This is a genomic window from Rhodanobacter sp. Root561, assembly GCF_001427365.1.
Taxonomy (GTDB): domain Bacteria; phylum Pseudomonadota; class Gammaproteobacteria; order Xanthomonadales; family Rhodanobacteraceae; genus Rhodanobacter.
Map to the genome: position 1 here is coordinate 455,572 of NZ_LMGH01000001.1, position 229,309 is coordinate 684,880.

Here is a 229,309-nt window from a genome sequence, read left to right on the forward strand (position 1 = left end):
CCAGCACGGCGACCAGGTAGACCAGGGTCGCCACCAGCATCAGGGCATGGATCATCGGCCCCATCCGCTGCGCGAGGTACCTGCGGTAGTCGCGCTGCTGCAGGCCGTCGTCGTGGCGCGGAAGGTGGTCGAGCAGGTCGTGCATGGGGTTCCTGAGCGGTGAAGCCGGAAGAGTTCAGTGTGGTTCGCAGCAAGATGGGTGCCAGATTCGGCACAAGCGCGGGGACGTGGCATGGCCGGCCGCGCTGGTCGTGACCTTCGGCAGGGGTGAAGGCGGTCGCGGCCGGTCTAGCATCGGGGTCTGGACTCCTGCCATGACAACTTCCCGTTGCAGGGATTCCCGGGCCCCGTCTGGCCCGAGCCGCGTCATGTCGTGATTTTTCGGCAGGCGCGGCAGCGTTCGCCAGGCTCCCCCTTTTCCATCCGGAGAACGCATTGAAAGTCACCCGCCTCGCTTCCGCCCTCGTCGCCGCCAGCTTCGGCCTGGCCAGTTTTGCCGCGTTTGCCGATGTCCCGGCGCCGCAGGATGTGCCGTTTCAGGGCACCTTGAAGGTCAATGTGGACGCCACCGACCTGGCGCGCCGGATCTTCCGCGTGCACGAGGTGATCCCGGCCCAGCCCGGCCCGCTGACCCTGCTGTACCCGCAGTGGCTGCCCGGCCACCATTCGCCCAGCGGCCCGATCGACAAGCTGGCCGGCCTGGTGGTGACCGCCAACGGCAAGACCCTGCCGTGGAAGCGCGACCCGCTGAACGTCTACGCCTTCCACGTCGACGTGCCCGCCGGCGCCAGCAACGTGGAGGTGTCGTTCGAGTTCCTCTCGCCGCAGAGCAAGAGCGAGGGGCGCGTGGTGATGACGCCGGAAATGCTGAACCTGCAGTGGAACGCCAACACCATCTACCCGGCCGGCTACTACGCCAAGCGCATCATGGCCGAGACCAGCGTGAAGTTCCCCGCCGGCTGGCAGTTCGGCACCGCGCTGGAAGTGGCCTCGCGCGATGGCGACACCGTGCACTTCAAGCCGATCGCGTACAACGACCTGGTCGACTCGCCGATCTTCGCCGGCAAGTATTTCAAGCGCATCGACCTCGATCCGGGCGCCAAGGCGCCGGTGCATCTGAACGTCGTGGCCGACGCGGCGAAGTACCTGGAAGTGACGCCCGAGCAGATCAAGCTGCATCGCAACCTGGTGCAGCAGATGTACAAGATGTACGGCGCCCACCACTACAACCACTACGACTTCCTGCTTTCGCTCAGCGACAAGATGAGCGGGCAGGGCCTGGAGCACCATCGTTCCAGCGAGAACGGCGTGGGCACCGGCTACTTCACCGAGTGGGAAAAGGGCGCGCTGGGCCGCGACCTGCTGGCCCACGAATACAACCACTCGTGGGACGGCAAGTACCGCCGTGGCGCCGACCTCACCACGGTGAACTTCAACGTGCCGATGCAGGATTCGCTGCTGTGGGTGTACGAAGGCCAGACCCAGTTCTGGGGTCACGTGATGGCCACCCGCTCGGGCCTGTGGAACGAGGAGCAGGCGCGCGACATGCTGGCCTTCGTGGCCGCCACCTACGACCGCGGCCGCCCCGGCCTGGCCAGCTGGCGCAACGTGCAGGACACCACCAACGACCCGATCATCGCCCAGCGCGCGCCGCTGCCCTACCGCAACTACCAGGGCAGCGAGGACTACTACTCGGCCGGTCAGATGATCTGGCTCGACGTCGACGCCAAGCTGCGTGACCTCAGCAAGGGCAAGCATTCCATCGACGACTTCGGCAAGGCGTTCTTCGGCATGGACAACGGCGAGTGGGCCGTGAACCCCTACACCTTCGAAGACGTGGTGAAGACGCTCAACGACATCCAGCCGTTCGACTGGGCCAGCTACCTGCGCACCCGCCTGGACGGCCACGGCCCGCTGATCGGCGGCGTCGAAGCCCACGGCTGGAAGCTCACCTACACCGACAAGCCGTCCGCCGCGGTGAAGGCCATCGAGGCCCGCCGTCATTCCGCCGACCTCACCTACTCGCTGGGCCTGTCGGTGGGCAAGGACGGCAGCATCGGCGACGTGCTGTGGGACGGTCCCGCGTTCAAGGCCGGCATTTCGCCGGCCATGAGCGTGATCGCGGTGAACGGCCACGACTACGACGCCGATGCGCTGAAGGACGCGGTCACCGCCTCGGCCAAGGACAAGAGCCTGCCGGTCGAGCTGCTGGTGAAGAACTTCGACCAGTACCAGACCATCCGCATCGACTACCACGATGGCCTGAAGTACCCGCACCTGGTGCGCGACACCAGCAAGCCGGACACCCTGAGCACCCTGCTCAAGGCCCGCTGAGGCCGCTCCGGCCTCATCAGGCACCGCGCTTCCCGCGTTCGCCTCCTCTCCCACTGGTGGGAGAGGAGCGAGGTGAGGGAAGCGCAGGTGGCAGCGCATGCCCGCCCGCGGCAACTCGGCTATACTGCGCTCCCCGCGGGCCAGTGCCCCGCGCGGCCACACATGCGCCTGTAGCTCAGCTGGATAGAGTACTGCCCTCCGAAGGCAGGGGTCGTGGGTTCGAATCCCGCCAGGCGCACCACTTCCAACGAACAACGGCACCTCCTCGCGGCGGGGGCGGCAGCGTGGCTGTCAGTCATGGCGGGTCGTCCAGCGCAGCGTGGCCCGCGCCAGTGAAGTCACTCCCGTCCGCATCAACGAGATCGTGCGCGAAGGCGCGGCATCAGCGCGGATATGGCGCTGATGCCGAGGGCGTTATTCGGCAATGACGCGCAGAGCTGGCTCAACCTGCAGCAGCGCTACGACATCGAGTGCGCACAAAAGACAGCATTGGCGGGGTGCTGAAAAAATCATCCCATATAGGGCGGTCGTTTAGTTAACGGTAACGGCTTATCGTTAACTAGCGGTCGGTTCAAGGAAAGCTTGGCGATATCCAACCTGATGAGGCAGGCCGGATCGAGCACGTCTTGCTGGGCTGGCTGGCGAGCGGATACTGCTGAACGGCACTGAATTGCTTCAGGTCTGCGGGCGGCATCAAGTGTTTTGCGCGCGTCGCAGCTCGTGAGACTGGTGTCGATATGATGGATTTCGGTTATCGATTGCTGTTCAGATCGAACGGGGGAGCAGGGACGCCATGAACTTCTATGCACACTCGACCCAGCGCAGTGACAAGTCAAACTGGCAGCCACTGCATGAGCATTTGAGCTCGGTAGGGTCTTTGGCAGCGGAATTTGCGAGGTCCTTTGGTGGACAGCCATTGGCCCGTCCGGCCGGGTTGTTGCACGATCTGGGCAAGTACACCGGGGAATTTCAGCGGCGGCTGGAAGGCAACTCCGCCAAGGTGGATCACGCGACCTGGGGTGCATGCATTGCTTCGGATCGATACGGTTCGTACGGTCGCCTGCTGGCTTATGGCATCGCCGGCCACCATGCCGGGCTAGCCAATGGAAAAGGTGGTAGCTCGCGAACCTCGTTGCACGACCGATTGAACAGCCCCCTGCCGGAGCTCCTGCCATGCTGGCAGCAGGAGCTGTCTTTGCCAGAACCGTCCGAACTGCAGCTGCCAGTCGGCTTCCGGCCACGCGGGGATCGCGGCGCCTTCCAGCTGACCTTGCTGGCGCGCATGCTGTTTTCCTGCCTAGTGGACGCGGACTTCATCGACACCGACGAGTTCTATCGTCGGATCGAAGGGCGCACTCCCAGAGGAAAAGATGAGACGCCGAGTCTGCAGCAATTGCGTCAGCGCCTCGACTCTCGATTGGGGGCGTTCCGGCCAGATACCGAGGTCAATCAGCTGCGCGCAGAGATTCTGTCTCACGTACGCGGGCAATCGGCACACGAACCCGGACTGTTCTCGTTGACCGTACCTACCGGTGGCGGCAAGACCTTGGCCTCGCTGGCCTTTGCGCTGGATCACGCGATCGCCCATGGCCTGCGTCGGGTGATCTTCGTCATTCCCTTCACCAGCATCGTCGAGCAGAACGCACAAGTGTTCCGCGACGCCTTTGGTGAAGTTGGGGAGGCCGCGGTACTGGAACATCACAGCGCCTATTTTGACGACCCGAAGTCAGCCCCGGAATCGAAAGACAAGCGCAAGCTGGCGATGGAAAACTGGGACGCGCCGGTGGTTGTCACCACTGCCGTGCAGTTCTTTGAAAGCCTGTTTGCCGATCGCCCGTCGCGCTGCCGCAAGCTGCACAACATTGCCGGCAGCGTGGTGATCCTCGATGAAGCCCAGACCCTGCCGCTGAAGTTGCTGCGTCCCTGCGTGACGCTGCTGGACGAGTTGGCACTCAACTACCGCACCAGCATTGTGCTGTGCACAGCGACCCAGCCTGCGCTGAACGCCGAAGAGGGCTTCCTGGACGGGCTGAAAAATGTCCGCGAGCTGGCACCCGATCCACCCAGCCTCTATCAGCAATTGCGGCGCGTGAATGTACGCCACGTGGGGGCTCTGGATGACGATGCGCTCACCGAACACATGCGCCAACGCGAGCAGGTGCTGTGCATCGTCAACAATCGCCGCCATGCGCGGGCGCTGTTCGATTCCATTGCCGACCAGCCCGGCGCGTACCACCTGACTACCTTGATGTGCGCCAAGCACCGCAGCGCGGTGCTGGCGGAAGTCCGGCAGCAATTGAAGGATGGCTTGCCATGCCGATTGGTCAGTACCAGCCTGATCGAGGCCGGGGTAGACATCGACTTGCCGACCGTTTTGCGTGCCGAGGCCGGGCTGGATTCCATCGCGCAGGCGGCCGGCCGCTGCAATCGTGAAGGACGCCGCGGCCACGAGGACAGCGAAGTGCTGGTGTTTGCCACGGCCAATCCGGACTGGGCGCCGCCCACGGAGCTGAAACAGTTCGCGCAGGCCTTTCGCACGGTCGAGCCACGTTATCGTGACGATTTGCTGGCACCGGAAGCAATCCGCGCGTACTTCCACGAGCTTTACTGGCAGAAGGGCGTCAAGGAACTGGATGCGCACGATCTGCTCGGCATGCTGAAGGGTTGCAGAGAAGACAGCCTGCCGTTCGAAACTTTGGCGGAAAAATTTCGGCTGATTGAGGTCACGATGCGGCCGGTGATCGTGCCCTGGGATGACATCGCGAAGAAAGCACTGAGGAAACTGGAGTTCGCCGAAAGCTGCGGTGCCATCGCCCGTGAACTCCAGCCCTACATCGTGCAACTGCCCGATCAAGCCTACGATGCGCTATGGAAGGCACGCGCCATCCAGCCAATAGCCCCGGACCGATACGGCGAGCAATTTGTGCAGTTGGTCAATCCGCGGCTGTACAACAAACAGTTTGGGCTGCACTGGGACAATCCACAGCTTTTGGAAGTTGGCAGCCTCGTGTGGTGTGGTTGAGTGGCTGTCTCACGTTATGAGATGTGCGCGAGCAAGGATGGAAAAACCATAGAGGAGTAGATATGGCATACGGGATCAGGCTGTATATCCAGGGAGAACGAGCGCTGTTCACGCGACCGGAGATGAAAGTCGAGCGTGTGTCCTACGACGTCATCACGCCGTCCGCCGCACGCGGCATTCTGGAGGCCATCCACTGGAAACCGGCGATCCGCTGGGTGGTGGACAGCATCCAGGTGCTCAAGCCGATCCGCTTCGAATCCATTCGCCGCAATGAGGTCGGTGGCAAGTTGTCCGCCGCCAGCGTCGGCAAGGCGATCAAGGCCGGTCGTGCCGACGGTCTTGTGAGCTATGTCGAGGAAGATCGCCAGCAACGTGCTACCACTTTGCTGCGTGACGTGGCCTATGTGATCGGAGCGCATTTCGAACTGACCGACAAGGCCGGCGCCGAGGACAACATCGGCAAGCATCTGGACATCTTCAATCGTCGCGCTCGCAAGGGGCAATGTTTCCAGGCACCTTGTCTGGGCACGCGCGAGTTCCCGGCCAGCTTCGAGTTGCTGGAGGATGGCGGTGAACAACCCGTTCCACACGATTCGCTGCGTGGCGAACGTGATTTGGGCTGGATGCTGCACGATATCGATTTCGCCAGCGACATGACTCCGTATTTCTTCCGTGCACGCATGCTCGATGGGCTGGTCGCCGTGCCGCCAATGGGCGATGGCGAGGTCAGGTCATGATCCTGAGCGCGCTCAACGACTACTACCAGCGCTTGCTGGATGACGACGACGCGAATATTTCGCGACCGGGCTGCAGTCAGGAAAAGATCAGCTACGCGATTGTGCTGACCGAGGACGGTGGTATCGCCGATGTCTTGGATATCCGGGATACAAGCGGCAAGAAGCCGTCTCCACGAAGTCTCAGCGTTCCGGCATCGTTCAAACGTCCCGGCATTGGTGCAAAGCCGTTCTTCCTGTGGGACAAAACCAGTTACGCGCTGGGCGTCAGTGCCAGCAGCAAACGTAGCGAGCAGGAACATGCCTCGTTCAAGGCACTCCATCAGGACGCCTTGGTCCATGAGCAAGATGCCGGACTGAAAGCATTGCGGCTCTTTTTGGAGCATTGGCGCCCCGAGCGATTCCAGCAAGAGCCGGCGTTCACCCACCACGGGGAAGCAATGCTGGATACCAATGTGGTATTCCGGCTGGGCGACGAGCCACGCTATCTGCATGAGCGACCGGCTGCGCGAACTGTTTGGTCACACCTGTCTGGAAGCACCACCAGTAGTCACGAGGGCATCTGTCTGGTGACCGGTGAACGGGCTCCGCTCGCACGCCTGCACCCAGCCATCAAGGGCGTCATGGGTGCGCAGAGTTCAGGTGCTTCCATCGTTTCGTTCAACCTTGAATCGTTCGCCTCCTATGGCAAGCAGCAGGGTGAGAACGCGCCAGTTTCCGAGCAGGCCGCTTTCGCCTACACCACCGTCCTCAACCATCTGTTGCGACGGGAAAGCCGGCAGCAGTTGCGCATCGGCGATGCCACCGTGGTGTTCTGGGCCGAAGCGGCCGAAGCACAGTCAGCAGCAGAGGCCGAAAGCCTGCTGGCTGCCTTCTTTGACCCCAGGGACGAAGACGAACGTGCCACCAAGCAAGTGCATGACGTGCTTGAACAAGTGCGCCAAGGTTTGCCGTTGCATGATCTGGAAGGTCATTTGGACGACGGCACGCGCATCTTCGTGCTGGGTCTCGCACCCAACGCCTCGCGTCTGTCGATCCGCTTCTGGGAAACCCAGACGTTGGCGACGTTTGCGCAGCGACTGCGCTGGCATTTCGATGACCTGAGACTGGAGCCATCGCCGTGGCGCACGCCACCGGCTGTCTGGAAACTGCTTCTCGCCACCGTGCCGCACCGTGAAGGCAGCAAATCCAAGAGCGAAGACGTTCCACCACAACTCGCCGGCGAACTGACCCGGGCCATCCTGACTGGCCGTCGTTATCCATACAGCCTGCTCAGCAACATCATCATGCGGTTTCGTGCCGACGGCGACATCAGCGGAACGCGTGTGGCTTTGTGCAAGGGAGTCCTGGCGCGCGAACAGCGACTGGACAACAAGGACACCAACCAAGGGGAACTGCTTGTGAGCCTCGACCTGACCAATACCGACCCCGGCTATCTGCTGGGGAGACTGTTCTCCACGCTGGAGAACGTCCAGCGCGCCGCATTGGGCAAGCAAATCAACGCCACCATTCGCGACCGCTACTACGGTGCGGCGTCGGCGACGCCGGCCAGCGTGTTCCCGGTACTGCTGCGCAACGCCCAACATCACCTCAGCCGCGTGCGCAAGGACAAGCCCGGGTTTGCCGTGAACCTGGAAAAGGACGTCGGTGGAATCATCGACCAATTGGGGCCGACCTTTCCCAAATCCTTGCGCATCGAGGCTCAAGGGCATTTCGCCATCGGCTACTACCACCAGACCCAGGCACGTTTCAGCCGTGCCGACACCACCGACACTGATTCCGAAGGAGAGGACGCATGAGCGCCATTGCCAACCGTTATGAATTTGTCTACCTGTTCGACGTCACCAACGGCAACCCCAATGGCGACCCCGACGCCGGCAACATGCCGCGACTGGACCCGGAAACCAATCAGGGTCTGGTCACCGACGTTGCCCTAAAGCGCAAGATCCGCAATTACACCGCGCTAGAAAAGGAAGGCGAGCCGGGCTATACGATTTACATGCAGGAAAAGTCGGTGCTGAACAACCAGCACAAGCAAGCCTATACGGCACTGGGTATCGAGCCGGAAGCGAAGAAACTGCCCAAGGACGAGGCCAAGGCACGCGAGCTTACTGCCTGGATGTGCAAGAACTTTTTCGACGTGCGTACCTTTGGCGCGGTGATGACCACCGAAGTCAATGCAGGACAGGTTCGTGGCCCGGTGCAGATTGCCTTCGCCAGCTCCATCGACCCCGTGGTTCCCCAGGAAATTTCCATCACCCGGGTGGCAGTCACCAACGAAAGGGATCTGGAGAAGGAGCGCACCATGGGGCGCAAGCACATCCTCCCCTATGGGCTGTACCGCGTGCACGGCTTCATTTCGGCCAAGCTGGCCGAGCGCACCGGTTTCTCCGAAGACGACCTTGCGCTGCTGTGGCGCGCATTGACCAACCTGTTTGAACACGACCACTCCGCGGCGCGTGGCGAAATGGCCGCACGCAAGCTGATCGTCTTCAAGCACGACCACCCGATGGGCAACGCACCGGCCCACCACTTGTTCGAGAAGATCAAAGTCGAACGCGTGGATGGTCAGGTCGACACGCCCGCCCGTAGTTTCGCCGACTATCGCGTCGACATCGATCGGGAGTCAGTGCCAACAGGCGTGACCCTGACCGAGATGTTCTGACCAACGCGGGAGGGCGGAACGATGGACGACGAAGACCTGATCCCCATTTCCGCCCTTCAGCATTATCTGTACTGCCCACGCCAGTGCGCGCTTATTCATATCGAGCGCCAATGGGCCGATAACCGCCAGACAGCGGAAGGTCACCTGCTGCACAAACGTGCTGACCAGCCACAGTCGGAGCGGCGCAAAGGTATCCGCACCGCTACCGCGATGCCCTTGCTCGACTTGCAATTGGGCATCACAGGTGTGGCCGATGTCGTGGAGTTTCATCGCAGCGCCGACACCGAGCAAGCGTTTCCCGTGGAGTACAAGCGAGGTCGGCCCAAGTCCCACCACGCGGATGAGGTCCAGCTTTGTGCCCAGGCGCTCTGCCTGGAATCCATGTTGGGCCAGTCCGTCATGACGGGTGCACTGTTCTACGGACAGACGCGTCGGCGCAAAGATGTCGCTTTCGATAACGAGCTGCGCGCGCTCACTCGCCAGACCATCGCCGCCACTCGTCAAATGATCACCTCGGGGAAGACTCCGTTGGCGCACTACGAGTCAAAGCGTTGTGACGCTTGCTCGCTTATCGACTTGTGCCAGCCACGCCTGCTGAACCGCTCCTGCGATGTTGAACACTGGCTGCGGAGCCAGCTGGAGGATTGAATGCGACGCCAGCTCAATACCCTCTACGTCACCACCGAAGGTGCCTGGCTGCGCAAAGACGGGGCCAACATCGTCATGGAAGTGGAGAAGGAGATCCGCGCCCGCGTGCCGGTACACATGCTGGAGAGCTTGGTCTGCATCGGTCGTGTGGCGGTGTCGCCCCAGCTGTTGGGCTTCTGCTCTGAGCAAGGCATCAGCATTTGCTACATGACACCGAACGGGAAGTTCCTCGCTCGTGTGGAAGGCCCCGTTTCAGGCAACGTCCTGCTGCGCCGCGAACAATACCGCCGCAGCGACGATCCGGTCCGCTGCGCCAGTGTGGTCAGGCACCTGTTGGCCGGAAAGATCCACAACCAGCGCGCCGTGCTCGCACGCGGCTGGCGCGATCACGGTGACAAGTTGAACGATGTGCCCGCATTTCAGCACGCCCTGAAACGGCTCAAACGTATTCCGCGGCGCCTGCTAATTGAAAGCAATGTTGACGTACTACGCGGACTGGAAGGGGAAGCTGCCCAAGCCTACTTCGGTGTATTTGACCAGCTGATCAGGGTGGAGTCGCCCTTGCTGCGGTTTGGTGGCCGCAACCGCCGACCACCGCGTGACGCATTCAACGCCTTGCTTTCATTTCTCTACACCTTGTTGACGCACGATTGCCGTTCGGCGCTTGAAACAGTTGGCCTGGACCCCGCTGTCGGCTTCCTGCATCGCGACCGCCCCGGTCGTCCTAGCTTGGCGCTGGATATGGCCGAGGAATTTCGTCCCTTGCTCGGCGAACGCCTGGCGCTATCGCTGATCAATCGCAAGCAGCTCAATGAAAGCGACTTCCGACAGATGGAAAACGGGGCCGTATTGCTCAAGGACGATGCCAGGAAGACAGTGCTTGTCGCTTACCAGGAGCGCAAACGTGAAGAGCTGCAGCACGTGTTCATTGGCGAGAAAGTAGCTATTGGCCTGTTCCCGTACCTGCAGGCACAGCTGCTCGCCCGGCATCTGCGTGGCGACCTGGACTCTTATCCACCGTTCCTGTGGAAGTGAGGTGACACCATGCTTGTTCTTGTCACCTACGATGTCATGATCACAAGCCCGGGCGGCGCAAAACGTCTGCGGCGCATCGCCAAGGCATGTCGAGACTACGGTCAGCGTGTCCAGTTCTCGGTATTCGAGCTGGAAGTGGACACGGCCCGCTGGGTCGAGATCAAGCAACGACTTATCGACCTCATCGAGCCAGACCTGGACAGCCTTCGCTTCTACTACCTTGGTCTTAAATGGCAAGGCAAGGTAGAACACATCGGCGCAAAGCCCGTGCTGGATCTCAATGCGCCGTTGGTTCTGTAGCCACCGCGAACCCCAAGCGGAAGGCAAATCATCGGAAGGTTCGCGGGCAGCGTAACGGCTTGATCACGTAGCAAAGACGTGCGCACACGGGCCGTGCGATCTCGCGTCTTGCCTTCGGTCCGTGGCTTTTCGCTAAATCGATCCTTTTGGAGGCAGCCAAACAGGCGGTTAGACTTGGATGGTCGCGCCCCACGTGGGCGCGTGGATTGAAACGGTAAACGCGTCCGCTATAGACGTGAATTTCCTTGTGTCGCGCCCCACGTGGGCGCGTGGATTGAAACGCCCCGATAGACCCATGGGTGACCGGATAGATGCCGTCGCGCCCCACGTGGGCGCGTGGATTGAAACGACTACGCGCCGGCGGAGCTGGGCTGGTATGAACGTCGCGCCCCACGTGGGCGCGTGGATTGAAACTACGCCGTGCCGATCGAGCTGGCCGACTTCCCCGGGTCGCGCCCCACGTGGGCGCGTGGATTGAAACACCCGCGCGAACAAAGGCGCAGTTCGACGCGCGGCGTCGCGCCCCACGTGGGCGCGTGGATTGAAACTCTTGCCGTAGCGGATCGCCAGCAATACGGCCTCGTCGCGCCCCACGTGGGCGCGTGGATTGAAACGGTAGCAATGGCGAGGATCAGGATGGCAGAAAATGGGGTCGCGCCCCACGTGGGCGCGTGGATTGAAACTTCCGCGAGGGTCAGCGATCCATCGGGACGACGAGTCGCGCCCCACGTGGGCGCGTGGATTGAAACTGCATATATGAGCCGGAACGGACAATAACGCTGGTGTCGCGCCCCACGTGGGCGCGTGGATTGAAACCGTGCATCACCAAGGTGCCGTGAGCCAGAAGGTCGTCGCGCCCCACGTGGGCGCGTGGATTGAAACACGTACTCAAGCGCGCCGCCGTCCATGCGTCCCGGGTCGCGCCCCACGTGGGCGCGTGGATTGAAACTCCCACTTGTCGAGCAGGTAGCCGGCGCGGCCGGTCGCGCCCCACGTGGGCGCGTGGATTGAAACGTGTAGTTGTTGATCTTGCTCGACCACAGGGTCTGTCGCGCCCCACGTGGGCGCGTGGATTGAAACGGCAAGAAACCCACCCTGCCGGCCAGCGCGCCCACGGTCGCGCCCCACGTGGGCGCGTGGATTGAAACCGTGCTCGAGCTGTACGGCCGTGACGCGCCTAATCGTCGCGCCCCACGTGGGCGCGTGGATTGAAACGCTGACGAGGTGACCGACGAGGACCGCGCCGGCCGTCGCGCCCCACGTGGGCGCGTGGATTGAAACCGCCTTGCCTGGAACATGCCAATGGATGGTGGTGGTCGCGCCCCACGTGGGCGCGTGGATTGAAACACCAACTGGGTGTTGTTGCGATCGTCGGCATACGGGTCGCGCCCCACGTGGGCGCGTGGATTGAAACACCGCGAAGTCGAACGTGGCGTAGTCCACGCCCGCGTCGCGCCCCACGTGGGCGCGTGGATTGAAACAGGCAACGATACGCCAGCTGGTGCGGGAACCGGTGGTCGCGCCCCACGTGGGCGCGTGGATTGAAACGGCCTGATGCCAGTCAGGCAGGATGCCCTGCACGCGTCGCGCCCCACGTGGGCGCGTGGATTGAAACATCTAAATGCCCTAACCCAAGCAGCATAATAGGGAGTCGCGCCCCACGTGGGCGCGTGGATTGAAACTCCCTCACGTACCCGCCCGAGGTGGTCCGCATGGGTCGCGCCCCACGTGGGCGCGTGGATTGAAACACCGGCGCCGGGAAGTTGCCGGCTTTGATTTCGGCGTCGCGCCCCACGTGGGCGCGTGGATTGAAACCTCCCACCGCTGCTGGTGCAGGTCCTGGCAGGCGGTCGCGCCCCACGTGGGCGCGTGGATTGAAACCGGCGCGTAGGCAGCCCACAGGTGATAGCTGCGGGTCGCGCCCCACGTGGGCGCGTGGATTGAAACAACGCCAAGGGTGTACCAGCCGAACTGATCACTGGTCGCGCCCCACGTGGGCGCGTGGATTGAAACTTGACCGAATCCGTCCAGGCTCGCGAATCGTGGAAAGTCGCGCCCCACGTGGGCGCGTGGATTGAAACGTGACGCGTGTGATCGATCTGCTGCTGGACCGCCAGGTCGCGCCCCACGTGGGCGCGTGGATTGAAACGACATGACCCTACCCGAAATCATGGCAGCCAACCGGTCGCGCCCCACGTGGGCGCGTGGATTGAAACGGGACGAGTGTTGGCAATCTGGAAATCGACGGATTGTCGCGCCCCACGTGGGCGCGTGGATTGAAACCCAGCTCGGGCTCGAAGGGCAGGCAGCCGCCGCCCTGTCGCGCCCCACGTGGGCGCGTGGATTGAAACCAGGCTGATCGTCGCGGTGCCAGTGCCGGCCGTGGGTCGCGCCCCACGTGGGCGCGTGGATTGAAACCCCTAAACTCACCCGCACTTGCCCGTCATCGTGGGGTCGCGCCCCACGTGGGCGCGTGGATTGAAACTACACGCGCGATCGTGGCGTGGCATTGTCGCCGGGTCGCGCCCCACGTGGGCGCGTGGATTGAAACATCCACCGGAGAGAGACCATGAACAAAGCCGCCGGTCGCGCCCCACGTGGGCGCGTGGATTGAAACTTGTCGAAGTCCTCGCAGGAGGATGCTAGCCAGCGGTCGCGCCCCACGTGGGCGCGTGGATTGAAACCTCCCAGCGCAGCGTGACCTCGCGCTTGCCGGCGGGTCGCGCCCCACGTGGGCGCGTGGATTGAAACACCGAGTTCGGCGTCTAGCAGGTCGGCAGTCAATGGGTGGCGAGCCAACTGGATGTACGGGAGGGATGCGCTGGCCAACTTATTTGTCCCATTGCAATACCGATCGGTGCTAGTGATGATCAGTGAGATGGATCTGGTCATCCGGTGAACTCCAGGAGTCGAGGTAGTGACGGCAGTGACGGCAGCAGGTGGCGAAATTCGCGAGGTGGAGGGGGAGCGGCAAACCACCGGGCTGCTGATCTATCGGGCGAGTCGGCTGGAGAAGCTGCTCGATCCGCTGGTGCAGTTGCTGGCGGTCACCCAGCCGGACAACGTGCTGGCGCCGCAGACCATCATCGCGGCGCATCCGGGCATGCGGCACTGGTTGAACGGGGCGCTGGCGCGCAAGTACGGCGCGGGCGGGATCGCCGCGAATCTCGACATCCTGCTGCCCAGTCCGTGGATCGATCGACTGGCGCGGCAGCAGCTGGGCCAGCGTGCGGTGTCGTTGCCGCGCTACCAGCGCCAGCACCTGCGCTGGAGCATCCATGAAGTGCTGGGTGGCGACGTGGCGGCGCTGGGCATCAGCGATGCGCGGATCACCAGCTACCTGCGCGCCGACGGCACGCATCCGTCGGGCGGCGTGGCGGATCAGGCGCGCCGTCGCTTCCAGTTGGCCGACCGGCTGGCGCGGATCTACTCGCAATACCTGGTGTATCGCCCGGACTGGTTGCGCGGCTGGGAGCGCGGCCACTTCAGCCTGGTGACCGGAAACGCCGCCGAGCCGGTGCTGGCGTCCACCGAGCAGCGCCTGCTGGCGCCGCTGTGGAAGCATCTGCATGACCGGCTGGGCGCCCATCGCGGTGACGTGGTCGGTGACCTGATCGAGCAGCTTGGTCGCGTCGAGGCCGACGGCGAGGCGCTGCACGTGTTCGGCGTCAGCCACCTGGCGCCCTCCGAGCTGGCGGTGTTGCGCGCGGTGGCGCGGCATCGGCTGGTCGCGTTGTATGTGCCCGATCCCTGCCGCGAATACTGGGGCGGGCTCGGCCGCACGCTGCCCGCGCTGCGGCTGCAGGGCGCCGAGGAACAGGCGCGGCTGGACGCGGCCGAAGGCAACGACTACTGGGCGGACCAGGCGCATCCGCTGCTGGCCAGCTGGGGGCGCATGGGCCAGCACTTCATCATGGAGCTGGCCGCGGGCGAGGGCGATGTGTTGTCCGACGTGCGCCATCGCGAGGATGAGCAGGCGCTGCACGGGATGAATCGTCTGCAGCGCGTGCAGCAGGGCATCCGCGCGCTCGATCCGTCGCTGATGAACGTGCGGCTCGACACGCCGATCGATCGCGCCGCGCGCGCCGACGCCTCGCTGCGCGTGCACAGCTGCCACACCCGCCTGCGCGAGCTGGAGGTGCTGCGTGACCAGCTGCTGGATGCGATTGCCGGTAGCGATGCCGACGGCCAGCCGATCCGTCCCGCCGACATCGTGGTGATGGCGCCGGACATCCAGGCGTACGTGCCGCTGATTCCCGCGGTGTTCGGCGTGGCCGGCCATGCCGGCGGGCTGTTGCCGTACCAGCTGGCGGACGTGGCGGTGTCGCGCAGTCATTCGCTGTTCGGCGCGTTCCGCAAACTGCTGGACCTGCCCGGCACGCGGGTCACCGCGCCCGAGGTGGTGGACCTGCTGGCGGTGCCGGAAATCTGCCGACGGCTGGGCCTGGACGCAGCCGGCGTGGACGAGCTGGCCGAATGGCTGAAGGCCAGCCGGGTGGCGTGGGCGCTCGATCCCGCGTTTCGCGCGCGCTTCGGCGTGCCGCCGATCGCCGAGCACACCTTCGGCTGGGCGATGGATCGCATGCTGGCCGGCTACCTGATGGCCGACGCTGCCGAGGCCGAGCGGCAGCCGTCGGTGCATCTGCCCGACGGCACCGAGCTGGCGCCGCTCACCGGCATCCACGGCCCGGCTGCGGGTTACCTGGGCGCGCTCGATCATCTGCTGCAGGAAGTGCAGACGCTGTGCGACCTGTCCGCCGAAACGCGCCGCGCCAGCAGTTGGGCGAGCGAACTGGAGCGCCGCTTCGAGGCGCTGTTCCGCATCGATCCGATGGATCGGGCGGCCCGCGATGCGCAGGCGATGGTGCTCGGTTTCATCCGCACCATCACCAGCGAGCCGACGGCCGCCGACGAAGACCCGCTGCTGCACTTCAGCGTGGTGCGTGACCTGCTGGTCGAGCGGCTGTCCGCCGTGCCCGAGCAGCAGCGTTTCCTGATGGGAGGCGTCACCTTCTGCGGCATGGTTCCGCAGCGCGCGATCCCGTTCAAGGTCGTCGCGGTACTCGGCCTCAACGACGGCGACTTCCCCCGTTCGGGCAGCGACGCGGGGCTGGACCTGATGGCGCGCTATCGCCGCCTGGGTGACCGCGACGTGCGCAGCGACGATCGCTACCTGTTCCTGGAAACCCTGATGTCGGCGCGCGAACGCCTGCACCTGAGCTACATCGGCGAAGGAGTGAAGGACGGCAAGCCACGCAATCCGGCGCCGCCGCTGGCCGAACTGCTGGCCGTGCTGGATGCGGCCGCGGGGCTGCGTCCCGACGACGACGAGGCCGACCGGCCGTGGCTGCTGCGGCATCCGCTGCAGCCGTTCGACAGCCGCTACTTCGACGCCGGCGATGGACGGCTGTTCTCCTACAACGCGCTGTTCGCCGGCATGCATGGCCGCGGCGACCAGGCCGATGTCGCGCCGTTCCTCGACCACGGCGGTACCGCGGGAATCGATCCCGGCGCGACGATCGCCCTGCGCGAACTGCATGCTTACTATCGCGATCCCGCCAGGCAGCTGCTGGAACACCGCATGCAGGTCAGCCTGGACGCGCTCGCCGACGATCGCCTGCCGCAGGACGAACCGATCGAGGCGAGGTTCGCCGCGCTCGACACGGTGGCCAGGAAGCTGTTCTTCAACGACGCGCTGCCAGGCTGGCCGCATGCGACGTGGCCACCGGCCACCGCGCCGGACTGGCTGCGCCTGGGTGGCGTGATGCCGCCAGGCCGGGCCGGCCAGCAGGCCTGGCAACAGGAAAGCGCCGTGGTCGGCCTGTTGCTGCAGGAAGCCGCGAAGCTGCCCGGTTTCGAACACGCGGCGCCGGCCGGTGGCAGTTGCGGCATCGATGTGTTGATCGGCGGCTACCGCGTGACCGGCCAGGTCACCCACGTCCATCGCGGCAGCATTGACGACGGCGAATGCTGGCAATTGCTGCGCGTGTTCGGCGGCAGCGGCGACCGGCTGAAGAAGGAAGCGGAGCTGGGTTTCCGCGAGCGCGTGCCGATGTTCCTCGACTGGGCGCTGCTGCGCCTGCACAGCGCCCGCGCGGGTGGAACGCTGCCCGCGCTGCGGCTGCGTCCACTGCTGGACGGCGACGAGCGCCCCTGGCAGGACGGCATCAACGACTGGGACGCACGCTTCATGGCGGCCGATGGCGCCGGGCGCGCGGCGCTGCTCGGCGAACTCGAACGGCGCCTGCAACGGTTGCTGGGCTGGTGGCTCGAGGCGCAGTCGGCGCCGCGCTGGTACTTCCCGAAATCGGCGTGGGCGGCGATCAGCGAACGCATCTATCCGAAGAAGCGCACCAGTCGTTCGGGTGACGTCGAGGCCGCCAACGAGCCGGCGCGGATCGACATCGGTTCGAGCTGGATCGCCGGTCATGGCGGCGTGGGCGAACGCGATTACGCACCCGGCTACAGCCACCTGCTGGCCGGTGAGGTGGACTTCGCCGAGGGCAGCGCGGAGATGGCCGCGCTGGCGGAATTTGCGCTGACGCTTTATCGCTGCATCAGCTTCGACGCCAGCACCGAGGTGTCGGCATGAGCACGGCGGCGGTCATCGACTGGCGCAGCCTCGACCTCGCCGAGGGCGGGCGCAGCCTGATCGAGGCCAGCGCCGGCACCGGCAAGACCTGGACCATCGCGGTGCTGTATCTGCGATTGCTGCTGGAGCGGCAGCTGTCGCCGCGGCAGATCGTGGTGACCACGTTCACCGACGCGGCCGCGCAGGAGCTGCGCGAACGCCTGCGCGGCAAGTTGCAGTGGGCAGTGCTGCGTGCCAGCGAGGACCTCGCCGAAACCGACGACGCCGGCAGCGACGGGCAATGGCTGCGCGCGCGCTGGCAGCACGATGCCGAGCTGCGCGTGCGCGATCTGCAGCGCCTGCGCCTGGCCCTGGCCGAGATGGACGTGGCGCCGGTCAGCACGCTGCACAGCCTGTGCCGGCGCATCCTGGCCGATCATCCGTTCGCCTGCGGCGTGGCCTTCGTGATGGGCGACATGGTTCCCGGCGAAGCGCTGCTCGACGAAGTGGCCGCCGACCTGTGGCGGCGCCTGCAGCAGGCCGATGGCGACGACCCGCTGGTGATGCTGGCCGCGCAGGCGGGCGACGAGCTGAGCCTGGCACGACTCACCCGGCGGCTGAAGGTCTGCCTGGCGCCCGGCGTCAGCGTGAAGATGGCATCGGCGGCCGAAGTCGACGCCGCGCTGGACCCGGCGTGGGCAGCGCGGCTGCGCGCCGTCGTCGCCGACGGCACGCATTTCCGCAAGGGCTCGCTGTTGCCGGGATACTGGAGCGAGCTGGCCGACTTCCTCGACGACCGCGCGCGCATGCCTGGCGCCAAGGCGTGCGCGGGGCTGAAGGAAGCCACCGCCCTGACCGGCGTGCTCAAGGGCAGCAAGGACAACGGCGAGCTGATCGCGCTGGCGCGGTTCGCCGAGCGCTGCGCCGAAATCATCGAAAGCCTGCGCGCCGGCTTCTGGCACGAGCTGGCCGCGCTGGCCCGCGCGGAAATGCGCTCGCGCCTCGCCGCGCGCCACCAGCTGACGTTCGACAGCCTGATCCAGTCGGTCGGCGACGCGCTGGCCGGCGAAGCGGAGCGCGCCGGCGATCGTCCGCTGGCCGATGCCCTGTTCAAGGCGTGGCCGGTGGCCCTGGTCGACGAATTCCAGGACACCGACGGCCAGCAGTACGGCATCCTCGATGCGATCTACCGCGGGCGCGACGGCGGCACCCGCGGCCGGCTGGTGATGATCGGCGATCCGAAACAGGCGATCTACCGCTTCCGTGGCGGCGACATCCACGCCTACCAGCGCGCTGCCTCGGCGGTCGACGCGACGGGCCGGCTGACGCTGGACACCAACCATCGTTCCAGCGCGGCCCTGGTCAGGGCCTTCAACCAGTTCTACGCGGTGGGCGGCACGGCGCTGGATGCCGCGGGCGAGAGTCGCATCGCCTACGAAAGGGTGAAGGGGACCGAACGGCGCGCCGGCCAGCCGTACACGATCGATGGCGAACCCTGCACCGCGCCGCTGGTGATCCACTACCGCAGCGATCCGCCGTCGTCGCAGCCGGCGCGTCGGGCCGAGGCACTCGAGGTCTGCGCGAACCAGATCGCCGCCATGCTGCAGTCGGGCGCGCATCGCATCGGCGGCGAACCGGTGCAGCCGTCGGACCTGGCCGTGCTGCTGCCCACCGGCAACGACATCATCAGCCTGCGCGATGCGCTGCGCGAACGCGGCGTGCCCTGCGTGACTTCCTCGCGCAGCAGCGTGTTCGACACCGAGGTGGCCCGCGAGCTGCAGATCGTGCTGTACGCGATCGCGCATCCCGCCGAACTGGGCGCGTTGCGGGCGGCGGTGGCCACGCGGCTGTGGGGCGCCAGCTTCAGCGAGCTGCAGCGCTGGGGCGACGACGTGGCGCAATGGCAACCGGTGGCGGACACCTTCCGCAACTGGAGCCAGCAGCGGGCCGAACGGGGCATCCTGCACGTGGTCGGCCAGCTGATCGACCGCCTGGCCGCGCGTTACCTGCAGACCATGGCCGGCGAGCGGGTGCTGACCGACCTGCGCCACCTCGGCGAGTTGCTGCAGGCGCAGAGCGAGCAGCTCACCGGCATCGAGGAATTGCTGGCGTGGCTGAAGCAGTGCCGCGAGGATGGCGCGGCCAGCGACAACGACGCCGCCGATGCGGCGCAGCTGCGCATCGAATCGGACAGCGCCCGGGTGCGCCTGATGACGCTGCACGCCAGCAAGGGCCTGGAGTTTCCCATCGTGTTCCTGCCGCTGATGTGGAATCACGGCGAACGTCCGGGTGACGGCATGTACGTGGTCAACGATCCGCGCAGCGGGCAACGCCTGGCCGAATTCTCCGCCGCGGCCAGGGCGCGCGAGGCGCAGGACCTGCAGGACGAACGTTTCCGCGTGCTGTACGTGGCGCTGACCCGCGCCATCCACGCCTGTCACCTGTTCGCCTTGCCGCCGCAGCGGCCGGCCAGCGCCAGCAGCAAGACGCCCGCCAGCGGCACGAAGCGCAGCGCGCTGGACGTGATGCTGGAACGCATCGATCCCGCGCTGGATTCGGCCGAACTGCGGGAGCAGACGCCGAATATCCGCTGGATCGACGGCTGGCATCCGCTGGTGCGACACGACTTCAGCGGCGCCGTCGCGCCCGCCATTGAGCGTCACGCGCGCCCGCTGCCGCCGCCGCGCTCCGGCCCGCTGGAGGCGAAGCACAGCTTCACCACGCTGACCCAGGGCGAGCATCGCGACGCGGTGAATCCCGGCGCCGCCGCCGGCGACGAGGATGCAGCGGGCAACGTCGAGCTGGCCGATGCCGACGCCGTGGCGGCGGTCGAGCAGCCTTCCCCGATGGCGGCGGCGGAAGCCCATCACGGCCTGCTCGCCCTGGCCGCGGTGCGCGGCACCGATTTCGGCAACGCGGTGCATGCGGTGTTCGAGCATCGCGAGGTGGGCGCGCCGATGTCGGCGCAACGCGAGCTGATCGCCCAGTGCCTGCGCGACGCCGGCGTGCGGCGCAAGGACATCGAGCAGTCCGCCCTGGTCGACCTGCTGGTCAGCCGCATCCAGGAGGCGCTGGACGCGCCGCTGGGCATCGCGGCGTATCCCGCGTTGTGCCTGGCCGATCTTGCCGCGGCCGATCTGCGCGCCGAGATGGGCTTCCACTTCGCGCTGGATCGCGTGTCGATGCCACGCCTGCGCGCCGCCTGCGCCGCCCATGGCGAAGCCGAGCTGGTGCCGGCCAGCCAGCGCGTGCTGAGCGGCCTGATGAACGGCAAGATCGACCTGATCTTCCATCACCACGGGCGTTATCACGTGCTCGACTACAAGGGCAACTACCTGGGCGACACCCTGGCCGACTACGCGGGCGAGGCCTTGCGCGCCCAGATGGACGCCAGCCACTACCGCTTCCAGGCGCTGCTCTACACCGTCGCGGTGGATCGCTATTTGCGGCAGCGGCTCGGCGCGGATTACCGCCGGGAAGAACAGCTGGGCGAATGCGTTTACCTGTTCATCCGCGCGGCGGGGCTGGCGCCCGACGCGGGCATCTGGCGGCATCGCTTTTCTTCCGAGCTGCTCGACGCGGTCGGCGAGGTGCTTGCCTCCGGCTCGGCCAGCGCGGAGGTCGCATGAACACGCCCGCACGCAGTTACCACTTCCGTCGCCTCGCCGGCGACGTCGCGCCGCCCGACGCGTGGCGCATGCTCGACGCCACGGTGGCGCGCTGGGTGCTGGCGCACGGCGGCTCGCCGTTGCTGGCGCGGATCGCCGGCTGGGCCAGTCATGCGGAAGGGCATGGCGACAGCGCGTTGCTGCTGAACGGCGAGGCGGCGGCGCGCCACGGCATGCGGGCCTGCTCGGACGAGGACATCGCCGCGTTGCGCGCCGAGCCGATGGTGGCGCTGGCCGGCGACGGCGACGCTGGCGGCACGCCCTTCGTGCTCGATCCGCCGCACTTCTACCTGCGCCGCAACTACCTGCATGAAACCGCCGTCGCCCGGCATGTGCGCCAGCGCCGCGCGTCGCCGCTGCCGGCCGGCGAGGTCGATCCGGCGGCGATCGACGCGCTGTTCCATGGCGACTCCGACGAGCGGGTGCAGCCGCAGCGCCAGGCTGTCGCCCAGGTGCCGGGCAAGCGCCTGTTCGTGCTGACCGGCGGCCCCGGCACCGGCAAGACCACCACCGTGCTGCGCATGCTGATGATGCTGATCAGGGAACGCACCGCGCGGATGCGGGCGGCGCCCACGATCCGCATCGGCGCGCCCACCGGCAAGGCCGCGCAACGCCTGTCCGAGTCCCTGCGCGACGGCGTCGCACGGATGCGAGCCCAGGCGGATGCCGCCCGCGATTTCGACTGGCAGGCGCAACTCGACGGCGCGCTGGGCGCCGAGGCCAGCACCCTGCATCGGTTGCTGGGCAGTCGTGGCCGGCATGGCGGTTTCGTCCACCACGCCGACAACCCGGTGCCCGCCGACATCGTGATCGTGGACGAGGCCTCGATGGTCGACCTGGCCATGCTGCGCAACCTGCTCGACGCGCTGCGCGAGGACGCTGCGCTGATCCTGGTCGGTGACGCCGACCAGCTCACCTCGGTCGGCACCGGCTCGGTGCTGCTCGACCTGGTCGGCGCGATGGAAGCCGAACATGCGCCGGACCTGGTGCGCCTGAGCCACAGCTTCCGCGCCGACCAGTCACTGGTGCCGATCAACGAGGCAATCCGTCGCGGCGACGCGGACGCGTTCGCTGCCGCGTGGCGCGCCGCCGGCGACAAGGCGCTCCGTCGCCCGCTGGCCGACGCGCAGGATCTGGCCCGGGCGCTGGCGCGCTGGAGCACGGCGCTGGCCGCGACGCTGCAGGAGGCGGGCGCGCTCGACGTGGTGGCAAAAGCCGACCAGCGCGGCGTGCTGGCGGCGCTGGATGCGTTGCGCCAGCGCCAGTTGCTGTGCGCATTGCGCGAGGGCGAGTTCGGCGCCGCGACGGCCAACGCGATCATCGAGCGCAGGCTGAAGAGTCGCCTGGGCGTGGCGCCGGATGACGAGTGGTATCCCGGCCGCGCGGTGATGATCACCCGCAACGACTACACCGCCGGCCTGTTCAACGGTGACGTGGGCCTGTGCCTGCGCGACGAAAACGGCAACCTGGCGATCTGGTTCGAAGTGACCGTGCAGGGCGCCGCCGCGATCGATGGCGAGACGCTGGCCACCGGTGCGGCCCATCACGCCGGTCGCCGCGCCGTCGCTTTTTCGCCGGCCGGCCTGCCCGAACATCAGGGGGCATTCGCGGTGACCATCCACAAGAGCCAGGGTTCCGAATACGACCACGTCGCCGTGCTGCTGCCGCCGGACCCGCAGCATCGCATCCTGTCGCGGCAGCTGCTGTACACCGGCATGTCGCGGGCCCGGCAGGGCGTCGAGTTGTGGGCTGCCGACGCGGCCTGCGACACCGCGCTGGCCACGCCGGTGCGTCGTGCCAGCGGACTGGCCGCGCGCATCGCCTGACGCGCGCGGCCGAGTCCGCGGTCAGAACACCCCGAGCAACCAGAGCACCAGCACGATCACGACGAGCAGGCCCAGCCCGCCCACCGGACGGTAACCCCAGGAACGGCTGTAGCCCCAGGTCGGCAGCGCGCCGATCAGCAGCAACACGAGGACGATGACAATCAGCAGTGACAGGGACATGTGATGCTCCTTGGTGTGCGCGCCCCCGATGGGGGCCGCGGCCACCGCGGTGAGGCGGTGCAGGCAGACCATCGCAGGCGCGTGGTGGATGTACCGTCAAGCGGCGCGGCCCGGGTGATCACGAGGCAGTCACGGCAGCGCTCGCGGGTGCCACGATTTCCCGGCCAGCGTCGCCAGCGCGAACGGCACGCCGCTGCCGCAACGCAGCAAGCCTGTCGCGCCTCGTCCGTAGTAGCTTGCGTGGCAACGGGGCTGCAATCATCGACCCCGGGGGGACGGACGTGGCGACAGGTGGGGCGGGCCCGGTCAGCGGGACATGTGCCTGTCATGCACGGACGACAATAATGAAACGCCGCCTTCGCTGGCGGCTCGCGCATTTCCTGGGGAAATCATGTCGAATCCGAATCCGCGTGCTGACGCCCTGGCGTCACCTCGCAACTGGTTGTCCTGGTCGATCCGCTGCCTGCTGCTGGGGCTGGCGCCCATGGCGGTGCAGGCGCAACAGGCGGGCGACGCGCCGGTGCCGGCGGACAGTGCGCCGTCGGTGGCCAACGCGATCAACCTCAACCGGGTCACCGTGACCGCGCAGAAGCGCGAGCAGCAGGTGGTCGACGTGCCGATCTCGATCTCGGCGTACTCCGACGACTTCATGCGGCGCTTCGGCATCAGCGACGTGGAGACGCTCAGCCGCTACGTGCCCGGCGTGCAGGTGCAGGTGCAGAGCCCGAACAACCCCGGCATCGCGGTGCGCGGCATCACCACCGACGATGGCGCGGCGACGGCGGCCAGCCGCGTGTCGATCTTCCAGGATGGCGTGGACATCAGCCGTTCGCGCGGCTCGATGGTGTCGCTGTTCGACATGGACCGCGTCGAGGTGCTGCGCGGGCCGCAGGGCACGCTGTTCGGCCGCGGCGCCGAGAGCGGGGCGATCTCGCTGATCCAGAACAAGGCGCAGGCCGGCAACTCGGGCGGCTTCCAGAGCGAGTTCGGCAACTTCTCCAGCCGCAAGCTCACCGGCTGGATCAACACGCCGATCTCCGACAACGTCTTCGCCCGGGTGGCGGTGCACAACGCCTACCACGACGGCTACGTCGAGAACCTCAGCGGCGGCCGGCTCAGCGGCGAGGACACCAAGGCGATCCGCGCCAGCCTGCATTTCAATGTGGGCAGCGGCAGCGGCATCGACCTGATCGCGAACTACCAGCGCGACACCCCGCCGGGCACCGACTTCCACAGTGGCATCGTGCCGAACCGCTACGGCTCGACCGACGTCTACGGCGCGGCCGATCTCGATCACGGCGACCAGCTGGGGCTGCGCCGCAAGGTCTACGGGCTCACCGCGATCGGCGACTTCGCGCTGAGCGACAGCTGGCGGCTGTCCAGCACCACCGGCCTGCGCAAGTTCAATTCGCTGGAGAAGTTCGACGCCGACGGTTCGCAGGTCAACATGCTGAACTTCGCCGAGCATTCGAAGAGCCACCAGCTGAGCCAGGAGCTGCGCCTGAACTACGACGCCGGCGGCAGCTTCACCGGCTTCTTCGGCGCCAACTATTTCTACGAGAACGGCAGCGAGGCGGTGCCGTTCAGCACCGACGAACGCAGCCTGCTGCTGCAGCTGCTGGCGCTGGCGCCGACGCTCGACGGGCTGTCCGACTCCACCCGCCAGCTGATCGCCCTGCTGGGCCCGGCGCCGCCGCTGCTCGACGCCAACTACCAGCCGAACCAGCCCTATAGCGCGATCCCGCTGCTCGGCGTGCCGCTGAACACCAACGAGCAGGAGGCGTATACCAACTACGGCCGCACGCGCTCGTACGAGGCGTTCGCCGACGGCACCTGGCGCATCAATGACCGCTTCGACATCACCGGCGGCCTGCGGGTGAGCCGCGAGGAGCAGGCCGGCGCCTACCAGGTCACCAACGCCTCGCCCGCGTCTGGCATCGGCACCACGCTGGCGCTGTTCGGCGCGGGCTTCAACGGCGTCACCGGACCGAACAACCTGTTTGTGCCGACCAACGGCCGGCTGCACAACGAACACGACAGCACCTCGGTGGTCGGCCGCCTGATCGGCAGCTTCCACATCAATGAGGACACCAACAGCTACCTCAGCGTGTCGCGCGGGCGGCGGCCCAACGTGCTGGCCTTCAACGTCAACGAGGCGGGCACCGGCTACGACAAGGTGGTGCTGCCGGCCGAGACCATCCTGAGCTACGAAGTGGGCCTGAAGGGCGAAGGCGACGGTGGCCGTTTTGCCTACGACCTTTCCGCGTTCTATTACGACTACAACAACTTCCAGAGCACCGCGTTCCAGGGCGGCCGGCTGCTGACGCTCAACGCCGGCCGCGCCAGCGTGCCGGGCTTCGAGGCCTCGTTGCAGCAGGCATTCAGCGATCGCTTCAGCGGCTTCTTCAACTACAGCTATCTGCACGCGCGTTTCGCCGACAAGGACAACCAGGGTCGCCAGCAGGGCTACGCCGGCAACCACCTGCGGCTGGCGCCGGACCACACCGTGGCGATCGGCGTGCAGTGGAACCAGCCGCTGGCGGAAGGTCGCAACCTGTACGTGCGGCCCAGCTACACGTGGCGCTCGAAGATCTATTTCGAGGACAACAACAATCCCGCCTATGTGCAGCCGGCGTATGGCCTGCTGAACCTGCGCGCGGGGGTCACCTTCGACAAGGGACGCTGGGATCTTTCGGTGTGGGGCGCCAACCTGCTCGGCAAGAAGTACCTGGTGGATGCCGGCAACGTGGGCGAGAACTTCAACCTGGCCACCTACATCCCCGGCGCGCCGCGGACCTTCGGCATCGGCATCAGCGGCAAGTTCTAGCCGATGCGCAAGCGTCGCATCGTGCTGGCGGTGGTGCTCGCGCTGGGCGCCGTCGCGGCGCTCGGGCCTCGCGCAAGGAAGCGCGAGCTGACGGTGACGCTGCCGCCAGTGCCCGATGCACCGCAGCGGCTGCAGGCCTGGGTGGACGCCCACGAGGCCGCCCAGCCGGGCATCCGCCCGGACAACCAGGCGCGCATCGTCTGGGCCGATCCGCAGCATCCGGCGCGCACCGCCTGCGCCATCGTCTACCTGCACGGCTTCGGCGCCAGCCAGGGCGAGGGCGCGCCGGTGCATCGCGAACTGGCCCGCGATTTCGGCTGCAACCTCTACCTCAGCCGGCTGCCCGGCCACGGCCTGGCCGCGGCGGACGCGATGCGCGGGCTGGATGCGCAGCAACTGGTCGACGGCGCGGCGCGGGCGCTGGCGATCGGTCACGCACTGGGTGACCGGGTCATCGTGATCGGCACCTCGATGGGCGGTGCGCTGGCGATGCAACTGGCCGCGCAACAGCCGCAGGCGGTGGACGCGCTGGTGCTGTGGTCGCCACTGGTGCGCGAACGCGACGACCGGCTGGCGCCGATGTTCTGGCCATGGGGCGGCACCTTTCTGCGTTATGCCTACAACCACGGCGACGAGGTGGTGCCGCAGACGGGTGATTCGGCGTACTGGTCGAAGGCGATCCACATGGACGGCTATCGCAGCGTGGCGGTGCTCAGCCGCAGCGTGCTCAACCCCCGCATGTTCGCGAAGATCCATGCGCCGGCGTTCGTGGGCTACTACTACCGCGACGAGAAGAACCAGGACCCCACGGTGTCGGTGCCGGCGATCCTGGGCATGTTCGACCAGCTGGGCACCGCGGCGAAGTATCGACGCAAGCAGGACTTCCCCGATGCCGACGCGCACGTGATCGCCTCGTCGGTGTATTCGAAATCGGTCGAGTCGGTGCACCGGCGCAGCCGCGACTTCCTGCACGACGTGGTCGGGCTGCCCTATGCGGGCGGCGGACACTGAGCGGAGCCACCATGCATCGCCTATGCTTCGCCATCGCCGTTTTCTGTGGAGTGTTCATGCCCGTCGTCGCCACCGCCGCCGAGAAGCCGCTGGCCGAAAAAGTGCTGGTGATCGGCCACCGCGGCGCCAGCGCCCTGCGTCCCGAACACACGCTGGCCTCGTATGAAAAGGCCATCGTCGACGGCGCCGACTACGTCGAACCGGACCTGGTGATGACGAAGGACGGCGTGATGGTGGCGCGCCACGAGAACGAGATCGGCAGCACCACCGACGTGGCCAGCCATCCGGAATTCGCCGCCCGCAAGACGCGCAAGACCATCGACGGCCCGGCGGTCGACGGCTGGTTCAGCGAGGACTTCACCCTGGCCGAGCTGAAGAGGCTGCGGGCGCGTGAGCGGCTGCCCAAGCTGCGCAGCACGCAGTATGACGGCCAGTTCCCGATCGCCACGCTGGACGAGATCATCGCGTTCGTGGCGGCCGAATCGGCAGCGCGCGGGCGCGTGATCGGAATCATCCCGGAGATCAAGCACGGCACTTACTTTCGCGGCATCGGTCTGCCGATGGAAGACAAGCTGCTGGCCACGCTGGCCGCACACGCCTATACGCGCACGGCGCCGGTGGAGATCCAGTCATTCGAGATCGGCAACCTGCAGTACCTGCACGGCAAGCTGGCCGACGGCACGCACGGCAACGTCCGGTTGCTGCAATTGCTGGGCGATGCCGACGAGCAGCCGTACGACGTGGCCGCCGCGGGCGGCAAGCTCGACTACGGGCAGATGATGACGCCGGCCGGGCTGCGCACCATCGCCACCTACGCGAACGCGATCGGCCCCAGCATCCGCGCGATCATCCCGCTGAAATTCGACCACCTGCTGGGCGAGCCCACCGCGCTGGTGCACGACGCGCACGCCGCCGGCCTCGAGGTGCATCCGTACACGTTCCGCCCCGAGAACTATTTCCTGCCGCTCGACCGGTGGCAGGGCATCGATCCGCGCAACTTCAACGAGGCCGGTTCGATCGCCGAGATCCGCACCTATCTCGCCACCGGCATCGATGCGTTCTTCACCGACGACCCGGCGATCGGGCGCAAGGCGCTGGACGGGATGGACAACAGCAAGTGAGAGGACTGAGGGGAGAGAGAACAACTCTCGCCCCTCGTTCCGGCCCGGATCTTCAGCGGGCGGCGATCTGGAACTGCTGCTTCGTCACCGGCTTGCCGTCTAGCGAGATCTCGACCTGGTACTTGCCGGCCGGCCACAGGTCGGGGTTCTGCACCTTGAACGTGGTGATCGCCGGGCCATCGGTGGCGATCGACTGGCTGATGTTGCTGACCAGCTGGCCCTGGCCTTCCAGGTAGCTCCACTTCGCGTTGAGCGTGGCGCCGCCGGTGCGGCCTTCGGTGGCGACGCTGGCGTAGATCGCCTTGTCGTTGCTGGCAAAACTGTCGCCGGGGCGGGTGACCTGGTGGTCGGCGTTCACCGCGCTGCCCAGGGTGAGCTTGGCCACGCTGAACGGCGTGGGCGGCGGCAAGGTGGAGGCGGCAACCGCGATGCTGGCGGCGGTGGCTGGCGCCAGCGCGCTGGATGCCGCCGGTGAAACGGGCGCCTGCGCCACCGGTGCCGTGGAAGCCGGCGCCGGCGTGGGGGCGGGCGCAGGGGGCTCGCTCTTGCCGCAGGCGCTCAGCAGCAGGGCGCCGGCGAAGGCGACGCTGCAAAGCGCACCGGAACGCGGGAAGGATGTCATGCAGGTTTTCATGGGAACTCCGCTGTCGATCACGTGGCGGCGACCCGTCGCGGGTGTGGCCAGCGCAGCGAGGCTAGCTCGACGGATCTGAAGCGCCGATTACCGGGAGTTGCCGCGGCCGCTGAACTTTCACGCGGCGGCCACGCCCCGCGCGGACAGCTACTGGCGCACCGTGCGCGGATTGCCCGGCGTGGCCGGCGTGCTGCTGCGGAACGGGTTGATGTCCAGCCCGCCGCGGCGGGTGTAGCGCGCGTACACGCTGAGCTGCCGGGGTGCGCAGCGCTGCGTGAGGTCGACGAAGATGCGCTCCACGCACTGCTCGTGAAACTCGTTGTGGGTGCGGAACGAGACCAGATAGCGCAGCAGGCCCGCATGGTCGATCGGCGCGCCGCGATAGGCGATCTGCACGCTGCCCCAGTCGGGCTGGCCGGTGACCGGGCAGTTCGAGCGCAACAGGTGCGAGACCAGGGTTTCGGCCACCGGCGTCGCCGTGGCGTCGGCCTGCAGGAAGTCCGCGTCCGGCGGTCCGTAGCTGTCGATGGCGATGTCCTGCTCATCGAGCAATTGGCCGTCCAGAACGCTCACCGGCAGGCTGGCGCCGCCGGCGGCATGCAGCCGCACGTTCACCACGGCTCCCGCCGCGGCGGACAGGTCGTGCAGCAAGGTGTCGGTGAGGCTGGCCGCATCGGCGATGCGTTCCTGGGCGAAGCCGTTGAGATACAGCTTGAACGACTTCGACTCGATGATGTTGGGCGAGGCCGCCGGCACGTGGAACTCGGCCAGCGCCACCTGCGGCTTGCCGCGCAGGTCGAGCCACGACAACTCGTAGGCGTTCCAGATGTCCACGCCGTGGAACGGCAGCACCTCGCCCAGGCCGATCTCGGCGCGCTTGTCGGCGCGGGGGATCGGAAACAGCAGGCCGGGATCGTAACGGTCGGCGTAGACGGTGTCCTTGCCGAGCGGGGAATGTTCGGGAGTGCTCATGCGGTGGAGTTTAACTGCTCGCGCTCTGCGTTCTGCGTTCAGGCACTTCGACGTCAAAAGCACCCCACCCCGGCCCTCCCCTGCGGAGCAGGGGAGGGAGTTCACGAGTACGCGGCAGGCTCTACACGTTGACCATGTGCATCATCGAGTCGACGTAGCGGTTGCCGGCGACGGCATCGGACGGGAAGATCGCGTCGATGGCGGCGAGTTCGGCGGCGGTGAGCCGCACGTCGAGCGCGCCCAGGTTTTCGTCCAGCCGCGAGCGCTTGCGGGTGCCGGGAATCGCCAGCACCTCGTCGCCCTGCGCCAGCACCCAGGCCAGTGCCAGCTGCGCCGGTGAGCAGCCCTTGTCCGCGGCGAGCGACTTCACCTGCTCGACCAGCTGCAGGTTGCGGGCGAAGTTGTCGCCGATGAAGCGTGGGCTGGTGCGGCGGTAATCGTCGGCGTCGAAATCGTCGGGCGAGCGGATCGCGCCAGTGAGGAAGCCGCGGCCCAGCGGCGAGTAGGCGACCAGGCTGACACCGAGCCGGCGGCAGGCGTCGAGCATGCCGTTGTCCTGCGGATCGCGCGTCCACAGCGAGAATTCGCTTTGCAGCGCCGCGATCGGATGCACCTTGCAGGCGCGTTCCAGCGTGGCGCCGGACGCTTCGCTGAGGCCGAGGTAATGCACCTTGCCGGCGGTGACCAGTTCGGCCATCGCACCCACGGTTTCCTCGATCGGTACGCTCGGGTCGACGCGGTGCTGGTAATACAGGTCGATGGTGTCGATGCCCAGGCGCTTGAGGCTGGCGTCGCAGGCGGCGTGCACGTAATCGGGTCGGCCGTTGACGCCGCGTGCCTGCGGGTTGTCCGGGTCGCGCACGATGCCGAACTTGGTGGCGATGAAGGCCTGCTCGCGGCGGCCCCTGATCGCCTTGCCGACCAGCACCTCGTTGGTGTGCGGGCCGTACATGTCGGCGGTGTCGAGCAGGTTCAGGCCGCGATCCAGCGCGTGGTGGATGGTGGCGATCGATTCGGCGTCGTCGTGGGCGCCGTAGAACGCGCTCATGCCCATGCAGCCGAGGCCGAGGGTGGAGACTTGCGGGCCGTGGCGGCCGAGCGTGCGGGTCTGCATGGTGTCGCTCCGTGGGGTGAAGGTGGATGCATGGTGCGCCCGGACGCCCATCGGATAAATGCTCAATAATGGCCATCACCATTCAATCAACGGCAACAATGGCCATGGACCGACTCGAAGCGATGCGGTTGTATACGCGGATCGTCGAACTGGGCAGTTTCACCGCCGCGGCGGACGACCTGAACCTGCCGCGCGCCACCGTCACCCATGCGATCAAGCGGCTGGAGGCCCGGCTCGGCGCGCAACTGCTGTTGCGCACCACCCGGCGCGTGCGCAGTACCCGCGATGGCGAGACCTATTACGGGCATTGCGTGCGGCTGCTGGCCGACATGGACGAGGTCGAGGCGGATTTCCGCGAGGCCCTGGTGCAGCCGAAGGGCCGCCTGCGCGTCGACCTGCCGGCGACGCTGGCGCGGCTGCTGGTGATTCCCGCGCTGCGCGATTTCTTCGCGCGCTACCCGCAGATCCAGCTCGACATCGGCACCGGCGACCGCTTCGTCGACCTGGTCCGCGAGGGCGTCGATTGCGTGCTGCGCATCGGCGAGCTGGGCGATTCGGGCATGGTGGGCCGCCGCGTGGGCGTATTGCAGCAGGTCACCGTGGCCAGCGCCGCCTACGTGCGCCGGCACGGTCAGCCCGAGTCGCTGGCCGCGCTGCACGATGGCCACCTGGCGGTGAACTGGGTGTCGCCGACCACCCATCGTGCCGAGCCACTGGAATTCATGGTGGGCCGCAAGCGGCGCGAAGTGACCTTGCCCGGTTGCGTCAGCGTCAGCGGCGTGGATGCCTACCTCGGCTGTTGCGAGGCCGGCCTGGGCATCGCGCAGATGCCGCGCTATCGCATCGGCGATGAATTGAAGAGCGGCCGCCTGCGCGAAATCCTGCCGGCACATCCGCCGCCGCCGTTGCCGATGACCATCCTGTATCCGCAGCAGCGGCAGATGCCCGCGCGCCTGCGCGTGTTCGTCGACTGGCTGGTGGAGTTGACGGCGGAGCAGCGCTGATCAGGAGCGAATCCCGGTCTGAGCCTCCCTGCCGCAGAGAAGCCAGTCATCAGGAAGCGCGGGGCGGGCCGGGACGTGGCGCGCTGGTGCCCAGCGTGTCGCTGGTCAGCGGGGCGCCGGCGGTGATCAGGGCGCCGCGCTGCTCGGCCAGCGGCAGGCGCAGCATGCAGTCCTCGAAGCGGGCCAGTTTCTGGAACGCGGGCTGGGCCTGTACCTGCGCCACCAGGGCGGCCATCAGCGGCCAGCGTTCGGCATCGATCGCGTAGCGCACGAATGAGGCGGTGCGGAAAAAGCTGGCGAGGCTGATGTCGGCGATCGACAGTGCGCCGAACACGAAGCCGTCGTCGGGCAGTTGCTGCTCCAGATAATCGAGCGCGGCGGGGATCTCCACTTCGAGCGCGTGCTGTACCACGACCTCGTTCGGGGCTTCGCCGAAGATGTGGCGCTTGATCGCCAGCTGGTGGAACAGCCGCCAGATCAGGCCGTCGGCCAGCCGCGTGTCGGCGTACTCCTCCAGCCAGCGGGCGCGGGCGCGATCGGCGATGTCGCGGGGGTAGAGCGAGGGCGTGGGGTGCTGGTCCTCCAGGTACTGGCAGATCACGCTGGAGTCGCTGAGCACCAGGTCGCCATCCACCAGTACCGGGATGCGGCGCAGCGGGCTGAGCCGGCTGAATTCGTCGTTGCCGACGAACGGTGCGATCGGATCGACTTCGTATTCCAGCCCCTTCAGTTCGAGGCAGGCCAGCACCTTGCGCACGTAAGGGGAAATGTAGTTGCCGATGATTCTGAGGCGCTGCGTCACGGGGCATCTCCTCCGGAACGGATGCCGCAGCGTGCGATGGCCGCCGCCCGCGCGTCAAGCTGGCCGGCCCGTGGCGCCGTGGTCGGTCGTCACGAAGCGACCGATATCCGTGCGGCAGCGTATTTTTGCAGCATGGGCCCACAGTCGGGACCAATGGCAGGGGTGTCATTGGTCATGCGCACGCTAGCATCAGGTGTTCGGTACATCTGGGCCAGGGTCGGCAGTCGCAGCAATCCGCTTTCGCAAGGGGAACGCAACATGAGTTTGATGATCGGCAGTTCGCGCGTGCTGGGTGCGCTGGTATTGGGGTCGTTGTCCGCCGGTGTCGCCGCGCAGGGGCGAACCCTGAGCGCGAACGACTATGCGCAGGCAGAGCGTTTCATGGGTTACAACACCGCGCCGCTGGTCGACCACGCGGTGCAGAAGGTCGACTGGCTCGACGCCGGTCATTTCTGGTACGTCGACCACGACGCCACCGGCGACCACTTCGTCCGGATGGACGTGACCAGTGGCAAGACCGCGCCGTTGTTCGACCAGGCCAAGCTGGCGGCGGCGCTGGGCAAGGTCGGCGGCAAAAGCGTCGACGCCGGCAAGCTGCCGGTGCGCAGCTACAAGCTGATGGCCGATGGCCGCATCGATGTCGGCGTGCGGGGCAAGCATTACGCGTGTGACCTCGCCGCCGTCGAGGCCAGCTGCGCCGATCTTTCGAAGCTGGTGAAGACCGGCGACGAACCGGGCGCGGTGTCGCCCGATGGCAAGAGCGAGGCGTTCATCCGCGACTGGAACCTGTGGCTGCGCGACGTCGCCAGCGGCAAGGAGACCCAGCTCACCACCGACGGCGTTGAGGACTTCGGCTACGCCACCGACAACGCCGGCTGGAAGCACACCGACAACGCGATCGTCGAGTGGTCGCCCGATTCGAAGCAGATCGCCACCTTCCAGCAGGACCAGCGCAAGACCGGCGAGATGTACCTGGTCAGCACCCGGGTCGGCCATCCGAAGCTGGAGAAGTGGAAGTACCCGCTGGTCGGCGACAAGGACGTGACGATGATCGAGCGCGTCATCATCGATGTCGCCGCGAAGAAGGTCACTCGCCTGCAGATGCCGCCGGACCAGCACCGCTCCAGCCTGTGCGACGACGTCAGCTGCGGCCCCGAAGGTGGCTGGGACGACGTGAAGTGGGCGGCCGACGGCAAGACCCTGGCCTTCGTCTCCACCTCGCGCGACCACAAGCACGAATGGTTCCGCATCGCCGACACCGCCACCGGCAAGGTGCGCACCGTGTTCGAGGAGAAGGTGCCGACGTATTACGAGAGCGGCAACGGCGCGGTGAACTGGCGCTACCTGCCCGAGACCCACGAGGCGATCTGGTTCAGCGAGCGCAACAACTGGGGCAACCTGTATCTCTACGACCTCAACACCGGCAAGCTCAAGCGCGCGATCACCAAGGGCGACGGCAACGTCACCGAGGTGCTGAAGCTCGATGCGAAGACGCGCACCGTGTGGTTCCGCGGCGTCGGCCGCACGGCGGGCGTGAATCCCTACTACCAGCAGTTCTTCAAGGTCAGCCTGGACGGCGGCAAGCCGGTGCTGCTGACGCCGGAAGCAGCCGACCACACGGTCACGCTGTCGCCGGACGGCAAGGCCTTCGTCGACGCGTACTCCACCCCCACCACGCCGCCGGTCACCGTGCTGCGCAGCGCCGACGACGGCCGCAAGCTGGCCGACGTGGCCACCGCCGACATCACCCGGCTGAAGGCCACCGGCTGGGTGCCGCCGATTCCGTTTACGGTGAAGGGCCGCGACGGCAAGACCGACCTGTACGGCATGATGTTCAAGCCGACCCACTTCGATGCCTCGAAGAAGTACCCGATCATCGACTACATCTACCCGGGTCCGCAGACCGGTTCGGTGCGCGGGCGCAGCTTCTCCTCCGCCCGCGCCGACCACCAGTCGGTGGCCGAGCTGGGCTTCATCGTGGTGGCGATCGACGGCATGGGCACGCCGTGGCGTTCCAAGGCCTTCCACGACGCCTACTTCGAGCATGTCGAGGACAACACCTTGCCCGACCAGGTGGCCGGGTTGAAGGAGCTGGGCAAGAAGTATCCGTGGATCGATCTCGACCGCGTCGGCGTGTGGGGCCACTCCGGCGGCGGCAACGCTACCGCAGGCGCGATGTTCCACTACCCGGACTTCTTCAAGGTCGGCTGGGCCGAGAGCGGCAACCACGACAACCGCAACTACGAGGACGACTGGGCCGAGAAGTGGCAGGGCCTGCTGGTCACCGACAAGGACGGCAAGACCAACTACGACGCCCAGGCCAACCAGAGTTTCGCCAAGGACCTCAAGGGCCACCTGATGCTGGTGCACGGCACGATGGACGACAACGTGCCGCCGTCGAACACCTTGCTGGTGGTCGATGCACTGATCAAGGCGAACCGCAACTTTGATTTGCTGATGATCCCCAACGCCCACCACGGTTACGGCGAAGCCACTCCGTATGCCACCCGTCGCCGCTGGGATTACTTCGTGCAGTACCTGGCCGGCAATACGCCGCCGGTGGAGTATCAGCTGAAGGCGTGGCCCTGGCGTTGAACCGTAGGTGTTAGTTGAGAAGTGGAAAGCCGGCGCGAGAGCGCCGGCTTTTTTATTCAATCTCGCGCAGTGAGACCCAAAACTGGTAGAACGCCAAGGACGGAAATAGGGGATGGAATATGCCGGTCAGGCGTTCGACGACTGCGACGGACATCGCGGTAAGAAAGTATCAGCGCTGTCCTGCCAAGACCTACACCCGGCCGGATGGTGCCGTGGTGTGCGGCCGCACCGTCATCGAACATTGCCAGATCGTGGGCGAGGTGGCGCGGGCGTTGATTGCACGCTATCCGACACGTCTTGGAGATGCCCTTTTTCCTGAAGGCAGCCCGCTGGCTGCGGCCAGTCACGATACGGGCAAGGTCAGCCCCACGTTCTTCAACAAGTTGATGAAGGCCTGTCAGTTGCCGCAGGTTCCGGGGTTCCCGCCCGAAATCGAGCGCCAGTGGGGTGGGCACGCCGGTGTCAGCCAAGTGGCGCTTGAAGCGATCGGCACGCCGCGCTGGCTGCCAGAAATAGCCGGTCAGCACCATGGATTCTCGCCGCCAGTGGCAGGGCGACGGGCCGACGCTGAACAGTTTGGCGGGAGCATCTGGCAGGCGCAGCGAGCAGGGCTTGTGGATGAGCTCAAGGCGCGCCTGGCCATGGACTGGCCGCAACCGGCCTCGGTGGCACAGGCGCGGCTGATTGCCGGTCTCACCTCGGTGGCCGACTGGGTCGGCTCGGGCAGGCATTTCGAAAACCCTGAGACGCCTTGGCAGCCAAACATTGCGCGCGCGCTCGATGAGGCCGGCCTTGTACCTCCGACGTACCGGTCGGGTTTGAGCTTTGAAGAAATCTTCGGCTTTCTCGCGAGGCCCGCGCAGCGCCAATTGATCGAGGCTGCCAAGAAACCCGGCGTCTACGTTCTGGAAGCGCCGATGGGCTTGGGCAAGACCGAAGCTGCGCTGTACGTGGCCTATCGTTTGCTGGAACAGGAGCAGGCCTGCGGCGTGTATTTCGCCTTGCCTACCCAGCTCACCTCGAACAAGATCCACGAGCGTTTCAACCAGTTTCTGGATCAGGTGCTGGATCCGAACTGTCCGCAGCGTGCGCTGCTGCTGCACGCCAACGCATGGCTGGTGGATACCGAGATGGGCGAGGAGGGGCGTCCGGGCGGGGCATGGTTCAACCATGCCAAGCGTGGCCTTCTGGCGCCTTTTGCCGTAGGCACCATCGACCAAGCCTTGATGGCGGCCATGCACGTCAAGCATGGCTTCGTGCGGGCCTTCGGGCTGGCCGGTAAGGTGGTGATCTTGGACGAGGTGCACACCTACGACGCCTACACCGGCACCTTGCTCGATGCGCTGGTCAAGCTGCTGCGCGAGCTGCATTGCACCGTCATCATCCTCAGCGCCACCCTCAACCACCAGCGGCGCAGCCAGTTGCTGGATGCTCCGCTGACGGGTGATGCCTACCCGCTCATTACGGCGCTGCCGTCGGGCCACGCCGTTCGTGAGCTTCCCGTAGCGACGCATGCAAGTGTGCAGGTAGCGATCCATCTGGAGCGTGATGAAGCACGGACAGTGCACGAAGCGCTGGAGCGTGCGTCAGCGGGTCAGCAGGTGCTCTGGGTGGAAAATTCGGTCAAGGATGCCCAGCAGCGCTATCTGGATGTCGCCTCCCGTGCCAGCGCCTTGGGCATCGAACATGGCTTGCTGCATTCGCGCTACACCATGGCCGATCGGGCACGCATCGAAGATCGGTGGGTGAACCTGTTCGGCAAACCTGGCCGCGGCCGTCGCGCTGAGCGTGGTCGCATCCTGGTTGGTACGCAGGTACTCGAGCAATCGCTGGACATCGATGCGGATTTCCTCGTCAGCCGCTTCGCCCCCACGGACATGTTGCTGCAGCGTATGGGCCGCCTCTGGCGCCATGCCGACACGCCACGCCCGACCGGCGCTCGCTGCGAGGTGTGGTTGCTTGCGCCGGAGCTCGATGCAGCCATCGAATCGCCACAGGCAGCTTTCGGCGCCAGTGCGTACGTGTATGCGCCCTATGTGCTGTGCCGCAGCCTTGCGGTTTGGCATTCGCTCATGACCGTGTGCTTGCCGCAGGACATCCGCGGATTGATCGAGGCGACTTACGCCGAGCAGAGCGAAGACGGCGCCATGGCGCGCTGGCTGCATGAACTGGATAACGGCACGCCGCGTCGAAAAGGTCGCAATGCGCTGGCACAACTGGCGCGCCTTGGTCTGGCCGTGGACGGCAAGACTCTGCCCGAAAGCAAGGCGCAGACCCGCTACAGCGAGACCGACAGCCTCGACCTGCTGCTGCTGCGCGACATGCGACAGGACACTGGGCGGCATGTCGCCAGACTGGTGCTGCTCGATGGCAGCGTGGTGGAACTACCCACCCGCAAGGCATTGCCCCATTCACAGCGCGCCGCGCTCAAGCCCATCACCGCGCAACTGATGCGCCAGATTGTGCCGGTACGCCCGGGTGAGTCGCCTGCCGCCATTGTGCGTGACACGCTGGAGAAATACGGCTTGCAGCACTGCTTCTATCTTGGCAACACCGACTGGGCCGAGGATGAAAGCCTGTTGCGGGTGGCATTGGTGGATGAAAGCGGCACGCTGCGCGGCCTGCATGGCCAGAGCGTGCATGACAAGCACACGTTGGAATACCGCGATGACCTCGGCTACCGGGTCATCCGAGCTGACAAGGAGAACCCATGGACAAGCGTTTCAACCTGATCGACGAGCCGTGGATACCGGTGGCGGACAAGGGTCGCGTCAGCCTACGGCAGATCTTCGGTGCCGACTGCCGTGCGCTGGGTGGCAATCCGGTAGAGAAAATCGCGCTGATGAAGCTGCTGCTGGCCATTGCCCAGGCCGCGGCCACGCCGGAGGACGAAACTGCGTGGCGAGAGTTGGGAGCACAGGGTCTGGCCGACAAGTGTCTTGAGTATCTCGACAAGTGGCATGACCGCTTTGATCTCTATGGGGACAAGCCATTCCTGCAGATGCCAGCCATTGCGGCCGCTGAAATCAAGAGCTACGGCACCGTTCTGCCCGACGTGGCCACGGGCAACACCACCGTCCTTACCGGCAGCCAAAGGGAGAGCGTGCTGACCAATGCCGAAAGGGCCGTGCTGGTGGTCTGCCAGATGGGCTTCGCGCTGGGTGGCAAGAAGACCGACAACAAGGTAGTGCTTACGCTTGGCTATCAAGGAAAAACCAATGACAAGGGCAAACCTTCCACCGGAAAGCCAGGTCCGGCAGTAGCGCATATGGGACTGCTGCATAGTCTGCTGCAGGGCGTGAACGTGCAACAAAGCCTCTGGTTGAACCTGCTTACTCGTGAGCAAGTGATGCAAAGTCAGCGCTTCCCCGCAGGCATCGGCGTGGCGCCGTGGCAGCAGATGCCGACGGGCGAGGATGACGCCGTGGCGCGGCACCTGAAGAACTCGCTGATCGGTCGGCTGCTGCCGCTGTGCCGGTTCTGCCTGCTCACCGAAGACGGTCTGCATTACTCCGAAGGCATCGCCCATCCGAACTACAAGGAAGGCATGTGGGATCCCACCGTGGCGGTGAACCAGTCGGGGAAAGAGAACAAGGCATTGTGGGTCAACCCGGAGAAGCGTCCGTGGCGGGAGCTGACGGCGCTGCTCGGCTTTCTGGCACAACGGCAGAACGCGGGCTTCGAGTGCCTGCAACTTGCCGCTGGAGTGGGGCGTGCCTGTGCCAGCGTCGAGTCTTTCGCGATTTGGTCTGGCGGTCTGCGCGTCAGCAGCAATGCAGGCGAGCAGTACGCATCAGGTACGGATGATTTCGTGGCGTCCGCCATCCTGGTGCACGGTGAAGCCTTGAGCCAGCTATGGTTCGACCAACTGCAAGCGGAAATGACCGAACTGGACGAACTAGCCAAAGGCCTGTACGGCCGGGTGCTTGCCTATTTCAAGGCGCAGCTGGTCGAGGGGATCGATCTGGCGGCGCAGGCCACCCACCTGTTCTGGCAACTCTGCGAGCGTGACTTCCAGCGTCTGCTCGACCATTGCGAACAAGGCGAATCGCACGGCACCGCGCGCCGCCAACTGCGTCGACGTTTCGCCGGCTACGCACAACAGGCCTATGACCGTTACTGCCCCAAAGACACCGCTCGGCAGCTTGATGCCTGGGCGCGCTGCCGCCCCAACCATGGCAAATACCTGCAACAGGAGGCGTGAGTGATGGAAATCGCGGAGAAAGACACACCGGCAAAGATCGGCAAGGAGGCGGGCTTCGTCGCCTGGCTCATCGCACGGTGTCAGGAGGACAAAGGACTGGCGGCGCGATTGCAGCGCGCCGACAACCCGGCGACCGAATACCAGTGCTGGGAAACGCTGGCGAATTGGGTTGACCTGGAAAACGAGGCGCAGCGCCTTCCTTTCGCCACCGTGGCGGCGGCCATCGCCCGTGCCAAGCCATCGGCTAACGGAAGCGTGTCGCTGGGGCGCGCCATCGCGCGCTGTTTCGATGATGGCAGCCAGAGTGACCAGGCCAAAGCGCGCCTGCGGCGGTTGTTGGCTTGCGACGAATTGCCGGAGTTGTGCCGCGTGTTGCGGCCCCTGCTGAGCTTGGCCGAAAGTCGCGTGACGCAACCCTTGGACCATGCGCGTGTGCTCAGGCAACTGGTTGATTTCGGGCGGGCCGCAGGCGGTGGCAATGCAGCCTGGCTGCAACGCATCAAGGCGCAGTGGGCGCAGGAGTTCTACGGACAGAAGATCGAGGCGGAAGCCGGGGAGGGCGCATGAGCCTGATCGCCAGCGTGCTCAACCTAGATCGTGCAGCGGTCAAGGCGCTTCGCATCACCGATCCGTATTCCCTGCACCGTGTGGTGTACAGCCTGTACCCGGATGTGCGCGATGCCGGCGCCAAGGCCGGCCACGCGCCCAGCGGCATCCTGCATGCCGACCAGGGCGGCGATTTCCATGGTCGCAACATCCTGCTGCTGGCCGACCGGCCGCCGGCGGCTCATGCCGAAGGCGGTTTCGGCGAGGTGCGCAGCAAGGTCATCCCCATCGACTTCCTTGGCCATGCCCGCTATCGCTTCAAGGTGATCGTCAATCCGACGCGGCGCGACAGTGCCAGCGGCAAGCTGGTATCCGTCAAGGGCCGAGAGGCGGTGGCCGCGTGGTTTGCTGAGCGTGGACTGGCCAGCTGGGGCTTTGCGATTTCACCGGAACACCTGCAAGTGGATCGTCTTGAGGTACTGCGCTTCAAGGACAAGGCGCAGCGCCTGGTCACGCTGGCGCAAGCCCATGTGCAGGGCCAGCTTACCGTTACTGATCATGAGCAGTTCCGTCACAGCTTTGCTTCCGGCATCGGCCGAGGCCGCAGCTTCGGCTGCGGCCTGTTGCAGGTCGTGCCGCTGATCGACAACCCCTTCGCCTGACATCCCATTCAAAAGGAATGACCCTCATGAGCAACAAGTTCACTAATACCCGGATCGAGTTCCACATTCTGCAGTCCTTCCCGGTGACCTGCCTGAACCGTGACGACGTGGGCGCGCCCAAGACCGCCGTGGTGGGCGGCGTCACCCGCGCCCGCGTCAGTTCGCAGTGCTGGAAGCGGCAGGTGCGCATGGCGCTGCCGCAATTCGGCGTGAAACTCGCCTGCCGTACCAAGCAGGCACAAACCTTGTTCAGTGCCGCCTGCAAAGCTGCCAGTGCGGGTGATGAGGCGGCTATTGCGTGCGGCCAGAAAATGGCGGACGTGCTCGCCGACGACACCCTGCTGTTCATCAGTGGCAGCGAAGCGGATGCCTTTGCGGCCTACGCCAAGGAGAAGGGTTTCGACGCCGACAAGCTGAAAGACAAGGATCTCGCCAAGGTTGCCAAGAAAGCACTGAGTTCGGCCACCGACGCGCTGGATATCGCCTTGTTCGGGCGCATGGTGGCCAAGGCGGCCGACATGAATGTCGAGGCAGCGGCATCCTTCGCTCATGCCATTTCCACCCACCGAGTCAGCAACGAAGTGGAGTTCTTTACCGCGCTGGATGATCTGGCCGGTGAGCCTGGTTCGGCACACATGGGCAGCCTGGAGTTCAACTCGGCCACTTACTACCGCTACGTCAGCCTCGACCTTGGGCAACTGGCGCAGTCATTGGGCACGGACGATGTCGGCCAGGCGGTGGAGGCATTCACCAAGGCGTTGTTCGTGGCGGTGCCGCATGCCCGACAGGCAACGCAGTCGGGAGCCAGTCCGTGGGAGTTCACACGCGTGCTTGTACGTCAAGGCCAGCGCCTGCAGGTGCCATTCGAGCAGCCGGTCAAGGCGCGCGGCGAAGGCTTCCTTGCGCCCAGCATCGAAACGCTCAAGGGCTACCTGGACAAGAAGGAAAAGCTGACCGGCAGTCTGTTCGGCAAGATGGCCAGCTATGACTGGGGCGAGCGTGATGACTACAGCATCGACGACTTGGTCACCGACCTGAAACGACATACAGCGTGAGGGTGCCCCATGAACCCCTATTTGCTTCTCTGGTTGGAGGCACCACTGCAGGCCTGGGGCCACGATTCGAAATTTGGCCGCCGCGACAGCCTGGATTTCCCTACCAAGTCTGGTGTGCTTGGCCTCATTTGCTGTGCGAGGGGCGCGGGTAGCGAAGAGCGTGATTGGTTGTCTAGTTGGGCAGTTCTGGATATGCAGGTCGAAGCTTTCGCGCCGCGCTATTCCAAGGATGCGCCGTTGCCTCGGCTTCCACTGCTGCGCGACTTCCACATGGTGGGCAGCGGGTACGACGATGCCGACCCATGGCAGAACCTGCTGATTCCCAAGACCAGCGAAGGCAAAAAACCTAACGGCGCAGGCACCAAGATGACCTACCGCTACTACCTGCAGGACATGGCCTTTGCGGTGGCCATTGAAACCCCGGTAGGTGAGGCTGAGTCCATCGCCGATGCACTCAAGGCTCCGGTCTGGGACCTGTACCTGGGGCGCAAGAACTGTGCGCCCACCGAACTGGTGTTCCAAGGCTTGCATGCCAGTTCGGATGAGGCGCTGGCCGCAGGCCGGGCACTGGCCGCTGCGAAACAGCGCGCGTTGGCGTTTACCGTAAAGCAGGGTGAGCACGAAGGCGAAGTGCTGACGCTCAACGACGTGCCGCTGCAGTTCGGGGTCGACAAGCGCTACCGCGACCGCCGTGTCACCGTGTTGCAGCCGGAGCGTGACGATGGCGGATGAAGCGCAGCGGCTGTTCGTCAAGGTCACCCGGGAGTCGCTTCCGCAGATCAAGGACAAATACCCGTTTCTTTATCTTGAGCACGGTCGGCTGGAAATCGACGACAGCAGCATCAAGTGGATCGACGCCACGAACAACGTGGTGCCGTTGCCAGTGGCCACGCTCAATGCGCTGTTGCTCGGCCCCGGCACCACGGTAACCCACGATGCCATCCGCACCGCGGCGGCAGCCAACTGCGCCATCTGCTGGGTGGGGGCGGACAGCCTGCTGTTCTATTCGGCGGGCTTCCTGCCCACGGCCGACACCCGCAACCTGAAAAGGCAGATCGAGCTTTCCGCCGATCCCAAGAAATCCATCGAGGTGGCGCATCGCATGTTTGCGCGCCGTTTCCCGGATGCGGATCTTACTGGCAAGACATTGCAAGAGCTGATGGGCATGGAGGGCAATCGCGTGCGGGCGCTCTACCAGGCCAAGGCCGAGCAGTACCAGGTGGGGTGGAAAGGACGCAGCTTCACCCCGGGCAAATTCGAGGTGAGCGACCTTACCAACCAGATCCTTACATCCACCAATGCCGCGCTCTACGGCGTCCTGTGTTCGGCCACCCACAGCCTGGGCTACTCGCCACACATTGGCTTCATCCACTCCGGCAGCCCATTGCCATTCATCTATGACATGGCCGACCTGTACAAGGCCGAGCTTTGCATCGATTTGGCGTTCCATCTGACCCGCGAGTTGGCTGGCCGCTATGACAAGCACAAGGTGGCTGCTGCCTTCCGCAAGCGCGTGATCGAGATGGATCTTTTGGCGAAGTATGGCGAAGATATCGCAGCCATGCTGGGAGCCACGCGTGCTGATCGTCGTCGCTAATGACCTGCCGCCCGCCGTGCGCGGACGCATGAAGCTGTGGTTCGTGGAGCCGCGCGCCAACGTGTTCGTCTCGGGCATCAAGGACTCGGTGGCCGATACGGTCGTCGCCTGGCTCTACAAGCATTGCCCGTCTGAATCCGGCTTGCTTCTGGTTCGCTCGATCAATCGACCGCCGGGCTTCGAAATGCGCTGCATCGGCCCGCCACGCAAGGCCATGATTGACGTTTCGGGCCTGCAGCTAATCGTCGAAACCCTGAAACCCGCGGTTTCCACAACATCTCGTGTAGACGAGCGACAGCGCTGACGATATGTTGGTGTCTTCCCCACACGCGTGGGGGTGTTTCTATCTGCGCTCACTTGTGGAGCGATCCGGTTTGGTCTTCCCCACACGCGTGGGGGTGTTTCTAGAGCGCCCGCAGGCTGCTCGGCGGCGGCACCGTCTTCCCCACACGCGTGGGGGTGTTTCCGTGTCGCCAGCCTTCAGTGGGCCCACCCGCTCGTCTTCCCCACACGCGTGGGGGTGTTTCTCCAGCGGTGCCATCTACCGCAGCCTGTACCGCGTCTTCCCCACACGCGTGGGGGTGTTTCCTTCCATCACCACCTTCGGCCTGGCCGCGATTTGTCTTCCCCACACGCGTGGGGGTGTTTCCGTCTTGCTCGACATAGCGGTCATGCTTGTCTCGTCTTCCCCACACGCGTGGGGGTGTTTCCGATTCGACGAGCCATTTCTTGCGTGATAAACGGTCTTCCCCACACGCGTGGGGGTGTTTCTGCAGATCAAGGGGCCGACCGCATCGGTTACTGGTCTTCCCCACACGCGTGGGGGTGTTTCTCTCCTTGCCGTCGATATCCACTTCAATGCAGGGTCTTCCCCACACGCGTGGGGGTGTTTCTAGACGCGTCGCCGGAGACCCGCGCGTCGCCGGGTCTTCCCCACACGCGTGGGGGTGTTTCTTCATGTATCTCGCTACGGCTCCGGTTTACGCGGTCTTCCCCACACGCGTGGGGGTGTTTCCGTGCAGTTTTGCGCTCATGCCTCCCCCGTCCGGTCTTCCCCACACGCGTGGGGGTGTTTCTGGCGTTCCGCTGGATCAGATCTTCGATCCCTAGTCTTCCCCACACGCGTGGGGGTGTTTCTGGCCGTCCTGCCCGGTTCGGCGTGAAAGGGATGTCTTCCCCACACGCGTGGGGGTGTTTCTGGGTGGCAGTGGCCTTTCGGCGTCCGGCTAGCGTCTTCCCCACACGCGTGGGGGTGTTTCCTTTGCAGAGATTCCGGAAGGCGCTTCCAGCAGGTCTTCCCCACACGCGTGGGGGTGTTTCCGACTGACGCGCCGATGCTAATAATCGACATACGTCTTCCCCACACGCGTGGGGGTGTTTCTGGCTTCGGACAGCGCTTTCCCGTCGGGGTGCGGTCTTCCCCACACGCGTGGGGGTGTTTCTTGCCAAGTGACTGCGCCATCGCTTGCGGTGCCGTCTTCCCCACACGCGTGGGGGTGTTTCCTAACGCGCGCTGGTTCCACCGCGCGCTTGAGCGTCTTCCCCACACGCGTGGGGGTGTTTCCCGGTACTGGGCGACGCGCGTCATCAAGCTCAAGTCTTCCCCACACGCGTGGGGGTGTTTCTTTTCACGGCACGCTCGCGCTCTTCGCGCTCCCGTCTTCCCCACACGCGTGGGGGTGTTTCTTGGTCCATGCCATCTCGCACTCGGAGAAGCTGGTCTTCCCCACACGCGTGGGGGTGTTTCCCACGCGGGCGCCGTGCTCGTCGGGCTCGTGCTGTCTTCCCCACACGCGTGGGGGTGTTTCTGGGCCAGGACGGTCGTGTCGCCGCCTCCTGTGGTCTTCCCCACACGCGTGGGGGTGTTTCCCTTTACGCCGTGATACGCGCACCATTCGGTGGGTCTTCCCCACACGCGTGGGGGTGTTTCCGGATTCGCGCGCATTCTGGCTAGCGCGCCTGGGTCTTCCCCACACGCGTGGGGGTGTTTCTACCTGTGCGGCGCGTACTTCGGCTGGAAGGATGTCTTCCCCACACGCGTGGGGGTGTTTCCAGGCTGACCGACGATCGCGGCCAGGAAGTGCGGTCTTCCCCACACGCGTGGGGGTGTTTCTGGCCACGTCATCACTCGTCGCTGGTCGAGCGGGTCTTCCCCACACGCGTGGGGGTGTTTCTGCGCGAAGCTGTTTTGCATGACCTGTACGCGGGTCTTCCCCACACGCGTGGGGGTGTTTCCTTCGACTCAACATGCCCAATCCCCCTCCTTAAGTCTTCCCCACACGCGTGGGGGTGTTTCTCGCCGCATGACCGTGCGTGACCTGATCACTCCGTCTTCCCCACACGCGTGGGGGTGTTTCTGCGTGGGTCTCCGGCAACGCGTGGGTCTACGGGTCTTCCCCACACGCGTGGGGGTGTTTCTGCGCGACTCGGTCGGGCGCAGCCGGCCACCTGGTCTTCCCCACACGCGTGGGGGTGTTTCCTCACCTTCGATCCACTTGTGCGCACCTGAGCCGTCTTCCCCACACGCGTGGGGGTGTTTCCGTCTGCCGGCGCTTGACCGCGTGCCGAAGCATGTCTTCCCCACACGCGTGGGGGTGTTTCCCGTTCAGTTCGCCGAGGCGGCCGTATCGTTCGGTCTTCCCCACACGCGTGGGGGTGTTTCTCTGACGATGAGCGCCGCGCGGTTTGCGCCGAGGTCTTCCCCACACGCGTGGGGGTGTTTCCACTTGACGCGCTGGCCCCGCTGTCCTTGAGCGGTCTTCCCCACACGCGTGGGGGTGTTTCCTATACGAGGCGACGCGCGGGCCAATTTGCCACGTCTTCCCCACACGCGTGGGGGTGTTTCCCGAAGCCACAGGAGCCACGCCATGACCAACCCGTCTTCCCCACACGCGTGGGGGTGTTTCCCACTCGTTGTATCCGCTCCACGCGGCGGCGATGTCTTCCCCACACGCGTGGGGGTGTTTCCAGATGGACAGCGCCTACATCGAGCCGCGCAAGGTCTTCCCCACACGCGTGGGGGTGTTTCTTAAAGAAGGTCGCCCTTTGTCATGCGGCGAGTGTCTTCCCCACACGCGTGGGGGTGTTTCTCGGTGTCGCCGTTCATTTGTTGCCTCCTTGGAGTCTTCCCCACACGCGTGGGGGTGTTTCCGTGTTCATCCGCTGCACCTGGCAGCGCCAGAGGTCTTCCCCACACGCGTGGGGGTGTTTCTGGCGCCGCGAATACCGCGAAGCGCGCAAGGTTGTCTTCCCCACACGCGTGGGGGTGTTTCTGATCGAAGCATAAGAACGCAACTCACCACGCAGTCTTCCCCACACGCGTGGGGGTGTTTCCGTGCCGGCCTGCGTCACGCTGCTGGCGGTAAGGTCTTCCCCACACGCGTGGGGGTGTTTCCGCCCGCAAGGTCGACGCCATCGACACCGACGAGTCTTCCCCACACGCGTGGGGGTGTTTCCGCACGATAGTCCGGCAGGATTGCCTTCAGCGGGTCTTCCCCACACGCGTGGGGGTGTTTCTCAACACTTAGGGTCATGGCGGCAGGCTTGAAAGTCTTCCCCACACGCGTGGGGGTGTTTCCACCTCGCCGGCGTTCCCGGTTTCAGCACACGGGTCTTCCCCACACGCGTGGGGGTGTTTCCACCGCTGTCTGTAGCCCGTGTTCGAGCATGTTGTCTTCCCCACACGCGTGGGGGTGTTTCCGACGCGAAGCAGCTGGCGCAGAACATCGCGGAGTCTTCCCCACACGCGTGGGGGTGTTTCGAGCGCATCCGCTGCGACGTGAAGCTGAATCTGGTCTTCCCCACACGCGTGGGGGTGTTTCCCAGTGCTTCTTGCCCGTGGCGATCATCTTGGGGTCTTCCCCACACGCGTGGGGGTGTTTCTGCGGCGCTCAGCTCGTTAAGCGCACGCGTCTTGTCTTCCCCACACGCGTGGGGGTGTTTCCCTGGCATCGCTGGCGGAGATGGGCGTGGACCGGTCTTCCCCACACGCGTGGGGGTGTTTCTGCATAAGCGTCGGCTTGGTTCGCGAGTACGAAGTCTTCCCCACACGCGTGGGGGTGTTTCTAGTTGGCCGTGTCGATGCGAACGCCGGAGCCGGTCTTCCCCACACGCGTGGGGGTGTTTCCGAGGCGCGCGGGCGAGCTGGCACCGGTGGCTTGTCTTCCCCACACGCGTGGGGGTGTTTCTCGCCTGCTCCTGCGCCAGGTTCAGCTGGAAGCGTCTTCCCCACACGCGTGGGGGTGTTTCTTTCCCCAGCAGCGGCGGCATCGACTTCCCGGCGTCTTCCCCACACGCGTGGGGGTGTTTCTTTTGTTGAGGCTCAAGGAGAGGCTGGGAGTGCGTCTTCCCCACACGCGTGGGGGTGTTTCCATCGGCCCGGATGGCAGCAGCGCCGACGCCAGGTCTTCCCCACACGCGTGGGGGTGTTTCCGGCGTGGCCAGGATCAAGCCCCGGACAAGCACGTCTTCCCCACACGCGTGGGGGTGTTTCCGTGATCTGCGACGGCTGGTCGGTGATCACCACGTCTTCCCCACACGCGTGGGGGTGTTTCTGGACCGTCGGCGCGCGGCCGGAGATCGCGCTGGTCTTCCCCACACGCGTGGGGGTGTTTCCCTCTACGACGTGAAGCTGGCCCGCGCCTACGCGTCTTCCCCACACGCGTGGGGGTGTTTCTGCGACCAGGCCGGTCACCGTGTCGGCCGACAGGTCTTCCCCACACGCGTGGGGGTGTTTCCAAGATCATTTGCGTCATCGATGAGGCTGGCGGGTCTTCCCCACACGCGTGGGGGTGTTTCCATGCCGCGGTCGGGATCGCCGGCGTGCAGGTTGTCTTCCCCACACGCGTGGGGGTGTTTCCACCGAGCCCGATGATGGCTGGGACTTCCGCGGGTCTTCCCTACATGCGTGGGGGTGTTTCTTCACCGGGCAGCGGGCGTTCTTCGAGCCGCCGGTCTTCCCCACACGCGTGGGGGTGTTTCCACGTCGCGCGGATACGTGACGTTGTTGAGAGAGTCTTCCCCTCACGCGTGAGGGTGTTTCTTTCTCGGGGATGTATTCCGTTCCGGTCCCTTGGTCTTCCCCACACGCGTGGAGGTGTTTCCATCACGCCCGAGCAGCGCTTCGGGCTTCACGAGTATTCCCCACACGCGTGGGTGTTTCCGCCAGGTACTCCAAGACGGCGCGACCAAGCACGTCTTTCCCACACGCGTGGGGCTGTTTCCGAGTTGATCGCCATGGTGAGCGAGGTGGTGTCGTCTTCTCCACACGTGCATGGGTGCCATCCTTCAATCGGGTTGGATTGCTCGGCGGATTACATGGTCATGCCGGCCGATCGATACCTCCTCAACTGCGCGCTCACTTTCCGGCGGCCTTCTGCGCCAGCCCCTTGGCCAGGGCTTCGTCCAGCAACTGGCTCATCGACTGATCGGCCGCCTGCTGCGCCTGCTGTTGCTGGCGGTCGATTGCCTCTTGTTGCTTCTCGAAGCCGGCCTGTTGGGCTTCGAGCGCCTGTTGCTGGGCGGCCAGGCGTGCTTCCAGTTCGGCGTGGCGTTGGTCGAGTCGCGCCTGCGCCGCGTCCATTTCGTCCTGCCGTGCATCGAGTTTGCGCTGCTGCGCCTGTGAATCCGCTCCGTTCGCAGCGACCGAGGCGATGCGCGCCGCCATCTTCGCCTGTTGCCGCGCCAGCCCGGCCTGTTCCCGTGCGAAGGCGGCATCCTGCGCAGCAAGCCCGGCCTGCCGGCCGGCGATCGCGCCCTGCTGGCCGGCGAGCTCGCCCTGTTGCCGGGCCAGCGCGGTCACCGGTGCGTAGATGCGGCTGGCACGTTCCAGCATGGCCTTGTCGTGGATCACGTAGGCCTCGCTGCCGCGACGAAACCACAGTATCGACTTGTTGGTGGCGCGGAGCTTCTTCACTGTATCGAGATCGGCGTTCGAGCCGTTGATGGTGATCATCGAGTCGCCATTGAACAGGGCGAAGCCATTGTTCGCGTGATCCGTGGTGTCGATGCTGACGTGCCGCGCGGAGAAGCCGCTGTCGCGAGGCGGTGCCGGCGGCGCGGGAGGCGGCGGTGGCGGCGGGGGTGGGCTCATCGCCGGTAGTGCCGGCGGGGCCGGTGGCGGTGGTGGCGGCGTGACGGACGGGGCGGACGAATGCATCGGCGCCATGGGGGCGAGCGGTGCCAACGGTGCCAACGGTGCCACTGCCGCCGTGCTGGTCACCGCCGCCTTGGCGTTGTCGTGCTGGTTGCTGGCGGCGGTGACGCGGTAGGGCAGCACGCCGATCAGGGCGATCGCGGCGACGAGCAGCCAGCCGCGTGTGCGGGACGTTGGCTGGTTTGCGGTTTGCTGAAGCATGGTCAGTCGCCTCTTCAGGTTGTGGAAGGTGGGGGATGCGCCGGCCAGGCCGGCATGGACGGGTTGCGCCACGCCGAGGCGCAACAGCAGGCGGCCGTAGTCCTGTGGCGTGGCCTGGTCGTGCTGCACGACCTGCGCGTCGCAGGCCGACTCGCGGTTCAGTGCGTATTCGCGCATCGCCCAGCGCACCAGCGGGTGGAAGCAGAACAGCCACTGCGCGAGCGCCGGAATCCAGCCCAGCCAGAGGTCGCCGCGGCGCAGGTGGACAAGTTCGTGGGCCAGCGCCATCGAGGACTCGTCGGCATTCAGCGCGTCGCGCGCCGGCAGCAGCACGGTGGGCTGCCACAGGCCGATGACCTGGGGCGACACGATCGCGTCCGATACGCGAAGCTGCGGGCAGCGGCGCAGGCCGAGTTGGCGGGACTTGCGCAGGCACAGCGCCTGCATCGCCCGGTCGCCGATCGCTTGCGAGTCGTGCAGAACCTGTCGCGTGGCGCGCCATTCGCGCAGGCTGCGCGAGGCCAGCCACAGCAGCGCGGCCAGCCACAGCGCGACCACGGCGGCACGCCAGGAGAGCACGGGTGTGGTGGCCACGACGGTGGGTGAGGTATGCAGCACGGTCTCATGGCCGGCCAGCACCGTGGCGTTATAGGAGACCGGATGAGCAACCTGCACCGTCGCTTCCACCGCCGGCGCCGGCAACCACGGAAGTTCCACCGGTGCATGCCACAGCAGGCCCAGCACCAGCTGGGCGCCAACCAGCCACCACAAGGTGCAGCGCATCGCCGACGACAAGCGCGGCAGCAATCGTCCAAGCAGGTAGACCAGGCCGATCAGGCCGATTGCCTGGATGGACGTCCACAGCATGCGGGTGAGCAGGGTCTCGGCCAGCGCGTTCAGTGCGTCCATCTCACGACTCCTTGCGGCGTGACTGCAGCTGGGACACCAGCGCTTCCAGCTCGGCCAGTTCGTCGTCGCTGACCTCGGCGCGCTCGGACATCCACGCCACGAACGGCGAGACCGAGCCGCTCAGGGTCTTTTCGACGAAGCTGCCCACCGCGCTGCGCATCGCCTCGCCGGCGCCGGTGACCGTGCTGTAGCGGAACATGCCGCGCAGTTGCCTGCGCTTGAGAAAGCCCTTGCCGCGCAGCCGCTCCATCATCGTCAGCACGGTGGAGCGGGCCAGCCCGCGCGGCTCGCCGAAGCTGGCGGCGACTTCGCCGACCGAGGCCGCGCCGCTTTCATCGATGTGCTGCAGCAGCGCCAGTTCCTGGTCGCCGATGGAGGGTTTGCGCATGACGGGTTCCGCTTGACTACAGTTGTAGGCAAGCTACGCCATGACTACAGACGTAGTCAAGTGCCGTTCGATCAAGGCCGGGTGATGCTCCGACTCCGCCCGCCTTTCCGTATCCCCGGTCCCCGCTCAGAACGCCATGTCGAACGCCACCTCGCCCTGTACGCCGACTTGGTAGGCCGACACCCGGCGCTCGAAGAAGTTGGCCAGTTCCTGCACGTCCTGAAGGTCCATGAAGTCGAACGGGTTCTTTGCGCCGTACTTCTTCGGCAGGTCGAGCTGGGTGAAGCGCTGGTCGGCGCAGTATTCCAGGTACTGGCGCATGTGCTGCACCGACATGCCGGCCACGCCGCCGGACAACACGTCTTCGGCGAAGCGGGTTTCGCAGGCGATGGCTTCTTCCATCATCTCCTCGACCTGGGCGCGCATGTCCGCGTCGAACAGTTCCGGCTCCTGCTCGCGCACGGTGCGCACCACCTCGAAGGCGAACGCCATGTGGCAGCTCTCGTCGCGGAACACCCAGTTGGTGCCGGCCGCCAGGCCGTGCAGCAGGCCGCGCGAGCGCAGGTAATAGACGTAGGCGAACGCAGCGTAGAAGAACAGCCCCTCGATGCAGGCGGCGAAGCAGATCAGGTTGAGCAGGAACTGGCGGCGATGCGCGCGCGTCTCCAGCTGCTGCATGCCCTGGATCGAGTCGATCCACTTGAAGCAGAACGCGCCCTTTTGCCGGATCGACGGAATCGTCTCGATCGCCGCGAACGCGGCGTTGCGCTCGGCAGGGTCAGGGATGTAGGTGTCGAGCAGGGTGAGATAGAACTGCACGTGCAGCGCTTCCTCGTACAACTGGCGCGACAGGTACATGCGCGCTTCCGGCGCGTTGATGTGCTGGTACAGGTTCAACACCAGATTGTTCGACACGATGGTGTCGCCGGTGGCGAAGAAGGCCACCAGGCGCTGGATCAGGTGGCGGTCGGCCGGCGACATCTTCGTGTCGAGGTCGCGCGTGTCCATCGAGAAGTCGACCTCCTCGACCGTCCAGGTGTTCCTGATCGCGTTGCGGTACATCTCGTAGAAGCCGGGATAGCGCATCGGGCGCAGGGTGAGTTCGAAACCGGGATCGAGGATGTGGGCGTTGCGGGTAGGGTGGGCGGACATGGATGTTTTCCTTGGATGGTTGGCAACCGATGCGGCGCGGATGCCTTTTAAGCCGTCATCCCGGCGAAAGCCGGGATCCAGCGACTTTTGCCTACGCGTTGTCACGGTGGAAACCGAAGGCGCTGGATTCCAGCTTTCGCTGGAGTGACGGGATTGAAGGGTTGCGGAGAAGATGGGAATGAGGGAGCGCCAACCGTGTGTCTACCTGCTTGCCAGCCAGCGCAACGGCACGTTGTACGCTGGCGTAACCTCCGATCTCCCGGCACGCATCTGGCAGCATCGAAACAACGTGGTCGAGGGTTTTACCAGGCAACATCACGTGCACGATCTTGTCTGGTTCGAGCTGCATGAAACGATGGAATCCGCCATCACGCGCGAGAAGGCGATCAAGGCGTGGAAGCGGGTCTGGAAGATCGAGCTCATCGAGAAATCCAATCCGTATTGGCGTGACTTATATGCGGAAATAGGCGTGTGACCCCCACGCCGTCATTCCGGCGAACGCCGGGACCCAGTGCCTCTGCGTCGCGCCGGAAGACGCTGGATTCCAGCGTTCGCAGGAATGACGGTGGGGTGCCTTACAACTTTCGCGCATAGTCGCCATGCACGAAGCGGCTGACATAGGTGGCGAGACCGCGGCCGGCACGCGCGAGTTGCTGCATGTTCGCGACGTGCTCGGGGCCGGTGGCCTTGTCGGTGTATTCGTAGGTGTCGCCATTGACGAAGCGGATGCGGATGAAACCGTCACCGCACTCGTAGGCGGCGACGCCGGAGTTGCCGTCGAGGTTCCGGTAGCGTTTCATCGCGACACCTCTCGCGTTATTGGCAGGCTTCGCAATACTCCGGGTTCTCCAGTGAACAAAACACCGCGGCGGTGGCCTGGGCCTGGTCGGGCAACGACGAGACGGTGGTCTTGGCGATCTTCGTCGCCGGTCGCGAGCGCAGGTAGTAGGTAGTCTTGATGCCGGCCTTCCACGCGTACATGTACATCGAGCTCAGCTGGCCGATGTTCGGGTTTTCCATGAACAGGTTCAGCGACTGGCTCTGGTCGATGTATGCGCCGCGCGAAGCGGCCAGTTCGATCAGCGCCTTCTGCGGCAGTTCCCATACGGTGCGGTAGATCTGGCGCAGGCGCTCGGGGAGCGCGTTGATGCCTTGCACGGAGCCTTCCGCCAGCTTGATCGCGTCGCGAACTTCGGGCGTCCATAATCCCAGCGCCTTCAGTTCGTCGGCCAGATGGCGGTTCACCTGCAGGAAATCGCCGGACAGCGTCTCGCGCTTGAACAGGTTGCTCACCTGCGGCTCGATGCATTCGTAGCAGCCGGCGATGGACGCGATCGTTGCGGTGGGCGCGATCGCGATCAGCAACGAGTTGCGCAGGCCGTGTTGCCTGATCTGTTCGCGCAGCGCATCCCAGCGCGTGTCGTCGTGTGGCGTGGCCTGCGGCCAGTGGTCGAACTGCAGCCCGCCGCTGGCCGCGCGGCTTTCGGCGAAACCGGGATGGGCGCCTTCGGCTTCGGCCAGTTCGCACGACTGCGACAGCGCGTTGAAGTAGATCTCCTCAGCGATTCGGGTGGACAGCGCCAGCGCCTCGGCCGAGTCGAACGGCAGGCGCAGCTTGAAGAACACGTCCTGCAGACCCATCACGCCGAGGCCCACCGGCCGCCACTTCATGTTCGCGGTGCGCGCGGTGGCGATCGGGTAGTAGTTGAGGTCGATCACCCGATTGAGCTGGCGCACTGCCGTGCGCACGGTCGAGGCGAGTTGTTCGAAGTCGAACGCGCCATCGCGCACGTGCCGCGCCAGGTTCACCGAGCCGAGGTTGCACACGGCCGTCTCATTGACCGAGCTGACTTCGAGAATCTCGGTGCACAGGTTGGACAGGTGGATCACGTTTTCGGGTTTGGCCGTCTGGTTGGACGTGGCATTGCAGCGATCCTTGAACGTCATCCAGCCGTTGCCGGTCTGCGCCAGCGTGCGCATCATGCGGGCGTACAGCTCGCGTGCCTTCACGGTTTTCACCGCGAGGCCGTCGGCTTCGGCCTTGCGGTACGCGGCGTCGAACGCCTCGCCCCAGCTGTCGACGAAGTGCGGCACCACTTTCGGATCGAACAGCGACCAGTCGCCGTCGCTCTCGACCCGGCGCATGAATTCGTCGGGAATCCAGTTCGCGATGTTGAGATTGTGCGCGCGGCGCGCATCGTCGCCGGTGTTGTCGCGCAGTTCGAGGAAATCCTCGATGTCGGCGTGCCATGATTCCAGATACACGCAGGCCGCGCCCTTGCGCTTGCCGCCCTGGTTCACCGCGGCGACTGATGCATCCAGCGTCTTCAGCCACGGTAGCAGGCCATTCGAGTGGCCGTTGGTGCCGCGGATCAGCGAGCCGCGCGAACGCACCCGCGAATAGGCCAGGCCAATGCCGCCGGCGAACTTGCTGAGCTTGGCCACGTCGGCGTACTTGTCGTAGATCGACTCCAGCGAATCGACCGGCGAATCGAGCAGGTAGCACGAGCTGAGCTGCTCGTGCGCGGTGCCGGCGTTGAACAGGGTGGGCGAGCTGGCGATGTATTCCAGCGAGGACAGCAGCCGGTAGAGTTCGAGCGTCTCACCGATCTCGTTGCCGCCCAGCGCACAAGCGATGCGCATGAAGAAGTGCTGCGGCGTCTCGATCACCAGGCGCTGCCGCGGGTGGCGCAGCAGGTAGCGGTCGTACACCGTGCGCAGACCGAAGTATTCGAAACGGCGGGTGGCCAGCGGGTCGATCGCGTCGTTCAACTTGCGCGCGTTGGCGGCCACGAAGTCGCGCAAACGATCGTTGAGGATGCCCAGCTCGGCACCGCGCGCGATCGACTGCGAGTAGCTCTGGATTTCCTGGCCGCTGACCTCCTTGTCGATGTAGGCGCCGAGCAGGCGCGCGGCGAGCTGGCCGTACTCGGGCTCCTCCGCGGTCAAGGCGGCTGCGGTGCGGATCGACAGCTGATCGAGTTCCTGCGTGGTGGCGCCGTCGTACAGGCCGCCGATGGTCTTCAGCGCGACCCGTAGCGGATCGACGCCGTGCAAACCTTCGGCGCTGCGCGTCACCGCGCGCACGATCTTGTTGACATCGACGGCTTCCTGGCCACCGTTGCGCTTGGTCACGTGCATGGAGGCCGCGCTGTGCGGCGGGGTCAGCGCGAACGCGGCTTCATCGGCGGACGGGCTGGGGGATTCGGCGCGCGCGACGGCGCGCTCGCGTTCGGCGGTATCGAGGGCTTGCATGGCGGTTGGCTCCGGCGAAGGACATCAAACGCCTGCTCCCGCGCGCAGGGCCTGATAGCGACGGATTCCGGAGGCGACGCGCAAGCGGACGCCATGCGGCGACCGCCTCACGACGCACTTCCCCGCGGAAGCCGTCACTACGCAACGGGACACGTTCGTCCCGCTGTGTCGGCAGGTCTTCGGACTTGCGGACGAGGATCAGAGCGATCCGCCTAGTTGCTCCCGCTTCCCAGCCGCTGAGGGCCAGTGCATGTGGGGGCGTTCGTTTCCGCTTTACCGCTGCGGGGCAGTTCCGGAGTTACACCGGATTCCCTTTTAAGCCCGACCGATGTCGCATCTGGTCGGGCACCGACGGACACAACATATCGGGTGGCCCGGACAGGGTCAACCCAACAAGTTGTGCATAAGTCGGGGCGAAAGCCGCTTGCGGCGAGCGCTGGCGCGGGCTGCCAAAAAATTACAGCGCGTCGTGATCCAGCTCGCCGGTGCGGATGCGGATCACCTGTTCCAGCGTGCTGACGAAGATCTTGCCGTCACCGATCTTGCCGGTGCGGGCGGAGTTCTGGATCGCCTCCAGCACCCGGTCCAGCTGATCATCGGCCACCGCCACTTCCAGCTTGATCTTGGGCAGGAAGTCCACCACGTATTCGGCACCGCGATAGAGCTCGGTGTGCCCCTTCTGGCGGCCGAAACCCTTCACCTCGGTCACCGTGATGCCCTGCAGACCCACCTCCGCCAACGCCTCGCGGACATCGTCCAGCTTGAACGGCTTGATGATCGCCACGACCAGCTTCATGGGTTTGGTTCCTTGCCAGGGCATCGATTGCGTCGGAGGGCCATTTTGCCTGCCTGCCGGAACATTGTCGCCTGATCGCGACGGGTGTAGGACAATCCTTACAATTATTGATGGAGCGTACCGATGGCGACGCCGATTTGCATTCACCTAATATTCAATCCGACGAGTGCGAGGCGCTATCCATGATGGATAGGCAGGATATCGACCAGATTGCCCTGCGACTTGTGTCGTTGGTACCGCCAGGGTTGGCACAGGCGCATCAGGATTTGCGAACCAACTTCCAAGATGTTCTGGCGCAGGGATTGCGCCGCCTCGACCTGGTCACCCGCGAAGAATTCGAAGTCCAGTCCCAGGTACTGGCGCGTACGCGCGCCAAGGTCGACGAATTGGAGCGACACGTGGCCCAGTTGGAGGCCGCAGTGGCTGCCCGCGCGGGTTCGTAAAACCGCCTCCCGGGAGCCGCCTCCGATCCGTCACCCTCACCCCGAGAACGATCGGAGGCGGTTATTTATTCAGCGTTGCTGATGGAGCCGTTCCATGTCCATGCCCCTCAGCGCCACGCCCTCCATGTTTCCCCTCCCGTTGCTCCATCGACCCGCGGCCGCATGAGTCTTGCCGTTACCCTCAGCCGTGCGCAGGAAGGGATCGCCGCGCCGCAAGTGATGGTCGAGGTGCATCTTTCCGGTGGTCTGCCGTGTACCAACATCGTCGGCCTGCCCGAGGCTGCGGTGCGCGAGGCCCGCGATCGCGTGCGCGTGGCGATCCAGAACACCGCGTTCGAATACCCCGGTCGCCGCGTCACCGTGAATCTGGCGCCGGCGGAACTGCCCAAGGACGGCGGCCGGTTCGACCTGCCGATCGCGCTGGGCATTCTTGCCGCCAGCGGCCAGGTGCCGCGCGAGAAACTCGACGACTGTGAATTCCTCGGCGAACTGGCTCTGAGCGGCACGCTGCGCAGCGTATCCGGCGTACTGCCGGCCCTGCTGCGCGCGCGGGCGCGCGGGCGCCGGGTGGTGGTGCCGCGGGAGAACGCCGCCGAAGCGGCGCTGGTGGCCGATGTCGACGTGCGCGTGGCCGATACGCTGGCCGAGGTCTGCGGCTGGTTGCGCGGCGCCCACGAGCTGTCGATGCCGGTCGGCATTCCCAGCAACGGCGGCGCGGAAGACGGCCCCGACCTTGCCGACGTGCGTGGACAATTGCAGGCGCGTCGCGCGCTGGAAATCACCGCCGTGGGTGGCCACCACCTGCTGCTGATCGGCCCGCCCGGCACCGGCAAGACCATGCTGGCCGAACGCCTGCCCGGCATCCTGCCGCCGCTGAGCGAGTCCGAAGCGCTGGAGACCTGCGCCGTGCTGTCGGTGGCCGGCCAGACGACCGACCTGGCGCACTGGCGACGGCGCCCGTTCCGTTCCCCCCATCACACGGCGTCCGCGGTGGCCCTGGTCGGCGGCGGTTCGTATCCGCGACCGGGCGAGGTGTCGCTGGCGCACAACGGCGTGCTGTTCCTCGACGAACTGCCGGAATTCAGCCGGCACGTGCTGGAAGTGCTGCGCGAGCCGATGGAATCTGGCCACATCATGATCTCGCGGGCGGCGCGGCAGTCGACTTTTCCGGCCCAGTTCCAGTTGGTGGCGGCGATGAATCCGTGCCCCTGCGGTTACGCCGGCGACCCCCGCTGCCAGTGCACGCCCGATCAGATCCAGCGCTATCGCGGACGCATTTCCGGCCCGTTGCTGGATCGCATCGACCTGTGCGTGGAAGTGCCGCCCGTGCCCCTGGCCGACCTGGGTGCGCCGCGCAGCGACCGCGACGAGGACTCCGCCACGGTGCGCGCGCGCGTGCTCAACGCGCGACGGCAATCGCTGATGCGGGCGGGTCGGCCCAATGCGGAAATCAGCACCCGTGAGCTGGAGCGCGATTGCGCGTTGGGCGCACCCGAGCGGCGCTGGTTCGAGGCCGCGCTGGAGCGGCTGGGCCTGTCCGCGCGCGCCTATCACCGCGTGCTGCGGGTGGCCCGCACGATCGCCGACCTGGACGGCGGCGCCGCCCTGCTCGAACGCGAGCACCTGGCCGAGGCGCTGCAGTACCGCCGCTTCTGAGCGATGGCGAAAACCTGCGTGACTGGACGTCCAGGAGCGCGCATGTTTCGATAGCGCCCGGATCTTCCCAGGGAATGCGATGACTATCGAGCTCAGCCTGATGCTCGCCGGCATGCTGGTGATCGGCTTCCTGGCGCAGTGGCTGGCATGGCGGGTGAAACTGCCGGCAATCGTGTTCCTGCTGCTGGCCGGAATCATCCTGGGGCCGGTCAGCGGCGTGCTGCAGCCGGACAAGCTGCTGGGCGAACTGCTGTTCCCGATGGTCTCGCTGTCGGTCGCGCTGATCCTGTTCGAAGGCAGCCTGACCTTGCGCTTCCACGAATTGCCGGGCATCGGCAAGGCGGTGCGCGGGCTGGTCAGTTACGGCGCGGTGGCGTCGCTGCTGCTGCTGGCGCTGGCCGCCCATCTCGTCGCCGGACTGGCCTGGCCGATCGCCCTGCTGTTCGGCGCGCTGGCCTGCGTGACCGGGCCGACGGTGATCGCGCCGATGCTGCGCACCCTGCGCCCGAATGCCCGCATCGCCAACACGCTGCGCTGGGAAGGCATCGTGATCGACCCGCTGGGCGCACTGTTCGCGGTGCTGATCTACGAGGCCATCGTGTCGCGCCAGGAAGGGCACACCATCGGCATCTTCGTTGCCACGATCGGCTGTGGCGTGGGTATCGGTGCGCTGTCGGCGTGGACGATGGCGTTCTTCCTGCGTCGCCAGATGATTCCCGAATACCTGCAGAACTACGCGGTGCTGGCCGCCGTGCTGCTGGCCTTCAGCGTCTCCAACACGCTGACCCACGAGTCGGGCCTGCTGGCGGTGACGATCATGGGCATCGCGCTGGGCAACCTGCGCGGCGTGCACATCGACGACATCCTGGATTTCAAGGAAAGCCTGACCACGGTGCTGGTGTCGCTGCTGTTCGTCCTGCTCGCCGCCCGGCTGCAATGGCCGTTGCCCGACGGCATGCTGGGCGCCGGCATCACCCTGTTCGTGATCGCGCAACTGCTGGTGCGGCCGGTGACCGTGGCGATCGCCAGCTTCGGCAGCAGCCTGAGCTGGCGCGAGCGCGCGCTGATCGGCTGGGTGGCGCCGCGCGGCATCGTGGCCGCATCGGTGTCGGCGCTGTTCGCGCTGCGCCTCGACGCCCTGGGCGTGGCCGGTGCCGAGGCGCTGGTGCCGCTGGTGTTCACCCTGATCATCGGCACCGTGATCCTGCAGAGCGCCACCGCCCGTCCGCTGGCGATCTGGCTGAAGGTCGCCGAGCCGGAGCCGCGCGGTCTGTTGATCTTCGGTTCCGACGTCGTGGCGCGCGCGATCGGCAAGGCGCTGGACGAGGCAGGCTTCCGCGTGGTGCTGGCCGACGACGACTGGGATGGCATCCGCCTCGCGCGGATGGAGGGACGCAGCACCTTCTTCGGCAACCCCGCCTCGCCGCATGCCGAGCGTCATCTGGACCTCACCGGCATCGGCCGGTTGCTGGCGGTATCGACCCATCGCGAGCGCAACTCGCTGGCCTGCGTGCACTACCGGCAGGAATTCGGGCGCGAAAGGGTCTACCGCCTGCGCAACCTCACGCCCCAGGAAAACACCGACCGCGCCGCGCTCGCCGGCAGCCTGCTGGCGCCGCCACTGTTCGACGAGACGATGACCCACGGGCGCTTCGCCGACATGCTGGAACAGGGCTGGCGGATCAAGTCGACCCGGCTCAGCGCCACCTTCGACTGGCCGCACTTCATCGAGCAATACGGCTCGAACACGGTGCTGATGTTCGGCGTCGAGGAAAAGGGCGCCCTGCGGGTGGCCTCGGCCAAGCGCGAACTGGAGCCGAAGCCCGGCTGGACCGTGATCGCGCTGGTGCCGCCGGCAGCGGCGGCGTAGGGGCGCACAGGGTGCGCCCCTACGCGTTCTTCAGGCCGCCGAAGCCTGCTTGAACTGGGCTTCTTCGGTCGAGCCTTTCAGCGCGGTGGTCGACGACTGTCCCTGCTGGATCGCCTGGGTCACGGCGTCGAAGTAGCCGGTGCCCACTTCGCGCTGGTGCTTCACCGCGGTGAAGCCGCGGTCGGCGGCGGCGAATTCCTTTTCCTGCAGTTCGACGAAGGCGCTCATCTGGCGGCGGGCGTAACCGTGCGCCAGGTCGAACATGCCGTAGTTGAGGCTGTGGAAGCCGGCCAGGGTGATGAACTGGAACTTGTAGCCCATCGCACCCAGTTCCTTCTGGAAGTTGGCGATGGTGGCGTCGTCCAGGTTCTTCTTCCAGTTGAAGCTGGGCGAGCAGTTGTAGGCCAGCATCTTGCCGGGGAACTTCGCGTGGATCGCCTCGGCGAAGCGGCGCGCGTCGTCCAGGTTCGGCTTGCTGGTCTCGCACCAGATCAGGTCGGCGTACGGCGCGTAGGCGAGGCCGCGGCTGATCGCCTGGTCCAGGCCGGGCCTGACGCGGAAGAAGCCTTCGACGGTGCGTTCGCCGGTGATGAAGGCCTTGTCGTTGTCGTCGATGTCCGAGGTGAGCAGGTCGGCGGCGTCGGCGTCGGTGCGCGCCACCAGCAGGGTCGGCACGCCGGCCACGTCGGCGGCCAGGCGCGCCGCGTTCAACTTGTCGACCGCCTCGCGGGTCGGCACCAGCACCTTGCCGCCCATGTGGCCGCACTTCTTCACGCTGGCCAGCTGGTCCTCGAAATGCACGCCGGCGGCGCCGGCCTCGATCATCGCCTTCATCAGCTCGAACGCGTTCAGCACGCCGCCGAAGCCGGCCTCGGCGTCGGCCACGATCGGCACCAGCCAGTCGCAGTCGTCCTTGCCTTCGGCATGATGCAATTGATCGGCGCGCAGCAAGGTGTTGTTGATCCGCTTCACCACCAGCGGCACCGAATTGGCCGGGTACAGCGACTGGTCGGGATACATCTCGCCGGCCACGTTGGCGTCGGCGGCGACTTGCCAGCCGCTCAGGTAAATCGCCTGCAGGCCGGCCTTGACCTGCTGCATCGCCTGATTGCCGGTGAGCGCACCCAGCGCATTGACGAAGTCTTCCTTGTGCAGCGATTTCCACAGCCGCTCGGCACCATGGCGGGCCAGCGAGTGCTCCACGTGCACGGTGCCGCGCAGGCGCACCACGTCTTCGGCGGAGTAGTTGCGCTGCACGCCGGTCCAGCGCGGGTCGTTGTTCCAGTCCAGGGTGATCTGTTCGGCGGTCGGCAGGGTCGTGGTCTTCATGGCATGGCTCCGTGGTATTGAGCCCCTCTCCCTACGGGAGAGGGGTTGGGGAGAGGGTTCGGGCGAAGCGCGGCAGCGCATTCGACCTCGTACCCTCATCCGCCCTTCGGGCACCTTCTCCCGGAGGGAGAAGGGAAAAAATCAAAGCTGGTCGTAGGCGGGCAGGGTGAGGAAGTCGCCGAGCACGTCGGCGTGGGTCATCGCCGAGAGCAGGGCAGCGGCCGCGTCGGCGCGGGCGGCGCCGGGATGCTGGCTGTCGCGCAGTCGGTGGGTGTGGCAGGCCAGTGCGTGGTCGAACAGGGCGAAGTCGATCGGTGCGTGGTCGGGGAATGCCAGGGCCTCCGCGTGCGACCCGTCGGCGTGATGCAGCCACTGCCACAACTGGGCGCGGGCAATCTCGGCGGTGGCGGCGTCTTCCATCAGGTGATGGATCGGCACGCAGCCCAGGCCATCGAGCCAGGCGGCGGTGTAGCGCAGGCACACCTCGACGTTGTTGTCGAAGCCGGCGCGGGTGATGGTGCCGTTGGGCGCGGCGAGCAGCTGTTCGCGGCTGACCTGCACGTCCTGGCGCAGCACGCCGAGCTGGTTGGCGCCGGGCATGTGCTGGTCGAAGACCTGCTGCGCCACGGCCACCAGCGCCGGGTGCGCCACCCAAGTGCCGTCGTGGCCGGCCTGCACCTCGCGCAGCTTGTCGGCGCGCACCTTGGCCAGCGCCGCCTCGTTGGCGGCTTCGTCGCCCTTGATCGGGATCTGCGCGGCCATGCCGCCCATCGCGAACGCGCCGCGACGATGGCAGGTCTGGATCAGCAGTTCGGAATACGCCTTCAGGAACGGCGCGGTCATCTGCACCTGGCTGCGCTCGGGCAGCAGGCGGTCGCGATGGCCGCGCAGGGTTTTCAGGTAGGAAAAGATGTAATCCCAGCGGCCGCAATTGAGGCCGACCGCGCGACGGCGCAGCGCATGCAGAATCTCGTGCATCTGGAACGCCGCCGGCAGCGTCTCGATCAGCACGGTGGCCTTCATCGTGCCTACCGGCAGCTGCAGTTCGTTCTCGGCGTCGGCCATCACCGCGTCCCACAGCGCGGCCTCCTCCATCGCCTCGAGTTTCGGCAGGTAGAAATACGGGCCGCGGTCACGGCTGTGCAGGGCGCGGGCGTTGTGCAGCACGAACAGGGCGAAGTCGACCAGGGCGCCGGACATCGGCTCGCCATCCACGCTGAAGAACTTGTCGTGCAGGTGCCAGCCGCGGGGGCGCACCACCAGCACGGCGGGGTTGTCGCCCACGCGGTAGTGCTTGCCCTCGGGTGAGGTGAAGTCGATCGAGCCATTCACCGCGTCGCGCAGGTTGAGCTGGCCGTCGAGCTGGTTGGCGAAGGTCGGCGCCGAGGAGTCCTCGAAGTCGGCCATGAACACCTTCGCGCCGGAATTCAGCGCGTTGATGATCATCTTGCGCTCGACCGGGCCGGTGATCTCGACGCGACGGTCACGCAGCGCCGGCGGGATCGGCGCCACGCTCCAGTCCGATTCGCGGATCGCCGCCGTGTCGGCGCGGAAGTCGGGCAGGCCGCCGGCGTCGTACGTCGCCTGGCGCTCGCGCCGCGCCTGCAGCAACTTCTGGCGGGTCGGTTCGAAGCGGCGGTGCAGCCGGGCCAGCAAGGCCAGCGCTGCCGGGGTCAGGATGCTCGCGTAACCGGCCGCGTCGGCATGAATCTCGATGGCGCCGAGTTCGAGTCTTTCCTGCGGTACTGCCATGGTGTCGCTCCGTGTCGGGAATGACTCGAAGCTAGGTACAAATCAGCTATTTGACAAAGTGAATGTTTCAATCATTACTATGAGCAAATGCAATACGTACTCCAAGATATTGAAATATGGCGATGAAAAAGCACGACGCGTCGCTGAACGGACCGAAAAAGCCGCGCCGCAGCGCAGCAAAGAAGCGCGGCGAGGTCGCGTCGACGGAGAACGGCGGGCGCTATTACTACAAAGGCAATCGGCACAAGCAGTTGCGTGCCTTTGTCAGCGTGGTGAAGCTGGGTACGCTGACCCGCGCGGCCGAGGCGCTGTACCTGTCGCAACCCACCATCAGCCTGCAATTGCAGGCGCTGGAGCGGGAACTCGGCATGAGCCTGCTGGAACGGCGCCGGCGCCGCATCAACCTCACCGACGCAGGCGAGGCGTTGTATGAACTGGCGCGGCCGTTGGTCGAAGGCTGGGACACGCTGGACCGCGACTTCCAGGCCAGGGTGAAGGGACTGCAGGCCGGCCGCCTGACCATCGCCGCCGGCACCTCGACCATCCAGTACCTGCTGCCCGACCTGGTGCGCCGCTACCGCGAGCGCTTCCCCGCGGTGCAGCTGCAGCTGGCCAACGTCACCGGCAAGGACGGCATGGCGATGCTGCGCGCGGACGAGGCCGACTTCGCCGTGGGCTCGATGCTCGACGTTCCCAACGACATCGCCTGGGCGCCGGTGCAGCACTACGACCCGATGCTGATCATGCCGCCGGGTCATCCGCTGGCGGCCAAGGAAAAGATCACCCTGGAAGACCTGTCACCTTACGGCCTGATCCTGCCGCCACAGCGGCTGTCCACCTACCGCCTGGTCGACCTGGTGTTCCAGCAGCAGCAGGTGCCATTCCACGTGGCGATCGAGGTCGGCGGCTGGGACGTGATCAAGGAGTACGTGGCGATGGGCATGGGCATCTCCATCGTCACCGGCATCTGCATCACCGCCGTCGACAGCGAACGGCTGGCGGTGCGCAACATGAAGCAGTTCTTCCCCCAGCGCAGCTACGGCGTGGTGATGCGCAAGGGCAAGTTCCTCAGCGCCGAGGCGCGGGCCTTCATCGACCTGGTGCGGCCCGGCCTGCTGACCCATCGCGAACACGACGATCCGGGCCATTCGCAGCGTTGACGCGGCGGCAGGGCGCGCCCGCATCCGGTCACACGTTGCGGTGCTTGCCCCGGAACGGCGCATAGAACGCGCGCAGGCGGGCGAGGTCCGCCTCCAGGTCGTCGCTGGTGTGGAACAGCGGGCCGACGCCGATGGTCTTGTCCGGATAGTTGAACCAGGCCGTGACGATGGGTACGCCGGCCTCGTGGGCGATGCGCCAGAAGCCGCTCTTCCAGCGCGCCACCGGCTTGCGCGTGCCTTCGGGCGCGATGCCCAGCCACAGCGATTCGTGCTGCTGCAACTGGTCGATCATCTGCTCGACCACGCCCTTGGCGGCGCCGCGGTCGATCGGCATGCCGCCCAGCTTCAGCAGCAGCTTGCCCAGCGGGCCGCGGAACAGCTCCTGCTTGCCCATGAAATGGATGTCGGCGCCGATGCCGACCTTCATCAGCAGGCCCCACACGCCATCCCACCACGACGAGTGCGGTGCGGCGATCAGCACGGCGCGGCGCACGTCGGGAAACTCGCCGACCAGGCTCCAGCCGCACAGGCGAAGTACGCCTCGACAGAGTCGGCGGCGCCAGTTGTCGGCCAGATGCGGCATGCCCGGCGGCAGTTGCCCGGGGCTGGGCAGTTGTCCCTTCATTCGAGATCCGGCTTGCGTGAACGGGACTGCTTGATCTGGCCGCGTTGCTGCTTGCCCACCAGGCGACGTTCCTTCGAGGCGCGGGTGGGGCGGGTGGCCAGGCGCTTCTTCGGCGGCACCAGCACGCCGCGGATGATCTCCACCAGGCGCTCGCGCACGTCGTCGCGATTGCGGCCCTGATCGCGGAAGCGGCGGCCCTGGATCACCAGCACGCCTTCGGCGGTCAGCCGGCGATCGCGGCGCTCCAGCAGACGCGTGCGGATATCCTCAGGCAGCGACGGCGAGCTGACCACGTCGAAGCGCAGCTCCACCGCACTCTCGGTGCGATTCACATGCTGTCCGCCGGGGCCGTCGGCGCGCAGGAAGCGCTCGACGAGCTCGGACTCGGGCAGGGTGATGATGTGGCTGACGGTCAACATGCCAGGCAGTTTACGGGCAAGCGAAAGGCGGGGCGAGAGACGGGCTTCTTCCCGTGTGGGCCGGGCGTGGCGCCGTGTGCTCCTCGACTTGGCCTCCGTGCGGCGACGCTCAGGACGGACCGAGGGGTGGCGGGAAGTCGTTCGCCGGTGCTTCGATGTCCTCGGGCCGGGGCCAGCCGAACCGGGCGAGCAGGTGCGTGTAAGCCTCATCCAGCGGAGCTTCCAGCTGCATCGGCACGCCGGTGACCGGGTGGTGGAAATCCAGCCGCCATGCGTGCAGCAGCATCCGATGACAGCCGAAATGCTGCTTGTACAGGCGGTTGTGGTCGCCGCGGCCGTGCTGGCAATCGCCGATCACCGGGTGGTGGATATGCGCCAGGTGCTTGCGGATCTGGCGGAAGCGGCCGCTTTCGGGTTCGGCGAGAACCAGCGCGTAGCGCTGCTGCGGATAGCGGCCCAGTTCGATCGGCACCTCGATGGTGGCGAGGCGCCGGTAGCGGGTGCGTGCCTCGCGGCGTGGGCCGGTTTCGCGCGAGCCGGGCAGCGGATAGTCGATCACCTCTTCGCCCGGTTCGGGCCAGCCGCGCACCACCACGAGGTACTGCTTGTGGATGCTGCGGGCCATGAACTGTTCGCCCAGCGCGGCGGCGACCTCCTTGCTGCGCGCCACCAGCAGCACGCCACTGGTGGCGCGGTCGAGCCGGTGGGCCAGGTAGACGTTGTCGCCGATCTGTTCGCGCAACAGGTCGATCAGGAATTCCTCGGCGTTGCCCACCATCTTCGAGCGATGCACGGCAAGGTTCGCGGGCTTGTTCACCGCGATCAGCGCGTCGTCCTGGTACAGGATCTCGATCATGGGTCGGTGCGCTCGCCGCGATCAGCGCGCGCGCGGCCAGCCGGTCGCGAAGGCCAGCAGGCCGGCGATGCCGGTGCCCAGCGGCGGCCAGATGCCGTAGTGCGGCGACAGCGTGCCCAGCAGGGTCGCGCCGATCAGCAGCGTGCTGCCGAGCAGGCTGCAGGCGATCAGCTTGTGCTGGCGTCGGGCGTTGTCCAGGCTCAGTTTCAGCGCCAGCGGGTCGCTCAGCATGCGCCGTTCGCCGCGACCGATCTGGCGCAGCGCGTCGCGCACCAGCTCGGGGAATTGCGGTGCCTCGTGCAGCCATTCGGGCAACCGCTTGCGCACTTCGCGCAAGGTGCGCAACGGGCTGTAGCGTTCGCGCAGGATGCGTTTCAGCACCGGGTGCGCCACCGCCCAGATGTCGATCTCCGGATCGAGCATGCGGCCTACGCCCTCGATGTTCAGCAGGGTCTTCTGCAGCAGGATCAGCTGCGGCTGCAGGGTCAGCTCGAAACGCCGCGCGGTCTGGAACAGCTTCACCACCAGCTCGGCCAGCGAGATCTGCGACAACGGGCGGGTGAAGTACGGCTCGCACACCGTGCGCACGGCGGCTTCCAGCTCGTCCAGCCGCACGTCGGCGGGCATCCAGCCCGCGTCCACGTGCAGCTTGGCGATGCGGGCGTAGTCGCGTTCGAACAGCGCGATGAAGTTCTGCGCCAGCCAATACTGGTCGGCTTCGGGCAGCGAACCCATGATGCCGAAATCCAGCGCGATGAAGCGCGGTTCGCGGGTGCGCGCCGGGTCGACCCAGATGTTGCCGGGGTGGGCGTCGGCGTGGAAGAAGTTGTCGCGGAACACCTGCTCGTAGAACACCCGCACGCCCTTGACGGCAAGCGCCTTGCGGTCGAGCCCGGCGGCGTCGATCGCGGCGATGTCGTCGCTGCTGAGGCCGTGCACCCGCTCCAGGGTGAGCACGCGGGTGGCGGTCAGGTCCCAGTGCACTTCAGGCACGTAGAGGTCCACGCCGCTGGCGAAGTTGCGCCGGAGCAGGCTGGCGCTGGCGCCTTCGCGCTGCAGGTCCAGCTCGTTCTCCAGCATCTTCTCGACTTCGGCCACCACGTCCAGCGGACGGATCTTGTCGGCGTTCGGGTGCCAGCGCTGGGCCAGTTCGCCCAGCGAACGCAGCAGTTTCACGTCGCGGGCGATCTGCGCATCGATGCCCGGGCGCAGCACCTTGACCACCACCTCGCGGCCGTCGTGCAAGGTGGCGGCATGCACCTGGGCGATCGAGGCGGAGGCCAGCGGGGTCTCGTCGAAACGGGCGTATAGACGTCCAATCGGCAGCTTCAGTTCCTGCTCGACGATCGCGCGGGCTTCGCTGCCCGGGAACGGCGCGACCTGGTCCTGCAGCAGGGCCAGCTCGTCGGCGATGTCGGCCGGCACCAGGTCGCGGCGGGTCGACAACACCTGGCCGGCCTTGACGAAGATCGGCCCCAGTTCGGTCAGCGCATGACGCAGGCGCGCGCCGCGCGGCAAGCCGCGGATGTCGACGTGCGGTTTCGCCACCAGCGGCCGCAGCAGCTTCAGCGGACGGTACAGGTGCGCCGCGTCGACCAGTTCGTCGAGCCGATACGCCAGCAGCACCGAGGCGACCCGCAGCAGCCGCGGCACGACCTTCAGCGGCGTCACGCGGCGCTGCCCGACACGCGCTGCAGCAGTCGCTGCACGCGCGATTCGAGTCGTTCGCTGCGTTCGCGCAGCTCGTCCACGCCGTCGAGGAAACCCTCCACCTCGCCCGGCGCCATCGCCACGCGCGCCTCGTCGCGCAACCAGTCCGCGCCATCCTCGGTGAGGTGGCTGGCGGTTTCGCGGGCGTGGGCCAGGCCCTTGCGCACCGTCCTGGCCAGCGGCACGCCGAGCACGTCGCCGAACGTGCGCGCGAACGCCTCCTCGAAATCGGGAGCGAACTTGCTGGCCAGCTTTTCCAGCCGGCGCGCCAGCTCGGCATCGCCGGCGATCTCCACCTTGCCCGGGGCGATGCCGTCGTCGTCGCGGCGGAACATCATCGCCAGCAGGCTGCCCGGTGAGGCGGCGACCTTCAGCTGGTCATCCACCTGCGGCGGGCCCACCTTGAGGCGGGCGTCCTCGACGGTGATGGCCAGCGCGATCTCGGGGCCGCGCAGATGCAGCTGCACGCTGCGTCCATTCAGTGCGGCCAGCTTCTGCTGCGTGTCCGGATCGAGCGACAAGGTGTGGTTCAGCGCGGTTTCCAGCGCACGGCCGGCAAGCTTGCGCAGCGGTTGCGGCAACCAGGAGTTGGGAGTGGCGGCGTTCATCTGCCGATTGTAGCGGGGCGGCGCGGGCGCCGCCGGGAATGGCGAATAGGGAGTCGGACAGGCAAGGGCAAAAGCAGTGGCGCCCGCCCCCTTCAACCTCGCGGAAGAGCGCTCTTCCGATTCCCTATTCCTGGCTCCCGGCTCCAACGAAGCCGAGTTGCCGCCATGCCTCGTAGACGGCCACGGCCACCGTGTTCGACAGGTTCAGGCTGCGGCTGTCCGGATGCATCGGCAGGCGCAGGCGTTGTTCGGCGGGAATCGCCTCGAGCACGGCCGCCGGCAGTCCGGCGGTTTCGCAGCCGAACAGCAAGGCGTCGCCGTCGGCAAAACGCGCCTCCACATGGGCGACACGGCCGCGGGTGGTGAAGGCGAACACCCTGGGCGCACCGATCGCATCGAGGCAACTGGCCAGGTCGTCGTGCACCGCGAGCCTTGCGTACTCGTGGTAGTCCAGCCCGGCGCGGCGCAGGCGGGCATCGTCAAGTTCGAAGCCCAGCGGGCGGATCAGATGCAGCCCAGCGCCGGTGTTCGCGCACAGGCGAATCACGTTGCCGGTGTTCGGCGGGATCTCGGGATTGAACAGGATGACGTGGAGCATCCGCCATTATCGCCGTACGGCATCGCCCGGGATCAACCGTTGAGCGGCGACGCCGTGCCGAGCTGGGCGCACATCACGCCGTCGGGCGGCAAGGCGCAACTGCTCGGTGCCGCCAGCAGGATGGTCCGCAGGGAATGGCTGCCGGCCAGCTGTATCGAGGCCGGCGTGGTGGTCACCATCGCGCCGAAGATCAGGCCGCATACCGCCAGGCAGGCGATGAACAGTCCGCGCAACATCAGGGTTTCGAATTTCATGAGCTTGTCTCCGACGAATGGGGGAAGAGTCCCTGCACGGACATAAGAGCAATCCGCGTGCCAACGGTTGCAAACGCCCCAAGTGCTTGATTTGACGCGCTCATCACGGCGGCCCCGGGCGAACAATCCTGTCCGCGGACACCGTTGTCGACCGCCGCCGGACAGCCGGACATGCGGGCGGACGCCCCGGGCGGACCCTGCCGCAAGTCATTTGCGACACCTGTCCCGCACCGCTAGCCTGTGTCGACTTATCCGTGAAACAGGAGGTTCACCGTGACAAAGAAACCACTCGCTCTGCTGATCGCCGGCGCGCTCACCCTGGCTGGCGGCGTGCCGCTGGCATGGGCGGCTCCCGCGGCGGCCGCGACGACTGCCGCCGCCTCGCAGCAGATTCCCGAGCTGGCCTACAGCCGCTTCACCCTGCCCAACGGCCTCACCGTGGTGGTGCACGAAGACCACAAGGCGCCGGTGGTGGCGGTCAGCGTCTGGTATCACGTCGGTTCGTCGTATGAGCCGAAGGGCAAGACCGGTTTCGCGCACCTGTTCGAGCACCTGATGTTCCAGGGCTCGGAGAACCACAAGGACGAGTACTTCAAGCCGTTCGAGCTGGCCGGCTCCACCGACCAGAACGGCACCACCTGGCTCGATCGCACCAATTATTTCGAGACGGTGCCGACCAGCGCGCTGGACATGGCACTGTGGATGGAGTCCGACCGCATGGGACACCTGCTGGGCGCGATCGGCCAGCCGCAGCTGGACGAGCAGCGCGGCGTGGTGCAGAACGAGAAGCGCCAGGGCGAGAACCAGCCCTACGGCCGCGCGGGCGAACTGATCCAGGCCGAGGCGTTCCCGGCCAATCATCCCTACCACCACGACACCATCGGTTCGATGGACGACTTGAACGCCGCCTCGCTGGGTGACGTCAAGCAGTGGTTCCGCGACTACTACGGCGCGGCGAACACGGTGGTGGTGCTGTCCGGCGACATCACGCCGGCGGTGGCGAAGGAAAAGATGCAGAAGTACTTCGGCGACATCGCCGCCGGCCCGCAGGTGCCGCGTCCGCAGCCGTGGATCGCCCCCCGCGACAGCTCCACCCGGGGCACCATGACCGACAACGTGGCGCAGACCCGCATCTACCGCGAGTGGAACGTGCCCGGTCGCGGCAACAACGACGAGAACCTGCTGGAACTGGCCGCCGCCGTGCTCGGCGGCAGCAAGACCTCGCGGCTGTACCAGCGGCTGGTCTACCAGGACAAGCTGGCCGACGACGTCTCGGTGGATGTCGAGCAGCACGTGCTGGCCAGCATGTTCAACCTGCAGGTCGACGTGAAAAAGGGTGTCGACCCGGCGAAGGTCGAGGCCGCGATTGCCGACGAGTGGCAGAAATTCCTGAAAACCGGCCCCACCGCCGACGAACTGGCGCGGGTGAAGACCGAGACGCGCGCCTCCTTCGTGCGCGGCCTGGAAAAGGTCAACACGCAGGCTTCGATCCTCGCCCAGGGCCAGCTGTATCACGGCGATCCGGGGCAGTACCTGAAGGACTTCAACGCGTTCATGGCGGCGACTCCGGCCAGCGTCAAGGCGGTGGCCGACAAGTGGATCAGCAAGGGTGATTACACCCTGACCGTCGTGCCGGGCAAGGTCGACGCCACCGACATGGCCAAGATGGCCGGTCGTGCCGCGGCCACCGGCGCGCCGGCACCGGTGCTTTCGGCCAAGGGTGACTACAAGACGGTGGCCAGCGACGTCGACCGCAGCAAGGGCGTGCCCGAGGTCAGCAGCTTCCCCGACCTCAGCTTCCCGGAGCTGCAGCGGGGCAAGCTCGATAACGGCATCGAGGTGGTCCTGGCCGAACGCCATACGGTGCCGGCGGTGCAGTTGCAGCTGCTGTTCGACGCGGGCTTCGCCGCCGACCAGGGGCGCAAGCTGGGCACCTCCAGCTTCACCATGAACATGCTCGACGAAGGCACCAAGACTTTGGACTCGGTGGAGATCGCCAAGCGCAAGCAGCGCCTGGGCGCGATCATCGCCAGCGGTTGCGGGCTGGACTACTGCAATGCCTCGCTGAACGCGCTGGACGACCAGCTCAAGCCGTCGCTGGACCTGTTCGCCGACATCGTGCGCAACCCGGCCTTCCGTGACGGCGACACCAGTCGCCTGCGCGGCCAGTGGCTGGCGCGCATCGCCCAGGAAAAGAGCCAGCCCACCGGCATCGCCCTGCGCACCCTGCCGCCGCTGCTGTACGGCCAGGGCCACGCCTACGCGATCCCGTTCACCGGTTCGGGCACCGAGGCGTCGATCAAGTCGCTGACCGCGGCCGACATGCACAGCTTCATGGACGACTACATCCGCCCGGACAACGTGAAGATCCTGGTCGCCGGCGACACCACGCTGGACAAGATCATTCCGCAGTTGAACGCGGTGTTCGGCGACTGGAAAGCACCGGCCGGCAAGGTGCCGGTGAAGAACATCGGCCAGGTCACGCCGCCGTCGCAGGCGCGCGTGTTCCTGGTCGATCGTCCCGGAGCGCAGCAGACGCTGATCCTCGCCGGCAGCCTGGCGCCTTCCACCGAAGCGGCCAACAACCTGGAAATCCAGACCATGAACGGTGCCTTCGGCGGCACCTTCACCTCGCGCCTCAACATGAACCTGCGCGAGGACAAGCACTGGGCCTACGGCGCCTTCAGCTTCCTGCAGAACGCGGTGGGGCAGCGTCCGTTCATGCTGTACGCGCCGGTGCAGACCGACAAGACCGCGCCGTCGATCGCCGAAATGCTGAAGGAGGCCAACGGCGTGATCGGCGACAAGCCGCTGACCGATGCCGAGATCAGCAAGGTCAAGGTCGGCGACGTGCGCAGCATGCCGGGCGAGTACCAGACCACCTCGGCGGTGATGGGCGCGATGCAGGGCATCGCCCTGTATCACCGCCCGGATGACTACGTGCAGACCCTGAAGTCGCGCATCGAGGGGCAGACCGATGCCGCGGTGGAAGCGGCAGCGAAGCAGATCATCCATCCGGACCAGCTGACCTGGGTGATCGTCGGCGACCTGGCGAAGATCGAGTCGCCGATCCGCGCGCTCAAGCTCGGCCAGGTGCAGGTGCTCGATGCCGACGGCAAGCCGGTGGCGGCGAAGCCGGCCAAGTGAGCCCGCAGGCGGCGCCGGCATGAACCGGCGCCGCATGTCGTGCGGCCGCCGCGGGACGCGTCCGCGCCACCGCGTTACGATGGAGGCCGGATCGCAAGTTCCGGCCTCTTTCCTATTCCAAGTCACTGCTGCGGAGCCCTCCATGCGCAAGACCCTGCTGTTGCTCGTCCCCGTGTTGCTGTTGAGCGCCTGCAACTGGGGCATCACCATGGACCCGGCGGCGAAGAACGTGCGCACCGCCTGGAGCGGCGACGTCTCTGCCTGTCGCGACCTGGGCAAGGTCACCGTCTCGGTGATGGATCACGTCGGCCCGGTCGACCGCAACGACATCAAGGTGCGCGACGAACTGGAAGTGCTGGCCCGCAACGAGGCCGCCAAGATGAATGCCGACACGATCAAGCCGCTGGCCGAACCCGACGCGGGATCGCAGCCGTGGGGCGCGTATCAGTGCGGCGCGCGCGCGCCGACCGCCACCCCGGCATCAGGCCATGCCGCGCCGACCTCGGCACCCGGCAACGCGCAGACCTTCCCGATCCAGCACTGAGTCGCGGGGTCGGCGCGCGCGCGCGATGAGCGGTCGCACCGGGCGCTCACGGCTTCGCCGTTCCGGGAATCCACAGTTCGATCACGTTCGGTTCGCCGCGGATGGATAGCGGGAACGGCACGGCCTGGGGCGCGCGGGGCGAGGCGAACGGGCGGGTGGCGCCCATCCATGCGCTGATCGCCGACGCGCATTGGGTGCCGGCATCGCTGTAGAGCACGGTGGGTACATGCCACTGGAACGGCAGGGTGCGGCCGTGGCTGGCGGCGCTGGCGGTGACGTTCTCGATACCGGGCGTGGCCACGCCCAGGTCGCGCAGCTGGGGCAACAGGGTTTCGGCGGAGGCGCGCTCGGCCTCGTCGTAGATCTGCGTGTAGACCACGAAGCGGCGCGAGATGCCCTGGGTGCAGGCGCGGCGTGCAGCGTCGGCCAGGGTGGCGGCGTTCGCCCGTGACGGGTGAGTGACCGTGGCGGTGGCGGGAGTCGGGCGTGCCGCCCGGACCGGTGGCGGTGCTGCCGTTTCGGGCGGCGGCGGTGGCGGCGGCGGGGGAACCTCCCTCGCGGGTTCCGGTGCCGATGCCAGCGGGGGGCTTTCGGACGGCATGTCGACGGTGATGGATGTCGTGTCGGTGGTGGATGTCGGGGCTGCGGCGTTCGAAGACGTGTTCGCGCCCGCCACGACGGGTGCATCGGGATCGAGCGCCACCACCGGTGGCCAGTCACGGTAGCCGACCATGGCGCGTTCCCAGCGGGTCAGCGAGGGTGCGCCGCCGAGGATGGTCAGGTCGTTGTTGCAGTTGAGTGCAAGCTGGCCCGGTGGCAGCTTGGCGCATTTCGCCTGCAGCGAATCGACGAGGCCGTCCACCATCAGGCGGATCGAATCCGGGTACGGCGGCGCCCCGGCCTGGGCGCGGAACAGCTGCACCGAGGCATCCATGCCGACATCGAAGGCGGCGTCGTCGCCGATCGCCTTGCCCAGGTCGCGGGCGGCCTCGGTGACCAGTTTCTGCTGCTCGATGCCCTGTTTCAGATGGGCGTCCCACGCCTGCCAGCCGGCCAGCGCCAGGCCGGCGATCGCGCTCAGCCCGAGCGAGGCGCCGACCGTGGCGGTGACCCGCTGGCGCAGCGACATCGCGCTCTTCTGCACGTCCGGGGCGAGCGGGCCGATGCTGGCGGCGACGCCTTCCAGGGCCAGCACGGGGATCGCGTCGAGGGTGGCGCGATCGAGCGGCCGGCCCAGCAGTTCGCCCAGCTGGCAATAGCTTTCCCACTGCGCCTCGTCGAAGAACTGGTCTTCCGTGCCCTGCTGCGGGAAGCGCATGTCGCGGTTGGCGTAGCCGACGATGTCGAGCGGCGAATCCGCCGGCTGGCGCGGCTTCACCACCAGCAGGGCGCCGGTGTTGCCGCTGTGGTAGCGGATGCGCGCCAACAGCAGGCTTTGCGTGCCCGGCCCCGGCATCACGCTGTCCGGCGTGCCGAGCCGGGCCAGCAGTGCGGGCTCGACGGTGCCCGGCGCGAGGCTGGCCGGGTCGATGAATTCGATGATGGCGGCGTAGTCGATGCGCGCCTTGCGGATCAGGTTCTCGACGTCGGCGAACAGGTAGTTCGGATCGGCGCCGCAATCGGCCAGCACGATCAGCTTCAGCTCGCGCTTGAGCAGGGCATAGACGCCGGTGTTGTCGAAATGCCCGCCGTCGGACAGGTACCACACCGGACCCTGCAGGCCGGGGAAGCGCGCCAGCATTTCCTGCAGAGCCGCCCGCGACTTGCCGAGCCACGACCATGACAGCGACGGCTTGCCGAGCCGGTTGCGCCACCAGTAGCCGAGCCGCAGGCCACTGAGGAAGGTCAGCACGGCCACCCCGGGGCGGGTCATCGAACCCATGCCGGAACCGGCGGCGGCACCGGAGATGGCGATCCATTCGGCCAGCGTGGTGCCTTGCAGCGGTTCGCTGGCACCCGCGGGCAGCGCCTGTGCGGGCCGGGTTCCGGTTTCCACGCCGAACGGACCGACGGTGAGGCAGATGCCCTTGCGATCGGCGTTGAATGCCTCGGTGCGATCGTCGACGGTCTGGTTGATGCAACAGTTGATCAGGTGGATCGGGCCACCGTGCAGGTGCGGCGTGTAGTCGGGCAGGGCCACATCGTCGTGGTCGAGCAGTTCGGTCACCTTGACCACCGCCTGCGCGGTGGCGGAGTCCTTCGACAGCAGCGGCGAGATGGGGAAGCGCGTCGGGCCCGCGGCGGCCACCGGCTGGTTGCCCACCGCGATGTAGGTGCGCGCGATGCGCGAGCGATAGAACGCGTGCAGCGACGAGCGGTTGATCGCCTGCAGGTTGCGTCCGGTCAGGCCCGCGTAGGCAAGACATGGCACCACCACCGCCAGCCAGCGCAGCCAGGCCGCTGCGGCGGACGTGGTGTCCATGAAGAACAGCAGGTATTGCAGCGCGCTGAGCCAGAACAACAGCAGCAGGCCGAGCAGCAGCAGGCCACACAGGTTGGCGATCAGGGCCAATGGCAAACGCGCCAGGCTGGGCTTGTCGTTGTGCGGCTGCAGCGCCGGCAGGGCGAACCGCGCCACCGCCACCAGCAGCGCGATCAGGCCCGCGCCGTTCAGCGCCGGGCCGTGCAGGGCGCCCGATTCCAGCAGCCAGGCAAGGAACCAGCCGAGCAGGTCGGCGACGCCGAGCAGCAGGAACAGCAGCAGGCATTTCAGCAGGAAGGTGAGGCTGATCGTATAGTGCACCCGATCCTGGGCTGGATGGTTGCCGCGCAGCCGGGTCCACAGCCATGCCAGCGGGATCGCCAGCAGGATCACGCCGGCCACCTGCAGCAGGCCCGGGCCGTGGCTGCTGTCCAGCGGCTGGGCCAGCCACAGCAGATAGCCGCCGAGCGCGGCGGTGACCACGACGATGGTCAGGTCCCCCGCCAGCGAGCCGTCTTCCGGATCGCGCGCCCACCAGTAGGCGAAGGCGCAGGCCGCCGACAACCAGCCCAGCGGAACCAGGCCCAGCCACCACAGGTTCAACGTCAGCCATGGCAGGTGTTGCGCGTAGACCGGATAGCAGAGCAGGTGCGGCAACACCACCGCCGATGCCAGCAGGGCCAGCAGCACGGCGATCTCGAACTGGGTGGCCACGAAGCCGCGCAGCTGCCCGGTGGCAGCCTGCAGCAGATCGCCCGCCCCGGCGGGCGTCAGGTAGCGACCGTTGCTGCGCAACCACCACAACAGCAGCGAACGGTCGTTGGCCAAACCCTGCTCGACCTGTTGCGGCGTGGTGGCGGCATTGAACAGACGTCCAAACGCGGCGCCGATGTAGCCGCCACCGGAGACCGTCGACAGGTAGTCGAAACGGTGCAGCACGCCGTTGCGTGCCAGCGCCCGCAACAGGCCCAGGCAGAAGGTGGCGCTGCGCACGCCGCCACCGGACAGGGCCAGGCCGGCGTGTGGCGCCTGCGGCTCCACCCCGGCGCGGTCGCGCCGCGTGTCGAACAACTGCCTTTCCGTCGGAGCCGGCTCGCCAGGCGAGGGCTGTGCTTCCCTGTTCTGATTCATGGCTTGTTCTCCCCCGGGCCTCGATGCCCCTGCCACGCCGCGGGTGAGGTTATGCGCCCGCACGTCGCCCGCGGCAAGTGCCGTCGGCGGCGTGGAAGCCGCGCCGCGGTGTAGGCGCACCCGCCGCGGTTTGCGATGATGGGCGTTGTCGTCCATCGTTGTGGCCATGAACAAGCTGATCTCCGCTCCCGGCCGCATCGCGCGGCGCATCCTGCCGTTTTCCCGCAGGCGCAAGCCGGGCGCCTCGACGCAGGCGATGCCGTTCTTCGCGGTGCCCGCCAGCGCGATCGCCACCCTGCCTGATCCGTCGGCATTCCGGCAGGCCTTGCTGCGGCTCATCGGCCAGGCCACCCGGCGCATCGTGATCGTGGCCCTGTACCTGCAGGACGACGATGCCGGCCGTGAAGTGCTCGATGCGCTGTACGCGGCGAAGGCGCGCGCGCCGGGCCTGCGGATAACCGTGTTCGTGGACTGGCATCGCGCCCAGCGCGGCCTGATCGGCAAGCAGAAAAGCGCGGGCAACGCAGGCATGTACCGCGAATACGCGGCGCGGCTGGGGCCGGGCGTGGAGATCTACGGCGTGCCGGTGCAGAACCGCGAACTGTTCGGCGTGCTGCACCTGAAAGGCTTCGTGATCGACGACGCGGTGCTGTACAGCGGCGCCAGCCTCAACGACGTCTATCTTGCGCGGTATGAGCGCTACCGGCTCGACCGCTATCACCTGCTGCAGCACGTGGGCCTGGCCGACGCGATGGCCGGTTTCGTGCAGAAGTATTTCATCGGCAGCGATGCGGTGCGCCGCCTGAACGTGGCGGACGTACCCTCGACGAAGTCGCTGCAGCCGGCGATCCGCGAATTCCGCCAGGCATTGCAGCGGGCGAGCTACGACGTGCCGCAGGCCAGCCTGGCCGACGGCACGGTGGCGGTGACGCCCCTGCCGGGCTTCGGCCGCAGCGACAACACGCTGAACGAGGTGCTGCTGGAGTTGCTGCGCGGCACGCGCCAGCGGCTGATCGTGCTGACGCCGTACTTCAACCTGCCGCGCCCGGTGCGCGCGGTGCTGGGTCAGTTGCTGCGTCGTGGCTGCACGATCGACATCATGGTCGGCGACAAGACCGCCAACGATTTCTACATCCCGCCGGGCGAGCCGTTCAAGACCATCGGGCTGTTGCCCTACCTGTACGAAAACAACCTGCGCCGCTTCGCCCGCGCGCACCGCCGCCAGATCGACAGCGGCCAGCTCAACCTGCACCTGTGGCGCGACCGCGACAACAGCTATCACCTGAAGGGCCTGCTGATCGACGACGACGTGGCCGTGCTGACCGGCAACAACCTCAATCCGCGGGCGTGGTCACTGGATCTGGAAAACGCACTGGTCCTGCGCGACCCGTCACGCCTGCTGCAGGCACAACACGAAGCGGAGTGGGCGGCCTTGCGCCGCCACGCCACGCGACTGGTCGACTACCAGGCGCTGGAGAGCCCGCGGCAGTATCCGCCCGAGGTGCGCAAGCTGCTGAAGCGGCTCGACCGCAGCCAGCTCGATCACCTGCTCAACCGGCTGATGTAGCAGCGCTGCTACGAATTCGCGGCCAGCCGGCTCAGCCGCATCTCCAGCCAGTTCGACACGTTCGGCCATTCCCCGGCGAGGATGCTGAAACACACTGTGTTGCGCAGGCTGCCGTCGACGCGACGCCGGTGGGCGCGCAGGACGCCCTCGCGCTGCGCACCGAGGCGCTCGATCGCGCGCTGCGAATCCTCGTTCAGTTCGTCGGTGTGGAAGGCCACCGCCACGCAGTCCAGGGCCTCGAACGCGTGCTCCAGCAGCAGCCGCTTGCAGGCGGTGTTGAGGTGGCTCTTCTGCCAGCGCTTGGCGTACCACGTATAGCCGATGGCGAGCCGTGGCAGCGCGGCGTCGATCTCGTAGTAGCGGGTGCTGCCGACGATCTCGCCGCTGCCGGACTCGCGGATCGCGAACGGCAGCATGTGGCCCTCGGCCTGGCCCTGCAGCGCCCTGGCCACGTAGTCACCGGTCTGCCCCGGCGCCGGGACGCTGGTGACCTGCAGGTTCCACAGCTCGCCGTCGGCGGCGGCCGCTTCCAGCGCCGGCACGTGGTCCAGGCTCAGCGGTTCCAGCACGACGTATTCGTCATGCAGACGGATCGGGGCGAACGGGGTCATCGGGGATTCCAGTGGGCGGTCAGGCGTCGAGGTCGGGGATCAGCTTGCTCTCGAGCCGGGCGATGTGGTCCTTCAGCAGCAGCTTGCGTTTCTTCAGCCGGGTCAGCTGCAACTCGTCGCGGCCGATCGCCGAGGCGAGCTGGTCGATCGCGGCGTCGAGGTCGCGATGCTCCATCCGCAGCTCGGCGAGCAAGTGGACGATTTCTGCGTGATCCTGGACCTGCATGATGGTGATGAGGCTGGGCGGCGATTTCCCAAGTGTAACGCCGATTTGCCGCGCCGATTTGCCGCGCGGTTTCCCGCCTTGCCCATGGATGCGGCCCGGCGGCGGCCGGGCCGCTACAATGGCAGGCTCCCGTTGCCGATCGCCCGACATGTCAGCCCCGTTGCCCATTTTCCGTCCACCCGCCGCCGACGGCGGCAAGCTGGCCCGGCGCCTGCGCCGCCAGGTGGGCCAGGCGGTGGGCGATTTCGGCATGATCGAGGACGGCGACAAGGTGATGGTGTGCCTGTCCGGCGGCATGGGTTAGATGCAGGGTATGGACACATAGCGATTAGATGTTAGGGTGTGGACATTACTCAGATTCGGCCAAGCGATAAGTTCAGGAAGAAGGGATGGCGATCCTTGCCGTGAATTGCAGTGGCACGGCCGTAATTCAGCCCATTTCACCGTGGGAGTAACGCCGAAATGGATGGCACCAGCGTCGGTCTGCCTACCTAAAGAGGCGAGTGTTGTTCATCAACGTCAGTGCATGATGGCTGGGGCGTAATATTCATGGCCACGCTTGAGTTCATACGGTTCACTCCGCATGCCGCAGAACTTGTGGCTGACAAGGTTCAATGGGTTCCGCTTAGTAACGGAATTATCGAGCGCATGCCGCAAATATGTTGGGGGAGCGGCGAACCTTGGCGGGAAGCAAATCTATGGTTGCTGGATCGTAGTCACCGCAAAGACATAGCCACGATCCGATCAGCCGCGACATCGCTTCACGCTTACGCTAAATGGCTTGAAACAACGAAACCGCGAACTCATTGGTGGGACTTCCCGGCGAAGGAGGCGAATCGTTGCTTGGTCAGGTACCGCGGAGCGCTCATTCATGAGCGCGACGCTGGTCGATTGGCACCATCGACGGTCTCCAACAGAATGCGCGTCGTTGTTCAGTTCTATCGCTGGCTTAGCCTCGAACGGTTGCTCTCACCCTCGTGGCCTATGTGGAAGGAGCGCAGCGTCGGCATCCGTCTGATTGATCCATGGGGTTTTGAGCGCACGATCAACGTGATGAGCACGGACCTAGCGATCCCAAACAGGAAGCGCAATTCTTCGGGGCTAGAAGATAGTTTGACGCCCGTCAGTGCCGCTGAGCGTGAATCCATACTCAATCTCTCCACTGAGCATTGCTCCTTAGAGTTGTCTCTGATGCTGCAGTTGGGTTTTGGCACAGGGATGCGATTGGGTTCCATCTGCGACCTCAAGGTGCGCACCATAACTAACGCGATTCCGGAGCCATTTGGTCATGACGCGGGATTGATAGCGATTGGACCGAATGCTGCACCACCGGTGCACACCAAATTTCGGACCCATGGGCACGTCTTGGTTCCAGGCTCGTTGTTAAACGATCTCAACAAATATCGCAACTCGCCAAGACGATTAGAAAGGCAAGCTCTCGCTGCTCCGGAAAACAAGCAACTCTTGTTTCTGACACGCTTTGGCAATCCCTACCTCAAGAGGGGTTCCGATAAAAGTACGGCAGTGAATGTTGAGATGCATAAGCTTCGAGCGGTCGCCCGACTACATGGTATGAACCTCGACTACTTTCGGTTCCACCAGAGCAGAGTCACGTTCGCCTGTGATGCCGTTCGTATCGCGAACGAAGTGGAGGGGATCGACCCGGTGGAAGTGGTAGGCGACATGCTGTTCCAAAAGAATCGAGCGACCACAGAGGCCTACATCAAATATGTGAAAAAACAGCCCGTCAAAGCGGCTGTTGCGAACGAGTTCACGAAAGTATTTCTCGGAATCCTAGAACGTCGCAAAGAGAGTAAGGATGCCTGGCCTGACCATCCCTGACCTAACGTTTCCTGGCCTTAGTATCAACAAAAAAGGAGGGGAATCGCCAATCGACTTCAGAATGTTCCTCTATCGCGGTGGTGCGGCAGTTCGAAAAAACAGACTGATCAACGCGATAAAAGATGGTTCTTTGGGCCAGCCGATCATTGCACGACTGCCATTGGTAGAAAAACTTCACCAGAATCTTTTGGCACATATCGCAAAGGGTGGTAGCAAAAGAACTCTGATATCGATAATTGAAAGGCTTCGTGTCTTTTATACCTATGTTGATACCGCCAAGCTTGGAGATCCCACCAAAAACAATGTGACGCACTTTTATGTTTCATGGACAGAGTGGAACGCGAAGCGAGTGGATCGCAAAGAAATTGCGTCTGCGAGTGGCTATAGATCGGGTGTTTTCGTGGGCAACGCAATAGCCAAGGCAATTGATGTTACGCCAAACACTCTATTCCGCGCGGCGCGATTGGAAAGAAATAGTGGACGTAAGGCACCCGTTGCGTCAGCGGCTGAAAAACAGAGCTTGGAAGAGAGCTTCGTATTTGGCCGCGCCTTGCTCGACATTGCCGGAGCTTTGTCCATTGAGGCGATTCGAGGTCCAATGCCGATTTCTATTAAGTTTAGAACGGGGCAAATAATCGAGGAGTGGTGTGGTCCGCAAAAGAAGCCGCTCGAGTTATTGTCGACTTACGGAATCCGTCGTCATGCAATTACGTTTCAAAAAGCCAAGGAACAACGTGAGCGCTGGATGGCGGACAGCACGAATCGCAACCGCTCCACAGGAATCAACCTTCGAATTGAAGCGGAGTTGTTGATATTCATTTCGCAAACCGCGATGAACCTGGCTCAAACCCGGAACATAAGGGTCGGCGACTTCCGGTATGAAAGCAACAGCGAGGGGTATGGCATCAGGCGATACAAGAACCGACGTATGGGTGAAGTCGAGTTTCACATTTATCGAGAATATCGTAATTATTTTGAGCGATACCTGGACTGGCGTAAGGCCATATTCCCCGATGACCCTGATGGTTTGCTTTTCCCGTTCCTTACCCGATGGGGCACCCAAGGAGGGCGGCCTGGTGCCATGACATTTGCAGGAACTACTTCGCGACTCAAAGCCCTTGGTGTGGCACTGATCGGGCCACAGAAGCTTCGTCAGACACGGATCAATTGGATACTAAGGCACCTTAACGATCCATCGACTACGGCAGAAGTTCATGGGCACAGTGTAGAAATACTACATAGTGAATACGAACGTCCAAGCTATCAGCGGGCGCTCATTGAGGCAACATTGTTTTGGCGCGCAACTGATCCGGCCCTGACGCCGCCTGGACCTGGGGCCTGTGTTGAAAAGGATCCAGTCCCATTGCCCGATAAGCCGTCGGAAGCTCCGTCTCCCGATTGCCAAGGAGCAGGCGGGTGTCTTTTTTGTGTTCACCAACGTGATCTCGATTCATTCGATCACGTTTGGTCGCTAGCAAGTCTGCGCTATCTCAAGAGCTTGGAACTGGCCCGGAACCACATGCCAGCGCCAAAAGGAAGCAAGAAGCATCCTGCTCTCGTGGTGATCGAGCGGATCACACAAAAGCTGGATTGGTTGGCCAAGAGCAACGCTGAGCGTGAAGTATGGGTGGAGGAGGCCGGAGCACGAATGCGAGAAGAAAGCTATCACCGTAAATGGGCGGGTTGGATCTTGATGGCGGAGATGGTCGTATGAGCTCACATTTACACCGTGATCTAACTCTCAAGCTCTGCCATCCAACGATCAGTTCGGACAGCCCCCACTACCGGATTCCTATTTGGCCACCGCCAGATGACTGGCCTGTGGTCATTGATGCCGAGGGGTGCGTCGTTTGCCGAGTGAGCGATCCGAAATATGACTTCCGGCCCTACGGTAATGGCCGGCTATCGGTGACTATCAATTTTATGCGTGGTTCGATTAAAGGCGTTCCGGTGAATATCGACCCGGTCAACGCGCGGCTGTTTCGGTTGGTCATCAATTGGGCCATGTGGGGAGATCGGCGGCGACTGACGGTGATTTCGATTGTCGCCTATGCTAATCGCATCAAGTCCATTTTTGTATTGTGTGCACGCGAAAAGATTGCGGCATCGGATATCAGCCGATTTCCACGAGTCGCAGATCAGTTATCAGAGTGTGTTCCGCCATCATGTGCCAATGCGATTCTCGGAATGCTACAAGAGTTGTGGTCGGTGAGAGAGCAGTTAGGGTTTTCGCTGCTGGATGAGCAAGCAATGAATCGCTTTGAGGCAGCGCTCCCTGATCACGAAACCAAACAGACGCCATACATCCCACCTCGAATCTGGATCTATCAGATAGGCCGACTGCGTTTGTTTCTCGAAGATTTTCTGGCGCATCGAGAGCAACTTGAAGCGCTATTCCATTTCACGTCCTCGGCCTACTTGGAAAATTTCGGTACGTTGGAGGCGCTATATAGCAATAGAGGAAATGGCAGCCGTTCGCCGTTCAACAAGAACTCGGCAAGGCTTTATGCTGAATGTACCTATCACGGAACCTTTATGGACGTAGCCGCAAAATTCAAAGTGGACGGACTGTTGGATCGTTGGTATCGCGTCAGTGACTCCTCTAAGAAGGAGAAATTCGATCAGGGAGTTCGGCGGCTTACACATTATTTCGGAATGGCGATCTTTGTTGGCCATAAATACCTTCTCAATTTGTCGGGTATGCGGAGATTGGAAGGTGGTTCGTTGCGCACAGATTGTTTTCAGGTCGAGAACGACGAATTATTTGGAGAGATTTGCACGCTGTCTGGTGAGACAACTAAAACCGTACAGGACAATGATGCTAGATGGGTGACATCAAAAACTGCACAGCTTGCCGTTGAGGTCATGACCATCATTGCGCGTCTTCGCCGAGAGTGCACCAAGGCCAATCCTTTTGTGACGTTGCCAGCTGATGAGGCAGCCCAACCATATCTCGTTAGCCCGTGCAGTGAACCTTGGGGATCGGGTAACAAGAATGCACTGAGAGGTGTGGCACAAAGTCTTGCTTACTGCAAATGGCAAAAGCAATATCCAACTCTCTTTGATCAGGCGGAGCTGATGCTGACTGACGAAGATATGCGGATTGCTAGACTGATTACGCCGTCGCTGAACCCCGAGCGCTACGCTGTCGGCAAAGTGTTTCACTTTCACGAGCATCAATTGCGCCGCACGACCGCTGTCAACATGTGCGCGTCTGACTTGGTCAGTGACGCTACGTTGCAAATTCAGCTCAAGCATTGGCGTCGAGCCATGGCTTTGTACTACGGCCAAGGTTTCTCCCGGTTGCGGCTCAACAGAAAGTACACCGCGGAGCACCTTCGCACCGCGTATGAGATGTTCAGGCTACAGGTTGCTCAATTGTCGGACTCGCGATACGTGTCGCCGTTTGGCGAAGACCACAAGGCGAATATTCTCAAGCAGCTAAATCCAACAAATTGCGATCCCGTTAGCTTGAAAAATTCGGATCGCCTCACAAGGTTGGCTAAGCGCGGTGAGGTTGGCGCTAGACAGACGTTGCTCGGGCTTTGCATGAAGTCCGGTTCCTGCGAGTTCGGTGGTGTCGAGAACATCATTCATTGCAGCGGGTGTGATCGGGCACTTGGCGATCGGCAGAAGCTGCCGCAAATTAAGCAAGTGCGAAGAATGATCGAAATACAACTTATCGATTCACCGGTTGATAGTCCTGAACACGGTTCACTGCAGTTGCAGCTCAAATCAGCGGAGGCGTTCATTCATGTCTTACAGCAGCCCTGAGTCCCGCGTCGAGATCGGTGCCGAGCAGGCGTTTCGTGAAGCATTCGAGCGCCTCAAGCGCGGCAAGCCCATGCGTTTGGTTAAAGGTGCGCCTGTCAGCCAAAACAATGTGGCCAAGGAGGCTGGGCGCGATCCAAGTGCCTTGAGAAAGTCGCGTTATCCGACACTAATCGATGATATCCAGCGATGGATTGAAGACTTTGCTTTGACTGCGCCGCCGTCGCCAAGGCAGACCATACTCAGAAAGCGTCAGCGGAATGTCGAACTGAAGAAACGTAACGATGAAATGGCGGTTCAGAGAGATCTCGCCTTATCGCTGCTGGTCGAGTCAGACGCCAGGGTTCTCTACTTGACTAAGGAGCTTGAGCATTTACAAGCACTCGCCCCAACCAGCGAAGTGTCCACACTTAGGCCGAAGGGCATCGGTACAAAGTAAGCGTCCGCCCCAAACATCTTCTCCCGGCCCAGTCTGACTGCTTCGATGCGTACCAGTTTTCACGGGAGCGCCGCAATGGGCATGGTCGACGTGATGACCGAGGCCATGGCTTTGAAGGTGTATTTCCCACCGTCCGCCATGGCGAACCTGAAAGCCGCTAACAAGATCCTGCTGCATATGAGTTTCAGCAAGCCGTGAAACCACTGAACCCGCCTCCAGAGTTGAGAGACTTGGGGCGCACGCGTAAGCTCGTCATATGACCTTCTCGCTACGTCTGCTCGCTCGTTCACATCGCCTTCGTGCGATGGGCGTGCTGGCGTGGTTGATGCTGGTCATCAACTCATTGGCCGCTGCCCCGATGGGCATGACGGGAGATCCTCATTCCCATCCCATGCGCGCAACGGTCGCGGCGGCCAGTGAACATTGTCATCACCCTGCGGCCGCCACGGGATCACAACCCTGTTGCGGCGACCAGGTCGGTTGCTGCGGTGGCATGACGGCTCATGCCTGCACGTGTGCCGCGATGTGCGGCACCACGTTGCCGCCCGCTTCGGCTGTCGTCTTGGTCCCGGCCGCGATCACTGCCAGCTATGCCATGCCGCTGCCCAGCAGCGCGCCCTCGTTGATTACCGCCCCTCCATTGCGACCACCCGCGGTCTGACTCTCCCTCGTTTTCGATGAGCTTTGCTCGTGATGGCCAGTCGGCCATCGCGGCAGTCGGCTGTGATCGGTACCGCCATGCGCGGTATCGCCTGCCTTGGAGAGATCCCATGAACTTGTTTCCCCCGCCCCCGGCAGATCTGTCGCGGCGTCGTTTCGTGCAAGGCGTGGCCATCGGCGGTGCCGTAGCCGGCCTGGGCCTGCTGCGTCCTTCGAATGCCTGGGCGCTGACCAGCCCCGGCCAGCCCACCGTGCTGAGCGGCACCGATTTCGCACTCGATATTGCCGAAACACCGGTCAACTACACCGGCGCCACGCGTCTGGCGACCACCGTCAATGGCGGCATCCCGGGTCCAATTCTGCGCTGGAAGGAAGGCACTACGGTGAACCTTCGAGTGACCAACCGGTTACGCGTGCCGACCTCGATCCATTGGCACGGCATCATCCTGCCGTTCCAGGAAGATGGGGTGCCGGGTATCAGCTTCGACGGCATCGCTCCCGGCGAAACCTTTCTCTACCAGTTCAAGGTGCGCCAGAGCGGTACCTATTGGTACCACTCGCACTCGGGCTTCCAGGAACAGACGGGTTTGTATGGCCCGTTGGTGATCGAACCGGCCAGCCCGGATCGCCATCCGACCGATCGCGATTACGTGGTGATGCTCAACGACTGGACCGATGAAAATCCCGAGCGCATCTACGCCAAGCTAAAGAAGCAGAGCGACTACTACAACTTCGCCCAGCCCACGGTGCCGGATTTCTTTCGCGATGTGCGCGAGAAGGGGCTGGGCCAGGCCTTGGCCATGCGCAAGATGTGGAACGAGATGCGCATGAACCCGACCGATTTCGGCGACGTCTCCGGCTACACCTACACCTACCTGATGAACGGTGCGGCGCCGGCGGGCAACTGGACCGGCATCTTCAAACCCGGCGAGAAGATCCGGTTGCGCTTCATCAACGGATCGGCGCAGACGATCTTCGACGTGCGCATTCCGGGCCTGAAGATGACGGTGATCTCGGCCGATGGCCAGGATGTCGAGCCGGTGTCGGTCGACGAATTTCGCATCTCGGTGGCCGAAACCTACGACGTGATGGTCGAGCCGCAGGACGAGCGCGCGTACACGCTGTTCGCCCAGTCGATCGATCGCAGCGGCTACGCTCGCGGCACGCTGGCGCCGCGCGCCGGCATGGAAGCAGACGTGCCCAAGCCCGATCCCATTCAGTGGCTGGCCATGCAGGACATGATGGGTGCGATGGCGATGGGTGATGCCGGTCACGGGAACATGCAAGGCATGTCGGGCATGAGCGGCATGCAGGGCATGCAGGGCATGGCCGGCATGGATCACGGTGCGATGCCGGGCATGGCACCTGCGCCAGCGCCTGTGGTGCGCCACGCCCGCACCGAATACGGCCCCGGCGTGGACATGCATGTGGACATGCCGCGTACCAACCTCGACGACCCGGGCATCGGCCTGCGCGACAACGGTCGACGCGTGCTGACTTACGCCGACCTGCACACCATCGGCGGACCGATCGACGCGCGCGAACCCAGCCGGGAGATCGAGCTGCACTTGACCGGCAATATGGATCGCTTCATCTGGTCGTTCGATGGCGTGAAGTTTTCCGACGCCAAGCCGGTGCATTTCAACAGCGGCGAACGGCTGCGCATCGTGCTGGTCAACGACACCATGATGAACCATCCGATCCACCTGCACGGCATGTGGAGCGAGCTGGAGAATCCCGAAGGCCAGTTCCAGGTACGCAAGCACACCATCAACGTGCAGCCGGCGCAGCGCATCACCTATGCGGTGTCGGCCGACAACCCCGGTCGGTGGGCCTACCACTGCCACCTGCTGTATCACATGGAAGCGGGCATGTTCCGCGAAGTGGTGGTGTCATGAAAATGAATCGCCGCAGCACCTCAGTCGTCCCGCTGCGTTCCGCGTTGCTGGCCGCAATATTGCTGGCGTTGCCACCGGTGGTCACGGCGCAGAGTGCACCCGCGTCCAGCAGCACATCGTCGATGGACATGAGCTCCATGCCAGGCATGGATCACGGCAGCATGTCCGGTATGGCCATGCCGGCTGCTGCGAGCAGCACGGCGAAGCCGGCAACGAAACCGCCTGCCAAGAAAGCCAGGAAGAAACCCGTCGCAGCCCCGCCGACGCCGGCTTCCCACAACATGGATGGCATGAAGGGCATGGATCACAGCAGCATGCCTGGCATGGATCACCGCGCGATGTCGGACATGCCCACGCCCGCCAAACCTGCCGCATCGGCAGCACCCGCCGGCGACATGTCGGGGATGGATCACTCGTCGATGCCCGGCATGAGCCCGGAAGCGATGCAGGGGATGGACCACAGCGGCATGGCCGGTATGGATCACGGCGCGATGCCGAAGAAGGATCAAGGCGACATGACCGGCATGGGTGCGATGCCGGGCATGACGATGGGCCCGATGCAGGGCGGGAGTCCGCCAGCGAATGCGCGCAGCTCCGACTACTCCGACGGCGTCGGCTACGGCTCCATGAAAGGCATGGACATGGCCGACAACGCACCGCTGGGCAGGCTGTTGATCGACCAGTTGGAAGCCTTCCACGGCCGCGATGCCAACGGCCAGAGTTGGGAAGCCGAAGGCTGGTACGGCAACGACGAGAACAAGCTGTGGGTACGCACTGAAGGCGAGCGCAGCCGCGGCAAGCTGGAAGACGGCGACCTCGAAGCGTTTTGGAACCACAACATCGCCACGTTCTGGAGCACTCAGCTCGGCGGTCGCCAGGACGTGGGCGAAGGCCCCAAGCGCACGTGGGCGGCCTTTGGCGTGCAGGGCCTGGCACCGTACTGGTTCGAGGTGGAAGCGACGGGTTACGTCGGGGCTTCCGGTCGTACAGCCGCGCGTCTGCGCGCCGAATACGAAATGCTCTTCACCCAGCGCCTGATCCTGCAGCCGGAAGCGGAGATCAACCTGTACGGCAAGAACGATCCGCAACGCCGGATCGGTAGCGGCGTGTCCGACATTCAGTTCGGCTTGCGTCTGCGCTACGAGATCCGTCGTCAGTTCGCGCCGTACATCGGCGTGAACTGGGTGCGTCGCATCGGCACCACCGCCGACTACGCGCGGCAGGATCATCAACCCGTTCTCGACCGGCAGATCGTGGCCGGCGTTCGCATCTGGTTTTAAGGGGAAACATCATGAAACAGCACATCAAGCATCACAGCATCACCGTCGCCGTTGTTCTTGGCGTCCTTGCCATCGGTGCAGGCGTGTTCGTGTACTCCGGCCTCTACAACATCGGGGCCGACGATCACCACACCAAGCCGGTCTTCGCGGTCATGCAGACCCTGCGCGAGCGCTCCATTCATGTCCGCTCGGAAGACCTCACGGTTCCGGATCTCAACGATCCCCAGCTGATCCTGAAAGGGGCCGGCCAGTACGCGGCTATGTGTACCCAGTGCCACCTCAAGCCGGGCATGAAGGACTCGGAGCTTCGCCCCGGACTGTACCCGCAGCCACCGAATCTGTCACAGACGCGGGTCGATCCGAAGGACGCGTTCTGGATCATCAAGCACGGCATCAAGATGAGCGCGATGCCGGCATGGGGTGGCAGTCACGACGATCCCACCATCTGGAGCATGGTCGCGTTCCTGCAGAAGCTGCCGGCCATGACGCCGGAGCAATACAAGGACATGGTGGCGAAGGCGCCGCCGGATGAAGACATGGACATGGGCGACGAAGGCGGCCATAGCCACGGTGGGGCTGCTGACGAGGACGCTCACGGTGCTGCCGACATGAAAGACATGGTCATGTCCGGCGAGGCCGGTCACAGCCATGGCGCCGCTCCAGAGGATAGCCATGATCATGCGTCGACCACCGCGCCTGCAGCCGAAACCCCGCTGTCGCTGGATGGAATGAAGCCAAAGGCGGCACCAGAGGCCGAAGCTGTGGCACAGGCGTTCCACACGGCCTTGCAGCATGGCGATCGAACGGCGGTGCTTGCCCTGCTGGCACCTGATGTCACCATCAGCGAAGGCGGGCATACCCAGACGCGTGACGACTACGCGAACGGCCATCTCGGCGAGGACATCGCGTTCCTGAAGAGCGCGAGGATCACACCCGTCTCGCTCGGTTCGATGCCGATGGGCGACACCGCGATGGTCGGCAGCGAGAGCGACATCCAAGCCATGGTCAAGGGCAAGCCGACCATGTTGCGCAGCCGCGAACTGCTCAATCTCAAGAAGGACGGCAAAGACTGGAAGATCGTCTCGATCCAGTGGCAATCCGCACCGGTATCGGGAGAATGACCGTGAAGCGAATGAGCATCTCAGCCATGAATGCAAGAAACGTTTTGTTCGCAGCCATCTCCGTTGTTTCCTTCAGCGCGCTTGGTGCCTGCACCTACCCCGTCGATGCGCAGTCCAGCCAGCCATCCTCCGCGACAATCCATGCCGCAACAGCAAGCTCACCGGCCGCATCGCTTCCAGTCATGCTGGTGCACAAAAGCGCTACGTGTGGATGTTGCGGCGCGTGGGTCGACCATATGCGTGCCGCGGGCTTCAACGTCGACGTGCGCGATGTCGACGACCTCGATTCGGTGAAGAGTCAGGTCGGCATTCCGTTCGGCAAAGGGTCATGCCATACCGCCGAAGTGGGCGGCTATTTTGTCGAAGGCCATGTGCCGGCGCCGGACATCAAGCGGCTCCTGGCTGAAAAGCCCGATGCCAAGGGCCTCGTCGTGCCGGGCATGCCGGCCGGTTCGCCGGGCATGGAGATGCCCGATGGCCGCGTCCAGCCTTACGTGGTTGAGCTGGTCGGCCGCGACGGCACGACGTCCGACTTCGCCCGCCACGGACACTGACACGTCGATCAACGTCAAGCCATTGCCATCGTCATGGGAGGATGCATGAACACCCATCATCACCACACGGGCGCCGACAACCACGGACGTCACACCCAACCCGGCGCAGTGACAACCGCGATCGATCCGGTTTGTGGCATGCAGGTCGATCCACACCAGACCGCCCATCACGCCGAACATGATGGAGTAACGCATCATTTTTGTTCGGCGCGCTGCCTGGAAAGTTTCACGAGGGATCCGGCCAAATATCTGACCCGGCGACCCGATGGTGCCCCCGTGCAGGCACCGACGGGAACGATGTATGTCTGTCCGATGCATCCGCAAGTGCGCCAGGACGGTCCCGGCATCTGCCCGATCTGCGGCATGGCACTGGAGCCGGAAATGCCAGGACTGAACGATGAGGACCATCCCGAACTGCGTGATTTCAGCCACCGCTTCTGGTGGACCTTGCCGGCAACGCTGGTGGTGCTCGTACTGGCGATGTTCGGCCACCACTTCCCCCGATTGCCGGTGGACGCCCGGACCTGGATCGAGCTGGTACTGACCACGCCGGTGGTGTTGTGGGCAGGCTGGCCCTTCTTCGTTCGATGCGTGCAGTCGGTCCGCAACCTCAGTCCCAACATGTGGACCCTGATCGGCATCGGCGTCGGCGCGGCGTTCGGCTACAGCATCGTCGCCACCCTTGTACCGGACCTGTTCCCGGAGTCATTCCACGAACACGGCCGCGTGGGCGTCTACTTCGAAGCCGCCGCGGTGATCGTCTCGCTGACCTTGCTCGGCCAGCTACTCGAACTGCGTGCCCGCTCGAAGACCTCGACTGCCCTGAAAGCCCTGCTAGGGCTGGCCCCCAAGACCGCACGCCGCCTGCGCGACGATGGCGGCGAGGAGGATGTCGAACTCAGCCGCGTTCACGTCGGTGATCGCCTGCGCGTACGCCCCGGCGAAAAGGTGCCGGTGGACGGCGAAGTCATCGAGGGACACTCCCATGTCGACGAGTCGATGCTGACCGGGGAGCCCGTCCCGGTCGAAAAGGCCATCGGCTCCAGCGTGATCGGCGCGACCCTCAACGGCACCGGCAGCCTGGTGATCCGGGCGGAGAAAGTCGGCTCGGCGACCGTGCTGTCGCAGATCGTGCAACTGGTCGCACAGGCGCAACGCTCGCGCGCACCGATGCAGCGCATGGCCGACAAGGTAGCTTTCTGGTTCGTGCTCGCGGTCCTCGCGATCGCCGTCGCGACCTTCTTCGTGTGGGGACTGTTCGGCCCGGACCCGTCGTGGACGTTCGCAGTGCTCAACGCGATCTCGGTCTTGATCATTGCCTGCCCTTGCGCGCTGGGATTGGCCACGCCGATGTCGATCATGGTGGCGACCGGCCGCGCCGCCGGGGAAGGCGTGTTGTTCCGTGATGCCGAGGCGATCGAGAACCTGCGCAAGATTGACACCCTGATCGTGGACAAGACGGGAACCTTGACCGAGGGACGTCCGGCGTTCCACACCGCGCTCGCGGCCGAAGGGTTCACCGAGCAGGAGGTGCTGCGCCTGGCGGCCAGCCTCGATCAGGGCAGCGAGCACCCACTGGCCGACGCGATCGTCGCGGAAGCCCGCCATCGTAACCTGACGCTAGAAACGCCGGAGAGCTTCGAGTCGTCCACCGGCATCGGGGTACGCGGCAAAGTGGGAGGCGCCATCCTGGCGATCGGCAATACCGCGCTGATGCACGAGGTCGGGGTCGATGCCTCCGTTCTTTCCATCCCGTCCGAAGAGCTGCGCCGGGCCGGTGCCAGCGTGATGTATCTGGCGGTCGATGGCGTCCTGGCCGGCCTGCTCGCGGTGGCCGATCCGATCAAGGCCACCACCGAAGATGCCATCGTGGCACTGCACGATGCGGGCCTGAACATCGTGATGGCCACCGGTGACGGCGTCACCACCGCCCATGCGGTCGCGCGTACCCTGGGCATCGACGAAGTACATGGCGAGGTCCGCCCGAAGGACAAAATCGAACTTGTACAACAGCTGCAAGCCGAGGGACACCGGGTCGCGATGGCTGGCGACGGGATCAACGACGCACCCGCGCTTGCCGGCGCCGATGTCGGCATCGCCATGGGCACCGGCACCGACGTGGCAATGTCGAGCGCGCAGGTGACGCTGGTGAAGGGCGACTTGCGCGGCATCGTGCGGGCACGGTCGATTTCCAACGACACCGTCGCCAACATGAAGCAGAACCTGGGCTTTGCGTTCCTCTACAACGCGCTAGGTGTACCGATTGCGGCCGGCGTGCTGTACCCCGTGACGGGCCTGTTGCTCAGCCCGATGATCGCCGCTTTGGCGATGAGCCTGAGCTCCGTGTCGGTGGTTGCCAACGCATTGCGACTGGGCCGAAAACGGCATGGCTGAGATGACCAACGCCGGCGAATGAAGCGAAGCGAATCCAGCGCGATGCCTTCGCCGGCACGCGGGAGTACGCCACCATGTGTTTCCTTCCTCACGCCCAGCACACCTTGGTATCGGGCTTGGCGACCACCCCGTTCTCCAGGAGGGCCGGGGTTGGCCGGCAAGAACAGCGAAGGAGACCGGGCCGACAATCTGTAGTTGATTCAGGTCAATGAAATTCTTGGTATTTTGGAGATATAGTGTTGCCTATGGCCCGTCCTTTCCGCATGCATCGCGCCACACGTCGCCGCCTTATCTGGCTGGTGACGCTGCTGCTGCTTTGGCAGCAGACGGCACTGGCTGCCTACGTTTGTCCGACGGTCCCCGAAGCGACACCGGCGGCTGCGCTGATGACTTCGATGTCGGGCATGGACGGCGGCTGTGCGCAGAATCAGGATGCCCCCGCCAGCCCGCTGTGCCAAAAGCATTGCACGCCCGATCACGCGACGCAGGTTGAAGCGCATACGACGGCGGTGCCATTAAGCGTGTTGCCGGCAATGCCATCGATGCTGATGGCGCCCGCCGTCGTTGCGCTGCCATCGAATCGCGCGCTCCAACGGGCCGGGCATCTGCGCGCGCCGCCACCTCCGCCCATGTTGTTGTTCTGCTCACTCCTGATCTGATCTGACACGTTGCGGCATTGACGTATGTGGCGTCGCGCCTGCATGGCGCGACGCAGATCGCAGACCAGCGGAGTATTCACCCATGTTGTCCCATCACTTTGCCCGGCGCCTGATGGTGCCGGGTCTGGCCGCGCTCCTGTGGGGAGCCTTGGCCACGGCGGCCGGTGCCATCGAGCCACCGCTGACGCTTGAGGCGGCCGTTCGGCAAGGCCTGGCGCGGGCGCCGCAACTTGAAGCGCGTACCGCCGATACGGCGGCAGCCCGCGAGGAAGGTGCGCGCGCCGGACAGTTGCCGGATCCCACCCTGACGCTCGGACTTTCCAATTTCCCCGTCACCAGCCCAGGGGCTTTCAGCCTGCGCTCGGACAGTATGACCATGCGCACCGTCGGCGTGATGCAGACGATTCCATCGCGAGCGGCGCGCGACGCCGAGCGCGGTTTGGCCGCTGCGCAGATTGACGCAGCCGAAGCCGATTACGTCGGCGCCGCGCAAACGGTGCGCGAACGCATTGCCGATGCGTGGATCGAGGTATGGGCCACACAACAGAAACGTGCGCTGCTGGGCGAGTTGCGCGGCGAAAGCGCATTAGCCGTGCTGATTGCGCAGGCGCGGCTGCGCGGTGGCGACGGCAGCGCCACCGACGCGCTGGCGGCGCGCACGGATGCGGCCACACTGGACAACCGACTGGAGGCCGTTGACGCCGATCTCGCCGCAGCACATACGGGGTTGCAGCGTTGGCTTGGTGAGGACGCGGCCACCGTGGCCGACACGCCTGATTTCCAGGTGCTGCCGGTAGCGCCTGCTCGACTTGAGCAAGCCATTGATCAGCAGGCACCCATGCAGGCGTGGCAAGCACGCGAACAGGTAGCTGAGGCCGCACTCGCCCAGGCACGGGCTGCCAAACACCCGGATTGGAACGTGTCGGTGGATTATGGCCGGCGCGCGCCGTATCTCTCGGACATGGTGACCTTGCAGGTGGGTGTGAGCCTGCCGCTGTTCACCCGCAACCGGCAGGATCGGGGAATCAGCGCCAAGCAGGCGCAATGGGATGCAGTGCAGGCCGATCACGAAGATGCGCGTCGCGCCCAGCGCGAAGCGGTGGCGCGTGCGGTGGTGAATTGGCAGGGTTGGGGACGACAAGTCCAGCGCTATCAGGACACGTTGCTGCCACTCGCACGGGATCGTGCACGCACGGCGCTGGCCAGCTACCGCGGTGGTGGTGCGCTGCAGCCATGGCTCGATGCTCGTCGCGATGAAATCGAACAGCGGCTGGCCTACGCCGAGGCACTGGCGACCCATGCGCGCCTGTGGGCCGCGCTGGCCTATCTGCTACCCAATTCGGAGACGACGCCATGAAGCGCGCACACTTGAAACCTGCCCTGATGATTTTCGCCGGCGTCTTGCTCGCGGCGGTACTGCTGGTGGTTGGCTATCTCGGCGGTCGCCGGCATGCACCGTCGGCATCGGCGTCGACTGGCAACGCGGCATCAGCAACGGATGCCGGTGAGCGAAAAGTCCTGTACTGGTACGACACGATGGTGCCGCAGCAGCATTTCGACAAGCCGGGCCTGTCGCCGATGGGCATGCAGATGGTGCCCAAGTATGCCGATGATGGTGGACCCAAGGATGTCATCCAAATCGATCCCACCACCGTGCAAAACCTCGGCGTGCGCACGGCACTAGTCGAGCGGCGGGTGCTGGCTTCGGCCATCAGGGTGCCCGGTACGATTACCTGGGACTTGCGCCAGGCCAGCACGATCAGCGCGCGGGTTGATGCGGTAATCAGCAAGCTTGATGTGCGCGCGCCGTATACCGTGGTCGCTGCCGGCGCACCGCTGGCGCAGTTGCTGGCGCCGCAATGGAACAGTGCGTTGGCGGAATATCGCGCGCTGGAGCAGGCGCGGTCCGCCGACGCGCGCGAGCTGCGCTCCGCAGCGCGGCAACGGCTGCAGGTGTTGGGGCTGACAGCGGCGGATATTCAGTCGTCGCGTCATGGCGCGGATGCGGCGATCACACTGCACGCCCCGCAAGCGGGCGTCGTCACGACACTGGACGTGCGTGAAGGCCAGCGCGTCACCGCCGGTCAGACCTTGATGACAGTGAATGGCCTGTCCACCGTGTGGACCGAGGCGGCACTGCCGCAGGCAGCGGCGGGCACGGTGCGCAACGGCACGCCGGTGGTGGTCACGGTCGATGCCCTGCCGGGTCGGTCGTTCCCCGGCACCGTGGAAACCTTGCTGCCGGAGGTGGATGCGGTGACGCGCACCCAGCGCGCCCGCATCGTGCTCGACAATCCCGACGGTGCCTTGAGTCCAGGCATGTTCGCCACCGTGCGGCTCAGCCCCGCGCAGGGTGAAGCGGTGCCCGTGGTGCCGGACGACGCGCTGATCGCCACCGGCAGCCAGACGCGGGTAATCATCGCCGAGGGAGATGGCCACTTCCGTGCTGTATCGGTGCGCATCGGGCGTGCAGCCGGCGGCTATACGGAAATTCTCGACGGCCTCACGGGCGGTGAAAAGGTCGTGGTCTCCGGCCAGTTCCTGATCGACTCGGAGGCGAGCCTGTCCGGTGCGCTGGAGCGCCTGAATGACAGCTCCACCAAACCGGTGCCGGCCACGAGTACCCCCATGCCGGGCATGCCGATGGGAGACAGACCATGATCGCCGCCCTGATTCGCGCGGCGATCGCCCATCGCGTGTTCGTGCTGCTGGCTGCACTGGCCTTGGCCCTGATCGGCATGTTCTCGGTGACGCGCACGCCGGTCGACGCGCTGCCCGATCTGTCCGACACCCAGGTAATCATCCGCACCAGCTACCCGGGCCAATCGCCGCAGGTGGTCGAGGATCAGGTCACCTATCCGCTGGCCACCACGATGCTCTCGGTGCCCGGCGCGACCACGGTGCGCGCCTTTTCGTTCTTCGGCGACTCCTACGTCGATGTGCTGTTCGACGACAGCACCGACCTGTACTGGGCACGCTCGCGGGTGCTGGAGTATCTGAGCCAGGCGCGCGATCGCCTGCCGGCCGGCGTCACGCCCTCTCTCGGCCCTGATGCCACGGGACTCGGCTGGATCTACGAGTACGCGCTGATCGATCCCACCGGCAAACACGATCTCGGCCAGCTGCGCGCGCTGCAGGACTGGTTCCTGCGCTATCAGCTCAAGACCGTGCCGAACGTCGCCGAGGTCGCCACCTTGGGCGGTATGGAGCGGGCGTGGCAGATCGTGCCCGATCCGCAGGCGCTGGCGGCGCGCGGCATCACCGTGGCGCAACTGGTCGATGCGGTGCGCGCCGCCAATGGTGCTAACGGTGGCTCGGTGATCGAACAGGGTGAAGCGGAGCTGATGGTACGCAGCGAAGGCTACCTGAAGAGCCGCGCGGACTTCGAAAACGTGCCGATCACCGTCAACGCCAGTGGTGTGCCGGTGCTGCTGCGCGATGTGGCGACGGTGCGGCGGGGCCCGACGTTTCGCCGTGGCATTGCCGAGCTGGACGGGCAAGGTGAAGTGGTCGGCGGCATTATCGTGATGCGCACGGGCAAGAACGCGAAGGCCACCATTGCCGCCGTGAAAGCACGGCTAGCGGAACTGCAGCGCAGCCTGCCGGCCGGCGTCGAGATCGTGCCTACCTACGACCGCTCGCAGCTGATCGACGCCGCGGTGGAGAACCTGTGGAGCAAGTTGTTCGAAGAATTCCTGGTGGTGACGCTGGTCTGCGTGTTGTTTCTGGGGCACCTGCGCTCGGCGCTGGTGGCCGTGATCACGCTGCCGCTGGGCGTGTTGGTCGCCTTCATTGCACTGCATCTGCAAGGCGTCACGGCGAACCTGATGTCGCTCAGCGGTATCGCCATTGCGATCGGCGCGATGGTGGATGCGGCGATCGTGATGATCGAGAACGCGCACAAACATCTGGAACATTGGCGTGACGCGAACGACGGACGTGAACCGCAAGGTGCGCAGCGGTGGTCGCTGATTGCCGAGGCCGCCGCCGAGGTGGGGCCCGCGTTGTTCGTCAGCCTGTTGATCATCGCGCTGTCGTTCGTGCCGGTCTTCGCGCTGCAGGGGCAAGAAGGCAAGCTGTTCAAGCCGCTGGCCTTCACCAAGACCTACGCGATGGCGGCAGCGGCTGGGCTGGCGGTGACGCTGGTGCCGGTGCTGATGGGTTATTTGATCCGCGGGCGCATCCGTGCCGAGCGCGACAATCCGCTCAACCGGGGTTTGATCCATGGCTATCGGCCTCTCCTCGAAGCCGTGCTGCGCTATCCGAAAGCAACCCTGGTGCTGGCCGGTGTGCTGCTGCTCACCGCGGTCATTCCGATGACCAAGCTCGGCAGCGAGTTCATGCCCGCGATGGACGAAGGCACATTGCTGTACATGCCCACTGCACTGCCGGGGCTGTCCGCCGGCAAGGCCTCGCAGTTGCTGCAGTTGACCGATCGCATGATCAAGACCGTGCCCGAGGTTGATCATGTGTTTGGCAAGGCCGGGCGCGCCGAAACGGCCACCGATCCGGCGCCGCTGGAAATGTTCGAGACCGCGATCACCTTCAAGCCGAAGGACCAGTGGCGGCCCGGCATGACGATGGACAAGATCAAGGCGGAACTGGACAAGGCGGTGCACGTGCCGGGGCTGACCAACCTGTTCGTGCCGCCGATCCGCAACCGCATCGACATGCTCTCCACCGGCATCAAGAGCCCGATCGGCATCAAGGTGCTGGGTACCGACCTGGCCACGCTGCAGACCGTAGCCGACCGGATCGAGACGGTGGCGAAGACCGTGCCCGGCGTCAGCTCGGCGATCGCCGAGCGCCCGGCCAGCGGTCGCTACGTCGACGTGCACATCCGCCGTGATGCCGCCGCGCGCTACGGGCTGTCCCAACAGCAGCTGCAGCAGTTGATCGCGACGGTAGTTGGCGGTGATCCGGTCGGCCAGACGATCGAGGGACGCGAGCGCTATCCGATCGTGGTGCGTTACCCGCGTGCCGAGCGCGACTCGGTCGGGGCGTTGCGACAGCTGCCGATCGTCGCTGCCGATGGCGCCCAGCTCACTCTGAGTCAGGTGGCGGACATCGCCGTGGTGGCGGGGCCGTCGATGCTGAAAAGCGAGGGTGGCCAGTTGGCGACCTATGTCTACGTCGACACAGCCAGCAGCAATCTCGGCGGCGTGGTTGCGGATCTGCAACGCGCAGTGGCCCAGCAAGTCACCTTGCCGCCGGGCACGACCTTGGCTTGGTCCGGTCAGTTCGAGTACCTGGCCAGTGCCATGGAAAGACTCAAGCTGGTGGTGCCGATTGCGCTGGTGATCATTTTTCTGTTGATCTATGCCGTTTTCCGCCGGGTGAGCGAAGCCGCGCTGATCATGGCCAGCGTGCCGCTGGCGCTGGTGGGCGGCCTGTGGTTGATCTGGTTGCTCGGTCACGCGGTGTCGGTGGCCACGATCATCGGCTTCATTGCGCTGGCCGGCGTCGCTGCCGAGTTTGGCGTGGTGATGCTGTTGTATCTGCACCATGCCTGGGAGCACCAGCTTGCGCTCGATCCCCACGCCGGCCCGGAAGCGCTGGACGCAGCGATCCGCGAAGGTGCCGTGCAGCGCGTGCGCCCGAAGGCGATGACCGTCGCGGTCATTCTCGCCGGTCTGTTTCCGATCCTGCTCGGCCACGGTGCCGGTTCGGAAGTGATGCAGCGCATCGCCGCACCGATGATCGGCGGCATGGTCACCGCGCCCTTGCTGTCCATGCTCGTCATACCCGCGGCGTACCGCCTGCTGGTTCGCCACCGGCTGCGTAAAACCGGCAAGACAAACACCACACTTCACCCCAACCCGCAAGGAAACTGACCCATGAGGAGCCATGCATCACCCTCGCGATCGCCGTGACGTTGCCTGATTAGCGACAAGGCTCAGCCAATACCTCACCGTTCGCCCTGAGCGTAGGCCCGCAGGGCCGCACGCGGGGAGCAGCCATGGATGGCTGTAGCTTTGAGGAGCGAGGAAGTCGAAGGGTGATCGCCTATGGGCGCTTCGACTCCGCTTGCTGTCGCAAGCTACGCTCAGCGCGAACGGGTTTCCAAGCTGAGCTTCGTCGCTAAACCAATCTGAGAGTTCCCCCGGCTCTGCCGGGGAGGCAGTAGAAGTTTGACGTTTGCAGGAGTCCATCGGGGAAACTGCCCTCGTGAGCCGCCAANCTAAACCAATCTGAGAGTTCCCCCGGCTCTGCCGGGGAGGCAGTAGAAGTTTGACGTTTGCAGGAGTCCATCGGGGAAACTGCCCTCGTGAGCCGCCAAGCACACGAGAGGAGAATCCGCCGATGGACGAGTACAAGAGCTTAAATCACACGCAATGGGAGTGCCTCTACCACGTGGTTTTCATACCGAAGTGTCGTCGCCGCACGTTATATGTGGAGCTTCGGAGGCACCTGGGAGAGGTTTTCCGCCGGTTGGCGGAACAGAAGGAGAGCCAGGTTGAGGAAGGCCATTTGATGATCGACCACGTGCATATGATGCTGCGCATTCCACCGAAGTATGCGGTGTCGCAGGTGGTGGGGTTCATCAAGGGAAAGAGCGCTATTCACTTGGCGCGGGTGTATGCAGAGCGCAAGCGCAGCTTCGTGGGGCAGCACTTTTGGGCGCGGGGATACTTCGTTTCGACAGTGGGTCGAGACGAACAAGTGATTCGAGCGTACATCCGCAATCAGGAGAAGGAGGACCAGCGATTGGACCAGCTTCAGCTACTGCGATAGTTCGCGGCCACCACAGGGTGGCCCAACCCAAGGGGCCGCGTTAGCGACCCCGCCAGCCGCTTCGAGCGGCTCACAAACTAAAGCCCCCGGCTTTGCCGGGGGATACTTACNCCACAGGGTGGCCCAACCCAAGGGGCCGCGTTAGCGACCCCGCCAGCCGCTTCGAGCGGCTCACAAACTAAAGCCCCCGGCTTTGCCGGGGGATACTTACTCAAGTGACGTTGGGCGCAGCCGGGTGTCGGGCAGCCATCGGCAGATGGATCCAGACCTGCCGGGCATGGTCGGGATGCGGGCCACCAAGGCATGCTCCGCGACGATCATGGCGGAGCGGCCTGAGCGTGGCTGCAAAACTCAGCCGATGCGCGTCGCCGGCTTCCTATCGGCCGCATCCTGCCTGCCGCCATTTCAGCAGGCATGCAACGAGGCGATGAGCGGGCAGGACACGCTGCGCTGACGCGCACCGCATTGTTCGACGAGCGCAGCGAGGGCCGTCTCCATGCGTGTGAGGTCGGCCAGTCGGCTGCGTACATCGGCCAGCCGCAACGCGGCGAGATCGGCCGCTTCCGTGCAATGGGTGCCATCCTCCAGCCGCAGCAGCTGCGCGACCTCATCGAGGCTGAACCCCAACCGCTGCGCGGATTTCACGAACTTCACCCGTGCAACCTCCGCGTTTCCGTAGCGACGAATGCCGCCCGGCGGACGGGCGGGCTCCGCCAACAGGCGCTTGCGCTGGTAGAAGCGGATCGTTTCGACATTGACCCCGGCTGCCTTGGCGAAGGCGCCGATGGAAAACGTATCCTGCGTGGAGGACATGGGCTTGACTCCGTACTTGACTACGGGAATACCTTAGATCACCGGCATTCCACGCGAAAGGAGAACCTCCATGCCCCTGCTCACCCGGCTGGCCGACAAGGCCGGACTGATCGGCAGTGTCGTCTCGGCAGCGGCCTGCGTGAATTGCTTTCCCGCCCTGGCCAGCCTCGGTGCGGCGATCGGGCTGGGCGTACTGAGCCCGTACGAAGGCCTGTTCATCCGCATCCTGCTGCCGGCGTTTGCGGGCATCGCGCTGCTCGCCAATGCGCTGGGCTGGCTCAGTCACCGGCGGTGGCCGCGGGCCGCGCTCGGTATGCTCGGCCCGCTGCTGGTGCTGCTGGCGGTATTCGTGATGCGGGCCAGTGGCCATCGCACCGGATGGCTGCTCTATCCGGGCCTGCTGCTGATGGTGGCGGTGTCCATCCGCGATCTGCTGGCGCCAGCACCGAGCGCATCCTGTCGCACGGCCAGCGACACGGTGGATGCCCGCTGAACCGACGCGATTGACAAGGGCATGGCGAAGACCATGCCTACACTTCACTCCATTTCTCCGGCGAAACACGTGACGACCGAACTCATCCTGCTCAGCACGCTGACCTGTCCGCATTGCGGCCACCAGGCCACCGAAACCATGCCGACCGACGCTTGCCAGTTCTTCTACGACTGCCCCGGCTGCGACAAATTGTTGCAGCCAAAACCCGGTGACTGTTGCGTGTTCTGCTCGTACGGCAGCGTGCCGTGTCCACCGATCCAGCAGCAGAAGTCGTGCTGTGGGTAGAAGTCACCGACTCCCCTATCAGACTGTTCGGGGTTTGCTCCGCGATTTAGTGGTGGCCGCAGACGGTTTGCACGACGTCTTGTCGACCTCACAGCTACCGTCGGACTGACTACAGCAATGGTCGGTGAGATAGCCAATCAAATCGTTCATGGCCTCGATCACCGGGGCGTAGTAGACGAAGCGGCCACTTTGCTGACTGGTAACGAGACCGGCGTGCGACAGTTCCTTCAGATGAAACGAGAGCGTGGCATTGGCCAACCCCAATTTTTCGGCGATCACGCTGGCGGCCAGACCGTCCGGTGCATGCTCGATCAGCAGCCGATAGACCGCCAACCGCGACTCTTGAGCGAGCGCCGAAAGGATCGTGAGGGCTTGTTTGGTCTGCATGATGCGGGGTGCCGTCTCAGAACGGTGTGCGGTGGTCTTCGTCGGCAGTGTAGTGCCAGTGCTCAACACCGGGTCAACCTGCCGTGTCGCTAGAAGGCACTTTGCCGATGGCATCGAGCCGGCTCGATAGCGCGAGCCGGTCCAGAGCGGCGACGTTCAAGTTGAGCAGCAAGCTGATCCGTTGCTGCAGAAGATTCCTTGCCAGCACGAAGGCCTTGTAAACGGTGGCCTCTTCGCCTTGTGCCTTGGCCGGATCGGGGATGCTCCAGTGTGCGGTGATCGGGGCACCGGGCCACGCGGGGCAAACCTCGCCAGCCACCTGGTCGCACACGGTGATCACGAAATCCATCACCGGGGCATCCGGTGTCGTGAATTCCGCCCAACTCTTGCTGCGCAACCCGTCGATGGGAAGATCGACGGCCTTGAGCACTTGCAGCGTCTGGGGGTAAATGAAGCCTTTGGGCCGACTTCCGGCGCTGTAACCATGAAAGCGGTCACGGCCAAAGTGATGAACGACCGCTTCGGCCAAGATGCTGCGCGCCGAGTTGCCGGTGCATACGAACAACACGTTGTAATGACCTTGCATGACGAGGCTCCGTTCAAGTCTGTGACGATTCGTACCAGCGCTTGCTGCCGTTGACGATCCGAACCACCGACAACATCACCGGGACTTCGATCAACACGCCGACCACAGTGGCCAGCGCGGCGCCGGAATGCACCCCGAACAGACCCACGGCCGTGGCGACAGCCAACTCGAAAAAGTTGCTCGCACCGATCAGCGCCGAGGGACCGGCGACGCAATGGGGCACGCCGAACCGGCGGTTGAGCACGTAGGCCAGGCCGGAGTTGAAATACACCTGGATCAGGATCGGCACGGCCAGCATCGCGATCACCGCCGGCTGGGCCAGGATCTGCTGACCTTGGAAACCGAACAGCAACACAAGGGTGGCCAACAGTGCGAACAAAGAGGCCGGTCCTAGCCGATGAAGCAACTTCTGCAGTTGCACCTCGCCGCCTCGCGAGAGCACCCAGCGGCGCAGCACCACGCTGATGGCCACGGGGACCACGATGTAGAGCAGCACCGACAGCAGCAGCGTGTTCCACGGCACCGTGATCGAGGAGATGCCCAGCAGCAGCGCGACGATGGGCGCGAACGCGACCACCATGATCGTGTCGTTCAGGGCGACCTGGCTCAGCGTAAACGTCGGTTCGCCGTGACACAGGTTGCTCCACACGAACACCATCGCCGTACACGGTGCCGCGGCCAGCAGGATCAGGCCCGCAATGTAGGAGTCGAGCTGCTCGGCGGGAAGGTAGCCGGCAAAGACATGGCGGATGAAGATCCATCCCAGCAGTGCCATCGAGAACGGCTTCACGGCCCAATTGATGAAGAGCGTGACGCCAATGCCTTTCCATTGCCGACGCACACCACCGAGCGCGCTGAAATCAATCTTCAGCAGCATCGGGATGATCATCAGCCAGATAAGGATCGCCACCGGCAAGTTGACCTGGGCAACCTGCATACCACCCAAGGTTTCAAAGCTGCCCGGCAGCCAGTGACCCAAGACCGTGCCCGCCACGATGCACAGCAAGACCCAGACCGTGAGGTAGCGCTCGAAGAAGCCGATGCGGGTGCTACTGAGCATATCCGCATCGACGGTGACCACTTCCGCAGACAACTGGCTCATGCGTGTTCCTCTTCAGCGTCGGTGATAGTGCCGATGTGATCCAGCGCTTGCTTCAACGCGTCTCGGCTCATTGTTTCCACCGGCAGCTTCAGCAACGCGGAGATCCGATAAAGCACGAGCGTATGGGCACGCCGGAAGGCCTCGGTCGCGGCGCCAGCACCTTGGGCAGTCGCTGGATCGGGCTGACCCCAATGGGTCTTCACGAAGTCGCCGAACAGCACCGGACACGTCTCATTCGCGGCGTTGTCGCAGACGGTGATCACGATATCCAGCGGCGGCGCACCTTCCCCCGTAAAGCGGTCCCACGACTTGCTGCTGAGACCGTCGGTGGGAATGCCGAGGGCTTTGAGTTCTTCGATCGCGTAGGGATTGACGCGACCGGTCGGCTGGCTGCCGGCGCTGAAAGCCTCGAAACGGCCTTTGCCCAGATGGTTGAGGGTCGCTTCGGAGAGAATGCTGCGGGCGGAATTGCCCGTGCAGATGAATAAAACGCGACACGGATGCATGACGGTCTCGGATTGGATTCTATATTTCCATAATGATAGAATCATGCAATCAAAGCAATAGGAACCGTACCCATGACGATGCAGGATCTGCCCCACATTGCTGCCGATGTGCTGGAAACGCCGAGCTTGGCCAAACTGGCGTTGCCGGTGGACTCCAGCCATCCGCCGCGCATCCTGATCCTGTATGGCTCGCTGCGACCCCAGTCGTTCAGCCGCAAGCTGGCGTTGGAGGCCGAGCGCATCCTGCGGCAGTTCGGCGCCGAGACGCGGGTGTTCGATCCCCACGAACTGCCCATCCTGGACAGCGTGCCGGCCAGCCATCCCAAGGTGCAGGAACTGCGCGCGCTGTCCCTGTGGTCCGAAGGTCAGGTCTGGGTCAGTCCCGAGCGGCATGGTGCGGTAACCGGCGTGTTCAAGAATCAGATCGACTGGTTGCCGCTGGAAGAAGGCAGCGTGCGTCCGACGCAGGGACGTACCCTGGCGGTGATGCAGGTCAGTGGCGGATCGCAGTCGTTCAACGTGGTGAATGCGCTGCGCGTGCTGGGCCGCTGGATGCGCATGGTGACCATCCCGAACCAGTCGTCGGTGGCCAAAGCCTGGCAGGAGTTCGACGACACTGGGCGGATGAAGCCTTCCCCCTTCTACGATCGCGTCGTGGACGTGATGGAGGAACTGTTCAAGTTCACCCTGATGGTGCGCGATCGCAGCGACTACCTGGTCGACCGCTACAGCGAGCGCAAGGGTGCGGCTGAGGCACACGCTTTGTTGGTAGCCGCCGGCGTGACTGAAGAAGCTGCGGCCACCCCGGTGGTAGCGGAATCGGCCAAGACTAGTTGCTGTGCCAGTGGAGCCTGCTGACCATGAGTACGACGACACCCATGACCGCGACGATCTATCACAACCCGGATTGCGGTACCTCGCGCAACACGCTGGCTCTGATCCGCCATGCCGGCATCGAGCCTACCGTGATCGAGTATCTCAAGACGCCGCCGAGCCGCGAGCAATTGATCAAGCTCATCGATGAAGCCATGCTCAAACCGCGCGAGGCGCTGCGTGAAAAGGGAACGCCCTTCGCCGAGCTGGGGCTGGCCGAGGCCGGCATCACCGATGACGTCATCCTCGATGCCATGTTGAAGCATCCGATCCTGATCAACCGTCCTTTTGTGGTGACCACACTGGGTATACGGCTGTGTCGACCCTCGGAAGTCGTACTCGACATCCTGCCGCCGGTAACACAATCGTTCGTTAAGGAAGACGGTGAGGTAGTAATTGATACCCATGGCCAGCGGACCTGATCAAAAAGCGATCGAATGAAATTGTCTAACAGCGCGGCTGTCGTATAGCATCAAGGGATGTATCGGTCTGCGCCATCACTGCTGACTCGCCTGCGCCGCCACCGCGGATTGTGGGTGTTGGCCGTGGCCGTGTTGCTGATCAAACTGGTCAGCGGATCGATCTGCGTGGCCGATGGACCGGGAGCGCGATTCGCGTCGGCGACCGCTGCTGCCCCGACCACCCTGTTGGCGGACACCGCCGTCAGTTCGGTATCGGCTGACGATGCGAACTCCTGTCTTCTGGGTGAAGGGCGCAGTTGCCACTGTGCCTGTGCCCATTCGGTGACGTTCCCCGTCAGCGCATCGCTTCCCATCGCCATGATGGAAGCACGCTTCGCACCGCTCACCCTCCATTCGGGATTCACGCCGGCCACGACCGGCTCGCTGCTGCGCCCTCCGATCGCCTGAAACCGCTCCGTTACGCGACGCCACCGCCGGTGCAGTTCGTCGCTTCGTGACCGTTTTCAGGAGATCGCTTCATGTCTGTTTTTCGTTCGGTGCCCATCGGCGCCGTGTGTCTGTTGTACGCGGCGATGCTCAGTGCCGCGCCCGTATCCCCTTTCTCCCCACCGGTAGCTCCCCTGCCAACATCGTTGTCGACGTCGCCCTTGCAGGATGCAGTGCGCCGTATCTGGCAAGCCAGTCCCGAGGTGCAGGCCGCGCGCGCGGATCTGGATGCTGCCCAGGCCCGTGCGCGTGCCGCTGCGCAGCCGCTGTACAACCCCTCGCTGTCGCTTGATGCGGAGAATGCCGACGCCAATCGGCGCACGGCCGGCATCAGCCTGCCGCTGGATCTGTCCGGCAAACGCCGCGCTCGCGCCAGCCAGGGCGAGGCCGACCTGCTGGCGGCCGAAGCTGGCTACAACCTGCTGCGTCGCGATGTGGCCACCCGCTGGCTGAAAGCCTGGTCGACGGCCGCACTCGCAGCCCGACAGAGCGAACTGGGGCAACGCCGCCTGGCGCTGATGAAGCGCTTCGATGACTTGGCCGCACAGCGGTTGAAGGTGGGCGACATCAGCAGTCCGGAACGCGACTTGGCCGGCTTGGCGCTCGGTGAGGCGCAGGTGCAACAAGCCACACTCGCGGGCAATGAAGCGGCAGCTCGTGCGGCGTTGCTGGCCATCAGTGGCGATCAACTGACCGCGTTGCCACCGTTGCCCAACGGTATGTCACCGGCGGCGGGCAGTGTTACGCCGTTGCCCGTCGATGAACTGCCCGAACTGCGCCAGGCCCGCGCCCAGCAAGCGAGTGCCGAGGCCGGGGTGCAAGTCGCCCGCCGGGCACGTATCCCCGATCCCACGCTGAGCTTGACCGGCGGACAGGTACGCAGCGGGCCGCGCACCGATCAGGTGATCGGTCTGAGCGTGTCCATTCCGTTGCCGGTGCTCAACACCGGACGTGCCGAAGTGGATGCCGCCCGTGCGGAAGCCGATGCAGCGGCGGCCGGTGTGCGCTCACGCCAGTTTGTGCTGCGCGCCGGACTGCAGGAAGCGCAAGCCCGTTACGCCGCCTTGCGCAGTGCGACCGAAGCCTTTCGCAGCGGCCGGGCCGCTGCATTCGAGGATCGCACCGCGTTGCTGGAGAAGCTCTGGCGTGCCGGCGAAATCAGCACGTCCGATTACCTCGTGCAGCTCAAACAGAGCCTGGACACCGCGCTGTCCGGCCAGGAACTGGAAAGCCAAACCTGGCAGACCTGGTTCGACTACCTCACCGCTGCGGGCCGTCTGACCGACTGGCTCGATGGCCGCACTCAGGACGGTCCTACTCAGGACGGCCTTAATCAGGATATCCCCCGATGAATCTCTCTCTTTTGAAACGCAGCCTGCTGGGCATGGCGCTGCTGGCCGCGTTGGCCGGCCCTGTCATGGCGCAGGAACCCGCACCCGCCAATCCGCTCGCGCTGGATGCCAAGGCGATCAAGGACGCCGGCATCGTGCTCGACAAGGCCGCCACGCGCGCCCTGACCGATGAACTGAAAGCCCCCGGCGAAGTGAAAGCCGATGCGTATTCCACCGTGCTGGTGTCGCCGCGCGTCGAATCGCAGGTGCTGGCCCGCAAGGCCAAGCTCGGCGACGTGGTGAAAACCGGTGCGCCGTTGGTGGTGCTCTCCAGCGTGCAGGTCGCCGAGACGCAAGGCGCGTTGATCGTGGCCGAACAGGACTGGCAACGGATCGCGTCGCTGGGACCGCAGGCGGTGTCGGCACGACGCTACAACGAAGCGAAGGTGCAGCGCGATCAGGCGCGTGCCAAGCTGCGTGCCTACGGGCTATCCGACGGCCAGATCCGCGGCATGCTGCGCGCGGGTTCCGCCAAGGCGGATGGCAGCTATGCATTGCTGGCGCCGACCGCCGGGCGCATCGCCAGTGACGAGTTCCTCATCGGCGAACGCGTCGAGCCCGGCCGTACCCTGTTTACCTTGGTCAACGACGACGCGGTCTGGGTCGAGGCGCAACTCGCGCCGGGCGATGCGGCCCGCGCGCAACCCGGCATGGACGCGCGCGTGCTGGCGCACGACCAGACGCTGACGGGGAAGGTCATCCTGAGTTCGTCGCAGACGAACGAACGCACCCGCACCGTGCCGGTGCGCATCGAAGTTGCCAACCCGAACAACCTCCTGCGCCCGGGCGAATTGGTCGAAACGCGCATCGCGGTCGGTGAGGCGGTGCCGAAGCTGGCGGTACCGGCCGAAGCGATCGTGTTGCTGCAAAACCAGCCGACCGTGTTCCTGGCCAAAGGCAACGGCACGTTCGAGCCGGCGCCGGTGATGGTCGGCGACACCCGTGATGGCTGGACGATGGTCACCCAGGGCCTCAAGGCCGGCGACACCTACGTGCGCAAGGGCGCCTTCGCCTTGAAGGCCCGTTTGCTGCGCTCGCAGTTGGGAGAAGAATGATGCTGGAACGTCTGGTTGAATTCTCCCTGCGCTACAAGGTGCTGGTGCTGATCGTTTTCGTGGTGATCGGCTTCCTTGGTTTTCAGGCGGTGCGTCAGCTGCCCATCGATGCCTTCCCGGACGTCACACCGGTGCAGGTCAATGTGTACACCGAAGCCTCGGGACTTGCGGCAGAGGACGTGGAACAACTGCTGACCACGCCGGTGGAGTCGGCACTGGCCGGCTTGCCCAAGGTCGAGCAGATCCGTTCGGTGAGCCTGTTCGGCTTGTCCTATGTGTCGGTGTATTTCGACGACAGCATGGACATCTACTTCGCCCGTCAGCTGGTCAACGAGCGGCTGCAGCAGGTGGGCGATCGCCTGCCGGCGGGTTATGGCAAGCCGGAGATGGGGCCGAACACCTCCGGCTTGGGTCAGGTGTTCTGGTACACCGTCGAACGCGCCGACGACAAGCTCAAAGGTGCCACGGCCGGCACGGCACCGAACGATATGGACTTGCGCACGCTGCAGGACTGGACCATCCGGTTGATCCTGCGCACCGCGCCCGGCGTCGACGACGTCAGTTCGTGGGGCGGGCAGGAAAAGCAGTTCCAGGTGCGCATCGATCCGATGAAACTGATCGCGCACAAACTCGGCTTCAAGCAGGTGATCGAGGCGTTGCAGGCGAACAACGCCCAGGTCGGCGGCAACTTCGTCGACGTGGGACGCGAGCAGTATCTGGTACGCGGACTGGGCTTGATCCAGAACGCGAAGGATCTGGGCAACATCGTCCTCAAGACCGAAGACGGCACGCCGATCTACGTGCGGGACGTGGCCACCATTACCGAGGCTGGGGCACCGCGCACCGGGGCGGTGACGCGAGATGGCAAGGAAGTCGTGCTGGGCATGGCGCTGGCGCGTATCGGTGAAAACGCCAAGAGCGTGGTCGATGCGGTGAAAGCCAAGCTCGACACGGTGAAGCAGGCGCTGCCGCCCGGCGTCGTGGTCAAGCCAGTGTACGAACGCACCGAGTTGGTCAATGCGGCCGTGGAAACCGCCGTGCGTGCCTTGATCGAAGGTTCGATCCTGGTCGCGATCATCCTGTTCCTGTTCCTGGGCGAGTTCCGCAGCGCCATCGTGGTGGTGGTGGCGCTCCCGCTGGCCATGCTGATCGCCTTCATCTGCATGAATCAGGTCGGCCTCTCGGCCAACCTGATGTCGCTGGCGGGCCTGGCGATCGGCATCGGCATGATGGTGGACGGCGCGGTGGTGATGGTGGAGAACGCCTACCGCATCATGGCCGAGCGCAAGGCGCATGGGCTCCCGGTGGATCGCACCGCCGCGGTGCTGGCGGCTGCCCGCGAGGTGGCCAATCCGATGGCGTTTGCGATCCTGATCATCATCGTGGTGTTCCTGCCGCTGTTCAGTTTGCAAGGACTGGAAGGCAAGATGTTCAAGCCGATGGCGTTCAACATCAGCTTCGCGATGGCGGGATCGCTGATTCTCGCCTTGACGTTGATCCCGGTACTCGCCGCGCTGGTGCTGAAACCGAAGGAAGAGAAGGACACCTGGTTGGTGGCGTTCCTGAAACGCCATTACGCCACGGTGCTCGCCTGGGCGTTGGCACGTCGCAAACTGGTGTTGGGCATCGCCGCCGGTGCCTTGCTCGGCAGCCTCGCGCTGTTCCCGTTCCTCGGCAAGGAGTTCATGCCCAACCTGAAGGAAGGCGCCATCATGTGGCGGATCACCTCGATCCCGTCGGCATCGCTCGACGAGTCGATCGCCATCTCCAAACAGGTGTCGACGCTGATCAAACAGAAGTTTCCGGAAGTGGAAACCACGCTGGCAATGATCGGTCGCGCCGAGAAAGGCGAGACAGCCGACGTGAATTACATGGAGGTGTACACCCCGCTGAAGCCTAAGGATCAATGGCGCAAGGGCGAGACGCTGGAGAGCATCGAGGAGGCCATGCAGAAAGAACTGTCGGCGGCCTTGCCCACCGCGGTGGTGAGTTACACCCAGCCGATCCAGATGCGTATCGAGGAACTGATCTCCGGTGTGCGCGCCACGTTGGCGCTGAAGATCTACGGCGATGATCTGGGCGAGCTGGATCGCCTGAGCGGCCGCATCAAAAACGCGCTGGCCGGGGTGCCCGGCGTGGCCGATCTCGCGCTGGAGGCAAACATCGGCAAGCCACAGATCCGCATCAAGGTGGATCGCGATGCACTGGCCCGCTATGGCTTGAACGCCGACGACGTGTTGACCGTGGTGAAGAACGGCATCGGTGGCGAACCGGTGACGACCCTGCTCGATGGCGTGAAACGCTTCGACATCGCGGTGCGGCTGGACGATGCGGACAAGGCGTCCTTGCCGGCGATCCAGCGCATCCCGATCCGCACGGCCAGTGGCGCGCTGGTGCAGTTGTCGCAAGTGGCCGAGGTCAGTGATGCGGAAGGCTATTCGTTCATCCGTCGGGAACAGCTGCAGCGTTATGCGGTGATCCAAATGGACGTGCGTGGTCGCGACATCGACGGCTTCGTCAAGGAGGCCAATGCCGCCATCGCGCAGCAGGTGAAGCTGCCGACCGGCTACTACAGCGAATGGGGCGGCGCATTCGAGAACCAGCAGCGGGCGTTGAAGCGGTTGTCGCTGATCGTGCCGGCGACGATTTTCTTCATCTTCGTCTTGCTCTACACCGCGTTCAACTCGGTAAAGCACGCCACGCTGATCCTGGCCAACGTGCCGTTCGCCACTATTGGCGGCATCGTCGGGCTGGCGATTACCGGGCAGTACCTGTCGGTGCCCTCGGCGATCGGCTTCATCGCGGTGTTCGGCGTGGCGATGTTGAACGGCATCGTGTTGGTGAGTTTCTTGAACGAGCAACGTGAGAAAGGCTTGCCCGTGCGCGAGGCGGTGATCCGCGGCACCGCGCTACGCATGCGCCCGGTGATGATGACCGCCAGCGTGGCGATCCTGGGCCTGGTGCCGATGCTGTTGTCCAGCGGCGTCGGTGCCGAAACCCAGCGTCCGCTCGCCACCGTGGTGGTGGGCGGGCTGATCACCTCGACGTTGCTGACGCTGGTGCTGCTGCCGGTGCTCTACGACTGGATCGAAGAACGCGCCGCCCGGCGCCTCGCCAAGGAGAACACCCCATGAAAGAAGTAAAGGCATTCATCCATCGCGGCCGCGTGGTCGACGTCATCCATGCCCTGGAGGACGGTGGGTTCCGCTATCTCTCGGTGAGCGACGTCAAAGGGTTGTTGACCGCGCTCAGTGCCCAGGAACAGATCTATTCGATGGAACTGGGCGAACGGGTGACCAAGCAGATCAAGCTCGAAGTGTTTTGCGAGGACGACCAAGCCGAACGGGCCGTGCAGCTGATCCGTTTGCACGGACGCACCGGCCAGAGTGTTGCGGGCTGGGTCTACCAGAGCACGGTGGATCGGGCGTGGCCGATCGACGGGCGTGTGGATAACGACTAATCGGGGCAGCGGGAGTACTCACGTCGCTGCATCGGTGTCATTTCATAACACGGCGGCGGCCGCGTAGAGTGGTCGCCGCCATGAGGGATTCCAATACCTGAAGCATGCATCCAATCCATCGGGTTACCGGCTCATGTCTGATACGTGTTGTGCCACCACCATCGATATTGCCGCGTTGCAGGCGCGGCAGCGTCGGGTGTTGATGATCGTTCTGGCGATCAACCTCGCTACTTTCACGATGATGCTGGCCGCGGCGATCTACAGCGGTTCGTCGTCGCTGCTGTCCGGCGGGTTGGACAATCTTGGGGATGCGCTCACCTACCTCTTGAGCCTTGCGGTTGTTGGTGCCAGTGACCGCGCGAAGGCCCGGGTGGCGCTGTTCAAGGGCGCACTGATTCTTGGTGCGGCGCTTGCAGTCGCCATCCAGATTGGCTGGCGTCTCCTGCATCCTGGCGTGCCGATCTTCGAGGCGATCGGTATCGCCGCCTTGCTGAACCTGGTCGCCAATGCCGCATGCCTGCGCCTGCTGCTGCCTTACCGCAAAGGCGACGTCAACATGGCCTCGGCCTGGGAATGCTCGCGCAATGACGTGTTCGAAGGTGTCGCCGTGCTGGCAGCGGCCGCCGGCGTCGGCTTCTTCGGCGCCGGCTGGCCCGATCTGCTGGTTGCGTCGGCGTTGTTGTTGATGTTTCTGCGCTCGGCATGGCGGGTGTTCCGCATGGCGTGGCGAAGCTACGTGAGTGGAGACAACTGATGAATGCCGGGCACGATCATGTGGGTACGGAGATCAGGCACGAGACGCCGCTGTGGTGGGCACTCGGCCTGACCAGTATGTTTCTTGTCGCCGAGATCATCGGCGGTCTGCTTACCAACAGCTTGGCCTTGTTGTCGGACGCGGCACACATGGCGACCGATGTGATCGCGCTGACGATCTCGCTGACCGCCGTGCGCCTGGCACGACGTCCCCCCGATGCGAAACGCACCTATGGTTACGCGCGCATGGAAGCCATCGGCGCACTCGTCAATGGTGGCTTGCTGTTCCTCGTCGCCGGCTACATCTTGTGGGAGGCGGTGCGGCGTTTCAGCGAACCGCCGTCGGTGGCCTCCACCGGCATGCTGGTGATCGCGGTGCTCGGGCTGGTGATCAACCTCATCTCGATGCGATTGCTCAAGGCCGGCAGCGGTGAAAACCTCAACGTGAAAGGCGCCTATCTGGAAGTTTGGGCCGACATGATCGGTTCGGTCGGCGTAATCATCGGCGCGTTGATCATCAAGTTCACCGGCTTTTACATTGCCGATCCAATCATCGCCGTGTTGATTGGTCTGTGGGTGCTGCCGCGGACATGGACATTGCTGCGAGAGGCCGGGAATGTCCTGATGGAGGGGACGCCTCGTGGCGTCGATACTGAACGGGTCCGCGCCGAAATGCTGGCCACTCCGGGCGTGGCTGCGCTGCACGATGTGCACGTATGGGCGCTCAGCAGCACGCGTTCGGCGATGGCGGCGCATGTGATCATGGATGGCGACGCATCAGACGCAGAAGCGCTGCGGCTCCGGCTGGCGCAGATGCTGGAGGCGCGCTTTGACATCCATCACGTGACGCTGCAGGTCGAAACAACGTCGTGCGGGCTGGGGTGCGAGGAGCCGCAAAAGGTTTGACCTCACACAGTCGCTTTGCCAAACCGCGAGCCCGGTGCCGCTTCCACGCGATGACTCCCCGTCGGCGTGGCGTGGCTGCGACGGGAACCGTCGTCCTGTCTCAAGCCTGCGCACGTCATTGTGCGTGCGATGCCGATGAACCTGGGCGATCGCGTGCGCCGCTGGCGACGCTGGCCACGGTGGAAGGCCGACAGTATGCGCGGCTACGTGGTCACCGCCGTTGGACGGCGTGGGGCTGGCTCGCAACCCCAGCCCAGCCACTCAGCATGGCCAGCCCACCTATCGCGAGGGCTCCCAGCATATCGCCGGGATAATGCACGCCCAGGTAGATGCGTGCCCATGCCATGAGCAGACCAAGCAGTGCGATCCCGATGCCCCAAACTCGGCTGCGTTGATTCAGCAACAGTATGCCGGCGACGACCCACTGCACGGTCAGGTGGTCGCTGGGAAAGCTGCCGGTCGCCGCATGGGAGACCCATGCTTGGCCGACACCGGCCACGAAGGGGCGCGCTCGATCCCAGACAGCGCCGATGACCAGATTCAGGAGTAGTGCCACGGCAGCGACACCCACCGCTTTCAGGGCGATCGAGCGCATCGACCACCGAGGAAACATCAGCATCGTCCCAAGGAGAGCAGCGGTCAGGATCAACGGCCCATCGGCCAGACCGCGCGCCAGATGCAGCATCGCGGGCGACGGCGGTGTAGACGGATGGATGGCGTGGAACAGTCGAAGGTCAACGGCATACACCACCGGGCCAAGCCCCAATGCCGGAGCGGTCATGGTTTGACGATCGATTCGCTGGCGGCAACCCGCGCTTCCTTCGCTTCGCGCAGAATGCCCAGCGCCTCCTTCAGTACATAGCAGGCGATGGCCGTACCGATCACCAGATCAGGCACCGCGCTGTGCCATAGAAGCACCAGCACACCGGAGACGATGACCGCCAAGTTCGCGAGGACATCGACCCGGGTAAATAGCCAAGTCGCTCGCAAATGCACCTCACCATGACGAAAGCGTTCCAGCAAGCGCAGCACCGTGGTGTTGACGACGAGAGCCACCAAGGCGATGCCCGTCATCCATAAGCCCTCGGGGTGGCTTCCCATCACAAGGCGCCACACGACACCGAGCAAGACGCCTAGCCCCAGCACCAAAAGCAGTGTTCCGCTCAGTTGTGCCGCCGAGGCCTTGAAGCTCGCGCTGCGCGCCCACGCCAGCAGGGCGATGCCGTAGGCACTCGCATCGGCCAGCATATCCAGCGAGTCGGCGATCAATCCCATCGACTGGGCGATCAGCCCCGCGACGATGCCGACCACGAACATCGTGGCATTGAGCCCCAAGGCGACGCGCAGAATTCGGCGTTCCGCTTCATTGGTCGCTTGCACGTGGCAGCCGCAGTCGCTCATGTCTTGTCGCCTTCAGTCTGCATCGGGGAGCACTTCCCGAGTCGTTGGAGGTGACGGGAGTCGTTGACGGCCACGACGGATATTGAACACGAATCCGACAGCCAGCAGCACCAAAATCGCCAACTGGGCCAACAAGGATTGCCAGGTCGGATAGATGCCCAGCAATTCGATATGCGGCACTGGCGCCACGCTCACCGCGACCCAGCCGGCCTCCTGCAGGGCGGCGATACCTTTGCCAGTCAGCACGATGGCGAGCACGGCGATCAGCGCCGAACTGGCGGAGAAGAATGTGCCGATCGGCAGCCGCCGGCTGGTGCGCAGCAGCACCCAGGCGATTAGCCCCAGCACCGCGGCACCGGCGGCGATGCCGCTGAGCAGCCACACTTCCTGGCCGTCGTTCCACAACGCAGCGTAGAACAGGATGCTCTCGAACACCTCGCGGTACACCGAGATGAAGGCCAGTCCGAACAGGAACCACGCCGAACGTCGGTTGAGCGCGGCCGCCATCTTTTCCTTTAGATACGCCTGCCAGCGACCACCGATGCTCTTCTGGTGCATCCACAGACCGACCCCGAGCAACACGAACGCCGCAAACAGCGACGACAGTCCCTCGGTCAATTCACGACCGGCACCGCTGATGGAGATCGCATAGCTGGCGATCGCCCAGGTGATGCCACCGGCCACGAGCGCAAGGATCCAGCCCGCATGCACGTAGCGCAGCGCTTCGGGTCGCGCGGCCTTGCGTAGAAAAGCGAGCAGTGCGACCACGACCAGCAGGGCTTCCAGACCCTCGCGAACCAGGATGGTGAAGGCACCCAAGAAGATGGCGGCCGCATCGCTCGCCGCATCGGCGGTGACTTCCTGTGCGCGTACCAACAGACCATCAATGGCATCGGCCTGTTTCACCACCGACTCCACGGGAGTGTTACCCGACAATGCGCTGCGATAGGCACCCATCGACGTTTCGAGCTGGGCGCGCAGCGCGCTGTCACGTGCATTGAGTTGCGGTTCGACCGGTTCCACGCCATCGAGGTAGGCGGATAGCGCCAGCTGGGTGGCTTGCGTCTTCGCACCAGCACGGTAAGCCGTCAGGCTCGCCGCCAGTCGCGCCCGTGCCAGGGGGATGCCGGCCAAGGCCTGCTGCTGGATGACGTCAGGGTGAGCTCGCAAGTAACCCACGATCGTCCGAGCACGCTCTGCACCAAGAGTAGGTGTCAGCTGCGCAACACGCGCACGCGACAGCTCCTTCAGATCCGCGATCTGCGCTCGCGCGGCAGTGTCGTGTTGCCAGGTATCGGCACCGGCGACCGCTTCCTTGGCGTAAGCCAGCGAACCCACGTAGTACGCCAGCGCCCAGCGGTCATCGGAAGAGAGTTGCTGCGCGTAGCTCGCCATCGGCGTGCCTGCCACGCCCTGGCTGATCACCTCATACAACGACAGCGCGCTGCGTTGATCGGCCCGCGTCTGATCGGTGAAGTTCACCGGTCGGGGCGATAGCAGCAGGCCAGCGGGCCCGTCACCGTGTCCGGTGGCGCCATGACAAGCGGCGCACTGGTTTTGATAGAGCGTTGCCCCGCGCGCCAGATCGGGAGCGTGCTCCGGTGCGGTCGGCACCGGGTACGCCTGTAGTAGTGCATCGGCCAGCGCATGCGCCTGCATTGCCACTTGACCGGGTGTCGCCTTGGCATCGACCGAGGACACCAACGTATCGGCCTGCTTCAATAGTGCAGGTGTGGTAGCGGTCGGTTTCAACGCGCCAATGCGTGATCGGACCGTCGCCGCGAATTCCCGCATCTCGGCGTATTCTGAGGCGCTGATCACAGCACCATTCTTCACCGCACCCGCGTAATCGGTTGCCAGGTAGTCGAGCATCTGCCAGGTCTGCGGAACCGAGGTCATCGCATCCTGAGCCATGACCGGAAAGGCCGTCATGCCGAACAGCAGAAGCATCACCATGGAAAGGTCGCGTAAAATGTCGCGAATACGATTCGTTATCATTAGCGAATGATACTCGCCCTTAACCAATTCGCCAGCGCCTCACCTCAGCCCAGGCGTCCGCCAGTTCAGCAGCAGGAGCCCTGCTGCTGAAGCGTCCGCCCCCTTTTGTGGTCACGTCACATGGCACGCGGCTGTGCTGTCCTTTCGAAGCCATGCTCGACATCCTGCCACCGATCGCGAAACCCTTCACAAAATGAAGGTGACGAGAACGTCGGCAGCCGGGATTAGCTGTAGATGCCGCGCTAACCACGGGCCGCCGTGTGCCTCAATTCGGTGTCCGGCGGGTCAACTTGCTACCTCTCTTCCCCAGTAAAGAGCGGCGCTGAACATACTCGCGAAAAGCGGCGATCGGGTCCGCACCGAGCGCATCACAGATCTCAATGAACTCGACAACGTCAATCCGGCGTTCACCGCGCTCGATCTTCGATATAAATGTTTGCGTGTTGCCAAGGCTTTCGGCCAACGCAAGCTGGGTGACGCCTGCTCGTTCCCTCAGATCACGGAGCAGCGTTAGTAACGTCTGGTAGTTGGGATGGTGTGTCGAGCGGGCCATAAACTTGCCGGTAGTCGGCTAGGCACGCTAGAGTCCGATTTGGGATAGTCCAAAATCGGCTTTTAGAGGTATCTACTCGTGTTTGTAGCCGCCGCGATGCCGGAACATCTGGGCCTTGAACTGCCCCCGTTCGGGGTGGAAGATCTCGGCGTGTTCGGCGGCATGGCGTTCCTGGCAGTGATCCAGGCCGGTGCCGATGCGGGTTTCCGGCATGTGCGCGCCCGGCCTGGCTTCGGGACGCGCCTAGCGCCGCACCGTGCACTGCGACATCTGATTCTATCGACACTGCTGGAAGCCGGTGTACTTGCACCGATCGCTTCGCGCCGCCGGCTTGACGATGCGGTGAGCGAAGCTCCATGGAGTGAAGGTGCCAGCCTCGAAGACTCCGACTGGCTTATCGTTTGGAATGAGGCGACTCAGGGCAGTCTGCCGCACCAGCTCCGTGACAGCATGAATACCTTCGAGTCGACGGCTCGTTCACGGGAAGTCATCTTGCAGACGTGGCAATTGCTCGCCATTGGTGAATGCTTGGCATTCGGTGAATACGCACTGGCCGCGCATAATCTCAACCCGGCACTGGCGCGACCGGCTGCAGCAGCTCTTCCAGCGATCCTGGCACAACAATCGATCGGCCAGGGTTGCGCATTGATGTGGTCGGCGGCCAAGCACTTGGCATCCTGGTTTATGCGAAACGGTGCGGGTTCTGCCGGCACGGCAGAACGCGAGCTCGTCAATTCCATCTGCTTGAATGCAGATCGTGCGAACTTCGGCGGACGACCGGTCAAGCAATTCAGTCGCCACTCTTCGGTGCCCATGAGCACTTTTGCCAGCACCTTTATCTGGACCAGCCGACTCGGTGAAGACTACTGGGATATCCCAGTGTCCGAGGCCGCATTGGATCGGGCCCGGCCTATCGGGTCAGGGAGTGCTACCCATGAGTAAGCCGTCAGTTCATAACCAAGTTGCGAGTTCACGGCATGCATGGGTCGCACCACAAGCAAACGAAAATTGACAATGACCATGCCCGACGAACGCACGCTAAGCCTCCTTCAAACCGGATGCTTTCTCAAAGAGTTACGCGCGGACGAATCCTTGCCTGAGCGTGTCCGTCATGAGGCCGATCGTTTGCTTCGTCACTATCCGACAGTCAGTGAATTCCGGCTGCTTGCCAAGATAGAGGCATCCTTCATGGGGTCAGAACTGTTGACCCCAGACTTCAGTACATCCTGGCTCCAGAGTTATCGCTTCGGCCCACACAACGGATGAGCCGTGTCGCAGCGAGCAGCAAGTTCAGGACAGCACTTTAAGAATGTAACCAGGGATTCAACGGATCGGTATGCACTTGCGAGACGCTTTTGTTGTCTCGCGCTCCCCCGACCATTTTGAGGACAGACAGAGTGGCTTCAACTGAACATCTGGAAAGGTTACTAAAGCGCGCCGTATTGGAGCCCGGCACCCGGCCCCGATTCCTGAAAAAACTCTTGGCAAGCCATGTGTTCGTTTTCATTCATCATCCCGAAGGTGAGGCGCAAACGGTGTGGAACAGTCAGATCGTTGCCTGGGTTCGCCATGACGGTGCACATGTCTATGCGCTTTTTACCTCTGAGGAAGCGCTGGCCAAAGCGCCCCTACCTGGGAAGGCAGCCTTCAGCATCCATGTCCAGAGTCTCTTTGAAGCGAATCCAAACGTCCACTGTATTGTCAACCCAGGGTCGACGTATGAGATGCAGATTTCAGCTGACGAGTTGGCACACGCCCTGGCAAGCGTTGCGCAGGCCGGAGGCGCAACAACTTTGATGCTTGGCGCACGCGAGAACGCTGCCATTGCAAACAGCCATCCTTTGTTGGCCAGCAAGCTGATGACCTTCTTAGCCGGAATTAGCCAAGTTGAGCAGGCCTACTTCCTGGAGGCCGAACTTAGCCAGCTCCCGAGCCGGCCACTGCAAATTGCCATCTTGGTAAGTGAAAGTGTCCAAATCGCTGAGGCGATTTCAAAGGTGGTCGACGGGACGTATGGAAAAGAGCAGCCAGCGAAAGTCCGCATTTTTCTCCAGAATTCGCCTGAATATCTCTCTGTCAGGGCTGCAGGCATAGCGCCTTTCTATGATCGCGATTGGGGTGCGCGACTGCTGGCGCTCAAGCCAGATGCGCTTTCATAGTGAACAGACAAACCCATTCACGTCCCTGATTACGCCTTGCAAGCAGGCGCGCTCTTTCGTCCGCCGTTGATCTGCATTCGGCAAATTTGTCGATGGCAAGGTCTGTTCGGTGCGACACGACGGATTCATTCATGGATCGCCGCGTGGCTCCGTCCGGCACCATGTTCAGCTACAACGGCAAGAGATGTAACTCACCTCGGCTGAGGCGCGCTGTCGCTTAGCGTTGAGTTTGTTGCTTGACGGTGGTTCATCCCTTTCGGGAACATAGCGACCATCCCTCGTGTGCCCTACCATCTCGTCTTGACTATGGACGAAGTGCTCCTTCATTGCTGCCAAAAAATTACAAATCTATGGACACTCGCTTAAATGCTCACAAGCGTTGTAGGCGTGGGGTTGTACGGCATGTCCATAGACCGTCATCTAACCGGTGCGGCGGCAAGGATTCGTACACCTTGCTGGACCTGCTGCTGCAGCTGCAGGCGAAGGCGCCGGTACGCTTCGAGCTGATCGCGGTGAACCTGGACCAGAAGCAGCCGGACTACCCGGAACATGTATTGCCGGACTACCTGACGGCCCGCGGCGTGCCGTTCCACATCATCGAGCAGGACACCTACAGCACGGTGGCCCGGGTGATTCCCGCGGGCAAGACCATGTGCAGCCTGTGCTCGCGGTTGCGCCGCGGCGCGCTGTACACCTGGGCGGCGGCCAACGGCATCACCAAGATCGCGCTCGGCCACCATCGCGACGACATCCTCGCCACGTTCTTCCTCAACATGTTCTACCAGGCGCAGCTGAAGGCGATGCCGCCGAAGCTGCGCTCGGACGACGGCCGCCACGTGGTGATCCGGCCGCTGGCCTATTGCCGCGAGGACGACATCGCCGAGTACGCGGCGCAGCAGCGGTTCCCGATCATCCCGTGCAACCTGTGCGGCTCGCAGGACAACCTGCAGCGCCAGGCGGTGGGCCGCATGCTGGCCGAGTGGGAACGGCAGCAGCCCGGGCGCAGCGAGAACATCTTCCGCGCGCTGACCCATGTGTCACCCTCGCAACTGGCCGACCGCCAGCTGTTCGACTTCAACTTCGGCGCGACGCCCGCCTCCTTCGCCTGGCCGGTCGACGGCGCGGACGAGACCGCCACCACGCAGGCCTGAACCCTCCCCGTCACCTCACTTCGAGTAACCGCCGTGTCCTACTTTGCTTCCGTTGAAATGGCCCCGGGCGATCCGATCCTGGGTCTCACCGAGACCTACCTCGCCGATCCGCGACCGGGCAAGATCAATCTAGGCGTGGGCATCTATGTCGACGAACAGGGCCGCATTCCGCTGTTGCCGAGCGTGCACGAGGTGGAGAACGCGCTGGCCGCCGCGGCCAAGCCGCGCGGCTACCTGCCGATCGATGGCCTGGCGGCGTACAACCGGCTGACCCAGCAACTGGTGTTCGGCGAAGCATCGCCGCTGCTCGCCGCCGGACGCGTGGCCACCGCGCAGACCATCGGCGGCAGCGCCGCGCTGCGCGTGGCGGCGGACCTGCTGAAGCAAGTCGGCGGCGCCGGTGCGAAGGTCGCGATCAGCAACCCGAGCTGGGGCAACCACCACGTGGTGTTCCGCACGGCGGGCTTCGAATTGCTGGAATACCGCTACTACGATCCGACCACGCATGGCCTTGACTTCGCCGGCATGCTGGAAGACCTGGGCCGGATGGAGCCCGGCACCGTGGTGCTGCTGCATGCCTGCTGCCACAACCCGACCGGCGTGGATCTGGACGCGGCGCAATGGACGCAGCTGATCGAGCTGCTGAAGGAGCGCAAGCTGCTGCCGTTCGTCGACATGGCCTATCAGGGTTTCGACCGGGGCACCGAACAGGACGCCACCGCGGTGCGCCTGCTGGGGGAGTCGGGCATCGATGCCTTCGTGGTCGCCAATTCGTACTCGAAGTCGTTCTCGCTGTACGGCGAGCGGGTCGGCGCCTTGTCGATGGTCGGCGTCGATCGCGACGAGGCCGCGCGGCTGCAGTCGAAGATCAAGCAGGTCATCCGCACGATCTACTCCAGCCCGTCGACGCACGGCGCCGCGCTGGTCGCCGGCGTGCTGGGCAGCAGCGAATTGCGCGCGCGCTGGGAGCAGGAACTGGGCGGCATGCGCGGGCGCATCCATGCGATGCGCGCGGGCTTCGTCGAGAAACTGGCCGCACTGGGCGCACCGGACTTCGGCTTCATCAACCAGCAGGCCGGCATGTTCTCCTACTCCGGCCTGAGCAAGGTGCAGGTGCACCGGTTGCGCGACGAGTTCGCGATCTACGCGCTGGACAGCGGCCGCATCTGCGTGGCGGCGCTGAACCAGGCCAACCTCGACACCGTGGCTGCGGCCGTTGCGACCGTCACACGCTGACCTTTTCCGTGTTGTCGACCAGGCCAAGCAGGCGCGCACGCTCCACCGCGTGCCAGCGGGTGCCGGCTGACAGCTTGAGGAACAGGTTCTTGAGGTGCCACTTCACGGTCTCGCTGCTGATGTCCAGGTTGCGGGCGATCAGCTTGTTCGACAGGCCCTGCTGCAGCAGGTGGAGCACTTCGGACTCCTTGGCGGTCAGCAGGTCGGGTTCGCATCCCGGTTCGGTGGCGGATAGCGGCGGCGCTGCCGCTTCGTTCTCGGTCGCGGGCTGGCGCACGGTACGCCCGTCGGCGGTGGCGTCATGCCACGCCATGCCCATCTGCACGGCGAGCGGGTGGGTATCGGCCAGCAGCCTCGCATGGCCACCCAGGCTGGCCAGCGCCAGCGCCTCGGACAACCAGGCCCGGGCCGTGGCCGGATCGCGCTGCCGCAGCGCGACGGCGCGCAGGACCTTGATCGTCCAGCCGTCCCGCTCCCGCTGCAGTTGGCGGGCCAGCAGGTCAGCCGCGACGAGGTGCTGTTCCATCGCCTCCATATCGTCACCGGCCAGCGCGGCGTAGGCCCTGGCGATCAGGCCGGACAGCCGGTACTGCGGCAGGAATGGCTGCAGCTCCTCGCTCTGGAACACCGCTTCGAAACGCTCCAGTGCCTGCAGCAGTCCGCCCACCGTTTCCAGGCGCTGGTCCAGCGCATGGATCCGGATCCGCTCCACCAGTCCCTGCAGTTGCAGGCGCGGGAGTCTGCGGTGCTTCGCCAGTGCGTCGAAGTTGTCGAGCGTGTTCAACGCGCGCCGCTCGTCACCCTGACCGAGGGCGATCCGGGTCAGCGTGTGATAGGCGATGGCGAGCGTATCCGGGAAGCTCGCCTCGATGACGTCGATGCGGTTGGCCAGCAAGGCCTGGGCGGCCGACAGCTCGTTGCGCTCCAGCAATGCGGCGGCGAGCACGGCGGCATACATGCAGGCGACCATGCTGCGCCGGCCGTCTTCCTTTTCCGCCCTTGCCAGCGCCGGGCGCAACAGGGCCTCGGCCCGGTTGGCATGGCCGTCCCGGAGATGGCCGAGGCCGGCCATCAGTCTCGCCAGGGCCTCGGCCAGTCGCAGCGAGCCGGAATTGCCGTGCGTTGCCACCTGCGCGGCCAGCCGCTGAACCTCGCTGCTCGAACCTGCATGGAGCTCCAGCAGCGCGCGGGCGTTCAGGGGAGCGACGGCGCAAACCGGGTCCTCCGTCGGCGATGAAGCCGACGGCCAGCGCGTCAGGATGTCGGACAGGCGTCCAATCTCGTCGGCATAGGCGGCCGCGCCGCCGGCGACGCGCAGTGCCAGCTTGAGCATTTCCGTCGAAACGGCGGGATCGGCAGCCACCTCGAGGCTGGTGCGCAACGCCTGCGCGTTGTCGTCGCCCAGTGCCAGCACCCACGCGGCGACCAGCCTCAGCAAGGTGCTACCCGCGATGAAATCAGGCGGGATACGGTCCAGCCATTCACGGGCCTCGTTCAATTTGCCCTGGGTGCCCAGCAGCCAGAGCGAGCGTGCGGCGTAGTCGTGCGCGGCGGCCTCGTCGCCTGCCGCCAGCGCGTGGCGGGCCGCTTCGTGAAAGCGCTCGCGACCGGCCAGCCAGCGGGATGCACGCAGGTGCAGTTCGGTCTGCTCGGCGCGCGGCAGCTGTTCGAAGCGGCCGAGCAGGAAGTCCCGGCCGAGCGGATGCAGGCGCACCCAGTCGCTGGTTTCTCCCACCATCATGATCGGTGATTCGAGCAGGAGTTGCTCCAGACGAGCCGGCGCGTCGACGCAGCCCGTCACCGCTTCGCACAATTCCGCGTTCAGGTGTTCGAGGATCGCCGTGCGCACCAGAAAGCTCCGTTGCGGCATCGACATGCGGGAAAACATCGATTCGATGAAGTAGTCCTGCAACCCCTCCCGGCGTGCCGAAATCGTGGCGATGGACCTGGCCGGGTCGTCTTCCTGTTCCACCTTGGCGATCGCCAGTTGCAGCCCCACCGGCCAGCCTTCGGTGAGGTCGTGCAATTGGGCGCGCTGGTCGAGATCCAGCCGTGCGCCCAGTCGTCGTTCGATGATCTCGATGGACTCCTCCAGACGCAGGCGCAGGTCTTCCGCCACCAGCACCGCGAGGTTGCCCTTGGCGACCAGCTCGGTGGTGTGCAGCGGCAAGCGCACCCGCGATCCGATCACCACATGCAGGTTGGCCGGTGCATTCAGCAGCAGGTAGCGGAGCGAGCGGTGCAGCGTGGTCTTCGGCAGCCTTTCCGCGTCATCGATGATCAGGACGGTTTCCCGCTCGAGCAGGGCGACCTCCGCCAGCAGGACGGTCAGCGCGTCGATTTCCTGCCCGGCCCTGCTGGCATGCTCGGCGGCGATCAGGTCGAACGCCTTGCGTCCGCTGACCAGGTACAGCGCCTGCAGCAGGCCCGTGGCGAAACGTACCGGCTGATCCTGGTTGTCGGCGCCCAGCCAGGCCACCAGGGCGTTCCGTTCCAGCCAGCGCCGACGCCACTGCAACAACAGGGTGGTCTTGCCAAAGCCTGCCGGCGCGGCCACGGCGATGGCCGTCCGTTCATGGATCTTGTCCCAGATCTGCATCAGCCGGCCACGGTCCAGGGTGGTACGCGGAAGTCGCGGCGGGGTGATCTTCAGGCGAAATTCGGGCGCGGGCATCGGCAGAGAATACTCGTTGGCCGGCCCTGCCGGCACGACGCCCGGCGGCATCCGTGGCGTTCATGCAGCCCCCTCCGGATGGCGTCGTGGAGAGGGATGGGGGGGAGAGCCCCCCCTTTTTCGGGGGGTGGGAGAGACGACCCGTATGTCGTTCTACTTGGCCTCTGCCAGACGCTGCGTTCCGGACCTGCATTCCGGCGCCAGCCAGGCCCGCATGACTCGGGGGAGTCCCATCTTGATCTTGAACTACAAAACCTTGCCGCTGGCCGTGCTGCTGGCCTTCGGCGCGAATCAGGCTTGCGCCGTCGAGACGAATCCTGCCGCCGTCAGCCGCGCCCTTGAATTGATCCGCAGCCACGGCGCCACCACCCGCGCCGCGGCCGGTGACCATTACGTCAGCCGTGGCGTGATCACCGACGCGAACGGGACGGAACACGTAAGGCTGGACCGAACCTACAAGGGCCTGCCGGTGATCGGTGGCGACCTGGTCGTGCATTCGCGCAATGGCAGCTACCAGTCCGCCTCGCTGACCCAGGGCGCCGCGCTGAACCTGTCGGTCCAGCCGGTGATCGGCGCGGACGAGGCCGCGGTCATCGCCGGTACGGAATTCGGCCCCGCCTTCGCCGGGATGCCGGAACGCACCCTGTCGGTTTACGCGCGCGGTCACGGTGCCGCCCGGCTGGTCTGGCGCATCCGCATGCACAACGCGCAGGCCGACACGACCTATATCGTCGACGCCCGCAGCGGCGCCATCGTCGAGCACTGGAGCAACCTGGAGACGGCGGCCGTCACCGGCCAGGCGAAGACCCTGTATTCGGGCACGGTCCCGCTGGTCACCAACTCGGTCATCGGCGGTTACGAGCTGCGCGACCCGACCCGCGGCAGGATGCGCACCATCGACGGCTCCAACAGCCGCACCTCGGGCCAGATCTACAAGGACGGCGACAACGTCTGGGGCAACTCCACCACCCTGGACCTGGCCACCGCCGCCGTCGACGCCGAATACGGCGCTTCGATGACCTGGGATTTCTACAAGACGGCCTTCGGGCGCAACGGCATCGGCGACGACGGCAAGGGCGCCTACAACCGGGTGCACTACGGCACCAAATACAACAATGCATTCTGGTCGGACGCCTGCTTCTGCATGACCTACGGCGACGGCGACGGCGTCAACGTCGGTCCCCTGGTAGCGCTCGACATCACCGGCCACGAGATGAGCCACGGCGTCACGGCGCGCACCGCGGGCCTGATCTACTCGGGGGAATCCGGCGGGCTGAACGAGGCCAACTCGGACATCCTCGGCACGATGGTGGAGTTCTACGCCAACAACAGTCACGACACGCCCGACTACATGATCGGCGAGTCGATCGTCCCGGCCAACGTGCCCGGCAGCCCAAGCCAGCACGCGCTTCGCTACATGTGGAAGCCCAGCCTGGATGGCCGTTCACCCGACTTCTACGTGAGCAATATCGGCAGCCTGGACGTGCACTACTCGTCGGGCGTGGCCAATCACTTCTACTACCTGCTGGCCGAAGGCACCACGCCGAAGACCTTCAGTGGCGTGGTCCACAACTCGCCGACCTTCAACGGCGCAAGCCTGCCCGGCATCGGACGGGCCAAGGCACAGAAAATCTGGTATCGCGCGCTGACGGTGTACTTCACCTCCAGCACCGACTACGCCGCTGCCCGCGTCGCCACCATCCAGGCGGCGAAGGACCTGTACGGAACCACGTCGGCCGAAGCGAATGCGGTTGCCGCCACGTGGACCGCGGTCCACGTGCTTTAGGCCGGGCCAACTGCGGCGCGATCGCCACCAGGCCAACCATCACCGCCCGCGCGGGACCAGCCAGGTCCCGCGCCGGTTCGATAGCCGATTGTCGGGGACACCATGAACCATTCCACGCAGCGCGGCGCATCGCGCAGAACGCGCGTACTTGCCAGCCACCCTGTTGCCCCCATCAGTCGCGCGATTCGCGCGGCCCTGGCCGTATCGGCCACCATGCTGACCCTGTTTGCGCCCACCGCCAGCTGGGCTGCCGATACCGGCACCTGCAGCTACGACGCCGTCAGCAACACGTATGCCTGCAACGGCGATTTCAGCCAGCCGATTCCCGATGCCGGTTTCATCCCGCCGGTCGACCTGACGGTCGTGCTGGGTGACCAGCTGCCGAGCAGCGTGCATCCGGACGCCGGCTACATCGGCATCGACGCGGCGTGGGCCGGTGACATTTCCATCATGGTCAATGCCGGCAGCGGCATCCAGACCGGGGGCGCCGACGGCATTCATGCCTACGGTTCCGATGCCACGACCCGGGTGTCCAACTACGGCAGCATCGGCACGGCGGTCACCGCCGATGATGCCGAAGCGATGGACATCGGCGGCGTTCACGACGTCACCGTCGTCAACGGCGGCAGCGTGCTCGCGAGTGACGCCGACGGCGGTCATGACGTCATCGGCGCCAGCGTGTTCTCCGACTATGGCAGCGTCCAGTTCGACAATCTTGCCGGGGCCGTGATCGGCGCCAGTGCCTACGACGGCAGTGCTACCGCAATCGCGGCAACCAGCCTTGGCTATTACGGCCAGCTCGCCATCAGCAACGAAGGCGTGATCAACGCCGACTCGACCCACGGCGATGCCAGCGGCATCGTCGCGTCGGCGGTCAGCTATGGCTACGCAAACGTCCAGAACAGCGGCAGCGTCCAGGTCAGCGGCTACGCCAGCGCCATCGGCATCGACGCTTTCGGCGACTACAGCAGCACGCTCGACAACAGCGGTGACGTCGATGCCGATGCCGACGCGGCGACGGGCGATGCGGTCGCCTACGGTGCAAGCAACCGCTCGAATCATTTGTCCTACCTCTACAACGACGCGCCGGGCACGATCGCTGCCACCGCCCACGCCGCTTATGGCGTGGCGGTAGCGGTCGGCGCCTATGTCGTGGGCGGCGATGTCAGCACGCTGCACAATGACGGCAGCATCACCGCCAGCGCGAAGAGCGATGTTGGCTCCGCGCAGGCGTATGGCGCCGTGGTCGAAGGCTACAGCGGTGTCGGCCTGCTGATCAGTGGCGGTGACGTCGACGCCAGCGCCGTGGCGGGCATCGGCGGCTACGCGCAGGCCACCGGCGACCTGGTGGTCGCTGCGGTGGCGAGCATCTTCAACGATGGCAACGCCAGCGCCACGGCCACCGCCGGCGCCGCCGGCGTCGCGAAGGCCACCGGCCTGCACGCCGAGGGCACCAACACGGCGATCAACAGCTATGGCGACGTGAGCGCCACGGCCAAGGCGGTAGGTGGCGCAGCCAGCGCCACCGGTACGTATGCCTACGGCCACTCGGGCTCGGCGTCCTTCTACAACACCGGGGACCTCTCGGCCCAGGCGTCCGCCTATGCCGGCGTGGCCGATGCCACCGGGGTCAACTCGATCGGCATCTACAACGCCTACGCCACCAACCTGGGGACGATTTCCGCCACGGCGTCCGGCGCCCAGGCGACCGCCGCCGGCGTGGTCAACCAGTCGTATTTCGAGGCGGCCACCACCAACGCCGGCCAGATCATCGTGACGGCGTCCGGCACCGTGGCGCCTTACGGTCAATATGAAGCGGTGGCGGTGGGCGTCTACACGTTTGCAACGATTTACGACGCGATCGTCGACAACAGCGGTTCGGTTTCCGTCACCAGCTCCGCGCTGGCCGACATCGACGACACCGGCGGCTTCCTGGTGGCCAAGGCGATTGGCGTGCGCGCGGTGAATCCCGCCGGCTACGGCGAAGCGCTGGTGACCAACACGGGCGACGTCGGCGCCTCGGCCGTCACCGGCCAGGGCTATGCGTCGGCGTGGGGCGCCATCGCCCAGTCCGGTTCCTACGGCTACGGCCAGGCACAGATCGACAACGACGGTTCGATCGCGAGCAGCGCCCAGTCGGGCGCAGGCAACTCGGTGACCATCGGTGCGTACGCGCACAGCGGAAGCACGGCGATGATCGTCAATCACGGCGACATCAGCGCCACGTCGCAGGCGGGGCGCGGCGTTCCCTACGTGTCGCTTGCCACCGCGTATGCCACCGGCGCCCAGGTGTACGGATTCGCCTATGGCGGCGGTGAAGCCGGCATCAGCAATGACGGCAGCATCGAAGCCGACGCGTCCCTCGTTGGCGGCATCGTCGCCGCGACCGCGCTGAAGACTTTCGGATCGACTTCCACGGTCGACAATGCCGCGGGCGCCACCATCGCCGCCACGGCCGAGGCCACCCTGTTCGGCGGCGTCGGCGCGGTGGCGGTCGAAGCCGGCGGACTCTACGGTGTCGCCGTGGCCAACGACGGCAACATCAGCGCATACGCCCGCGCACACGCCTATACCGACGGCGTGCATGGCTACTACGGCGCCAGCCGCGCCTTGGCCGTCGACGCCATCGCCAACTACCGGGGCAACGTGTCCGTGGTGAACCACGGCGACATCGCGGCCCACGCGGTGGCCGAAAACGGCATCACCTTCTTCAATGCCGGCGCGGGCGCGACCGGCGTGAGCACGTATGCCAAGTACGCCGCCACGGTCGAGAACGCCGGCGACATTTCCGCCGTGGCCGAAAGCGAGCTGGGCATCGTCGGCGCCTACGGCGTGATGGGGCGCGGCAAGTACTACACCCATGTCGCCAACGATGCGGGAGCCAGCATCGTGGCCTCCGCCAGCACCGCCAGCCTGGCCAGCGACCAGTACGGTGGGCGCGCGGTTGCCTTCGGCACCCATGTCTTCGGCACCGATCACGGCGTCACCTACAACGCCGGCAGCATCGTCTCGCACGCGGTCGTCACCGCCGACGGCGGCGCGAACGAAGGTCGCAGCCTGGCCAGTGCCTGGGGCAGCGCCGTCGGTGCCTATTCCTCGATCCAGACCGGCGAGGTGGTCAACGTCGGCGACATCGAAGCGGCTGCCGCCGCCGACTTCGGCTACGCAAACTCGTTCGGAACCTATGTGCTGTCGCACTACGATTCGGGCACGTCCAATGCCGGAAGCATCCAGTCGACCGCCAGGTCCGACCACGGCCACGCTTTCGCGGTCGGCAGCTACGCGTTTGCGCTGCACCAGCAGTACCACGTGGACTGCGACGAGAACGGCTATTGCGACTATTCCAACCCCACGTTCACCCCCGACGCCGGCACGGCTTCGCTCGACAACAGCGGCGGGATCATGGCGGTGGCCACCGCGCACGGTGGCAGCGGACAGAGCTACGGGGCCTCGGTGCTCGGTGCCTTCGTTTCGGGCATCACCAACAGCGGGCACATCGGCGCCAGCGCCGACGCCGATGACGCACGCGCCGTCGGTGGCTTGACCAACAGCGTCTACGGCTACTCGACGGTGCAGAACAGCGGCAGCTTCGAGGCGATCGCATCCGGCGGGACGGCCAGTGCCAGCGGCGTGTTCGCCGCCGGTGCCTACGGCAACGCCGACAACGGCCAGTTCGCCGCGACGATCGAAAACCAGGGCAGCATCCTGGCCAAGGCGACGGGCACGATCATGGCCACCGCCATCGGCATCGAATCGGTCGGCTGGAAGGATGCGGGCATCCGCATCGACAACGGCGGAACGATCGGCGCAGCCGCCTACGGTGCGGATGCCACCGCCACCGCGGTGTCGATGGATGCCCGCGGCGCCAACGTGCTGACCAATACCGGCAGCATCGCTGCCTACGGTGACGGCAAGCGGATCGCAGTCTCCTCCGGCATCGGTGCGACGGCCACGATCGCCAACCAGGGCTCGATGGTCGGCGCGGTCGTCACCGGCGACCTCGATGACCGCTTCGACAACGCGGCCGGCGCCAGCTGGCAGGCCATCGGCAGCTCCGATTTCGGGGCGGGCGACGACCACGTGGTGAATCGCGGCACGTTGTTCATGGCCGACTCCTCGATCAGCCTCGGCGGATACGTCAACGGCAACACGTTCGACAACTTCGGCACGATCAGCGTGTCCGGCGCCACCAACCTGATCGACATGGACAACCCGTTTCCGGTGTCCAACAACGGCGTGATCAGCTTCGTGGATGGCGCGCCGGACGACGTGCTGACCGTGGCAGGCGATTTCGCCGGCCAGGGCTCGCTCGATGTCGACGTCAGCGGGCTGCACCAGACCGGCGACCGCCTGTACGTCGATGGCAACGTGATCGATTCGACCCGCCAGGTCATCAACGTGAACCTGATCGACATGCCGACCACGCCCACGGTCGACATTCCGCTGGTCACCGCGAGCGGCACCCTGGGCGGAAGCTTCACGCTGGGCCAGACGCAATCGCAGGCCCGGGGTTTTGTTGCGCTGGATTTCGGCCTGAAGACGGCCGGTGGCACGACATCGCTGGTGATGGACGTCACCGGCCTCAACGCTGCCGGTTCACTGGCGTCCGCCCTGACGCCGGGTGCGCAGAGCCTGGTCAATGCGGAAGTGGGCACCTGGCGTCAACGCATGGGCGTGGTGCCGGAGCAGGGCAAGCGCGGGCTGGCGCCGTGGGTGCGCACGTTCTCCGACAGCGGCGACATCCGCCCGGGAAGCCGCAGCAATTTCGGCGCCAGTGGCAGCGCCGCGTTCCACCAGACCAATCGGGGCCTGGAGTTCGGGCTCGATACGCGCCTGTCCGACCATCTGTCGGCAGGCGTGCTGATCGGCAAGTCCGATGGCAGCCAGCGCATGGCCGAGGGCGGCGGCTCCGATCGCCTGGATGGCAGGACGTTCGGCTTGTACGGCACGTGGATGGCGGACAACAGTTTCTACTTCGACGTTTCGCAGCGCTGGACCGGCATCAAGGCGCACCTGCGCTCGGGGATGGTCGCCACCACCACGGATGCCGACGCGGCGGTCTTCAACGTCGAGGCCGGCGTCACCGCGTGGACCCTGGCCGGTGTCCATGTCATGCCCCAACTGCAGTACACCCGCACCCGCATCGACGGCATCTCGTCGCTGGACCTGCAGCAGTCGGATTTCGTCGATCACGGTGGCGTGTCGTCGCGGGGCCGCGCCGGCCTGGCTTTCGACAAGACCATCCAGGGCACGCGCTTCAGCTGGACCCCTTATGGCTCGGTCAATGCCGTGCGCGAATTCAGGGGCAGCCACAGCTACGCGATCAACGGCGGCCTGCTGGGTTCCACCAGCACCCGGGGCACCAGCGCGATGGTCGAGCTGGGTCTGGGTGCGCGTCGGGGCGGCCTGTCGCTCACCGGTGGCGTGAACTGGACCGATGGCGGCGCGCTGCAGAACGTTCTGGGTGGCCAGTTGGCCGTGCGTTACAGCTGGTAAGGCCGGACACCTCCGGCTGCGCAGTTTTTTTGGTCCGCCCCGACAGCCGGGGCGGACGTGAGGAGTAGCAATCGTGGTCAAGAAAGCCATCCCGGGGCAGGGCAGCCCGGAATCCATCGACGAGAACGACAACGGAGCGGTGCTGCAGACAGTGGATGCCGGGCCCGTGGCCGCCGCCGTGCCGACGCCACCGCCGCCAGCGGGCAAGCCGGCGCTCGACCTGATTAATCTGAAAGTGGAGAAGAGCTGTTCGCGCGGCCTCGCCAGCTGGCTCGCCGGCAACAAGCTTTCGCTGGCGATATCGTCCTACCAGAGCGGGCGCCTGTATCTGGTCGGCAGCGATCCCAAGGGACGCGTGTCGTTTTTCGAGCGCATCTTCGAGCGGGCGATGGGCATCGTCGGCAACGCCCAGCGGCTCTACCTCGGCGGCCTCTATCAGCTGTGGCGCTTCGAGAACGTGTTGCGCCCGGGCGAGTCGATCCACCAGCAGTTCGACAAGTGCTACGTGCCGCGCAACGCACAGACCATCGGCGATCTGGACATCCACGAGCTGGGCATCCGCAGGAACGGCAAGGTGGTGTTCGTCAACACGCGCTATTCGTGCCTGGCGGAACTCAGCCAGACCCACAGCTTCAAGGCGATCTGGAAGCCGGATTTCGTCAGCAAGCTGGCGCCGGAGGATCGCTGCCACCTCAACGGCCTGGCCATGGTCGATGGCGAGCCGCGGTACGTGACGGCGGTATGCCGCAGCGACAGTGTCGACGGCTGGCGCGACCGGCGCCATGACGGCGGCGTGGTGATCGACATCACCACCAACGAGATCGTCTGCGAAGGCCTGTCGATGCCGCACTCGCCGCGCTGGGCCAATGGCAAGTTGTGGTTGCTCAACGCCGGCACCGGCCACATCGGCTGGGTCGATTTCGCGGAACGGAAATTCGTGCCACTGGCCTTCGTGCCCGGTTTTGCGCGGGGCCTGTCGATCATCGGCAACGTCGCCGCCATCGGGCTTTCCAAGCCGCGCAACCAGCGCTTCGAAGGGTTGCAGCTCGACGAGGAACTGCGCCAGCGCGACGCCGATCCCTGGTGCGGCGTGCAGATCGTCTCGCTGGGCAACGGCGACGTGCTGAACTGGATCCGCTTCGAGGGCGACATCAGCGAGATCTTCGACATCTGCTTCCTGCCCAAGGTGCGCAATGCGATGGTGGTCGGCCTGCGCACGGCGGAGATCCGCGAGCTGATCACCTTCGAGTCCGAGCTCGAAGGCGCGGAGGCCGCTCCATGAGCCTGGGCAAGCTTCCCGGTACGGTGGCGACCGCCCTGGTGCTGTGCGCAGCCAGTGCGGCCACGTCCGCCGCGTCCACCGCCGCGGCAGGCGACGCCACCACCGTCCCGCTGGCGCCGCCAGCGACGACGGCGGCGTCGATCTTCCACGCGGTGGACGCCAACAAGGACGGCGCATTGTCGCCGCAGGAGTTCGCGGCGGGATACGCCGCCGTGCAGCGGCTGATGACCCTCGAAATCCGCTTGCGCGAACAGTTCGGGCGGGTCGATGCCGATCATGGTGGCTCCATCGACGCCAGCGAATACGCCAGGCTGATGCTGGTCAGGCGCGCGGGTGCAGCCGCTCCGCCGCTGGCCACGTTCGACGCCGACGGCAACGGATCGCTGAACTTCGCCGAGTACGTGGCCGCGATCCGCCGGCTGGCCGCGCTGCGGCCGGCGCCGGCGGCGAAGTAGGGACTGGCCATGTCGCACCCATCCGCGGACGGCCACCCGAATACCGATCCCTCCTTCGAGATCGTTCCGGTCTGGCGGAATGTCTCGCCCGAACTGATCGCCGAGCTGTCCGGCCTGTGGGCGCAGACCGGCGCGATTGCCGATCCGGCCAGTGCGGCCACGCGCGGGCAGCAGGCGGTATGCATCGGCCGCGACGCGAACGGCGCGATTTGCGCCGTGGGCACCGCCGTCATCCGGACCCTGCCACGGCTGCGCCAGCCGATGTACTTCTATCGCCAGTTCTTCGCGCCGGGGTTTCGCGGCCAGCGGCAGACCGTGCCGTTCTTCAGGCGTGCCTGCGACATCCTGCAGGCCCATGAGGGGCAGCTCGCCATTCCCGAGGCCCTCGGCGTGCTGGTGGAGCTGGAGAGTGCCCTGCTCGCGGCGCGTTACGTCCACGCCTGCGACCCGCATTCCGGCACCACCTTCATCGGCTACTCGCCACGGGGACTGCAGTTGCGGGTCTCCTACTTCGACGACGCCCGCCTGCTCGCGCCCGCGATGCCGGGCCGCCGCCGCGAAGGCGGCCGTTCGTCGCGCGAGTGACCGGCTCCGGCCGGTCGGCACCCTCGCTGCTATAGTTCGGGGTCAGCATGGCGGCCGCGAGGCGTCGGCATCCTTCGCGCGGACTTCCGCATCTCATCGGAGGGTCTGCGCCGGACGCGACCTGCTCCGGCTGCGTGCCCTTCAACTACCGAGTTTTCATGCATGGCCACAGGCAGCAACGTCTTCTTCCGCAATCTCACCCTGTTCCGTTTTTCCCCCGCCGTTGCCACTGATCTCGACCGCCTCGACGAGGCGCTGGCCGAGCATCGCCTGCGCCCGTGCGGGCCGCTGGAAATGTTCACCAAGGGTTTCGTGCCGCCGGTCGGGCGCGGCGAGGGCGAGCCGCTCACGCATTCGGTGAAGAAATGCACCCTGCTCACCGTGGGCGGCGAGGACAAGCTGCTGCCGGCCGCGGTGATCAACGACGAGCTGCATCGCAAGGTGCAGAAGATCGCCGAGGAAGAGGGTCGCAAGGTCGGCGGCCGCGAGCGCAAGCGGATCAAGGAAGACCTGCTCAACGAACTGCTGCCGCGCGCCTTCGTGCGGCAGTCGCGGATGTCGGCCTATGTCGACAAGAAGAACGGCTGGCTGGTGCTGGACACCTCCAGCCGCAAGTCGGCCGAGAACGCGCTGAGCCAGGTACGCGAGGCGCTGGGCAGCTTCCCCGCGGTGCCGCTGGCGCCGGAGGAAGGCCCGCGGGTGCTGATGACCGACTGGCTGGCCACCGGCAACCTGCCGGCCGGGCTGGCGCTGGGCGACGAGTGCGAGCTGCGCGACCCGGCCACCGCCACCGGCGCGATCGCCCGCTGCCGCCGTCAGGATCTGGACGCCGAAGAGGTCAAGGAGCACCTGCGCAACGGCAAGCAGGTGTTCATGCTCGGTCTCACCTTCGATGAGCGGATCAGCTTCGTGCTGGGCGAGGACCTGATCATCCGCAAGCTGAAGTTCCTCGACGTGGTGATGGACGAGATGGGCGACAGCCAGCAGGACGCCCAGGCCGAACTGGACGCCAGTTTCGCCCTGCTGACACTGGAACTGGAGCGCCTGCTGGGCAAGCTGGAAGAGTGGTTCGGCCTGCCGCGCCCGGCCGATAGCTGAACGAAATATCCATACCCGTTTCACCCGCGCCCGCGCCATACTGGCAACCCCGTCGCTTTCCGGCGACGGGGTTCCCCGTTCGATCTACATGAGCCCAGGCAAGAGCAGGCAGGATCATGGCGCAGCATCTGGAAGGCGACTGGCTGGAACTGGCCACGGTGGGCGGCAGCCTGATCCGGGTGCTGAAGTCCGCCCATCCGCGTGCGCGCCGCCTGCGACTGACCATCACGCCGCAGGGCGCGCGGGTGACCTATCCGGTCGGCACCCATCCGGCCCAGGTCAACGCCTTCCTGCGCAACCATGCCGAGTGGCTGGAGCAGAAGCTCGATGAGCTGAACCTGATCGTCGAGCCGCTCCCGCCGCTGCGGGTGGGCTATCCCTGCAACTTCCCGCTGCGCGGCGAGACGGCGGCGCTGGACTGGGCGGAAGGTCCGTATCCGCGGATCGAGGCGCATGGCGACGGGCTTACCCTGGTGATTCCGCGCCCGCACACCCGCGCGCTGCCGATCGCCCGCGGCCTGTTGGCCTCGCACCTGGAATCGCTGATCCGCCGCGATGTCTCGCGCTGGCTGGCCGCGTACGTGCCGCTGCTGGGGCTGGCGCCCACGTCACTGCGCATCCGTCCGATGAAAAGCCTGTGGGGCAGCCTGGATACGCGCGACCGCATCAACCTCGACCTGGCGCTGGCGCTGGCGCCACCGGCGGCGCTGCGCTACGTGCTGGTGCACGAGCTGTGTCACCTGAAGGTGCGCAACCACTCGCCGCGGTTCTGGGCCCAGGTGGAAAACCTGTTGCCCGGCTGGCGCGAGCAGCGTGACTGGCTGCGCCAGCACGGCGCGATCCTCAAGGCCGAACTCGACCGCCTGGTCGACGACGTGGCCGACTGAGCCGGCTTTCGGCGCGGGCCGCCTTGCGGGCTGCAGCGGATACCTTGATCATCCCGGCCCGCCGACAACGCGGCAACCGACACTTCGTGGAGCAGACCATGCCATTCCCGACCCAGAGCGTGCTCAATGCGTTGTGGATTCTCTTCGTGGCGTACTGGATCTGGAGCGCACGCAAGGTCAAGGACACCCGACGCACGGAGCCGGCCGGGTCACGCTTCCTCAAATACTGGCTGCCGCTGCTGCTGGCGGCGCTGCTGCTGGAGCCGGGCCGCCTGTACGAAGGCAGCGTGCTGGCGGCGCGCTTCGTGCCCGCGGCCGGCTGGGTCGTGGCGCTGGGTACGCTGATGACGGCGGCGGGGCTGCTGTTTGCCTGCTGGGCGCGCCACGTGCTGGGCAACAACTGGAGCGCCGTGGTGCAGGTCAAGCAGGACCACGAGCTGATCGAAAGCGGCCCTTACGGGCTGGCGCGCCATCCGATCTACACCGGCCTGCTGCTGGCCTTCCTGGGCACGGCAGTGGCGCTGGGCGAATGGCGCGGCCTGCTCGCGTTCGCCATCGTGGCGGTGTCGTTCTGGTACAAGCTGCGCCTGGAGGAGCGCTGGATGCGCGAGCAGTTCGGCGCGGCCTACACCGACTACATGCGACGGGTGAAGGCGCTGATCCCCGGCGTTTTCTGAAGGCCGACGTTCCGGAGCGCTCGATCCCCCTCGCCACGGCGTGCTCCGGGCAAGCGGAAAAACCAACGGGGAAGCTCCCGCGCGTTCAGCCCTTCCTGGGCTGGCGCACGTACTTGGTGCCCAGCAGCACGTCCCACAGCGACGAGGTCACCCCGAAATTGGTGTCGGGGTGGTAGTGGTGCACGTGGTGTGCCCCGGCCCAGCGGCGCAGCAGCGGCTGCTTGAAGCGCACGTGGTGGATGATGAAATGGCTGAGGCCGTACAGGATGTAGCCGAAGGTGATCGAACTGGCCAGCAGCAGGGCGAAGCCGGTCGGCATGACCGCCACGAACACGCCGGCGAGGAGCAGCAACACCACCGGCGGCAGGAAGAACGGCAGCGAGTCGTAGCCCAGCGGCCGGGCATGGTGCAGGTCGTGGCCCTGGGTGAACAGCGGGATGCGCGTGTGGAACAGCCAGCGATGGAAGAGGTATTCGATGAAGCTGAAGGCGAACAGGCCCAGCCCCAGCGCCAGCAGCGCGGTGACCGCGCCGCCGTCGTGTTGCTGCCAGCCGAGTACCAGCAGCAGCAGGCACAACGCGCTGTCGATCGCCACCTCGGCCCAGTAGTTGGTCCGGGTCGAGGACATTCGCACGATGGCATCCACGCCGGTGCGCCAGAGGCTTTGGTTCATCGGTCGTTGCATTGTTCCCTTGCCACGCATGGATACGCCGGAATGCGGCGCGATAACGGCATTCTCCCATGTTGTCACGCGCAATTCACGACAACCAGGCCGCATTAACGGTGTCTATTCAGTATTCCCGGGCCGCCGACACCCGCCGTCCGGTCAGTGCGACAGGGCGAAGCCGGTGAGGATCTGCGCGGTCTGCTCGGGCTTTTCCAGCATCGGCATGTGGTTGCACCCGTTGATGGTGCTGCTGCTGATCGCGCTGGAGGCACTCAGGCCGTTGCGCAGGCTGTCCAGCGCGGAGATGTCGACGATGCGGTCGTCGTGGCACCACAAGCCCAGCACCGGCATGCCCAGCTGGCCCAGCCGGTTCTGCACGGAAAGATATTCCGACGGATCGCGCAGCGTATTGAAGTTGCGTTCGATGAACGCCCGGTTGCGCTGGTTGCGCTTGACCATGACGTCGACGAAGCGCCCCGGCAGGTCGAGCGGCTGCTCGAACGCCACAGAGGTGGCACGCTCGAAACCGGCGCGATCGTCGTAGACGAACGGGTTCCTGCCGGCCAGTGCCTCGCGGTCGAACGCATTCTGCTTGCCCTTCAGCCCGAACGCGTCGACCAGCGCCAGGCTGGCCACGTGTTCTGGATGTTCGCTGGCGTATACCGCGGCGATCGCGCCGCCCATCGAGTGGCCGACCAGCACGAAACGCTGCAGGCCCAGCGTGCCGACGAAACGGTCCAGCCGCGCCGCCTGCGCCTCGACGGTGTAGCTGGCGGCGCTGTCGCGCGAGGAATCGCCCCAGCCGGGCAGGTCGGGGATGATCAGGTGGAAGTGCGGCGTGAGCTCCTTCGCCATCTTCAGCCACACGCTGCGATCCGCGGCAAAACCGTGCAGCAGCACGATGGTGGGACCCTCGCCGCCTTCGTCGTAGACCCAGCGCGTATCGCCCGCCTGCACCGAATGCGTCTCCAGGTGTGCCGCCATCGCCTCGCGCTTGATGTTCGCCTGCAGCAGCCATTGCGGCGCGAACAGGTAGCTGCCGCCCAGCACGATCACCAGCAACGCGACCAGCCACGCCAGGAATTTCAGCCGGCGCAGCAGCATGCGTTTCCAGAGCGGGGTGGCGGTGTTTGTCGATGGCTGCATGGGGGTCGTGTCGGTCGTGGCGGGAATGACTCCCTCCCCTGCTCCGCAGGGGAGGGTTGGGGTGGGGTCAGCCTGGCTGCTTCGCCTTCTTCGCCTTGGCGATGATGTTCTCCACCACCTGCTGGGTCAGCGGGTGGTAGCCGTCCTTCGCCTTCGCGTAGACCTGCTCGGCATAGGCCAGCCCTTCGGGCGTTTTCACGAAGGCCCGGTACAGCGGCGTGGTGAGGTACATGCGGCCGATCCGGGTCATGTGTTCGGCGGCGGCGTTCCACACGGCCCTGTCGCCGGCGGCGATCGCGTGGCTGTACCAGCGCATGCCGATTTCCGCGTTCGGCGTGCCGGTGAGATGCCAGGCGGCGTCCAGTTCCTGCATCTTCGCCAGCGGCGGCGCGTCGGGCAGGCGGTCGAGGAAGTACATCCACTCCTGCGTGTTCCAGCCCTTCGCATCGAGCGAGCCGGCGGCCAGCGAGCCGGCGAGGAAGTCGCTGCGCTCCTTGTCGATCGCGTTGAAGCGCGGGGACTCGGGCAGCGGCGCATCCTTCGGGATGCCTTCGCCGTAGACCCAGGCCTTCACCTCGTCCCAGCTCATCTTGCCGGGATACTTCTCGATCAGGTTCGGCTTCATGTAGTCGAGCATCTGCTCGGTGGTGATGCTGTGCCAGGCGAAGTGGGCGAAATAGCCCTTGAGGTAGTTGTCGAAGTTCTCGCGACCGAAGCGCTGCTCCAGCGTGCGCAGGAACCACGAGCCTTTGTCGTAGGCCACGTCGGACAGCGAATCGTCGGCGCCCACGCCGCGCGGATCGGGCGCCAGCTTCTGCGAGTTGGCGGGCATCTCGCCGATGCCCTTCTGCAGCGCGCGCGCCGACAGCAGCGCCTCCTCGTCGGCCAGCGGCTTGCCGTACACCGCCTCGGTGATGCGGCCCTGCACGTAGGTGGTGAAACCCTCGTTGAGCCAGATGTCGCGCCACGCGGCGGACGTCACCAGGTTGCCCGACCACGAGTGCGCCAGCTCGTGCGAGACCAGCGAGACCAGGCTCTTGTCGCCGACCAGCACGGTCGGCGTGGCGAACGTCATGTTGGGGTTTTCCATGCCGCCGTACGGGAACGACGGCGGCAGCACCAGGATGTCGTAGCGGCCCCAGGCATACGGGCCGTACAGCTGTTCGGTGGTGGCGATCAGCTTCTCGGTGTCCTCGAATTCATGCGCGGCCTTGTCGAGCACCGACGGTTCGGCATAGACGGCCGAACGCGGTCCGGTTTCCTTCACCGCGATGTCGCCGGCGCCGATCGCCAGCAGGTAGGACGGGATCGGATGCGGCTGGTCGAACTTGAAGTCGCCGTCCAGCGGATGCTTCGCGTCGTTGATCGCGCTCATCACCACGCGCACGTCCTTCGGCGCCTTCACGCGGGCGTCGTAGGTGAAGCGGATCGCCGGCGAATCCTGCAGCGGCACCCACGAACGGGCGTGGATCGACTCGGACTGCGAGAACATGAAGGGCAGCTTCTTGTCCGCCGTCTGCGCCGGGGTCAGCCACTGCAGGCCGGTGGCGGTCGGCGCGGTGGTGTAGACGATGCGCACCTGCGCCGGATGCTTCGGCGCGGTGATCGTCAGCTTGCTGCCGAGCTGCTTGTCGCGCGGGGCCAGTGCGTACTTCAGCGGCGTGGCCTTGCCGTCCTTGCCCAGCGCCTCGATGCTGGCGATCTTCAGATCGCGCGTGTCCAGCACCAGCGACTGCGCCTCGGGATTCTTCCAGTCAAGCTTCAGCGTGGCCTGGCCGTCGAGCTGCTTGTGCGGAAAGTCGATCGTGAGGTCCAGATCCAGATGGGTCACCCGCACCTGGTCGGGCTGGGCGTAGGAATTCGGATCGTTGGCGTAAGCGGCCAGCGGCAGGATCAATGCGCCGAAGGCGAAGGCGGGAAGAAGTCGCATGGAGAAACTCTCGGGCCGGAAAACCCGAGTATGCCATTGCCGCGGTAGCGGCTGCCCGTGACGAAAGCCGTGGCTCAGGGCAACATGACGTGCCAAAGCGGCCGTTGGTCTGCGGAAAGCTATGTTCGCAAAAGCGATAATACCCATTTATGAGATGGCGGTTTCAATATCCACGTGCAACACCCCCACCATGGCCGAGCCCATGATCCGGTGGGGAATAGGTCTGTCAACGGCTGCGCAAGCGCTGTCGCGCCGTTGACAGAGCCATTCTCCACCCACTTTGGTCACTATGCCAAGATGGGGGCGATCTATCGGGGTGTTGCACGTGGAGTTTGAACTGGCCGATCTATTTTGGAGAGTTGTTTGCGGAAAAACTTGCGGCCTGCAGGTCGTGGTTATCAAGCTTTGCTTCAAGTTCAGATAGCTTCTCTTCTACAAGGCACACAACTTCCTTGGATGACTCGAAGTGTTTGTCTATACCAAATAGATTAAATACTTCGAGATCATCGGTCACAAATGGATAAGACCCGATCATTGCACGTGTCAACAAGTCTAAGCACATACCTACAGTTCTAATCCCAGAATACTTGGCGTCCCAAGTCCTAATGCCGAACTTAATTCGATCCTCTTTCGAGATCTCCCAATATCTGTCCCTGCAAGAGTTTGCGCAATCAAGCAAGTCCCGAAATCGCATGGCATAGATACTGTCACCTGCAGCATTTCGCATTTCCGCTATGGACGTAAGTTGGATATTGGTCAAGTTCGCAGCCTCTTGCGCACCGCTCTGAAAACCAACCTCAGAAAGCAAAATACCTCTATCAGCGCCCAAATCTGTAACAATTTGACGCAATGCGAGGACATGCAATTTGGTTATGCGCGTTTGCCACCTCTTGCATTCAACTATCCATGTGATGTCAAACCCAACGTGATGAGATTGCACTAAGACATCCACATCATGAGACGTCCTTGTACCAACGACGGTGGCGTTCGTAGTCGCAGTGAGCCCCAGCGAGCGAAAATAGCCAGCGGCATCCTCCTGGTACTTCTCCCAAGCTTTCATCGGTCGTTCCTCAGCACTGACTTTGGTCTGCGTTCAAGTATGATCCCCATGGCCAGGGAAATGCCTGACCATCTAGGTGTACGCTTGCTCTGGTAGATGACATGTGCGCCTTATCGCGAGGCCGTGCCTTCAGCGCCAGTTTTCACCTGCGGGTTTTGATGGGTTCGGAGCAACGCCCAAGAGTCCCACAACAGCCCCCTAACAGCGGTTCTTACATACTTCAGTATCAACGTGCAGCTATCGTTTGCGACCCAGCACCTTAGAGCAATCTGCGAAAGCAAAAGTGTCTCGTCCCGGCACCTGGATGCTGACGCTTCAAGGAATCTAAGGGCTCGACTCGCGGACCTTAGGGCAGCTGAAAGTGTCACCGAGCTATGTTCTGGAAATCCAAGAGAGATGCCGAAGGTGCCGAGCACATGGATGGTCGATATTTCAGCTTCGCAAGTCTTGGCATTTGAACCGGGACAACTGGACGTACCGAAGCTGAAGTCAGGTTTGGTTGACTGGTCGAAAGTGACACGCGTCAAAGTCATCCACATTGGAGCGCTCACCAATGTTTGAACAGAGCTTTTCTCCGCGCTGGATATCTCCTCCGGGCGAAACTGTCGCTGATCTCATGGTAGGCCTTGGCCTCACCACCGAAGATCTTGCCGCCCACATTGGTGGAACGAGCAAGCAGGCTCAAAATTTGCTCCGTGGAGATCACCCTATCAACAAATCAATTGCTGAAGGCCTCGCTTCAGCAGTCGGGTCCACCGCAAGCTTCTGGTTGCGCAGAGAGAAGGAATATAGAGAAGAGCTGTCCAGGATTCTTGAAAACGCGGATCAATGGCTTAGCGAACTTCCCATCAAGGACATGGTTAAGTTTGGCTGGCTACCTTCGGTCGAGTCGAAGTTAGACCGCGTCACAGCCTGCCTGGATTTTTTCGACATTCCGGACCCCACAGCATGGCATGGTCGGTACGATGGACTGCTGGAAAATATTGCGTACAAGACATCGCAGTCTTTTGATTCGACGCCCTCTGCCGTGGCCGCATGGATTCGCCAAGCTGAATTAGAGGCCGAAGAAATTGACTGCGCGCCATGGAACAAGATGGAGTTTTCGGAGAACCTGACTGAAATCAGAAAGCTAACCCGCAAAAAGAACCCCGATCAATTCCTCGTGGAATTGCAGGCAATCTGTGCAAGATCGGGTGTCGCAGTGGTGGTGGTTAGAGCCCCGGCCGGATGCAGGGCAAGTGGAGCCACCAAATTCATACGAGACGACAAAGCCCTGATTCTATTGAGCGCCCGCTACCTTTCTGAAGACCACTTTTGGTTTGCCTTCTTTCATGAAGCAGCGCACGTCCTGTTACATGGAAACAGAGCTTTTTTCCTTGAGGGCACCGGAGAGCTTTCCTCAAAGTACGAAGATGAGGCGAATCTGTACGCTGAAAAACTCTTGGTCCCTAAGCAGTTCCAGCAGAGACTAGGTCAATTAAGCGCGAGAAAACTTGAGATCATCAAGTTTGCGCGCGAAATAGGCATCTCAGCGGGGCTGGTTGTTGGGCAACTTCAGCATAAGGGCATCATCGGCCATCACCAGATGAATTCACTGAAGAGAAAATTCCGCTGGGCGGACTGAAGCAACGCGTCATCCTCGGTACGGAACAAAATTGTTGGGGTTTTTCTGCCAGTTGCAGATCGCGTCCTCGATGACACCCATATCCAGGTCCAACGCATCTCCAAGTTCCAACAACATCGTATCTAGCTGCGATTTGGAGATCTTGCCTTTTTTCGAACCAGTGAAGAGCAGCTTTGAACCTGTAAGTGGCCCAGTGGCTCCGCTCAAGTGGACCGAATCGGGCTTAAGGTCAGCGAGGCCAAGTTTCCCAATCATTCCCAAATAGTCGAACCTAGCTGTACGTCCGAAGCCGTCAACCACATCCATAGATTTAAAAAGCTTGGCGAAGGCTACGCGGGCATCACCTTTAGCATTCGCAATGGCGTCGTTAAAGAGGGCCTGATGGCCACCGTTTTCAAGAATCCATGCGACGTAGGTCTCAACTGTCACGCCTGTACAGTGAAGTTTTCGCCCCGAAAGAGAGATGTACTTGCGATGATTTCCGACGTAGCGTTTGATGTCCTTTTGGTGGCCTTCAAGCCAGAGGCTAAACGCGTGGGGGTCCACACTTACTCGCTCGAAGGTCCAGTTCGGACCTCCTAGAGCCCCGTAGACTTGCGCTGTCGTTGACCACTTTTGCTTGCCATGCTTACCAAACTGTGTGCCAAGAAAAACCAACCAACATGCTTCTTCAAAATTGCCTGCATTCTTGGCTACCACTGCTGCTCTGAACGGGTCAAAAAGGTCGCTGCTTGGATCAGCCCTTTCCGGCGCCAAAGCGCGTTGCTGAATGACGTCGGTGAAACCTACACGCCTGATACTCTCAACAATCTGTTGAGCAAACGCGTCACGAGCAATGTCTTCGGCCAAGCCGACGAGTTCATGGTTTGTAGCTGAAAAAACTCGAAGCTGATCATCCAACTCAGTTAAGAGAGAAAGGTCTTTCTGTCTCATACGTAGCCCGTGGAACATGCTTTCCTATCCATTTTGCGATCTCCGACTTAACGTCCTTGGTGACACCGAAGCTACTTTGGATGTTGTGGTTAAAGCCAAGAACAAGAACTTCGCGTCCCAAACTGACATGCCCCATACGGTGTACTTTGCCTCGGTATCCAATCCCAGGAACATCTGGAGTCGACCTTCTGGGAAGAGCCCAAGTTGGCATGACCTGATGGTTCAAAGAAACTCCAGCGGCACGCTCAAACCCTGCAACCACGGATGCTCCATTCAATATGAGGACCTTGATGGACGAATCTCTCACAAGGTGCCCTAGCGTATCGCCAGCATATGAAAGCAGCGCCAATCGTTGCGAGTTGGTCAACGTCATCCATTTCTCGGCTGTAGCAAATGGAATGAGGTCTAGATGGCATGCAAGGTCGTTTTGTCTCTCGTAATAAGAACACTTCGTTCCTACAATGATCTCATCAAGCCTTTTGAACCAACCATCATAGGGGTTGGCTTTGAAGTAAGTTCGACAGGATTCGGCCATAAGCTCAAGGTGCCTGTCTTTGGCCTTGGCCCAAGAAGACAAGCTCAACGATTTCAACGTATGAAATCGCCTGTTGGCGCCATCAAGTTCGTCACCACGAGCATCAACAAATTCTCGATTGCTTGGGTTCAACCCAAGCGTCGCGATCTTCGCCTGACCTAAGTCACCGAAGGATGGGATGGGGGAGCTCCATGGGATGACCCCTGCCGAGTGTAAAGCTTCGTCGCCTAGGAGCTTGACGAGCTCAAGAATATTTGCTTCTAACAACATTTTTGCATCCGAATTTTATTCGCTTGTGTTGAACATCGGAACCTGGATCGGCTTTTGATCCTCTGCCTTCTGTTCTAGTTTTCTGCGACGTTGATCAATGTAGGCGTCGTAGACCTTGCTGCTCATCTTCTTTTTCAGTGCGGTGATCGACCTTGTACTTTTTTCTTTCTTCGATATCGCAAAGATTTGAAGAAGCCTCAAGAGATCTTTCCAATACAGCTCAACATCCAAATTGTCGATTTCGAGAGGCGAGCCTGCACGCAAAGTTTTTTCCCAACGCACCATCTGCTTTATACGAGCCCAAGGGTCTCCCGGCGGCATGGGCGGCATCTCCTCCGTCTCTTGCCAGTCTTCTTTGAGATACTGCTTCGCACTCGCCAGATGCTTGTCGTATAGATGAAGACTTCCTACCATGTGCTTGTAGGATCCCAATTCGATGGCAAGACTTCTTGCCATCAATTCTTGGATCATTGTGAAGGCGAAGACATCGTGCGGAAGACCCATGAAAGCATCGTTGGACCGCATGTAGACATACATGTGCAATTGCTTCTTTCTAATTAAAAATTGCAAGGTGCATGTACACGGCACCTGTTCATGAGCAAGATCGCGAGCTTCAACAATTTGAACTACGGCTCTTCTCGACCAAGGTTTGCGACGAAGCAAATCGAGTACGTTCTCAATTTGACTTCGACCCTCTTTCGGGAAGAGCCTTGGCCCGTAGGCGCCATAGACCGTCCTCTTGTCAGTTGATTCCTCCTTGTACTTTGGTACGTAGTAAGCGATCTGCTTCAACGACTCGCTACCTGCCAGGTACCAAAGTAGCTCTCCAAGAGGACTGAAGATCAGGCCTCGTTTTTCCGTTCGGCTGAGCCTAGCCCTTGGGCGCGTTATCTGAAAAAGTACGCCGGTAATTTCACTGGATTCACCCCGACTAGCCTTGATACTCGTGGCCTCATCAGTGGTCAATTTCTTCAGTACGCGCCGAAGTACGTCGTCGAGGGTTTTTGCTTTGAAATACATCAAAGCACCTCACCGACAAAAAACTGAAAACTACGGGTATCCGCAGAGTGATCAGAACGGACCGTCGGCTTCATCACGATAGCCAGCCATCGTCCGGTGAACATCGCAAAGAGAGGTCGAGCGCCTACCCGCCAGAAATTTTCAGACGTTACGAGCATCCCGTCTCGACTCCCCCAGTCTAAAGATGACGTTCGACCTTAAGCGTAGCTCAGTTGGCAAATATCTTCAGCTGGAAACCTAAACAGACCGCCGTCTTCCATCCGGCTCCCTAGCCTTCTTGAAGGAAAAAAGGGGACGTTGCCAATTAAGTTCCCTGATGAAAGCGTCGCCCATGGAGTGGATACGCTGATGGTGGTGGCATCGGCCATCGTGCGATATCCCATTTCCTGCGCCGCCTGCGGCCGCATCAACCCCACAACGGCGGCTTCGCCACCATCAGCCAGAACGTGACGATCACGGCGAGGAACGCAGGCCAGCCCAGCGCGAACCAGGTGCGCATGCAGCGATGGTAGGCCGGCGGCAGGGCGGTGCCGTCGCGCAGCGCGGCGGCGGCGAGGTTGCGCGCTCGCCATTGCAGCCAGACCACCGGCAGCCAGCAGGCGCCGGCCAGCAGGTACAGCGCGATGGCGGCCTGCAGCCATGGTGTGTGCAGGTCGAAACCCATCAGGCGCATCAGCAGGTAGCCGGACAGCGGCTGCACGATCACCGCCGGGGTGGTGAACAGGAAGTCCGCGCGTACGGTCAGCCGCGTGGCCACCGCGATGGCGGGGAGCTGGCCGCTGCGGTGGGTGAACCACATGAAGAAGGCGGTGCCCAGTCCGGTGCCGAACAGCAGGGTGGAGGAGAGGATGTGCACGGTTTTCAGCAGCACGTAGGCATTCATCGGCGTTGTTCCGTCGCCAGCAACAGCGCCAGTGCCGCGATCAGCGGCAGGTTCTTCAGCAGGCCGCCGAACGGGTCCAGCCAGTGGACGGGCCAGGCGATGCCGATGCCGAAGGTGTAGCCGAGCAGCATCGCCAGCATCAGGCCCAGCACCAGATGTGGCCGCCAGCGCAGCAGGCACAGCGTGCCCAGCAGCAGGTCGGCGCTGGCGGTGGTGCGCGCCAGCGCGAGCAGGCTGCCGGCGGCGAGTGAACTGCCGGGCGCGGCGGCCACCACGTCGGTTGCCGGGGTCAGCCAGCCGACCGCGCCCGAACCGATCCACAGCAAAGCCATCGAAACGCGCAGCAGGGGCAGGCAGAAATGCAGCCGCGCATGCCAGCGGTCCTGCACGTGGCTGGGCGCTTCGGCCAGCGCGCGTTGCAGCGTTCGCGGCTGCAGGCCGAGGCGTTCGCGCAGCTGGACGACGGCATTGGCAGCGCCCACGTTGCCGCGTTCCAGCATGCGCCCGATGGTGTTGCCGAGTGGGCCGTTGCCGAGGTGTTCGCCCAGCGCGCAGGCCAGTCGCATCAGCGGCATCGGCATGGCGAGCGCGTACGCGCGCCCGAAGCCGAGCCAGCGTCGCCAGGCCAGCAGGTAGTCGCGCAGGGTCAGCACCTCGGGGCCGACCAGTTCGAGCACTTCGCAGGCTACCTGCGGCCGGGCCAGCGCCGCGACGACGGCCAGGCCGACGTCTTCGGCGGCGATCGGCTGCAGCGGCTGCGCGCCGCGGCCGGGCAGGGGCAGCAGGCCGGGCAGCCCGGCCTGCGCACGCAGCAGCGAACTGCCGCCGTACGAGCCATGTGCGCTGTAGACCAGCGACGGGCGCAGCACCAGCCAGTCCAGTTCCAGCGCGGCCAGCGCCGCATCGGCACGATGCTTGGAGGCGATGAACTCGCCGTCGGCGGGATCGCCCAGTGCGGAGACCTGGATCACCCGCCGCACGCCGGCCTGCACGCAGGCGCGGAACAGGGCCAGCGGCGCCTGCTCGTGCACCGCCGCGTAGCTGTCCGCGCCGCGCTCGCGCAGGATGCCTGCGCAGTTGACCACCGCCTCGATGCCGGCGAGGCGGGGCAGCCAGTCCTCGCTGCGCAGGTCGTGGCCCATGTCGCAGGCGATCGCGTCGAGTCCGGGGAAGCGCGTGTCGACACGCGCGCCACGCACGGCGCAGACGACGTCATGGCCGGCCGCGACCAGCGCCGCCACGATGTGCGCGCCGATGAAGCCGTAGGCGCCGGTGACCAGCACGCGCATGGACACTCCCTGGTTTGCCTTGCGGGGAACGATGACGGTGCGCTTCAGGCGTAGCGGTCGGCCAGCCGATCCGTCGCCTGCACCAGCTGGTCGACGATCGCCGGGTCGGCGGCGCTGTGGCCGGCCAGCACCACGTGCAGGTCCGCCTCGGGCCAGGCCTGGCTGAGGTCGTATGCGCTCGTCATCGGGCAGATGATGTCGTAGCGGCCGTGCACGATGGTGGCGGGGATGTGCCGGACGCGCGCGATGTCGCGCAGCAGCTGGTTCGGTTCGAGGAAGATGCGGTGGCGGAAGTAGTGCGCTTCCATGATCGCCAGGCTGACCGCCTTGTGCGGGTCCTCGAAGTCGCCGCCGCCGTGGGGATCGTGCAGCAAGGTGGTGCTGCCGCCTTCCCATGCGCTCCACGCCTGCGCTGCGGCAAGCCGGGTCGCCTCGTCATTGCTGGTGAGCCGGCGCCAGTAGGCTTCCAGCATCGAGTCGCGCTCGGCTTCGGGAATGAAGGCGAGGAAGCGCGCCCAGCGCTCGGGGAAGATCTGCGAAGCGCCGCCATCGACTTCGTTGAACCAGCGCAGTTCCGGTTCGCGGCCGAGGAAGATCCCGCGCAGCACCAGGCCGAGCACGCGCTCGGGATGCGTCTGCGCATAGGCCAGCGCCAGCGTGGAGCCCCACGAGCCGCCGAACACCACCCAGCGCTCGATACCGAGCTGTTCGCGGATCGTCTCGATGTCGGCGACCAGGTGCCAGGTGGTGTTGTCGGTGAGTTCGGCGAACGGCGTGGATTGCCCGGCGCCGCGCTGGTCGAACAGCACGATGCGGTAGCGCGCCGGATCGAAGAAGCGACGGTGATAGGCGGACAGGCCGGCACCGGGACCGCCGTGCAGGAACACCACCGGCAAGCCGTCAGGGTTGCCGCATTCCTCGACGTGCAGGGTGTGGATCGCGTCGACGGCGAGGCGATGGGTCTGGTAGGGCTCGATGGCGGGGTAGAAGTCGCGCATGGGGATCTTGGCGTGTCGCTGGAAAGGTGCAGCTTACGGGGAAATCGGCTTCGATGAAGTTCGACGCGGCGTGGACCCCACCCCTGCCCTCCCCTGCGGAGCAGGGGAGGGTATCCCGGTGACGATGGAGTTTCGGGGGGCTCGCTTTGCTCCTCTCCCTGCCTGCAGGGGGAGGCTGGCGACCGAAGGGAGTCCTTCAGGTGAGGGGGTGCTTTGGGGCTCAACTGAACTGCAGCGCCGCGGTGAGGTCGCCGGGTGGCGGGCCGCCGGCGGCGATCATCGAGGCGTCGCGCAGTTTCAGGCCGGGCAGTTGCTTGAGGCCGAAGCGGCGGGTGAGGAAGCGCAGGATCGAGCCGGTGTCGTAGAGGGTGTGGTCGACGAAACCCTTCTTCGCGTGGGGCGACACGATGATCGCGGGGATGCGCGAACCCGGTCCCCAGCGATCGCCCTTCGGCGGCGCCACGTGATCCCACCAGCCGCCGTTCTCGTCCACGGTGACCACCACCAGCATGTTTGGCCACAGCGGACTTTTCTGCAGCGCCGCTACCACCTGCGCCAGGTGTTCGTCGCCGGCATCCACGCTGGAATAGCCCGCGTGCATGTTGAGGTCGCCCTGGGGTTTGTAGAACGACACCGGCGGCAGCGTGCCGGCTTCGATCGCGGCGATGAAGTGGTTGCTGTCGGCGCGGTTGCCCACGCCGGCGTCGCGCAGGTGCTGCGCGCGTGCCGGCGTGCCCGGCGCGAAGCTGCGGAAGTAGTTGAGCGGCTGGTGGTGGATCTGGAAGTTCGGTATTTCCGGGAACGCCTTGTGGTCGCCGTCGCCATGGCCGTCCAGCGCCAGCTGCCAGCCGCCGGCGTACCAGGCCCAGTCGACGCCCGCGTCGGACAGCGCATCGCCGATGCTGGCGTGCACCTGCGGCGGCAAGGTGTTGTGGTTGTCCGGATCGGCGAAGCGCGGGTCGCGCTTGTCGTGGCTGAAGGCGGGCGCGTAGGCCGGCCCCATCGTGTTGACCGCCCAGAAGTCCGGCGTCAGTGCATCGCGCGAGGCGAACTCCGGCCGACCCTGCATCGCACTGGCGGGGGAATCCTCGGCCATCACGCGCTGGAGGCCGGTCGGGTCGTCGCCTTCGACGGTGGCGATCTGGATCTTCGCCGGGTGCCGGTCGGCGTGCGGAAAATACGGCGGCTGCGCGGCGGCCAGGTATTGATGGTTGAGGAAGGAACCGCCGAACGCGCCCATGAAGAAGTTGTCGCACAGGGTGAATTGTTCGGCGAGCTTCCACAGCCGCAGGTTGGCCGCGCCGTCGCCGTAGTGGCCCATCGTCATCGCGCCGGTGTTGCCCCAGGCCACGAAGCCGTCGTTCCTGCCGCCGTTGATCTGCAGCTGGTTCTCGTAGAAGCGGTGCACCAAGTCGCGGGTGATCACGCCGTGCGGCAGTGCGTCGCCCTCGGGCGTGCGCAGGACGAACGGGCGGTTGGGCAGGCCGCGGATCGCGTCTTCCCCGATCTGGTAATGGCGGCCGTCGACGGTCTGCGCGTGTGGCGCCAGGCCACCCCATACCGGCGGCAATTCGTCGAGCAATCGACCATCGCGATCGCGCTGGCGGTAGGCGGGCGAATCGAGCGCCTGCAGCGGTTGCGCCAGCCCGGGGAAGTTCGCGAACAGGTTGTTGAAGCTGCGGTTCTCGGCGTACAGCACCACCACGTGATGGATGTGCTGGCGCAGCTGCGCATCGAGTGCCGCGTCGCCTGCGCCCGGCGCCGTGGCTGCGCGGTGCTCGCCGAACGGCTGGCAGCCGCTCACGCCGAGCGCGGCACCGGCCATCGCGAGGCCGCCGAGCAGGCGGCGGCGTTGCGGATCGGCGGGCGCGTCGGTGGTGGTCGAAGGAGGCGGGGTGGTGGGCTTGTCGGTCATGGGATGGGTCGCAGGGGAGAGGGTCAGTCGCGTGACGCGGCGAGTGCGGCGTTCCACATCGCGCGGGTCAGCGGGCGGTGTTCGTGCGGCGTCTGCAGCACGATCAGGGTGGTGGTGCTGTTGCTGGCGCCGGTCTTGAGCAGGCGGTCGAGCACCGATTCCAGGTGGCCGATCGACATCGCCACCACGTGCAGCAGGGCGGAATCCTCGCCGGCCAGGCGGCGACACTCAAGCACCTCGGGGATGTCCTCCACCAGTGCGCCGATGCGCGCGCAGGTGACGCCGTCGCAACGCAACCGGATCATCGCGCTGATGCCGTAGCCCAGCCGCCTGGGGTTCACCGTGGCGCGGTAGCCGCTGATCACGCCGGCCTCCTCCAGCCGCTTCACCCGCTCGGCGACCGCCGGTGCGGACAGTCGCACCTTGCGGCCCAGCTCGGCGTAACCCAGGCGCGCATCCTGCTGCAGCGCTTCGAGCAGCTGCCAGTCCTTCGCGTCCAGTTCGAGCTTTGATTCCATGACTTTCGATTCCAAGGCAGGATCAGGTATCGATGAATTCGATCGCTGGCAAAACGGCGTGAAACGCTTCGGTGCATTATTCCTCGGCGCGACCGGCAAGACTAGGATGCGCACTTCCCCGTTTCAGGAATGCGTCCCCATGGGTACCGTTGAACGTCTCGATGGCCGCGCGCTGCTGGCCATCGCGATCGCCCTGCTCACCTGGTCGTCGGCGTATGCCGCGATCGCCTATGCGTTGCCCTCGTTCACGCCGGGCGAGGTGGCCTTTGCGCGGCTGCTGACCGGCTCGCTGTGTTTCGCCGTCCTGCTGTGGGTGAAGCGGGTGCCCCTGCCGGCGCCGCGTGACTGGCCGCAACTGGCGTTGCTCGGCGTGCTCGGCCTCACCGTCTATCACCTGTGCCTGAACTATGCCGAGACGCGGATTGCCAGCGGCACCGCCTCGATCCTGATCTCGCTGGTGCCGGCGGCCACCGCGGCGGTGTCGGCGTTCTGGATCGGCGAGCGGCTGACCCTGCGCACCTGGATCGGCCTGGCGCTGGCCCTGCTCGGCACGGTGCTGGTGGTGCTGGCCAGTGGGCAGCGGGTGGAGGTGGACCCGCATGCGTTGCTGGTGCTGGTGTGCGTCGCCGTCTCGGCGATCTTCTTCGTGGGCCAGAAGGCACTGTTCGCCCGCAGCAGCATGGTCGGCGTCACCGCGTTCGCGATGTTCGCCGGCACGCTCGGCGCGCTGCCGTTCGGCTGGCATCTGCCGCAGGCGCTGGTGGCCGCGTCGTGGTCGCACATCGGCGCGCTGCTGTGGCTGGGCATCGCACCCACCTTCATCGGCTACCTGGCCTGGAACATGGCGGTGAACCGCGCCTCGGCATCGCAGGTCAGCAGCTTCATCTACCTGTCGCCGCCGATCGCGCTGCTGATCGGCTGGCTGTGGCTGCACGAAGTGCCGAACGCGCTGATCCTGGTGGGCGGCGCGGTCACCATCGGCGGCGTGGTGCTGGCCAACGCGCGGCGGCGGCCCGTGCGGGTCGCGTCGCCGATCGAAACCTGCGAACAGAACTGATTGACCCGGGAGGACTGGCCACATGTACCAGCTGCACATCGCCAACAAGAACTATTCGTCGTGGTCGTTGCGGCCGTGGCTGCTGCTCAGCGAGCTGGGCATTCCGTTCGAAGAACATCTGGTGACGTTTGCCCAGGGCAACGGCGCCAGCTGGCAGGCGTTCCGCGCGTTCTCGCCCAGCGGCAAGGTGCCGTGCCTGCACGACGGTGAGCGCGTGGTGTGGGATTCGCTGGCGATCGCCGAATACCTGGCCGAGCGGCATATGGACGTCTGGCCGTCCGATCCGGACGCGCGTGCCTGGGCGCGTTGCGCCGCCGCGGAAATGCACGCGGGCTTCGCCGCCCTGCGCAACCGGTGCGGCATGAACTGCGGCCTGCGCATCCGCCTGCCCGACGAGCTGCCGGCGGCGCTGCAGGGCGACATCGCACGCATCGATGAATTGTGGAGCGAAGGGCTGGCCCGGTTCGGCGGACCGTTCCTGGCCGGCGCGAAGTTCGGCGCCGTCGATGCGTTCTTCGCGCCGGTGGCTTTCCGCATCCAGAGCTACGGCCTGCAGCTGGGCGCGCCAGCCTCGGAGTATGCGCAACGGCTGCTGGCGCTGCCCGGCATGCGCCGCTGGTATGACGCCGCGCTGCAGGAGAGCTGGCGCGACGAGGAGCACGAGCGCGAGGCACGGCAGTCGGGCACGGTCTGGCAGGACCTGCGCGCGTCGGCCAGCTGAGGCGCGCCGCGCTCAGTTCAACCGCGTCACGCGAACGACGGTGGGATCGTCGGCATGCTCCAGCAGCAGGCACTTCACCCGCTCCTGCCACGCCTGGCCAAAGGCCGCGCGCTGTTCCGGCGTGGCCTGCGGATCGAGCGCTGCCCCCAGCAGCGGACGCAGGCTGGCCGGCGCGGGAACGTCGCCGAGATCCAGCGCCACCGACACGCTTTTCCCGTTGTCGCGTCGATGCACCCGCAGGCCTGCACCTGCGTCAGGCGTGGAGAAGTGCAACAGCGAATGCCGGGCGAAGCGGCCGGCAATGCCGTGGAAGCCGTTGGCCGCGGCGGCACCGGTGACCAGGGTGAACACCTGGCCGATCACGCCGTTGACGCCCTCGTCTTCCGCGCCGCTCATTTCCACGCTGACTCCGCCGCGTTCGGCGGGGCCATCGGGATAAAGCGCGCGCAGCGCGGCACGCGCCATCAGCCAGGCGCCGGCCACGGTGGGACAGGAGTGGCCGGCCAGCCGCACGGCGTCGATGTAGCGGTAGTCGATCAGGCCGTCGTCGGCGGCGCCAAGCAGGTCCGCCAGCGGATCGCGCAAGGTGATCGCCGGCGCCTCGTCGAAGAAGGGCGGGTAGCGCATCACTCCACCGGCAGGCCGGTGATGCCGAAGTCGATCACCACGGCGTCCGCATCGCGCTGGCGGTAGGTCACGCTGAGGTTGTCGCCGAGGCGTTCGCGCAACTGGGCGATCAGCGGAATCGGATCGTGGTCGTTGACGAAGCGCATCGTCTCGCCCGAACGCAGCGCGCCGATCGCGCCGAAGATCGCCGAATGGCGGAAGCGGCGGGCCACCCCGCGGGCATCGAAAAGATGGGTGTTCGGTTCTGCAGCGAGATCAATGGACATCTTGGTTGGGCTCACGGGGAAGAGGAGCCCAACATACGCCGCAAGCCGCGGCGGGCCACTGATCTGGATCAGCGCGCGTCTAGAATTTGTACGCGCGGTGGATCGCCACGATGCCGTTGGTGAGGTTGCGCACCTCGACGCGGCCGAAGCCGGCGCGTTCCATCATGCCCTTCAGCGTTGCCTGGTCGGGATGCTTGCGGATCGACTCGGCCAGGTACTGGTAGCTGTCGGCGTCGCCGGCGAACAGCTGGCCGAGCTTCGGCAGGATCCTGAACGAGTGGAAGTCGTAGAGCTTGCCGAACAGCTCGCTCTGGACCTTCGAAAATTCCAGCACCAGGGCGCGGCCGCCGGGTTTCAGCACACGGCAGATGTCGGCCAGCGCCTTGTCCTTGTCGGTGACGTTGCGCAGGCCGAAGGCCATGGTCACCGCATCGAAGCTGTTGTCGGGGAACGGCAGCGCCTCGGCGTTGAGCTGGGCCCAGCGCAGGCCTGAAACCAGCCCGCGGTCGGTCATGCGGTCGCGGCCGACGCCGAGCATGGCCGCGTTGATGTCGCCCACCACGATGTCGCCCTGGTCGCCCACGACCGGCTTGAGCAGCGCGGCGATGTCGCCGGTGCCGCCGGCCAGATCGAGCACCCGGTCGCCCCGGCGCACGCCGCTGGTGGCCACGAAGTGGCGTTTCCACAGCCGGTGCGTGCCGAACGACATCAGGTCGTTCATCAGGTCGTAGCTGCGCGCGACCGAGGTGAACACCTGGCCGACCAGCTTCTGCTTGTCGCCCACGGGCACGTCGCGGAAGCCGAAGTGGGTGGTCGATTCGGGCGTGGTCTTGGGCTGTTCGTTCATGGCCGGCAATGCTACAGGAACGCCGTCGTCAGGCGTCGGGAGTGGGGCCGCGACGATCGTCGCCGCTGCGTCGTTCGTGTTCGTGCTGCTCGGTGTCGACGTGGCGCTGGTGCAGGTCGGCGGCGGAGGCGTCGTCGGGCAGCGCCATGGGCGGCGCGGGCACGGCATCGGCCGGTTCTTCGGTGGCCGTTTCCCGCTCGCCGCCGGGGGTGATCTTCAGGATCGAATGGCGCACTTCGCGCGACAGGATCACCCGCGCATCGCGCACCATGCCTTCCAGCGCGGCGTCGTAATCGAGCTTGCCGTCGGCATCGGTCCACACGATGCGCCGCTCGCGCAGCTTCTGGATGAAGCCGCGGAACAGCGCCTTGTCGAAGAACTCCGGCGCGCTCAGTTCGTTGAGCAGGGACAGCCGCTGCGCGGTCAGCGTGCAGGCGCTTTCCAGTTCGCCGCCACTCATCGTGTGCGGACCGTTCTTGGCCAGTGCGGCGATGGTGATGTAGTAGCGCTCGAACGCCTGGATCAGGCTGCGGGCGATCACCTTGAGCTGGAACGCGCCGTCGTCCTGACCGGGACTGCGTTCGAGGCTGCGGCCGTCGTTGGTGGACTCGAGCAGGCCGCGGCGCACGAAGAAGTCGATGGTCGCTTCCAGCTGCGCCACGAAGCCGTCCGCGTCCCACGGGAGGAACAGCTCGCCCTGGATGAACGGGTAGATGATCTGGCCCAGCCGCAGCACCGAGGCGCGCGACATGCGGCGGTTGTTGAGGAAGCAGCAGGCCACCCACGCCGCGGTGGCGTTGAGATGCAGCACGTTGTTGCGGAAGTAGCTGAGCAGCACCGCCTGTTCGGCGCTCACCGTCAGCACGTCGCCCAGCGGATGCTGCACGCGCTGGATCCAGCCCATCTGTTCGCCGTAGGCGATGATCGCGGCCGGATTCATCGGCGTCAGCGTGACCCGGTCCGAGTACGGCAGCTCTTCCAGCATCGCCTTGCCCAGTTCCAGCTGGGTCAGCAGGTCGGCCTCGGCCATCGCGTGCTTGGGCGTGGCCAGCAGGGCCAGCGCCAGCAGGTTGATCGGGTTGACGTCGGCGGCGCGGTTGATGTTGATCTGGATCTGTTCGGCCAGCCGGTCGGTGACGCTGTTCAGCCATTCGGGCTTGACGTCGGGATCGGCGCCGGCGGCGCGCCAGTCGCTGCTGGCGGCGTCGAGCAACGGGGTCAGTTCGATCGGCTCGCCGAAGTTCAGCGCCACGTGGCCATAGCGCTGGCGCAGCACCTTGAGGCCGCGCAGCAGGCCGATCAGCGACTCCTTCTCCTTCGCCTGGCCGCTCAGTTCGCCGGCGTAGGATTTGCCTTCCATCAACTTTTCATAGCCGATGTAGACCGGCTGGAACAGCACCGGCCGGCGTGGCGCGCGCAGGAACGCGCGCACCGTCATCACCAGCATGCCGGCGCGTGGCGCCAGCAGGCGGCCGGTGCGCGAGCGACCGCCCTCGATGAAGTATTCCATCGGCACGCCGCGATCGATCAGCTGCGCCACGTACTCGTTGAACACCACCGAATACAGCGCGTTGCCCTTGAAGCTGCGGCGCAGGAAGAAGGCGCCGCCGCGACGCAGGATCGGCCCGATCACCGGCAGGTTGAGGTTCACGCCGGCGGCGATGTGCGGCACCACCACGCCGGACACGTGCAGCTGGTAGCTCATCAGCAGGTAGTCGGCGTGGCTGCGGTGGCAAGGCACGTAGATCACTTCGTGGCCGGGCGCGGCGGCGCGAGCCTTGTCGAAGTGGTGCATCGCGATGCCGTCGTACAGCTTGTTCCAGAAGTTGCTGAGCAGGAACGAGGCCGAACGCACCACCGGATGCGAATAGTCGGCGGCGATTTCCAGCAGCAGCTTGTGCGCCTTGCGCCAGGCCTTGGCGTGGCTGATCTTTTCCTTGGCGGCGGCGGCGACGATCGCCGCGCGCACCGGTTCGGCGTTCAGCACCGCGTCGACCACGGTGCGCTTGTGCGACAGGTCGGGACCGATCACCGCCGCACGGATGCGATGGAAATGGGTGCGCAGCACCCGGGCGACCTTGCGCGCGAAACGCTCCGGCGCGATCGTGCCGGACTCGTCCAGCATCTGCCGCAGCGACACCGGCGCGGAGAAGTGCACCACGGTGTCGCGCCCGTTCAGCAGCAGCGCAAGCAGGCGTCTGAAGCGGCCCACCATCACCCAGTTTTCCGAGAACAGCACGCGGAACCAGCCGCTGTCGCGGCTGGGCGCGCGGCCGACGTAGATCGACACCGGCACGATTTGCACGTCGAGCTCGGGCCGGCCTTCCAGCGAATGCACCAGCTGGCGCAGCGGCTCGCTGGCGGCGCGCTTGCGGTTGCGTCCGAAGAGCCAGCCGTCGCGGCGGGTCAGCGCGAACACCGAGCGGCGCCGGCGGGTGCCGGACAGCGCTTGCATCGGGCTGGGCAGGCCGGCCTCGCGGCAGGCGCGCTGCAGGATCAGTGCGTCGGAAAAGCCGTCACGCTCGATCACGTAGCAGACCGGCACGCCGGCCTGCAGCAGGGTCGCCGGTTCGGCCGGATCGCGGCGGATGCGCACCCAGGGCTGCAGCAGCTGGCCGGCGAGGTTGAACCACCAGGGAGCGGGTTGGCGGGCAGGAGCGTCCGCGGTCGTGATCATGGGCATCCGCCTATTCTAACGGTTGGGCGGATCAGTCTTTCGTTACGGGGCTGGCCGCGGCGGCGACCGTGCCGGCCAGGGCCGCCTGCTGCTGCAGCCGGGCGTGCGAGCGGCGGGCATTCTCGAGCAGTTCCTCGTTGTACCAGCGACCGTTTTCCTCGACCATTTTCGCTTCGGCGGACAGTGGCTTGCCGAGCAGGGTGTAGTCGAGCTTCACCACGGCGTGGCCGTTGCTGTTCGTCACCGGGGTGAAGCGGACCGAGTCCAGCGTCTGATCGATCGACAGGCCGTAGATCGCCAGCAGCTGCTTGGCGCCCGCGTAGCCGGTCGCGTACCTGGTCATGGTGGCGTCGAAATCCAGGCCGCGCAGCTGGTCGGCATCCTTGATGTCCAGCTTGCGCGCGGTGGCCACGGCCACGCCGATCGCCTGCTTCGCATGGGCCGCGTCGAACCACGGGGCCTGCTGCGCCCACGGCAGCAAGGTGTCCAGCACGCTGCCGAGCTGGGCTTTCTGCGTCTCGCCCAGGCTCGGGCTCCGCGCGATGGAGCGCTTCAGGAGCGCCTCGCCCACGCTGATCAGCACCGGCAGCTGGTCCTGATATTGCTGTTGCATCTGCGTAAGTTTCGGCTGCAGCTCCGCATACAGCGTGTTCTCCGCGTCCGGGGCCGTCAGCTTGCGCAGGGTTTCGCTGAAGCGGGCGCGCTGCGCGGCGCTGTCCGGCTGGGCGTGGCGCTGTTGCAGGGTCCAGTCCGCGCGCATGTTGGCGTAGTCGGCCGGCGGCAGCAGGTGCTTCCACAGCCTGTTGATGTCACCGCTGCGGAGCAGGTCCACCGACGACTGCAGCGCCGCTTCCGGCGTGCTGCCGCCGGCCTGTTCCGGCTCGTCCTTGCCGTGGCAGCTGGCCAGCAGCAGGGTGGCGACGAGGGGCAGCAGGGCGTGACGCAGGACGGGCAGGCGCATCGAATCGGTTCTCGCGTGGGGAGCGGGCGCGGATGCGCCGCCTGGCGGGGTAGGCGCGCAGGGTAAGGGCCGTGACGAGGTCGAGACAAGCGCGGCTGCAGGTTTTTGCGAAGCCGCCAAAAGAAAACCCCGCGGGCGCTGGCCTCGCGGGGAAATCCGGCAGAGCCGGAAGGGAAATGGCCTTGCCTGCAAAGCACTTCGGTCAGCAGGTGTTGGCAGCGAGATATTAACGATTCGTCAAAGCTGAGGCAACACTTTTCTTTTGTGTTGTAACTTAATGATTTAAAAATGAAATTCAGTGCGTGCGCAAGGCCTCGATCTTCTTCTGGCGACGCTGTTCGGGCGAAGCGGACCAGTCGTTGTCGAACAGCGCCGGTTCCCACGAGCCGTAGGTGGGGTTGGGCAGCACGAACCAGCGCGTGCCGATCCACGGCAGGTAGTCGGCCACCGCCTTGCGCCGGCCGTCGAGCGTGTTCAGCGGCACGTCGACGAAGTCGCCGATCTGGTCGCCGAACTGCATCAGCACGCGATAGTGCCGGGCCACCAGCTGGCGGCGGCAACCCTTCTCCGAGCCGGCCTGTTCGCAGCCCTCGACCACGGTGCCCAGGCCCAGGAACGATTCCGGACCGGCGACCGGCAGGCCGGCCTTGCGCAGGTTGGCCAGGGTGACCTGGTCCAGATCCTTCGCGCGGTTGGAGATGTAGATCACCGCGATCCCGTGCTTCGCCGCAAACTGGGTGAACTCGACGGCGCCGGGCAGGGCGCGGGCAATGGCCTCGCGGCACCAGGCGGCCCATTCGGCCTCGTTGTATTCGCGGTTGCCCTGGATCATGCGGGCGGCGGACGGCGAGTTGTCCAGCACGGTTTCGTCGATGTCCAGGATCACGGCGGGCTTGAGGCCCTTCAGCGGCGTGGTGCGATCGTTGCGGCCCAGCGCATCCCAGTGGCGGTCACGCAGCGCGGCCAGCAGGCGCGACTGTGCGTCGCGGTAAGTCTGCAGGTAGATCAGGTCATGTTCGATCGCGTGCTGGCTCCACGCCACCGCATTGAGGTTGTCGTTGGCGGCGACCGTAGCCGTGGCGACAGGCACCGGCGCAGCAGGCGGCGTGACGGCCGCGTGCTGCGTGGGCGTGGCGGCGCAACCGGCCAGCAGGGCGAACGCGAGCAGGGTCGAGGGAAGACGCAGTGACATCGGGAATCCTTGGCAAGACGGACTGGAGCTGGTGCGGTAGGACAGCATGAACGGAGTCTACGACAGTCGCATGGCGGGGCTGGCCGCGGCGGCGGCCTGCTGACAGACTGGCGTCCCCGCCGCCACGACTTCACCCCGCATGGATTCTTCCCTGCCCGCCTCGCGCGCGCCTTCGCCGGCCATCCGTTACGCGAGCTACCTGCTGACCGCGGCGGCCCTGCTGCTGGTCATCGAAATCCACTTGCTGCCGGCACTGCTGGCCGGCCTGCTGGTGTTCGAACTGGTCCAGGCGATGGTGCCGCTGCTGGGCCGGCGCATTTCCGGCGATCGCGCCCGCGTGGTGGTGGTGGCGGTGCTGGGCGCCGTGGTGGTGGGCCTGCTGATCCTGCTGATCCTGGGTGCGATCAGCCTGTTCCACAACGAGATCGGCAACCCGCAGCTGTTGTGGCAGCAGCAGCTGATGCCGCTGGTGGAAAAGGCCCGCGCGCAGCTGCCGCCGCTGCTGGTGAACAACCTGCCCGACAGCGTGGACGACCTGCGCGTGGGCGCGATCGAACTGGCGCGCAAGCATGCGGCGACCCTGCAACTGGCCGGCAAGGGCGCGGTGCGGGTGTTCGTGCACATCATCATCGGCCTGGTGCTGGGCGCGATCGTGGCGCTCAGCCGCACCCGTCCCGCGCACCAGATGGGGCCGTTGTCAGCCGCGCTGAGCCAGCGTTGCCAGCGCCTGGCCGAGGCCTTCCACAACATCGTGTTCGCCCAGATCAAGATCTCGCTGATCAACACCGTGTTCACCGCGATCTTCCTGCTCGGCGTGCTGCCGTTGATGGGCATCCACGTGCCGCTGGCCAAGACCCTGGTGGTGGTGACCTTCGTGGTCGGCCTGCTGCCGGTGCTGGGCAACCTGATCTCCAACACCGCGATCGCGGTGGCGGGACTGTCCGTGTCGCTGGGTGTGGGCATCGCCGCGCTGGTGTTCCTGATCCTGATCCACAAGCTGGAATACTTCCTCAACGCGCGCATCGTGGGCACGCAGATCCGCGCCCGCGCCTGGGAGCTGCTGGTGGCCATGCTGCTGATGGAAGCCGCGTTCGGCCTGCCCGGGGTGATCGCCGCGCCGATCTACTACGCCTACCTGAAGAGCGAGCTGGAAGCGGAGAACCTGCTGTAACCGCGAGCGGGTGAATCCCGGGTCCCGACTCACCCGCCGGCCAGCATCGCCTTGATCCGCGCCATGTGCGATTCGGCGGTTTCGCGGGTCACTTCCTTGTCCGCTTCGGGGTCCTTGCCCTGCCAGTGCAGGTCCTCCTGCGGCAGCTCGTGCAGGAAGCGGCTGGGCTGGTTGCGGTGGACCTCGCCGTAGCGTTTGGTCTGCGCGCACCACGACAGCGTCAGCAGCTCCTTGGCACGGGTGATGCCCACGTACATCAGCCGGCGTTCTTCCTCGACGCGGCCTTCGTCGATCGCGCCTTCGTGCGGCAGGGTGCCGTCCTCGCAGCCGACGATGAAGACGAAGCGGAACTCCAGGCCTTTGGCCGCGTGCATCGTCATCATGCGCACCGCGTTGTCCGGCTCGTCGCGATCGGCGTGGCTGAGCAGGGCCAGTTGCGAGGCGAGGTCGCCCGCCGTGTTGCCACCTTTCTGCATCGCGCGGAACCAGCCGGCCAGTTCCTGCAGGTTGCCCAGCTTGCGATCGCGCGCGCTGGCGTCGGGCGTGCTGGCGATGATCTGCGCGGCGTAGCCGGTGCGTTTCAGGATCAGCTCGACCAGGTCGGCGGCATTCTCGTGCAGCGAGGCGCTGCGCAGTTCGTCCAGCAGATTCGCGAACGAGGCCAGCGCCGCGGCCGGGCGCGGGGTGAGCTGGCGCAGCACGCCGTCGCTGCGGGTGGCGTCGAGCAAGGACGAGTGGCGCGACTGCGCAAGCTGGCCCAGCTTCTCCAGCGTGGTCGCGCCGATCTCGCGTTTGGGCACGTTCACCACGCGCAGGAAGGCGGCGTCGTCGCTGGGATTGGTCAGCAGGCGCAGGTAGCACAGGATGTCCTTCACCTCGGCGCGGTCGAGGAAACTCAGCGCGCCGGTGAGGTGGTAGGGAATCCGCGCCAGGCGCAGTGCCTTTTCCAGCGGCCGCGCCTGGAAGTTGCCCCGGTACAGGATCGCCATGTCGTCCCAGCGCGCCTTGTGTTTCTCGGCCAGGGTGGTGGCGATCGCGGCCACGCGCTCGGCCTCGTGTTCGGCTTCCTTGCATTCCAGCACGCGAATCGGCGCGCCTTCGGGGTGCTCGCTCCACAGCTTCTTTTCGTGCAGGTGCGGGTTGTTGGCGATCAGCTTGTTGGCCGTGCGCAGGATGCGCTTGCCGCAGCGGTAGTTCTGCTCCAGCTTGATCACGCGCAGGTTGGGCCAGTCGCGGCCGAGCTGGTCGATGTTCTCCGGGTTGGCGCCGCGCCAGGCGTAGATCGACTGGTCGTCGTCGCCCACGCAGGTGATGCCGCCGCGCTCGCCGGTCAGCGCCTTCAGCAGGCGGTACTGTGCGTCATTGGTGTCCTGGTATTCGTCCACCAGCAGGTAGCGGAAACGTTCGCGCCACGCCTCGCGGCATTCGGCGTCGGACTCCAGGATGCGCAGCGGCAGCCGGATCAGGTCGTCGAAATCCACGGCGTTGAACGCGCTCAGGCGCTGCTGGTACAGGTCGTAGATGGTGGCGGCCTCGATCTCGCGCGGGCTGCGCGCGGCGGCCAGCGCCTCCTCCGGCGACAGGCCGCCATTCTTGGCGCGGCTGAGCAGGTTGCGGATGCCGAACAGCACGTCGTTCTTCACGCCCTTGGGCGCCAGCTCCTTGACGATGCCGCCGCTGTCGTCCGCGTCCAGCACCGAAAAGCCGCGGCGCAGGCCGGCGCGCGCGTGCTCGATCTGCAGGAACTTCAGGCCCAGCGCGTGGAAGGTGCTCACGGTGAGCGCGGCGGCGTCCTCGCTGCTGACCAGCTTCGCCACGCGCTCGCGCATCTCCTTCGCGGCCTTGTTGGTGAAGGTGATGGCGGCGATCTTGTGCGCACTGAGCTTGCGGCGCTGGATCAGGTACGCGATCTTCTGGGTGATCACGCTGGTCTTGCCGGAACCGGCGCCGGCCAGCACGAGCAGCGGCCCCTCGCAGTGTTCGACGGCGGCCTGTTGTTGGGGGTTGAGCATGGATCGGAACAGTGCGTGATGCGGAGGCCGATGTTAGCAGAGCCTCGCTGGCGCGCCGCCGCGCATCGGCCATAATCCGCCCACGACAGTCGCTGGGGAGAGGCATGGCGGAGCAGCAGGCAGAACAGCAGGCAGAGCAGCAGGCAGAGCAGCAGGTGGAACAGTGCGACGTGGTGGTGATCGGTGGCGGCCCGGGCGGCAGCACCGCGGCGACGCTGCTGGCGCGCAAGGGCTACAAGGTGATCGCGCTGGAGAAGGCGCATCACCCGCGTTTCCATATCGGCGAGTCGCTGCTGCCGATGAACCTGCCGGTGTTCGAGCGCCTCGGCGTGCTGGACAAGGTGCGCGCGATGGGCGTGTTCAAGCCCGGCGCCGATTTCGAGGCGGACAACGAACGCGGCTACAACACCTACGCGTTCGCCCGCGCGATCGGGCAGAGCCCGCCACATGCGTACCAGGTGTGGCGGCAGGATTTCGACAAGATGCTCTACGACCACGCCCGCGAATCCGGCGCCGATGCGCGCGAGGGCCACGAGGTGGTGCAGGTCGAGCAGCGCGGCGCCCGCGAGAGCTGGCTGGACGTGAAGACCGACCAGGGCGGCAGCTACGCGATCCAGGCCCGCTACGTGGTCGACGCCAGCGGCCGCGATGCCTTGCTGTCTTCGAAGAAGAAGCTGCGCCGCAAGAACGACCAGCACCAGAGCGCGGCGATCTTCGGCCACTTCCGCGGCGCCGAAACGCGCGCCGGCGAAGACGCGGGCAACATCAGCATCTACAGCTTCGGCTACGGCTGGATGTGGATGATCCCGCTGCCCGATGGCGTGATGAGCGCGGGCGCGGTGTGCCGGCCTGAGTATCTGAAGCAGCGCAAGGGCCGCAGCGTCGACTTCCTGCTCGATACCTTGAAGCTCAGCCCGGCGCTGTGGGCGCGCCTGCAGCATGCCGAGCTGGTCGACAACGAGGTGCGCGTCACCGGCAACTACTCCTACGACTCCACCTGCATGGGCGGGCCGGGCTGGATCCTGGTCGGCGACGCGTTCGCCTTCCTCGACCCGGTGTTTTCCTCCGGCGTGTACCTGGCGATGAGCGGCGCCGAGCAGGCGGCGGAGGTGGTTGACCAGGCGTTGCGCGAGCCGTCGCGCGAGCTGTCGCTGCTGCGCAAGCTGGAAAAGCGCCAGCGCGCCGGCATGGCCCGCTTCTCGTTCTTCATCTATCGCTTCAACGGCCCGGTGATGCAGCAGATGTTCCGCCAGCCCCGCAACACCTGGCAGCTGGAGCAGGGCGTGATCTCGATGCTGGCCGGCGACCTGTTCGACACGCCGAAGGTGCTGTGGCGCCTGCAGCTGTTCAAGCTGGTCTACGCGATCTGCGGCCTGCGCGACTGGCGCCGCTGGCGTGACGAGCACAGGTATCGGCTGGCGCAGGCGCGCTTGCGGTTCACCGGCGGCAATACGCCTTTGGACCGGGATTAGGAACGGGGAACGGTCGGGCGGCGGCTCTGGCAGTCCGGTGTCTGTGAGAAACTGGGCGGCGTGGTCTGGCCTCGGCGCTGCTCCTGCCGTTCCCTGTTCCCCGTTCCCATTCTCCAATCCCGGCACCCATGGCCAAGCTCTATTTCTATTACTCGGCGATGAACGCCGGCAAGACCACCACGCTGCTGCAGAGCGCATACAACTATCACGAGCGCGGCATGCGCACGCTGATCCTCACGCCGGCGCTGGACAACCGTTTCGGCGAGGGCGTGGTGGCTTCGCGGATCGGCCTGAAGGCGAATGCGCGCCGTTTCAGCAATGACGAGGACCTGTTTGCGCTGGTCGAGCAGGATATCGCGGCGCGCGGTGCGCTGAACTGCGTGTTCGTCGACGAGGCGCAGTTCCTCAGCAAGGCGCAGGTGTGGCAGATCAGCGACGTGGTCGACCGGCTGAACATCCCGGTGCTGGCCTACGGCCTGCGCACCGACTTTCGCGGCGAGCTGTTCGAGGGCAGCCGCCACCTGCTGGCCTGGGCCGACAACCTGGAAGAGATCAAGACGATCTGCCACACCGGCCGCAAGGCGACCATGGTGGTGCGCGTGGATGAGCACGGCCGTGCCGTCACCGACGGCCCGCAGGTTGAGATCGGCGGCAACGACCGCTATGTCTCGGTGAGCCGCGCCGAGTTCAAGAAGATCAGCGCGGGCGACGGCCGCATCGAGTTGCAGCAGACCGTGCTGCCGCTGGGCGAGCGCGAATGAAACGGACCATCAAGGAATCTGCATGAGCGAAGTCACCCCCGCCGTCAGCTGGCCGCGGCCGTACTGGCAGCCTGGCGAAGAAGAGGCCGTGCTGCAGTTCTATGTGTTCGGCAAGTTCGAGCCCGAGTTGCTGATCCCGTCGCCCCGCTATGGCAGCCCGGGCCTGCCCGCCGGTGTAGAGATCCAGCGTTTCCAGAACGCGGTGCTGCGGCAGTGGGAAGGCTATCCGCTGAATGGCGCCTTGGGCCAGCTGATCAGGGAAGACACGCCGGCGGCGTACGAGAACGCGCGCATCGCGCCCGAGGTGCTGGTGGTGCGTGGCGTGCTCAAGGACGCGGACTCCCTGGACTACCTGCGCGACACGCTGGGCGTGCTGGCCGGCATGCTCGACGTGGGCGGCACGGCGATCCTCGATCCGCAGATCCTCACCCTGTTCGACGCCGACCACTGGCGCCGCCACTACCTGGTGAAGGACGGCGCGCCGCCGCGCAACCACGTGCTGATCCTGCGCAGCGGCGGGAAAGCGGCCGATCGGTCGTGGATACACACCCGCGGCATGCGCAAGTTCGGCCGTCCGGACCTCAGCCTGCACAACGTGCCCGAGGGCGACATCGATCGCGCCGGCGTGCTGTGCGAACGACTGGTGGAACTGTTGTCGCTGGGCGCGAACTTCGCCGCCGGCCAGGAACTGGAGGTCGACGGCCTGGCCGAAGGCCTGGTCGCGCAACCCGGCGGCAGCCTCGACGATCCGGATTTCAACAACACCCACATCGCGTTCCACTGGCCGCAGTAAGCGCCGCCACGGCAGCAACGACAAAGGGCGACACCGAAGTGTCGCCCTTCTTGCGTCAGTAGGACGGCTTAGCCCTTGACGATGAAACGCTGGCTGTCGTCCATGAAGGCCTTCTCGCCGAAGCCGCCTTCGTGCGAACCGAACGGCATCTGCGCGCGCAGTTTCCAGGTCGCCGGCACATTCCATTCCTGGCGGGTCGCCTCGTCCGCCACCGGGTTGTAGTGCTGCAGGCTGGCGCCCACGCCGGCCTCGGTCAGCGCCAGCCACACGGCGAACTGGGCCATGCCGCCGGCCTGTTCGGACCACACCGGGAAGTTGTCCGCGTACAGGGCGAACTGCTCCTGCAGACCCTTCACCACCGACTGGTCCTCATAGAACAGCACCGTGCCGACGCCGGCGGCGAAGCTGTCGAGCTTGGCGGCGGTGGGGGCGAAGGCGTCGGCCGGCACGATCCTGCTCAGCTCGGCCTTGGTCAGCGCCCAGAACTTCTCGCTCTGCTCGCCGAACAGGATCACGGCGCGCGAACTCTGCGAATTGAACGACGACGGCGTATGCCGGATGGCTTCCTTGATGCGCTGGGTCAGCGCGTCCTTGTCCAGCGACACGTTCTTGCCCAGCGCGTACTGGGTGCGGCGCTGCTTGAGCGATTCGATCAGGGTGCTGTTCATGGGGATTCCTCGGGCAATGGGGTCAATGCATGGGAATCGCGGATTGGAGAAGGCTTGTTACGGAAACAGTGCCGGATGGCCGTGTTGTCCTTTGTGACTAGGGAAAAGTTCCGCCTCGTCGCCTTCATCGCTGTATTTCGCGATCCATGGCGAACATGTTAGGCCCGGAAATCGGCCTGGCTAGCCGGCGGCTCGTGGTTAGTCTGTTTCTAGAACGAAACAATGAGCGGGCAGGTACCGGCCTGCTTCAGCGCTGGCAGTGCGGACACCAGAACGTCGAGCGCTGGCCCAGGGTGACTTGGCGGATCGGCGTGTTGCACACCCGGCAGGGTTCGCCGGCGCGGCCATAGACCATCAGCTCGCGGAAGAAATAGCCGGGTGCGCCGTCGGGGCTGATGAAGTCGCGCAAGGTGGTGCCACCGCGCTCGATGGCCCAGGCCAGCAGGCGCTTCACCTCGGCTGCCAGTCGTGCGTAGCGTGCCCGTGAGACCTTGCCCGCGGCGAGCCGAGGATCGATGCCGGCGTAGAACAGCGCCTCGCTGGCGTAGATGTTGCCCACGCCCACCACGACGGCGTTGTCCATCAGGAACAGTTTCACCGCCGCCGTGCGTCCGCGCGACAGGTGCCACATCAGGTCGCCGTCGAAGGCGTCGGTCAGCGGTTCCGGCCCCAGCTTCGCCAGCAGTTCGTGGGTCTCGCCGGGCGCCTGCCACAGCAGGCAGCCGAAGCGGCGCGGGTCGGTGAAGCGCAGGATGCGCGGCGCCTGCGCCGTCATGCGTTCCAGCGCGATGTCCACGTGATCGTGCTTGCCGATGGGCGCGTCCGGTGGCAGCACGCGCAGCACGCCGGTCATGCCCAGGTGCAGCAGCGCGCTGCCGGCTTCGGTGTGCAGCAGCAGGTATTTCGCCCGGCGTTCCACCGCGTCGATGCGCTGGCCGGGCAGCACGGAGCTGATCTCCGGCGGAATCGGCCAGCGCAGGTCGGGGCGACGCAGGGTCACCCCGGTCACGCGCCGGCCGATCAGGTACGGTGCGATGCCGCGACGGGTGGTTTCGACTTCGGGCAGTTCGGGCACGTTCGATCCGGTCGCTCAGAGTTTGTGAAGAAAACCACTTCCTGTGGTTTTTCTCTATTGCACGTCCGGTACGCGCCCGGACGTGCTCACACGAATCAGTCATTTACATGACTGATTCGCGCCCGGCCATCCGTGGCCGGCCTGAGAGGTTGAAGCTCACAACCTCTCAGTGCAGCTCGGTCACGGCGATGGCCGGCGATCGCGGCATGTAGCGCGACGACACCAGCGCCACGCGATCGCCCACCCGCACGTAATGCTGCGGCCCGGTGACCGAGCTTTCACCGAACTCGAGCTTTTCGCCATCCAGCACCAGCACCGCACGCGGCGGCTGCAGGCCGATCTTCGCCGGATCGAAATCGCTGGCCGGGCGCCAGCTCAGCACATGGGCGGCGGCGATGCCGGCGAGATCGTCGAGGCGGTCGTCGTTGGCGACGCGGCCGGGCGTGCCGTCGGTGCGCCACCAGTGGCCGTCGTCGTGCTTGCGGTAATCCAGCGGGGTGGCGCCCCGCAGGGTGAGGCTGATCTGCGTGATGGTCGCCGGGTCCAGCGTGGTCAGCGGGCCGGTTTCCCGGCTGGCATCACGCTGCAGTTGCCAACCGGCCACGCCGAGCAGGACCAGCACGCCCAACACCAGGAACAACTTGCCACGCTGCGCGCGCTTCATCGCTCAGCGCCGCCGCCGACGCCACACGATGGCGCCGCCGATCAGCAGCAACAGCAGCGGCAGCGCGATCAGGAAGCCGAAGCTCAGCGTGTTGAGTTCGCCCTGCGAGATCTGCAGCAACCGGTCCGGCGCGCCCCGCGGGGGCAGGTTGACCAGCTTGTCGTCGCCGAGCAGCCAGTCGAACACGCGTTCGCCCAGCGCGCGATTGCCGCCATTGCCCAGGTAGGTGTTGGACAGGAAATCGCCGTCGCCGATCACCACCGCGCGCTGCTCGCTCTTGTCCGGGCTGGGCGACAGCCGGCTCAGGGCGAAGCCGAAATCCAGCGGACCTTTCAGCTCGCCCACGTCGGCATCGAAACGGATGTCGGACGACTTCGCGTTGTCGATCGGCTGGAACTCGGTCCAGCTTTGCGCGCTGGAACGCAGGAACGGCGCGAACGCCCAGCCGCTCTGGTCGAGCTGCGCCAGCGCGGAGGTCTGCGGAAACAGCGTGGTCAGGCTGAAGCCGCGGGTGATCGCCTGCGCCGGGTAGTCGCCCAGGGTGATCAGGCGCGGGTCGTGCAAGCCCAGCGCGGCGCCCGAACCGTCGACCAGCACGCCGGGCAGCACGCGCACGCCCAGCGCAGCGGCCAGCGGCCTGAGGCCGAGATCGTCGTTGGCCGGTTCGGCCAGCCACAGCAGGTTGCCGCCGTTGGCCACGTAGTTGACCAGCGCCTGCACCGCCGCCGGCGGCAGCGCCACTTCCGGACTGGCCAGCACCACCAGGTCGGTGTGCTCGGGCACGGCGCCGACCTGGCTGAAGTTCAGCGGCACCGCGCGCATGCCGCGGCTTTCCAGCTGGGTGATGAAGGTGCCCAGGTCGCCATTGCCCTGGCCGTCGGCACGCCGCTCGCCGTCGCCGGTGACGAAGGCCACGATGCGGTCGCGGCCGCGCAGCAACCGTTCCAGCGCATTGGTGAGGCTGCGCTCGGACAACTCGTCCAGGCGTTGCTCGCGATCCTGGTAGTGCAGGATCAGCGCGCCGTCGACCGTGATGCCCAGCTCGCGCATCTTCGCCGGGTCCAGTTGCGGGTCGACGAAGCGCAGCGTGAGGTCGGGCTTCACCGCCTGGTAGCGCTGCAGGAAGCCGGCCACGGTCTGGCGCAGGTCGCCCTGCGGCCGCGCGTAGCTGACGATTTCCACCGGGCCCTGCAGCTGCGCCAGCACGGCGCGACTTTCCGCCGACAGGCTGGTGCGGCCGTTGGCGGTCCAGTCGGACTGCTTCGCGTAACGGGCCGAGAGATAGCCCAGCGCGGCGAAGGCCAGCACCAGCAGCGCGGCAAACAGCCAGCCGTCCAGACGTCTGAACAGGTTTCGCATCAGCCACGCTCCCGGTCGGCGGCGAGCCGGCGCGTCGCCAGCGCCAGCGACAGCGCGGCCAGCAACACGAACCACGCGACGTCGGCGCTGGACACCAGTCCGCGCAGCAGCGGCTGCAGGTGCGAGCTCATCGCCAGCCAGTTGATCGCGCCGCCGTTGATGCCGGCCAGTTGCGCGCCCAGGTTCACGCTCCACAGCGCCAGCGCGATGACCAGGGCGGCAGCCGCCGCAATCGCCGGATGCGAGGCGAAGCTGGAGCAGGCCACCGAGATCGCCGCCAGCGTGGCCAGCATCAGGGCGAGGCCCAGGCTGGCGGCGGCCAGCTTGCCCCAGTCGAAGTGGGTGGCGTGCACCAGCACCAGCGGCATCGCCAGGGTCAGTGCCAGCCACAACAGCAGCCAGCCGAGCAGGGCCAGGTACTTGCCCAGCACGATGCGCGAAGCGGGCACGCCCGCGGCGAACATCAGCGGCAAGGTGCCGTTGCGACGCTCGCCGGCGATCACCGACATGCCCAGCAGCGGCACCACCAGGAAGGCCAGCTGGGCGAGCTGGCCCAGCAGCGGCACGCCGACCAGGTCGACGAAGCCGGGGCCGTCAGGCTGGGCGGCGCGCTGGATCTGGCCGGCCAGGAAGATGCCCAGCAGCAGGGTGAAGTTCCAGGCCAGCCAGGCCAGCGTCAACGCCGCCAGCACCCAGGCCAGCGGGCGCACCAGCAACCGGCGCCATTCCAGTCGTGCCACCGCAAGCAGGGTCATGCAGCCTGCGCCTTGTCGCTGCCGTTCATCGCAATCCCGAAGAAGGTCTGTTCCAGTGCCGCGTGGTCGTCGGCCAGCACGGCGCCGTCATGGCGCAGCGTGCCCTCGTGCAGGATCGCCACGCGATCGCACACCGCGGTCACCTCGGCCAGCAGGTGGGTGGACAGGATCACCGCGGTGCCGGCGGCGGCCTGCTCGCGGATCAGCGCGCGCAAGGCGGCGACCTGCACCGGATCGAGCGCGTTGGCCGGTTCGTCCAGCACCAGCAGGGCCGGGCGATGCAGCAGCGCGCAGGCCAGCCCCAGCCGCTGGCGCTGGCCTTGCGACAGCACGCCGGCCAGGCGCCGGGCCAGTGGCTGCAGTTCCAGTCGCTCGATGATTGCGTTGCGGGCCGCGCGCAGGTCGCTGCCGTTCATGCCGCGCAAGCGTCCGTGCGCGTCCAGGTGCTCTTCCACCGTGAGCTCGGCCCACACCGGCGCGCGCTCGGGCAGCCAGCCGATCTGGTGGCGGGCGAGTTCCGGATATTCGAGGAAATCCTCGCCGTTCAGCTGGATGCCGCCGCTGTCCGGACGCAGCGCGCCGGCGATCATCGACAAGGTGGTCGACTTGCCGGCGCCGTTGACGCCCAGCAGGCCCATCACCTCGCCGCTTCTCAGCGCCAGGCTGAGCTCGCGCACGGCCTGGCGGCCGGCGCGTCGGCGGCTGAGGCGATCCAGTTGCAGCACGGTCTTGGGTGAGGCCGGAACGATGGTGGTCATTGCCTGATTGTCATGGCGCCCCCATCCTGAAACAACAGGCGCGTGAATAACGCCGCCTTAGCTTCCACGGCTTGACCAACTGCTATCATTCGTGGTTCGCAACATGCTGGTGGGTACGGAAGCCCCTGATTTACACTGACTTGTCCCTCATCCGGTGCCTTCCATGCTCGACGCGGTAATCAATTTCCTCAACGATGGTCTGACCGGCGCAAGCTGGGGCCAGATCGCCGTGTACATGCTGGTGATGACCCAGCTCACCATCTTCACGGTGACCCTGTACCTGCATCGCAGCCAGACCCATCGCGGCGTGGATTTCCACCCGGCGCTGGCGCACTTCTTCCGTTTCTGGGGCTGGCTCACCACCGGCATGGTCACCCGCGAGTGGGTGGCGGTGCATCGCAAGCACCACGCCAAGGTCGAGACCGCGGACGATCCGCACAGCCCGATGATCTACGGCATCAAGAAGGTGTTCTGGGATGGCGTGTCGCTGTACCGCGACGCCTGCGAGAACAAGCAGGACATGGAGCAGTACGGCCGCGGCACCCCCGACGACTGGGTCGAGAAGCACGTCTACGGCGCGCATCCGTATTGGGGCCCGACCCTGATGCTGTTCATCAGCGTGGCGCTGTTCGGCGTGATCGGTGCGGCGCTGTGGGCGCTGCAGATGGTGTGGATTCCGTTCTGGGCCGCCGGTTTCGTCAACGGCATCGGCCACTGGGCCGGCTATCGCAACTTCGAAAGTGCGGACACCGCGCGCAACCTGATCCCGTGGGCGTTCTGGATCGGCGGCGAAGAGCTGCACAACAACCATCACGCGTTCCCCAGCTCGGCCAAGTTCGCCCTGCGCAAGTGGGAATTCGACATCGGCTGGGCGGCGATCTGCGGCCTGCGTGCGGTGGGCCTGGCCAAGGTGCTGCGCGTGGCGCCCACCCTCGACATCCGCCCGAACGTGCGCCTGCCCGATGCCGAAACGCTGAAGGCCGTGCTGACCCATCGCTTCCAGGCGATGACCGACTACTACCGCGGCGTGATCCTGCCGACCATCGCCGAAGAAGCGCAGCATGCCGGCGAAAGCCTGAAGTCCACCCCGCGTCGCCTGCGTCGCGCGCTGGCCGACGGTGGCCGCTGGCTGGACAGCGAAGGCCGCGACCGCATGCAGGCGGTGCTGGCCAGGCGTCCGACGCTGGCCACCGTGGTCGAGTTCCGCAGCCGCCTGGTGGCGCTGATGGAGCAGCGCGGTGCCGAGCAGGCGCTGAAGGGCCTGCAGCAGTGGATTCACGAAGCCGAGGAAAGCGGCATCCGGGCACTGCAGGAATTCGCCCAGCGGCTGAAGGGCTACGGCGTGGCCACGGCCTGATCGGAAGCCAGCATGTTTCAGCAGAACCCGCCGTCCGGCGGGTTTTGTTTTTCGGGGATCGGCACGAGGGAAGCGGATGGCCTTGCGCGTAGTGTTGATCGGCGCCACCGGCGTGTTCGGTTCGCGCATCGCCAGCCAGCTGGCGGGCGATCCGCGCTTTCAGCTGGTCGTCGCCGGCCGACGGGCGCAGAGCCTGGCGGCGCTGCGTGATGCACTGGGCGATGCCTCGGTGCAGGTGGCTGCGCTCGACGTGGCCGCGCCGGGTCTGGCCGATGCGCTGGCCGCGTTGCGGCCGCAACTGGTGATCCACGCGGCCGGTCCGTTCCAGCAACAGGACTATCGGGTGGCCGAGGCCTGCTTGGCCTGCGCCAGCGACTACATCGACCTTGCCGACGGACGCGACTTCGTCGGCGGCATGAGCCGTCTGGACGACCGTGCACGGGAAGCCGGCCGCCTGCTGGTCAGCGGTGCCTCCACGGTGCCGGCGCTGAGCAGCGCGGTGGTGGATGGCCTGCTGCCGCGCTTCGCCACGCTGGACGTGATCGAGCACGCGATCAGCCCCGGCAACCGCACGCCCCGTGGCGACGCCACGGTGGCGGCGATCCTGGGTTATTGCGGCCGCCCGGTGGAACTGTGGCGCGACGGTCGCTGGCAGCGGGGCCACGGCTGGATGCTGACGCGGCGCCCGCGGTTTTCGTTCGGCCCGCGCTGGGTCGGCTTGTGCGATGTGCCGGATCTGGCCCTGTTCCCGTTGCGCTATCCCGGCGTGCGCACGGTGATCTTCCGGGCGGGGCTGGAGCTGAAGCTTCTGCACTTCGGCACGCTGGCCGCGGCGTGGCTGGTGCGGCTGGGACTGCTGCGCGACCTGGCCCGCCACGCCACGCGCCTGCGCCGGATCAGCGAGTGGTTCCTCGGTGCGGGCAGCGACGTCGGCGGCATGCTGGTGGAACTGGGCGGGCGCGACACGCAAAGGCGGGCGCTGAAGTTGCGCTGGTCGTTGCGCGCGGCTGCTGGCGATGGCCCGCAGATTCCCGCCACACCCGCGGTGGTGCTGGCGCGCAAGCTGGCCGACGGCAGCCTGTCGGCGCGCGGAGCGATGCCGTGCATGGGCCTGTTCACGCTCGACGAGGCGCTTGAAGCACTCGATGGCTTCGCGATCGAAACGCAGCTGGCAACGCTTACGGGCTGAAACGCGCGCGTTGCTCCGGCGTGGGCACGAAGCAGCTGCGGCTCTGTCCGAAGATCCGGTAGCGGTGGCGGGCCACGAAGCGGTAGGCCGGGTCGCCGAGCCAGCGCGGCACCCGATGCAGCGCATGGCCCAGCCAGCGCCAGCGACGCTGGCCCAGGCTGCGCAGGATCTGCACGATCGCCCGGGTGTCGGTGTAGCCGCGATGGTCTTCGACCAGCAGGAACGACAGCGGCGAGTCCGGGTCCAGCCCGTGCACCAGCAGCAGGGCGCGGCCGTGCTCCGACTGCATCGCGGCGAAGTGATAGCGCGATGCGCGATCGTGCTTCAGCAGGAAGCGCACCCAGCGACTGCACAGCAGGCAGACGCCGTCGAACACGATCACCGGCGCGGCGGTTTCAGCCTTCATCCGGAGCCGCCCCGGCTTGCGAAGGTTCCAGCCAGCCGTGATAGGCGACCAGCTGGCCCAGCCAAGGCAGCCGCGCGTCGACGCTGAACTGGTAGCGACCGTCACGGATGCCGCTGCGCGAAAGCACCTGGCCGCGCAGCGCCCGCGGGCAGGGCAGGCCGAGGAAGTGCACGCTGCGCAGCTGCCAGTCGATCGCGTCGCCGTCCTGGCGCAGGGCGAAACCCAGCCGGGCCGGCCCCAGCGTTTCGAACAGCAGGGGCGAGCCGTTGCACCGGCCCAGCGTGGAGCGCATCTGCCGAGTGGCGAAACGGCGCGTCCAGATTTCGCGGTCGTCGCGGCGTTCGATGGTCAGTGCCAGTGCCTGTGCCGGGCCTGGCGACGGCAAGCCCAACAGCCGGCGCAACCAGCGTGCGGGCAGGCGGCGGTCGCCGGTGATGTCGGCCAGGCCGCTGGCCTGCAACCGTGGCGACGAGCCGTGCATGGCCTGCACCGCCGCTGGCAACTGTCGCCAGCTCTCGTCGCCGAGCAGCTCGGGAAACAATGCGATCAATGGGGCGGGACTCATCCGGTGATGATGCGTGGCAGTCGCCGGCCCGGCAAGCAGGCAAAAGAAAACCCGCCACGGGGGCGGGTTCTCTTCGGGGCGGCGATCAATTACTTGATCTTGCCTTCCTTGTACATCACGTGCTTGCGAACCACCGGATCGTACTTCTTGAACTCGAACTTTTCCGGGGTGTTCTTCTTGTTCTTCTGCGTGGTGTAGAAGTGACCGGTGCCGGCCGTGGAGATCATGCGGATCTTGTCTTGGGTCTTGTTAGCCATGGTTTGATCCTCAGACCTTTTCGCCGCGGGCGCGCATGTCGGCAATCACGGCCTCGATGCCATTCTTGTCGATGGTGCGCAGGGCGTTGTTGGAAACGCGCAGCTTGATCCAGCGGTTCTCGCTGGCCACCCAGAAACGACGCTCATGCAGGTTGGGCAACCAGCGGCGACGGGTACGGTTGTTGGCGTGCGAGACGTTGTTGCCGCTCATCACACCCTTACCGGTGACTTGACATACACGGGCCATGACGACCTCCGTAAATTTTTTTGACACCCGTTGGCCAGGGTGTGATCGGCCCAGCGGCGCCATGCGCCACGCGATGCTGGAGGTCTTGCGTCGCGTGAGCGTGAGGTCCGTACCGCGTGGCGGACCGCCCGGAAGCACCGGGTCGACAGAGGCGAGCCGCGTATTCTCGCAGAAAAACAGCGCCCTGCGCAATCTTTGCCGCGTTTGGCGGTTCCCGTCGGCGTGCGCGCGGCGGGGATGTATGGAACAATCGTCCTCTTTTATTCAAACGACCCGACTCGAGGAACGCCCGATGGCACAAGAGATCACCAACGACCAGGCCAACGGCCAGTCCAGTCAGCCGCAGCTGGTGATGCAGAAGATCTACGTGAAGGACGTGTCCTTCGAGGCGCCGAACGCGCCGCAGATCTTCCAGGAGATCGACGAGAAGGACCAGCCGCAGGTGCAGCTGAACCTGGGCCAGAAGGCCACCGATCTGGGCAACAACATGTACGAAGTGGTGCTCAGCCTGACCCTGACCTGCACCATCGGCCAGCGCACCGCGTATCTGGCGGAAGTGGAGCAGGCCGGCGTGTTCGGCATCGCCGGCTTCAGCGAGGCCGACCAGGCCGGCATCATCGGCAGCTACTGCCCGAACCTGCTGTTCCCGTACGCCCGCCAGGTGATTTCGTCGCTGGTGCTGGAAGGCGGTTTCCCGCCGTTCCTGCTGCAGCCGATCAACTTCGATGCGCTGTTCGCCGAACAGCAGCGCCGCGCGATGGGCGGCGACGAAGCCCCGGCCACGCTGAACAGCTGAGTCCGGCCCATGCCTGACCACCCGAAGCTGACCGTTCTCGGCGCCGGCTCCTGGGGCACTGCGCTGGCGGCCCTGATCGCACGCAACGGCGTGCCGACCACCTTGTGGGGGCGCGACGCCGGGGCGCTGGCGGCGATGACGGCCGCTCGCGTCAACCAGCGCTACCTGCCGGACATCGAGCTGCCTGAGCAGCTGGGCTACGAAAGCGACCTGGCCCGCGCGGTGCGCGGCGCCGGCATCGTGCTGATCGTGGTGCCCAGCCATGCCTTCGCCAGCATGCTGGACGAACTGGCACCGCTGCTCGATGCGGATACCGCGATCGCCTGGGCCACCAAGGGCTTCGAGCCGGGCACCGGCCGCTTCCTGCACGAACTGGTGGCCGAGAAGCTGCCCGGTCGCGCGGCCGCTGTGGTCACCGGGCCCTCGTTTGCGAAAGAAGTGGCGTCCGGCCTGCCCAGCGCCGTTACCGTGCACTCGGACGATGCGGCGTTCGCGCAGCAACTGGCGACCCTGCTGCACGCGCCCAACCTGCGCGCGTATTCCGGCGGCGACGTGCTGGGCGCCGAGCTTGGCGGCGCGATGAAGAACGTGCTGGCGGTGGCCACCGGCATCGCCGACGGCATGGACCTGGGCCTCAACGCCCGCGCCGGCCTGATCACCCGCGGCATGAACGAGATGCTGCGGCTGGGCGTGGCGCTGGGCGCGCGGCCGGAAACCCTGATCGGGCTTTCCGGCCTGGGCGACCTGGTGCTGACCTGCACCGGCGACCTGTCGCGCAACCGCCGGCTGGGCTTGGCGCTGGGCCAGGGCATCGCGATCGACGAAGCGGTGCGCCGGATCGGCCAGGTGGTGGAGAGCATCCTCACCGCCGACGAGGTGGCGCGACTGGCCGACAAGCACGCCCTGGACCTGCCGATCAGTGCCGGCGTGCGCGCCGTGCTGCATGGCGAGGTCACTCCGGTGGAAGGGCTCAAGGCGCTGATGGCGCGCGAGCAGAAGCCGGAATATCCGCACGGGCTGTTCGGCAACGCCTGATTCCCCCCGCGCACCGGTCCGCATTGGCCGGGGATGCGATCGCAACGGTCGCATCCTGCCCGCGCGCTGCTAAGCTCAATGTTTTGGTCATCGCCACGGACCGCATGCGCATGCAGCAACCGGACGAGAAACAGCACGCCGCCAGCGCAGCACCCGGCGACGACGAAGCCCTGCCGCAGGCATGGCGACGGCTGCTGGCTGCGCCCCGGCCGACCGCGACGGACGAGCAGGGCGTGCTTGGTTTCTTCCTGGAAGTGATGCCCGAAGAAAACGCCGCCTTCGTGCGCCTGGACGTGGCACCGGTGCTGCTCGGCGTGGCCGAGCACGGCCGCTACGCGCGGCCGGTGCCGCTGGACAGTCGGCACCTGGCGCAGTCACCGCTGCAGCCCCACGAGCAGCGCCTGGCCGCGACCATGCTCGGCCTGCCGCAGAGCGTGCGCAAGGGACGCAGCTATGCGCGCATGGGCGGCCACGTCGGCGACACCCTGCTGGCCGAGATCCTCGACACCGCGCCCTGCTTCCTTGGCGGGCTGGCCGGCCTGCGCCTGTCGCGCGGCAAGTCGCACCAGCTCAACTGGCACTGGAAGATGGAGCCGGACGGCAGCCAGCGCCTGTTGCCGGTGCTGCCGCACAGCCAGCGCCTGCTGCGCATCGACTGCCTGTGGTATCTCGATGTGGAGCGCGCCACCGTGGGGCGCTTCGATGCCGCCGGCGAGGAAACCCACTGGCTCGACCTGCCGCCACTGAAGCATGAGCATGGCCGGCGCCTGCGCAACCGCCTGAGCGGCAGCCGGCTGGCCACGCGGGTGCCGCTGCCCCAGGTGTTCGGCGAGGTGCGCCGCTCAGAGCTCGCGCCCAAGCCCATCCTGATCCTGCACGCGCTGACCCGGCATGCGCGGCTGGCCGCCGGCACGCCGCCGCTCGGCTACGCCCGGCTGGCCTTCGACTACGCCGGCGAACGCCTGCCTGGTCGCGGCGGCGAACCGCTGGTGCGCCGGGTGCGCAACGGGCAACTGGTGGAGATCAACCGTCGTCGCGCCGAAGAACTGACCGCGATGGAACAACTCGAACGCGCCGGCCTCACCCCCGGCGTGGATACCGAAGGCCTGCCCTGGGACGTGGCCGAGACCTTGCCCGACGACGCCTGGCTGTTCCCCGGCACCGGTTACGCCGGCGCGCTGGAGGTCAACACGCCCGCCCGCTGGCTGGCGCTGCGGCCCAAGCTGGAGACCGAGAATTTCCAGGTCGAGTACGCGCCCAGTTTTCCGTTCGAGGTGCTGGAAGGCCCGGTGCACTGGTATGGCCACGCGGTGGAAGATGCCGACGACCATGCCTTCGACCTGGAAATCGGCATCGAGCTGGATGGCCAGCGGCACAACCTGCTGCCCGCCGTGGCGCAGGCGCTGGCCGAGCATCAGCTGAACCTGAGCCCGGCGCCGAACGAACCGGAAGACGCGGTGTGGTACGCGCCGGTCGATGCGCGCCGACGCGTGCCCGTGCGCCTGAAGGAGTTGCGCGGCCTGCTGGCGCCGCTGGCCGAATACCTGGAGAAGCCGCGCAAGAAGCTCCACCTGCCGCGGGTGCAGGCCGGCCGGCTCGAAGAGCTGGCCGCGGCGATGCCCGGCGGCAGCCAGCTGGAAGCGGCCGAGCCGTTGCTCGGCTTCGCCGCGCGCCTGCGCGATGCCGCCGAGCGCGCCAGCGACGCGGTGCCCGAAGGCCTCACTGTCGAGATGCGGCCGTACCAGCGCGAAGGCTTGCGCTGGCTGAATGCGCTGGCCGAGGCCGGCGTCGGCGGCGTGCTGGCCGACGACATGGGTCTGGGCAAGACGCTGCAGCTGATTACCCATCTGCTGTCGCTGAAACAGGGCGGTGCGCTGAGCCAGCCCGCGCTGATCGTGGTGCCGACCAGCCTGATCCCGAACTGGCAGTCGGAAATCGCCCGCTTCGCGCCGATGCTGCAGGTGCTGACCCTGCACGGCCCGCAGCGCGCCGAGGAGTTCGACCAGCTGGGCGCGCAGGACATCGTGCTGACCAGCTATGCACTGTTGCCGCGCGACGTGGTGGCGCTGCGCCAGCAACCGTTCGCGCTGATCGTGCTGGACGAAGCGCAGCAGGTGAAGAACCCGCGCACCCAGGCGCGCCGCGCCTTGCTCAGCCTGCGCACGCCGCGTTATGTCTGCCTCACTGGCACGCCGCTGGAAAACCATCTGGGCGAGCTGTGGTCGCAGGTCGACCTGGCGGTGCCCGGCCTGCTTGGCGACGAGAGTGCGTTCCGGCGTTTCTACCGCGTGCCGATCGAGAAGCAGCACGACGAGGAATGCCAGCAGCGGCTGAACCTGCGCATCTCGCCATTCATCCTGCGCCGGACCAAGTCGCAGGTGGCCAAGGAGCTGCCGCCGAAAACCGAGATTACCCGCCGCGTGGTGCTGGAAGGCCGCCAGCGCGAACTGTACGAAGGCCTGCGCCTGTCGCTGGCCGAGGAACTGCGCGAGGTGATCGCCGAGCGCGGCATTTCGCATTCGGGCATCGTGGTGCTGGACGCCCTGCTGAAGCTGCGCCAGGTCTGTTGCGATCCGCGCCTGGTGAAGCTGGAAGCGGCGCGCGGCGTGCATGAATCGGCCAAGTTCGAACTGCTGATGGACATGCTGCCGGCCCTGCTCGACGAAGGCCGCAAGGTGCTGCTGTTCTCGCAGTTCACCGGCATGCTGAAGCTGATCGCCGCCGAGCTCGATCGCCGGCGCATCCGCTACGTCACCCTCACCGGCGACACCCGCGATCGCGCCGAGCCCGTGCAGCGTTTCCAGAACGGCGACGTGCCCCTGTTCCTGCTGTCGCTGAAGGCCGGCGGCGTGGGCCTGAACCTCACCGCCGCCGACACCGTGATCCACTACGACCCGTGGTGGAACCCCGCCGCCGAAGCGCAGGCGTCCGATCGCGCCCACCGCATCGGCCAGGACAAGCCGGTGTTCGTGTTCCGCCTGATCACCTCGGGCACGGTGGAGGAGCGCATCGAGGAACTGAAGGAACGCAAGGCCGAACTGGCCGCTGCCGTGCTGGAAGGCGGCGGCAGCCGGCAGAAGCTCAGCTTCGACGAGGGCGACCTGGATGCGCTGCTGGCGCCGGGTGGTTGAAGGGTCCGGTCAGGACGACTGCGGCGGCAGTCGCGTGCGCAGCAGGGCGTCCACCGACTGCTGCCATTCCGGTGAGCCGGGTTGCGACTGGGGCGCTTCCTCACCCAGCTTGCGCTGCACCGCCTGGTTCCATTCGGCCGAACCCTGGTCCGGGCCGTGGCCGTCGTCGCTGATATGCAGGGATTGATCGACCCAGGCATACCACTGGGCTGAACCGAGTGCGGCATTGGCCTTCGCTCCCTGGGCGGTAGCGGCTTCCGGCGGCGCCGGCGCCGGCGAGCAGGCGGCGAGCAGCAGGGCGAGCGGCAGACTGGCGAGAAGTCGACGCATGGGCGGCTCCCTTGGCGATGAGTGCAGGATGCAGCGGAGCCTACTGCGTCGCCCGTGGCCGGTGATTAATTTTTCATGAGATGGCGCGTGGCGATTCAGCTGCTGCGCGTGCGCTCAGAACTTGGGAAGAAAACCACTTCCCGTGGTTTTCTTCCATCGCGAGTCCGGTACACGCCCGGACTCGCTCACGCGGATCAGTCACTGGCGTGACCGATCCGCGTCCGGCCATCCCTGGCCGGACTTCGAGGTTGAAAAAATCACAACCTCTCAGTCGCGCGCCGCCACTTCGTCCACATGGCGCAGCAGGTCGGCCGGATCGTCATACACGCGGAACGCGCCCGACTGCTGCAGCTCGGCCATGCCGTAGCCGCCGCTGAGCACGCCCACGCCCAGCGCCCGGGCACGCTGGGCGGCCAGCATGTCCCACACGCTGTCGCCGATCACCAGCGACTGCCGGATGTCCACGCCGAGGCGTTCGGCGGCGGCGATGAACAGGTCCGGGTCGGGTTTGGCATGACGCACCTGGTCGCGCGTCACCACCGGCACCTTCGCCGGATCGACGCCCAGCGCCTGCAGGTTGGGCGCAGCGGTTTCCATCCGCCCGCTGGTGGCGATCGCCCACGGGATGTCCTGCGCGGTGAGGTAGTCCAGCAGTTCGCGCGCGCCGGGCAGCGGTCGCACGGCACCTTGCGCATGCTGTCGGTTGAACGCCTCGGCATGCCAGCGGCGCAGGCGTTCGAGGCGGTCCTCGGTGATTTCCAGCCCGGTCTCGCGCAGCAGCATGTGGGAGAACAGTCCGCCACTCATGCCGATCTTGCGATGGATGCGCCACACCGACAGCTCCACGCCTTCGCGATCCAGCGATTCCTTCCACGCCAGCACGTGCTGGTACACGCTGTCGATCAGGGTGCCGTCGAGGTCGAACAGGAAGGCGGTGTCTCGGCGGGGCATGGGGGACTCCGTGCTGGATCGGTAGGTGATTTCAGGGCCGCTGCAACAGCGACCGCCCCGACTCCAGCACCGCCAGCGCCGCCGCGCCAAGCAGGCCCGGCTCCGGATTCATGATCGCCTGGGTCGGCACTTTCTCCATGATGTCGCGGAAGCGGCCCTTGGCTTCGAAGCGCTCGCGGAAGCGGCCGCGTTCCAGCCACGGCAGCAGGATCGGGATCAGCCCGCCGGTGAGATAGACGCCGTCCCACGCGCCCAGCGTCAGCACCAGGTCGCCGGCGACGCTGCCGAAGATGCCGGCGAAGGTTTCCACCGTGCGCGTGCATAGCGGGCAGCTGCCGTCCTTCGCGCGGGCGGTGATGTCTTCCGGTTTCAGGTCGGCGGGTGTCGCGCCGACCATGTGGCAGATCGCGTCGTAGAGGTTGACCAGGCCCTGGCCGCAGATCAGTCGCTCGTTGGAGACGCGGCCGTACTTGTGGTTGAGGTAGTCGAGGATCGCGATGTCTTCCGGCGTGTGCGCGGCGAAGCCGGCGTGGCCGCCTTCGGTCTGCAGCACGCTGCAGTGGCCGGCGCGCACCAGCAGGCCGCCCACGCCCAGGCCGGTGCCCGGCCCGACGATGGCGAAGGTCTGCTCGGCCTCGGCGCCGATCACCGGTCGCGGCAGCGTGCCCACGTCGACCAGGTCGTCGCCGTGCAGCAGGGTCACCGCCATGCTCTGCGCGGCGAAGTCGTTGACCAGATGCACGTACTCCAGGTCCAGCGCGCTGGCGGTCTGCTGCGCCGAGATCGCCCACGGATTGTTGGTGACCTTGACCGTCTCGCCGTCCACGATGCGCCCGGCTGCAGCCACGATCGCGCGGCGCACTTCCAGGCCGGTGTCGGCGAGGTACTGCTTCGCGGTGGAAACCAGCGAGTCGTGCTCGGCCACGCGGTAGCGCCGGATGCTGTCGGTGATCAGCGGCTTGTCGCGCGAGGGGTCGGCCACGCCGAAACGGACATTGGTGCCACCGAGATCGACCAGCAGGGTGGGGGCGCTGCGAGACTGGCTCATGGAGCTTCCTGACGACGTGAAGCGACAAGCCTGCCGGCCCGCTGGCGGTTAGTCCAGTGTTTTGCTCACCGTACGGCGCAGAATGGCCGGGCCGGCACATTCGGTGGAGGCTCGCTACAACGGCGTAAAATGGGCGGATGCCCCGCCACGAGACCACGCCATGAGCTTCCCCGCCATCCGCATGCGCCGCATGCGCCGCGACGCCTTTTCCCGCGCCCTGATGCGCGAGCACACCTTGCTGGTCAGCGACCTGATCATGGTGGCCTTCGTGATCGAAGGTGAAGGCCAGCGCGAAGCGGTGCCGTCGATGCCCGGCGTCGACCGCCTCTCCATCGACGAGTTGCTGAAGCTGGGTGGCGAATGCGTGCGCCTGGGCATCCCCGCGCTGGCGCTGTTCCCGTCGCCCGGGGCCGACGTGAAATCACTCGACGCCAGCGAAGCGTGGAACCCCGACAACCTGATGCATCGCGCCACCCGCGCGCTGAAGGCGAAGTATCCCGAGCTGGGCCTGATCGGCGACGTTGCGCTCGACCCGTACACCACCCACGGCCAGGACGGCCTGATCGACGACACCGGCTACGTGATGAACGAGCCCACCGTCGAAGCGCTGATCAAGATGTCGCTGGCCCAGGCCGAGGCCGGCATGGATTTCGTGGCGCCTTCGGACATGATGGACGGCCGTATCGGTTCCATCCGCGAAGCGCTGGAAGATGCCGGCCACATCCACACCCGCATCCTCGCCTACTCGGCGAAATACGCCTCCGCCTTCTACGGCCCGTTCCGCGACGCAGTCGGTTCGTCGGCCAACCTCGGCAAGGGCAACAAGCACACCTACCAGATGGACGTCGGCAACAGCAACGAAGCGCTGCACGAAATCGAGCTGGACATCGCCGAAGGCGCCGACGCGGTGATGGTGAAGCCGGGCATGCCTTATCTGGACGTACTGCGCCGGGTGAAGGACACGTTCGGCGTGCCGACCTTCGTCTATCAGGTCAGCGGCGAGTACGCGATGCTGAAGGCGGCCTCGCAGAATGGATGGCTGGACGAGAAGGCGGTGGTGCTGGAATCGCTGACGGCATTCAAGCGCGCGGGAGCGGATGCGATTCTGACCTACTACGCGGTGGATGCGGCGCGGTGGTTGCGCGGGGAATGACCCGCTCTGCCCGATGCACAAAGGCATGTCCGAAGTTGACGGTCGACAGGTGCTGCCATGGGTAATCAGGGCAAGAAACGGGTCGTCCCAGTGATCGTCTTGCTGTGCGCCATGTTGTGTCTGTGCGTGGGTTTTTGGGTTCGGGATCGCTTGGTGGTGAAGGCGCAGGGGGCGGTGGTTGCGCACGCGCTGACGGCATCTACTCCGGTCGGTGTCGATGCTGCCCGGAGTTACCCTGCCGAGACCGTTGGCGTGGACGATGCTGGTACCCATGTTCACCGCTTCCTCCAGAAAGCCGACTACACGTACGCCGCGTTCGACGGCGAATTGCTTGGTGCTGATCGCGGCGAGTGGGGTGGGGAGCTGGTGTTTCGTGATGCAAGCGGGACGGTGCAAACGTTACTCAGGCAGAACGTGCGGGGCATCGTGGGCATGCCGTTCGGCGTCGTTGTATTCACCGGGTTGTCCCATATGGGGCATAGTGCCGGCGCCATCTTTCGCGTGGAGCAGCGCAACGATGGTGCCGTAGTCGCGACGCCACTGCATGCTCTTCGCGGTGCTCCGGGTGATGTGCGGTGGACAACGCGCGGTGATCTGGTGTTTACGGTCGATTATGTGTCTCGTGGCAGGCTTTTCGGAGGGATGCATACGCAATGTTTCCTGCTGAAGAGATCAGGTGACCTGCGAAGGCAGCCTTGCCTAGCCATCGCAGGTGGATAGCGAAAGAGCAGGAATGCCAGCAGGAGCTTTCGTCCTTCTGCGGAGAGCGAGCTACTTTTCTTTGTGTAGCAAGAGGATCTCTGTTCCGGCGAAGACTAACTAACCTGCCGGCTGTCATTCCGGCGAAGGCCGGAAGAGCTTTAAAACAGCGAAGCTGGTCATCGCACTTGCTGTTGTCGCGCAAGAGCAAAAGCTTTCGTCTGCCTACGGCAGCCGAGTTACTTTCTCTTTGCATGGCCAAAGAGAAAGATAACCAAAGAGAAAGGCCACCCCGCTTGGCGCTTGTTGGGCATCCTGCCCAACAAGTCCGTGAGTCGGGGCCGGGCTTTTCGAACGGGCCTCCTGCCCGTGCGAAAAGGAGTCGACGTCCTGTCGACTCCCGCTGCGCGGCCTGTCGTCCCCGACTCACCGCCGCACAAGGGACCCCGGGTAGAGCAGCGGGCCATCGTGGCCCGCACTCGGTGGTGAAGCAGAAAGGCAAAAGCCAGAGCTGGAGCAAAAAGCCAGAGCACAAGGCTCCGGGTCGCCGCGCTTTGTTCTTGATCCGGCTTTTCTGAAAAGTGCGGGCCAGGATGGCCCGCTGCTCTACCCGGGGCCCCTCTGCAGCGGCGGGCGGGTGGAGGATCAGCCCGCAGGGTGACCGGCATGGATGCCGGTCAGTTTGGCGTCAGGGCAGGATGCCCTGTCGGCAAACCCCGTAACCCGCGCGCGAACCTCGCAGGCAGGATGCCTGCGAGGCGCGGAAGCGGGGTGTCGTTTTCTCTTGGGTACTTCTCTTTTGGACAAGCAAAAGAGAAGTACCTCGCCCTCCGAAGGAGGACGAAAGCTCTGCTTTTGAACGACGATCAGTTGCGGCGAAAGCCCCAATCGCGCCCGCGCGATACCATTACCCCTCTGACAGCAAAACCGAGTCCGCCAGCCATGACGCCAACCCGCCTGGAAATCACCCGCCCCGACGACTGGCACCTCCACCTCCGCGACGGCGAAGCGCTGGCCTCGGTGATCGGCCACACCGCCGAACGTTTCGCTCGCGCCATCGTGATGCCCAACCTCAAGCCACCGGTGACCACGGTGGCGCAGGCCGATGACTACCGCCGCCGCATCCTGGCCAGTCTGTCGAAAGGCTCGAGTTTCCAGCCGCTGATGACGCTGTACCTCACCGAGAACACCCCGGTCGAGGAGATCGCGCGGGCCAGGGCCAGCGACAGCGTGTTTGCGGTGAAGTATTACCCGGCTGGCGCCACCACCAATTCCGATTCCGGTGTGCGCGAGTTGTCGCGGGTCCACCACGTGATCGAGGCGATGCAGGAACACGACCTGCCGCTGCTGCTGCATGGTGAGGTCACCGATCCGGATATCGACATCTTCGATCGCGAGCGGGTGTTCATCGAGCGTCACCTGTTGCCGCTGCGCGAGCGCTTCCCCGCGCTGCGCGTGGTGCTGGAACACATCACCACCCGCGATGCGGCCGAGTTCGTCAGCAACGCGCCGAGCAACGTGGCGGCCACGATCACCGCGCATCACCTGTTGCTCAATCGCAATGCGTTGTTCGAAGGCGGCATCCGCCCACACAATTACTGTGCGCCGATCCTCAAGCGCGAGACGCATCGCGCGGCCCTGCTGCAGGCGGCCACCAGCGGCGATCCGCACTTTTTCCTCGGCACGGACAGCGCGCCGCATCCGCGCGAGGCGAAGGAAACGGGTTGCGGCTGCGCCGGCTTGTACACGGCGCATGCGGCGCTGGAGCTGTACGCCGAGGCGTTCGAGCAGGCGGGCCGGCTGGAGCAGTTGGAGGCGTTCGCCAGTTTCCACGGCCCGGATTTCTATCGCCTGCCGCGCAATGCGGATCGGGTCGTGCTCGAACGCACGCCATGGACCGTGCCAAACGAATACCCGCTGGCCGGTTCCACCTGCAAACCGATGCGGGCAGGCGAATCAGTGGCCTGGTCGGTTGTGACGAGCCGTTCGGTCTGATCCGATCGACGACGCTCCGGAAGCCGATCTTCCTGATGCCTACCCGGAACACCGGCGCGTGATAGTGCCCACGTGGCGTCGTTTGGCGTGATGAATTACCTATGTAATACTTCGGTCTGGCGCCCCAGTTTGGAGATTGGGAAATGCATGTGGCGGTCGAGCGAGTTTTGTTCTGGGCGACTTCCTGCGGACTCGCGATTGCCATGGGTGCCGCTTGTGCTGGCGGCGTGGGTAAACCTTCTTCCGCCACGCTGTGGGATGAGTTGAAGCGCTTCGCTGGCAACAAGGTGGACATGCTCGATGCCTATGAGCAATTGCATTCACGGCGCTGGGAAGGTAGTGCGTCGAACACCTATCAATTGCTCTCGATGAGCGATGCCATGCTTGGTCGATACGATCAGGCCCAGCAAGAGATGTACAGCGCCTTTCGCAATACTGCGTCGCCGTTGCCGCCATGTCCGAACGATCTTGGTAGCGGCAGTTTCGACCAATGGCTGATGACGCACGCCGGCAAGTTCGATCTGGTCATGATCAACGAAGCGCACAACCAGCCGATGAGCCGCGCGCTGATCTATCAGATGTTGCCGATCATGCGCCGACTGGGGTTCTCGATCCTTGCTCTGGAAGCCTTGCCGGATGAGGCAACAACAGCCTGGATCAATCAGCATGGCTACGTGCCGGACGAGGCACACTATGGGTTCTATCTGCGTGAACCGATAGAAGGCGAGGTCGTGCGGCGGGCGAAACGACTGGGGTTCACCCTCGCCAGTTACGATATTTTTTCAAAGGATCGGGAGCTGGACGAGGCAAGAAATCTTGCGCGAATCCTGAAAGAGCATCCCGGGCAGAAGGTCTTTGTTGTCGCCGGCTACGATCACGTAAGACGCATGGACGGTCGCATGGCCGAACTGCTGCCCAAGCTGTATGGCAAGCCGTTTCTCAGCATCGATCAACTGGGCAAGGGCAATGATGTGATGCGCAGCGCATGTGCGCAGGACAGTGCGCTCGGTGCCAACGAAGGCGGCGCCACACTGGCGTCGATGCGCTGGAAGCTGGATGGGCGCGGGACAGACGTTACCGTGTTTCGTACCGGAAGCTATTCGCTCGATCGTGCTGCAGCCAAGGGCAGCGACTGGCTGTCGCTCGGTGGTGATCGTTGGCGCCGGCGTTTCAGCACGGGCGAAGGATGTGGCAAGTCCAGAGTGTGTCTGGTTGAAGCGCGCGGCGCCGGCCAGCCTGCCGATGCCGTTCCGGTCGACCGGTATCTCGCATTGGAGGGCGAGCATTTTGCGGATCTCTATCTACACAGTGGCAACTATGTGATGACTTATCGAAGTGCGAGCGGTGCGGTAATGCGCACTACTTCCATCGCAGTGCACGAGAGCTCGCAACCCCATTGATAATCCACCGTGCAAGGTTGAGAGCATCTGCTGGAGTATCCACGCTTCAGTAGGCGAACTCGCGGAACACCGGGTCGACGCTGCCGTTCCACGCGCCGTGGAACAGTTCCAGCTTGCGTTCGGCCGGGGTCTGGTTGGCCTGCACGATTTCGATCAGCGGTTCGAGGAAGATGCTTTCGTCGGCACCGTTCTTGTTCAAGCGGGCGCGGCGCTTGAGTCCGTGGGCGGCGATCTTCAGCGCTTCCTCGGCCAGGTCGCGCACCGTGCCGCCGCGGAATGGCAGCTTCAGCGCGTGCTTCGGCACGCCGTCGCGCAGGGCGTGGCGCTCTGCCGGGGAAAAGTCCCTGACCAGGTCCCAGGCGGCGTCCAGCGCTTCCTGGTCGTACAGCAGGCCGACCCAAAACGCGGGCAAGGCGCACAGGCGATTCCACGGACCGCCGTCGGCGCCGCGCATTTCCAGGTACTGCTTCAGGCGCACTTCCGGGAAGGCCGTGGTGAGGTGGTCGGCGAAGTCCTTCATGGTGGCGTGCGTGCCGGGCAGGGCGGCCAGTTCGCCGGTCATGAACTTCTTGAAATCCTGGCCGGCGAGGTCGAGGTACTGGCCGTTCTGCAGGCTGAAGTACATCGGCACGTCGAGGATGTAGTCGACGTAGCGTTCGTAACCGAAACCATCGGCGAAGACGAAATCGAGCATGCCGGTTCGATCCTTGTCGGTATCGGTCCAGATGTGCGAGCGATACGACAGATAGCCGTTTGGACGTCCTTCGGTGAACGGCGAGTCGGCGAACAGCGCGGTGGCGATCGGCTGCAGCGCGAGGCTGGTGCGGAATTTCTTGATCATGTCCGCTTCGGACGAGAAGTCCAGGTTCACCTGCACCGTGCAGGTGCGCGTCATCATGTCCAGGCCCAGCGAGCCGACCTTGGGCATGTATTCGCGCATGATCTTGTAACGGCCCTTGGGCATCCACGGCATCTCGTCGCGGCGCCACTTCGGCTGGAAGCCCATGCCGAGGAAGCCGAGGCCTAGTTCGTCGGCGACCGAGCGCACGTCCTTCAGATGCGAGTTCACCTCGCAACAGGTCTGGTGGATCGTCTCCAGCATCGCGCCGGAGAGTTCCAGCTGACCGGCCGGCTCCAGCGTGATCGAGGCGCCGTTGCGCGACAACGCGACCGGGTTCTCGCCCTCGCGCGCCACGTCCCAGCCGTAACGGGTGGCCAGCGTCTCCAGCAGGACCTTGATGCCGCGATCGCCCTCGAAGGTGGGCGGGCGCAGGTCGGCGGTGCGGAAGCCGAATTTCTCGTGCTCGGTGCCGATGCGCCAGGCTTCGCGCGGCTTCTCGCCCGCCGCAAGGTAATCCGCAAGCTGCTGGCGACCCGCGATCGGGATGCTCTTCACGGCACTGGGTATGGACACGGGCAAGGCCTCGCTGGGGGAGCCGACACTATGGGGGCGACGCATGTCGACGAAAAGGGGTCTCGTGGCATACGGGCCGGACAGCGCATTGGAACATCACGCGGGCGGGTACGCCCTGCGCTGGATCAGCTGCCGCTGGCGCGGCCTCGTCAATGGGCGGAGTCGGGGAACCAGGCGCGAAGTCGCCGTTTCAGCGCCAGCGCCGGGGCTTCCACCGCATGCCACGAGCACCATGCCATCATCAGGGTGACGACGGCGGCCATGGCTGCCGTGGCCGGGTATGAAGGCGTCGCCGGCCACAGGTGCACGCTGAGTTGCTGCACGAAGTAGGCGTACAGATAGGCGCCGTAGGACAGGTCGCCGAACCGGGCCGCCGAACGCAGTCCCGGCGTGCTTTGCTGTCCGAACCACAGGGTGAACGGCACCAGCACCGCCCATTGCGCCAGTCGTGCGTGCTGCAGCAGGGCAGCGGCCAGCAGGCAGGTTGCCAGGGCGGCCGCCACGGCCAGGCGCCGCCGGCTGATCTCGACGGCGTACTGGCGCGCGCAGACGCCGCCCAGGAAGAACGCCGTGTAGAAGTAGCAGAGGTTGTCGAAGCTGTTCTCACGGGCGTGCCCGGGCAGCGTCTTGGCGTACATCACCGCGACCACGAGCAGCGCGAGCAGGCTGAAGATTCGGCGGCGCAGGCCGATGGCGCCGAGCACGGCGACATAGGCATAGCATTTCGCCTCCAGGGGTATCGTCCACCAGCTGCCATTGACCGCCGACAGGATCGCGTTGGCCGGCGCCGTGGCGAATACCCCCGGCAGCGTGTAGTAGGCGCGCAACTGGGCGTTGAAGGTGATGAAGCGGCGGGTCTCGCGACCGAAATAGTCGTGCAGCGGCAAGGTGGTGAGCGCGGCTGCGGCGACCACGATGACTAGCGTGGCGACGATCAGCGCAGGCCAGATGCGCAGGAACCGGCGCATGGCGAAACGCATGATGTGCGGGTCGTGGTACCAGCTCTCGGTGACCAGGTAGCCGCTCATGGTGAAGAACATCGCGACCGCGATCGAGCCGAGCGTCATGCCCTCGGCCAGCGTGGCCTCATGCAGGCCAAGCAGCACGAACTGGTGCGAGGCCAGCACCATCAGCGAGGCGACCAGCCGCAGCCCGTCGAAATTGTTGGCATGTTCGCCGGAGGGCGAAAAACGAGGAAGGTTGATCACGAAGATCCTTTTCGCCGCCATGCCGATGACTCCGCGCATCGCCCGAAGCCATCGCCACGAACAAACAGGGCCGGCATGGCCGGCCCTGTTCTTCAGCGCTTCATGGAATTGAAGAACTCGTCGTTGGACTTGGTGTTCTTCATCTTGTCGAGCATGAATTCCATCGCGCTCAACTCGTCCATCGGGTGCAGCAGTTTGCGCAGGATCCAGATCTTGGCCAGCATGTCCGGCTCGATCAACAGGTCCTCGCGGCGGGTGCCGGAGCGGTTGATGTCGATCGCCGGGTAGACGCGCTTCTCGGAGATGCGGCGGGACAGGTGCACTTCCATGTTGCCAGTGCCCTTGAACTCCTCGTAAATCACCTCGTCCATCTTGCTGCCGGTTTCGGTCAGCGCGGTGGCGATGATGGTCAGGCTGCCGCCTTCCTCGACGTTGCGGGCGGCGCCGAAGAAGCGCTTCGGGCGCTGCAGCGCGTTCGCGTCCACGCCGCCGGTGAGCACCTTGCCGGAGCTGGGGATCACGGTGTTGTAGGCACGCGCCAAGCGGGTGATCGAGTCGAGCAGGATGATCACGTCCTTCTTGTGCTCGACCAGGCGCTTGGCCCGCTCGATCACCATTTCGGCGACCTGCACGTGGCGCACGGCCGGCTCGTCGAAGGTGGAGCTGATGACCTCGGCGCGCACGGTGCGGGCGATCTCGGTGACTTCCTCCGGACGCTCGTCGATCAGCAGCATGATCAGGTGCGATTCGGGATGGTTGTACTGGATCGCCTGGGCGATGTTCTGCAGCATCATCGTCTTGCCGGATTTCGGCTGGGAGACGATCAGGCCGCGCTGGCCCTTGCCGATCGGTGCGATCAAGTCGAGGATGCGGCCGGTGATGTCCTCGCTCGATCCGTTGCCGCGCTCCAGCTTGAACGCCTTGCGCGGGAACAGCGGGGTGAGGTTCTCGAACAGCATCTTGTTCTTCGACGCCTCCGGCGGATCGCCGTTGATGTCGTCGACGCGCAGCATGGCGAAGTAGCGTTCGCCTTCCTTCGGGTGGCGCACGCGCCCGGTGATGTAGTCGCCGGTGCGCAGGTTGAAGCGGCGGATCTGGCTGGGCGACACGTAGATGTCGTCGGGGCCGGCCAGGTACGACTCGTCGGCCGAGCGCAGGAAGCCGAAGCCGTCCTGCAGGATTTCCAGCACGCCTTCGGCCCAGATGCCGCCGCCGGAGCGGGCGTGCGCCTTGAGCACGTTGAAGATCACGTCCTGCTTGCGGGCGCGGGCGACGCCTTCGTGCACGCCCAGCGACTCGGCGAACTCCAGCAGCTGCGGCGCGCGCATGCGCTTGAGTTCGGTGAGGTTGATCAGGCGGCTGTCGCTGCCCGGATCGGCGTTGTCGTCATCCACCGGCAGGCCGTTCGGGTTCGGGCGCGGATGGTTCTGCGGGCGGCCCTGTTGCTGGTTGCTGCGCTCGCCGCGGTCACCGCGTTCGTTGCGCCGGCGGCGGCCACGACCTTCGCGGGCGCCATTGTTCTGGCCACCATTCGGATTCGGGTTGGCGCCGGGCGCCGGCGCCGGGTTCGGTCCGCCCTGGTTCGCGGCCTGGTTCGGGTTCGACGATGGCGCATTCTGCTGGCCGTTCTGCTGGCCGGCGTTGTCGCGCGGTTCCTGCGCTGCGCGCGGCGCGGCAGGCTCGGTCGTGGTCATCGGCAGGCTCGCCTGGGCAGGTGCTGGTGCTGGTGCGGGTGCGGGAACAGGCGCCGGAGCAGGCGCTGGCGCTGGCGCTGCGGCCTTTTCGCCGCCGGCAGCCTTCTCGGCGTTCGCCGCGGCAATCGCCGCTGCGCTGCGTCGGGGCGCGCGGGCGCGCGGCTCGGGCTTGCCCTCGACCACGGGCCTGGGGTCGACACTTTTGGCGTCGTTCGGAATTTTGTTATCGGTATCGGACACGGGCAATCCTCGCGGGGCGCCGTTGAATTACAGGAGGGAGGGTGTGCGTCGCGCGGAGGGCGCAAGGGGACAGGACTGTCCCGACGGACGCGAGGAATCTAGCACCCGTCGTGGTTCGGCGTAAAGCCTCGCGAGCCTGCCGGGCTGTGCCGGGCAGGCTGCGGATGACGGATTTGCAACGGGTGGATCAGATGGCCTTGTCGATCATCTGGGTCAGCTGACCCTTGCTGACGGCGCCGATCTGGGTCGCCTCGACCTTGCCGTTCTTGAACACCATCAGGGTCGGGATGCCGCGTACGCCGTAGGTGCGCGGGGTCTGCTGGTTCTGGTCGATGTTGACCTTGACGATGCGCAGCTTGCCTTCGTACTGGCTGGCCAGCTCGTCCAGCATCGGCGCGATGGCCTTGCACGGGCCGCACCATTCCGCCCAGAAATCCAGCAGCACGGGGGTTTCGGACTTGAGCACCTGCTCTTCGAAGGCGTCGTCGTTCACATGGGTAATCAGGTCGCTCACCGGGGATCTCCGTGGCAGGGGGCCAGAACTGGCAGGCCGAAAACAATGGGGTGGTCGGGGCGGAAAAACAAGGAGTGACGACGGGCGGGGCCGTCATCGGCTACACTCAGGCGCCCACGAAGCGCGGGTTGAGCCGGAAACAGGTCTTGCCGGGGCGGCAGATCTTCATTCCAGCGCAACTCCGGGCACGATTCAAGGGTGGCCTTCCAGGCCGCCTGTCAGACCGCCGGCAAAGATGGCGTCGCAGGGATCTGGATGGCAGAGGTCCAGCGAGCAAGGCAATGCAGATTTGGCCAGGTTTTCCGATCGTTCGAGGCGAACAGCCGCAGCTGTTCAACGAAAGAGAGAGGGAAAGTTGACCAAATCTGCGTAGCCGCAGCCGCTGGCACTCTGCCCAGCAGACTCCTCCGCGTCGCCAGCTTGTTGACCCTGACGATTGAACGCTTCGCTGCGCATCGCGCACCCCGTCCTGCACCGTTTCGCGCCGAGGTTCGGCCGCCGAAACGGGTGCAGCGCATCACGCCGCCGTCAGGCCAAGGTCCCGAATTCCCCATATGTCCCAAACCGTACTCACCGAAACCTTCTTCACCAACTTCGATCTTCATCCGCTGCTGCAGCAGGGTCTGGACGACAGCGGCTTCACCCGCTGCACGCCGATCCAGGAAATGACCCTGCCGCTGGCGCTGGCCGGTCGCGACGTTGCCGGCCAGGCGCAGACCGGCACCGGCAAGACCTGCGCCTTCCTGGTCGCACTGATGAACCGCCTGCTGACCACGCCCGCCGTGGCCGACCGCAAGGACAGCGACCCGCGTGCGCTGATCATCGCGCCCACCCGCGAACTGGCGATCCAGATCGACAAGGATGCGCGCAACATCGGCCAGCACACCGGCCTGAAGACCGCACTGATCTACGGCGGCGTCGACTACGACAAGCAGCGCCAGCAGCTGAAGGACGGTTGCGACATCATCATCGCCACCCCGGGCCGGATGCTCGACTACCACAAGCAGGGCGTGTTCAACCTCAACAGCGTCGAGGTGATGGTGATCGACGAGGCGGACCGCATGTTCGACCTCGGCTTCATCAAGGACGTGCGCTTCATCTTCCGCAAGCTGCCGCCGCGCGAGCAGCGCCAGGTGCTGCTGTTCTCCGCCACCTTGAGCCATCGCGTGCTGGAGCTGGCCTACGAGCACATGCACGAGGCCGAGAAGCTGGTGGTGGAAAGCGACAACGTCACCGCCGACAAGGTGCGCCAGGTCGTCTACTTCCCGGCCAAGGAAGAAAAGATGCCGCTGCTGCTGAACCTGATCGACAGGCACCAACCCGCCCGCAGCATCATCTTCGTCAATACCAAGGCGGCCGCCGAACGGATCACCGAGCGGGTGAAGCGCCACGGCTGCCGCGTCGGCGCGATCTCCGGCGACGTGCCGCAGCTGAAGCGGCAGAAGCTGCTGCAGCGTTTCCAGGAAGGCCAGCTGGACATCCTGGTCGCCACCGACGTGGCCGCCCGCGGCCTGCACATCCCGGCGGTCAGCCACGTGTTCAACTACGACCTGCCGCACGACGCCGAGGATTACGTGCACCGCATCGGCCGCACCGCCCGGCTCGGTGCCGAGGGCGATGCGATCAGCTTCGCCTGCGACCTGTACGCGATGTCGCTGCCGGATATCGAGACGTATATCGGGCAGAGCATCCCCGTCGCTTCGATGGACCCCGACCTGCTGGTGATGCCGAAGCCGCGCGCGGTCGATGCCGAGTTTGCCGCGAATGCCGCTGCCGACAGCGCCGAGTTCGGCGACGTGGTGCCGCCGCGTCCGGGCGAGAAGCCGCGTCGCGGCAGTGATTCCAGCCGTGGCGGCGAGCGTGGCCGCGGTCCCCGCAGCGGCGGCGCGTCGCGGCCGCCGCGCGAGCGCAAGCCCGCCACCGAGACGGCCGTCGCCAGCGAACAGCCGGTGGCCGTGGCCGTGCACAAGACCGAGGCGGTCGCCGGTGCCGACGGCAGCGTCACCGCCGAAGGCACGCGCAAGCCGCGCCGTCGGCGTGGCGGCCGCAATCGTCGCCGTGAAGGTGCGCCGGCCGACGGCGTGGCCACGAACGGCCAGACCGGCGCCGTCGCCGAGGGCAATCGCGCCCCGCGTGGCGAGCGTCGCCCGCCGCGCGAGCGCAACGTCACCCAGCCCACCGAGAGTCCCGCGCACAGCCGGCCCTCGCGCCAGGTGGCGGTGACCTCGGGCAAGGCCGTCGAGCAGGCCCATCCGCAGAAGCCGGGCCTGTTCCGCCGCCTGACGAAATTGTTCACCGGCCGCTGAAGCCCGACCGCGGCGGGCCAACGGCCCGCTCCCGATCCGCCGCGTCTGAATCAACCGCGGCGGATCGGCGTGGCAAGACGTCATCTTGGTGCCGGCATCCCTTATCCTTGCGGTTGATACGAAGCAACGCAGGCTCGGGGACGCTCGGTGATCCAATTCGACCAGGTCAGCAAACGCTACGAGGGCGGCCACGAGGCGCTCTCGCAGTTGTCGTTCGAGGTGCCCACGGGCGAGATGGCCTTCGTTACCGGACATTCCGGTGCCGGCAAGAGCACCTTGCTGAAACTGCTGGGGCTGATCGAACGGCCATCGCACGGCACGATCAGCGTGGACGGCAAGAGCCTGGCGAAGATCCGCCACAGCGGCATACCGAAGTGGCGCCGGCACCTGGGCATGGTGTTCCAGGATCATCGCCTGCTGCTCGATCGCAGCGTGTTCGCCAACGTCGAGCTGCCGCTGGTGATCGGCGGCATCGCCCGGCCCGAGCGTGCGCGACGGGTGCGCGCGGCGCTGGAGAAGGTCGGCCTGCTCGCCTACGAACGGCAGCTGCCGGCCACGCTGTCCACCGGCGAACAGCAGCGCGTCGGCATTGCCCGCGCCATCGTGGCGCGACCCAGCCTGCTGATCGCCGACGAACCCACCGGCAACCTCGATCCGCAACTGGCGGTGGAAATCATGGGCCTGTTCGACGAATTCCAGCAGGTCGGCACCACCGTGCTGATCGCCAGCCACGACCTGCCGCTGATCAAGCGCATGAAGAAGCGGGTGATCGTGCTGGACCATGGCCGGCTGGTCGCGGACCTGGCGGCGCAGGAGGTGTTGTGAGCGAGTCTTCCGAATCCGTGCGGGTGGCGGCGGATGCGCCGCAGCGCAACGGCCACAGCCGCGGCAGCCGTTTCGGCAGCTGGCAGGAACACCATCGCTGGAGTGCCGGCTCCAGCCTGCGCCGGCTGGCATCGCGTCCGCTCGGCAGCCTGCTGACGATCGCCGTGATGGGGCTGGCGCTGGCCTTGCCGCTGGCGTTCTACCTGCTGCTTGGCAACGTGCAGCAGCTCGGCCAGGCGCTGGGCCAGAGCCAGTCGATCAGCGTGTTCCTGCAGCCGGGGCAGGGCGCCTCGCAGGCGCAGCTGCTGGCGAAACAGATCGGCGAGCGGCCCGAGCTGGCCGCGGTCAGCGTGAAGACGCCGCAGCAGGGCATGGACGAACTGGCGAAGATGCAGGGTTTCTCCGGCGCGCTGCAGACGCTGGACGACAACCCGCTGCCCTACGTGCTGCAACTGCAGCCGCGCGACGGCACCACGGCGCAGGCGCTGGAACAACTGGTGGTCGATGTGCGCGGCATGCGCGGCGTCGAACTGGTGCAGGACAGCGGAACCTGGCGCCAGCGCCTGGACGCGCTGCTCGGCGTGGGCAATCGCGTGGTGCTGGTGCTGGCCTCCCTGCTGGCCCTGGCCGCCCTGCTGGTGGTGGGCAACACGGTGCGGGTGGACATCGCCAGTCGCAGCGAGGAGATCGGCGTGCTGCTGCTGGTCGGCGCCAGCGGTGCCTTCATCCGGCGGCCGTATCTGTATGCGGGAATCTGGTACGGCCTGTTCAGCGGCGTGCTGGCCGCCTGCGTGGCGGTGCTGATCGAATGGACGCTGGCCGCGCCGGTGGCCCAATTGAGCCACGCTTATGACGGCAAGCTGCAGGTCGGCGGCCTGCCGGCGTGGTTGCTGCTGGCGGTGCCGCTGGTTGCCGCGGCGCTGGGCTGGCTCGGCGCGCGCCTGGTCAGTGCCTGGCAATTGCGCAAGGCGGGCTAGGAGCGGTGACGTGAATCGCAGCGCCGGGGGCGGCATTCGGTGCACTATGCGCTTTCGGGCTTGTGCAGGGGATGCGCTTGCAGGTTCTCTGGCCGGGGATGGCCATGGGTCAAGTGGATGAGCCAAGCAATGAGTACGAAGATCAGCAGCCGTCTGCTCACCGACGCACCGCGGGTGCTGGTGGTCGACGGTTCGCGCGTGGTGCGGCAGTTGATCACCCGGGTGCTGCAGGCCGAGCTGCCCGGGGTTGAGGTGGTCGGTTGCGGCAGCGGCGCCGAGGCACAGCAGGTGCTGGGCGAGGGCGTGTTCGATTTCATCACCATCGCGCTGCGGCTGCCCGACATGGACGGACTGGAACTGGCGCGTTTCGTGCGCGAGTCGGCGCCGCAGACCTATGTGCCGATCGTGGTGGTTTCCGGTGACGTCGAGGGACGCCTGCACAGCCGCTCGCTGGGCGAGCACGTCACCGACTATTTCGACAAGTCGCTGGGCTTCCAGGCGCTGGCGGAATTCATCCGCGGCTACGTGAGCCCGGACGCCAGCGCCGAGGGCGTGGTGCTGTACGTCGAGGACAGCCGCGTGGTGGCACTGGCCACCCGTCGCATGCTGGAGAAGGTCGGTCTTACCGTGCGTCACGTGGTCAGCGTGGAAGATGCGCTGGCACTGATGGAAACCTCGCGCGCGCAGGGCGAGGTGGGCGCCGACGTGGTGCTCACCGACGTCAGCCTGAAGGGCGAACTGACCGGTGGCGACCTGCTCGAACACATCCGCAACGAGTTCGGCTACGGCAAGGGCCGGCTGCCGGTGCTGGTGATGACCGGCGACGAGAACCCGGCCAACCAAGCCGCGCTGATCAAGTCCGGCGCCAACGACCTGGTCGAGAAACCGGTCGAGGAAAAATTGCTGATCACCAAGGTGCTGTTCCAGTTGCGCGTGGCCAGGCACCTGCGCGAGCACACGGCCGAGGCATGAGCGAGGCGGCGAAGGTCCGGCTGGAACCCTCATGGCTGGCGCGCATCGGCGACTACCTGCAGCGTCCGGACATGCAGGCGCTGGCGGCCTTCCTGCGCGACGAGATTCATCACCGCAAGCGCATCTATCCGCCCGGGCCGGAGATGTTTTCCGCGTTCGCGCATACGCCGTTCGAGGCGGTGCGGGTGGTGATCCTGGGCCAGGACCCGTACCACGGCCCCGGCCAGGCGCACGGCCTGTGTTTCTCGGTGCGCCCCGGCGTGCGGGTGCCGCCGTCGCTGGACAATATCTTCAAGGAAATCCAGCGTGACCTCGGCATCGCGCGCCCCGATCATGGCTGCCTGACGCCCTGGGCCGACCGCGGCGTGCTGCTGCTCAACAGCGTGCTGACGGTGGAAGAGGGCCGCGCCGGCGCGCACCAGGGCAAAGGCTGGGAAGGTTTCACCGACGCGGCGATCGATGCGCTCAACCGCGAGCGCGAAGGGATCGTGTTCCTGCTGTGGGGCAGCTACGCGCAGCGCAAGGGCCAGCTGATCGACTCGACTCGCCACTGCGTGCTGAAGTCGGTGCACCCCTCGCCGCTGTCAGCCCATCGGGGCTTCCTCGGTTGCGGCCACTTCTCCGCGGCCAACCGCTATCTGGAAAGCCGCGGTCAGTCGCCGATCGACTGGTCGCTGCCGCCGCGGGCTTCGCTTCCCGTCGCTTGAGATGAAGACGGCCAGTGCTGGCGACCCACCAGCACGGCTCGCACATGGGCTTTCGCGCGACCAACGGCATCGGCCAGCGGATGGCCGCGGGCCACGCCCGCCGCGATGCCCGCCGAGAGCATGCAGCCGGTGCCGTGCAGACGGCGGGTGTCTATCCACGGCGCGGCGAAGCGCTGCGTGCCTTCGGCGGTGATCAGCAGGTCGACCGCTTCCGCCAGCGCGGCATGGCCGCCTTTCATCAGCACCGATCGCGATCCGAGCGTGAGCAGGGCGCGGCCTTGTGCCTCCATGTCCGGCTCGCCTTGAGCACACGTCGTGCCGAGCAATGCGGCCGCTTCGGCCAGGTTCGGCGCAAGGCAATCGGCCAGCGGCAGCAGGCGCGAGCGCAGCAGGTGCAGCGCGCCCTCGTCCAGCAGTCGGGTGCCCGAGCTGGCGATGAGCACCGGGTCGATGACCACGAAGGGCGGGCGGCGGCGCTCCAGCTGTCCGGCCACGGCCGCGACGATATCGGCGTCGGCCAGCATGCCCAGCTTCACGGCGCGGATGTCGATCTCGTCGAACACGGCGTCCAGTTGCGCGTGCACCATCGCGGCGGACATCGTCTGTACGGCGCGGATGCCCCTGGTGTTCTGCGCGGTGACCGCAGTCACGGCGGTAGCACCGTCGACGCCGAAGGCGGCGAAGGTCTTCAGATCGGCCTGGATGCCGGCGCCGCCGCAGGAGTCGGAGCCCGCGATGGAGAGCACGCCGGCTGCCGGCGTCACGTCTCTGCGCGTCACGATGGCAGGCCGGCGAGCGCCACCAGCGCCAGCTGACGGTAGTCACGGGATTGCAGCTGTCGGGCGGCGCGCCATGCGCGCAAACCGCTCTGGCAGCACAGCACGACACGGCAATCGGTGGGCGGGTGTTCGGCGACGAACGCGGCGATGCGTTCGGGGGTGCAGCGCAAGGCGTTTGCCAGCGGGGAGGTCGGCGCTTCGTCAAGACTGCGCAGATCGATCACGACGTCGCGGGGCGTGACCTCGTCGACGTCGATGAAGCGCAGCACCTCGCCTTCGGGTTCGCCGGCACGGTGGAAATCGAAGCCGCCGAACGCCAGCCGGCCGGCGTCGAAACTCGTCAGTCGGCCCAGCGGCGAGGGCTCGATGCGCAGCAGCCACTGCAGCACGAACTGCGCCTGCAGGCTGCCGAGCAGGCCGACCACGCTGCCCAGCACGCCGGCGCTGCTGCAACTGGCGGCGCGTGCGGGCATCTCGGGAAACACCGCGCGGTAGCTGGGTGCGCCGGCGCAGAAGCCGCCGACGTAGCCGGCCAGACCGACCGCCGACGCGCTGATCAGGGGCGTGTGTTGCTGCAGGCAGGCGTCGCTCAGGACGTAGGTGGCGGCGAGACTGTCCGCGGCATCGACGACGATGTCGGCGGCGGCGACCAGCGCCGTCGCGTTGCCCGGCGTCAGCCGCTGCGCCAGCGCTTCCACCGCGATGTCCGGGTTCAGGCGCAGCAGCGCAGCGCGCGCCGCTTCCACCTTGCGTGCGCCGATGTCGGCCATCGTGTAGAGCGGTTGCCGGTGCAGGTTGCTCTCTTCGACGCGGTCGGGGTCAACGACGATCAGCCGGCCGATGCCGGCGGCGGCCAGGTAGTGCAACACGGGACAGCCGAGGCCGCCGGCGCCGACCACCAGCACGCGGGCCGCGGCGAGTCTGGCCTGGCCGGTCGGGCGGACTTCGGGCAGGACGATCTGGCGCGCGTAGCGATCGGTCATGCACGCGCGCCGGTGAGGGCAACCCATTCCGCGACGCGGATGGCCGGCTCGGGATGCCGGGTCACGTCGCTGACCACGGCGACGCTGTCCGCGCCGGCGTCGAAACAGCCGGCGGCGCGCTCCAGCGTGATGCCGCCGATCGCCACCAGCGGCCGCCTGCCGACCCGCCGTTTCCACTCACCGATGCGCGGCAAACCCTGCGGCGCCCACGGCATCGCCTTGAGCGTGGTGGGATAGATCGGACCCAGCGCAATGTAGTCGGGGTCACGGGTCAGCGCGTGATCGAGTTCCGCGTGGTCGTGCGTGCTGATGCCGAGCCTCACGCCACGCGCGCGGATCGCCCGCAGGTCCGCCGCGAGCAGATCCTGCTGTCCCAGGTGGATGAAGTCGGCGCCTTCGTCCAGTGCGATCTGCCAGTGATCGTTGACCACCAGTTGCACCTGCCGCGCGCGGCAGGCCGCCAGCGCCGCGCGCACTTCATGACGAACCTGCGCCGGCGGACGTTCCTTGATGCGCAACTGCAGCAGCCGGACGCCGAGGGGGGCGAGTCGGCCGACCCAGTCGGCGCTGTCCACGATCGGGTAGAACCCGGGGAACGCGTTCATGCCAGCCACGCCGTGCCCGCCACCGGCGTCGAGGGCACGGCGAGATCGCGCGGCTCCATCGGTTGCGCCTCGAAGCCGGCGCGGCCCGCCTCGATCGCGCGTGCGAACGCCCCGGCCATCGCCACCGGATCGCCGGCCATGGCCACCGCGGTGTTCAACAGCACGCCGTCGATGCCCAGCTCCATCGCCTGCACCGCGTGCGACGGGCGGCCGATGCCGGCGTCCACGATCAACGGCACGTCGGGGAAGTGCGCGCGCAGCGCACGCAGGCCGAACACATTGTTGAGCCCGCGGCCGCTGCCGATCGGCGCGCCCCACGGCATCAGCACGCGGCAGCCGGCCTGCAGCAGGCGATCGGCCACCACCAGGTCCTCGGTGGTATACGGAAACACCTCGAAGCCGTCGGCGGCCAGTTCGGCCGCGGCCTCGACCAGGCCGAACACGTCGGGCTGCAGCGTGTCGGCATCGCCGATCACCTCCAGCTTGATCCAGGCGGTGTGGAAGATCTCGCGCGCCATCCTGGCGGTGGTCACCGCTTCCTTCGCCGAGTGGCAGCCGGCGGTGTTCGGCAGCACGCGCACGCCGAGGTCGCGGATCAGCGACCAGAAGCCCTGGCCGCTGCGCTGCGTGCCGGCTTCGCGCCGCAGCGACACGGTGACCACCTCGGTACCCGAGGCGCGCACCGCTTCGGCGAGGATCGCCGGCGAGGGGTAACGCGCGCTGCCCAGCCACAGGCGCGAGCCCAGTTCGATGCCGTAGAGATTCATGGCTCAGCCGCCCTGCATCGGTGCGAGGATTTCCAGCGCGTCGCCCTCGGCCAGCGCGGTCGTGTCGCGCTGACTGGCCGCCACGAAGCGGCCGTTCACGGCCGTGGCAACAATGGCCTGGTGGTAATCGAGTTCGTCCAGCGCCTGCGTCAGGGTGGCGGCGCGCACAGCGTTGGCGACGCCGTTCACGGTGATATGCATGGATCGGTTTCCGGGAGGGTGGGGAGGATCATCTGCGTGGCCTGCCGGGCGAGCGCCGGCGCCAGCAGGAAGCCGTGGCGGTAAAGCCCGTTGAGGTACACGGTGCGGCCGCGCCTGAACACGCGCGGCAGGTTGTCGGCGAAGGCCGGGCGCACGCCCACGCCCAGTTCCAGGATCTCGGCCTCGCCGAACGCCGGGTGCAGTGCGTACGCGGCGTTGAGCAGGTCCATCGCCGAACGCACGGTGACCGAGCCGCGGCTGCTGCTTTCCAGCAGCGTGCCGCCGAGCATGAAGACGCCATCGCCGCGCGGCACCACGTACAACCCAAAGCGCGGATGCAGCAGGCGCACCGGGCGCGAGAGCCGGAGGTCGGGCGAGCGCACGACGATCATTTCGCCGCGTACGCCGCGCAGGCCTTCCAGTGTGTCGCGCGCGGCGAGGCCGCGGCAGTCGACTATCTGGTCCGCATCGAAGCGCTCGGCATCGGCGTCGACGCCATGGCGGATCGTCACGCCCATCGCCGCCAGTTGCGCGGCCAACGCGGGCAGCGCGCGGCGCGGATCGAGGTGGGCTTCGTCGGGGAAGAACAGGCCCTGGCGGAAACGGCCGGCCAGATCGGGTTCCAGCGCGCCGATGCGCTCGGCGTCGATCGGCTCGAAGCGCTCGGTGCGCCGGCCGAACAAGGCCAGCTCGCCGGCGTCGCGGCTGGCCGCGACCACCAGCGTGCCGTGCTGCACGGTACTGGCGAAATGGCGCTGCCACCACGCGATGGCGGGCGCGCCCAGCACCGCCACCTGTGGCTCGGCGGTGGCCCGCTCGCACCACGGCGCCAGCATGCCGCCGGCGACCCACGCGCAGGCCTGCGCGTGGTCTGGCGCGCGCTCGATGATCTCCACCCGGGCGCCACGCTCGGCCAGCTCCATCGCCGTGACCAAGCCGGCGACGCCCGCGCCGAGGATGCCGATGCGCATGGCGGCTACTCCGCGGTCGGCACGTAGAGCGTGGCGCCGCGTTCGATGAACTCGCGCGACTTGCCGGCCAGGCCGGCTTGCAGCGCGGCCTCCTCCATCTCGCGCACCTCGCGGCGCAGGTCCTGGGTGATCTGCATCGAGCAGAACTTCGGCCCGCACATCGAGCAGAAATGCGCGACCTTGTGCGCCTCCTTCGGCAGCGTGGCGTCGTGGTAGGCGCGTGCCGTGTCGGGGTCGAGCGACAGATGGAACTGATCCTCCCAGCGGAATTCGAAACGCGCGCGCGACAGCGCGTCGTCGCGGCGCTGTGCGGCCGGATGGCCCTTGGCGAGGTCGGCGGCGTGCGCGGCGATCTTGTAGGTGATCACGCCGGTCTTGACGTCGTCGCGATTCGGCAGGCCGAGGTGTTCCTTCGGCGTGACGTAGCAGAGCATCGCGGTGCCGAACCAGCCGATCATCGCCGCGCCGATGCCCGAGGTGATGTGGTCGTAACCCGGCGCGATGTCGGTGGTCAGCGGGCCGAGCGTGTAGAACGGCGCCTCGGCGCAGTGCTGCAGCTGCTTGTCCATGTTGAGCTTGATCTTGTGCATCGGCACGTGGCCGGGCCCTTCGATCATCACCTGGCAGCCGTGTTCCCACGCGATCTGCGTCAGCTCGCCCAGGGTTTCCAGCTCGGCGAACTGGGCCGCGTCGTTGGCGTCGGCGATCGAGCCGGGGCGCAGGCCGTCGCCCAGCGAGAAGGCGACGTCGTAGCGGCGCATGATCTGGCAGATCTCGGCGAAGTGTTCGTACAGGAAACTCTCGCGGTGATGGCTCAGGCACCAGCGCGCCATGATCGAGCCGCCGCGCGAGACGATGCCGGTGACCCGCTGCGCGGTCAGCGGCACGTGCTGCAGGCGCACGCCGGCATGGATGGTGAAGTAGTCCACGCCCTGCTCGGCCTGCTCGATCAGGGTGTCGCGGAACACTTCCCAGTTTAGCCGGGCCGGATCGCCGCCGACTTTCTCCAGCGCCTGGTAGATCGGCACGGTGCCGATCGGCACCGGCGAGTTGCGGATGATCCACGAGCGGATGTTGTGGATGTGGCGGCCGGTGGAGAGGTCCATGATGGTGTCCGCGCCCCAGCGGATCGCCCACACCAGTTTCTCGACCTCCTCGGCGACGCCGGAGGACACCGCGGAGTTGCCGATGTTCGCGTTGACCTTCACCAGGAAGTTGCGCCCGATCACCATCGGCTCCAGCTCGCCATGGTTGATGTTGGCGGGGAGGATGGCGCGGCCCAGGGCGATTTCGCTGCGCACGAACTCGGGCGTGACGAAGGCGGGCAGGGCCGCGCCGAACGCCTCGCCATCGGCCAGCCGGGCGACGTCGTCCTCGTGCATCCGGGTGCGCGCAAGGTTCTCGCGCTGGGCCGCGTAGACCATTTCCTCAGTGATGATGCCGGCGCGGGCGAACTCCAGCTGGGTCACCGGCTGGCCCGGTCCGCCCATGCGCAAGGTGCGTTGCGCGGGACACGGCGCCACCAGCCGTTCCGCGCCGACCCCGCCGTTGTCTTCCGGGCGGGCGGCGCGACCTTCGATGGTCCGAAAGCCGCGCGCCCCGATCCACGCGTCGCGCAGTGGCGGCAGGCCGGCGGCGAGATCGATCCGCGCGTCGTCGTCGGTGTACGGCCCGGACGGATCGTAGACCTGCAGCGTCGGCGTCAGCGGGTCCTTCAGCGTGATCTCGCGCATCGGCACGCGCAGCGACGGATGCCCGGGCGGCGTCACGTAGACCTTGCGCGAGCCGCGGATTGGCCCGGTGGTGACGGTCGAGGGTGTGGCAGCGGCGGGATGATTCATGGATCTCCTCCTTGGATGGAGATCCGGGGCGTGACGCTGCAACGGTGCACGGGCGCGCCGACAGGGGCCGCCCATGGTGATTCCCGTTCCTACGCCGGCATGACCCGGATCAGGTTCAAGGGTCAGCTCGCGCTATCTCAGCCCCTTGCGGGGCACCCCTCGGAATGCGCCGGAGGATGGCGGCGGGGTCGAAGGCTGTCAAGCGGATGGCACGACCTCTGGCACTCGCGGCGGCGGGCGAACCGCGTTCTGATGCGAACGCGGGAAGTGCATCGGGCCGATCGTGACGCGTCGTGAACGTAACCCCGGCCAAGCTGGGGGCGAAGGGAAGAAGAGGCTGGACAGGGTTGGTAAATATCTGTACCATTCGGTTCATTAAAAGCCCGGAACCAAACGCCGGACTTAGCACTCCAACCACCCGAGTGCTAAACTTTGATGTCATTGAAGGAGGTTCCATCCATGTCTCAAGCCTTGGTGACCGCCAACTTCCCGCTGCCGAGTGTCGTCGGCAGCCTGGATGCGTATATCTCTGCGGTCCATCGGATTCCCGTGCTGAGCTCGGAAGAAGAGCAGGCGCTGTCGCGCGACTACCTCGAAGAGGCCAACCTGGGCGCCGCGAAGAAGCTGGTGATGTCGCACCTGCGTTTCGTGGTCCACGTGGCACGTGGCTACAGTGGCTACGGCCTGCAGCTGGCCGACCTGATCCAGGAAGGCAACATCGGCCTGATGAAGGCGGTCAAGCGTTTCGACCCCGACCAGGGCGTGCGCCTGGTCAGCTTCGCGGTGCACTGGATTCGTGCCGAGATGCACGAGTTCATCCTGAAGAACTGGCGCATCGTGAAGGTCGCCACCACCAAGGCGCAGCGCAAGCTGTTCTTCAACCTGCGCAAGAGCAAGAAGCGTCTGGGCTGGATGAACGCGGCGGAAGTCAGCACGGTGGCGAAGGATCTGGGCGTGCCCGAGGCCACGGTGCGCGAGATGGAGTCGCGCCTGTCCGGCCGCGACATCGGTTTCGAGGCTCCGGCCGACGCCGATGACGACGCCAAGCCGGCGCCGGCGGCGTTCCTGATCGACGACGGCGCCGACCCGTACGAGAACGTGGCCGACGAAGACTACGCCGACAACCAGATGCAGACGCTGACCGATGCGCTGAGCCATCTGGACAAGCGTTCGCGCGACATCATCCAGCGCCGCTGGCTGGACGACGACAACAAGGCCACGCTGCAGGATCTGGCCGACGAGTACGGCGTTTCCGCCGAGCGCATCCGCCAGGTCGAGGCGAACGCGATGAAGAAGATGCGCGGGCTGTTCGCCACCGCATGATCCGATTCCCGTAGCGACGTCCGCGCAGGGATGGGTGGACAGCAAGACGGCCCCGTGAGGGGCCGTTTTCGTATGCGTGATCGCGATTGCGGACGGTGTGCCTAGCGCCGTACCGCCGCGGGCTGGCGCAGTGCCATGCCCTTCAGCACGTTCAGTGCCTGCGACAGGGCGTAGTCGCTGGTGGCCAGTTTCGCATCGGCGGCACTGCCGTCGTTGTTGATGTCGGTGCCGGTCGCCGCGTTCTCGTTGGCCAGATGGTTGGGCAGGTCGGCTTCCGAACTGATCAGCACCGGGCCGCTGTCGGCCTTGTTCACGGTGAGGTCGGCCAGCGCGATGTCGGGCTTGATCCCTTCGGCCTGGATCGAGGTGCCGTTCGGCGTGTAGTAGCGCGCGGTGGTGATCTTCACGGCGTGGTCGGCGTCCAGCGGCAGCACGGTCTGCACCACGCCCTTGCCGAACGTGCGCTGGCCCATGATCAGGGCGCGATGGTTGTCCTTCAGCGCGCCGGAGACGATTTCGGCGGCCGATGCGGTGCCGTTGTTGGTCAGCACGATCAGTGGGGCGCCATCGAGCTGGTCGCCGGGGTGCGCCTTGAAGCTCATGTTGGCGTCCTGCAGGCGGCCGCGGGTGGTGACGATGACGCCGGCGTCGAGGAAGTCGTCGCTGACGCCGACCGCGGCAGTGAGCAGGCCACCCGGGTTGTTGCGCAGGTCGAGCACCGCGCCCCTGGGCGCGCCGTTCTTCCTGATCAGTTCGGCCAGCTTGTGCTCGAGATCGCTGGCGGTGTCTTCCTGGAACTGGCTGATCCGCACATAGGCGTAGCCGGGTTCCAGTTCGCGCACCTTGATGCTGCTCACCGAGATGTTCTCGCGCACCAGCTGCAGGTCGACCAGCTTGTCGCTGTTCGGATGCACGACAGTCAGCTCGATCTTGCTGCCCGGCTTGCCGCGCAGCTGGCGGAACATGCCATCCACGTTCTGCGCATCGATCAGCGTGCCGTTGATCTTGACGATGTTGTCGCCGGGCTTGATCCCCGCGCGCGCGGCCGGCGTGTCGTCGATCGGCGAGACGATGCGCAGGCCGCCGTCGACCTGCAGCACCTCGATGCCCAGGCCGCTGTATTCGCCGGTGGTGTCCTCGTTGAGCTGGGTCAGGCCGTCCTTGTCCAGGTATTCGCTGTGCGGATCGAGCCCGGCCAGCATGCCGGTGATCGCGGCCTTCATCAGGGTTTTGTCGTCGACCTTCTCCACGTACGCCTGGCGCACCACCTCATAGACGCGACTGAAGTTGCGGATGTCATCGAGGTCCACCGCGCTCGGCGCACTGGTGGCCGTGCTGCTGGTGGCGGGCAGGTCGACCGGAGCGGCGACGCTGGCGCTGCCGGCGGGCGTGTCCTGGGCGTGGCTGGCCGGCAGCGCCAACGCAAGCGGAGTGGCCAGCAGCAGGGCGAGCGGGATACGGGAGGTTGGACGCATGAAGGGTGACTCCGCACAACGGACAGGCAACGCGCTCGCACGCGGTGAAAAGGGGCGCAACCACTGGGACAACCAAACCCCGGCGGAATTCAGCGCAGGCGCGCCTAGCCTGCGTCGGGGTCGCGCCGGCGTCAACGGCGCTGGCTCAGCCAGCTGCGCGGGTCGACCGGCTTGCCGTTCTTGCGCAACTCGAAATACACGCCGGTGTTGATGCCGGTGGGCGGGCTGGCGGTGCCGATCACCTGGCCGGCCTCGACCTGGTCGCCGACGTCGCGCAGCAGGCTTTCGTTGTTGCCGTACATGCTCATCCAGCCATTGCCGTGGTTGACGATCAGCAACATGCCGTAGCCGCGCAGGAAGCCCGCGTAGATCACCTTGCCGCGCGCCACCGCATGGATGTCGCTGCCGCCGCCGGCCTTGATCAGCACGCCATTGCCGTAGCTGTTGACCACCCCGCTGGCCGGCCACGGCAGGTTGCCGCGGATGTTGGCAGCGGCGCCACCCACCTCGATCGGCGGTGGCGGCTTGCGCCCGGGGTGCTTGCGCACCGCTTCCGCGCGTTCGGCGGCGGCGCGCCGGGCGGCCTCGTCGATCGCCTTCTGCAACTTGTCGAGCAGGTTGTTCAGCGATTGCGCGTTCTGCTTCAGGGCGGTCAGCTTCTGCGCCTGGTCCTTGTACTGGGCGTCGGCGGCGGCGGCCAGCTTCTGCTGGGCGGCGCGCTGCTGGCCGAGCTCGGCGGCCTGCTGTTCGCGCTTCGCCTTGACCGCCTGCAACGCCTGCTGCTCGGTGGTGATCGAGCTTTCCAGCTGTTGCAGGGTGGCCAGGTCGCCCATCAGCTTCTGCACCCGCTGCACGCGGTCCTGCTGGAAATACTTCGAGTACACCAGCGCCCGCGCGATGCGCGCCACGTCCTCGTCGCCCAGCAGCAGGCGCAGGTCCGAACCGTGGCCCAGCGCATAGGTGGCGCGCAGCAGGTCGGCGATCGCGGCCCGCTGGCTGTGCAGGTTCTGGTTCAGCACGCCGCGTTGCTGCTGCAGCTGTTCGAGCTGGGCCTGCTTGGCGGACAGTTCGGCGTCCGTCTGGCGCACCATCCGCGCCGCCTTGGCCAGCGCATTGGCCTGCCTGGCCAGTTCCGCATTGACGCTGTCACGGCGGGCGGCGGTGTCGGCCTGCTGCTGCGCCAGCGCCTTCATCTTCTGCTGCAGCTCGGCCAGCTTCTTCTTCGCTGCGGCCTGTTCGGTGCTGCTGCCCTGGGTCGGGTGGGCCATCGCCGCGGAGTGGAACACACCCCAGGCCAGCAGGGCGGCAAGCAGGCGGGGGGCGAATGAACGGGCGACGCGAGGGCGTATGGGCATGGCCCGATTATCGCCGAGCTGGCGGCCCGTGGGCGAACCGGCGACGAGTCGCTGGAGATCGCCGCCCCGCATGGCGTAAATTCCGATGATGTGCCTGATCGCTTTCGCCTGGAAAAGCCACCCGCGCTGGCGCCTGCTGCTGGCCGGCAACCGCGACGAATTCCATGCGCGCCCGAGCCTCGCGCTGGCGCGCTGGGACGACCTGCCGATCATCGGTGGCCGCGACCGCGAGGCCGGCGGCACCTGGTTGGGGGTGAACGAAGACGGGCGCTGTGGCGTGGTGACCAATGTCCGTGATCCGGCGGACCCGCAGCGGGGTGCTTCGCGGGGCCTGCTGATCACCGACTACCTTGCCGACAAGGTCGATGCGCCACGCCACGCGCAGCATCTGCTGACTGCCGGCGCGCAGTACCGGCCGTTCAACCTGCTGACGTTCGACCCGCATGCCGCGTTCTACCTGGGCAATCGTCCCGAGCCACGCATGCAGCCGGTGACGCCGGGCGTGCACGGCCTGTCCAACGCCGACTTCAACACGCCGTGGCCGAAGACACGCGCACTGATGCGGCGAGTGCAGGCGTGGATCGACAACGGCGACGAAGCGGATTTCGGTGACCTGTTCGAGGCGCTGGCCGACGAGCGGCAGGCACCGGACGAGCAATTGCCGGATACCGGGGTGGGGCTGGAACGCGAACGCTGGCTGTCGTCGGCCTTCATCCGCGGCGAACACTACGGCACCCGCGCCAGCACGCTGGTGGCGATCGGTCATGACGGGAAGGGCGTGATCGTCGAGCGGCGGTTCGGCCCGCTGGGAAGCTTCGAGGGCGAGACGACGCTGCACTTCGCCAGCCCGTCGCCGGGCTGAACCCAGGCCAGAAGCCCCGCGCCTACGTGCGCCATCGGCATCCTCGACTGCCGGCATGGCCGCGGGCCGGCTAGCCTGCCTGCAACGTCCACGGAGCGGAGCAAAGCATGCGTGCAGGGAAGCTGTTGATGATCGCGTTGCTGGTGCTGGCTGCAAGCGCGGCGCAGGCCACTGACTGCCCCGGCTGGTCGCCGACGCAGGCACGCGAGGAGATGCGTGCGCTGCACGATCGCCTGGATGGCTGGAATCATGCCTATCGGGTCAGCGGCCAGTCGCCGGTCGATGACGCCGTCTACGACCAGTCGCAGCAGCGGCTGGCGCAGTGGACGCGCTGCTTTCCTTCGCAGGCGCCAAAGGCGCTGGCGCAGCTTGCCGACGCCGGCGGCGCGGCGCGCTCGCCGGTGGCGCAGACCGGCCTGGCCAAGTTGCCCGACGCGGCGGCCCTGGCGAGGTGGATGCAGCAGCGCGGCGGGCACGACCTGTGGGTGCAGCCGAAGGCCGACGGCGTGGCGGTGACCCTGCTTTACATGGACGGCCATCTGCGCCAGGCGACCAGCCGCGGCGATGGCCTGCACGGCTCGGACTGGCTGGAAAAGGCGCAGCGCATCGCGGCGATCCCGAAGACGCTGCCGCATGCACCGAAACGCGTGGTGTTGCAGGGTGAGCTGTACTGGCGCCTTCCCGGTCACGTGCAGGCCGGGGACGGCGGGGCGAATGCGCGCTCGGCGGTCGCCGGCGCGCTGGCGCGCGACACGCTGGATGCCGACACCGCCGCACGGATCGGCCTGTTCGTGTGGGACTGGCCCAGCGGTCCGGCCGACATGCCGGCGCGACTGGCCGGGCTGCAGGCGATGGGGCTGGCCGACAGCGTGGCCTATACGCATGCCGTCACCTCACTGGACGAGGTGCAGCGCTGGCGCGAACAGTGGTATCGCCACGCGATGCCGTTCGCCGCCGACGGCACGGTGGTGCGCCAGGGCCATCGCCCGCCGGCCTCGAGCTGGCAGCCCTTGCCGCCGACGTGGGCGGTGGCCTGGAAATACCCGGCGGCGTCGGCGCTGGCCTTGGTGCGCGCGGTGGACTTCACGGTAGGCCGCAGCGGTCGCATCACCCCGGTGCTCGAACTCGAGCCGGTGCAACTGGACGATCATCGGGTACAGCGGGTCAGCGTGGGCTCGCTCAAGCGCTGGCAGGAACTCGACATCCGTCCCGGTGACCAGGTCGAGGTGGTGCTGGCCGGCCTGACCATTCCGCGCCTGCAGTCGGTGGTCTGGCGCGCGCGCCAGCGCGTGCCGGTGACGCCGCCCGATCCGACCCGGCATGGTCCGCTCAGTTGCTGGCAGGCCGGTCCGGGTTGCCAACAGCAGTTCCGTGCGCGGCTGGTCTGGCTGGGCGGTCGCCAGGGCCTGCAGCTGGACGGTGTGGGCGAGGACACCTGGCAGGCACTGATCGACGCCGGCCTGATCCACGACTTGCTGGACTGGATGCGGCTCACCCCCGCGCAGCTGGCGACCGTGCCAGGGATCGGCGCCGACCGCGCGGCGGGGCTGGCCCAAGCCTTTGCCGCCGCCCGCGATCGTCCGTTCCCGCACTGGCTGCGTGCGCTTGGCCTGCCCGCGGGCATCGCCAGCGGCCTGTCCGACTGGCAGGCGATGAGCGCACGCGCGGCCGGTGACTGGCAGGCACTGGACGGCATCGGTGCCGGACGGGCGAACCAGCTGGTGGCGTTCTTCGATTGCGCGGACGTGCGGGCGCAGGCCGCCCGGCTGCACGCGGCGGGCGTGCAGGGTTTCTGAGCGTCAGTTCTTCAGTTCGCCGTCGAGGTAGTACCAGTGGCCGTCCATGCGCACGAAGCGGCTCGTCTCGTGCTGGCGTTGCGCGCGACCGCCGCCCAGGCGGTAGCGGGCCACGAACTCGACCACGGCATGTTCGTCATCGATCTGCCGGGCCTGCCGCACTTCCAGCCCCAGCCAGCTGGGCGGCGGTTGCTGCGCCGCCAGTCGCAGCGTGTCCGGCCGGGTGTCGGGATGCCAGCTGGCCAGCAAGTAGTCCTCGCGCTTGAGCACGTAGGCGCTGTAGCGCGAGCGCATCAACTGCTCGGCGCTGGTGGCGGCGCCGCCGTCATGCAGCGATCCGCAACAGGCGGCGTAGCCGGCCGGGTTGCCGCAGGGACATGGGGTCAACGTATCGATGGACTTCATGCCGCCTTTGTACCCGGTTCGGCGGATTCGTGCAGGCGGGCCTCAGCGCCTGTGAAGAAAACCACTTCCTGTGTTTTCTTCTATCGCGAGTCCGGCGCATGTCCGGACTCGCTCACATGAAACAGTCACTTGCGTGACTGCTTCATGCCCGGCCCTCGTGGCCGGACTGAGAGGTTGAAAAACTCACAACCTCTCAGCCGCGGCGATGCCACACCCGACAGCGGTTGTTCGCCGGCATCGCGATGTCGGCAACCAGCTGCAGGCCGGCCTGGTTCGCCAATGCATCGACCGCTTCCGCATCGCGGATCGCCATGTGTTCGCCGCGTTCCTTCAGCCAGACGTCGAACGCGGCATTGCTCTGGCTGCTGTAGCGGCCGTCGTGGTTGAACGGGCCGTAGATGACCACGACGGCATCGCTGGCGAGGATCGTGGGCAGTCGCGCAAACAGCTGCTGCACTTCGTCCCAGTGCATGATGTGCAAGGTGTTGGCGCTGAACATCGCGTCGAACGGTCCGGCCGGCCAGTCACCGCCGACGTCGAATTCCAGCGGTGCCGGCGTGTTCGGCAGTCGTGCATCGTCCAGCCAGGCGCGGATGCCGGGCAGGTTTTCGCGGCGGTCGGAGCTTTGCCAGGTCAGCTGCGGCAACGCCGCGGCAAAGTGCACGGCGTGCTCACCGGTGCCGCTGCCGATCTCCAGCACGTGGCGACGATCGGCGAACTGCTCGCGCAGCACCTCGAGGATCGGTTCGCGATTGCGCTGGCAGGCAGGCGAACGGGGTTTTTCCACGCCGCGATCGATTCAGGCCGGATGGCCGCGCAGCACCCGCGCCGGCAGCATCAGCAGCGCGTGGAGGAAGGCGAACACCGCACCGACGGTGATGCCGACCAGGCGGAACGGCAGAAGAATCAGCCACACGATCGGATAGAGCACCAGCGCGAGCAACGCCAGCGGCCAGCAGAACACCAGCAGCAACAGCCAGAGCAGGAAACCAGCCATCGGTCGTTCCTCGCGGTTGGGGATGTCGGAGATTCTAGCGCAGCCAAAACGGCGGCCACAGGTGACTCTCGGCACCCCGCCGTCAGCCGGCCACGGCCTCGACCCGGACGACCAGCGCCACGGTGGCGTCATGCAGGGTGATCTCGACCGCGCCAGCCGCATCGGGGCGCCAGGCGTCGCCGGCCTGCAGGCGCCCGTCCGCGGTATCGATCGCGCCGCGGGCACAGAACACCAGGGCGGTGCCGGCGGCCATCGTGCGCGTGCCGGCTTCCGTCCATGCCTGCACCTCGCCACGCACTCGTGCGCGACGCAGCATCAGGTTGAAGTCGCGGGTAGGTCCGCTGGCCAAGGCCACGGTGACCTTCGCTTCGCCGGGAAAGGCGAACGGGACGAACGGCGTGGTCAGCGCATGGATGCGGCCATCGTCCAGCGTCATCGTGAAGCCGGCGCCGTCGAGCAGGGCGATCTGCCGGTCGATGCCCGGGAAAAGCGAGAACGGCGCCGCGCTGTCGACCTCGGCGATGCTGACCCGCCAGTCGAAATCGTCGCCGTGGGCCAGCGCCGGATGGACGGCTATTTCGCGGGTGCGGCCCAGGCCGTTCTTCCACGGCTGCGACGGGCAATCGGCGAGGCGGATGATCATGCGGTTCTCTCGATGACGCGCTCGAACGGCGGCAGCGCGCGCAGCATGCCGGCGCCGTAGCGCTTGGTGACCACGCGGCGGTCCAGCAGCACGATGCGGCCGTGGTCGGTCTCGTTGCGGATCAGGCGGCCGCAGTATTGCGTGAGCAGCCGCGTGGCTTCGGGGATGCTGACCTCGATGAACGGGTTGCGTCCGCGCGATTCCAGCCACTCGGCGTAGGTGGCGCCGACCGGATCGGTGGGCACCGCGAACGGCAGCTGGGTGATCACCACCGTCTCGCAGAACTTGCCCGGAAGATCGAGGCCCTCGCCGAACGAGGCCAGCCCGAACAGCGTGCTGCCCTTGCCCGCCTCGATGTCGGCGCAGTGCTCGGCGACCAACTGCGACTTGCCCAGCGAGCCTTGCGCACGCACCTTGCGCACCTGGGCGATCGGCAGTTTCTGCAGCACGCGGTCGAGCTTCTGGCGCGAGGTGAACAGCACCAGGTTGCCGGCATCCCAGTCGAGGTTGTCGGCCAGCCACTCGCTGATCTCTTCGGCATGCGCCTCGCGTGCGTCGGGCAGGGTGCGCATCGCCGGGACTTCCAGCCGGGCCTGTGTGGCAAGGTCGAACGGCGAGGGCAGGCTCAGCGTCACCGCGTCATTGGGCAGGCCGACGGCGTCGGCGAAGCCGCGGAAGTTGCCGCCCGCGCTCAACGTGGCCGAGGTCATCACCACGCCGCTGGCGTTGTCCCACAGCACGTTGCGCAGCAGGCCCGCGGCGGACACCGCCGAGGCGTGGCAGACCAGCTGCTGGTCCGCGCCAAGCGTGACCCAGCGCGCCATGGGCGGGGTGTTGTCGGAGTCCTCACTGGACCATGCACGCCAGCACGCGGCCTGCTTGCCGATGCGCTCCAGCGCCAGGCCCAGCTCGCGCGACAAGGCTTCCTGGGTCGGCCCGCCATCGGTCATCTCGACCACGGCGCGACGCACCGCAGCCAGCCAGCGCTGCACCTCGCCGGTGAGCAGGTCGAGCACGCGGGCGTGTTCCACCCACGGCTCGGGCAACTGCCCCAGCGAGCCCCGGTACATCGGTTCGTTCTCGGCCGGATCGGGCAGCCAGGCCAGGCGGATTTCCTTCTCCAGTTCCTCCAGCGTGTTGCTGAGTTCCTGCAGTTTCTCGTCGCCCTGGTCGAGGCCGAGCTTGCCCAGGCGTTCCTTGTCGGTCAGCGAATAGGCCGCGTGCACCTGCCGGCCGAGCCGGCTCAGCTGGCGCACGGTGGCGGTCATGTAGACCTCGGCGGCGCCGCGGTCGATCGCCTTGCCCGGCACGTGGTGGCCTTCGTCGAAGATGTACAGCGTTTCGTCCGGCCGTGGCAGGATCACGCCGCCCCAGCCCTGCACGCCCTCGGCGCCGCCTTCGCCCGGCATGGTCAGGTCGGCCAGCACCAGGTCCTGGTTGGCCACGATGATCTCGGCGTCGTCGACCGCGCGGCGCGCGGCGAAGAACGGGCAGTTCATGAACTGCCCGCACTTGCGTCCGGTGCAGCCGCCGGCGCTGGTGGTGATCATCGGCCGCAGCAGGTCGCTGACCGGTTCGGGCGCGCTGTCCATGTCGCCGTTCCACTCGTTGTGGTCGAACGCCACGCGCAGCTTCGCCAGCGACTGCTTGTCGCGCGCCTGTGGCGGTTTCGCCCACAGCATCAGGTCCGATTCGAAGCCGGCCAGGCCCATCTGCGCGTCGTGGATGCTGTTGGCGGCCATCAGCAGGTTGCGCGGGCACAGGTAGCGACCACGGCCCTTGGCCAGCGCCACCTTGGCCTCGATGCCGTTGAGCTGCAGGTACAACGGGATATCCCGTTGCACCAGCTGTTCCTGCAGCGCCACCGTGGCGGTGGCGATCAGCAGCTTCTTCTTCTGCGCGCGCGCCACCTCGACGCCGGCGATCAGGTAGGCCATCGACTTGCCGGTGCCGGTGGGCGCCTCGATCACCGCCACGCCGCCGGTCTGGCCGAAGGCCTTGGCCACTTCGGCGATCATCTTTCCCTGCGAGGCGCGCGCCCGGAAACCGGGCAGGCCGTCCTTCAGGCGCGCGTAGGCGGCGCGGATGGCGTCTTTGGTGGTGTCGGCAAGCATGGACGAATCGGCAACCTGTGGCGCGGTCGCGGCTGGGCGTCGGCAGGATCGACGGCCGGCGCGGATGACCGGTACAAAGGCACAGTCTATCGGTATTGCGTGTTCCGCCCCATGCAGGCAGGCTCGGTCCTGTCTGGCAAGGTCTTGCCGCGTCGGTGCGAAGCGGTATCCTGACCAACCGGCGTTGGCAGGCCCGGGACTGGGGGAGTCTTCAACGATGAAGCAGGCGGGCGCGGTCGGCTCGGCATCGTACGAGGGAGCGCAGCAGCTGAGCTGGCTGGCTCGGCTGATCATCGCGCATACCCCGGAGGAAGTGGCCACCGGCGTGGCCGGCCTGGTCAGGGCGCATCTGGATTGCCTGGCGGCCGAAGTCCTGTGGGGCAGCGGTGCCCTGGAGTACGTGCAGCAGCACAGCCCGGGGCTGGTGGCGGAAGCCGACGCGCCCTGGCTCGATGCCGCGCGCGCCAGCTCGCAGCCGCTGTGGCATGCCGACGGTCGCCGCGCCGCCGTGCGGCTGTGCGAGCAGCCCGAACCCGTGCTGCTGGTGCTGCGCACGGCGCACCCGGCGTCCGGCCTGTTCGAGGCGTTGCAGGAGCCGCTGACGCTCGCCGGGCAACTGCTGCAGCGGGCGCTGGAATGGGTGGAACTGCGCGATTCGCACGAACAGCTGGAGCGCTCGGAGAACCTGCAGCGCGCGCTGTTCGCGATCTCCGACCTGGCCGGCTCCGAACGCGACATGCCGGACATGCTGCGTGGCATCCATGCCATCGTCAGCACGCTGATGTACGCGGAAAACATGTTCATCGTGACGCGCAACGCGGGCGAAAACACGGTGCGCTTCCTCTACTACGTCGATGTCGTGGACCCCGCCATTCCCGGCGACGGCCAGGACATGCCGATGAGTGCGATCGAGCACACGCTGACCTGGTACGTGATGCGCGACGGCAATGCGCGGATGGGCAACGCCGAGGAACTGCGCAACCAGGCGCCGGGCCCGGTGGCCGTGATCGGACCGGACAGCCACGACTGGCTCGGCGTGCCGATGCTGCGCGACGGTCATGTCGGCGGCGCGCTGGTGGTGCAGAGCTACCAGCAAAACATCGGCTTCAGCGAGGAAGATCTCGCCCTGCTGCAGTTCGTCGGCAGCCACATCCTGACCGCGCTGGAGCGCAAGCAGGGCAAGGACGAACTCGAACGCCAGGTGCAGCAACGCACCGTGCAACTGGCCGAGGCCAATCGCGGCCTGCAGATGGAAGTGATCGAACGGCAGCGCGCCGAGCATCTGCAGGCCGCGCTGTTCCGGATCGCCGAGATGGCCACCGCCGACATCGATCAGGACGCCTTCTACCGACGCGTGCACGGCGTGGTGGGCGAGCTGCTGAACGCGGAGAACTTCTTCATCGCGCTGCTTTCCGACGATCGCCAGAAGCTGACCTTTCCCTACTCGGTGGACGCCGTGCTGGCGCCGCCGGCCGAGCGCCCGCTGGGCCGCGGCCTCAGCGAGTACGTGCTGCGCCAGGGCACCGAGTTTCGGCTGGACAATGCGCAGATCGAGGAGCTTGAACGACAGGGCGAGATCGCGCCCGGCCGCATGGGCTCGCCGGCGATGTGCTGGCTGGGCGTGCCGCTGGTCGTCGGTGACGAGGTGATCGGCCTGGTCACCGTGCAGAGCTACCGGCCCGACGTGGTGTACGGGGCGGCCGACCAGGAACTGCTGAGTTTTGCCGCATCGCAGATCGCCAACAGCCTGAGCCGGCGGCGCTCGGCCGAGACGTTGCGGCGCGCCTACGGCGAACTGGAGCAGCGGGTGGAGGAACGCACGCTGGCGCTGCGCAAGGAAATCATCGAGCGCGAGCGCATGCAGGACCAGCTGCGCCACCAGGTCATGCACGATTCGCTGACCGGCCTGCCCAATCGCAGCTACCTGCGCGACCGCATCGATCGCGTGCTCGCCACGATGCGGCACAACCCGGACCAGCGCTGTGCGCTGCTGTACCTGGACGTCGACCGCTTCAAGATCATCAACGACAGCCTCGGCCACCTTGCCGGCGACGAAGTGCTGAAGGAAGTGGCGAACCGCCTCGCCGCCTGCGTGCGCCATCCCGACCTGGTGGCGCGGCTGGCCGGTGACGAATTCGCGATCCTTCTGGAACAGGAGGAGCTGCCGCCGGCGGCCACCACGGTGGCGCAGCGCGTGCTGGATGCGCTGGGCCCGCCGATGCTGGTGGCCGGCAAGGAGCTGCAGGTGACCGCCAGCGTCGGGATCGCGATGGGCGACGACCACTACGCCACCGCCGACGAGATGCTGCGTGATGCGGACATCGCGCTGTATCGCGCCAAGGAACTTGGCCGCAAGCGCTTCGCGATGTTCGACGAGACCCTGGCCAAGAACGTGGTCGACGTGCTGGCGATGGAAGGCGAGTTGCGCCAGGCGCTGCAGCACGACCAGTTCGAGCCGTACTTCCAGCCGATCTGCGCGCTGGACGGCAGTGACCGCGTGCTCGGCTACGAGGCGCTGATCCGCTGGAACCATCCCCGGCGCGGCGTGCTGGTTCCCGGCGACTTCCTGAAGATCGCCGAGGACAGCGGCCTGGTCGAGGCGATCGACTGGCGCATGTTCGAACTGAGCTGCCGGGAACTGCTGCGCCATGGCGACGGCGAGGCGTTCATGACCATCAACGTCTCGGCCCTGCACCTGCGCCACGCCGATTTCGATCGCCGCCTGGTGCAGCTGCTGGAAACCACCGGGCTGCCGCCGTCGCGGCTGGTGGTGGAAGTCACCGAGGGCGCCCTGCTGGACAATCCCGAACACGTGCGGGCCACGCTGGACCGCCTGCGGCTGATCGGCGTCGGCGCCGCGCTGGACGATTTCGGCACCGGCTATTCGTCGCTGAGCTACCTGCATTCGCTGCCGCTGCGCATCCTGAAGATCGACCGCGCCTTCGTGCACGAGCTGGACAAGGGCGCGAACACCTCGGGCACCACGGTGGTCGCCGCGATCCTGGCGCTGGCGCGGGCGCTGAACATCCAGGTGATCGCCGAGGGCATCGAGACGCCGATCCAGCGCGGCGCGCTGATCGCGATGGGTTGCGAGATGGGCCAGGGCTACCTGCTCGGCCGCCCCGCGCCGATCGCCCGGCCATCGGCGGCCGTCGGTGGCGCGGCCTGAGTCCGCGGCCTACTCGCCCGCAGCAATCTGCCGCAAGGCCTGCTCGAACGCCTCCGGCGGCTGGCCACCGGAAATCAGGTGCTGGCCGTTGACGATGGTGGCCGGCACCGAATGGATGCCGCGCGAGGTGAAGAACCGTTCCTGCTCGCGGACGTCGTCGGCGTACTCGTCGCCGGCCAGGATCTGCCGTGCGCGCTCACCGTCCAGTCCCGCCTCGATGGCTAGGCGCTGCAAGGTGTCGTGCGCGCTGACGTCCTCGCCATCGGTGAAGTACGCGCGCAGCAGGATCTGCTTCAGCGCCAGCTGTCGACCTTCCAGCCCGGCCCAGTGCAGCAGCCGGTGCGCATCGAAGGTGTTGTAGACGCGGCTGCGCCGATCCATGTTGAAGGTGAAGCCCAGCGCCGCGCCACGCTCGCGGATCGCCGCGCGGTTGGCGTCGATCTGCTCGGCACTGCTGCCGTACTTGCGCACCAGGTGCTCGGTGGAATCCTCGCCTGCGGCCGCCATCTGCGGATTCAGCTCGAACGGCTGGAAGTGGATCTCGGCGCTGATCTCGCCGTCGAGCCTGGCCAGCGCCTGCTGCAGCGAAGCCAGTCCCACCGCGCACCAGGGGCAGGAAACGTCGGAGACGAAGTCGATGCGGAGGGTGGCGGGGGTGGTCATGGCAGGCCTTCGAACAGGGATCGGACCCTTCAGAATTGGGGCGCTGCGCAGCTGTTCAATGGTGACGAGGGTCGGTGTTCACCGGGTCATGTCCAAGGCCACCGCCTCGGCAATCCTGATCCCGTCCACCGCGGCGGAGAGGATGCCGCCGGCGTAACCGGCGCCTTCGCCGGCGGGATACAGGCCGCGGGTGTTGAGGCTTTGCAGGCTGTCGTCGCGCTTGATGCGCACGGGCGAGGAGGTGCGCGTCTCCACGCCGGTGAGGATCGCGTCGGGCATCGCGTAGCCGCGGACCTGCCGTTCGAATGCGGGCAGCGCTTCGCGGATCGCGGCGAGGGCGTAGTCGGGCAGGGCGCTGTCCAGGCTGCCAAGCATCACGCCGGGCTTGTACGACGGCTGCACCTCGCCGAACTCGCGCGAGGCGCGGCCGGCAAGGAAATCGCCGACCAGCTGCGCCGGCGCGCTGTAATTTTCGCCACCCAGCGCATAGGCGTGGCTTTCCAGCGCACGCTGCAGCGCGATGCCGGCCAGCGGGCCGCCGGCAGGATCGAACGCGGCAAAGTCCGACGGCTCGATGCCGACCACCACCGCCGCGTTCGCGTTGCGCTCGTTGCGCGAATACTGGCTCATGCCGTTGGTGACCACGCGGCCCGGTTCGCTGGTGGCCGCCACCACGGTGCCGCCGGGGCACATGCAGAAGCTGTACACCGAGCGTCCGTTGCCCGCGTGGCTGCCCTTGCAGTGATGCACCAGCTTGTAGTCGGCCGCGCCAAGAATGGGATGGCCGGCCTGCGGGCCGAAGCGGGCGCGATCGATCACCGATTGCGGATGTTCGATGCGGAAGCCGATCGAGAACGGCTTCGCCTCGAGATAGACGTCGCGGGCGTGCAGCATCTCGAAGGTGTCGCGTGCGCTGTGGCCCAGCGCCAGCACCACGTGGTCGGAGCGGATCTGCTCGCCGCTGGCCAGGGTGACGCCGCGCACGCGGCGTTCGCCGTCCGCGTCGGCGTCGATCAGCAGGTCGTCCACGCGCTGGCTGAAGCGGATCTCGCCGCCCAGCGACTCGATCGTCTCGCGCATGTTCTCCACCATCGACACCAGCCGGAAGGTGCCGATGTGCGGCTTGCTGACGTAGAGGATTTCCTCCGGCGCGCCGGCCTTGACGAACTCGGTCAGCACCTTGCGGCCATGGTGCTGCGGATCGCGGATCTGGCTGTACAGCTTGCCGTCGGAAAACGTGCCGGCGCCGCCCTCGCCGAACTGCACGTTGGACTCCGGATGCAGCTCGCGCTTGCGCCACAGGTCCCAGGTGTCCCTGGTGCGCTCGCGCACGGCCTTGCCCCGGTCGAGGATGATCGGGCGAAAGCCCATCTGGGCCAGGACCAGTCCCACGAACAGCCCGCAGGGGCCGAAACCGATCACCAGGGGACGATGGGGCAGTTGCGCGGGCGCCTTCGCCACGAAGTGGTAGTCGGTGTCCGGCGTCGGTTGCACGTGCGGATCGTCGGCGTAGCGCTGCAGCAGCTCGGCTTCGCGGGGCGTGTCGATATCCACCGCATAGATCAGCGCGATCGCGCCGCGCTTGCGCGCGTCATGGCCGCGCCGCGCCACGGCGTAGCTGCGGATGTCGGCCGCCGCGAGGTGCAGGCGCTTGCGGATCGCCGCCGCCAGTTCGGCCTCGTCGTGATCGAGGGGCAGCTTGAGGTCGCTCAGTCGCAGCATGGTCCAGCATTCCGTGAAGGCATCAGTTGCATGCGACGATTTTCGCAGATATCGCGCCGCCGCGAAGATCGCGGCGGCGCGCGGCGATCAGGCCTGGCCGATGAAGTCGGTCTTGCCGATGTCGGTGCCGGCCTCGCGCAGGATGTTGTACGCGGTGGTGCAGTGGAAGAACAGGTTGGGGATGGTGAAGCCGAACAGGTAAGCCTGGCCCGCGAAGGTCATCTCGCCGGTGCGCATCTTCATCACGACGGTGCGGTTTTCGCTGCCGTCGATTTGTTCCGGCGTGAAGCTCTTGATGTATTCGATCGCGCGTTCGATGCGGCCGTACGCCTGTTCCAGCGTGGTCTCGCTGTCCTCGAACGATTGGGGTTCGACGCCGGCCAGACGGGCGGCGCCACGGGCGGCCATGTCGCAGGCGATCTGGATCTGCTTGATCAGCGGCAGCATGTCGGGGATCAGTCGCGTCTGCAGCAGCACCTCGTCGCTGACGTTCTTCGATTTCGCGTGTTCGGCACCTTTCTTCAGCACATGCGTGAGGTTGGTCAGCGCGCGGGTGAAAACGGGGACGGAGGCTTGGTACATGGACAGCGTCATGGGTGACTCTCCTGCGGTTCGTGAAGTGATTCGGGCAAGGGGTTGATGGCCAGCGCGGGCAGATCGCCGGTGAGCACGACGGGCGCGGCCTCGTCGGGTTGCGGTGCGACGACGGCGGGCAGATTTCGGGTGACCCGCGCCGCGACCACCAGGCCGACCAGCATCAGCACGGCCGAGAGCACGAACGCGGCGCCTGGCAGATGGACGGGCGAACCCGGCGCGATCGACAGCGCGAAAATCTGTGCAAACAGATACGGCCCGAAGATGCCGGCGAAACTGCCCAGGCTGCCGATCGCGCCTTGCAGCCGGCCCTGCTCGGACGGATCGACCTGCTGCGTCATGATCGACTGGATCGGCGGCATCGCCAGCCCCCATAGCGCCAGCAGCGGTATGCCGAACAGGAACGCCCAGCCCACGTTGGCCACGCCCATCACCAGGAACGCACCGACGCCGAACAGCATGCCGGCCAGCAGCACGCGGCGCTCGCCGAAGCGCGGCGCCAGCTTGCCGGTGAGCACCGCCTGCACGAAACCGTCGCAGCCGCCGACCAGCATCAGCACGTAGCCGACCGCCTGCGGGCCCCAGTGGTAGCGGTAATCCGCGTACAGCACGAACACCGTCTGCAGCACGTAATGAGCGAGATAGACCATGAACAGCACCACTGCCAGGCCGAGTACCTGCGGCTGGCGGCGCAGCAGTTTCAGCGAGCCGAACGGATGCGCGCTGTGCAATTCGAGTCGGGCCGTGCGGCGTTCCTTCGGCAGTGATTCGGGCAGGACGAAACAGCCATACAGGAAGTTGCACAGCGCCAGTCCCGCGGCCACCCAGAACGGCAGGCGCAGCGCGATGCTGCCCAGGAAACCGCCCAGGCCCGGGCCGATGATGAAGCCCAGGCCGAATGCGCTGCCGAGGATGCCGAACGCGACCGCGCGCTTTTCCTTCGGCACGATGTCGGCGATGTAGGCATTGGCCGTGCTGAAGCTGGCTGCGGTCATGCCCAGCAGGATGCGCGCCGCGAACAGCATCCACAGCGTGGGCGCCAGCGCCAGCACCACGAAGTCCACGGCCAGGCCGAGGTTGGAGATCAGGATCACCGGCCGCCGGCCGTAGCGATCGGACAGCGCGCCCTGCACCGGCGAGAACACGAACTGCACGATCGCGAACACCGTGCTGAAGATGCCCACCCACCACGCCGCCTTCGCGATGCCGCCGCCGGCCAGCTGCTCGATCAGGTGAGGCAGTACCGGGATGATGATGCCGAACGCCAGCATGTCCAGCAGCACGGTGACGTAGATGAAGGCCAGCGCGGCGCGATGGCGCGGAGCGACAGGCATCGGCGACTGGTTCATGGGCGTGGCGAGGCGGAGGGACTGCGACGATAGCCGAAGCGGGGGCGCCGCGGCATGTGCATCCGGTCAGGTATCGCCGCGGCATCGGCGCGATACCATGGAGCATTCTCCTGCCAGGACTGCCCTCATGGTTCGACGTCTGCTTCCCGTCTGTCTGCTGCTGGCGCTCGCCGGCTGCTCTTCCCACCAGGACGCGCCGGCGCAGGCGCCGGTGTCGAAGGAGGAGCTGGCCCCCGCGCCCGCCGCCACGGCGTCGGATGCCGTCGAGTCCGCCGCGGCCGTGCGCAAGCACCTGGCCGACTACGCCACGGTCAAGCTCACTGCCGACCTGTCGAAGTTCGATGCCCAACAGCAGCAGATGATCGCCTTGCTGGTCGAGGCCGCGGACAGCATGAACGCGCTGTACTGGAAACAGGGCTGGGGCGACAAGGACGCGCTGCTGGCGAAGATCAGCGACCCGTCGGTGCGCGAGTTCGCCGAGATCAACTACGGCCCGTGGGACCGGCTGGACAACGACAAGCCCTTCGTCGACGGCATCGGCCCGCGTCCGGCCGGCGCGCAGTTCTACCCGGCCGACATGACGAAGGAGCAGTTCGAGCAGTCGCCGCTGAAGGACAAGACCGGGCTGTACACCTTGCTGCGCCGCGACGACAAGGGCCAGCTGATCAGCGTGCCCTACCACGAGGCGTACAAGGCCGAACTGGAAAAGACCGCCGGCCTGCTGCGCGAAGCCGCGAAACTGGCGAAGGATGCGGGCTTCCGCAAGTACCTCACGATGCGCGCCGCCGCGCTGCTCAGCGATGACTACCAGGCCAGCGACTTCGCCTGGATGGACATGAAGAGCAACCCGGTCGACATCGTGATCGGTCCGATCGAAACCTACGAGGACCAGCTGTTCGGCTACAAGGCCAGCTACGAATCCTACGTGCTGATCAAGGACCAGGCGTGGAGCGCGAAACTCGCGCGCTTCGCCAAATACCTGCCCGAACTGCAGCGCGGCCTGCCGGTGGCCGACAAGTACAAGGCGGAGAAACCCGGCTCCGACGCCGACCTCAACGCCTACTTCGCGATCTACTACGGCGGCGACGCCAACGTCGGCGCCAAGACCATCGCGATCAACCTGCCCAACGATGAGCAGGTGCAGCTGAAGAAGGGCACGCGCCGCCTGCAGCTGGAAAACGTGATGCAGGCGAAGTTCGACAAGATCATGCTGCCGATCGGCAAGGAACTGATCGCCGACGACCAGCAGAAGAACCTCACCTTCGATGCGTTCTTCCAGAACACCATGTTCCACGAAGTGGCGCACGGTCTCGGCATCAAGGAAACACTTGACGGCAAAGGCACTGTACGCAAGGCGCTGAAGGACCAGGCCTCCAGCTTCGAGGAAGGCAAGGCCGACATCCTCGGCCTGTACATGGTCAGCAAGCTGGCCGACAAGGGCGAGCTGGACAAGTCGAAGCTGATGGACAACTACGTCACCTTCCTCGCCGGCATCCTGCGCTCGGTGCGCTTCGGCGCCAGCGACGCGCACGCCAAGGCGAACATGGTGCGCTTCAACTTCTTCAAGCAGCAGGGCGCCTTCACCCGCGATGAGACCACCGGTCGCTACCGCGTCGACTTCGACAAGATGACCGCGGCGATGAACGCGCTGTCGGCGAAGCTGCTGACCATCCAGGGCGACGGCGATTACGAAGCCGCGAAACAGCTCACCGAGCAGATGGGCAACGTCGACGCCGGGCTCGCCGGCGACCTGAAGCGACTCGACCAGGCGCACATCCCGGTCGACATCCGCTTCGAGCAGGGCTTGGACGTGCTGGGCCTCAAGCAGCCCTGATGCATGAGGACGCAGGCGGGCAGTGCCCGCCCTACGCGGCGGCGATCCAGTCGGCGACGGCCTGCGGGTGTTCCAGGTGCAGGTGATGGCCACCGTCCATGTGCGTCACGGTGATGTTCGCCACGCAGGCGGCGCGCGCCTGCATCATCGCGTCGGGCAGGTACGAGGTGTCCGGCTGCGCCAGCAGCAGGGCGGTGGGTGCGGTGATGCCGCGCAGCAGGGCATGCACCTGCGATTCGGCCAGTCGGCTGGCGCTCGATCGGGTCAACCGTGGATCGCTGCGCCAACGCCAGCCGCCGCCGGTTTCGAGCAGCCCACGTTCGACGATGGGACGGGCCAGTTCGGTGGCCAGGCCGCTGACCATGTTGCGTGCGTCGACTGCCTGTTCGATGCTGTGGAACACCCGCAGGGGCTTGTCGCTGCGCGGCGCCAGTGCATCGCGAAAGCGCTGCAGGGTGTGCGAGCCATCGTCGCCGAGCGGGCCCAATCCTTCGATCAGCAACAGCCGCTCGATCCGCTGCGGCCGCGCGCTGGCCACCAGCGCGGCGACGCCGGCGCCCAGCGAATGCCCGAGCAGGGTGTAGCGCGCAAGCTGCAGCGCATCCGCGGCGGCCAGCACGTCGCGCACGTAGTCGAGGAAGTGGTAATGGCTGCCGGCGGGCAGGTGATCGGAGTGGCCGTGGCCGGGCAGCTCCAGCGCGATCACATGATGATGTTCCGCCAGCAGGGGCGCCAGCCGCGCAAAGCTGCCGGCGTTGTCGAGCCAGCCGTGCAGGGCCAGCAGGGGCGGCAGCGCGGCGTCGCCCCAGCGCTGCGCGCGCAGCGAGCACGGCGGCAGGTCGATCGTGACGAACTCACTCATGGCCGGCGCGGACGGCCGCTGCCCGCTGCCCCGCCTGGATGCGCTTTTGCCGGTGCGCGGCGGCATCGTAGTCGGCGGCGAACTCGGGCCAGCCCTGGGTGTGCCGCAGCACCAGCGCGGCGAGGCTGTCGACCTGGTCCGGACTGTCGTTGAGCGCGGGGATGTAGCGCAGCGCTTCGCCGCCAGCGCCGATGAAGAAGTCGCGGTTCTGCATGGCGATCTCTTCCAGCGTCTCCAGGCAATCCACCGCGAAACCCGGACAGGCCACGTCGAGCTTGCGCACGCCCTCGGCGGCGAGCCGGCGCACGGTGGCGTCGGTGTACGGATGCAGCCAGCGTTCGCGACCGACCCGCGACTGGAAGCTCACCACCAGCTGTTGCTGGTCCAGTTGCAAGCGCTCGCGCAACAGCCGCGCGGTGGCGTGGCACTGGCAGAAATACGGGTCGCCTTCGTGCAGGTAGCGCTCGGGAATGCCGTGGAACGACAGCAGCAGCTTGTCGCCGCGGCCGTTCGCGGCCCACCAGCGTTCGATGCTCCGCGCCAGCGCCTCGATGTGCGCCGGATCGTCGTGGTAGTCGTTGACGATGCGCAGTTCCGGCGGCCAGCGCAGCTGCTTGATGGTGTCGGCGACCGCGTCGAGCACCGAGCCGGTGGAGGTGCCCGAATACTGCGGGTACAGCGGCAGCACCAGCAGCCGGCGCACGCCTTCGCGCTGCAGCTGTTCGATCGCCTGGCGCACCGAAGGCTCGCCATAGCGCATCGCCAGCGCCACCTTCACCGGCGCCTGTGGCCGTTGCCGGGCGATTTCCGTTTGCAGCGCCGTGGCCAGCGCCTCGCTGCCGAAACGCAGCGGCGAGCCGCGGGTGTCCCAGATTCTGGCGTAGGCATGCGCCGAACGTTTGGGCCGCAGGCGCAGGATCACCCCGTGCAGGATCAGCCACCACAGCCAGCGCGGATACTCGATCACCCGCGGATCGGCGAGGAACTCCGCCAGGTAGGGGCGCACTGCGCGGGCCGTCGGCGCGGTCGGCGTGCCCAGGTTGACCAGCAGGACGCCAGCCTGAACGGGCTGAACATCCGGGTCATGGGAATAGCCGGCAAGGCCGGTATAGTTGTTGCGAAATGGCATGGTGGTGATCGTGACGACGTCGATCAGTGAGTCTGCCACAAGCCCGCTACCCCCACTTGGCGTCGGGGCCGGGTTCGACACGTATCCCCCGATTCCAGCCGAAACCGACCCCGAACCGAAGCGGAGCTGCCCATGTTGAACAAATCAATGCGACGACTGCTGCTGATCGGCATGGCCCTGTTGCTGCCGGCGATGGCCGCGCACGCCGAGGATCCGCCGCTGGTGCGCGCCAGCAACGCCGTGCGCGTGATGAACGACATCATGCAGGCGCCGGACAAGGCGATTCCGCAGGACCTGTTGCGCAATGCGCGGGCCATCGCGGTGATCCCGGACATGATCAAGGCCGGTTTCATCTTCGGCGGTCGCCGTGGCGAAGGGCTGATCTCGGTGAAGAGCCCGGACGGCACCTGGTCCAATCCCAGCTTCATCACCATGACCGGCGGCAGCGTGGGCTTCCAGGCCGGCGTGTCCTCCACCGACGTGATCCTGGTGTTCCGCACCCAGCGCGGCGTGGATTCGATCGTCAACGGCAAGTTCACCCTCGGCGCGGATGCGTCGGCCGCGGCCGGCCCGGTGGGTCGCACCGCCAGCGCCTCCACCGATGCCCAGCTGAAGGCCGAGATCTATTCGTACTCGCGCAGCCGGGGCCTGTTCGCCGGTGTCGCACTCGACGGTTCGGCGCTGCGCATCGACTATGATGCGAATGCTGCCGTGTATGGCGCCGGCGTGACCCCGCGGCGCATCTTCGAGGGCGGCGTCAGCAACGTGCCCACGCCCGTGGTGGACTTCCGCGACCGCCTCGAAGAGTACACTTCGCGCTGATGCGGAATGCCGGCCCGTGCGGGCTGGCGTTTCCGGTTCGATCCGTTTTCGAGGTAATACATGAGCATCTGGCACCTGATCATCCTGCTGGTCGTGGTCGTAGTGATCTTTGGCACCGGCAAGCTGCGCAACATCGGCTCCGATCTCGGTGGTGCCATGCGCGACTTCAAGAAGGGCCTGAACGGCGACGAGGAAGAAGCCAAGCGCAAGGAAGAGGCCGAGCGCCTGCGCGCCGATCCGCCCGCGTCGTCCGCTGGCCAGACCACGCAGAGTCAGCGCGACTCCAGCGATCCGAAGTAAGCCGGCGGGTTGCGGCGATGATCGAGATCAGCTTCGGCAAGCTGGTGCTGCTGGCGCTCATCGCGCTGATCGTGCTCGGCCCGGAAAAGCTGCCGGGCGCGGCGCGCACCGCCGGTGCGCTGCTGCGCCGCATGCGCAGTGGCTGGGACAACGTGCGCGCCGAAGTGGAGCGCGAATTGCAGATTGAGGAAATCAGGCGCACCGCGCGCGAGGCGGCCGCGCGGGCCGAAGCCGCGCAGGCGGAGCTGGATGCGGCCGTGCAGAAGGTCCGCGACGTGGGCAACGAGATTCCGCCGCCTGCCGCGACGGCGGTCGAGGCGGGCGAGGAACCCCCGATCATGCTGCCGCTGGTGGAGGCGCCGTCAGCGCCTGCCGCCGCCGATGATGCCGGATCCGACGACCGTACCGGCGACCTGTTCGCCCCGGTGAAGTCTCACGCGGAGCCGCCGCATGGCCACGCCTGAGCCCGACATCGACCTGCAGCAAGGC

The 229,309-nt window shown here is 65.8% G+C and carries 192 protein-coding genes, 1 tRNA gene, 3 pseudogenes, 2 CRISPR repeat arrays and 2 riboswitches (2 of these 200 running past the window's edge); of the genes and pseudogenes, 105 read left to right on the plus strand and 91 right to left on the minus strand.

All coding sequences use genetic code 11. The features are described from left to right. Positions 1-145, minus strand: partial view of a GGDEF domain-containing protein gene (locus tag ASD55_RS01920; protein WP_056763336.1) — the beginning only. Its footprint begins 932 nt before the window's first position; 145 of the gene's 1,077 nt are visible here — the first part of the coding sequence; the start codon lies at positions 143-145; its stop codon lies off the left edge, out of view. Between the two features lie 290 nt (positions 146-435). On the opposite strand from ASD55_RS01920, the gene ASD55_RS01925 reads away from it, so the two are divergent. The 12 genes from ASD55_RS01925 to recD all read left to right on the plus strand — a co-directional run bounded on the left by ASD55_RS01925 (position 436) and on the right by recD (position 22,803). Next, positions 436-2,334, plus strand: coding sequence for a M61 family metallopeptidase (locus tag ASD55_RS01925; RefSeq protein WP_056717416.1), 1,899 nt, complete (start codon positions 436-438; stop codon positions 2,332-2,334). Between the two features lie 164 nt (positions 2,335-2,498). Beyond that, positions 2,499-2,575: transfer RNA gene (locus tag ASD55_RS01930), tRNA-Arg, on the plus strand. Positions 2,576-3,127: 552 nt separating this feature from the next. Next, the gene (locus ASD55_RS01940) at positions 3,128-5,356 is read left to right on the plus strand and encodes a CRISPR-associated helicase/endonuclease Cas3 (RefSeq protein WP_056763338.1); all 2,229 of its coding nucleotides are present in this window, start codon (positions 3,128-3,130) and stop codon (positions 5,354-5,356) included. Positions 5,357-5,418: 62 nt separating this feature from the next. Beyond that, complete coding sequence (gene cas5c, locus ASD55_RS01945; protein WP_056763340.1) at positions 5,419-6,093, plus strand: type I-C CRISPR-associated protein Cas5c; 675 nt, start codon at positions 5,419-5,421, stop codon at positions 6,091-6,093. Then, positions 6,090-7,889, plus strand: a complete 1,800-nt coding sequence (cas8c, locus tag ASD55_RS01950) for a type I-C CRISPR-associated protein Cas8c/Csd1 (RefSeq protein ID WP_056763342.1) — start codon at positions 6,090-6,092, stop codon at positions 7,887-7,889. Before cas5c ends, cas8c begins: the two co-directional genes overlap by 4 nt. Then, positions 7,886-8,755 (plus strand): type I-C CRISPR-associated protein Cas7/Csd2, encoded by an 870-nt coding sequence (gene cas7c / locus ASD55_RS01955; protein WP_056763344.1) that lies wholly within the window; start codon positions 7,886-7,888, stop codon positions 8,753-8,755. The genes cas8c and cas7c overlap by 4 nt, the downstream gene beginning before the upstream one ends. Positions 8,756-8,776: 21 nt before the next feature. After that, positions 8,777-9,403 carry a CRISPR-associated protein Cas4 gene (gene cas4, locus ASD55_RS01960; RefSeq protein WP_056763346.1) on the plus strand — a complete coding sequence of 209 codons (627 nt, stop codon included), beginning with the start codon at positions 8,777-8,779 and terminating at the stop codon, positions 9,401-9,403. Then, the gene (gene cas1c, locus ASD55_RS01965; protein ID WP_056763347.1) at positions 9,404-10,438 is read left to right on the plus strand and encodes a type I-C CRISPR-associated endonuclease Cas1c; all 1,035 of its coding nucleotides are present in this window, start codon (positions 9,404-9,406) and stop codon (positions 10,436-10,438) included. A gap of 9 nt (positions 10,439-10,447) precedes the next feature. After that, positions 10,448-10,738 (plus strand): CRISPR-associated endonuclease Cas2, encoded by a 291-nt coding sequence (gene cas2 / locus ASD55_RS01970; protein ID WP_056763349.1) that lies wholly within the window; start codon positions 10,448-10,450, stop codon positions 10,736-10,738. Between the two features lie 181 nt (positions 10,739-10,919). Then, a CRISPR array of direct repeats spans positions 10,920-13,489; the repeat unit is 32 nt; unit sequence GTCGCGCCCCACGTGGGCGCGTGGATTGAAAC. Between the two features lie 166 nt (positions 13,490-13,655). After that, positions 13,656-17,330, plus strand: a complete 3,675-nt coding sequence (recC, locus tag ASD55_RS01975; RefSeq protein WP_082542617.1) for an exodeoxyribonuclease V subunit gamma — start codon at positions 13,656-13,658, stop codon at positions 17,328-17,330. Then, positions 17,327-20,938: a UvrD-helicase domain-containing protein gene (locus tag ASD55_RS01980; protein WP_056763354.1), complete on the plus strand. Its 3,612-nt coding sequence runs from the start codon at positions 17,327-17,329 to the stop codon at positions 20,936-20,938. The genes recC and ASD55_RS01980 overlap by 4 nt, the downstream gene beginning before the upstream one ends. Next, positions 20,935-22,803 (plus strand): exodeoxyribonuclease V subunit alpha, encoded by a 1,869-nt coding sequence (gene recD / locus ASD55_RS01985; RefSeq protein WP_056763356.1) that lies wholly within the window; start codon positions 20,935-20,937, stop codon positions 22,801-22,803. Before ASD55_RS01980 ends, recD begins: the two co-directional genes overlap by 4 nt. Before the next feature lie 21 nt (positions 22,804-22,824). On the opposite strand, the gene ASD55_RS01990 is transcribed toward recD, so the two are convergent. Further along, a complete protein-coding gene (locus ASD55_RS01990) occupies positions 22,825-22,977 on the minus strand; it encodes a DUF3309 family protein (RefSeq protein WP_200946065.1) in 153 nt (50 codons plus the stop codon). 397 nt (positions 22,978-23,374) lie between these two features. Between ASD55_RS01990 and ASD55_RS01995 the strand changes: the two genes are divergently transcribed. The 3 genes from ASD55_RS01995 to ASD55_RS02005 are packed head-to-tail and all read left to right on the plus strand — an operon-like array spanning position 23,375 to position 27,942. Beyond that, positions 23,375-25,810 (plus strand): TonB-dependent receptor, encoded by a 2,436-nt coding sequence (locus tag ASD55_RS01995; RefSeq protein WP_056763359.1) that lies wholly within the window; start codon positions 23,375-23,377, stop codon positions 25,808-25,810. 3 nt (positions 25,811-25,813) lie between these two features. After that, positions 25,814-26,821, plus strand: coding sequence for an alpha/beta hydrolase (locus tag ASD55_RS02000; protein WP_056717421.1), 1,008 nt, complete (start codon positions 25,814-25,816; stop codon positions 26,819-26,821). Between the two features lie 56 nt (positions 26,822-26,877). Then, positions 26,878-27,942, plus strand: a complete 1,065-nt coding sequence (locus tag ASD55_RS02005) for a glycerophosphodiester phosphodiesterase (protein ID WP_157598746.1) — start codon at positions 26,878-26,880, stop codon at positions 27,940-27,942. Positions 27,943-27,994: 52 nt separating this feature from the next. On the opposite strand, the gene ASD55_RS02010 is transcribed toward ASD55_RS02005, so the two are convergent. The 3 genes from ASD55_RS02010 to ASD55_RS02020 all read right to left on the minus strand — a co-directional run bounded on the left by ASD55_RS02010 (position 27,995) and on the right by ASD55_RS02020 (position 30,662). Further along, entirely contained in the window at positions 27,995-28,564 is a 570-nt protein-coding gene (locus tag ASD55_RS02010; protein WP_056763362.1) for a hypothetical protein, read from the minus strand. Positions 28,565-28,723: 159 nt separating this feature from the next. Beyond that, the gene (queF, locus tag ASD55_RS02015; RefSeq protein ID WP_056763363.1) at positions 28,724-29,548 is read right to left on the minus strand and encodes an NADPH-dependent 7-cyano-7-deazaguanine reductase QueF; all 825 of its coding nucleotides are present in this window, start codon (positions 29,546-29,548) and stop codon (positions 28,724-28,726) included. Positions 29,549-29,669: 121 nt separating this feature from the next. Further along, a complete protein-coding gene (locus ASD55_RS02020) occupies positions 29,670-30,662 on the minus strand; it encodes an aldo/keto reductase (RefSeq protein WP_056763365.1) in 993 nt (330 codons plus the stop codon). A 104-nt stretch (positions 30,663-30,766) separates the two neighbouring features. Between ASD55_RS02020 and ASD55_RS02025 the strand changes: the two genes are divergently transcribed. Further along, positions 30,767-31,666, plus strand: coding sequence for a LysR family transcriptional regulator (locus tag ASD55_RS02025; RefSeq protein WP_056764423.1), 900 nt, complete (start codon positions 30,767-30,769; stop codon positions 31,664-31,666). Between the two features lie 49 nt (positions 31,667-31,715). On the opposite strand, the gene ASD55_RS02030 is transcribed toward ASD55_RS02025, so the two are convergent. Then, positions 31,716-32,468: a glutathione S-transferase family protein gene (locus ASD55_RS02030; RefSeq protein ID WP_056717426.1), complete on the minus strand. Its 753-nt coding sequence runs from the start codon at positions 32,466-32,468 to the stop codon at positions 31,716-31,718. 258 nt (positions 32,469-32,726) lie between these two features. On the opposite strand from ASD55_RS02030, the gene ASD55_RS02035 reads away from it, so the two are divergent. The 9 genes from ASD55_RS02035 (at position 32,727) to cas2e (ending at position 43,431) form a co-directional block, all read left to right on the plus strand. Beyond that, positions 32,727-35,063, plus strand: coding sequence for a S9 family peptidase (locus tag ASD55_RS02035; RefSeq protein ID WP_056763367.1), 2,337 nt, complete (start codon positions 32,727-32,729; stop codon positions 35,061-35,063). Between the two features lie 119 nt (positions 35,064-35,182). Further along, entirely contained in the window at positions 35,183-37,795 is a 2,613-nt protein-coding gene (cas3, locus tag ASD55_RS02040) for a CRISPR-associated helicase Cas3' (RefSeq protein ID WP_056763369.1), read from the plus strand. Next, on the plus strand, positions 37,774-39,267 hold the full coding sequence (casA, locus tag ASD55_RS02045; RefSeq protein WP_056763371.1) for a type I-E CRISPR-associated protein Cse1/CasA: 1,494 nt from the start codon (positions 37,774-37,776) through the stop codon (positions 39,265-39,267). The genes cas3 and casA overlap by 22 nt, the downstream gene beginning before the upstream one ends. Positions 39,268-39,270: 3 nt before the next feature. Further along, positions 39,271-39,834, plus strand: a complete 564-nt coding sequence (gene casB / locus ASD55_RS02050) for a type I-E CRISPR-associated protein Cse2/CasB (RefSeq protein WP_056763373.1) — start codon at positions 39,271-39,273, stop codon at positions 39,832-39,834. Then, positions 39,831-40,475: a type I-E CRISPR-associated protein Cas6/Cse3/CasE gene (gene cas6e, locus ASD55_RS02055; protein ID WP_056763374.1), complete on the plus strand. Its 645-nt coding sequence runs from the start codon at positions 39,831-39,833 to the stop codon at positions 40,473-40,475. Before casB ends, cas6e begins: the two co-directional genes overlap by 4 nt. A gap of 26 nt (positions 40,476-40,501) precedes the next feature. Next, positions 40,502-41,530 (plus strand): type I-E CRISPR-associated protein Cas7/Cse4/CasC, encoded by a 1,029-nt coding sequence (gene cas7e, locus ASD55_RS02060; protein WP_056763376.1) that lies wholly within the window; start codon positions 40,502-40,504, stop codon positions 41,528-41,530. A 9-nt stretch (positions 41,531-41,539) separates the two neighbouring features. Then, positions 41,540-42,262: a type I-E CRISPR-associated protein Cas5/CasD gene (gene cas5e / locus ASD55_RS02065; protein ID WP_056763378.1), complete on the plus strand. Its 723-nt coding sequence runs from the start codon at positions 41,540-41,542 to the stop codon at positions 42,260-42,262. Then, positions 42,252-43,127 carry a type I-E CRISPR-associated endonuclease Cas1e gene (cas1e, locus tag ASD55_RS02070; protein WP_056763381.1) on the plus strand — a complete coding sequence of 292 codons (876 nt, stop codon included), beginning with the start codon at positions 42,252-42,254 and terminating at the stop codon, positions 43,125-43,127. The genes cas5e and cas1e overlap by 11 nt, the downstream gene beginning before the upstream one ends. Further along, positions 43,108-43,431: a type I-E CRISPR-associated endoribonuclease Cas2e gene (gene cas2e, locus ASD55_RS02075; protein WP_157598747.1), complete on the plus strand. Its 324-nt coding sequence runs from the start codon at positions 43,108-43,110 to the stop codon at positions 43,429-43,431. Before cas1e ends, cas2e begins: the two co-directional genes overlap by 20 nt. Positions 43,432-43,443: 12 nt before the next feature. Further along, positions 43,444-48,349: a CRISPR direct-repeat array (repeat unit 28 nt; unit sequence GTCTTCCCCACACGCGTGGGGGTGTTTC). 134 nt (positions 48,350-48,483) lie between these two features. On the opposite strand, the gene ASD55_RS02080 is transcribed toward cas2e, so the two are convergent. The 3 genes from ASD55_RS02080 to ASD55_RS02090 form a co-directional block, all read right to left on the minus strand. Continuing rightward, positions 48,484-50,391, minus strand: a complete 1,908-nt coding sequence (locus ASD55_RS02080) for a M56 family metallopeptidase (protein ID WP_056763384.1) — start codon at positions 50,389-50,391, stop codon at positions 48,484-48,486. 1 nt (position 50,392) lies between these two features. Continuing rightward, positions 50,393-50,779 (minus strand): BlaI/MecI/CopY family transcriptional regulator, encoded by a 387-nt coding sequence (locus ASD55_RS02085; RefSeq protein WP_056763386.1) that lies wholly within the window; start codon positions 50,777-50,779, stop codon positions 50,393-50,395. A 126-nt stretch (positions 50,780-50,905) separates the two neighbouring features. Continuing rightward, positions 50,906-51,931, minus strand: a complete 1,026-nt coding sequence (locus tag ASD55_RS02090; protein ID WP_056763388.1) for a ribonucleotide-diphosphate reductase subunit beta — start codon at positions 51,929-51,931, stop codon at positions 50,906-50,908. 178 nt (positions 51,932-52,109) lie between these two features. Between ASD55_RS02090 and ASD55_RS02095 the strand changes: the two genes are divergently transcribed. Next, positions 52,110-52,406 (plus strand): GIY-YIG nuclease family protein, encoded by a 297-nt coding sequence (locus ASD55_RS02095; protein ID WP_056763390.1) that lies wholly within the window; start codon positions 52,110-52,112, stop codon positions 52,404-52,406. A 100-nt stretch (positions 52,407-52,506) separates the two neighbouring features. Here the strand turns inward: ASD55_RS02095 and ASD55_RS02100 are convergent, their stop codons facing one another. The 3 genes from ASD55_RS02100 to glnK all read right to left on the minus strand — a co-directional run bounded on the left by ASD55_RS02100 (position 52,507) and on the right by glnK (position 55,982). Continuing rightward, positions 52,507-52,731 carry a hypothetical protein gene (locus ASD55_RS02100; protein WP_056763392.1) on the minus strand — a complete coding sequence of 75 codons (225 nt, stop codon included), beginning with the start codon at positions 52,729-52,731 and terminating at the stop codon, positions 52,507-52,509. A 16-nt stretch (positions 52,732-52,747) separates the two neighbouring features. Next, positions 52,748-55,186, minus strand: coding sequence for a ribonucleoside-diphosphate reductase subunit alpha (locus ASD55_RS02105; RefSeq protein ID WP_082542620.1), 2,439 nt, complete (start codon positions 55,184-55,186; stop codon positions 52,748-52,750). A 152-nt stretch (positions 55,187-55,338) separates the two neighbouring features. Continuing rightward, positions 55,339-55,554, minus strand: a riboswitch (cobalamin riboswitch). An 89-nt stretch (positions 55,555-55,643) separates the two neighbouring features. Then, positions 55,644-55,982: a P-II family nitrogen regulator gene (glnK, locus tag ASD55_RS02110; RefSeq protein ID WP_056717431.1), complete on the minus strand. Its 339-nt coding sequence runs from the start codon at positions 55,980-55,982 to the stop codon at positions 55,644-55,646. A 182-nt stretch (positions 55,983-56,164) separates the two neighbouring features. Between glnK and ASD55_RS02115 the strand changes: the two genes are divergently transcribed. The 3 genes from ASD55_RS02115 to ASD55_RS02125 all read left to right on the plus strand — a co-directional run bounded on the left by ASD55_RS02115 (position 56,165) and on the right by ASD55_RS02125 (position 59,951). Further along, a complete protein-coding gene (locus ASD55_RS02115) occupies positions 56,165-56,425 on the plus strand; it encodes an accessory factor UbiK family protein (protein ID WP_040672624.1) in 261 nt (86 codons plus the stop codon). Between the two features lie 162 nt (positions 56,426-56,587). Continuing rightward, positions 56,588-58,081: a YifB family Mg chelatase-like AAA ATPase gene (locus tag ASD55_RS02120; protein ID WP_082542621.1), complete on the plus strand. Its 1,494-nt coding sequence runs from the start codon at positions 56,588-56,590 to the stop codon at positions 58,079-58,081. A 79-nt stretch (positions 58,082-58,160) separates the two neighbouring features. Continuing rightward, entirely contained in the window at positions 58,161-59,951 is a 1,791-nt protein-coding gene (locus ASD55_RS02125) for a sodium:proton antiporter (RefSeq protein WP_056763394.1), read from the plus strand. 30 nt (positions 59,952-59,981) lie between these two features. Here ASD55_RS02125 and aceA read toward each other — a convergent pair whose 3' ends face one another. Then, positions 59,982-61,280, minus strand: coding sequence for an isocitrate lyase (gene aceA, locus ASD55_RS02130; RefSeq protein WP_056763396.1), 1,299 nt, complete (start codon positions 61,278-61,280; stop codon positions 59,982-59,984). 141 nt (positions 61,281-61,421) lie between these two features. Continuing rightward, positions 61,422-63,032 carry a malate synthase A gene (gene aceB, locus ASD55_RS02135; RefSeq protein ID WP_056763397.1) on the minus strand — a complete coding sequence of 537 codons (1,611 nt, stop codon included), beginning with the start codon at positions 63,030-63,032 and terminating at the stop codon, positions 61,422-61,424. Between the two features lie 122 nt (positions 63,033-63,154). On the opposite strand from aceB, the gene ASD55_RS02140 reads away from it, so the two are divergent. Beyond that, a complete protein-coding gene (locus ASD55_RS02140; RefSeq protein WP_056764428.1) occupies positions 63,155-64,192 on the plus strand; it encodes a LysR family transcriptional regulator in 1,038 nt (345 codons plus the stop codon). A 28-nt stretch (positions 64,193-64,220) separates the two neighbouring features. On the opposite strand, the gene ASD55_RS02145 is transcribed toward ASD55_RS02140, so the two are convergent. The 7 genes from ASD55_RS02145 to ASD55_RS02175 form a co-directional block, all read right to left on the minus strand. Continuing rightward, positions 64,221-64,817 carry a 1-acyl-sn-glycerol-3-phosphate acyltransferase gene (locus ASD55_RS02145; RefSeq protein WP_056763399.1) on the minus strand — a complete coding sequence of 199 codons (597 nt, stop codon included), beginning with the start codon at positions 64,815-64,817 and terminating at the stop codon, positions 64,221-64,223. After that, positions 64,814-65,236, minus strand: a complete 423-nt coding sequence (gene arfB, locus ASD55_RS02150) for an alternative ribosome rescue aminoacyl-tRNA hydrolase ArfB (protein WP_056763401.1) — start codon at positions 65,234-65,236, stop codon at positions 64,814-64,816. The genes ASD55_RS02145 and arfB overlap by 4 nt, the downstream gene beginning before the upstream one ends. A gap of 109 nt (positions 65,237-65,345) precedes the next feature. Beyond that, positions 65,346-66,092: a pseudouridine synthase gene (locus ASD55_RS02155; RefSeq protein WP_056763403.1), complete on the minus strand. Its 747-nt coding sequence runs from the start codon at positions 66,090-66,092 to the stop codon at positions 65,346-65,348. 21 nt (positions 66,093-66,113) lie between these two features. Continuing rightward, a complete protein-coding gene (gene ubiB / locus ASD55_RS02160) occupies positions 66,114-67,763 on the minus strand; it encodes a ubiquinone biosynthesis regulatory protein kinase UbiB (protein ID WP_056763405.1) in 1,650 nt (549 codons plus the stop codon). Continuing rightward, positions 67,760-68,410, minus strand: coding sequence for an SCP2 sterol-binding domain-containing protein (locus tag ASD55_RS02165; RefSeq protein ID WP_056763407.1), 651 nt, complete (start codon positions 68,408-68,410; stop codon positions 67,760-67,762). Before ASD55_RS02165 ends, ubiB begins: the two co-directional genes overlap by 4 nt. Before the next feature lie 124 nt (positions 68,411-68,534). Further along, positions 68,535-69,008, minus strand: coding sequence for a tRNA (uridine(34)/cytosine(34)/5-carboxymethylaminomethyluridine(34)-2'-O)-methyltransferase TrmL (gene trmL / locus ASD55_RS02170; RefSeq protein WP_056763409.1), 474 nt, complete (start codon positions 69,006-69,008; stop codon positions 68,535-68,537). 32 nt (positions 69,009-69,040) lie between these two features. After that, positions 69,041-69,262: a hypothetical protein gene (locus tag ASD55_RS02175; protein WP_056717441.1), complete on the minus strand. Its 222-nt coding sequence runs from the start codon at positions 69,260-69,262 to the stop codon at positions 69,041-69,043. A gap of 273 nt (positions 69,263-69,535) precedes the next feature. Here ASD55_RS02175 and ASD55_RS02180 point away from each other — a divergent pair, with 273 nt between their 5' ends. Continuing rightward, entirely contained in the window at positions 69,536-72,409 is a 2,874-nt protein-coding gene (locus ASD55_RS02180; protein WP_056763411.1) for a pitrilysin family protein, read from the plus strand. Positions 72,410-72,551: 142 nt separating this feature from the next. Next, the gene (locus ASD55_RS02185) at positions 72,552-72,953 is read left to right on the plus strand and encodes a DUF4156 domain-containing protein (protein ID WP_056763413.1); all 402 of its coding nucleotides are present in this window, start codon (positions 72,552-72,554) and stop codon (positions 72,951-72,953) included. Positions 72,954-72,999: 46 nt separating this feature from the next. On the opposite strand, the gene ASD55_RS18680 is transcribed toward ASD55_RS02185, so the two are convergent. Continuing rightward, positions 73,000-76,506, minus strand: a complete 3,507-nt coding sequence (locus ASD55_RS18680) for a patatin-like phospholipase family protein (RefSeq protein WP_056763415.1) — start codon at positions 76,504-76,506, stop codon at positions 73,000-73,002. A 166-nt stretch (positions 76,507-76,672) separates the two neighbouring features. Between ASD55_RS18680 and pssA the strand changes: the two genes are divergently transcribed. Continuing rightward, the gene (pssA, locus tag ASD55_RS02195; RefSeq protein WP_056763417.1) at positions 76,673-78,073 is read left to right on the plus strand and encodes a CDP-diacylglycerol--serine O-phosphatidyltransferase; all 1,401 of its coding nucleotides are present in this window, start codon (positions 76,673-76,675) and stop codon (positions 78,071-78,073) included. Between the two features lie 8 nt (positions 78,074-78,081). Here pssA and ASD55_RS02200 read toward each other — a convergent pair whose 3' ends face one another. Together ASD55_RS02200 and ASD55_RS02205 are read right to left on the minus strand one after the other, a co-directional pair. Beyond that, positions 78,082-78,684: a GNAT family N-acetyltransferase gene (locus ASD55_RS02200; RefSeq protein ID WP_056763419.1), complete on the minus strand. Its 603-nt coding sequence runs from the start codon at positions 78,682-78,684 to the stop codon at positions 78,082-78,084. A gap of 19 nt (positions 78,685-78,703) precedes the next feature. Continuing rightward, positions 78,704-78,910, minus strand: coding sequence for a DUF465 domain-containing protein (locus ASD55_RS02205; RefSeq protein ID WP_007804203.1), 207 nt, complete (start codon positions 78,908-78,910; stop codon positions 78,704-78,706). 148 nt (positions 78,911-79,058) lie between these two features. Between ASD55_RS02205 and ASD55_RS18255 the strand changes: the two are divergent. From ASD55_RS18255 to ASD55_RS02225, 7 genes and pseudogenes are all read left to right on the plus strand, one after another. After that, positions 79,059-79,205 (plus strand): annotated as a pseudogene (locus tag ASD55_RS18255) (tRNA 2-thiocytidine(32) synthetase TtcA); the annotation flags it as partial. Between the two features lie 254 nt (positions 79,206-79,459). Further along, entirely contained in the window at positions 79,460-80,752 is a 1,293-nt protein-coding gene (locus tag ASD55_RS18260) for a tyrosine-type recombinase/integrase (RefSeq protein ID WP_157598749.1), read from the plus strand. Next, the gene (locus tag ASD55_RS18265) at positions 80,730-82,466 is read left to right on the plus strand and encodes a site-specific integrase (RefSeq protein WP_157598751.1); all 1,737 of its coding nucleotides are present in this window, start codon (positions 80,730-80,732) and stop codon (positions 82,464-82,466) included. The genes ASD55_RS18260 and ASD55_RS18265 overlap by 23 nt, the downstream gene beginning before the upstream one ends. Next, the gene (locus tag ASD55_RS18270) at positions 82,463-84,526 is read left to right on the plus strand and encodes a hypothetical protein (protein ID WP_157598753.1); all 2,064 of its coding nucleotides are present in this window, start codon (positions 82,463-82,465) and stop codon (positions 84,524-84,526) included. The genes ASD55_RS18265 and ASD55_RS18270 overlap by 4 nt, the downstream gene beginning before the upstream one ends. Then, positions 84,507-84,962, plus strand: coding sequence for a hypothetical protein (locus ASD55_RS02220; protein ID WP_056763425.1), 456 nt, complete (start codon positions 84,507-84,509; stop codon positions 84,960-84,962). The genes ASD55_RS18270 and ASD55_RS02220 overlap by 20 nt, the downstream gene beginning before the upstream one ends. Positions 84,963-85,037: 75 nt before the next feature. Then, on the plus strand, positions 85,038-85,160 hold the full coding sequence (locus tag ASD55_RS18925; protein WP_255357456.1) for a hypothetical protein: 123 nt from the start codon (positions 85,038-85,040) through the stop codon (positions 85,158-85,160). Positions 85,161-85,732: 572 nt separating this feature from the next. Continuing rightward, on the plus strand, positions 85,733-87,520 hold the full coding sequence (locus tag ASD55_RS02225) for a copper resistance system multicopper oxidase (RefSeq protein ID WP_056763426.1): 1,788 nt from the start codon (positions 85,733-85,735) through the stop codon (positions 87,518-87,520). A gap of 151 nt (positions 87,521-87,671) precedes the next feature. On the opposite strand, the gene ASD55_RS18275 is transcribed toward ASD55_RS02225, so the two are convergent. Further along, on the minus strand, positions 87,672-87,821 hold the full coding sequence (locus ASD55_RS18275) for a hypothetical protein (protein ID WP_157598755.1): 150 nt from the start codon (positions 87,819-87,821) through the stop codon (positions 87,672-87,674). On the opposite strand from ASD55_RS18275, the gene ASD55_RS02230 reads away from it, so the two are divergent. From ASD55_RS02230 to tnpA, 9 genes are all read left to right on the plus strand, one after another. Next, on the plus strand, positions 87,820-88,800 hold the full coding sequence (locus ASD55_RS02230) for a copper resistance protein B (protein WP_235577700.1): 981 nt from the start codon (positions 87,820-87,822) through the stop codon (positions 88,798-88,800). The two genes, ASD55_RS18275 and ASD55_RS02230, sit on opposite strands and share 2 nt — an antisense overlap. An 11-nt stretch (positions 88,801-88,811) precedes the next feature. Beyond that, positions 88,812-89,921, plus strand: coding sequence for a c-type cytochrome (locus ASD55_RS02235; RefSeq protein ID WP_056763428.1), 1,110 nt, complete (start codon positions 88,812-88,814; stop codon positions 89,919-89,921). A gap of 182 nt (positions 89,922-90,103) precedes the next feature. Further along, the gene (locus ASD55_RS02240; protein WP_027485191.1) at positions 90,104-90,475 is read left to right on the plus strand and encodes a DUF411 domain-containing protein; all 372 of its coding nucleotides are present in this window, start codon (positions 90,104-90,106) and stop codon (positions 90,473-90,475) included. Between the two features lie 45 nt (positions 90,476-90,520). Next, positions 90,521-92,869: a heavy metal translocating P-type ATPase gene (locus tag ASD55_RS02245; RefSeq protein WP_081700006.1), complete on the plus strand. Its 2,349-nt coding sequence runs from the start codon at positions 90,521-90,523 to the stop codon at positions 92,867-92,869. Positions 92,870-93,114: 245 nt separating this feature from the next. Next, on the plus strand, positions 93,115-93,528 hold the full coding sequence (locus ASD55_RS02250) for a hypothetical protein (protein ID WP_027485193.1): 414 nt from the start codon (positions 93,115-93,117) through the stop codon (positions 93,526-93,528). An 82-nt stretch (positions 93,529-93,610) separates the two neighbouring features. Next, the gene (locus ASD55_RS02255; protein WP_056763430.1) at positions 93,611-94,885 is read left to right on the plus strand and encodes a TolC family protein; all 1,275 of its coding nucleotides are present in this window, start codon (positions 93,611-93,613) and stop codon (positions 94,883-94,885) included. 11 nt (positions 94,886-94,896) lie between these two features. After that, positions 94,897-96,189, plus strand: a complete 1,293-nt coding sequence (locus tag ASD55_RS02260; RefSeq protein ID WP_056764430.1) for an efflux RND transporter periplasmic adaptor subunit — start codon at positions 94,897-94,899, stop codon at positions 96,187-96,189. Beyond that, a complete protein-coding gene (locus tag ASD55_RS02265; RefSeq protein ID WP_056763431.1) occupies positions 96,186-99,362 on the plus strand; it encodes an efflux RND transporter permease subunit in 3,177 nt (1,058 codons plus the stop codon). The genes ASD55_RS02260 and ASD55_RS02265 overlap by 4 nt, the downstream gene beginning before the upstream one ends. Before the next feature lie 469 nt (positions 99,363-99,831). Then, on the plus strand, positions 99,832-100,263 hold the full coding sequence (gene tnpA / locus ASD55_RS02270; protein ID WP_056763433.1) for an IS200/IS605 family transposase: 432 nt from the start codon (positions 99,832-99,834) through the stop codon (positions 100,261-100,263). Between the two features lie 405 nt (positions 100,264-100,668). On the opposite strand, the gene merR is transcribed toward tnpA, so the two are convergent. Further along, complete coding sequence (merR, locus tag ASD55_RS02275; protein ID WP_056763436.1) at positions 100,669-101,076, minus strand: Hg(II)-responsive transcriptional regulator; 408 nt, start codon at positions 101,074-101,076, stop codon at positions 100,669-100,671. A gap of 70 nt (positions 101,077-101,146) precedes the next feature. Here merR and merC point away from each other — a divergent pair, with 70 nt between their 5' ends. Further along, a complete protein-coding gene (gene merC, locus ASD55_RS02280) occupies positions 101,147-101,569 on the plus strand; it encodes an organomercurial transporter MerC (protein ID WP_056763438.1) in 423 nt (140 codons plus the stop codon). A 33-nt stretch (positions 101,570-101,602) separates the two neighbouring features. Further along, the gene (locus tag ASD55_RS02285) at positions 101,603-101,854 is read left to right on the plus strand and encodes a GDCCVxC domain-containing (seleno)protein (protein ID WP_056764432.1); all 252 of its coding nucleotides are present in this window, start codon (positions 101,603-101,605) and stop codon (positions 101,852-101,854) included. 18 nt (positions 101,855-101,872) lie between these two features. On the opposite strand, the gene ASD55_RS02290 is transcribed toward ASD55_RS02285, so the two are convergent. The 4 genes from ASD55_RS02290 to ASD55_RS02305 form a co-directional block, all read right to left on the minus strand. Further along, positions 101,873-102,241 (minus strand): metalloregulator ArsR/SmtB family transcription factor, encoded by a 369-nt coding sequence (locus ASD55_RS02290; protein WP_056763440.1) that lies wholly within the window; start codon positions 102,239-102,241, stop codon positions 101,873-101,875. A gap of 73 nt (positions 102,242-102,314) precedes the next feature. After that, positions 102,315-102,827, minus strand: coding sequence for an arsenate reductase ArsC (locus ASD55_RS02295; protein ID WP_056763442.1), 513 nt, complete (start codon positions 102,825-102,827; stop codon positions 102,315-102,317). 13 nt (positions 102,828-102,840) lie between these two features. After that, positions 102,841-103,929 carry an ACR3 family arsenite efflux transporter gene (gene arsB, locus ASD55_RS02300; protein ID WP_056763444.1) on the minus strand — a complete coding sequence of 363 codons (1,089 nt, stop codon included), beginning with the start codon at positions 103,927-103,929 and terminating at the stop codon, positions 102,841-102,843. Beyond that, complete coding sequence (locus tag ASD55_RS02305) at positions 103,926-104,435, minus strand: arsenate reductase ArsC (protein WP_056763446.1); 510 nt, start codon at positions 104,433-104,435, stop codon at positions 103,926-103,928. The genes arsB and ASD55_RS02305 overlap by 4 nt, the downstream gene beginning before the upstream one ends. A gap of 72 nt (positions 104,436-104,507) precedes the next feature. Between ASD55_RS02305 and arsH the strand changes: the two genes are divergently transcribed. From arsH to ASD55_RS02350, 9 genes are all read left to right on the plus strand, one after another. Continuing rightward, positions 104,508-105,293, plus strand: coding sequence for an arsenical resistance protein ArsH (arsH, locus tag ASD55_RS02310; protein ID WP_200946050.1), 786 nt, complete (start codon positions 104,508-104,510; stop codon positions 105,291-105,293). Between the two features lie 20 nt (positions 105,294-105,313). Then, positions 105,314-105,730, plus strand: coding sequence for an arsenate reductase (glutaredoxin) (gene arsC, locus ASD55_RS02315; protein WP_056763447.1), 417 nt, complete (start codon positions 105,314-105,316; stop codon positions 105,728-105,730). A gap of 123 nt (positions 105,731-105,853) precedes the next feature. Further along, a complete protein-coding gene (locus tag ASD55_RS02320; RefSeq protein WP_223250752.1) occupies positions 105,854-106,177 on the plus strand; it encodes a hypothetical protein in 324 nt (107 codons plus the stop codon). 212 nt (positions 106,178-106,389) lie between these two features. After that, positions 106,390-107,568: a TolC family protein gene (locus tag ASD55_RS02325; RefSeq protein WP_043795569.1), complete on the plus strand. Its 1,179-nt coding sequence runs from the start codon at positions 106,390-106,392 to the stop codon at positions 107,566-107,568. Next, positions 107,565-108,662 (plus strand): efflux RND transporter periplasmic adaptor subunit, encoded by a 1,098-nt coding sequence (locus ASD55_RS02330; protein WP_056763449.1) that lies wholly within the window; start codon positions 107,565-107,567, stop codon positions 108,660-108,662. Before ASD55_RS02325 ends, ASD55_RS02330 begins: the two co-directional genes overlap by 4 nt. After that, positions 108,662-111,796, plus strand: coding sequence for a CusA/CzcA family heavy metal efflux RND transporter (locus ASD55_RS02335; protein WP_056764436.1), 3,135 nt, complete (start codon positions 108,662-108,664; stop codon positions 111,794-111,796). The genes ASD55_RS02330 and ASD55_RS02335 overlap by 1 nt, the downstream gene beginning before the upstream one ends. Then, positions 111,793-112,122, plus strand: coding sequence for a P-II family nitrogen regulator (locus ASD55_RS02340; protein ID WP_027485205.1), 330 nt, complete (start codon positions 111,793-111,795; stop codon positions 112,120-112,122). The genes ASD55_RS02335 and ASD55_RS02340 overlap by 4 nt, the downstream gene beginning before the upstream one ends. A gap of 133 nt (positions 112,123-112,255) precedes the next feature. After that, positions 112,256-112,876: a cation transporter gene (locus tag ASD55_RS02345; protein ID WP_027485206.1), complete on the plus strand. Its 621-nt coding sequence runs from the start codon at positions 112,256-112,258 to the stop codon at positions 112,874-112,876. Further along, the gene (locus ASD55_RS02350; RefSeq protein ID WP_043795557.1) at positions 112,876-113,781 is read left to right on the plus strand and encodes a cation diffusion facilitator family transporter; all 906 of its coding nucleotides are present in this window, start codon (positions 112,876-112,878) and stop codon (positions 113,779-113,781) included. Before ASD55_RS02345 ends, ASD55_RS02350 begins: the two co-directional genes overlap by 1 nt. Before the next feature lie 211 nt (positions 113,782-113,992). Here ASD55_RS02350 and ASD55_RS02355 read toward each other — a convergent pair whose 3' ends face one another. From ASD55_RS02355 to ASD55_RS02365, 3 genes are read right to left on the minus strand one after another with little or no spacing between them, the layout of a single operon-like run. Beyond that, on the minus strand, positions 113,993-114,562 hold the full coding sequence (locus tag ASD55_RS02355) for a phosphatase PAP2 family protein (RefSeq protein ID WP_027485207.1): 570 nt from the start codon (positions 114,560-114,562) through the stop codon (positions 113,993-113,995). Continuing rightward, the gene (locus tag ASD55_RS02360) at positions 114,559-115,182 is read right to left on the minus strand and encodes a cation transporter (RefSeq protein ID WP_027485208.1); all 624 of its coding nucleotides are present in this window, start codon (positions 115,180-115,182) and stop codon (positions 114,559-114,561) included. Before ASD55_RS02360 ends, ASD55_RS02355 begins: the two co-directional genes overlap by 4 nt. A 12-nt stretch (positions 115,183-115,194) precedes the next feature. Further along, positions 115,195-117,138 carry a cytochrome c/FTR1 family iron permease gene (locus ASD55_RS02365; RefSeq protein WP_235577701.1) on the minus strand — a complete coding sequence of 648 codons (1,944 nt, stop codon included), beginning with the start codon at positions 117,136-117,138 and terminating at the stop codon, positions 115,195-115,197. Between the two features lie 122 nt (positions 117,139-117,260). Here ASD55_RS02365 and ASD55_RS18755 point away from each other — a divergent pair. Then, a pseudogene (locus ASD55_RS18755) lies at positions 117,261-117,377 on the plus strand (arsenate reductase (glutaredoxin)); the annotation flags it as partial. A 68-nt stretch (positions 117,378-117,445) separates the two neighbouring features. On the opposite strand, the gene ASD55_RS02370 reads toward ASD55_RS18755, so the two are convergent. Beyond that, on the minus strand, positions 117,446-117,733 hold the full coding sequence (locus ASD55_RS02370) for a helix-turn-helix transcriptional regulator (protein ID WP_056763451.1): 288 nt from the start codon (positions 117,731-117,733) through the stop codon (positions 117,446-117,448). Between the two features lie 78 nt (positions 117,734-117,811). Between ASD55_RS02370 and ASD55_RS18280 the strand changes: the two genes are divergently transcribed. The 5 genes and pseudogenes from ASD55_RS18280 to ASD55_RS02385 all read left to right on the plus strand — a co-directional run bounded on the left by ASD55_RS18280 (position 117,812) and on the right by ASD55_RS02385 (position 122,279). Further along, positions 117,812-118,675, plus strand: a complete 864-nt coding sequence (locus tag ASD55_RS18280; protein WP_157598757.1) for a hypothetical protein — start codon at positions 117,812-117,814, stop codon at positions 118,673-118,675. Between the two features lie 72 nt (positions 118,676-118,747). Continuing rightward, the gene (locus ASD55_RS17910) at positions 118,748-118,999 is read left to right on the plus strand and encodes a BPSL0761 family protein (protein WP_082542623.1); all 252 of its coding nucleotides are present in this window, start codon (positions 118,748-118,750) and stop codon (positions 118,997-118,999) included. Positions 119,000-119,130: 131 nt separating this feature from the next. Continuing rightward, entirely contained in the window at positions 119,131-119,892 is a 762-nt protein-coding gene (locus tag ASD55_RS02375) for an SseB family protein (RefSeq protein ID WP_162248774.1), read from the plus strand. A gap of 431 nt (positions 119,893-120,323) precedes the next feature. Then, positions 120,324-121,043: pseudogene (gene ttcA / locus ASD55_RS02380) on the plus strand (tRNA 2-thiocytidine(32) synthetase TtcA); the annotation flags it as partial. 33 nt (positions 121,044-121,076) lie between these two features. After that, on the plus strand, positions 121,077-122,279 hold the full coding sequence (locus tag ASD55_RS02385) for an amino acid aminotransferase (RefSeq protein ID WP_056763457.1): 1,203 nt from the start codon (positions 121,077-121,079) through the stop codon (positions 122,277-122,279). Here the strand turns inward: ASD55_RS02385 and ASD55_RS02390 are convergent. Further along, complete coding sequence (locus tag ASD55_RS02390; RefSeq protein WP_056763460.1) at positions 122,269-125,004, minus strand: LuxR C-terminal-related transcriptional regulator; 2,736 nt, start codon at positions 125,002-125,004, stop codon at positions 122,269-122,271. The genes ASD55_RS02385 and ASD55_RS02390 overlap by 11 nt on opposite strands. 184 nt (positions 125,005-125,188) lie before the next feature. Here ASD55_RS02390 and ASD55_RS02395 point away from each other — a divergent pair, with 184 nt between their 5' ends. From ASD55_RS02395 to ASD55_RS02430, 8 genes are all read left to right on the plus strand, one after another. Then, positions 125,189-126,739 carry a M4 family metallopeptidase gene (locus ASD55_RS02395; RefSeq protein WP_235577702.1) on the plus strand — a complete coding sequence of 517 codons (1,551 nt, stop codon included), beginning with the start codon at positions 125,189-125,191 and terminating at the stop codon, positions 126,737-126,739. 213 nt (positions 126,740-126,952) lie between these two features. Beyond that, positions 126,953-132,235 carry an autotransporter outer membrane beta-barrel domain-containing protein gene (locus ASD55_RS02400; RefSeq protein WP_056763462.1) on the plus strand — a complete coding sequence of 1,761 codons (5,283 nt, stop codon included), beginning with the start codon at positions 126,953-126,955 and terminating at the stop codon, positions 132,233-132,235. 73 nt (positions 132,236-132,308) lie between these two features. Further along, positions 132,309-133,517 (plus strand): TIGR03032 family protein, encoded by a 1,209-nt coding sequence (locus tag ASD55_RS02405; RefSeq protein ID WP_056763463.1) that lies wholly within the window; start codon positions 132,309-132,311, stop codon positions 133,515-133,517. Continuing rightward, positions 133,514-133,972, plus strand: coding sequence for an EF-hand domain-containing protein (locus tag ASD55_RS02410; RefSeq protein ID WP_056763465.1), 459 nt, complete (start codon positions 133,514-133,516; stop codon positions 133,970-133,972). Before ASD55_RS02405 ends, ASD55_RS02410 begins: the two co-directional genes overlap by 4 nt. 9 nt (positions 133,973-133,981) lie before the next feature. Then, a complete protein-coding gene (locus ASD55_RS02415) occupies positions 133,982-134,557 on the plus strand; it encodes a hypothetical protein (RefSeq protein WP_056763468.1) in 576 nt (191 codons plus the stop codon). A 162-nt stretch (positions 134,558-134,719) separates the two neighbouring features. Then, positions 134,720-135,655 (plus strand): recombination-associated protein RdgC, encoded by a 936-nt coding sequence (locus tag ASD55_RS02420; RefSeq protein ID WP_056763470.1) that lies wholly within the window; start codon positions 134,720-134,722, stop codon positions 135,653-135,655. A gap of 116 nt (positions 135,656-135,771) precedes the next feature. After that, on the plus strand, positions 135,772-136,542 hold the full coding sequence (locus ASD55_RS02425) for a SprT family zinc-dependent metalloprotease (protein WP_056713596.1): 771 nt from the start codon (positions 135,772-135,774) through the stop codon (positions 136,540-136,542). A gap of 98 nt (positions 136,543-136,640) precedes the next feature. Further along, positions 136,641-137,219, plus strand: a complete 579-nt coding sequence (locus ASD55_RS02430; protein WP_056713600.1) for an isoprenylcysteine carboxylmethyltransferase family protein — start codon at positions 136,641-136,643, stop codon at positions 137,217-137,219. An 85-nt stretch (positions 137,220-137,304) separates the two neighbouring features. Here the strand turns inward: ASD55_RS02430 and ASD55_RS02435 are convergent, their stop codons facing one another. The 4 genes from ASD55_RS02435 to ASD55_RS17915 form a co-directional block, all read right to left on the minus strand. After that, positions 137,305-137,892 (minus strand): sterol desaturase family protein, encoded by a 588-nt coding sequence (locus tag ASD55_RS02435; RefSeq protein WP_056713603.1) that lies wholly within the window; start codon positions 137,890-137,892, stop codon positions 137,305-137,307. Between the two features lie 153 nt (positions 137,893-138,045). Beyond that, complete coding sequence (locus ASD55_RS02440; RefSeq protein ID WP_056763472.1) at positions 138,046-138,990, minus strand: alpha/beta hydrolase; 945 nt, start codon at positions 138,988-138,990, stop codon at positions 138,046-138,048. A 109-nt stretch (positions 138,991-139,099) separates the two neighbouring features. Beyond that, positions 139,100-140,962: a M1 family metallopeptidase gene (locus ASD55_RS02445; protein WP_056763474.1), complete on the minus strand. Its 1,863-nt coding sequence runs from the start codon at positions 140,960-140,962 to the stop codon at positions 139,100-139,102. Positions 140,963-141,308: 346 nt separating this feature from the next. Continuing rightward, complete coding sequence (locus ASD55_RS17915; RefSeq protein WP_082542626.1) at positions 141,309-142,022, minus strand: restriction endonuclease; 714 nt, start codon at positions 142,020-142,022, stop codon at positions 141,309-141,311. A gap of 396 nt (positions 142,023-142,418) precedes the next feature. On the opposite strand from ASD55_RS17915, the gene ASD55_RS18760 reads away from it, so the two are divergent. Both ASD55_RS18760 and ASD55_RS02450 read left to right on the plus strand, forming a co-directional pair. Continuing rightward, on the plus strand, positions 142,419-142,583 hold the full coding sequence (locus ASD55_RS18760) for a hypothetical protein (RefSeq protein ID WP_235577703.1): 165 nt from the start codon (positions 142,419-142,421) through the stop codon (positions 142,581-142,583). Then, a complete protein-coding gene (locus tag ASD55_RS02450; RefSeq protein ID WP_056763475.1) occupies positions 142,576-143,646 on the plus strand; it encodes an ImmA/IrrE family metallo-endopeptidase in 1,071 nt (356 codons plus the stop codon). Before ASD55_RS18760 ends, ASD55_RS02450 begins: the two co-directional genes overlap by 8 nt. Positions 143,647-143,655: 9 nt before the next feature. On the opposite strand, the gene ASD55_RS18285 is transcribed toward ASD55_RS02450, so the two are convergent. The 8 genes from ASD55_RS18285 to ASD55_RS02485 all read right to left on the minus strand — a co-directional run bounded on the left by ASD55_RS18285 (position 143,656) and on the right by ASD55_RS02485 (position 152,007). Then, entirely contained in the window at positions 143,656-144,597 is a 942-nt protein-coding gene (locus ASD55_RS18285) for a hypothetical protein (protein ID WP_157598759.1), read from the minus strand. Continuing rightward, positions 144,548-145,384 carry a hypothetical protein gene (locus ASD55_RS17920; RefSeq protein ID WP_200946051.1) on the minus strand — a complete coding sequence of 279 codons (837 nt, stop codon included), beginning with the start codon at positions 145,382-145,384 and terminating at the stop codon, positions 144,548-144,550. The genes ASD55_RS18285 and ASD55_RS17920 overlap by 50 nt, the downstream gene beginning before the upstream one ends. Before the next feature lie 15 nt (positions 145,385-145,399). After that, complete coding sequence (locus ASD55_RS02460) at positions 145,400-146,404, minus strand: thymidylate synthase (protein WP_056716076.1); 1,005 nt, start codon at positions 146,402-146,404, stop codon at positions 145,400-145,402. Positions 146,405-146,810: 406 nt separating this feature from the next. After that, positions 146,811-147,287, minus strand: a complete 477-nt coding sequence (locus ASD55_RS02465; RefSeq protein ID WP_056763477.1) for a DUF2269 domain-containing protein — start codon at positions 147,285-147,287, stop codon at positions 146,811-146,813. Next, a complete protein-coding gene (locus tag ASD55_RS02470; RefSeq protein ID WP_056763479.1) occupies positions 147,284-148,576 on the minus strand; it encodes an NAD(P)H-binding protein in 1,293 nt (430 codons plus the stop codon). Before ASD55_RS02470 ends, ASD55_RS02465 begins: the two co-directional genes overlap by 4 nt. 44 nt (positions 148,577-148,620) lie before the next feature. Continuing rightward, positions 148,621-149,574 (minus strand): prolyl aminopeptidase, encoded by a 954-nt coding sequence (gene pip / locus ASD55_RS02475; protein ID WP_056763481.1) that lies wholly within the window; start codon positions 149,572-149,574, stop codon positions 148,621-148,623. Positions 149,575-149,794: 220 nt separating this feature from the next. Further along, a complete protein-coding gene (gene acpA, locus ASD55_RS02480) occupies positions 149,795-151,489 on the minus strand; it encodes an acid phosphatase (RefSeq protein WP_056763484.1) in 1,695 nt (564 codons plus the stop codon). Between the two features lie 23 nt (positions 151,490-151,512). Continuing rightward, entirely contained in the window at positions 151,513-152,007 is a 495-nt protein-coding gene (locus ASD55_RS02485; protein ID WP_056716064.1) for an Lrp/AsnC family transcriptional regulator, read from the minus strand. 139 nt (positions 152,008-152,146) lie between these two features. Between ASD55_RS02485 and ASD55_RS02490 the strand changes: the two genes are divergently transcribed. Both ASD55_RS02490 and ASD55_RS02495 read left to right on the plus strand, forming a co-directional pair. Then, complete coding sequence (locus ASD55_RS02490) at positions 152,147-153,064, plus strand: DMT family transporter (protein WP_056763486.1); 918 nt, start codon at positions 152,147-152,149, stop codon at positions 153,062-153,064. Positions 153,065-153,086: 22 nt separating this feature from the next. Then, positions 153,087-153,785, plus strand: coding sequence for a glutathione S-transferase family protein (locus ASD55_RS02495; protein WP_056763488.1), 699 nt, complete (start codon positions 153,087-153,089; stop codon positions 153,783-153,785). 12 nt (positions 153,786-153,797) lie between these two features. On the opposite strand, the gene ASD55_RS02500 is transcribed toward ASD55_RS02495, so the two are convergent. The 6 genes from ASD55_RS02500 to ASD55_RS02525 form a co-directional block, all read right to left on the minus strand. Next, the gene (locus ASD55_RS02500) at positions 153,798-154,412 is read right to left on the minus strand and encodes a hypothetical protein (protein WP_056763489.1); all 615 of its coding nucleotides are present in this window, start codon (positions 154,410-154,412) and stop codon (positions 153,798-153,800) included. Next, complete coding sequence (locus ASD55_RS02505) at positions 154,412-154,678, minus strand: DUF2249 domain-containing protein (RefSeq protein WP_056716053.1); 267 nt, start codon at positions 154,676-154,678, stop codon at positions 154,412-154,414. Before ASD55_RS02505 ends, ASD55_RS02500 begins: the two co-directional genes overlap by 1 nt. 79 nt (positions 154,679-154,757) lie before the next feature. Continuing rightward, positions 154,758-155,525 carry a bifunctional demethylmenaquinone methyltransferase/2-methoxy-6-polyprenyl-1,4-benzoquinol methylase UbiE gene (gene ubiE, locus ASD55_RS02510; RefSeq protein WP_007810385.1) on the minus strand — a complete coding sequence of 256 codons (768 nt, stop codon included), beginning with the start codon at positions 155,523-155,525 and terminating at the stop codon, positions 154,758-154,760. A 28-nt stretch (positions 155,526-155,553) separates the two neighbouring features. Next, positions 155,554-158,202, minus strand: coding sequence for a glycerol-3-phosphate 1-O-acyltransferase PlsB (gene plsB, locus ASD55_RS02515; RefSeq protein WP_056763491.1), 2,649 nt, complete (start codon positions 158,200-158,202; stop codon positions 155,554-155,556). A gap of 31 nt (positions 158,203-158,233) precedes the next feature. Next, a complete protein-coding gene (locus ASD55_RS02520) occupies positions 158,234-159,163 on the minus strand; it encodes a hypothetical protein (protein WP_056763493.1) in 930 nt (309 codons plus the stop codon). A 295-nt stretch (positions 159,164-159,458) separates the two neighbouring features. Beyond that, positions 159,459-160,355, minus strand: a complete 897-nt coding sequence (locus ASD55_RS02525; protein WP_056763495.1) for an HAD family acid phosphatase — start codon at positions 160,353-160,355, stop codon at positions 159,459-159,461. Between the two features lie 139 nt (positions 160,356-160,494). On the opposite strand from ASD55_RS02525, the gene ASD55_RS02530 reads away from it, so the two are divergent. Continuing rightward, complete coding sequence (locus tag ASD55_RS02530) at positions 160,495-161,526, plus strand: AI-2E family transporter (protein WP_056716042.1); 1,032 nt, start codon at positions 160,495-160,497, stop codon at positions 161,524-161,526. Between the two features lie 29 nt (positions 161,527-161,555). Here the strand turns inward: ASD55_RS02530 and ASD55_RS02535 are convergent, their stop codons facing one another. Then, positions 161,556-163,538: a UvrD-helicase domain-containing protein gene (locus ASD55_RS02535; protein WP_056763497.1), complete on the minus strand. Its 1,983-nt coding sequence runs from the start codon at positions 163,536-163,538 to the stop codon at positions 161,556-161,558. A 104-nt stretch (positions 163,539-163,642) separates the two neighbouring features. Between ASD55_RS02535 and ASD55_RS02540 the strand changes: the two genes are divergently transcribed. The 3 genes from ASD55_RS02540 to ASD55_RS02550 all read left to right on the plus strand — a co-directional run bounded on the left by ASD55_RS02540 (position 163,643) and on the right by ASD55_RS02550 (position 166,564). After that, on the plus strand, positions 163,643-165,010 hold the full coding sequence (locus ASD55_RS02540; RefSeq protein ID WP_082542627.1) for an NAD(P)/FAD-dependent oxidoreductase: 1,368 nt from the start codon (positions 163,643-163,645) through the stop codon (positions 165,008-165,010). A 128-nt stretch (positions 165,011-165,138) separates the two neighbouring features. After that, a complete protein-coding gene (locus ASD55_RS02545) occupies positions 165,139-165,771 on the plus strand; it encodes a thymidine kinase (protein WP_056716036.1) in 633 nt (210 codons plus the stop codon). Positions 165,772-165,793: 22 nt separating this feature from the next. Further along, complete coding sequence (locus tag ASD55_RS02550) at positions 165,794-166,564, plus strand: hypothetical protein (RefSeq protein WP_056763498.1); 771 nt, start codon at positions 165,794-165,796, stop codon at positions 166,562-166,564. A gap of 68 nt (positions 166,565-166,632) precedes the next feature. On the opposite strand, the gene ASD55_RS02555 is transcribed toward ASD55_RS02550, so the two are convergent. The 6 genes from ASD55_RS02555 to ASD55_RS02580 form a co-directional block, all read right to left on the minus strand. Further along, positions 166,633-167,232: a nitroreductase family protein gene (locus ASD55_RS02555; protein ID WP_056716030.1), complete on the minus strand. Its 600-nt coding sequence runs from the start codon at positions 167,230-167,232 to the stop codon at positions 166,633-166,635. A gap of 247 nt (positions 167,233-167,479) precedes the next feature. Further along, the gene (mutM, locus tag ASD55_RS02560) at positions 167,480-168,307 is read right to left on the minus strand and encodes a bifunctional DNA-formamidopyrimidine glycosylase/DNA-(apurinic or apyrimidinic site) lyase (protein ID WP_056763500.1); all 828 of its coding nucleotides are present in this window, start codon (positions 168,305-168,307) and stop codon (positions 167,480-167,482) included. Between the two features lie 166 nt (positions 168,308-168,473). After that, positions 168,474-168,971: a hypothetical protein gene (locus ASD55_RS02565; protein ID WP_056763502.1), complete on the minus strand. Its 498-nt coding sequence runs from the start codon at positions 168,969-168,971 to the stop codon at positions 168,474-168,476. A 3-nt stretch (positions 168,972-168,974) separates the two neighbouring features. Beyond that, on the minus strand, positions 168,975-170,330 hold the full coding sequence (locus tag ASD55_RS02570; protein WP_056763506.1) for a GldG family protein: 1,356 nt from the start codon (positions 170,328-170,330) through the stop codon (positions 168,975-168,977). Next, on the minus strand, positions 170,330-171,085 hold the full coding sequence (locus tag ASD55_RS02575) for an ABC transporter permease (protein ID WP_056763509.1): 756 nt from the start codon (positions 171,083-171,085) through the stop codon (positions 170,330-170,332). The genes ASD55_RS02570 and ASD55_RS02575 overlap by 1 nt, the downstream gene beginning before the upstream one ends. Further along, positions 171,082-171,843 carry an ABC transporter ATP-binding protein gene (locus tag ASD55_RS02580; RefSeq protein ID WP_056716005.1) on the minus strand — a complete coding sequence of 254 codons (762 nt, stop codon included), beginning with the start codon at positions 171,841-171,843 and terminating at the stop codon, positions 171,082-171,084. Before ASD55_RS02580 ends, ASD55_RS02575 begins: the two co-directional genes overlap by 4 nt. A gap of 163 nt (positions 171,844-172,006) precedes the next feature. Between ASD55_RS02580 and ASD55_RS02585 the strand changes: the two genes are divergently transcribed. Then, a complete protein-coding gene (locus ASD55_RS02585) occupies positions 172,007-173,200 on the plus strand; it encodes a fatty acid desaturase (protein WP_056716003.1) in 1,194 nt (397 codons plus the stop codon). Between the two features lie 76 nt (positions 173,201-173,276). Then, positions 173,277-174,389: a saccharopine dehydrogenase NADP-binding domain-containing protein gene (locus ASD55_RS02590; RefSeq protein WP_056763512.1), complete on the plus strand. Its 1,113-nt coding sequence runs from the start codon at positions 173,277-173,279 to the stop codon at positions 174,387-174,389. Here ASD55_RS02590 and ASD55_RS02595 read toward each other — a convergent pair. From ASD55_RS02595 to rpmB, 4 genes are all read right to left on the minus strand, one after another. Then, on the minus strand, positions 174,379-174,795 hold the full coding sequence (locus ASD55_RS02595; RefSeq protein WP_056763514.1) for a thiol-disulfide oxidoreductase DCC family protein: 417 nt from the start codon (positions 174,793-174,795) through the stop codon (positions 174,379-174,381). The two genes, ASD55_RS02590 and ASD55_RS02595, sit on opposite strands and share 11 nt — an antisense overlap. Then, complete coding sequence (locus ASD55_RS02600) at positions 174,785-175,360, minus strand: DUF4166 domain-containing protein (RefSeq protein WP_056763516.1); 576 nt, start codon at positions 175,358-175,360, stop codon at positions 174,785-174,787. Before ASD55_RS02600 ends, ASD55_RS02595 begins: the two co-directional genes overlap by 11 nt. An 89-nt stretch (positions 175,361-175,449) precedes the next feature. Further along, positions 175,450-175,617, minus strand: a complete 168-nt coding sequence (gene rpmG / locus ASD55_RS02605) for a 50S ribosomal protein L33 (protein ID WP_007810357.1) — start codon at positions 175,615-175,617, stop codon at positions 175,450-175,452. A gap of 10 nt (positions 175,618-175,627) precedes the next feature. After that, positions 175,628-175,864, minus strand: coding sequence for a 50S ribosomal protein L28 (rpmB, locus tag ASD55_RS02610; RefSeq protein WP_007810354.1), 237 nt, complete (start codon positions 175,862-175,864; stop codon positions 175,628-175,630). A 292-nt stretch (positions 175,865-176,156) separates the two neighbouring features. Here rpmB and secB point away from each other — a divergent pair, with 292 nt between their 5' ends. The 3 genes from secB to ASD55_RS02625 all read left to right on the plus strand — a co-directional run bounded on the left by secB (position 176,157) and on the right by ASD55_RS02625 (position 180,826). Beyond that, complete coding sequence (gene secB, locus ASD55_RS02615; RefSeq protein ID WP_007810352.1) at positions 176,157-176,660, plus strand: protein-export chaperone SecB; 504 nt, start codon at positions 176,157-176,159, stop codon at positions 176,658-176,660. Positions 176,661-176,669: 9 nt separating this feature from the next. Further along, the gene (locus ASD55_RS02620) at positions 176,670-177,695 is read left to right on the plus strand and encodes an NAD(P)H-dependent glycerol-3-phosphate dehydrogenase (protein ID WP_056763518.1); all 1,026 of its coding nucleotides are present in this window, start codon (positions 176,670-176,672) and stop codon (positions 177,693-177,695) included. 110 nt (positions 177,696-177,805) lie between these two features. Beyond that, complete coding sequence (locus tag ASD55_RS02625) at positions 177,806-180,826, plus strand: DEAD/DEAH box helicase (protein ID WP_056764441.1); 3,021 nt, start codon at positions 177,806-177,808, stop codon at positions 180,824-180,826. Positions 180,827-180,835: 9 nt separating this feature from the next. Here the strand turns inward: ASD55_RS02625 and ASD55_RS02630 are convergent, their stop codons facing one another. From ASD55_RS02630 to glk, 3 genes are all read right to left on the minus strand, one after another. Then, positions 180,836-181,156: a hypothetical protein gene (locus ASD55_RS02630; RefSeq protein ID WP_056763520.1), complete on the minus strand. Its 321-nt coding sequence runs from the start codon at positions 181,154-181,156 to the stop codon at positions 180,836-180,838. A 267-nt stretch (positions 181,157-181,423) separates the two neighbouring features. Beyond that, a complete protein-coding gene (locus tag ASD55_RS02635; RefSeq protein ID WP_056715989.1) occupies positions 181,424-182,107 on the minus strand; it encodes an HAD family hydrolase in 684 nt (227 codons plus the stop codon). A 31-nt stretch (positions 182,108-182,138) separates the two neighbouring features. Then, entirely contained in the window at positions 182,139-183,155 is a 1,017-nt protein-coding gene (gene glk / locus ASD55_RS02640) for a glucokinase (RefSeq protein ID WP_056763523.1), read from the minus strand. A gap of 160 nt (positions 183,156-183,315) precedes the next feature. On the opposite strand from glk, the gene hemB reads away from it, so the two are divergent. From hemB to ASD55_RS02660, 4 genes are all read left to right on the plus strand, one after another. Then, a complete protein-coding gene (gene hemB / locus ASD55_RS02645; RefSeq protein ID WP_056763525.1) occupies positions 183,316-184,308 on the plus strand; it encodes a porphobilinogen synthase in 993 nt (330 codons plus the stop codon). Positions 184,309-184,365: 57 nt separating this feature from the next. Next, positions 184,366-185,028 carry a hypothetical protein gene (locus ASD55_RS02650; RefSeq protein WP_056763527.1) on the plus strand — a complete coding sequence of 221 codons (663 nt, stop codon included), beginning with the start codon at positions 184,366-184,368 and terminating at the stop codon, positions 185,026-185,028. A 921-nt stretch (positions 185,029-185,949) separates the two neighbouring features. Continuing rightward, positions 185,950-187,002 (plus strand): dihydroorotase, encoded by a 1,053-nt coding sequence (pyrC, locus tag ASD55_RS02655; RefSeq protein WP_056763529.1) that lies wholly within the window; start codon positions 185,950-185,952, stop codon positions 187,000-187,002. A 143-nt stretch (positions 187,003-187,145) separates the two neighbouring features. Beyond that, the gene (locus tag ASD55_RS02660) at positions 187,146-188,402 is read left to right on the plus strand and encodes a hypothetical protein (protein WP_056763531.1); all 1,257 of its coding nucleotides are present in this window, start codon (positions 187,146-187,148) and stop codon (positions 188,400-188,402) included. 46 nt (positions 188,403-188,448) lie between these two features. On the opposite strand, the gene ASD55_RS02665 is transcribed toward ASD55_RS02660, so the two are convergent. From ASD55_RS02665 to trxA, 4 genes are all read right to left on the minus strand, one after another. After that, positions 188,449-189,816: a glutamate--cysteine ligase gene (locus tag ASD55_RS02665; RefSeq protein ID WP_056763532.1), complete on the minus strand. Its 1,368-nt coding sequence runs from the start codon at positions 189,814-189,816 to the stop codon at positions 188,449-188,451. 149 nt (positions 189,817-189,965) lie between these two features. Beyond that, positions 189,966-191,045 (minus strand): acyltransferase, encoded by a 1,080-nt coding sequence (locus ASD55_RS02670; protein ID WP_162248775.1) that lies wholly within the window; start codon positions 191,043-191,045, stop codon positions 189,966-189,968. A gap of 71 nt (positions 191,046-191,116) precedes the next feature. After that, positions 191,117-192,958: a transcription termination factor Rho gene (rho, locus tag ASD55_RS02675; RefSeq protein ID WP_056763537.1), complete on the minus strand. Its 1,842-nt coding sequence runs from the start codon at positions 192,956-192,958 to the stop codon at positions 191,117-191,119. A 187-nt stretch (positions 192,959-193,145) separates the two neighbouring features. Beyond that, the gene (gene trxA, locus ASD55_RS02680) at positions 193,146-193,472 is read right to left on the minus strand and encodes a thioredoxin TrxA (protein ID WP_007808139.1); all 327 of its coding nucleotides are present in this window, start codon (positions 193,470-193,472) and stop codon (positions 193,146-193,148) included. A gap of 554 nt (positions 193,473-194,026) precedes the next feature. On the opposite strand from trxA, the gene ASD55_RS02685 reads away from it, so the two are divergent. From ASD55_RS02685 to ung, 5 genes are all read left to right on the plus strand, one after another. After that, positions 194,027-195,778, plus strand: coding sequence for a DEAD/DEAH box helicase (locus ASD55_RS02685; protein WP_056763538.1), 1,752 nt, complete (start codon positions 194,027-194,029; stop codon positions 195,776-195,778). A gap of 147 nt (positions 195,779-195,925) precedes the next feature. Then, positions 195,926-196,603: a cell division ATP-binding protein FtsE gene (gene ftsE / locus ASD55_RS02690; RefSeq protein ID WP_056717117.1), complete on the plus strand. Its 678-nt coding sequence runs from the start codon at positions 195,926-195,928 to the stop codon at positions 196,601-196,603. Beyond that, the gene (ftsX, locus tag ASD55_RS02695; RefSeq protein ID WP_056763540.1) at positions 196,600-197,580 is read left to right on the plus strand and encodes a permease-like cell division protein FtsX; all 981 of its coding nucleotides are present in this window, start codon (positions 196,600-196,602) and stop codon (positions 197,578-197,580) included. The genes ftsE and ftsX overlap by 4 nt, the downstream gene beginning before the upstream one ends. Before the next feature lie 129 nt (positions 197,581-197,709). Further along, positions 197,710-198,552, plus strand: a complete 843-nt coding sequence (locus tag ASD55_RS02700) for a response regulator (RefSeq protein WP_056717115.1) — start codon at positions 197,710-197,712, stop codon at positions 198,550-198,552. After that, positions 198,549-199,259 (plus strand): uracil-DNA glycosylase, encoded by a 711-nt coding sequence (ung, locus tag ASD55_RS02705; RefSeq protein ID WP_056763542.1) that lies wholly within the window; start codon positions 198,549-198,551, stop codon positions 199,257-199,259. The genes ASD55_RS02700 and ung overlap by 4 nt, the downstream gene beginning before the upstream one ends. Here ung and thiD read toward each other — a convergent pair. Genes thiD through thiC form a run of 7 tightly spaced genes read right to left on the minus strand, consistent with a single transcriptional unit; the run spans position 199,205 to position 205,406 of the window. Beyond that, positions 199,205-200,038: a bifunctional hydroxymethylpyrimidine kinase/phosphomethylpyrimidine kinase gene (gene thiD / locus ASD55_RS02710; protein ID WP_235577704.1), complete on the minus strand. Its 834-nt coding sequence runs from the start codon at positions 200,036-200,038 to the stop codon at positions 199,205-199,207. The genes ung and thiD overlap by 55 nt on opposite strands. Beyond that, complete coding sequence (locus tag ASD55_RS02715; RefSeq protein ID WP_056763544.1) at positions 200,035-201,021, minus strand: HesA/MoeB/ThiF family protein; 987 nt, start codon at positions 201,019-201,021, stop codon at positions 200,035-200,037. The genes thiD and ASD55_RS02715 overlap by 4 nt, the downstream gene beginning before the upstream one ends. After that, positions 201,018-201,626 carry a thiamine phosphate synthase gene (locus ASD55_RS02720; protein WP_056764443.1) on the minus strand — a complete coding sequence of 203 codons (609 nt, stop codon included), beginning with the start codon at positions 201,624-201,626 and terminating at the stop codon, positions 201,018-201,020. The genes ASD55_RS02715 and ASD55_RS02720 overlap by 4 nt, the downstream gene beginning before the upstream one ends. Continuing rightward, the gene (locus tag ASD55_RS02725) at positions 201,623-202,393 is read right to left on the minus strand and encodes a thiazole synthase (protein WP_056763547.1); all 771 of its coding nucleotides are present in this window, start codon (positions 202,391-202,393) and stop codon (positions 201,623-201,625) included. Before ASD55_RS02725 ends, ASD55_RS02720 begins: the two co-directional genes overlap by 4 nt. A 3-nt stretch (positions 202,394-202,396) precedes the next feature. Continuing rightward, entirely contained in the window at positions 202,397-202,594 is a 198-nt protein-coding gene (thiS, locus tag ASD55_RS18290; protein WP_056763550.1) for a sulfur carrier protein ThiS, read from the minus strand. Continuing rightward, complete coding sequence (gene thiO, locus ASD55_RS02735; RefSeq protein ID WP_056763552.1) at positions 202,579-203,565, minus strand: glycine oxidase ThiO; 987 nt, start codon at positions 203,563-203,565, stop codon at positions 202,579-202,581. Before thiO ends, thiS begins: the two co-directional genes overlap by 16 nt. 5 nt (positions 203,566-203,570) lie before the next feature. Continuing rightward, on the minus strand, positions 203,571-205,406 hold the full coding sequence (thiC, locus tag ASD55_RS02740) for a phosphomethylpyrimidine synthase ThiC (protein ID WP_056763553.1): 1,836 nt from the start codon (positions 205,404-205,406) through the stop codon (positions 203,571-203,573). A 69-nt stretch (positions 205,407-205,475) separates the two neighbouring features. After that, positions 205,476-205,576, minus strand: a riboswitch (TPP riboswitch). Between the two features lie 289 nt (positions 205,577-205,865). On the opposite strand from thiC, the gene rpoH reads away from it, so the two are divergent. Beyond that, entirely contained in the window at positions 205,866-206,729 is an 864-nt protein-coding gene (gene rpoH / locus ASD55_RS02745) for an RNA polymerase sigma factor RpoH (protein WP_056717109.1), read from the plus strand. A gap of 101 nt (positions 206,730-206,830) precedes the next feature. Here rpoH and ASD55_RS02750 read toward each other — a convergent pair whose 3' ends face one another. Both ASD55_RS02750 and ASD55_RS02755 read right to left on the minus strand, forming a co-directional pair. After that, entirely contained in the window at positions 206,831-208,204 is a 1,374-nt protein-coding gene (locus ASD55_RS02750) for a S41 family peptidase (RefSeq protein WP_056763555.1), read from the minus strand. 131 nt (positions 208,205-208,335) lie between these two features. Beyond that, positions 208,336-209,472, minus strand: a complete 1,137-nt coding sequence (locus ASD55_RS02755; protein ID WP_235577728.1) for a peptidoglycan DD-metalloendopeptidase family protein — start codon at positions 209,470-209,472, stop codon at positions 208,336-208,338. A gap of 175 nt (positions 209,473-209,647) precedes the next feature. On the opposite strand from ASD55_RS02755, the gene ASD55_RS02760 reads away from it, so the two are divergent. Both ASD55_RS02760 and ligB read left to right on the plus strand, forming a co-directional pair. Then, on the plus strand, positions 209,648-210,421 hold the full coding sequence (locus tag ASD55_RS02760) for an NRDE family protein (protein WP_056764445.1): 774 nt from the start codon (positions 209,648-209,650) through the stop codon (positions 210,419-210,421). A 107-nt stretch (positions 210,422-210,528) separates the two neighbouring features. Then, on the plus strand, positions 210,529-212,217 hold the full coding sequence (ligB, locus tag ASD55_RS02765) for an NAD-dependent DNA ligase LigB (RefSeq protein ID WP_056763557.1): 1,689 nt from the start codon (positions 210,529-210,531) through the stop codon (positions 212,215-212,217). Positions 212,218-212,220: 3 nt separating this feature from the next. Here ligB and ASD55_RS02770 read toward each other — a convergent pair whose 3' ends face one another. The 5 genes from ASD55_RS02770 to dinG form a co-directional block, all read right to left on the minus strand. Beyond that, on the minus strand, positions 212,221-212,622 hold the full coding sequence (locus ASD55_RS02770; RefSeq protein WP_056763559.1) for a YchJ family metal-binding protein: 402 nt from the start codon (positions 212,620-212,622) through the stop codon (positions 212,221-212,223). 193 nt (positions 212,623-212,815) lie between these two features. Further along, the gene (locus ASD55_RS02775; RefSeq protein WP_056763561.1) at positions 212,816-213,409 is read right to left on the minus strand and encodes a DUF938 domain-containing protein; all 594 of its coding nucleotides are present in this window, start codon (positions 213,407-213,409) and stop codon (positions 212,816-212,818) included. A 12-nt stretch (positions 213,410-213,421) separates the two neighbouring features. Continuing rightward, entirely contained in the window at positions 213,422-213,619 is a 198-nt protein-coding gene (locus ASD55_RS02780) for a hypothetical protein (protein WP_056763563.1), read from the minus strand. 82 nt (positions 213,620-213,701) lie between these two features. Beyond that, complete coding sequence (locus ASD55_RS02785) at positions 213,702-214,262, minus strand: HutD family protein (RefSeq protein ID WP_056763565.1); 561 nt, start codon at positions 214,260-214,262, stop codon at positions 213,702-213,704. After that, positions 214,259-216,376: an ATP-dependent DNA helicase DinG gene (gene dinG, locus ASD55_RS02790; RefSeq protein WP_056763567.1), complete on the minus strand. Its 2,118-nt coding sequence runs from the start codon at positions 216,374-216,376 to the stop codon at positions 214,259-214,261. Before dinG ends, ASD55_RS02785 begins: the two co-directional genes overlap by 4 nt. 217 nt (positions 216,377-216,593) lie before the next feature. On the opposite strand from dinG, the gene ASD55_RS02795 reads away from it, so the two are divergent. Continuing rightward, positions 216,594-219,545 carry an EAL domain-containing protein gene (locus ASD55_RS02795; RefSeq protein ID WP_056763570.1) on the plus strand — a complete coding sequence of 984 codons (2,952 nt, stop codon included), beginning with the start codon at positions 216,594-216,596 and terminating at the stop codon, positions 219,543-219,545. 9 nt (positions 219,546-219,554) lie between these two features. Here ASD55_RS02795 and ASD55_RS02800 read toward each other — a convergent pair whose 3' ends face one another. The 4 genes from ASD55_RS02800 to ASD55_RS02815 form a co-directional block, all read right to left on the minus strand. Then, entirely contained in the window at positions 219,555-220,208 is a 654-nt protein-coding gene (locus tag ASD55_RS02800) for a DsbA family oxidoreductase (RefSeq protein ID WP_056763572.1), read from the minus strand. A 78-nt stretch (positions 220,209-220,286) separates the two neighbouring features. After that, positions 220,287-221,930, minus strand: coding sequence for an NAD(P)/FAD-dependent oxidoreductase (locus tag ASD55_RS02805; protein WP_056763574.1), 1,644 nt, complete (start codon positions 221,928-221,930; stop codon positions 220,287-220,289). 87 nt (positions 221,931-222,017) lie between these two features. Then, positions 222,018-222,524 (minus strand): DUF1993 domain-containing protein, encoded by a 507-nt coding sequence (locus tag ASD55_RS02810; RefSeq protein WP_056763576.1) that lies wholly within the window; start codon positions 222,522-222,524, stop codon positions 222,018-222,020. Then, positions 222,521-223,858 carry a TCR/Tet family MFS transporter gene (locus ASD55_RS02815; protein ID WP_235577705.1) on the minus strand — a complete coding sequence of 446 codons (1,338 nt, stop codon included), beginning with the start codon at positions 223,856-223,858 and terminating at the stop codon, positions 222,521-222,523. Before ASD55_RS02815 ends, ASD55_RS02810 begins: the two co-directional genes overlap by 4 nt. Positions 223,859-224,000: 142 nt before the next feature. Between ASD55_RS02815 and ASD55_RS02820 the strand changes: the two genes are divergently transcribed. Next, positions 224,001-225,707 (plus strand): Zn-dependent hydrolase, encoded by a 1,707-nt coding sequence (locus tag ASD55_RS02820; protein ID WP_056763580.1) that lies wholly within the window; start codon positions 224,001-224,003, stop codon positions 225,705-225,707. Between the two features lie 31 nt (positions 225,708-225,738). On the opposite strand, the gene ASD55_RS02825 is transcribed toward ASD55_RS02820, so the two are convergent. Together ASD55_RS02825 and hemH are read right to left on the minus strand one after the other, a co-directional pair. Continuing rightward, positions 225,739-226,569, minus strand: coding sequence for an alpha/beta fold hydrolase (locus tag ASD55_RS02825; protein ID WP_056764446.1), 831 nt, complete (start codon positions 226,567-226,569; stop codon positions 225,739-225,741). After that, complete coding sequence (gene hemH / locus ASD55_RS02830; RefSeq protein WP_056764448.1) at positions 226,562-227,698, minus strand: ferrochelatase; 1,137 nt, start codon at positions 227,696-227,698, stop codon at positions 226,562-226,564. Before hemH ends, ASD55_RS02825 begins: the two co-directional genes overlap by 8 nt. A 132-nt stretch (positions 227,699-227,830) precedes the next feature. On the opposite strand from hemH, the gene ASD55_RS02835 reads away from it, so the two are divergent. The 4 genes in view from ASD55_RS02835 to tatC are tightly spaced (at most 60 nt apart) and all read left to right on the plus strand, a layout consistent with a single transcriptional unit that may run on beyond the window. After that, the gene (locus tag ASD55_RS02835) at positions 227,831-228,520 is read left to right on the plus strand and encodes a lipid-binding SYLF domain-containing protein (protein ID WP_056717094.1); all 690 of its coding nucleotides are present in this window, start codon (positions 227,831-227,833) and stop codon (positions 228,518-228,520) included. Between the two features lie 60 nt (positions 228,521-228,580). Continuing rightward, on the plus strand, positions 228,581-228,820 hold the full coding sequence (gene tatA, locus ASD55_RS02840) for a Sec-independent protein translocase subunit TatA (protein WP_056717093.1): 240 nt from the start codon (positions 228,581-228,583) through the stop codon (positions 228,818-228,820). Positions 228,821-228,837: 17 nt separating this feature from the next. Then, the gene (gene tatB, locus ASD55_RS02845; RefSeq protein WP_056717092.1) at positions 228,838-229,284 is read left to right on the plus strand and encodes a Sec-independent protein translocase protein TatB; all 447 of its coding nucleotides are present in this window, start codon (positions 228,838-228,840) and stop codon (positions 229,282-229,284) included. Then, positions 229,271-229,309 carry the 5' portion of a twin-arginine translocase subunit TatC gene (gene tatC, locus ASD55_RS02850; RefSeq protein ID WP_056717091.1) on the plus strand. It continues 720 nt past the right edge of the window, so the window shows 39 of its 759 coding nt (coding positions 1-39); it begins with the start codon at positions 229,271-229,273; its stop codon lies off the right edge, out of view. The genes tatB and tatC overlap by 14 nt, the downstream gene beginning before the upstream one ends.

Bases quoted from the DNA above. Each gene is read 5' to 3' on its own strand.
- ASD55_RS01940 (WP_056763338.1), top strand. From the start codon at position 3,128: ATGAACTTCTATGCACACTCGACCCAGCGCAGTGACAAGTCAAACTGG.
- cas5c (WP_056763340.1), top strand. From the start codon at position 5,419: ATGGCATACGGGATCAGGCTGTATATCCAGGGAGAACGAGCGCTGTTC.
- cas8c (WP_056763342.1), top strand. From the start codon at position 6,090: ATGATCCTGAGCGCGCTCAACGACTACTACCAGCGCTTGCTGGATGAC.
- cas7c (WP_056763344.1), top strand. From the start codon at position 7,886: ATGAGCGCCATTGCCAACCGTTATGAATTTGTCTACCTGTTCGACGTC.
- cas4 (WP_056763346.1), top strand. From the start codon at position 8,777: ATGGACGACGAAGACCTGATCCCCATTTCCGCCCTTCAGCATTATCTG.
- cas1c (WP_056763347.1), top strand. From the start codon at position 9,404: ATGCGACGCCAGCTCAATACCCTCTACGTCACCACCGAAGGTGCCTGG.
- cas2 (WP_056763349.1), top strand. From the start codon at position 10,448: ATGCTTGTTCTTGTCACCTACGATGTCATGATCACAAGCCCGGGCGGC.
- ASD55_RS01980 (WP_056763354.1), top strand. From the start codon at position 17,327: ATGAGCACGGCGGCGGTCATCGACTGGCGCAGCCTCGACCTCGCCGAG.
- recD (WP_056763356.1), top strand. From the start codon at position 20,935: ATGAACACGCCCGCACGCAGTTACCACTTCCGTCGCCTCGCCGGCGAC.
- ASD55_RS01995 (WP_056763359.1), top strand. From the start codon at position 23,375: ATGTCGAATCCGAATCCGCGTGCTGACGCCCTGGCGTCACCTCGCAAC.
- ASD55_RS02000 (WP_056717421.1), top strand. From the start codon at position 25,814: ATGCGCAAGCGTCGCATCGTGCTGGCGGTGGTGCTCGCGCTGGGCGCC.
- ASD55_RS02005 (WP_157598746.1), top strand. From the start codon at position 26,878: ATGCCCGTCGTCGCCACCGCCGCCGAGAAGCCGCTGGCCGAAAAAGTG.
- ASD55_RS02010 (WP_056763362.1), bottom strand. From the start codon at position 28,564: ATGACATCCTTCCCGCGTTCCGGTGCGCTTTGCAGCGTCGCCTTCGCC.
- queF (WP_056763363.1), bottom strand. From the start codon at position 29,548: ATGAGCACTCCCGAACATTCCCCGCTCGGCAAGGACACCGTCTACGCC.
- ASD55_RS02020 (WP_056763365.1), bottom strand. From the start codon at position 30,662: ATGCAGACCCGCACGCTCGGCCGCCACGGCCCGCAAGTCTCCACCCTC.
- ASD55_RS02025 (WP_056764423.1), top strand. From the start codon at position 30,767: ATGGACCGACTCGAAGCGATGCGGTTGTATACGCGGATCGTCGAACTG.
- ASD55_RS02035 (WP_056763367.1), top strand. From the start codon at position 32,727: ATGAGTTTGATGATCGGCAGTTCGCGCGTGCTGGGTGCGCTGGTATTG.
- cas3 (WP_056763369.1), top strand. From the start codon at position 35,183: ATGCCGGTCAGGCGTTCGACGACTGCGACGGACATCGCGGTAAGAAAG.
- casA (WP_056763371.1), top strand. From the start codon at position 37,774: ATGGACAAGCGTTTCAACCTGATCGACGAGCCGTGGATACCGGTGGCG.
- casB (WP_056763373.1), top strand. From the start codon at position 39,271: ATGGAAATCGCGGAGAAAGACACACCGGCAAAGATCGGCAAGGAGGCG.
- cas6e (WP_056763374.1), top strand. From the start codon at position 39,831: ATGAGCCTGATCGCCAGCGTGCTCAACCTAGATCGTGCAGCGGTCAAG.
- cas7e (WP_056763376.1), top strand. From the start codon at position 40,502: ATGAGCAACAAGTTCACTAATACCCGGATCGAGTTCCACATTCTGCAG.
- cas5e (WP_056763378.1), top strand. From the start codon at position 41,540: ATGAACCCCTATTTGCTTCTCTGGTTGGAGGCACCACTGCAGGCCTGG.
- cas1e (WP_056763381.1), top strand. From the start codon at position 42,252: ATGGCGGATGAAGCGCAGCGGCTGTTCGTCAAGGTCACCCGGGAGTCG.
- ASD55_RS02080 (WP_056763384.1), bottom strand. From the start codon at position 50,391: ATGGACGCACTGAACGCGCTGGCCGAGACCCTGCTCACCCGCATGCTG.
- ASD55_RS02085 (WP_056763386.1), bottom strand. From the start codon at position 50,779: ATGCGCAAACCCTCCATCGGCGACCAGGAACTGGCGCTGCTGCAGCAC.
- ASD55_RS02090 (WP_056763388.1), bottom strand. From the start codon at position 51,931: ATGTCCGCCCACCCTACCCGCAACGCCCACATCCTCGATCCCGGTTTC.
- ASD55_RS02095 (WP_056763390.1), top strand. From the start codon at position 52,110: ATGAGGGAGCGCCAACCGTGTGTCTACCTGCTTGCCAGCCAGCGCAAC.
- ASD55_RS02100 (WP_056763392.1), bottom strand. From the start codon at position 52,731: ATGAAACGCTACCGGAACCTCGACGGCAACTCCGGCGTCGCCGCCTAC.
- ASD55_RS02105 (WP_082542620.1), bottom strand. From the start codon at position 55,186: ATGCAAGCCCTCGATACCGCCGAACGCGAGCGCGCCGTCGCGCGCGCC.
- glnK (WP_056717431.1), bottom strand. From the start codon at position 55,982: ATGAAGCTGGTCGTGGCGATCATCAAGCCGTTCAAGCTGGACGATGTC.
- ASD55_RS02115 (WP_040672624.1), top strand. From the start codon at position 56,165: ATGATGGATAGGCAGGATATCGACCAGATTGCCCTGCGACTTGTGTCG.
- ASD55_RS02120 (WP_082542621.1), top strand. From the start codon at position 56,588: ATGAGTCTTGCCGTTACCCTCAGCCGTGCGCAGGAAGGGATCGCCGCG.
- ASD55_RS02125 (WP_056763394.1), top strand. From the start codon at position 58,161: ATGACTATCGAGCTCAGCCTGATGCTCGCCGGCATGCTGGTGATCGGC.
- aceA (WP_056763396.1), bottom strand. From the start codon at position 61,280: ATGAAGACCACGACCCTGCCGACCGCCGAACAGATCACCCTGGACTGG.
- aceB (WP_056763397.1), bottom strand. From the start codon at position 63,032: ATGGCAGTACCGCAGGAAAGACTCGAACTCGGCGCCATCGAGATTCAT.
- ASD55_RS02140 (WP_056764428.1), top strand. From the start codon at position 63,155: ATGAAAAAGCACGACGCGTCGCTGAACGGACCGAAAAAGCCGCGCCGC.
- ASD55_RS02145 (WP_056763399.1), bottom strand. From the start codon at position 64,817: ATGAAGGGACAACTGCCCAGCCCCGGGCAACTGCCGCCGGGCATGCCG.
- arfB (WP_056763401.1), bottom strand. From the start codon at position 65,236: ATGTTGACCGTCAGCCACATCATCACCCTGCCCGAGTCCGAGCTCGTC.
- ASD55_RS02155 (WP_056763403.1), bottom strand. From the start codon at position 66,092: ATGATCGAGATCCTGTACCAGGACGACGCGCTGATCGCGGTGAACAAG.
- ASD55_RS02165 (WP_056763407.1), bottom strand. From the start codon at position 68,410: ATGAACGCCGCCACTCCCAACTCCTGGTTGCCGCAACCGCTGCGCAAG.
- trmL (WP_056763409.1), bottom strand. From the start codon at position 69,008: ATGCTCCACGTCATCCTGTTCAATCCCGAGATCCCGCCGAACACCGGC.
- ASD55_RS02175 (WP_056717441.1), bottom strand. From the start codon at position 69,262: ATGAAATTCGAAACCCTGATGTTGCGCGGACTGTTCATCGCCTGCCTG.
- ASD55_RS02185 (WP_056763413.1), top strand. From the start codon at position 72,552: ATGCGCAAGACCCTGCTGTTGCTCGTCCCCGTGTTGCTGTTGAGCGCC.
- ASD55_RS18680 (WP_056763415.1), bottom strand. From the start codon at position 76,506: ATGAATCAGAACAGGGAAGCACAGCCCTCGCCTGGCGAGCCGGCTCCG.
- pssA (WP_056763417.1), top strand. From the start codon at position 76,673: ATGAACAAGCTGATCTCCGCTCCCGGCCGCATCGCGCGGCGCATCCTG.
- ASD55_RS02200 (WP_056763419.1), bottom strand. From the start codon at position 78,684: ATGACCCCGTTCGCCCCGATCCGTCTGCATGACGAATACGTCGTGCTG.
- ASD55_RS02205 (WP_007804203.1), bottom strand. From the start codon at position 78,910: ATGCAGGTCCAGGATCACGCAGAAATCGTCCACTTGCTCGCCGAGCTG.
- ASD55_RS18260 (WP_157598749.1), top strand. From the start codon at position 79,460: ATGGCCACGCTTGAGTTCATACGGTTCACTCCGCATGCCGCAGAACTT.
- ASD55_RS18265 (WP_157598751.1), top strand. From the start codon at position 80,730: ATGCCTGGCCTGACCATCCCTGACCTAACGTTTCCTGGCCTTAGTATC.
- ASD55_RS18270 (WP_157598753.1), top strand. From the start codon at position 82,463: ATGAGCTCACATTTACACCGTGATCTAACTCTCAAGCTCTGCCATCCA.
- ASD55_RS02220 (WP_056763425.1), top strand. From the start codon at position 84,507: ATGTCTTACAGCAGCCCTGAGTCCCGCGTCGAGATCGGTGCCGAGCAG.
- ASD55_RS18925 (WP_255357456.1), top strand. From the start codon at position 85,038: ATGGGCATGGTCGACGTGATGACCGAGGCCATGGCTTTGAAGGTGTAT.
- ASD55_RS02225 (WP_056763426.1), top strand. From the start codon at position 85,733: ATGAACTTGTTTCCCCCGCCCCCGGCAGATCTGTCGCGGCGTCGTTTC.
- ASD55_RS02230 (WP_235577700.1), top strand. From the start codon at position 87,820: ATGGATCACAGCAGCATGCCTGGCATGGATCACCGCGCGATGTCGGAC.
- ASD55_RS18275 (WP_157598755.1), bottom strand. From the start codon at position 87,821: ATGCCCTTCATGCCATCCATGTTGTGGGAAGCCGGCGTCGGCGGGGCT.
- ASD55_RS02235 (WP_056763428.1), top strand. From the start codon at position 88,812: ATGAAACAGCACATCAAGCATCACAGCATCACCGTCGCCGTTGTTCTT.
- ASD55_RS02240 (WP_027485191.1), top strand. From the start codon at position 90,104: ATGCTGGTGCACAAAAGCGCTACGTGTGGATGTTGCGGCGCGTGGGTC.
- ASD55_RS02245 (WP_081700006.1), top strand. From the start codon at position 90,521: ATGAACACCCATCATCACCACACGGGCGCCGACAACCACGGACGTCAC.
- ASD55_RS02250 (WP_027485193.1), top strand. From the start codon at position 93,115: ATGGCCCGTCCTTTCCGCATGCATCGCGCCACACGTCGCCGCCTTATC.
- ASD55_RS02255 (WP_056763430.1), top strand. From the start codon at position 93,611: ATGTTGTCCCATCACTTTGCCCGGCGCCTGATGGTGCCGGGTCTGGCC.
- ASD55_RS02265 (WP_056763431.1), top strand. From the start codon at position 96,186: ATGATCGCCGCCCTGATTCGCGCGGCGATCGCCCATCGCGTGTTCGTG.
- tnpA (WP_056763433.1), top strand. From the start codon at position 99,832: ATGGACGAGTACAAGAGCTTAAATCACACGCAATGGGAGTGCCTCTAC.
- merR (WP_056763436.1), bottom strand. From the start codon at position 101,076: ATGTCCTCCACGCAGGATACGTTTTCCATCGGCGCCTTCGCCAAGGCA.
- merC (WP_056763438.1), top strand. From the start codon at position 101,147: ATGCCCCTGCTCACCCGGCTGGCCGACAAGGCCGGACTGATCGGCAGT.
- ASD55_RS02285 (WP_056764432.1), top strand. From the start codon at position 101,603: ATGCCTACACTTCACTCCATTTCTCCGGCGAAACACGTGACGACCGAA.
- ASD55_RS02290 (WP_056763440.1), bottom strand. From the start codon at position 102,241: ATGCAGACCAAACAAGCCCTCACGATCCTTTCGGCGCTCGCTCAAGAG.
- ASD55_RS02295 (WP_056763442.1), bottom strand. From the start codon at position 102,827: ATGCAAGGTCATTACAACGTGTTGTTCGTATGCACCGGCAACTCGGCG.
- arsB (WP_056763444.1), bottom strand. From the start codon at position 103,929: ATGAGCCAGTTGTCTGCGGAAGTGGTCACCGTCGATGCGGATATGCTC.
- ASD55_RS02305 (WP_056763446.1), bottom strand. From the start codon at position 104,435: ATGCATCCGTGTCGCGTTTTATTCATCTGCACGGGCAATTCCGCCCGC.
- arsH (WP_200946050.1), top strand. From the start codon at position 104,508: ATGACGATGCAGGATCTGCCCCACATTGCTGCCGATGTGCTGGAAACG.
- arsC (WP_056763447.1), top strand. From the start codon at position 105,314: ATGACCGCGACGATCTATCACAACCCGGATTGCGGTACCTCGCGCAAC.
- ASD55_RS02330 (WP_056763449.1), top strand. From the start codon at position 107,565: ATGAATCTCTCTCTTTTGAAACGCAGCCTGCTGGGCATGGCGCTGCTG.
- ASD55_RS02335 (WP_056764436.1), top strand. From the start codon at position 108,662: ATGCTGGAACGTCTGGTTGAATTCTCCCTGCGCTACAAGGTGCTGGTG.
- ASD55_RS02340 (WP_027485205.1), top strand. From the start codon at position 111,793: ATGAAAGAAGTAAAGGCATTCATCCATCGCGGCCGCGTGGTCGACGTC.
- ASD55_RS02345 (WP_027485206.1), top strand. From the start codon at position 112,256: ATGTCTGATACGTGTTGTGCCACCACCATCGATATTGCCGCGTTGCAG.
- ASD55_RS02350 (WP_043795557.1), top strand. From the start codon at position 112,876: ATGAATGCCGGGCACGATCATGTGGGTACGGAGATCAGGCACGAGACG.
- ASD55_RS02355 (WP_027485207.1), bottom strand. From the start codon at position 114,562: ATGACCGCTCCGGCATTGGGGCTTGGCCCGGTGGTGTATGCCGTTGAC.
- ASD55_RS02360 (WP_027485208.1), bottom strand. From the start codon at position 115,182: ATGAGCGACTGCGGCTGCCACGTGCAAGCGACCAATGAAGCGGAACGC.
- ASD55_RS02365 (WP_235577701.1), bottom strand. From the start codon at position 117,138: ATGGTGATGCTTCTGCTGTTCGGCATGACGGCCTTTCCGGTCATGGCT.
- ASD55_RS02370 (WP_056763451.1), bottom strand. From the start codon at position 117,733: ATGGCCCGCTCGACACACCATCCCAACTACCAGACGTTACTAACGCTG.
- ASD55_RS17910 (WP_082542623.1), top strand. From the start codon at position 118,748: ATGACCATGCCCGACGAACGCACGCTAAGCCTCCTTCAAACCGGATGC.
- ASD55_RS02390 (WP_056763460.1), bottom strand. From the start codon at position 125,004: ATGCCGCCGGGCGTCGTGCCGGCAGGGCCGGCCAACGAGTATTCTCTG.
- ASD55_RS02400 (WP_056763462.1), top strand. From the start codon at position 126,953: ATGCTGACCCTGTTTGCGCCCACCGCCAGCTGGGCTGCCGATACCGGC.
- ASD55_RS02410 (WP_056763465.1), top strand. From the start codon at position 133,514: ATGAGCCTGGGCAAGCTTCCCGGTACGGTGGCGACCGCCCTGGTGCTG.
- ASD55_RS02415 (WP_056763468.1), top strand. From the start codon at position 133,982: ATGTCGCACCCATCCGCGGACGGCCACCCGAATACCGATCCCTCCTTC.
- ASD55_RS02420 (WP_056763470.1), top strand. From the start codon at position 134,720: ATGGCCACAGGCAGCAACGTCTTCTTCCGCAATCTCACCCTGTTCCGT.
- ASD55_RS02425 (WP_056713596.1), top strand. From the start codon at position 135,772: ATGGCGCAGCATCTGGAAGGCGACTGGCTGGAACTGGCCACGGTGGGC.
- ASD55_RS02430 (WP_056713600.1), top strand. From the start codon at position 136,641: ATGCCATTCCCGACCCAGAGCGTGCTCAATGCGTTGTGGATTCTCTTC.
- ASD55_RS02435 (WP_056713603.1), bottom strand. From the start codon at position 137,892: ATGAACCAAAGCCTCTGGCGCACCGGCGTGGATGCCATCGTGCGAATG.
- ASD55_RS02440 (WP_056763472.1), bottom strand. From the start codon at position 138,990: ATGCTGCTGCGCCGGCTGAAATTCCTGGCGTGGCTGGTCGCGTTGCTG.
- ASD55_RS02445 (WP_056763474.1), bottom strand. From the start codon at position 140,962: ATGCGACTTCTTCCCGCCTTCGCCTTCGGCGCATTGATCCTGCCGCTG.
- ASD55_RS17915 (WP_082542626.1), bottom strand. From the start codon at position 142,022: ATGAAAGCTTGGGAGAAGTACCAGGAGGATGCCGCTGGCTATTTTCGC.
- ASD55_RS18760 (WP_235577703.1), top strand. From the start codon at position 142,419: ATGCCGAAGGTGCCGAGCACATGGATGGTCGATATTTCAGCTTCGCAA.
- ASD55_RS02450 (WP_056763475.1), top strand. From the start codon at position 142,576: ATGTTTGAACAGAGCTTTTCTCCGCGCTGGATATCTCCTCCGGGCGAA.
- ASD55_RS18285 (WP_157598759.1), bottom strand. From the start codon at position 144,597: ATGTTCCACGGGCTACGTATGAGACAGAAAGACCTTTCTCTCTTAACT.
- ASD55_RS17920 (WP_200946051.1), bottom strand. From the start codon at position 145,384: ATGTTGTTAGAAGCAAATATTCTTGAGCTCGTCAAGCTCCTAGGCGAC.
- ASD55_RS02460 (WP_056716076.1), bottom strand. From the start codon at position 146,404: ATGTATTTCAAAGCAAAAACCCTCGACGACGTACTTCGGCGCGTACTG.
- ASD55_RS02465 (WP_056763477.1), bottom strand. From the start codon at position 147,287: ATGAATGCCTACGTGCTGCTGAAAACCGTGCACATCCTCTCCTCCACC.
- ASD55_RS02470 (WP_056763479.1), bottom strand. From the start codon at position 148,576: ATGCGCGTGCTGGTCACCGGCGCCTACGGCTTCATCGGCGCGCACATC.
- pip (WP_056763481.1), bottom strand. From the start codon at position 149,574: ATGCGCGACTTCTACCCCGCCATCGAGCCCTACCAGACCCATCGCCTC.
- acpA (WP_056763484.1), bottom strand. From the start codon at position 151,489: ATGACCGACAAGCCCACCACCCCGCCTCCTTCGACCACCACCGACGCG.
- ASD55_RS02485 (WP_056716064.1), bottom strand. From the start codon at position 152,007: ATGGAATCAAAGCTCGAACTGGACGCGAAGGACTGGCAGCTGCTCGAA.
- ASD55_RS02490 (WP_056763486.1), top strand. From the start codon at position 152,147: ATGGGTACCGTTGAACGTCTCGATGGCCGCGCGCTGCTGGCCATCGCG.
- ASD55_RS02495 (WP_056763488.1), top strand. From the start codon at position 153,087: ATGTACCAGCTGCACATCGCCAACAAGAACTATTCGTCGTGGTCGTTG.
- ASD55_RS02500 (WP_056763489.1), bottom strand. From the start codon at position 154,412: ATGCGCTACCCGCCCTTCTTCGACGAGGCGCCGGCGATCACCTTGCGC.
- ASD55_RS02505 (WP_056716053.1), bottom strand. From the start codon at position 154,678: ATGTCCATTGATCTCGCTGCAGAACCGAACACCCATCTTTTCGATGCC.
- ubiE (WP_007810385.1), bottom strand. From the start codon at position 155,525: ATGAACGAACAGCCCAAGACCACGCCCGAATCGACCACCCACTTCGGC.
- plsB (WP_056763491.1), bottom strand. From the start codon at position 158,202: ATGATCACGACCGCGGACGCTCCTGCCCGCCAACCCGCTCCCTGGTGG.
- ASD55_RS02520 (WP_056763493.1), bottom strand. From the start codon at position 159,163: ATGCGCCTGCCCGTCCTGCGTCACGCCCTGCTGCCCCTCGTCGCCACC.
- ASD55_RS02525 (WP_056763495.1), bottom strand. From the start codon at position 160,355: ATGTCACTGCGTCTTCCCTCGACCCTGCTCGCGTTCGCCCTGCTGGCC.
- ASD55_RS02530 (WP_056716042.1), top strand. From the start codon at position 160,495: ATGGATTCTTCCCTGCCCGCCTCGCGCGCGCCTTCGCCGGCCATCCGT.
- ASD55_RS02535 (WP_056763497.1), bottom strand. From the start codon at position 163,538: ATGCTCAACCCCCAACAACAGGCCGCCGTCGAACACTGCGAGGGGCCG.
- ASD55_RS02540 (WP_082542627.1), top strand. From the start codon at position 163,643: ATGGCGGAGCAGCAGGCAGAACAGCAGGCAGAGCAGCAGGCAGAGCAG.
- ASD55_RS02545 (WP_056716036.1), top strand. From the start codon at position 165,139: ATGGCCAAGCTCTATTTCTATTACTCGGCGATGAACGCCGGCAAGACC.
- ASD55_RS02550 (WP_056763498.1), top strand. From the start codon at position 165,794: ATGAGCGAAGTCACCCCCGCCGTCAGCTGGCCGCGGCCGTACTGGCAG.
- ASD55_RS02555 (WP_056716030.1), bottom strand. From the start codon at position 167,232: ATGAACAGCACCCTGATCGAATCGCTCAAGCAGCGCCGCACCCAGTAC.
- ASD55_RS02565 (WP_056763502.1), bottom strand. From the start codon at position 168,971: ATGAAGCGCGCGCAGCGTGGCAAGTTGTTCCTGGTGTTGGGCGTGCTG.
- ASD55_RS02570 (WP_056763506.1), bottom strand. From the start codon at position 170,330: ATGCGAAACCTGTTCAGACGTCTGGACGGCTGGCTGTTTGCCGCGCTG.
- ASD55_RS02575 (WP_056763509.1), bottom strand. From the start codon at position 171,085: ATGACCCTGCTTGCGGTGGCACGACTGGAATGGCGCCGGTTGCTGGTG.
- ASD55_RS02580 (WP_056716005.1), bottom strand. From the start codon at position 171,843: ATGACCACCATCGTTCCGGCCTCACCCAAGACCGTGCTGCAACTGGAT.
- ASD55_RS02585 (WP_056716003.1), top strand. From the start codon at position 172,007: ATGCTCGACGCGGTAATCAATTTCCTCAACGATGGTCTGACCGGCGCA.
- ASD55_RS02590 (WP_056763512.1), top strand. From the start codon at position 173,277: ATGGCCTTGCGCGTAGTGTTGATCGGCGCCACCGGCGTGTTCGGTTCG.
- ASD55_RS02595 (WP_056763514.1), bottom strand. From the start codon at position 174,795: ATGAAGGCTGAAACCGCCGCGCCGGTGATCGTGTTCGACGGCGTCTGC.
- ASD55_RS02600 (WP_056763516.1), bottom strand. From the start codon at position 175,360: ATGAGTCCCGCCCCATTGATCGCATTGTTTCCCGAGCTGCTCGGCGAC.
- rpmG (WP_007810357.1), bottom strand. From the start codon at position 175,617: ATGGCTAACAAGACCCAAGACAAGATCCGCATGATCTCCACGGCCGGC.
- rpmB (WP_007810354.1), bottom strand. From the start codon at position 175,864: ATGGCCCGTGTATGTCAAGTCACCGGTAAGGGTGTGATGAGCGGCAAC.
- secB (WP_007810352.1), top strand. From the start codon at position 176,157: ATGGCACAAGAGATCACCAACGACCAGGCCAACGGCCAGTCCAGTCAG.
- ASD55_RS02620 (WP_056763518.1), top strand. From the start codon at position 176,670: ATGCCTGACCACCCGAAGCTGACCGTTCTCGGCGCCGGCTCCTGGGGC.
- ASD55_RS02625 (WP_056764441.1), top strand. From the start codon at position 177,806: ATGCAGCAACCGGACGAGAAACAGCACGCCGCCAGCGCAGCACCCGGC.
- ASD55_RS02630 (WP_056763520.1), bottom strand. From the start codon at position 181,156: ATGCGTCGACTTCTCGCCAGTCTGCCGCTCGCCCTGCTGCTCGCCGCC.
- ASD55_RS02635 (WP_056715989.1), bottom strand. From the start codon at position 182,107: ATGCCCCGCCGAGACACCGCCTTCCTGTTCGACCTCGACGGCACCCTG.
- glk (WP_056763523.1), bottom strand. From the start codon at position 183,155: ATGAGCCAGTCTCGCAGCGCCCCCACCCTGCTGGTCGATCTCGGTGGC.
- hemB (WP_056763525.1), top strand. From the start codon at position 183,316: ATGAGCTTCCCCGCCATCCGCATGCGCCGCATGCGCCGCGACGCCTTT.
- ASD55_RS02650 (WP_056763527.1), top strand. From the start codon at position 184,366: ATGGGTAATCAGGGCAAGAAACGGGTCGTCCCAGTGATCGTCTTGCTG.
- pyrC (WP_056763529.1), top strand. From the start codon at position 185,950: ATGACGCCAACCCGCCTGGAAATCACCCGCCCCGACGACTGGCACCTC.
- ASD55_RS02660 (WP_056763531.1), top strand. From the start codon at position 187,146: ATGCATGTGGCGGTCGAGCGAGTTTTGTTCTGGGCGACTTCCTGCGGA.
- ASD55_RS02670 (WP_162248775.1), bottom strand. From the start codon at position 191,045: ATGGCGGCGAAAAGGATCTTCGTGATCAACCTTCCTCGTTTTTCGCCC.
- ASD55_RS02685 (WP_056763538.1), top strand. From the start codon at position 194,027: ATGTCCCAAACCGTACTCACCGAAACCTTCTTCACCAACTTCGATCTT.
- ASD55_RS02700 (WP_056717115.1), top strand. From the start codon at position 197,710: ATGAGTACGAAGATCAGCAGCCGTCTGCTCACCGACGCACCGCGGGTG.
- ung (WP_056763542.1), top strand. From the start codon at position 198,549: ATGAGCGAGGCGGCGAAGGTCCGGCTGGAACCCTCATGGCTGGCGCGC.
- ASD55_RS02715 (WP_056763544.1), bottom strand. From the start codon at position 201,021: ATGACCGATCGCTACGCGCGCCAGATCGTCCTGCCCGAAGTCCGCCCG.
- ASD55_RS02720 (WP_056764443.1), bottom strand. From the start codon at position 201,626: ATGAACGCGTTCCCCGGGTTCTACCCGATCGTGGACAGCGCCGACTGG.
- ASD55_RS02725 (WP_056763547.1), bottom strand. From the start codon at position 202,393: ATGAATCTCTACGGCATCGAACTGGGCTCGCGCCTGTGGCTGGGCAGC.
- thiS (WP_056763550.1), bottom strand. From the start codon at position 202,594: ATGCATATCACCGTGAACGGCGTCGCCAACGCTGTGCGCGCCGCCACC.
- thiO (WP_056763552.1), bottom strand. From the start codon at position 203,565: ATGCGCATCGGCATCCTCGGCGCGGGCGTCGCCGGCTTGGTCACGGCG.
- thiC (WP_056763553.1), bottom strand. From the start codon at position 205,406: ATGAATCATCCCGCCGCTGCCACACCCTCGACCGTCACCACCGGGCCA.
- rpoH (WP_056717109.1), top strand. From the start codon at position 205,866: ATGTCTCAAGCCTTGGTGACCGCCAACTTCCCGCTGCCGAGTGTCGTC.
- ASD55_RS02750 (WP_056763555.1), bottom strand. From the start codon at position 208,204: ATGCGTCCAACCTCCCGTATCCCGCTCGCCCTGCTGCTGGCCACTCCG.
- ASD55_RS02755 (WP_235577728.1), bottom strand. From the start codon at position 209,472: ATGGCCCACCCGACCCAGGGCAGCAGCACCGAACAGGCCGCAGCGAAG.
- ASD55_RS02760 (WP_056764445.1), top strand. From the start codon at position 209,648: ATGTGCCTGATCGCTTTCGCCTGGAAAAGCCACCCGCGCTGGCGCCTG.
- ligB (WP_056763557.1), top strand. From the start codon at position 210,529: ATGCGTGCAGGGAAGCTGTTGATGATCGCGTTGCTGGTGCTGGCTGCA.
- ASD55_RS02770 (WP_056763559.1), bottom strand. From the start codon at position 212,622: ATGAAGTCCATCGATACGTTGACCCCATGTCCCTGCGGCAACCCGGCC.
- ASD55_RS02780 (WP_056763563.1), bottom strand. From the start codon at position 213,619: ATGGCTGGTTTCCTGCTCTGGCTGTTGCTGCTGGTGTTCTGCTGGCCG.
- ASD55_RS02785 (WP_056763565.1), bottom strand. From the start codon at position 214,262: ATGATCATCCGCCTCGCCGATTGCCCGTCGCAGCCGTGGAAGAACGGC.
- dinG (WP_056763567.1), bottom strand. From the start codon at position 216,376: ATGCTTGCCGACACCACCAAAGACGCCATCCGCGCCGCCTACGCGCGC.
- ASD55_RS02795 (WP_056763570.1), top strand. From the start codon at position 216,594: ATGAAGCAGGCGGGCGCGGTCGGCTCGGCATCGTACGAGGGAGCGCAG.
- ASD55_RS02800 (WP_056763572.1), bottom strand. From the start codon at position 220,208: ATGACCACCCCCGCCACCCTCCGCATCGACTTCGTCTCCGACGTTTCC.
- ASD55_RS02805 (WP_056763574.1), bottom strand. From the start codon at position 221,930: ATGCTGCGACTGAGCGACCTCAAGCTGCCCCTCGATCACGACGAGGCC.
- ASD55_RS02810 (WP_056763576.1), bottom strand. From the start codon at position 222,524: ATGACGCTGTCCATGTACCAAGCCTCCGTCCCCGTTTTCACCCGCGCG.
- ASD55_RS02815 (WP_235577705.1), bottom strand. From the start codon at position 223,858: ATGCCTGTCGCTCCGCGCCATCGCGCCGCGCTGGCCTTCATCTACGTC.
- ASD55_RS02820 (WP_056763580.1), top strand. From the start codon at position 224,001: ATGGTTCGACGTCTGCTTCCCGTCTGTCTGCTGCTGGCGCTCGCCGGC.
- ASD55_RS02825 (WP_056764446.1), bottom strand. From the start codon at position 226,569: ATGAGTGAGTTCGTCACGATCGACCTGCCGCCGTGCTCGCTGCGCGCG.
- hemH (WP_056764448.1), bottom strand. From the start codon at position 227,698: ATGCCATTTCGCAACAACTATACCGGCCTTGCCGGCTATTCCCATGAC.
- ASD55_RS02835 (WP_056717094.1), top strand. From the start codon at position 227,831: ATGTTGAACAAATCAATGCGACGACTGCTGCTGATCGGCATGGCCCTG.
- tatA (WP_056717093.1), top strand. From the start codon at position 228,581: ATGAGCATCTGGCACCTGATCATCCTGCTGGTCGTGGTCGTAGTGATC.
- tatB (WP_056717092.1), top strand. From the start codon at position 228,838: ATGATCGAGATCAGCTTCGGCAAGCTGGTGCTGCTGGCGCTCATCGCG.